The sequence below is a fragment of the Pseudarthrobacter sp. NPDC058329 genome (genome assembly GCF_042879835.1).
GTDB lineage: Bacteria > Actinomycetota > Actinomycetes > Actinomycetales > Micrococcaceae > Arthrobacter.
In genome coordinates this window covers 226,971-457,656 of record NZ_JBHVZR010000001.1, presented here as the reverse complement: position 1 = coordinate 457,656, position 230,686 = coordinate 226,971, and the positions used below count along the sequence as shown (strand labels likewise).

202 protein-coding genes, 3 tRNA genes, 1 other RNA gene, 2 pseudogenes and 2 riboswitches (1 of these 210 running past the window's edge) are annotated in these 230,686 nt (G+C 64.3%); of the genes and pseudogenes, 86 read left to right on the top strand and 122 right to left on the bottom strand.

Going from position 1 to position 230,686, the window contains the following annotated elements; genetic code table 11:
• Positions 1–29 precede the first annotated feature (29 nt).
• Positions 30–1,121: a PLP-dependent cysteine synthase family protein gene (locus ACFVYC_RS02160; protein ID WP_387546049.1), complete on the top strand. Its 1,092-nt coding sequence runs from the start codon at positions 30–32 to the stop codon at positions 1,119–1,121.
• On the opposite strand, the gene ACFVYC_RS02155 is transcribed toward ACFVYC_RS02160, so the two are convergent.
• Positions 1,118–1,774 carry an MBL fold metallo-hydrolase gene (locus ACFVYC_RS02155; RefSeq protein WP_387546047.1) on the bottom strand — a complete coding sequence of 219 codons (657 nt, stop codon included), beginning with the start codon at positions 1,772–1,774 and terminating at the stop codon, positions 1,118–1,120. The genes ACFVYC_RS02160 and ACFVYC_RS02155 overlap by 4 nt on opposite strands.
• 95 nt (positions 1,775–1,869) lie before the next feature.
• On the opposite strand from ACFVYC_RS02155, the gene ACFVYC_RS02150 reads away from it, so the two are divergent.
• On the top strand, positions 1,870–2,388 hold the full coding sequence (locus ACFVYC_RS02150) for a Fur family transcriptional regulator (RefSeq protein ID WP_387547095.1): 519 nt from the start codon (positions 1,870–1,872) through the stop codon (positions 2,386–2,388).
• 11 nt (positions 2,389–2,399) lie between these two features.
• On the opposite strand, the gene ACFVYC_RS02145 is transcribed toward ACFVYC_RS02150, so the two are convergent.
• From ACFVYC_RS02145 to ACFVYC_RS02125, 5 genes are all read right to left on the bottom strand, one after another.
• Positions 2,400–3,275 carry a metal ABC transporter permease gene (locus ACFVYC_RS02145; protein WP_387546045.1) on the bottom strand — a complete coding sequence of 292 codons (876 nt, stop codon included), beginning with the start codon at positions 3,273–3,275 and terminating at the stop codon, positions 2,400–2,402.
• Positions 3,275–4,090: a metal ABC transporter ATP-binding protein gene (locus ACFVYC_RS02140; RefSeq protein WP_387546043.1), complete on the bottom strand. Its 816-nt coding sequence runs from the start codon at positions 4,088–4,090 to the stop codon at positions 3,275–3,277. Before ACFVYC_RS02140 ends, ACFVYC_RS02145 begins: the two co-directional genes overlap by 1 nt.
• A complete protein-coding gene (locus ACFVYC_RS02135; protein ID WP_387546040.1) occupies positions 4,087–5,073 on the bottom strand; it encodes a metal ABC transporter solute-binding protein, Zn/Mn family in 987 nt (328 codons plus the stop codon). Before ACFVYC_RS02135 ends, ACFVYC_RS02140 begins: the two co-directional genes overlap by 4 nt.
• Positions 5,074–5,194: 121 nt before the next feature.
• Positions 5,195–6,265 (bottom strand): hemolysin family protein, encoded by a 1,071-nt coding sequence (locus ACFVYC_RS02130; RefSeq protein ID WP_387546038.1) that lies wholly within the window; start codon positions 6,263–6,265, stop codon positions 5,195–5,197.
• The gene (locus tag ACFVYC_RS02125) at positions 6,262–7,599 is read right to left on the bottom strand and encodes a hemolysin family protein (RefSeq protein WP_387546036.1); all 1,338 of its coding nucleotides are present in this window, start codon (positions 7,597–7,599) and stop codon (positions 6,262–6,264) included. The genes ACFVYC_RS02130 and ACFVYC_RS02125 overlap by 4 nt, the downstream gene beginning before the upstream one ends.
• A 537-nt stretch (positions 7,600–8,136) precedes the next feature.
• Between ACFVYC_RS02125 and ACFVYC_RS02120 the strand changes: the two genes are divergently transcribed.
• The 5 genes from ACFVYC_RS02120 to ACFVYC_RS02100 all read left to right on the top strand — a co-directional run bounded on the left by ACFVYC_RS02120 (position 8,137) and on the right by ACFVYC_RS02100 (position 14,420).
• Positions 8,137–11,952 (top strand): multifunctional oxoglutarate decarboxylase/oxoglutarate dehydrogenase thiamine pyrophosphate-binding subunit/dihydrolipoyllysine-residue succinyltransferase subunit, encoded by a 3,816-nt coding sequence (locus tag ACFVYC_RS02120; RefSeq protein ID WP_387546034.1) that lies wholly within the window; start codon positions 8,137–8,139, stop codon positions 11,950–11,952.
• A 141-nt stretch (positions 11,953–12,093) separates the two neighbouring features.
• Positions 12,094–12,693 carry a GDSL-type esterase/lipase family protein gene (locus ACFVYC_RS02115; RefSeq protein ID WP_387546031.1) on the top strand — a complete coding sequence of 200 codons (600 nt, stop codon included), beginning with the start codon at positions 12,094–12,096 and terminating at the stop codon, positions 12,691–12,693.
• An 83-nt stretch (positions 12,694–12,776) separates the two neighbouring features.
• On the top strand, positions 12,777–13,604 hold the full coding sequence (locus tag ACFVYC_RS02110) for a DUF4097 domain-containing protein (RefSeq protein ID WP_387546028.1): 828 nt from the start codon (positions 12,777–12,779) through the stop codon (positions 13,602–13,604).
• Positions 13,604–14,221, top strand: a complete 618-nt coding sequence (locus tag ACFVYC_RS02105) for a PadR family transcriptional regulator (protein WP_387546026.1) — start codon at positions 13,604–13,606, stop codon at positions 14,219–14,221. The genes ACFVYC_RS02110 and ACFVYC_RS02105 overlap by 1 nt, the downstream gene beginning before the upstream one ends.
• 124 nt (positions 14,222–14,345) lie before the next feature.
• Complete coding sequence (locus ACFVYC_RS02100) at positions 14,346–14,420, top strand: 50S ribosomal protein bL37 (protein WP_369299106.1); 75 nt, start codon at positions 14,346–14,348, stop codon at positions 14,418–14,420.
• A gap of 117 nt (positions 14,421–14,537) precedes the next feature.
• Here the strand turns inward: ACFVYC_RS02100 and rsrA are convergent, their stop codons facing one another.
• Both rsrA and ACFVYC_RS02090 read right to left on the bottom strand, forming a co-directional pair.
• Complete coding sequence (gene rsrA, locus ACFVYC_RS02095; protein WP_091415642.1) at positions 14,538–14,798, bottom strand: mycothiol system anti-sigma-R factor; 261 nt, start codon at positions 14,796–14,798, stop codon at positions 14,538–14,540.
• The gene (locus ACFVYC_RS02090; RefSeq protein ID WP_387546022.1) at positions 14,795–15,565 is read right to left on the bottom strand and encodes a sigma-70 family RNA polymerase sigma factor; all 771 of its coding nucleotides are present in this window, start codon (positions 15,563–15,565) and stop codon (positions 14,795–14,797) included. The genes rsrA and ACFVYC_RS02090 overlap by 4 nt, the downstream gene beginning before the upstream one ends.
• A 281-nt stretch (positions 15,566–15,846) precedes the next feature.
• Between ACFVYC_RS02090 and ACFVYC_RS02085 the strand changes: the two genes are divergently transcribed.
• The 10 genes from ACFVYC_RS02085 to ACFVYC_RS02040 all read left to right on the top strand — a co-directional run bounded on the left by ACFVYC_RS02085 (position 15,847) and on the right by ACFVYC_RS02040 (position 24,330).
• Positions 15,847–16,395, top strand: a complete 549-nt coding sequence (locus ACFVYC_RS02085) for a DoxX family protein (protein WP_387546020.1) — start codon at positions 15,847–15,849, stop codon at positions 16,393–16,395.
• Positions 16,396–16,402: 7 nt separating this feature from the next.
• The gene (aroA, locus tag ACFVYC_RS02080; RefSeq protein WP_387546017.1) at positions 16,403–17,791 is read left to right on the top strand and encodes a 3-phosphoshikimate 1-carboxyvinyltransferase; all 1,389 of its coding nucleotides are present in this window, start codon (positions 16,403–16,405) and stop codon (positions 17,789–17,791) included.
• Positions 17,775–18,890, top strand: a complete 1,116-nt coding sequence (locus ACFVYC_RS02075) for a ribosome small subunit-dependent GTPase A (protein WP_387546014.1) — start codon at positions 17,775–17,777, stop codon at positions 18,888–18,890. The genes aroA and ACFVYC_RS02075 overlap by 17 nt, the downstream gene beginning before the upstream one ends.
• 48 nt (positions 18,891–18,938) lie before the next feature.
• Positions 18,939–19,751, top strand: coding sequence for a histidinol-phosphatase (hisN, locus tag ACFVYC_RS02070; protein ID WP_387546011.1), 813 nt, complete (start codon positions 18,939–18,941; stop codon positions 19,749–19,751).
• Positions 19,752–19,909: 158 nt separating this feature from the next.
• Positions 19,910–20,023: riboswitch (SAM riboswitch) on the top strand.
• 36 nt (positions 20,024–20,059) lie between these two features.
• A complete protein-coding gene (locus ACFVYC_RS02065; RefSeq protein ID WP_387546009.1) occupies positions 20,060–21,499 on the top strand; it encodes an aminotransferase class V-fold PLP-dependent enzyme in 1,440 nt (479 codons plus the stop codon).
• Positions 21,500–21,554: 55 nt separating this feature from the next.
• The gene (locus ACFVYC_RS02060) at positions 21,555–22,313 is read left to right on the top strand and encodes a class I SAM-dependent methyltransferase (protein ID WP_387546007.1); all 759 of its coding nucleotides are present in this window, start codon (positions 21,555–21,557) and stop codon (positions 22,311–22,313) included.
• Between the two features lie 31 nt (positions 22,314–22,344).
• Entirely contained in the window at positions 22,345–23,058 is a 714-nt protein-coding gene (locus tag ACFVYC_RS02055; RefSeq protein WP_387546004.1) for a metal-dependent transcriptional regulator, read from the top strand.
• Complete coding sequence (locus ACFVYC_RS02050; RefSeq protein WP_387546001.1) at positions 23,059–23,490, top strand: fluoride efflux transporter FluC; 432 nt, start codon at positions 23,059–23,061, stop codon at positions 23,488–23,490.
• Positions 23,490–23,918, top strand: coding sequence for a fluoride efflux transporter FluC (locus ACFVYC_RS02045; RefSeq protein WP_387545998.1), 429 nt, complete (start codon positions 23,490–23,492; stop codon positions 23,916–23,918). Before ACFVYC_RS02050 ends, ACFVYC_RS02045 begins: the two co-directional genes overlap by 1 nt.
• Positions 23,919–23,961: 43 nt before the next feature.
• A complete protein-coding gene (locus ACFVYC_RS02040; protein WP_387545996.1) occupies positions 23,962–24,330 on the top strand; it encodes a hypothetical protein in 369 nt (122 codons plus the stop codon).
• Between the two features lie 96 nt (positions 24,331–24,426).
• Here ACFVYC_RS02040 and ACFVYC_RS02035 read toward each other — a convergent pair whose 3' ends face one another.
• From ACFVYC_RS02035 to ACFVYC_RS02000, 8 genes are all read right to left on the bottom strand, one after another.
• Positions 24,427–25,410, bottom strand: a complete 984-nt coding sequence (locus ACFVYC_RS02035; protein WP_387545994.1) for a S1C family serine protease — start codon at positions 25,408–25,410, stop codon at positions 24,427–24,429.
• A 235-nt stretch (positions 25,411–25,645) separates the two neighbouring features.
• Positions 25,646–26,014, bottom strand: a transfer-messenger RNA (tmRNA) gene (gene ssrA, locus ACFVYC_RS02030).
• Positions 26,015–26,091: 77 nt separating this feature from the next.
• The gene (gene smpB, locus ACFVYC_RS02025; protein WP_050054575.1) at positions 26,092–26,565 is read right to left on the bottom strand and encodes an SsrA-binding protein SmpB; all 474 of its coding nucleotides are present in this window, start codon (positions 26,563–26,565) and stop codon (positions 26,092–26,094) included.
• A gap of 84 nt (positions 26,566–26,649) precedes the next feature.
• The gene (locus ACFVYC_RS02020) at positions 26,650–28,098 is read right to left on the bottom strand and encodes a peptidoglycan DD-metalloendopeptidase family protein (protein ID WP_387545991.1); all 1,449 of its coding nucleotides are present in this window, start codon (positions 28,096–28,098) and stop codon (positions 26,650–26,652) included.
• Between the two features lie 26 nt (positions 28,099–28,124).
• The gene (gene ftsX, locus ACFVYC_RS02015) at positions 28,125–29,039 is read right to left on the bottom strand and encodes a permease-like cell division protein FtsX (RefSeq protein ID WP_387545988.1); all 915 of its coding nucleotides are present in this window, start codon (positions 29,037–29,039) and stop codon (positions 28,125–28,127) included.
• Positions 29,036–29,815: a cell division ATP-binding protein FtsE gene (gene ftsE, locus ACFVYC_RS02010; RefSeq protein WP_387545985.1), complete on the bottom strand. Its 780-nt coding sequence runs from the start codon at positions 29,813–29,815 to the stop codon at positions 29,036–29,038. The genes ftsX and ftsE overlap by 4 nt, the downstream gene beginning before the upstream one ends.
• Before the next feature lie 184 nt (positions 29,816–29,999).
• Positions 30,000–31,115: a peptide chain release factor 2 gene (gene prfB, locus ACFVYC_RS02005; RefSeq protein WP_387545983.1), complete on the bottom strand. Its 1,116-nt coding sequence runs from the start codon at positions 31,113–31,115 to the stop codon at positions 30,000–30,002.
• An 89-nt stretch (positions 31,116–31,204) separates the two neighbouring features.
• The gene (locus ACFVYC_RS02000) at positions 31,205–31,510 is read right to left on the bottom strand and encodes a hypothetical protein (protein ID WP_387545981.1); all 306 of its coding nucleotides are present in this window, start codon (positions 31,508–31,510) and stop codon (positions 31,205–31,207) included.
• A 257-nt stretch (positions 31,511–31,767) separates the two neighbouring features.
• On the opposite strand from ACFVYC_RS02000, the gene ACFVYC_RS01995 reads away from it, so the two are divergent.
• Positions 31,768–32,085: a hypothetical protein gene (locus ACFVYC_RS01995; RefSeq protein WP_387545980.1), complete on the top strand. Its 318-nt coding sequence runs from the start codon at positions 31,768–31,770 to the stop codon at positions 32,083–32,085.
• A 72-nt stretch (positions 32,086–32,157) separates the two neighbouring features.
• Here the strand turns inward: ACFVYC_RS01995 and ACFVYC_RS01990 are convergent, their stop codons facing one another.
• From ACFVYC_RS01990 to ACFVYC_RS01970, 5 genes are all read right to left on the bottom strand, one after another.
• The gene (locus ACFVYC_RS01990; RefSeq protein ID WP_387545978.1) at positions 32,158–32,295 is read right to left on the bottom strand and encodes a hypothetical protein; all 138 of its coding nucleotides are present in this window, start codon (positions 32,293–32,295) and stop codon (positions 32,158–32,160) included.
• Between the two features lie 151 nt (positions 32,296–32,446).
• Positions 32,447–33,643, bottom strand: coding sequence for an excalibur calcium-binding domain-containing protein (locus tag ACFVYC_RS01985; RefSeq protein ID WP_387545976.1), 1,197 nt, complete (start codon positions 33,641–33,643; stop codon positions 32,447–32,449).
• 382 nt (positions 33,644–34,025) lie between these two features.
• Positions 34,026–34,196 (bottom strand): hypothetical protein, encoded by a 171-nt coding sequence (locus ACFVYC_RS01980; RefSeq protein ID WP_387545974.1) that lies wholly within the window; start codon positions 34,194–34,196, stop codon positions 34,026–34,028.
• Positions 34,197–34,569: 373 nt separating this feature from the next.
• The gene (locus ACFVYC_RS01975; protein WP_387545968.1) at positions 34,570–34,713 is read right to left on the bottom strand and encodes a hypothetical protein; all 144 of its coding nucleotides are present in this window, start codon (positions 34,711–34,713) and stop codon (positions 34,570–34,572) included.
• A gap of 68 nt (positions 34,714–34,781) precedes the next feature.
• Positions 34,782–35,453, bottom strand: coding sequence for a hypothetical protein (locus ACFVYC_RS01970; protein WP_387545967.1), 672 nt, complete (start codon positions 35,451–35,453; stop codon positions 34,782–34,784).
• Positions 35,454–35,741: 288 nt separating this feature from the next.
• Between ACFVYC_RS01970 and ACFVYC_RS01965 the strand changes: the two are divergent.
• Both ACFVYC_RS01965 and ACFVYC_RS01960 read left to right on the top strand, forming a co-directional pair.
• A pseudogene (locus ACFVYC_RS01965) lies at positions 35,742–36,684 on the top strand (IS3 family transposase).
• 744 nt (positions 36,685–37,428) lie between these two features.
• Positions 37,429–39,627, top strand: coding sequence for a lysozyme (locus ACFVYC_RS01960; RefSeq protein WP_387547092.1), 2,199 nt, complete (start codon positions 37,429–37,431; stop codon positions 39,625–39,627).
• 67 nt (positions 39,628–39,694) lie between these two features.
• On the opposite strand, the gene rfbA is transcribed toward ACFVYC_RS01960, so the two are convergent.
• The gene (rfbA, locus tag ACFVYC_RS01955) at positions 39,695–40,567 is read right to left on the bottom strand and encodes a glucose-1-phosphate thymidylyltransferase RfbA (RefSeq protein ID WP_387545966.1); all 873 of its coding nucleotides are present in this window, start codon (positions 40,565–40,567) and stop codon (positions 39,695–39,697) included.
• Positions 40,568–40,624: 57 nt separating this feature from the next.
• Between rfbA and rfbB the strand changes: the two genes are divergently transcribed.
• Positions 40,625–41,623, top strand: a complete 999-nt coding sequence (gene rfbB / locus ACFVYC_RS01950; RefSeq protein WP_387545964.1) for a dTDP-glucose 4,6-dehydratase — start codon at positions 40,625–40,627, stop codon at positions 41,621–41,623.
• On the top strand, positions 41,620–43,038 hold the full coding sequence (locus ACFVYC_RS01945; protein WP_387547089.1) for a sugar nucleotide-binding protein: 1,419 nt from the start codon (positions 41,620–41,622) through the stop codon (positions 43,036–43,038). The genes rfbB and ACFVYC_RS01945 overlap by 4 nt, the downstream gene beginning before the upstream one ends.
• A 1,541-nt stretch (positions 43,039–44,579) precedes the next feature.
• Here the strand turns inward: ACFVYC_RS01945 and ACFVYC_RS01940 are convergent.
• A complete protein-coding gene (locus ACFVYC_RS01940) occupies positions 44,580–46,523 on the bottom strand; it encodes a hypothetical protein (protein WP_387545962.1) in 1,944 nt (647 codons plus the stop codon).
• A gap of 111 nt (positions 46,524–46,634) precedes the next feature.
• Here ACFVYC_RS01940 and ACFVYC_RS01935 point away from each other — a divergent pair, with 111 nt between their 5' ends.
• The 5 genes from ACFVYC_RS01935 (at position 46,635) to ACFVYC_RS01915 (ending at position 51,795) form a co-directional block, all read left to right on the top strand.
• Positions 46,635–47,696, top strand: coding sequence for a glycosyltransferase family 2 protein (locus ACFVYC_RS01935; protein WP_387545960.1), 1,062 nt, complete (start codon positions 46,635–46,637; stop codon positions 47,694–47,696).
• Positions 47,697–48,653 carry an NAD-dependent epimerase/dehydratase family protein gene (locus ACFVYC_RS01930; RefSeq protein WP_387545958.1) on the top strand — a complete coding sequence of 319 codons (957 nt, stop codon included), beginning with the start codon at positions 47,697–47,699 and terminating at the stop codon, positions 48,651–48,653. It begins immediately after the preceding gene.
• A 22-nt stretch (positions 48,654–48,675) separates the two neighbouring features.
• On the top strand, positions 48,676–49,203 hold the full coding sequence (locus ACFVYC_RS01925; protein WP_387545956.1) for a GtrA family protein: 528 nt from the start codon (positions 48,676–48,678) through the stop codon (positions 49,201–49,203).
• Positions 49,200–50,060 (top strand): glycosyltransferase family 2 protein, encoded by an 861-nt coding sequence (locus tag ACFVYC_RS01920; protein WP_387545954.1) that lies wholly within the window; start codon positions 49,200–49,202, stop codon positions 50,058–50,060. The genes ACFVYC_RS01925 and ACFVYC_RS01920 overlap by 4 nt, the downstream gene beginning before the upstream one ends.
• Before the next feature lie 445 nt (positions 50,061–50,505).
• Positions 50,506–51,795 carry an ISL3 family transposase gene (locus ACFVYC_RS01915; RefSeq protein ID WP_387545952.1) on the top strand — a complete coding sequence of 430 codons (1,290 nt, stop codon included), beginning with the start codon at positions 50,506–50,508 and terminating at the stop codon, positions 51,793–51,795.
• Between the two features lie 495 nt (positions 51,796–52,290).
• On the opposite strand, the pseudogene ACFVYC_RS01910 reads toward ACFVYC_RS01915, so the two are convergent.
• Positions 52,291–52,727, bottom strand: a pseudogene (locus ACFVYC_RS01910) (IS21 family transposase); the annotation flags it as partial.
• Between the two features lie 807 nt (positions 52,728–53,534).
• On the opposite strand from ACFVYC_RS01910, the gene ACFVYC_RS01905 reads away from it, so the two are divergent.
• Entirely contained in the window at positions 53,535–54,335 is an 801-nt protein-coding gene (locus ACFVYC_RS01905) for a hypothetical protein (RefSeq protein ID WP_387545951.1), read from the top strand.
• Between the two features lie 1,166 nt (positions 54,336–55,501).
• Here the strand turns inward: ACFVYC_RS01905 and ACFVYC_RS01900 are convergent.
• Genes ACFVYC_RS01900 through glf form a run of 5 tightly spaced genes read right to left on the bottom strand, consistent with a single transcriptional unit; the run spans position 55,502 to position 62,590 of the window.
• Positions 55,502–57,745, bottom strand: coding sequence for a hypothetical protein (locus ACFVYC_RS01900; protein WP_387545949.1), 2,244 nt, complete (start codon positions 57,743–57,745; stop codon positions 55,502–55,504).
• Between the two features lie 30 nt (positions 57,746–57,775).
• Positions 57,776–58,528 carry an ABC transporter ATP-binding protein gene (locus tag ACFVYC_RS01895; RefSeq protein ID WP_387545948.1) on the bottom strand — a complete coding sequence of 251 codons (753 nt, stop codon included), beginning with the start codon at positions 58,526–58,528 and terminating at the stop codon, positions 57,776–57,778.
• Between the two features lie 2 nt (positions 58,529–58,530).
• Complete coding sequence (locus tag ACFVYC_RS01890) at positions 58,531–59,382, bottom strand: ABC transporter permease (RefSeq protein ID WP_387545946.1); 852 nt, start codon at positions 59,380–59,382, stop codon at positions 58,531–58,533.
• Positions 59,383–59,384: 2 nt separating this feature from the next.
• Positions 59,385–61,406, bottom strand: coding sequence for a glycosyltransferase (locus tag ACFVYC_RS01885; RefSeq protein ID WP_387545945.1), 2,022 nt, complete (start codon positions 61,404–61,406; stop codon positions 59,385–59,387).
• On the bottom strand, positions 61,403–62,590 hold the full coding sequence (gene glf, locus ACFVYC_RS01880; protein ID WP_387545943.1) for a UDP-galactopyranose mutase: 1,188 nt from the start codon (positions 62,588–62,590) through the stop codon (positions 61,403–61,405). Before glf ends, ACFVYC_RS01885 begins: the two co-directional genes overlap by 4 nt.
• Before the next feature lie 254 nt (positions 62,591–62,844).
• Between glf and ACFVYC_RS01875 the strand changes: the two genes are divergently transcribed.
• Complete coding sequence (locus ACFVYC_RS01875; RefSeq protein ID WP_387545941.1) at positions 62,845–66,954, top strand: FtsK/SpoIIIE domain-containing protein; 4,110 nt, start codon at positions 62,845–62,847, stop codon at positions 66,952–66,954.
• 1 nt (position 66,955) lies between these two features.
• On the opposite strand, the gene ACFVYC_RS01870 is transcribed toward ACFVYC_RS01875, so the two are convergent.
• The gene (locus ACFVYC_RS01870) at positions 66,956–67,327 is read right to left on the bottom strand and encodes a hypothetical protein (protein ID WP_387547086.1); all 372 of its coding nucleotides are present in this window, start codon (positions 67,325–67,327) and stop codon (positions 66,956–66,958) included.
• Positions 67,328–67,719: 392 nt separating this feature from the next.
• On the opposite strand from ACFVYC_RS01870, the gene ACFVYC_RS01865 reads away from it, so the two are divergent.
• Positions 67,720–67,968: a WhiB family transcriptional regulator gene (locus ACFVYC_RS01865; protein WP_015937605.1), complete on the top strand. Its 249-nt coding sequence runs from the start codon at positions 67,720–67,722 to the stop codon at positions 67,966–67,968.
• 94 nt (positions 67,969–68,062) lie between these two features.
• Here the strand turns inward: ACFVYC_RS01865 and ACFVYC_RS01860 are convergent, their stop codons facing one another.
• Genes ACFVYC_RS01860 through ACFVYC_RS01845 form a run of 4 tightly spaced genes read right to left on the bottom strand, consistent with a single transcriptional unit; the run spans position 68,063 to position 76,420 of the window.
• Positions 68,063–69,532 (bottom strand): sensor histidine kinase, encoded by a 1,470-nt coding sequence (locus tag ACFVYC_RS01860; RefSeq protein ID WP_387545938.1) that lies wholly within the window; start codon positions 69,530–69,532, stop codon positions 68,063–68,065.
• A gap of 28 nt (positions 69,533–69,560) precedes the next feature.
• The gene (locus ACFVYC_RS01855; protein WP_387545936.1) at positions 69,561–74,414 is read right to left on the bottom strand and encodes an NAD-glutamate dehydrogenase; all 4,854 of its coding nucleotides are present in this window, start codon (positions 74,412–74,414) and stop codon (positions 69,561–69,563) included.
• Between the two features lie 57 nt (positions 74,415–74,471).
• Positions 74,472–75,779 carry a CpaE family protein gene (locus ACFVYC_RS01850; RefSeq protein ID WP_387545934.1) on the bottom strand — a complete coding sequence of 436 codons (1,308 nt, stop codon included), beginning with the start codon at positions 75,777–75,779 and terminating at the stop codon, positions 74,472–74,474.
• Positions 75,776–76,420, bottom strand: a complete 645-nt coding sequence (locus ACFVYC_RS01845) for a hypothetical protein (protein WP_387545933.1) — start codon at positions 76,418–76,420, stop codon at positions 75,776–75,778. The genes ACFVYC_RS01850 and ACFVYC_RS01845 overlap by 4 nt, the downstream gene beginning before the upstream one ends.
• A gap of 154 nt (positions 76,421–76,574) precedes the next feature.
• Between ACFVYC_RS01845 and ACFVYC_RS01840 the strand changes: the two genes are divergently transcribed.
• On the top strand, positions 76,575–76,790 hold the full coding sequence (locus ACFVYC_RS01840) for a helix-turn-helix domain-containing protein (protein WP_331323043.1): 216 nt from the start codon (positions 76,575–76,577) through the stop codon (positions 76,788–76,790).
• A 58-nt stretch (positions 76,791–76,848) separates the two neighbouring features.
• Here the strand turns inward: ACFVYC_RS01840 and ACFVYC_RS01835 are convergent, their stop codons facing one another.
• Positions 76,849–77,460 carry a hypothetical protein gene (locus ACFVYC_RS01835; protein WP_387545932.1) on the bottom strand — a complete coding sequence of 204 codons (612 nt, stop codon included), beginning with the start codon at positions 77,458–77,460 and terminating at the stop codon, positions 76,849–76,851.
• A 97-nt stretch (positions 77,461–77,557) separates the two neighbouring features.
• Here ACFVYC_RS01835 and ACFVYC_RS01830 point away from each other — a divergent pair, with 97 nt between their 5' ends.
• Positions 77,558–78,496: a LysM peptidoglycan-binding domain-containing protein gene (locus tag ACFVYC_RS01830; protein ID WP_387545929.1), complete on the top strand. Its 939-nt coding sequence runs from the start codon at positions 77,558–77,560 to the stop codon at positions 78,494–78,496.
• A gap of 57 nt (positions 78,497–78,553) precedes the next feature.
• Positions 78,554–79,039: an Rv3235 family protein gene (locus tag ACFVYC_RS01825; protein ID WP_387545928.1), complete on the top strand. Its 486-nt coding sequence runs from the start codon at positions 78,554–78,556 to the stop codon at positions 79,037–79,039.
• Between the two features lie 129 nt (positions 79,040–79,168).
• Here the strand turns inward: ACFVYC_RS01825 and secA are convergent, their stop codons facing one another.
• The 7 genes from secA to mtrA form a co-directional block, all read right to left on the bottom strand.
• Positions 79,169–81,907 carry a preprotein translocase subunit SecA gene (secA, locus tag ACFVYC_RS01820; protein ID WP_387545925.1) on the bottom strand — a complete coding sequence of 913 codons (2,739 nt, stop codon included), beginning with the start codon at positions 81,905–81,907 and terminating at the stop codon, positions 79,169–79,171.
• Between the two features lie 47 nt (positions 81,908–81,954).
• Positions 81,955–83,223: a winged helix-turn-helix domain-containing protein gene (locus ACFVYC_RS01815; protein WP_387545923.1), complete on the bottom strand. Its 1,269-nt coding sequence runs from the start codon at positions 83,221–83,223 to the stop codon at positions 81,955–81,957.
• 32 nt (positions 83,224–83,255) lie between these two features.
• Positions 83,256–83,981, bottom strand: coding sequence for a ribosome hibernation-promoting factor, HPF/YfiA family (hpf, locus tag ACFVYC_RS01810; RefSeq protein ID WP_387545920.1), 726 nt, complete (start codon positions 83,979–83,981; stop codon positions 83,256–83,258).
• A 144-nt stretch (positions 83,982–84,125) separates the two neighbouring features.
• Entirely contained in the window at positions 84,126–85,049 is a 924-nt protein-coding gene (locus ACFVYC_RS01805) for a ComF family protein (RefSeq protein WP_387545918.1), read from the bottom strand.
• Between the two features lie 91 nt (positions 85,050–85,140).
• Positions 85,141–86,859, bottom strand: a complete 1,719-nt coding sequence (locus ACFVYC_RS01800; protein ID WP_387545915.1) for an LpqB family beta-propeller domain-containing protein — start codon at positions 86,857–86,859, stop codon at positions 85,141–85,143.
• Positions 86,856–88,772 (bottom strand): MtrAB system histidine kinase MtrB, encoded by a 1,917-nt coding sequence (mtrB, locus tag ACFVYC_RS01795; RefSeq protein ID WP_387547084.1) that lies wholly within the window; start codon positions 88,770–88,772, stop codon positions 86,856–86,858. Before mtrB ends, ACFVYC_RS01800 begins: the two co-directional genes overlap by 4 nt.
• Positions 88,747–89,421: an MtrAB system response regulator MtrA gene (mtrA, locus tag ACFVYC_RS01790; protein ID WP_387545914.1), complete on the bottom strand. Its 675-nt coding sequence runs from the start codon at positions 89,419–89,421 to the stop codon at positions 88,747–88,749. Before mtrA ends, mtrB begins: the two co-directional genes overlap by 26 nt.
• Before the next feature lie 183 nt (positions 89,422–89,604).
• Between mtrA and ACFVYC_RS01785 the strand changes: the two genes are divergently transcribed.
• Genes ACFVYC_RS01785 through ACFVYC_RS01760 form a run of 6 tightly spaced genes read left to right on the top strand, consistent with a single transcriptional unit; the run spans position 89,605 to position 95,986 of the window.
• Positions 89,605–91,104, top strand: a complete 1,500-nt coding sequence (locus tag ACFVYC_RS01785; RefSeq protein WP_387545912.1) for a hypothetical protein — start codon at positions 89,605–89,607, stop codon at positions 91,102–91,104.
• The gene (locus ACFVYC_RS01780) at positions 91,094–91,759 is read left to right on the top strand and encodes a DUF4129 domain-containing protein (RefSeq protein ID WP_387545910.1); all 666 of its coding nucleotides are present in this window, start codon (positions 91,094–91,096) and stop codon (positions 91,757–91,759) included. Before ACFVYC_RS01785 ends, ACFVYC_RS01780 begins: the two co-directional genes overlap by 11 nt.
• The gene (locus ACFVYC_RS01775; RefSeq protein ID WP_387545907.1) at positions 91,756–92,955 is read left to right on the top strand and encodes a DUF4350 domain-containing protein; all 1,200 of its coding nucleotides are present in this window, start codon (positions 91,756–91,758) and stop codon (positions 92,953–92,955) included. Before ACFVYC_RS01780 ends, ACFVYC_RS01775 begins: the two co-directional genes overlap by 4 nt.
• Positions 92,952–93,944, top strand: a complete 993-nt coding sequence (locus ACFVYC_RS01770; RefSeq protein ID WP_387545904.1) for an AAA family ATPase — start codon at positions 92,952–92,954, stop codon at positions 93,942–93,944. The genes ACFVYC_RS01775 and ACFVYC_RS01770 overlap by 4 nt, the downstream gene beginning before the upstream one ends.
• Complete coding sequence (locus tag ACFVYC_RS01765) at positions 93,944–95,236, top strand: DUF58 domain-containing protein (protein ID WP_387545902.1); 1,293 nt, start codon at positions 93,944–93,946, stop codon at positions 95,234–95,236. The genes ACFVYC_RS01770 and ACFVYC_RS01765 overlap by 1 nt, the downstream gene beginning before the upstream one ends.
• Positions 95,237–95,272: 36 nt before the next feature.
• Positions 95,273–95,986 carry a DUF4166 domain-containing protein gene (locus ACFVYC_RS01760; protein ID WP_387545900.1) on the top strand — a complete coding sequence of 238 codons (714 nt, stop codon included), beginning with the start codon at positions 95,273–95,275 and terminating at the stop codon, positions 95,984–95,986.
• A 40-nt stretch (positions 95,987–96,026) separates the two neighbouring features.
• Here the strand turns inward: ACFVYC_RS01760 and ACFVYC_RS01755 are convergent, their stop codons facing one another.
• The 9 genes from ACFVYC_RS01755 to ACFVYC_RS01715 all read right to left on the bottom strand — a co-directional run bounded on the left by ACFVYC_RS01755 (position 96,027) and on the right by ACFVYC_RS01715 (position 106,656).
• Positions 96,027–97,097: a hypothetical protein gene (locus ACFVYC_RS01755; protein ID WP_387545899.1), complete on the bottom strand. Its 1,071-nt coding sequence runs from the start codon at positions 97,095–97,097 to the stop codon at positions 96,027–96,029.
• Entirely contained in the window at positions 97,094–97,501 is a 408-nt protein-coding gene (locus ACFVYC_RS01750; RefSeq protein WP_387545897.1) for a chorismate mutase, read from the bottom strand. The genes ACFVYC_RS01755 and ACFVYC_RS01750 overlap by 4 nt, the downstream gene beginning before the upstream one ends.
• Positions 97,502–97,598: 97 nt before the next feature.
• Entirely contained in the window at positions 97,599–99,326 is a 1,728-nt protein-coding gene (locus ACFVYC_RS01745) for an ABC transporter ATP-binding protein (protein ID WP_387545895.1), read from the bottom strand.
• Positions 99,323–100,336, bottom strand: a complete 1,014-nt coding sequence (locus ACFVYC_RS01740) for an ABC transporter permease (RefSeq protein ID WP_387545892.1) — start codon at positions 100,334–100,336, stop codon at positions 99,323–99,325. The genes ACFVYC_RS01745 and ACFVYC_RS01740 overlap by 4 nt, the downstream gene beginning before the upstream one ends.
• Positions 100,337–100,338: 2 nt before the next feature.
• The gene (locus ACFVYC_RS01735; protein WP_387545890.1) at positions 100,339–101,430 is read right to left on the bottom strand and encodes an ABC transporter permease; all 1,092 of its coding nucleotides are present in this window, start codon (positions 101,428–101,430) and stop codon (positions 100,339–100,341) included.
• 131 nt (positions 101,431–101,561) lie between these two features.
• The gene (locus tag ACFVYC_RS01730) at positions 101,562–103,193 is read right to left on the bottom strand and encodes an ABC transporter substrate-binding protein (RefSeq protein WP_387545888.1); all 1,632 of its coding nucleotides are present in this window, start codon (positions 103,191–103,193) and stop codon (positions 101,562–101,564) included.
• Between the two features lie 236 nt (positions 103,194–103,429).
• On the bottom strand, positions 103,430–104,566 hold the full coding sequence (mnmA, locus tag ACFVYC_RS01725) for a tRNA 2-thiouridine(34) synthase MnmA (RefSeq protein WP_387545886.1): 1,137 nt from the start codon (positions 104,564–104,566) through the stop codon (positions 103,430–103,432).
• Positions 104,567–104,707: 141 nt separating this feature from the next.
• Entirely contained in the window at positions 104,708–105,937 is a 1,230-nt protein-coding gene (locus ACFVYC_RS01720; RefSeq protein ID WP_387545884.1) for a cysteine desulfurase family protein, read from the bottom strand.
• A gap of 53 nt (positions 105,938–105,990) precedes the next feature.
• A complete protein-coding gene (locus ACFVYC_RS01715) occupies positions 105,991–106,656 on the bottom strand; it encodes a helix-turn-helix transcriptional regulator (protein WP_387545883.1) in 666 nt (221 codons plus the stop codon).
• Between the two features lie 129 nt (positions 106,657–106,785).
• Here ACFVYC_RS01715 and ACFVYC_RS01710 point away from each other — a divergent pair, with 129 nt between their 5' ends.
• Positions 106,786–107,166 (top strand): hypothetical protein, encoded by a 381-nt coding sequence (locus tag ACFVYC_RS01710; RefSeq protein ID WP_387547081.1) that lies wholly within the window; start codon positions 106,786–106,788, stop codon positions 107,164–107,166.
• Here ACFVYC_RS01710 and ACFVYC_RS01705 read toward each other — a convergent pair.
• Positions 107,163–107,861 (bottom strand): hypothetical protein, encoded by a 699-nt coding sequence (locus ACFVYC_RS01705; protein ID WP_387545881.1) that lies wholly within the window; start codon positions 107,859–107,861, stop codon positions 107,163–107,165. The two genes, ACFVYC_RS01710 and ACFVYC_RS01705, sit on opposite strands and share 4 nt — an antisense overlap.
• 190 nt (positions 107,862–108,051) lie before the next feature.
• Here ACFVYC_RS01705 and ACFVYC_RS01700 point away from each other — a divergent pair, with 190 nt between their 5' ends.
• The 4 genes from ACFVYC_RS01700 (at position 108,052) to ACFVYC_RS01685 (ending at position 111,182) form a co-directional block, all read left to right on the top strand.
• On the top strand, positions 108,052–108,996 hold the full coding sequence (locus tag ACFVYC_RS01700; RefSeq protein ID WP_387545878.1) for a J domain-containing protein: 945 nt from the start codon (positions 108,052–108,054) through the stop codon (positions 108,994–108,996).
• A 22-nt stretch (positions 108,997–109,018) separates the two neighbouring features.
• Positions 109,019–109,486 carry a tRNA (cytidine(34)-2'-O)-methyltransferase gene (locus ACFVYC_RS01695; protein ID WP_387547078.1) on the top strand — a complete coding sequence of 156 codons (468 nt, stop codon included), beginning with the start codon at positions 109,019–109,021 and terminating at the stop codon, positions 109,484–109,486.
• Between the two features lie 234 nt (positions 109,487–109,720).
• Positions 109,721–110,329: an ECF RNA polymerase sigma factor SigK gene (gene sigK / locus ACFVYC_RS01690; protein ID WP_387545877.1), complete on the top strand. Its 609-nt coding sequence runs from the start codon at positions 109,721–109,723 to the stop codon at positions 110,327–110,329.
• Position 110,330: 1 nt separating this feature from the next.
• The gene (locus tag ACFVYC_RS01685; RefSeq protein WP_387545875.1) at positions 110,331–111,182 is read left to right on the top strand and encodes an anti-sigma factor domain-containing protein; all 852 of its coding nucleotides are present in this window, start codon (positions 110,331–110,333) and stop codon (positions 111,180–111,182) included.
• An 83-nt stretch (positions 111,183–111,265) separates the two neighbouring features.
• Here the strand turns inward: ACFVYC_RS01685 and ACFVYC_RS01680 are convergent, their stop codons facing one another.
• The 4 genes from ACFVYC_RS01680 to ACFVYC_RS01665 all read right to left on the bottom strand — a co-directional run bounded on the left by ACFVYC_RS01680 (position 111,266) and on the right by ACFVYC_RS01665 (position 115,751).
• A complete protein-coding gene (locus ACFVYC_RS01680; protein WP_387545872.1) occupies positions 111,266–112,045 on the bottom strand; it encodes a PIG-L deacetylase family protein in 780 nt (259 codons plus the stop codon).
• Between the two features lie 3 nt (positions 112,046–112,048).
• Entirely contained in the window at positions 112,049–113,002 is a 954-nt protein-coding gene (locus ACFVYC_RS01675) for an electron transfer flavoprotein subunit alpha/FixB family protein (RefSeq protein WP_387545870.1), read from the bottom strand.
• Between the two features lie 14 nt (positions 113,003–113,016).
• Positions 113,017–113,817, bottom strand: coding sequence for an electron transfer flavoprotein subunit beta/FixA family protein (locus ACFVYC_RS01670; RefSeq protein WP_387547075.1), 801 nt, complete (start codon positions 113,815–113,817; stop codon positions 113,017–113,019).
• Between the two features lie 251 nt (positions 113,818–114,068).
• Entirely contained in the window at positions 114,069–115,751 is a 1,683-nt protein-coding gene (locus tag ACFVYC_RS01665; RefSeq protein WP_387545868.1) for a trypsin-like peptidase domain-containing protein, read from the bottom strand.
• Between the two features lie 287 nt (positions 115,752–116,038).
• On the opposite strand from ACFVYC_RS01665, the gene ACFVYC_RS01660 reads away from it, so the two are divergent.
• The 3 genes from ACFVYC_RS01660 (at position 116,039) to ACFVYC_RS01650 (ending at position 120,503) form a co-directional block, all read left to right on the top strand.
• Positions 116,039–118,075 (top strand): TPM domain-containing protein, encoded by a 2,037-nt coding sequence (locus ACFVYC_RS01660; RefSeq protein ID WP_387545866.1) that lies wholly within the window; start codon positions 116,039–116,041, stop codon positions 118,073–118,075.
• 112 nt (positions 118,076–118,187) lie between these two features.
• Positions 118,188–118,985, top strand: a complete 798-nt coding sequence (locus ACFVYC_RS01655) for a PspA/IM30 family protein (RefSeq protein WP_387545863.1) — start codon at positions 118,188–118,190, stop codon at positions 118,983–118,985.
• Positions 118,986–119,072: 87 nt separating this feature from the next.
• Positions 119,073–120,503, top strand: coding sequence for a cryptochrome/photolyase family protein (locus ACFVYC_RS01650; RefSeq protein WP_387545860.1), 1,431 nt, complete (start codon positions 119,073–119,075; stop codon positions 120,501–120,503).
• Between the two features lie 32 nt (positions 120,504–120,535).
• Here the strand turns inward: ACFVYC_RS01650 and ACFVYC_RS01645 are convergent, their stop codons facing one another.
• The 5 genes from ACFVYC_RS01645 to ACFVYC_RS01625 form a co-directional block, all read right to left on the bottom strand.
• Entirely contained in the window at positions 120,536–121,468 is a 933-nt protein-coding gene (locus ACFVYC_RS01645; protein WP_387545857.1) for a cytochrome b/b6 domain-containing protein, read from the bottom strand.
• A 142-nt stretch (positions 121,469–121,610) separates the two neighbouring features.
• Positions 121,611–121,684 (bottom strand) — tRNA-Met (locus tag ACFVYC_RS01640).
• 154 nt (positions 121,685–121,838) lie between these two features.
• A tRNA-Met gene (locus ACFVYC_RS01635) sits at positions 121,839–121,912 on the bottom strand.
• Positions 121,913–122,044: 132 nt separating this feature from the next.
• On the bottom strand, positions 122,045–125,020 hold the full coding sequence (locus tag ACFVYC_RS01630) for a UPF0182 family protein (RefSeq protein WP_387547072.1): 2,976 nt from the start codon (positions 125,018–125,020) through the stop codon (positions 122,045–122,047).
• 150 nt (positions 125,021–125,170) lie between these two features.
• The gene (locus ACFVYC_RS01625) at positions 125,171–126,385 is read right to left on the bottom strand and encodes a PDZ domain-containing protein (protein WP_387545854.1); all 1,215 of its coding nucleotides are present in this window, start codon (positions 126,383–126,385) and stop codon (positions 125,171–125,173) included.
• A 136-nt stretch (positions 126,386–126,521) separates the two neighbouring features.
• Here ACFVYC_RS01625 and ACFVYC_RS01620 point away from each other — a divergent pair, with 136 nt between their 5' ends.
• Positions 126,522–127,997 (top strand): zinc-dependent metalloprotease, encoded by a 1,476-nt coding sequence (locus ACFVYC_RS01620; RefSeq protein WP_387545852.1) that lies wholly within the window; start codon positions 126,522–126,524, stop codon positions 127,995–127,997.
• Between the two features lie 6 nt (positions 127,998–128,003).
• On the opposite strand, the gene ACFVYC_RS01615 is transcribed toward ACFVYC_RS01620, so the two are convergent.
• Genes ACFVYC_RS01615 through nudC form a run of 3 tightly spaced genes read right to left on the bottom strand, consistent with a single transcriptional unit; the run spans position 128,004 to position 131,815 of the window.
• Positions 128,004–128,609: a YgjP-like metallopeptidase domain-containing protein gene (locus tag ACFVYC_RS01615; RefSeq protein ID WP_387545849.1), complete on the bottom strand. Its 606-nt coding sequence runs from the start codon at positions 128,607–128,609 to the stop codon at positions 128,004–128,006.
• Positions 128,606–130,738 (bottom strand): ATP-dependent DNA helicase UvrD2, encoded by a 2,133-nt coding sequence (locus ACFVYC_RS01610; protein WP_387545847.1) that lies wholly within the window; start codon positions 130,736–130,738, stop codon positions 128,606–128,608. Before ACFVYC_RS01610 ends, ACFVYC_RS01615 begins: the two co-directional genes overlap by 4 nt.
• Before the next feature lie 54 nt (positions 130,739–130,792).
• Entirely contained in the window at positions 130,793–131,815 is a 1,023-nt protein-coding gene (gene nudC, locus ACFVYC_RS01605; protein ID WP_387545844.1) for an NAD(+) diphosphatase, read from the bottom strand.
• 150 nt (positions 131,816–131,965) lie between these two features.
• Between nudC and ACFVYC_RS01600 the strand changes: the two genes are divergently transcribed.
• A complete protein-coding gene (locus ACFVYC_RS01600) occupies positions 131,966–133,246 on the top strand; it encodes a macrolide 2'-phosphotransferase (RefSeq protein ID WP_387545841.1) in 1,281 nt (426 codons plus the stop codon).
• Here ACFVYC_RS01600 and ACFVYC_RS01595 read toward each other — a convergent pair.
• The 3 genes from ACFVYC_RS01595 to ACFVYC_RS01585 all read right to left on the bottom strand — a co-directional run bounded on the left by ACFVYC_RS01595 (position 133,233) and on the right by ACFVYC_RS01585 (position 140,481).
• Entirely contained in the window at positions 133,233–136,727 is a 3,495-nt protein-coding gene (locus tag ACFVYC_RS01595) for a UvrD-helicase domain-containing protein (RefSeq protein WP_387545839.1), read from the bottom strand. The two genes, ACFVYC_RS01600 and ACFVYC_RS01595, sit on opposite strands and share 14 nt — an antisense overlap.
• Complete coding sequence (locus ACFVYC_RS01590; RefSeq protein ID WP_387547069.1) at positions 136,724–139,981, bottom strand: ATP-dependent helicase; 3,258 nt, start codon at positions 139,979–139,981, stop codon at positions 136,724–136,726. Before ACFVYC_RS01590 ends, ACFVYC_RS01595 begins: the two co-directional genes overlap by 4 nt.
• Positions 139,982–140,064: 83 nt before the next feature.
• A complete protein-coding gene (locus ACFVYC_RS01585) occupies positions 140,065–140,481 on the bottom strand; it encodes an MGMT family protein (RefSeq protein ID WP_387545837.1) in 417 nt (138 codons plus the stop codon).
• A 63-nt stretch (positions 140,482–140,544) separates the two neighbouring features.
• Here ACFVYC_RS01585 and ACFVYC_RS01580 point away from each other — a divergent pair, with 63 nt between their 5' ends.
• Positions 140,545–141,255 (top strand): 3'-5' exonuclease, encoded by a 711-nt coding sequence (locus ACFVYC_RS01580; RefSeq protein ID WP_387545835.1) that lies wholly within the window; start codon positions 140,545–140,547, stop codon positions 141,253–141,255.
• 41 nt (positions 141,256–141,296) lie between these two features.
• Here the strand turns inward: ACFVYC_RS01580 and ACFVYC_RS01575 are convergent, their stop codons facing one another.
• Positions 141,297–141,485: a hypothetical protein gene (locus ACFVYC_RS01575; RefSeq protein ID WP_387545832.1), complete on the bottom strand. Its 189-nt coding sequence runs from the start codon at positions 141,483–141,485 to the stop codon at positions 141,297–141,299.
• A gap of 102 nt (positions 141,486–141,587) precedes the next feature.
• On the opposite strand from ACFVYC_RS01575, the gene ACFVYC_RS01570 reads away from it, so the two are divergent.
• The 3 genes from ACFVYC_RS01570 to ACFVYC_RS01560 are packed head-to-tail and all read left to right on the top strand — an operon-like array spanning position 141,588 to position 144,035.
• Complete coding sequence (locus ACFVYC_RS01570; protein WP_387545829.1) at positions 141,588–142,529, top strand: ABC transporter substrate-binding protein; 942 nt, start codon at positions 141,588–141,590, stop codon at positions 142,527–142,529.
• A gap of 16 nt (positions 142,530–142,545) precedes the next feature.
• Positions 142,546–143,301, top strand: a complete 756-nt coding sequence (locus ACFVYC_RS01565; RefSeq protein ID WP_387545827.1) for an amino acid ABC transporter permease — start codon at positions 142,546–142,548, stop codon at positions 143,299–143,301.
• A complete protein-coding gene (locus ACFVYC_RS01560) occupies positions 143,298–144,035 on the top strand; it encodes an amino acid ABC transporter ATP-binding protein (protein ID WP_387545825.1) in 738 nt (245 codons plus the stop codon). The genes ACFVYC_RS01565 and ACFVYC_RS01560 overlap by 4 nt, the downstream gene beginning before the upstream one ends.
• Positions 144,036–144,140: 105 nt before the next feature.
• Here ACFVYC_RS01560 and hemL read toward each other — a convergent pair whose 3' ends face one another.
• The 10 genes from hemL to hemE form a co-directional block, all read right to left on the bottom strand.
• Positions 144,141–145,472 (bottom strand): glutamate-1-semialdehyde 2,1-aminomutase, encoded by a 1,332-nt coding sequence (gene hemL / locus ACFVYC_RS01555; RefSeq protein WP_387545824.1) that lies wholly within the window; start codon positions 145,470–145,472, stop codon positions 144,141–144,143.
• 27 nt (positions 145,473–145,499) lie between these two features.
• Positions 145,500–146,582, bottom strand: a complete 1,083-nt coding sequence (locus ACFVYC_RS01550; RefSeq protein ID WP_387547066.1) for an LLM class flavin-dependent oxidoreductase — start codon at positions 146,580–146,582, stop codon at positions 145,500–145,502.
• Between the two features lie 50 nt (positions 146,583–146,632).
• Positions 146,633–147,613, bottom strand: a complete 981-nt coding sequence (gene hemB, locus ACFVYC_RS01545) for a porphobilinogen synthase (protein WP_387545821.1) — start codon at positions 147,611–147,613, stop codon at positions 146,633–146,635.
• 79 nt (positions 147,614–147,692) lie between these two features.
• Entirely contained in the window at positions 147,693–148,574 is an 882-nt protein-coding gene (locus ACFVYC_RS01540) for a uroporphyrinogen-III synthase (protein ID WP_387545819.1), read from the bottom strand.
• Positions 148,575–148,634: 60 nt separating this feature from the next.
• Positions 148,635–149,633, bottom strand: coding sequence for a hydroxymethylbilane synthase (gene hemC / locus ACFVYC_RS01535; RefSeq protein ID WP_387545817.1), 999 nt, complete (start codon positions 149,631–149,633; stop codon positions 148,635–148,637).
• A complete protein-coding gene (locus ACFVYC_RS01530; RefSeq protein WP_387545815.1) occupies positions 149,630–150,937 on the bottom strand; it encodes a ferrochelatase in 1,308 nt (435 codons plus the stop codon). The genes hemC and ACFVYC_RS01530 overlap by 4 nt, the downstream gene beginning before the upstream one ends.
• Positions 150,934–151,635, bottom strand: coding sequence for a hydrogen peroxide-dependent heme synthase (gene hemQ / locus ACFVYC_RS01525; RefSeq protein WP_387545812.1), 702 nt, complete (start codon positions 151,633–151,635; stop codon positions 150,934–150,936). The genes ACFVYC_RS01530 and hemQ overlap by 4 nt, the downstream gene beginning before the upstream one ends.
• Positions 151,636–151,747: 112 nt before the next feature.
• Positions 151,748–152,758: a hypothetical protein gene (locus tag ACFVYC_RS01520; RefSeq protein ID WP_387545809.1), complete on the bottom strand. Its 1,011-nt coding sequence runs from the start codon at positions 152,756–152,758 to the stop codon at positions 151,748–151,750.
• 107 nt (positions 152,759–152,865) lie between these two features.
• Positions 152,866–154,287, bottom strand: a complete 1,422-nt coding sequence (gene hemG, locus ACFVYC_RS01515; protein WP_387545808.1) for a protoporphyrinogen oxidase — start codon at positions 154,285–154,287, stop codon at positions 152,866–152,868.
• 2 nt (positions 154,288–154,289) lie between these two features.
• A complete protein-coding gene (gene hemE, locus ACFVYC_RS01510) occupies positions 154,290–155,384 on the bottom strand; it encodes a uroporphyrinogen decarboxylase (RefSeq protein ID WP_387545806.1) in 1,095 nt (364 codons plus the stop codon).
• A 157-nt stretch (positions 155,385–155,541) separates the two neighbouring features.
• On the opposite strand from hemE, the gene ACFVYC_RS01505 reads away from it, so the two are divergent.
• Positions 155,542–156,861, top strand: coding sequence for a glutamyl-tRNA reductase (locus ACFVYC_RS01505; RefSeq protein ID WP_387545804.1), 1,320 nt, complete (start codon positions 155,542–155,544; stop codon positions 156,859–156,861).
• Positions 156,862–156,943: 82 nt separating this feature from the next.
• Here the strand turns inward: ACFVYC_RS01505 and moeB are convergent, their stop codons facing one another.
• Positions 156,944–158,143, bottom strand: coding sequence for a molybdopterin-synthase adenylyltransferase MoeB (gene moeB / locus ACFVYC_RS01500; RefSeq protein ID WP_387545801.1), 1,200 nt, complete (start codon positions 158,141–158,143; stop codon positions 156,944–156,946).
• Between the two features lie 83 nt (positions 158,144–158,226).
• Between moeB and ACFVYC_RS01495 the strand changes: the two genes are divergently transcribed.
• From ACFVYC_RS01495 to ACFVYC_RS01485, 3 genes are read left to right on the top strand one after another with little or no spacing between them, the layout of a single operon-like run.
• The gene (locus ACFVYC_RS01495; protein ID WP_387545799.1) at positions 158,227–158,892 is read left to right on the top strand and encodes a TetR/AcrR family transcriptional regulator; all 666 of its coding nucleotides are present in this window, start codon (positions 158,227–158,229) and stop codon (positions 158,890–158,892) included.
• 51 nt (positions 158,893–158,943) lie between these two features.
• Positions 158,944–159,168 (top strand): DUF3107 domain-containing protein, encoded by a 225-nt coding sequence (locus ACFVYC_RS01490; RefSeq protein WP_387545797.1) that lies wholly within the window; start codon positions 158,944–158,946, stop codon positions 159,166–159,168.
• Between the two features lie 37 nt (positions 159,169–159,205).
• The gene (locus ACFVYC_RS01485; RefSeq protein WP_387545795.1) at positions 159,206–159,508 is read left to right on the top strand and encodes a hypothetical protein; all 303 of its coding nucleotides are present in this window, start codon (positions 159,206–159,208) and stop codon (positions 159,506–159,508) included.
• Between the two features lie 59 nt (positions 159,509–159,567).
• Here the strand turns inward: ACFVYC_RS01485 and ACFVYC_RS01480 are convergent, their stop codons facing one another.
• The 4 genes from ACFVYC_RS01480 to ACFVYC_RS01465 form a co-directional block, all read right to left on the bottom strand.
• Positions 159,568–159,906, bottom strand: coding sequence for a 4a-hydroxytetrahydrobiopterin dehydratase (locus ACFVYC_RS01480; protein ID WP_387545792.1), 339 nt, complete (start codon positions 159,904–159,906; stop codon positions 159,568–159,570).
• Positions 159,907–159,953: 47 nt separating this feature from the next.
• Positions 159,954–160,763, bottom strand: a complete 810-nt coding sequence (locus ACFVYC_RS01475) for a thiazole synthase (protein ID WP_387545790.1) — start codon at positions 160,761–160,763, stop codon at positions 159,954–159,956.
• Between the two features lie 4 nt (positions 160,764–160,767).
• Positions 160,768–161,004 carry a sulfur carrier protein ThiS gene (gene thiS, locus ACFVYC_RS01470; protein ID WP_387545788.1) on the bottom strand — a complete coding sequence of 79 codons (237 nt, stop codon included), beginning with the start codon at positions 161,002–161,004 and terminating at the stop codon, positions 160,768–160,770.
• Positions 161,001–162,359 (bottom strand): FAD-dependent oxidoreductase, encoded by a 1,359-nt coding sequence (locus tag ACFVYC_RS01465; protein WP_387545785.1) that lies wholly within the window; start codon positions 162,357–162,359, stop codon positions 161,001–161,003. Before ACFVYC_RS01465 ends, thiS begins: the two co-directional genes overlap by 4 nt.
• A riboswitch (TPP riboswitch) is annotated at positions 162,352–162,470 on the bottom strand. Its footprint overlaps the gene before it by 8 nt.
• Positions 162,471–162,497: 27 nt before the next feature.
• Here ACFVYC_RS01465 and thiE point away from each other — a divergent pair.
• From thiE to ACFVYC_RS01445, 4 genes are all read left to right on the top strand, one after another.
• Positions 162,498–163,226 (top strand): thiamine phosphate synthase, encoded by a 729-nt coding sequence (thiE, locus tag ACFVYC_RS01460; RefSeq protein ID WP_387545783.1) that lies wholly within the window; start codon positions 162,498–162,500, stop codon positions 163,224–163,226.
• A gap of 111 nt (positions 163,227–163,337) precedes the next feature.
• Complete coding sequence (locus tag ACFVYC_RS01455) at positions 163,338–164,825, top strand: RNB domain-containing ribonuclease (protein ID WP_387545782.1); 1,488 nt, start codon at positions 163,338–163,340, stop codon at positions 164,823–164,825.
• Between the two features lie 289 nt (positions 164,826–165,114).
• Positions 165,115–166,827, top strand: coding sequence for a DEAD/DEAH box helicase (locus tag ACFVYC_RS01450; protein WP_387545779.1), 1,713 nt, complete (start codon positions 165,115–165,117; stop codon positions 166,825–166,827).
• Positions 166,828–166,835: 8 nt separating this feature from the next.
• Complete coding sequence (locus tag ACFVYC_RS01445) at positions 166,836–167,708, top strand: DNA-methyltransferase (RefSeq protein ID WP_387545777.1); 873 nt, start codon at positions 166,836–166,838, stop codon at positions 167,706–167,708.
• Positions 167,709–167,771: 63 nt separating this feature from the next.
• Here the strand turns inward: ACFVYC_RS01445 and ACFVYC_RS01440 are convergent, their stop codons facing one another.
• Complete coding sequence (locus ACFVYC_RS01440; protein WP_387545774.1) at positions 167,772–168,620, bottom strand: PHP domain-containing protein; 849 nt, start codon at positions 168,618–168,620, stop codon at positions 167,772–167,774.
• 80 nt (positions 168,621–168,700) lie between these two features.
• Between ACFVYC_RS01440 and ACFVYC_RS01435 the strand changes: the two genes are divergently transcribed.
• On the top strand, positions 168,701–170,281 hold the full coding sequence (locus ACFVYC_RS01435; protein ID WP_387545771.1) for an aminopeptidase P family protein: 1,581 nt from the start codon (positions 168,701–168,703) through the stop codon (positions 170,279–170,281).
• Positions 170,282–170,354: 73 nt separating this feature from the next.
• Here ACFVYC_RS01435 and ACFVYC_RS01430 read toward each other — a convergent pair whose 3' ends face one another.
• Positions 170,355–171,299, bottom strand: a complete 945-nt coding sequence (locus ACFVYC_RS01430; RefSeq protein ID WP_387545769.1) for a general stress protein — start codon at positions 171,297–171,299, stop codon at positions 170,355–170,357.
• A gap of 77 nt (positions 171,300–171,376) precedes the next feature.
• On the opposite strand from ACFVYC_RS01430, the gene ACFVYC_RS01425 reads away from it, so the two are divergent.
• From ACFVYC_RS01425 to ACFVYC_RS01415, 3 genes are read left to right on the top strand one after another with little or no spacing between them, the layout of a single operon-like run.
• Positions 171,377–172,660: a magnesium transporter MgtE N-terminal domain-containing protein gene (locus ACFVYC_RS01425; protein ID WP_387545767.1), complete on the top strand. Its 1,284-nt coding sequence runs from the start codon at positions 171,377–171,379 to the stop codon at positions 172,658–172,660.
• Positions 172,644–173,342, top strand: a complete 699-nt coding sequence (locus ACFVYC_RS01420; protein WP_387545765.1) for a DUF1003 domain-containing protein — start codon at positions 172,644–172,646, stop codon at positions 173,340–173,342. The genes ACFVYC_RS01425 and ACFVYC_RS01420 overlap by 17 nt, the downstream gene beginning before the upstream one ends.
• An 8-nt stretch (positions 173,343–173,350) precedes the next feature.
• Positions 173,351–174,484 carry an Mrp/NBP35 family ATP-binding protein gene (locus ACFVYC_RS01415; RefSeq protein WP_387547063.1) on the top strand — a complete coding sequence of 378 codons (1,134 nt, stop codon included), beginning with the start codon at positions 173,351–173,353 and terminating at the stop codon, positions 174,482–174,484.
• Positions 174,485–174,519: 35 nt separating this feature from the next.
• Here the strand turns inward: ACFVYC_RS01415 and ACFVYC_RS01410 are convergent, their stop codons facing one another.
• The 3 genes from ACFVYC_RS01410 to sigE all read right to left on the bottom strand — a co-directional run bounded on the left by ACFVYC_RS01410 (position 174,520) and on the right by sigE (position 176,491).
• Positions 174,520–174,933: a Sec-independent protein translocase TatB gene (locus tag ACFVYC_RS01410; protein ID WP_387545763.1), complete on the bottom strand. Its 414-nt coding sequence runs from the start codon at positions 174,931–174,933 to the stop codon at positions 174,520–174,522.
• A 69-nt stretch (positions 174,934–175,002) separates the two neighbouring features.
• Positions 175,003–175,869: an anti-sigma factor gene (locus tag ACFVYC_RS01405; protein ID WP_387545760.1), complete on the bottom strand. Its 867-nt coding sequence runs from the start codon at positions 175,867–175,869 to the stop codon at positions 175,003–175,005.
• A 7-nt stretch (positions 175,870–175,876) separates the two neighbouring features.
• Positions 175,877–176,491, bottom strand: coding sequence for an RNA polymerase sigma factor SigE (gene sigE / locus ACFVYC_RS01400; protein ID WP_387545758.1), 615 nt, complete (start codon positions 176,489–176,491; stop codon positions 175,877–175,879).
• Positions 176,492–176,721: 230 nt separating this feature from the next.
• On the opposite strand from sigE, the gene ACFVYC_RS01395 reads away from it, so the two are divergent.
• Positions 176,722–177,354, top strand: a complete 633-nt coding sequence (locus tag ACFVYC_RS01395; protein WP_387545755.1) for an O-methyltransferase — start codon at positions 176,722–176,724, stop codon at positions 177,352–177,354.
• 45 nt (positions 177,355–177,399) lie between these two features.
• Here the strand turns inward: ACFVYC_RS01395 and ACFVYC_RS01390 are convergent, their stop codons facing one another.
• From ACFVYC_RS01390 to ACFVYC_RS01375, 4 genes are all read right to left on the bottom strand, one after another.
• On the bottom strand, positions 177,400–177,567 hold the full coding sequence (locus ACFVYC_RS01390; RefSeq protein ID WP_009357720.1) for a DUF3117 domain-containing protein: 168 nt from the start codon (positions 177,565–177,567) through the stop codon (positions 177,400–177,402).
• Positions 177,568–177,800: 233 nt separating this feature from the next.
• Positions 177,801–179,051: a hypothetical protein gene (locus ACFVYC_RS01385; protein ID WP_387545752.1), complete on the bottom strand. Its 1,251-nt coding sequence runs from the start codon at positions 179,049–179,051 to the stop codon at positions 177,801–177,803.
• Positions 179,048–179,476: a DivIVA domain-containing protein gene (locus tag ACFVYC_RS01380; protein WP_387545749.1), complete on the bottom strand. Its 429-nt coding sequence runs from the start codon at positions 179,474–179,476 to the stop codon at positions 179,048–179,050. The genes ACFVYC_RS01385 and ACFVYC_RS01380 overlap by 4 nt, the downstream gene beginning before the upstream one ends.
• A 31-nt stretch (positions 179,477–179,507) precedes the next feature.
• Positions 179,508–180,290 (bottom strand): TIGR00730 family Rossman fold protein, encoded by a 783-nt coding sequence (locus tag ACFVYC_RS01375; RefSeq protein ID WP_387545747.1) that lies wholly within the window; start codon positions 180,288–180,290, stop codon positions 179,508–179,510.
• 104 nt (positions 180,291–180,394) lie between these two features.
• Here ACFVYC_RS01375 and ACFVYC_RS01370 point away from each other — a divergent pair, with 104 nt between their 5' ends.
• The 4 genes from ACFVYC_RS01370 to ACFVYC_RS01355 all read left to right on the top strand — a co-directional run bounded on the left by ACFVYC_RS01370 (position 180,395) and on the right by ACFVYC_RS01355 (position 183,678).
• Complete coding sequence (locus tag ACFVYC_RS01370; protein WP_387545744.1) at positions 180,395–181,150, top strand: amino acid ABC transporter ATP-binding protein; 756 nt, start codon at positions 180,395–180,397, stop codon at positions 181,148–181,150.
• A 71-nt stretch (positions 181,151–181,221) separates the two neighbouring features.
• Positions 181,222–182,109, top strand: coding sequence for a glutamate ABC transporter substrate-binding protein (locus ACFVYC_RS01365; protein WP_387545741.1), 888 nt, complete (start codon positions 181,222–181,224; stop codon positions 182,107–182,109).
• An 82-nt stretch (positions 182,110–182,191) separates the two neighbouring features.
• Positions 182,192–182,842 carry an amino acid ABC transporter permease gene (locus ACFVYC_RS01360; protein ID WP_159826783.1) on the top strand — a complete coding sequence of 217 codons (651 nt, stop codon included), beginning with the start codon at positions 182,192–182,194 and terminating at the stop codon, positions 182,840–182,842.
• Positions 182,839–183,678, top strand: coding sequence for an amino acid ABC transporter permease (locus ACFVYC_RS01355; protein ID WP_387545739.1), 840 nt, complete (start codon positions 182,839–182,841; stop codon positions 183,676–183,678). Before ACFVYC_RS01360 ends, ACFVYC_RS01355 begins: the two co-directional genes overlap by 4 nt.
• Before the next feature lie 55 nt (positions 183,679–183,733).
• Here the strand turns inward: ACFVYC_RS01355 and dapE are convergent, their stop codons facing one another.
• The gene (gene dapE / locus ACFVYC_RS01350; protein ID WP_387545736.1) at positions 183,734–184,870 is read right to left on the bottom strand and encodes a succinyl-diaminopimelate desuccinylase; all 1,137 of its coding nucleotides are present in this window, start codon (positions 184,868–184,870) and stop codon (positions 183,734–183,736) included.
• A 50-nt stretch (positions 184,871–184,920) separates the two neighbouring features.
• Between dapE and dapD the strand changes: the two genes are divergently transcribed.
• Both dapD and ACFVYC_RS01340 read left to right on the top strand, forming a co-directional pair.
• On the top strand, positions 184,921–185,961 hold the full coding sequence (gene dapD / locus ACFVYC_RS01345) for a 2,3,4,5-tetrahydropyridine-2,6-dicarboxylate N-succinyltransferase (RefSeq protein ID WP_387545734.1): 1,041 nt from the start codon (positions 184,921–184,923) through the stop codon (positions 185,959–185,961).
• Between the two features lie 5 nt (positions 185,962–185,966).
• Positions 185,967–186,818 (top strand): hypothetical protein, encoded by an 852-nt coding sequence (locus ACFVYC_RS01340; protein ID WP_387545732.1) that lies wholly within the window; start codon positions 185,967–185,969, stop codon positions 186,816–186,818.
• A gap of 21 nt (positions 186,819–186,839) precedes the next feature.
• Here ACFVYC_RS01340 and ACFVYC_RS01335 read toward each other — a convergent pair whose 3' ends face one another.
• On the bottom strand, positions 186,840–187,451 hold the full coding sequence (locus ACFVYC_RS01335; RefSeq protein WP_387545729.1) for a hypothetical protein: 612 nt from the start codon (positions 187,449–187,451) through the stop codon (positions 186,840–186,842).
• Positions 187,452–187,548: 97 nt separating this feature from the next.
• A complete protein-coding gene (locus ACFVYC_RS01330; protein ID WP_387545726.1) occupies positions 187,549–188,157 on the bottom strand; it encodes a TetR/AcrR family transcriptional regulator in 609 nt (202 codons plus the stop codon).
• 123 nt (positions 188,158–188,280) lie between these two features.
• On the opposite strand from ACFVYC_RS01330, the gene galE reads away from it, so the two are divergent.
• Positions 188,281–189,294 (top strand): UDP-glucose 4-epimerase GalE, encoded by a 1,014-nt coding sequence (gene galE / locus ACFVYC_RS01325; RefSeq protein ID WP_387545723.1) that lies wholly within the window; start codon positions 188,281–188,283, stop codon positions 189,292–189,294.
• A gap of 136 nt (positions 189,295–189,430) precedes the next feature.
• Here the strand turns inward: galE and ACFVYC_RS01320 are convergent, their stop codons facing one another.
• From ACFVYC_RS01320 to fdxA, 3 genes are all read right to left on the bottom strand, one after another.
• The gene (locus ACFVYC_RS01320; protein WP_387545721.1) at positions 189,431–190,717 is read right to left on the bottom strand and encodes a citrate synthase; all 1,287 of its coding nucleotides are present in this window, start codon (positions 190,715–190,717) and stop codon (positions 189,431–189,433) included.
• A 228-nt stretch (positions 190,718–190,945) separates the two neighbouring features.
• Complete coding sequence (gene dapC, locus ACFVYC_RS01315; protein ID WP_387545718.1) at positions 190,946–192,094, bottom strand: succinyldiaminopimelate transaminase; 1,149 nt, start codon at positions 192,092–192,094, stop codon at positions 190,946–190,948.
• A gap of 14 nt (positions 192,095–192,108) precedes the next feature.
• Positions 192,109–192,435, bottom strand: a complete 327-nt coding sequence (fdxA, locus tag ACFVYC_RS01310) for a ferredoxin (protein WP_050685972.1) — start codon at positions 192,433–192,435, stop codon at positions 192,109–192,111.
• 150 nt (positions 192,436–192,585) lie between these two features.
• Here fdxA and ACFVYC_RS01305 point away from each other — a divergent pair, with 150 nt between their 5' ends.
• Positions 192,586–192,825 carry a hypothetical protein gene (locus ACFVYC_RS01305; protein WP_387545716.1) on the top strand — a complete coding sequence of 80 codons (240 nt, stop codon included), beginning with the start codon at positions 192,586–192,588 and terminating at the stop codon, positions 192,823–192,825.
• Positions 192,826–192,873: 48 nt separating this feature from the next.
• On the opposite strand, the gene ACFVYC_RS01300 is transcribed toward ACFVYC_RS01305, so the two are convergent.
• Positions 192,874–193,572 (bottom strand): hypothetical protein, encoded by a 699-nt coding sequence (locus tag ACFVYC_RS01300; RefSeq protein WP_387545715.1) that lies wholly within the window; start codon positions 193,570–193,572, stop codon positions 192,874–192,876.
• Positions 193,573–193,791: 219 nt separating this feature from the next.
• The gene (gene typA / locus ACFVYC_RS01295; RefSeq protein WP_387545713.1) at positions 193,792–195,720 is read right to left on the bottom strand and encodes a translational GTPase TypA; all 1,929 of its coding nucleotides are present in this window, start codon (positions 195,718–195,720) and stop codon (positions 193,792–193,794) included.
• Between the two features lie 271 nt (positions 195,721–195,991).
• Between typA and ACFVYC_RS01290 the strand changes: the two genes are divergently transcribed.
• Complete coding sequence (locus tag ACFVYC_RS01290) at positions 195,992–196,867, top strand: SGNH/GDSL hydrolase family protein (RefSeq protein ID WP_387545711.1); 876 nt, start codon at positions 195,992–195,994, stop codon at positions 196,865–196,867.
• A 75-nt stretch (positions 196,868–196,942) separates the two neighbouring features.
• Here ACFVYC_RS01290 and ACFVYC_RS01285 read toward each other — a convergent pair whose 3' ends face one another.
• The 7 genes from ACFVYC_RS01285 to ychF form a co-directional block, all read right to left on the bottom strand.
• Entirely contained in the window at positions 196,943–198,664 is a 1,722-nt protein-coding gene (locus ACFVYC_RS01285) for a dipeptide ABC transporter ATP-binding protein (RefSeq protein WP_387545710.1), read from the bottom strand.
• The gene (locus ACFVYC_RS01280; protein WP_387545708.1) at positions 198,661–199,611 is read right to left on the bottom strand and encodes an ABC transporter permease; all 951 of its coding nucleotides are present in this window, start codon (positions 199,609–199,611) and stop codon (positions 198,661–198,663) included. The genes ACFVYC_RS01285 and ACFVYC_RS01280 overlap by 4 nt, the downstream gene beginning before the upstream one ends.
• Positions 199,601–200,530 (bottom strand): ABC transporter permease, encoded by a 930-nt coding sequence (locus ACFVYC_RS01275; protein WP_387545706.1) that lies wholly within the window; start codon positions 200,528–200,530, stop codon positions 199,601–199,603. Before ACFVYC_RS01275 ends, ACFVYC_RS01280 begins: the two co-directional genes overlap by 11 nt.
• Positions 200,531–200,659: 129 nt before the next feature.
• Positions 200,660–202,330, bottom strand: coding sequence for an ABC transporter substrate-binding protein (locus tag ACFVYC_RS01270; RefSeq protein WP_387545704.1), 1,671 nt, complete (start codon positions 202,328–202,330; stop codon positions 200,660–200,662).
• 280 nt (positions 202,331–202,610) lie between these two features.
• Positions 202,611–204,374: an ABC transporter family substrate-binding protein gene (locus tag ACFVYC_RS01265; protein WP_387545702.1), complete on the bottom strand. Its 1,764-nt coding sequence runs from the start codon at positions 204,372–204,374 to the stop codon at positions 202,611–202,613.
• A gap of 63 nt (positions 204,375–204,437) precedes the next feature.
• Positions 204,438–206,057, bottom strand: coding sequence for a cryptochrome/photolyase family protein (locus tag ACFVYC_RS01260; RefSeq protein WP_387545700.1), 1,620 nt, complete (start codon positions 206,055–206,057; stop codon positions 204,438–204,440).
• A gap of 39 nt (positions 206,058–206,096) precedes the next feature.
• Positions 206,097–207,182 (bottom strand): redox-regulated ATPase YchF, encoded by a 1,086-nt coding sequence (ychF, locus tag ACFVYC_RS01255; protein WP_387545698.1) that lies wholly within the window; start codon positions 207,180–207,182, stop codon positions 206,097–206,099.
• 98 nt (positions 207,183–207,280) lie between these two features.
• Here ychF and ACFVYC_RS01250 point away from each other — a divergent pair, with 98 nt between their 5' ends.
• Positions 207,281–208,510, top strand: a complete 1,230-nt coding sequence (locus tag ACFVYC_RS01250; RefSeq protein ID WP_387545696.1) for a DNA recombination protein RmuC — start codon at positions 207,281–207,283, stop codon at positions 208,508–208,510.
• 118 nt (positions 208,511–208,628) lie between these two features.
• Here the strand turns inward: ACFVYC_RS01250 and ACFVYC_RS01245 are convergent, their stop codons facing one another.
• Together ACFVYC_RS01245 and ACFVYC_RS01240 are read right to left on the bottom strand one after the other, a co-directional pair.
• On the bottom strand, positions 208,629–209,708 hold the full coding sequence (locus ACFVYC_RS01245) for a 4-hydroxy-3-methylbut-2-enyl diphosphate reductase (RefSeq protein WP_387545694.1): 1,080 nt from the start codon (positions 209,706–209,708) through the stop codon (positions 208,629–208,631).
• 9 nt (positions 209,709–209,717) lie between these two features.
• On the bottom strand, positions 209,718–210,569 hold the full coding sequence (locus tag ACFVYC_RS01240; RefSeq protein ID WP_387545692.1) for a hypothetical protein: 852 nt from the start codon (positions 210,567–210,569) through the stop codon (positions 209,718–209,720).
• Between the two features lie 162 nt (positions 210,570–210,731).
• Between ACFVYC_RS01240 and xseA the strand changes: the two genes are divergently transcribed.
• Entirely contained in the window at positions 210,732–212,129 is a 1,398-nt protein-coding gene (xseA, locus tag ACFVYC_RS01235) for an exodeoxyribonuclease VII large subunit (protein ID WP_387545691.1), read from the top strand.
• Positions 212,122–212,340 carry an exodeoxyribonuclease VII small subunit gene (locus ACFVYC_RS01230; RefSeq protein ID WP_387545688.1) on the top strand — a complete coding sequence of 73 codons (219 nt, stop codon included), beginning with the start codon at positions 212,122–212,124 and terminating at the stop codon, positions 212,338–212,340. The genes xseA and ACFVYC_RS01230 overlap by 8 nt, the downstream gene beginning before the upstream one ends.
• Before the next feature lie 4 nt (positions 212,341–212,344).
• Here ACFVYC_RS01230 and ACFVYC_RS01225 read toward each other — a convergent pair whose 3' ends face one another.
• From ACFVYC_RS01225 to ACFVYC_RS01200, 6 genes are all read right to left on the bottom strand, one after another.
• Complete coding sequence (locus ACFVYC_RS01225) at positions 212,345–213,199, bottom strand: polyphosphate kinase 2 family protein (protein ID WP_387545686.1); 855 nt, start codon at positions 213,197–213,199, stop codon at positions 212,345–212,347.
• Between the two features lie 53 nt (positions 213,200–213,252).
• Complete coding sequence (locus ACFVYC_RS01220) at positions 213,253–214,473, bottom strand: pyridoxal phosphate-dependent aminotransferase (protein WP_387545684.1); 1,221 nt, start codon at positions 214,471–214,473, stop codon at positions 213,253–213,255.
• A 182-nt stretch (positions 214,474–214,655) separates the two neighbouring features.
• A complete protein-coding gene (locus ACFVYC_RS01215) occupies positions 214,656–215,618 on the bottom strand; it encodes an ABC transporter substrate-binding protein (RefSeq protein ID WP_387545681.1) in 963 nt (320 codons plus the stop codon).
• Positions 215,615–216,358: an ABC transporter permease gene (locus tag ACFVYC_RS01210; RefSeq protein ID WP_387545678.1), complete on the bottom strand. Its 744-nt coding sequence runs from the start codon at positions 216,356–216,358 to the stop codon at positions 215,615–215,617. The genes ACFVYC_RS01215 and ACFVYC_RS01210 overlap by 4 nt, the downstream gene beginning before the upstream one ends.
• Positions 216,355–217,086 carry an ABC transporter permease gene (locus ACFVYC_RS01205; RefSeq protein ID WP_387545675.1) on the bottom strand — a complete coding sequence of 244 codons (732 nt, stop codon included), beginning with the start codon at positions 217,084–217,086 and terminating at the stop codon, positions 216,355–216,357. Before ACFVYC_RS01205 ends, ACFVYC_RS01210 begins: the two co-directional genes overlap by 4 nt.
• Positions 217,086–218,186 carry an ABC transporter ATP-binding protein gene (locus tag ACFVYC_RS01200; protein WP_387545672.1) on the bottom strand — a complete coding sequence of 367 codons (1,101 nt, stop codon included), beginning with the start codon at positions 218,184–218,186 and terminating at the stop codon, positions 217,086–217,088. The genes ACFVYC_RS01205 and ACFVYC_RS01200 overlap by 1 nt, the downstream gene beginning before the upstream one ends.
• 292 nt (positions 218,187–218,478) lie before the next feature.
• Between ACFVYC_RS01200 and ACFVYC_RS01195 the strand changes: the two genes are divergently transcribed.
• Positions 218,479–219,492 carry a pirin family protein gene (locus ACFVYC_RS01195; RefSeq protein WP_387545670.1) on the top strand — a complete coding sequence of 338 codons (1,014 nt, stop codon included), beginning with the start codon at positions 218,479–218,481 and terminating at the stop codon, positions 219,490–219,492.
• Positions 219,493–219,547: 55 nt separating this feature from the next.
• On the opposite strand, the gene ACFVYC_RS01190 is transcribed toward ACFVYC_RS01195, so the two are convergent.
• Complete coding sequence (locus tag ACFVYC_RS01190) at positions 219,548–220,495, bottom strand: N-acetylglucosamine kinase (RefSeq protein WP_387545668.1); 948 nt, start codon at positions 220,493–220,495, stop codon at positions 219,548–219,550.
• A complete protein-coding gene (locus tag ACFVYC_RS01185; RefSeq protein ID WP_387545666.1) occupies positions 220,492–221,532 on the bottom strand; it encodes a LysR substrate-binding domain-containing protein in 1,041 nt (346 codons plus the stop codon). The genes ACFVYC_RS01190 and ACFVYC_RS01185 overlap by 4 nt, the downstream gene beginning before the upstream one ends.
• Positions 221,533–221,641: 109 nt before the next feature.
• On the opposite strand from ACFVYC_RS01185, the gene ACFVYC_RS01180 reads away from it, so the two are divergent.
• The gene (locus ACFVYC_RS01180; RefSeq protein ID WP_387545664.1) at positions 221,642–222,886 is read left to right on the top strand and encodes an MFS transporter; all 1,245 of its coding nucleotides are present in this window, start codon (positions 221,642–221,644) and stop codon (positions 222,884–222,886) included.
• 51 nt (positions 222,887–222,937) lie between these two features.
• The gene (locus ACFVYC_RS01175) at positions 222,938–223,441 is read left to right on the top strand and encodes an Lrp/AsnC family transcriptional regulator (protein WP_307094416.1); all 504 of its coding nucleotides are present in this window, start codon (positions 222,938–222,940) and stop codon (positions 223,439–223,441) included.
• A gap of 30 nt (positions 223,442–223,471) precedes the next feature.
• Here the strand turns inward: ACFVYC_RS01175 and ACFVYC_RS01170 are convergent, their stop codons facing one another.
• Entirely contained in the window at positions 223,472–224,713 is a 1,242-nt protein-coding gene (locus ACFVYC_RS01170) for an MFS transporter (protein ID WP_387545660.1), read from the bottom strand.
• 169 nt (positions 224,714–224,882) lie between these two features.
• Between ACFVYC_RS01170 and ACFVYC_RS01165 the strand changes: the two genes are divergently transcribed.
• Genes ACFVYC_RS01165 through corA form a run of 3 tightly spaced genes read left to right on the top strand, consistent with a single transcriptional unit; the run spans position 224,883 to position 226,882 of the window.
• Positions 224,883–225,416, top strand: coding sequence for an Lrp/AsnC family transcriptional regulator (locus tag ACFVYC_RS01165; RefSeq protein WP_387545657.1), 534 nt, complete (start codon positions 224,883–224,885; stop codon positions 225,414–225,416).
• A gap of 10 nt (positions 225,417–225,426) precedes the next feature.
• Positions 225,427–225,852 carry a DUF1761 domain-containing protein gene (locus tag ACFVYC_RS01160; protein WP_387545654.1) on the top strand — a complete coding sequence of 142 codons (426 nt, stop codon included), beginning with the start codon at positions 225,427–225,429 and terminating at the stop codon, positions 225,850–225,852.
• Between the two features lie 34 nt (positions 225,853–225,886).
• A complete protein-coding gene (gene corA, locus ACFVYC_RS01155; protein ID WP_387545652.1) occupies positions 225,887–226,882 on the top strand; it encodes a magnesium/cobalt transporter CorA in 996 nt (331 codons plus the stop codon).
• 48 nt (positions 226,883–226,930) lie between these two features.
• Here corA and ACFVYC_RS01150 read toward each other — a convergent pair.
• The 4 genes from ACFVYC_RS01150 to galU all read right to left on the bottom strand — a co-directional run bounded on the left by ACFVYC_RS01150 (position 226,931) and on the right by galU (position 229,665).
• Positions 226,931–227,003, bottom strand: a tRNA-Ala gene (locus tag ACFVYC_RS01150).
• A gap of 120 nt (positions 227,004–227,123) precedes the next feature.
• Positions 227,124–228,053: a hypothetical protein gene (locus ACFVYC_RS01145; RefSeq protein ID WP_387545650.1), complete on the bottom strand. Its 930-nt coding sequence runs from the start codon at positions 228,051–228,053 to the stop codon at positions 227,124–227,126.
• An 81-nt stretch (positions 228,054–228,134) separates the two neighbouring features.
• Positions 228,135–228,755, bottom strand: coding sequence for a GNAT family N-acetyltransferase (locus tag ACFVYC_RS01140; protein ID WP_387545647.1), 621 nt, complete (start codon positions 228,753–228,755; stop codon positions 228,135–228,137).
• 4 nt (positions 228,756–228,759) lie between these two features.
• A complete protein-coding gene (galU, locus tag ACFVYC_RS01135; RefSeq protein ID WP_387545644.1) occupies positions 228,760–229,665 on the bottom strand; it encodes a UTP--glucose-1-phosphate uridylyltransferase GalU in 906 nt (301 codons plus the stop codon).
• A 94-nt stretch (positions 229,666–229,759) separates the two neighbouring features.
• Here galU and ACFVYC_RS01130 point away from each other — a divergent pair, with 94 nt between their 5' ends.
• Both ACFVYC_RS01130 and ACFVYC_RS01125 read left to right on the top strand, forming a co-directional pair.
• The gene (locus tag ACFVYC_RS01130) at positions 229,760–230,395 is read left to right on the top strand and encodes a 5-formyltetrahydrofolate cyclo-ligase (RefSeq protein WP_387545642.1); all 636 of its coding nucleotides are present in this window, start codon (positions 229,760–229,762) and stop codon (positions 230,393–230,395) included.
• Between the two features lie 119 nt (positions 230,396–230,514).
• Positions 230,515–230,686, top strand: the 5' portion of a protein-coding gene (locus ACFVYC_RS01125; RefSeq protein WP_387545640.1) for an FmdB family zinc ribbon protein. The gene runs 101 nt beyond the window's last position; only the first 172 of its 273 coding nucleotides appear in the window; it begins with the start codon at positions 230,515–230,517; its stop codon lies off the right edge, out of view.

Below are 230,686 nucleotides of genomic sequence, written 5' to 3'. Positions count from 1 at the left end.
CAGCTCTGGCCGCAGGTAGGCTTGGTGCGGTGAAGATCGATCGCACCGCGGCCAGGGACTGGGCCGACGAAGCCATCCGGAAAATCACGGCAGAAAACACCCGCTCCGCCGACACCCACCTCTACTCGGTACCCCTTCCGGAGCACTGGGGCGTCCAGCTCTACCTCAAGGATGAGTCGACGCACCGCACCGGCAGCCTCAAGCACCGGCTGGCGCGCTCCCTGTTCCTGTTCGGCCTGGTTAATGGCTGGATCAGGGAGGACACCACCATCGTTGAGGCGTCCAGCGGAAGCACCGCAGTGTCCGAAGCCTATTTCGCACAGATGCTGGGACTGCCATTCATTGCAGTCATGGCCCGCACCACGAGCTCCGAAAAGATTGCGCTGATCGAGCAGTTCGGCGGCTCCTGCCTCCTGGTGGACCACGCCTCCGAGGTCTATGCGACGGCGGAAGAAGTGGCCGCCACCAGCGGCGGCCACTACATGGACCAGTTCACCTACGCCGAGCGGGCCACGGACTGGCGCGGTAACAACAACATCGCTGAGTCCATCTTCGGCCAGCTCGCACTGGAGGAACATCCAGTGCCGGATTGGATCGTGGTGGGCGCAGGGACGGGCGGCACCAGCGCCACCATCGGCAGGTACCTCCGCTATAACAGCCATCCCACCCGGCTGCTGGTGGTGGATCCGGAGAACTCAGCCTTCTACCCGGGGTGGCACGGCGCCACACAAGGTCCTGCTACCGGTTTGCCGTCACGGATCGAAGGCATTGGCCGGCCAAGGATGGAACCGAGCTTTGTGCCGTCCGTGATCGACCACATGATCCAAGTGCCCGACGCTGCATCGGTGGCCGCCATGCGCCACCTGCGCACACTCGCCGGGCTCCACGCCGGGCCCTCCACCGGAACCAACCTGTGGGGCGTCTGGCAGCTCATCGCGGAAATGATCGCCGCAGGCCGCAAGGGAAGCATCGTGTCGCTGATGTGCGACGGCGGCGAGCGGTATGCGGGCAACTACTACTCCCCCGGGTGGCTGGCGTCCCACGGCCTGGATCCGGAGCCGTACGCAGCGGTCATCACGCGGTTCTTTGATACCGGCAGGTGGGAAGGCCCGGCAGCTTAGACTTCCACCGACTCCCCCGCGGCCAGGTGCTGATACTCAGTGCCGTACTTGGCCCCGAGGCGCTTGACATGGCCTTCCACGATTTTCAGGCCATTCCCATTGAGCAGGCCGTCGTGGATCTGGAATGCCCGTGGCGCCCGGACACCGATGACGAAGTCCACCACTTCGGCGGCCTTGCTCCACGGCGCATGGATCGGCACCAGCAGCGTCCTGACACTGATGCCGTCTGGAATCACAAACGAATCACCGGGGTGGTAGACATTTTCATCCAGCAGGAAGCCGATGTTGGCCACCACGGGGATCTGCGGATGAATCAAGGCGTGCTGCCCGCCAAAGCTGCGAACCGCGAAGCCCGCCGTTTCGAAGGCTGATACCGGGTCCACGGTGTGGATGCGGTCCGCGGCATCGGAGGCCTCCTGGCGCAGGTTGTCCGCCACGCCCGCCGGGGCAAAAACCGCCAGGTCCCTGTTGCCCTTGAGCGCCGCCACCACTGCGGGAACGTCGATGTGGTCGCCGTGTTCGTGCGTGACCAGGACTGCTTCGGCGCCCGCGAGCGCCTCAGCGGATTCCGAAAAGGTCCCCGGGTCCAGCACCAGAACCCGGCCGTTCTTCTCAAGGCGGACGCAGGCGTGGGTGTATTTGGTCAGCTTCATAGCGCCAGCCTAGGGTCCGGTCTGAGCCCCTGTCCACGAAGCTCCGGCTGGTAATCTTGATGTTTGCCACCATCCTGAGGGAAGCGAGTCCATCCATGCCGATCGGCGCCAAGGCTGATTCCACCAAGCCCGGTCCGGCTGCAGCCCCGGCGGGCACCGCACGGACCGCTGCCGGGCCTGCCGGTACCTCCGGCCCCGTTGCCGGCAAGGAACAGCGCGTCACCAAGCAGAGGCTGGCGGTCAGCGCCGCACTGGATGAGCTGGCTGACTTCGTGAGCACGCAGGAGCTCTACCGCATCCTGCAGAACCAGGGCGTATCGGTATCGCTCGCCACCGCCTACCGGATCCTCCAGTCCCTTGCCGACGAGGGCCTGGTGGACGTGCTGCGCAATGGCGACGGCGAAGCGGTGTACCGCCGCTGTGCAGTCACCGGCCACCACCATCACCTACTGTGCCGGAACTGCGGCAAGGCCGTTGAGGTGGAAGCGCCCGCCGTGGAAACGTGGGCAGCCCGTACGGCCAGTGAACACGGCTTTACGGAAGTGGCGCACACCGTGGAAATCTTCGGGCTGTGCCCTGACTGCACCGCGCGCAAGGCAGCCGGCACGCTGTAGCCAGCCCCGGGTCAGTGTGCCTGCAGCACCCGCCCGTTGATGCCGCGGGACGACCTGACGGATCCGATCACGCGGCACACCACATAAATCAGGAACGACAACGTGGTGACGTAGGGGCTGATGGGGATACGGCCGCCGAGGGCCAGCAGGATGCCGCCAACGGTTGCCGTCACGGCGAAGGCAACGCTCAGCACCACCACTGCCACCGGAGAGGACGTCACCCGGAGGGCTGCGGCTGCCGGCGTGATCAGCAGTGCGAGCACCAGGAGGGCTCCCACCACCTGGATGGAAAGCGCCACACTGATGCCCAGCAGGACCATAAAGGCGATGGCGAGCGTCCGGACGGGAACACCGCGGGCCTCGGCCAGCTCGGGATCCACGCTGGCAAAGTTCAGTGGCCGCCAGATGGCCGCCAGGACCACCATGACCACCACCGCGGTCCCGGCCAAGGCCTGCAGCTGAACGGTATCAACTGACACGATCTGCCCGGTCAGCAGGCCGAACTTGTTCGCAGCCCGGCCCTCGTACAACGACAGGAACAGGATCCCGAGGCCCAGGCCGAAAGGCATGATCACACCGATGATCGAATTCTTGTCCCTGGCCCGCACCCCCATCAGGCCCAGAAGCAGCGCTGCCGCCACCGAGCCGATGAGCGAACCAAAAACGATGTCAGCCCCGATCAGCAGGGCAAAGGCGGCGCCGGCAAAGGACAGTTCCGATATTCCGTGGACCGCGAACGCCAGGTCGCGCTTCATCACGAACGTCCCCACCAGCCCGCCGAGCAACCCCAGGACGGCTCCGGCCCAGATCGAGTTCTGGACGAGGACCAGCAGCTCACCGTAGTTCTCGAAGCTGAAGATCGCACCGATGATACTGTCGGCGTCCATCAGGCCACCTCTCCGGCGAGAGCGTGCGCCTCCGCGTGATGATGGGTGGTGGCATCCGGCAGACCGACCACCACGATGCGGCCATTTGCGTGGATGACCTCGACATGGCTGCCATACAGATCCGAAAGGACCTCGGTGGTCATCACTTCCTGCGGGGTGCCAACCTTGAACCGGCCACCGGCCAGGTACAGCACGCGGTCCACGTAATCGATCACGGGATTGATTTCGTGGGTGACAAACACCACCGCGCTGTTCTGCTCATGGCATTGCTTGTTGATCAGTGCACTGACCGCCTGCTGGTGGTGCAGGTCCAGGGAGAGCAATGGTTCATCACACAGCAGGACCTTGGGGTCGGTGGCAAGGGCTTGCGCCACGCGGAGCCGCTGCTGCTCGCCGCCGGAGAGCTGGCCCACCGGAACCTTGGCGTAGTCCGTTGCCCCCACCAGCTCAAGGAGCTCGTCGATCCTGCGGTTCGCTTTGCCCGGCGACATCCGGAGCCCCCAGCGGTGGCCGTCCACCCCGAGGCCCACCAGGTCGCGGGCCCGCATGGGCGTATCGCGGGCGAAGGACTTTTGCTGCGGAATGTAGCCGATCAGGCTGCTGCCGCGCTCAACCGGGTGCCCGTCGAGCGTGGCCTTTCCACCGTGAAGGTCCTGCAGGCCCAGCAGGACCTTCAGGAAACTGGTTTTGCCGCTGCCGTTGGGCCCGAGCACGGCAAAAAATTCACCGGGCCTGATCTCCAGGTCCAGGTCCTCCCAGAGCGTCCGCTTACCGAATGTGAGGGACGCCCCGGTGAGGCTGACCACGGGTTTCAACTATTTGTCTCCAGAACCTTGCTGACGTTGTTCACATTGTCCGTCATCCACTGCACGTAGGTCTTGCCCTCGGGCAGGGTTTCACTGAAATCCACCACCGGAACGCCCGCCGATTCGGCGGCCTTCTTCAGCGCTTCGGTCTGCGGGCCCTCGGTCTGCCCGTTATAGGCGAGGAACCGCACTGACTTGGAGCCCACCAGGTCGGTTGCCGCCTTGAGGACGGCGGGCGGGACGTCCGAGCCTTCCTCGATCGCAGCAGTGTAATCCTCCGGCGTGGCGTTCTCCAGGCCTGCAGCTTCAAGGAGGTACACCGGCACCGGTTCGGTGACAGCAACGGGCGCACCGGCCGCTCCGGCCTTCATCCCTTCGAGTTCCCCGGTCAGTGCGTCGAGTTCAGCCTTGAAGGCAGCAGCGTTCGCATCGAAGGCCGCCGCCGAGGCGGGCTCCAGGGCACCTAGCCTGGCCGCCAGGTCATCGGCCAGCCGTCCCATGGCGGTCAAGCTGTACCAGACGTGCTCGTTGAGGTCACCGTGCTCGTGTGCATGGTCCTCCTTCGCCGCGGACTCCGCAGGCGTGGCCCCGCCCGAGGCTTCCTCCCCGGGGTGCGCCAGGCCGGAGAGTTCGACGGCGTTCAGCACGTTGCGGGCATCGATGCTGCTGTCCTGCGCAAGGGTGTGGACAAAATCGTCGTACCCGCCGCCGTTTTCGATGACGACGTCCGCCTTGGACACGGCCAGCCGGTCCTGGGCTGTGGCCTCGTAGGAATGCGGATCCTGGCTGGTCTTGGTGATGATGGCGGTGACGCTGACTTTGTCCCCGCCGATGGTCTTGGCAATGTCACCGTAGACGTTGGTGGACGCCACCACGTTGATTCCGTCAGCCACCTCGGGCGAAGCCTCCGGCTGCGGGCTGCACCCGGTGAGCAGCAGGCCAAGCCCGGCAAGGGCTGCCAGGGATGATCGGGCAGCGGAGAGACGGCGCACGGAAACCTCGGTTCATACGGGAAGGGAAAGAACCATTCCAGCCTATACCTAAATGGGAATGATTCCTATTTAGGTATACGGGAACGGGCCCCGCCCTGCGACGGGGTGGGGCCCGCAGAAGTCATCCGCCGTTTGGCTGGCCCAGCCTGCGAACGCCGGTTGCCTGGGTGGCGTCCCGGATTTCGCCCACGAGTTGCTCGATCACGTCTTCCAGGAACAGGACGCCCTTTGTATTGCCGTCGGGGCCAATAACCCGGGCCAGGTGCGAACCGGTCCGCTGCATGACCGACATCGCCTTTTCGATTTCGTCGTCCAGGGCCAAGTTCGCCAGGGACCTGATCCGGCTCTCGGCGATGGGCCGCTCGTAGGCCTCCTCATGAATGGACAGGACGTCCTTCACATGGAGGTAGCCGTACAGCATGTCATCGTCGTCGAGCATCGGAAAGCGCGAGAACCCGGTACGGCTCACGGCCTTCTCAAATTCCACCGGGGTTGTGGCCGCCTTCAGCATGACCAACTTTTCCAGCGGGACCATGATGTCCGCCGCGCTGTACTCGGAAAATTCAAGCGCACCGGTGATCAGCCCGGCGTCGTCATCCACCAGGCCGTGCCGGGTGGACTCCTGCACGATCGACTGCACCTCCTCGAGGGTGAATGAGGAGTTCACCTCATCCTTGGGCTCGATGCGGAGCATCTTGAGGATGTGGTTCGCGGACCAGTTGAGGACGGAGATGACGGGGTGGACCAGCCTGGCAACAAACATCAGCGGCGGCGCGAGCAGGAGCGCTGCCTTGTCAGCAACGCTGACAGAAATATTCTTCGGCACCATCTCGCCGAAGGTCACGTGCAGGAACGTCACCACCATCAGCGCGACGGCGAAGGCTGCCACATCGGCAACTTCCATCGGCAGGCCAAGCATTTCCAGCGGCACGGCCAGCAGGTGGTGGATGGCCGGCTCTGCCACCAGCAGGATCAGGAGCGAACAGACAGTAATGCCAAGCTGCGCACACGCCAGCATCAGCGAGACATTTTCCATGGCACGGAGGGTGGTTTGCGCCCGCTTGGATCCGGCCTCGGCCAGCGGCTCGATCTGGCTTCGCCGGGCTGACATCACCGCGAACTCCGCACCAACAAAAAACGCATTGCCGAACAGGAGGACAACCAGCCACAGTATTCCGGCCCAGTCGCTCATCGGTCTGTCCCGTCGTCATTGTTGCCGGACTCGGGTTCGGGCTCGGCGGGCCGGAAGCAGATCCGGTCGATCCGCCTGCCATCCATCCTCGTGACGCTCAGCGTTCCGCCGCCAACGGGGACGGTGTCCCCCACCATGGCGATCCGCCCGAGCTCGCTCATAACGTAGCCGCCCACTGTTTCGTAGGCTGCCTCATCGGGAACGGTCAGGCCGGAAATCTGTTCCGACAGTTCGTCCGGGCGGAGCAGTCCAGGGAAGTACCAAGCGCCGGATGCGCTCTGCAGCAGGCCTGGCCGGACCTTGTCATGCTCGTCCGACACCTCGCCCACGATTTCCTCGACCAGGTCTTCGAGGGTAGCGATGCCCGCGGTTCCGCCATACTCATCCAAAACGACCGCGAGTTGCAGGTTGCCCTCGCGAAGTTCCGCCAGCAGGGCATCAAGGTGGATGGTCTCCGGGACGCGCAGCACCTCGGTCATGATGGCCCCGGCTTCAAGGTTTTGCCGGCGCTCCCAGGGAACTGCCACGGCCTTTTTGACATGCACCAGACCCCTGATGTCGTCCGCCGATTCACCAATGATCGGGAAACGTGAGTACCCGGTCCGGCGCGCGGCAGCGAGGATGTCAGAGACGGGCTGGTCCGCTTCGATGGTTTCCACCCGGATGCGCGGCGTCATGACGTCAGCCGCCGTGCGCGCAGAGAAATTCAGCGTGCGGGCCACAAAGTTCGCCGTACCGGCATCGAGGGTGCCCATGGCCGCCGAGCGTCGCACCAGGGACGCGAGTTCAGCAGGGGTCCTGGCACCGGAGATCTCTTCCTTGGCCTCCAGCCCGAAAATGTGGAGCACCTTGTTGGAAAAGCCGTTGAGCACCACGATGGCAGGTTTAAAGACAGCGGTGAACATCAGCTGCGGACGTGCCAGGGCGCGGCCCACCGGGAAGGACAGGGCGATGGCCATGTTCTTGGGTACCAGTTCGCCCAGGAGCATCGACAGCAGGGTGGCGATGACCATCGCCAGGACCAGCGAGATGGAGGCCACCACAACGTCGGGAAGGCCGACGGCGGCCAGCGGGGCTTCCAGGAGCCGGCCCACCGATGGCTCCATGACGTAACCGGTCAGCAAGGTTGTCAGCGTGATGCCCAGCTGGCAGCTGGAGAGTTGGGTGGACAGGGATTTCAGGCACCGCAGCAAGGGGACGGCGCCGGCGTCGCCGTCGTCGATGGCCCTCTGGACGGTGGCCTGGTCAAGGGCAATAAGGGAAAACTCGACAGCGACGAAAAAGCCCGTCCCGGCGATCAGCAGTAAACCTGCTGCGAGGAGAAGCCATTCCATTCAGCATCCCGCCTGGACAGCCGTGGCTGTGTGGCAGTGCGATACAGATGGGAAGCGGGGACGGGAATATCGGTCCGGCGGAGGATGGTCGGCCGATGCCGACGCAGTTTCCTTTGCAGCTCCTGCCGGCTGTTCCAGCGAATGGTGATGGGCGCGTGTTCGGGGTTTGCCGGCTCTGCGGGTGGACTGCGCGGCGCTCTTGACGCTCCGCTGACAGCCCCCAGGCCGGCACCTAGATTTACTGTCCATAAGAATGTCAGTCTACAGGAGCCGGTGTGGCCGGCCGCGACTTCCGCAACAGCTCCGAGGCCGGGCAGCGGCACTGCCAAAACCGCTGTCAACATTCGTTTCCGGCCGCCATATTCCGGCCTTTTCGCGTCACTTCATGATTTGGGTCACCCTTATTGGCAGTTACCACACGATGCTTACTAGACTGGCATTGGTCTGGGTTCAGAGGACGCAGAGACCGGTTGAATCGTAGTGCTGACGCACCGTGGGCCGGAGAGAAATCAAACTCATGGAAGAGGCGTATTTCAAGTGCCAGAGCAGCCTAGCCACCGTCTACCAGAGGAATTTGGCGGAAACGAGTGGCTCGTTGACGAACTGTACGAGCAGTACCAGAAGGACAAGAATGCCGTGGACTCCAAATGGTGGCCGCTGTTCGAATCCTTCGGCGCAGCCGGCAGTTCTTCTTCCAACGGAAACTCGGGGCATGCCACTGCCCACCCTGCAACAAGGGAAATGCCTGTCGTAAATACAGCTCCCGCAGCACCGGCAGCGTCGCCGGCAGCAGCTCCTCCCGCTCCGCCGTCGGCGCCGCCCGCCTCGGCTGCCGCCGCCCCGGCCCCGGCGCCCGTCAAGAAGGCACCTGCCACAGTGGCGCGCGACGGCTCCAAGAAGCCTGAGTCCGGCACGGGCTCGCAGCCCATCCCGGCGCAGCTGCCCAAGAACGTCAAGGCACCCACGGCTCCCGAAGAAGACGTTGTATCAGTCCTCCGCGGACCGGCGAAGGCCATTGCCACCAACATGGTCACCAGCCTCGAGGTGCCCACCGCCACCAGCGTCCGAGCCATTCCCGCCAAATTGCTGATCGACAACCGCGTTGTCATCAACTCGAACCTCGCCCGCGCCCGTGGCGGCAAGGTCTCCTTCACGCACCTCATCGGCTACGCCGTCATCCGCGCCCTCTCGCAGTTCCCCTCCATGAACGTGTACTACGACGAAGTGGATGGCAAGCCCGTCGCCGTCCAGCCGGCACACGTCAACTTCGGCATCGCCATCGATATGCCGAAGCCCGACGGAACCCGCCTGCTCATGGTGCCGAACATCAAGAAGGCCGAAACCCTTAACTTCTCCGAGTTCTGGCACACCTACGAGGACCTCATCAAGCGCGCCCGCAACGGCAAGCTGACCGCCGATGACCACCAGGGCACCACGGTCTCGCTGACCAACCCCGGCGGCATCGGCACCGTGCACTCGGTGCCGCGCCTTTCCAAGGGCCAGGCTGCCATCATTGGCGTCGGTGCACTCGACTACCCTGCCGAGTTCCAGGGCGCCAGCGAGAAGATCATCGCCCAGAACGCCATCAGCAAGGTCCTCACCCTGACCTCCACCTACGATCACCGGGTGATCCAGGGCGCCGGCAGCGGCGAGTTCCTGAAACTGGTCCACCAGCTCCTGCTGGGCGCGCAGAACTTCTACGACGAGATCTTTGAGTCCCTGCGCATTCCGTACGAGCCTGTTCGGTGGAGTGCCGACAAGCAGGTGGACCCGGCCGACGAAATCAATAAGGTCGCCCGGATCCAGCAGCTGATCCACTCCTACCGCGTCCGCGGACACCTGATGGCGGACACCGATCCGCTCGAGTACGTCCAGCGCAAGCACCCGGACCTCGACGTCCTCACCTACGGCCTCACACTGTGGGACCTGGACCGCGAGTGGCCCACCGGTGGTTTCGGCGGCAGGCCGATGCTCAAATTCCGCGACATCCTGGGCGTCCTGCGCGATGCCTACTGCCGCACCACCGGCATCGAGTACATGCACATCCAGGAACCCGAGGAACGCAAGTGGTTCCAGGACCAGCTGGAGCACCCGTACTCCAAGCCGAGCCGTGAAGAGCAGCTCCGCATCGTCTCCAAGCTGAACGCGGCTGAGGCGTTTGAGACCTTCCTGCAAACCAAGTTCGTGGGCCAGAAGCGCTTCTCCCTCGAAGGTGGCGAGTCGCTGATTCCGTTGCTGGATGCCATCATGTCCGATGCCGCCGATGACGGCCTGGACGAAGTAGCGATCGGCATGGCCCACCGTGGCCGCCTGAACGTGCTCACCAACATCGCAGGCAAAACCTACGCACAGGTGTTCCGCGAGTTCGAGGGCACACAGGATCCGCGCTCAGTCCAGGGTTCCGGTGACGTCAAGTACCACCTGGGCACGGAGGGAACGTTCACCTCCGACAACGGCAAGGAGACCAAGGTTTACCTGGCCGCCAACCCGTCCCACCTTGAAGCGGTTGACCCGGTACTCGAGGGCATCGTCCGCGCCAAGCAGGACCGCCTGGACCAGGGCGAGTCGTTCCCGGTCCTGCCCATCGTGGTCCACGGCGACGCCGCTTTCGCCGGCCAGGGCGTGGTTGCGGAAACCCTCAACCTGTCCCAGCTCCGGGGCTACCGCACCGGCGGAACCATCCACATCGTGGTCAACAACCAGGTGGGCTTCACCACCGCCCCATCCTCGTCACGGTCCTCCACGTACTCCACCGACGTTGCCAAGATGATCCAGGCACCGGTGTTCCACGTGAACGGTGATGATCCCGAGGCCGTGGTCCGCATCGGCCAGCTCGCCTACGAGTTCCGCCAGCGGTTCCACAAGGATGTTGTGATCGACATGGTCTGCTACCGGCGCCGCGGGCACAACGAGGGCGACGACCCCTCGATGACGCAGCCGCTGATGTACAACCTGATCGAAGCAAAGCGTTCAGTCCGCAAGCTCTACACCGAGTCGCTGATCGGCCGCGGTGACATCACCGAGGAAGAAGCCGAGCAGCTGCTCCGCGACTACCAGGAGCGGCTGGAGCGGGTCTTCGCCGAGACCCACGCAGCCCAGACGTCCCCGATTCCGATCATCACCGCGGACTCGGCAGCTGTCTCCGACATTGAGCGGCCCATCGCCCAGCAGTCCGACTCCAGCACGAACTCCCCCGTGTCCACCGCCATCTCCGCCGATACGCTGGCCCGGATCGGCAAGGCACACCTGGAGATTCCGGAGGGATTCACCGTCCACGCGAAGCTCAGGCAGCTGCTGGAGAAGCGCGAACAGATGTCCCGCGAAGGCGGCATCGACTGGGGCTTCGGCGAGGTCGCGGCCTTTGGCTCGCTCATCATGGAAGGCGTCCCCGTGCGCCTGGCCGGCCAGGACTCACGCCGCGGCACGTTCGTGCAGCGCCACGCCGTCTTCCACGACCGCGCCAACGGCAAGGAATGGCTGCCTCTGGGCAACCTTTCCGATGACCAGGCCAAGCTGTGGATCTACGATTCGCTGCTGTCCGAATACGCGGCCATGGGCTTCGAATACGGCTACTCCGTGGAGCGCCCCGATGCGCTCGTTCTCTGGGAAGCCCAGTTCGGCGACTTCGTCAACGGTGCCCAGACCATCATTGACGAGTTCATTTCCTCCGCCGAGCAGAAGTGGGGCCAGCGTTCCTCGCTGGTACTGATGCTTCCGCACGGCTACGAGGGCCAGGGCCCGGACCACTCCTCGGCAAGGATCGAGCGCTTCCTGCAGATGTGCGCCGAGGAGAACATGATTGTGGCCAACCCCACCACCGCGGCCTCGCACTTCCACCTGCTGCGCCGCCAGGCCTACAGCCGCCCGCGGAAACCGTTGATCATCTTCACGCCCAAGCAGCTGCTGCGCCTCAAAGGTGCCGCGTCTTCAGTGGAGGACTTCACCAACGGCACGTTCCGGCCTGTCATCAGCGACCATGAGCAGCTGGCCGCGGACGCCGTCGAACGCGTCCTGCTGGTCTCCGGCCGCCTCTACTACGATCTCCTGTCCACCCGGCAGAAGACCGATGATAAGACGACGGCGATCGTCCGGGTGGAGCAGCTGTACCCGCTGCCTGCCGCCGAGATCGCTGCTGAGCTGGCCAAGTACCCGAACGCCGAGGTTGTCTGGGCCCAGGATGAGCCTGCCAACCAGGGACCGTGGCCGTTTATTGGCCTGAACCTGCCGGATGCCCTTGACCGGCGTGTCCGACTGGTGTCGCGTCCGGCCTCTGCCTCCACGGCTGCGGGCTCCATGAAACGCCACGCCGCGGAACAGGATGCCCTGCTGAAGCAGGCCTTTGCGCGGAAGTAACAAGTAAGGCTGCCCGGCCGGACGTCGAAATACCAGACTCCGGCCGGGCAGTTCTGTTTAATGGGATGGACAGCGCCTGACCGATCCCCCAAAGTGGTCCGGGTGGCGACGGGCGGTCAGCACCGAAGTTAAGAGGAATGTGTGGAAGACAGGAAGCTGCGTATCGCAGCTGTAGGCGATGAACTGCTGGCCGGACTCGGTGATCCCCGGGCACTCGGCTGGCTGGGCCGCGTATTGGCCCGCACTCCCCAGGACGGCATGCTTCTGGAGAGCTACGCCCTGCCCTGTCCGCAGGAAGGAACCGAAGGCCTGGCTGCCCGCTGGATGGACGAAGCCGGCCGGCGCTTCAGCGACCAGGCCGAGAACCGGCTGGTGATAGGCCTCTCGGGCCGCGATATCGAGTTCGGGCTTTCCACCGCCCGCAGCCGGCTCAACCTGGCCAATATCCTGGATTCGGCGTCCCAGAACCGCCTGGGGGTCTTTGTGGTGGGGCCGCCGCCCACCCTGGACCCTGCACAGAACCGCCGGCTCGACGAGCTGAATACCGCCTTCGCTGATGTCACCACGCGCCGCAAGCATCTCTACGTGGATACGTTTTCGCCCCTTCTCAACCATGAACAGTGGCGCCAGGACCTGGCCGGAAACGGCGGCACGCCGGGGCAGGCCGGGTACGGGCTGATGGCCTGGCTGGTCCTGCACCGCGGCTGGTTCCAGTGGCTGGGGATGGCCGTCCCGGAGTAAGCCCAATTCGCGATATATCTTGACCCCCGTGTGTACCAGGGGTACGTTGGTGCCATCACGCGATATATCGTCTTGGAGGACCAATGGCTGCTCATAACTGGGATGTCACGAACGCGCAAACCATCGACGTCCACTCCGTGACGTCCCTGAAACTTGGCATGGTGCGCGGCCGCTTCGACGTGGTTGCGCATCACGAGCCGGTCACCCGAATAGAAATTTCCGAAGTCCAGGGCGACCCTGTGGCTGTTTCACTGGAAGACGGCCGGCTTGAGGTCCGGCACCAGCTGCACGGACCGCAGGGCTGGTTCAAGAACCTCATGGGGACGGTTAACCACAACAGCGAGAACTATGCCGTCATCAGCATCGCGGTTCCCGCCACGGTTGAAGTGGAGGCCGGAACGGTCAGCGGCGACGGCCTTGTATCAGGGATGGCCGGCCGGACGCGTCTGAACACTGTTTCCGGTTCCGTGATGTCCGACGCCACGGACGGCGAACTGCACGTCAACACGGTCAGCGGCGAGGTAAGCGCCCGAAACCACAACGGCGTCCTCACTGCAAAGACTGTTTCGGGCGAGGTGACAGCATCCGGCAACTTCAGCCATATCCGCGCTAACACCGTCAGCGGAAGCATGAGTTTTGACCTGCTGGGCTACACCCAGGATTTCGGTGCCAATTCTGTGTCCGGAGACCTCACCATCCGGATCCCCCATGACGTCGGCGTGGACATCGTTGCGAAATCTGCCAGCGGATCGGTGGTGATCGACCACCATCAGTACCATGTACCCGGTGGCAAGGTGGAGACGATCGCCGGCCCTGACGCCAAACTGATGCTCGTCAGGACCAACTCGGTCTCAGGCACAACGTCCATCATCCACAGCGTAGTGTCCGGGAACGCGGAAGAACGGCCCTGATGCCCGCCGTCTTCGCCCACGGCGCCCTGCGGCTCTACCTACTGTCCCTGCTGGAGTCCGGGCCGAAGCATGGCTATGAACTCATCAAGGCGCTCAAGGAACGGTTTGGCGGCACCTACTCCCCCAGCGCGGGGACCATCTACCCGCGGCTGGGGAAGCTCGAGGAAGAAGGGCTGGTGGCCACGGAATCGGCAGGGCGGCGCACCAACTACCGCATTACACCTGCCGGGCTGGCGGAGCTGAACCTGCGCCGCGAAGAACTGGCGGGGGTGGAGAAGGAGATTTCCGCTTCCGTCCGGCGGTTGGCTGACAACCTCCGTGCGGACATCCGGAACAACATGCGCGGGCTGCGGGCTGACCTTGCTGCGACAGCGGAGGCGGCGCGGGCCGCGGCCGGTTCGGTTGATTTCACCGCCGCCGGCGGCAGGTCCGTGCACGAGGGCCGGCGTTCACTGAAAGAAGCTGAAACGATGCTCCAGGAGTTCCGGGACGATCTCCGAGCCGAGTTGCGTGTGCAGGCGGGCAGGCAGCCACTGAGTCCAGTGGCTTTGGAAACCCTCCGGACGGTTCTGGAACAGGCCAGCATCGCCGTCCGCAACTCCCTCGCCGACAAATAACTCCTCCACCTAAGGGTCCGGATTGAACCGCAGGTCACAGGGCGGTTGCCGGTTCGCGGGCCGCCACATCATGTGGGAGACTTGAGGGCAGCTCTTTTGAGTACCAACAGTAAGGAGGCCAGCTATGAGCAAGCGTGCACGCAAGCGTCGTGACCGTAAGCGTGGCGGCGCGAACCACGGGAAGCGCCCCAACACCTAGGCAAAATGCCAGGTACTACGGTTCAAAGCAAAGGACCCCGGAAGCCACTCGGCTTTCGGGGTCCTTTGTGTTCAGGATGAGGAGTCACGGCCGTGGCCTGGCTGCGGGACAGCTGACCTAGGCGTCCACCGGCCGGATCGAATGGATTCGGTCCAGGATGGCGTTCTTCAGGTTGTCGGGAGCAGCTTCGGTGCAGGAGCGCTTGACCATGTTGCGGATCACGCATTCAAGGTCGTACTGCTCCGTGCATTCCGGGCATTCATCAAGGTGGGTCTTGATTTCCGTGATGTCCTCACGGGTTAAGGCGCCGTCCAGATACTCATAGATGCGTTGCATCCGGGTGTCGTCGCAGTCGCCCAATCCCTGGCAATCGCTCATTTCCTGTTCTCCTGTTGTGTGCTTCCCGCCGCGTCCTGGTGAGGTGCGGCCGTTTTGAATCCGCGCTCGGCGGCATACTCCGCGAGCATGTCCCGCAACATTCTCCGGCCGCGGTGGAGCCGGGACATCACAGTGCCGATGGGCGTGTTCATGATGTCTGAAATCTCCTTGTACGCGAAGCCTTCGACGTCCGCGAAGTACACCGCAAGGCGGAACTCTTCGGGAATGTCCTGGAGCGCGCGTTTGACGTCTGAATCCGGAAGGTGATCCAGCGCCTCCGCCTCGGCGGACCGCAGTCCGCTGGAGGTGTGTGACTCGGCCCGCGCCAGCTGCCAGTCCTCGATGGTGTCCGAGTTGGACTGAAGCGGCTCGCGCTGCCGTTTACGGTACAGATTGATATAGGTGTTCGTCAGAATGCGGTACAGCCAGGCCTTGAGGTTGGTTCCCGGCTTGTACTGGTGAAACGCGGAAAAAGCCTTGGTATAGGCCTCCTGGACGAGATCCTCGGCGTCGGCAGGGTTCCTGGCCATGCGCATGGCGGCGGAATAGAGCTGGTCGACATACTGCATCGCATCACGCTCGAACCGGGCGCGGCGCTCCTCGGCGGATTCCGTGGAAACGTTAACCACGCCTTCGGCGCTTTCCGCGTCAGGCTGCTGTGATTCTGCTGTTTGCCCTGCAAGCCCGGGCCGTGCGCCAGCGCTGCTTTTGGCTTCGCTCTGGGAAGCCTCATACATGGCCGAAACGGCCGGATCCAAGGTGCTCATTGCGTTCAAGTCTACTGTCAGGCTCCGGGCACGCGGCGACCCGTACCCGGGGGGTTCGGCCCCCAGCAAATCCATGGCCACCGGGCCTGCCGCATCAATTCCGTCCAACACCCGCCTCAAGGGCCAACTCCGCTCTGTTGTCCGGTGCTTTGTCTTGTGGGCCCGACTCTCGCGGACCCAGCATCCATAACCCCTGCCCTTGGGCAAATATTCCCCAAAAGTGCAAGACTAGAACGGACTTCGCCGCACCCGACGCGGTTCGTCCATCCAGGAGGAAATCCATGTCCTTTGTCCGCACACTCGCACGGCCCATGCTGGCTTCCAGTTTTGTCCTCGCCGGAATGGATAAGCTCAAGAACGCCGATGACACCGCGCAACAGTTGTCGCCGCTGCTGAGCAAGGCCACGGCAGCGCTGCCGTTCCGTACTGACGAGAAGACGCTGGCACGCGTTATTGGCGGTACCCAGGTGGGCGCGGGCGTCCTTTTTGGGCTTGGGAAATTTTCGCGGCTTTCAGCCACCCTGCTGACCGTCATCTCCCTTCTCAACACCTTCGTTGAATGGCGCAGTGCGGACATCAGCAGCAAGGAAGGGCGCGGAAACCGCCGCAACCAGCTGTTGAAGAACCTGTCCCTGAGCGGTGGTGCGTTGCTTGCTTCCGTGGACACGGCCGGCAAACCGGGACTCGCCTGGCGTGCCGAGCACCTGGCCGCCGACGCCAGGAAGGGTGCCGCGCACCTCGCCGCAGATGCCAAAAAGACCACCAACAAGAAGCTGCACAAAGCCGACAAAGCCGTGCGCCGCGCCGTCGAACAGGCCACGGGGGCATAAGCAGCACATGACCTCAGCAGCCGCCACACAGGACAACTCCGGAACGTCCCTCCCCTCCTGGCCCGCACCCTTCGCGTCCCGCCCTGTCGATGCCACCGTTACGGTGCCCGGTTCCAAATCGCTGACCAACCGGTATCTGGTGCTCGCGGCGCTGGCCGATGGCCCGTCGCGCCTGCGTGCGCCACTGCATTCCAGGGATTCGGCGTTGATGATCGATGCGCTCCGCCAGCTCGGTGCCACCATCACGGAGGTGCCGGGGGACGGCGTGTTTGGTCCGGACCTGGAAGTTATCCCGCCCGCGGCGGGTGCGGCGGCGTCCTCCACCAGGATCGACTGCGGCCTGGCTGGAACGGTGATGCGGTTCGTTCCGCCGCTGGCGGCGCTGCGCAACGGCACGAGCGTTTTCGACGGCGACCCCCACGCCCGGAAGCGGCCGATGGGAACGATCATCGAAGCCCTCAAGGCGCTGGGGGTGGCGGTCAACGCCGAAGACGGCAGCGCGCCGGCGTCGTTGCCGTTTGTTGTGGAAGGTACCGGAGAGGTGCGTGGCGGCCACCTGGTGATCGATGCCAGCGCCTCCTCACAGTTCGTCTCAGCACTCCTCCTTGTGGGGGCACGGTTCAGCGAAGGCCTGCATCTTGAGCACGTCGGAAAGCCGGTGCCAAGCCTGGACCACATCAACATGACGGTGGCCGTCCTGCGCGGAGCCGGTGTGGTTGTTGACGATTCGGTTCCCAACCACTGGGTTGTTGCCCCGGGACCCATCCGCGCGTTCGACCAGCGGATTGAGCAGGACCTGTCCAACGCCGGGCCCTTCCTTGCCGCTGCCCTGGCGTCCGGTGGAACGGTCCGGATTCCCGGTTGGCCCGAAGAGACGCAGCAGGTAGGAGATCTATGGCGGACCATCCTTGCCAGCATGGGCGCGGAGGTCACCCTCATTGACGGCGTCCTGACGGTAACGGGCGGTCCGGAAATCAAGGGCGCCGATTTCGCGGACACCAGCGAGCTCGCCCCCACGGTCGCCGCGCTGTGTGCTTTGGCCAGCGGACCCTCCCGGCTCAGCGGCATTGCGCACCTGCGCGGCCACGAGACTGACAGGCTCGCTGCCCTGGTCGCCGAGATCAACCGCCTTGGCGGTGATGCCGAGGAGACCAGCGACGGGCTGGTGATTCGGCCGGCCAAGCTGCATGCCGGCGTCGTCCGCAGTTACGCCGACCACCGCATGGCCACCGCCGGCGCCATTCTTGGCCTGGCAGTGGAGGGGGTGCAGGTGGAGGACATCGCCACCACCGCAAAAACCATGCCGGACTTTCCCCAACTGTGGGCAGACATGCTGGCCCAGGCCGGCCCCGCCCATGCCGGCGTGGAGGGGTCCAGCGGTGGCGCGGAGCACTGATTCCTGGGACGAATCGGATGTCCGCATCCGGCCCAGCAAAAAGGGCTCCCGCCCCCGCACCAAGGACCGGCCCAGCCACGACGACGCCGTGACCGGACGCATCATCACCGTTGACCGCGGCAGGTACACGGCAGTGGTGGGCGAGGACTCCGGCAACGAACGTGTGGTCATCGCCGCAAGGGCACGCGAACTTCGCCGCAACCCGGTGGTGGCCGGAGATTTCGTCTCCCTTGTGGGCGATGTCTCCGGTGAACCGGATACCCTGGCACGGCTGGTCAGGATCCAGGACCGCCGGACGCTGCTGCGCCGCAGCGCAGATGATACGGATCCGGTGGAGAGGGCTGTGGTGGCCAACGCGGACCAGCTGGTGATTGTGGTGGCTGCCGCCAATCCCGAGCCGCGTACCGGCTTCATTGACCGCGCCCTGGTGGCAGCCTACGACGCCGGAATCGAGCCGATCCTCCTGGTCACCAAGGCCGACGTCAAGGATCCGGCGGACCTGCTGTCCAACTACACGCACCTGGACTTTCCAGTGATCATCAGCCGCACTGCCGATTCCAGCGCTTCAGGCATCGATGCCCGCTCCGATGACGGACTCTCCGCACGGCTGGACAGCACGGCCGTCGCGGAGTTGCGTGATCACCTGGACGGAAAAGTAACTGTGATGCTCGGCCACTCGGGCGTGGGCAAATCCACCATGGTGAACGCGCTGACCGGAGCGGAACGCGCCACCGGCGGGGTCAACGCCGTGACAGGGCGGGGGCGCCACACGTCGTCGTCTGCGCTGGCATTGAGGCTGACCGAGGCCCCGGCGGGCAGTTGGATCATCGACACTCCGGGCATCCGCTCCTTCGGCCTGGCCCACGTGGACCCGGACCGGATCCTGCGCTCCTTCCCCGACCTCTCCCCCGGCATCGAGGACTGCGAACGCGGCTGCAAGCACACCGCCACCGCGGTGAACTGCGGACTGGACGCCTGGGTTGGCGGCGGCCATGCCGGCGCCACCGGAGAAGCACGGCTGGCCTCCCTGCGGCGCCTGCTGGGCACCGACCCCCGCCTGGAGGCCCAGGAGGCCAAGGAACTGGGCAGCGTCAACTGACGGTGCCGATCTCCCAGCAGATCAGCGCGCAGACGGTAGTTTGGAACCATGATCCAACCCGCTTCAAGCTACAACGATGACCTGCGCCTGGCCCACGTGCTGGCAGATTCTGTTGATGACCAGACCATGAGCCGCTTCAAAGCCCAGGACCTCAAGGTGGAGACCAAGCCTGACCTCACACCGGTCACCGACGCGGACAAGGCCGCGGAAGAGGCCATCCGCGGCCAGTTGTCGCGTTCCCGTCCGCGTGACGCCGTGCTCGGGGAAGAGTTCGGGAGCACCGGCCACGGGTCCCGCCGCTGGATCATCGATCCCATTGACGGCACCAAGAATTTCGTCCGCGGCGTCCCCGTCTGGGCCACCCTGATCGCGCTGGTGGATGAAGGCGAACCCGTTGTTGGCGTGGTGAGCGCGCCGGCCCTCGGCAAGCGGTGGTGGGCGGCTAAGGGAATGGGCGCCTACATGGGACGCTCGCTCGCCGCTGCCACCCGGCTGCGCGTCTCAAATGTCGCCAACCTGTCCGACGCTTCGCTGTCCTACTCCAGCCTGGGCGGCTGGAAGGAACGCGGGAACCTGGACAACTTCCTGGGCCTCACCGAGGACGTGTGGCGGACCCGCGCGTACGGCGATTTCTGGTCCTACTGCATGGTGGCAGAGGGCTCTGTGGACATCGCCTGCGAACCCGAACTCAACCTGTACGACATGGCCGCTCTCGTGCCGATCGTGGTTGAAGCGGGCGGCCGCTTCACCTCCCTGGAGGGGGAGGATGGCCCATTCGGCGGCAACGCCCTGGCCACGAATTCCATCCTGCACTCTGAGGTTCTTCGGCGGCTGAACCCGGACCTGGATGATCTTCTCTAAGTCCCTACACCGAACAATCAGCGGCGGGTGCCTCCCAAAGGAGGCGCCCGCCGTCGTATCTTCGGTGAAAGCAGCCCTTTTCAGCGGACGCGTAACAAACCGCTTAACAATCGGGCCGGCTTCAAACCTTCCTGCCCCATGTCCTACGCTCTTAACCAGGTCACGAGTGCCAGCGCGAAACCCCGGTTTGCTGGCCGGCAACCCTCCAACCGCGGTGGGGTGCCCCGGGTGACGACCAGGCCGGTCCGGAACGGATGCGGCAAGCGCGGATTCCCGGTACAGGGGGTCCTTTCGAAGTGAGGTCTGCCGTGACTACTGCCACCGTCTCCCCCAACGCCGCTCTCCAGCCTGAAACCGTCCAGCCTGATGGCGCTGCCCTCTTTGATGCCCGCCGGGCCGTCGCCGGCCGGCCGCTCTCAGCCGTCACCGGCGCTGAAATCCAGGCACCGCTGATTTCCGGCGACCACGTCCGGTACGCCAACCTCGACTACGGCGCCTCCGCTCCGGCTCTCTCGGTGGTTTCGGCCTACCTCAATGAGATCCTGCCGTTCTACGCCAGCGTCCACCGCGGCGCCGGCTACGCATCCCAGATCAGCACCTCCGTGTACGAAAATGCGCGCAACATCGTCCGCGAGTTCGTGGGCGGCCGCCCGGACGATTCGGTGATTTTCACCCGGAACACCACCGATTCGCTCAACCTGCTGGCGGGCTGCCTGCCCGCAACGGACGGCCGGCCCGACGGCGACGTGCTGTACCTGGACATCGAACACCACGCGAACCTGCTGCCCTGGCAGGGCGTCCCACACCGCAGCATCGTTGCCGCTGACACCATCACGGGCACCATCGCATCCGTCCGCGCTGAACTGCAGCAGGGCGGTGTGAGCCTGCTCGCTGTCACCGGCGCCTCAAACGTCACCGGTGAGATCCTCCCCATCCGCGCCCTGGCCGAGCTCGCCCACGAACACGGTGCACGGATTGTGGTGGACGCCGCCCAGCTGGCGCCGCACCGCCGCGTCAACATCGCCGCGGATGGCGTGGACTACCTCGCCTTCTCCGGCCACAAGCTCTACGCCCCGTTTGGTGCCGGCGTGCTGGTGGGCCGCCCGGACTGGCTCGACGCCGGGACCCCGCACCTCGCCGGCGGCGGTGCCGTCAAGGAAGCAAGGCTCGACGACGTCAGCTGGGCCACCGGCCCGGCCCGCCACGAGGGGGGCTCACCGAACGTGCTTGGCGCAGCTACCCTGGCACGCGCCACCCAGGTGATTGCCGGGCTTAACCAGGACCAGTGGCACGCCCACGAATCCGCCATCCGTTCCTTCCTCGTCGAGGGCCTGCAGAAGATCGACGGCGTGACCGTCCACCAGATCTTCAAGGACACCAACCCGGACACGGACACCATCGGCGTGGTCAACTTCTCGGTGGAAGGCTACGACGCCGGGCTGGTGGCGGCTTACCTTTCCGCTGAGCACGGTGTTGGCCTCCGCGACGGCCGCTTCTGCGCCCACCCGCTGCTGAAGCGGCTCGGGCTTCCCTCCGGTTCCCTCCGTGCCAGCTTCGGCGTCGGCTCGCGCCTCGAGGATGCAGAACGGCTCCTTGCCGGCATAGAGTCGCTGCGCCGCGATGGCCTGGGGTGGGACTACGTCGTGGACGCAGGACGCTGGGTTCCCGCCAACGACACGCGGACCTACCCGCACTGGGCACCCAACACTCCCGGAACCGCCGGCGCTGCCCCCTGCATCGATGACTGAACACTTGCGGTAAATTCGAAGGATACCCAAGGGCATCAGACGAAGGAGGCCACGCGTGGTACGGGGTGGCCCCAAGCTTGATCATGGACGGCGCCGGGAGCTCGGCCAGAGCTTCCAGGACGGCGGCCGGCACTACCAGCGGGTCCGCCCGGGCTATCCAAAAGAAACAGCCCAATGGCTGGTTCCCCCGGGCGCCGCCGATGCCCTCGACGCCGGAGCCGGCACCGGCAAGTTCACCGCACTGCTGCTGGACCTGGGCCTGTCCGTCACTGCGTTGGATCCCTCTGCTGACATGCTCGAACAGTTACGGGCGCACTATCCCGGGGCCACGGCGGTCCAAGCCAATGCCGAGGCGACGGGCCTGCCCACGGCGGCCTTCGACGTCGTCAGCGTTGCCCAGGCCTGGCATTGGTGCGACGCACTGGAAGCAAGCACGGAACTGGCGCGCGTACTGCGGCCGAACGGCACGCTGGGCCTGATCTGGAACCAGCTGGATACATCGGTTCCGTGGGTCCACAGGCTTTCACGGATCATGCACGCCGGGGACGTGTACAAGCCGGACTTCCGGCCAGTCGTGGGGCCGGAGTTCCGGGGGCTCGAGGGCCACGTCGCCCACTGGCAGGACCGCGTCACCACCACCGACCTGGTGGAGCTCACCAAGTCCCGGAGCTACTATCTGCGGGCGGGTGAAACCACCCGCGCCAAAGTGCTCGCCAACTTGGACTGGTACCTTCACGAACACCTGGGCCACAGCCTTGACGAAGAGCTGGAGCTGCCCTATCTAACGCTTGCGTGGCGGGCCTTCAAGGCATGACGCCGGACGGGCAACGGGTAGGCTTGGAGTTGTGAAGACCAGCGCGCCCTCCTCCTCCATCGAGGATTACGTCAAGGTCATCTACTCGTTCACGGAATGGCAGGACAAGCCGATCACGTCCTCGCAGCTGGCCCAGCGCCTTGGCGTCGCCAATTCCTCGGTCTCGGAGATGGTCCGCAAGCTGAAGGACCAGGGCCTCGTTGACCATAAGCCCTACAGCGCCATCACGCTCACGGACAGCGGGGTCCGGCTCGCCCTTGCGATGGTGCGGCGCCACCGCCTGATCGAGACCTACCTTGTCCAGCAGCTGGGTTACAGCTGGGACGAGGTCCACGACGAAGCCGAACTGCTGGAGCATGCGGTATCGGACACGTTTATTGAGCGTGTTGCGGCCAAGCTCGGGGACCCTCAGCGGGATCCGCACGGTGATCCCATTCCCACCGCCGACGGGAAAGTCCTGATGCCCCGCGCCCACCTGATGGGTGAGCTGGACCAGGGGCACACCGGCAGGATCACCAGGATCAGCGATGAGAATCCGGACCTGCTCCGCTACCTTTCCACCGAGGACATCAGCCTCGACGCCGAAGTGGAGGTGGTGGGCCGCAAGCCGTTCGGGGGTGCGCTGGTGGTGCGGATCAGCCATGCGGGCAGGATCAGGGACTATGACCTGGCCGATGAAATCACTTCGTCACTGTGGGTGCACAGCGACCATCCCCACCCGGGCTGCCTGCTTGGGGACAGCTGAATGAAGCAGTCCGGCATGCCGGCGGCCAGTGCTTGGCTTGCTGTTGCCGCCGGCGGCCTGCTCGGTACCGAATTGCGGTACGGCCTGGGTCTCGCCTTTCCGGATGCGCCAGGTTCCGTGCCGTGGGCAACGCTGTGGATCAACGTTGGCGGAAGCTTCGTCCTGGCAGCGTTGACAACCGTATGGATGGCCTGGCCGCGGACCTCGTTCTGGCTGCGTGCAGGGCTGGGGCCGGGGCTGTTGGGGTCCTTCACAACATTCTCGGCCATGGTGTTCTCCGTGGACCAGCTGGCCCGGGCCGGCGACCATGTGGCGTGGGTTCTTTACCTGGTGCTGTCGTTGCTTCTGGGGCTGGGCGCCGCCGGTGTGGGGTGGCGGTTTGGCAAGTGGGTGGCCGGGCACCTTGACGGCGCGTCCGGCAGTCGGGCGTGATGGCCGCGGCGCTGGTGGGCCTGTTAGGCGTTACCGGTGCACTCCTCCGTTTCAGCGTGGACAGCTGGTTCGCCCGTCGCGCGTCCACCCGTTCCAACCGCTCAGTTGCCGGTTCCCCGGGCGGTTTGGGACACGGTTGGGGGCGTCAGTGGCTGCACTGGCCCTGGGCCACGCTGCTGGTGAACGTCGTGGGCTGCTTTATCATCGGCGTCGCCCACGCCATGACCCTGAAGCTGGGACTGGCCCCGGAATGGCAGGCTGCGCTGGCCACCGGGATGGCAGGAGGGCTCACCACCTTCAGCTCATGGACCACAGCCACCGTAAGGCTGTTGGCGGAAGCGCGGTTCGGCTCCGCCGTGATGAATGTGGCGGCCAACCTCGTCCTGGGTTTTGGGGCCGCTGCTGCCGGCATCGCCCTGGCTTCCTAGCGCGGCAACGGCGATTTGGCGGGCTCCCGTATCGTGGATGGTGATGATTAGCAGACGCGACGCGGCCATTGCCCTTGATGTACCGATGGAAATGGCCCAGCGCCACGGCCTTCCCAAGTGGATGACCGAGGCCGAACTGGGTGAGATCCTGGACAACCCGCCGCCTTGGCTGGTGCAGTCGCGTGCCAACCGGACCGGCAAGCGGCCTGTGTGGGTGCACCTCGAGTGCGCCGTCTGCGGCTACGAGGAAGCGGCACGCCCCAAAAAGTGGTGGCCCGACTTTACCTACGTCGTGTGCGCCCACCACAATCCCGAGGACGTTCCGCGCGTGCGCGAGGGGTATGTCCGCAGCGAGTTCGACGGCGTCGGCACACGTTTCGTGGGCATCGCGGACGTGGCGGGGCAGGGCTGAGCCCACTCCTCTTTTCTGCCACGGCTGAGTCCGTGGCCAGGGCCGGCGTCCATGCACAGGTCCGACGTCCGTGGTCAGGGCGGCTGCCGCGGACAGCTACTTTCCGTTGCTGGTCATCTCTTCGGGGACGGCCGTGAGGTGGATCTCCGTGCCGTCCCGCAGGACAGCGAGCTGGAGAGGCTCACCAATGGCGTCAGAGAAGAGCAGTCGCTGAAGGCTTTCGGCGTCGCTGACGGGGCGGCCACCTGCGGCGAGGAGGATGTCCCCCGCTACCAGGCCCGCCTTATCCGCCGGGGAACCGGCGAGCACTTCCACCACACGCAGCGCGTCCCTTTGCCCAGTCCTGATAACGGCACTGGGGGTGAGGCGGGTGGGCGTGCTGACCAGCCCGAGGTAGGCGCGCCGTACTCGGCCATCCGCAAGCAGCGCCGAGATGATGCGCTGGGTAGTGGCGTTAATGGGGATGGCGAGGCCAAGTCCGGCACCGGCCACGGCCGTGTTGATGCCTACGATCCGGCTGTGTGTATCGGCCAGCGCTCCGCCCGAATTGCCAGGGTTGAGGGCAGCGTCCGTCTGGATGACATCCTCAATGACCCGCCGGTTGCCTCCGGCCCACACCGGGATGGAACGGCCGAGGCCGCTGACGACTCCCGCCGTCACGGAACCGGCCAGGCCAAGGGGGTTGCCGACGGCCACCACCAGCTGGCCCACCCGCAAGGACTCCGCGGCACCGAATTGCGCCGGAGGCACCCGAGGCGGCCTGCCGTGGACGACGGCAAGATCGGACAGGGGGTCTGCCCCGACCAGTTCCAGTTCCATCCGGCTGCCGTCCGCGAACACGGCGTGCCCGCGCTGGGTGCCGGCCACGACGTGGGCATTGGTCAGGAGATAGCCGTCCTCGGTGAAGAGCACAGCGGAGCCGGCTCCAACACGGAACCGTCCGTTGCGGCGGGCCGCGGACATTTCCAAGGCAGCAACGTGCGGCGTCACTGTGGCGGCCACACGCATTACTGTCTGCGAATACGAGTCCAGGGCATCGACGTCGGACGCCTGTGAAACCGGCTCGCTCCCCTGGTTCATGGGGCACCTCCTCGATGTGAACCTGGCCCGGCGGCGGGGTGGTCCGGGTCCTACCGGAAACAACGATCGAGGACGGGCAGCTAGTCCCGGCCGTGCTACGCCGTGGGTGAACGGTCAGCAGGAGCGGCGGCCCGGACATGAGGCGGCGCCGGGCAAAGAAAAACACCCCGGTCCGAAGACCGGGGTGTCACCGATGACTCGACTCATCCATGAAGGATGTCTCGACTCATCACAAATGTGGAGATGGGGGGAATTGAACCCCCGTCCGATGTCGTGTTGTCAGGGCTTCTCCGGGCGCAGTTTGCTTCGGAGTTTCTCGGCCCCAGCCACGCCGCAAACAGCTGGCTGATCCGGGCCCAGTCATCAAAGAGTCCCGTTCACCCCGATGACGGGGGTAAACAGCAGTGGCTATCTAAATGACGCCAGGATCCGGGGCGATAGCAACCTCGGGCTGACGGACTGTCTTACTGCTTAGGCAGCAAGAGCGAAGTCAGTGCGCTTAGATTCGGCACTTATTGGTTTGCAGAAAGCGTTTACGAGATAATTCTGCATCCTCGGCCCGCTTCACCTGTCGCGACTAACATCGTCGAAACCGATCATCCCCATATTCTTTTTCCAAACCGACGGGCGAGCCCGCCGGACTACCTACTATAACGCATCATCCGGGCAATTCATTCCAGCCTAGCGCCGGCGGTTGCGCTCCCGCATTTCCCGCTGCGCTTCGCGGTTGTCCTGCTGTTCACGGAGGGTCTGGCGCTTGTCGTACTCACGCTTGCCCCTGGCGACGCCGATCTCCACCTTGGCCCGGCCATCAACAAAGTACAGCTGCAGAGGGACGATCGTGTAGCCCGATTCACGGACCTTATGCGAAATCTTGATCAGTTCCTCGCGGTGCAGCAGCAGCTTGCGGCGGCGGCGGGCTGCGTGGTTGGTCCAGCTGCCCTGGTTGTACTCCGGAATGTGGATGGCTTCCATCCACAGTTCGTCGTTGTAGAAGGTGCAGAATCCGTCCACCATGGAGGCGTGGCCTTCGCGCAGGGACTTTACTTCGGTCCCCATCAGCGCGATGCCAGCCTCGTAGGTGTCCAGCACGTGGTAGTCATGCCGGGCCTTGCGGTTGGTGGCCACCACTTTACGGCCACTTTCTTTAGGCACGGGAAAGCTCCTCAGTTCAAGAATCGGTTGTCCTCCGGGCCAGCCGGCGCGGAGTCATACCAGTGTACGGCAGGGTTATGCGCCCTACAGCAGCCCCATCGGATCCACTGCCTTGCCGTTCAACCAGGTTTCGAAGTGGGCGTGGCAGCCGGTGGAGTTGCCTGTGTTGCCCGAGTAGGCAATCAACTGCCCCTGGGAGACCCGCTGGCCGTTGGACACCACGATGCTGGCGTTGTGGTAGTAAATCGTGTTCAACGTATTGCCCTGCATCAGGCCGTGGGATATCTTCACCCGCCAGCCGCCGCCGTCGGCTGAGCTCCAGCCGGAGCTAAAGACCTCTCCTGCTGCAGCGGCGTAAACTGGAGTGCCGCAGGCTGCGCCGAAGTCCAGCCCCGTGTGCATGTAGCCGCCCTGCCCGTAGAAGTCGATGGTGCCTGGCGGCGTGGCACGCCACCCGAATCCGGAGGTAATCCTCACGCTTCCGTCAAAGGGATGCCGCAGGCCAAAGGCCGACGGCGATCCCACCGGCGGCATAAAAGACTGCACCGGAGGGGGTGGCGGCGCCGCTTGGCCTGCGGCTGCAGCAGCCGCTGCCGCAGCGGCCGCAGCCGCAGCCGCCGCAGCCTCCGCTATCCGCCGCTGCTCGGCTTCCCAGGCTTCGCGCAGCTTCCGGTCGCGCTCCTCGATTTCGGCGGCGACCGCGTTTTGGCTCGCCTGGACGCTGGCGAGCTGCGACTGGATGCCAGGCTTGGCCGCCTGCAACTCGGCGTCAAGCCGGGACGTATCGGCGATCAGCCGGTCCACTTCTTCCTTCTTCGCGGCCGCTTCGTCCCGGGCCGCTTTCTCCCGCTCAAGTGCTGCATCAGCCTTGGCTTTGAGGTCCTTGATCTCAGCTTCCACCGCTTGCAGGCGGGCCTCGGAGTTCACGTTGGTGGCGTTCTGCTGCTGCAGCTTGTCCATGGCTGCGTTCTGGCTCCGCATGGCCTGGTCCGCCAAATCCATGGTCTCGGTCAGGCTTCCGCCATTGTTGGAACCAAAGAACAGGGACAGGTTGGAGGGAACTCCCCCAGACTTGTAGGCCTGCGTAGCGATCTGGCCGATCAGCTTCTTGGTGTCGGCAATCTTTTGCTTGTCCGTTTCCATCTGCTGGGTGATCTTGGCCTTGTTCTGCTGGGCCATATCCACGCGTGCGGAGAGTGCTTCGACCTCCTTGACGGCCCCGGCCACGCGGCCCTGGGCTTCCAGGAGGGCCTGCTGGGCGCCGGGAAGTTGGCCTTGGTAAAGTACCAGGTCGCTTGCCGCCTTGGCGATGCGCGAGTCAACGAATTCCAAGGACTGCTGGACCCTTGCCGCCTCTGCCTCAAGGGCTTTCTGCTTGTCTTCAAGCTCGTCAGCGAAAGCCACCGGGGTGGAGGAAGCCAGCCCTGCGGCGAGGACAACAGCGAGCACAGCGCTGATGACACCGCTGCGCTGCGGCGCTTTGCGCCGGCTGGCCGGCCGGGGTCGCTGGGATGGTGGATCCGTGATGTTCATGGGCATTCCTTGTTCGGTTTGCATACCTAGACGTGAAGGTATCTGCGCAAGGTCAAGAGGGACGAAATTCCGGCCAAGGATCCGCCAAGGATTATCAGCGCCGGCGCGAGGATCAGCGTCTGGCCTGAGGAGATGAAGGCCGTGTCCGGGTACTGCTGGGACATGAATCCGCCGAGGAAGAAGTGGGCTACGGCCCACAGCGTGGCGGATGCCAGGGCGGCCCCAACGACGGCGGCGATGACACCTTCCAGGATGAAGGGCAGTTGGATCACTGTCTTTGACGCGCCAACCAGGCGCATGATGCCAGTCTCACGCCGGCGGCTGAAGGCGGAGAGCCTGATGGTGGTGGCGATCAGCAGGATGGCGCACACGATCATCACACCGGCGATGCTGACGGCCACCAGGGAGGCGCCGTTCATCACGGAGAACAACCGCTCAAGGAGCTGGCGCTGGTCAATAACGGTTTCGACGCCCGGCTGCGAGGCGAACGTCTCGCTGATTATCTGGTACTTTTCCGGGTCCTTCATGTTGATCCGGAAGGATGCCGGGAGCTGGTCCGGCGTCACTGAGTCGACGATTGGCGAATTGGAGAACTGGTCCTTGAAGTGGGTGTACGCCTCTTCCTTGGACTCGAACTGGAAATCATTGATGTACTGCCCCACGGCGGGAGATTCCAGAAGTCCGTTGAGGCTTTCCTGCTGTTCGGGGGTGACCGGCCCGCCGGCGCAACCAGCCGCCGTCGACCCTTCACTGCACAGGAAGATGGCCACCTGGACTTTGTCGTACCAGTAGCCCTTCATTTGGTTGATCTGCATCTGCAGCATTCCTGCGGCGCCAACGAAAGTGAGCGAGACGAAGGTGACCAGGATGACCGAGACCACCATGGAGACGTTGCGGCGCAGGCCGCTGCCGATCTCGCTCAGGATAAACGCGAGCCTCATCGCTGTCCCCCGCCTTCGTGCGGCTGTCCGGTTTCCAGGTTTTCCCTGCCGCTGGCGTCCTTGAGCCTGCGGGACTGGCCGACCACCGGAATCATCGAGGTGTACAGCGCCTTTGCCTCGTCCCGGATAATCACACCGTTCTTAAGTTCCACCACGCGTTTACGCATCTCATTGACGATGTCGTCGTCGTGGGTTGCCATCACTACGGTGGTGCCGTTTTGGTTGATCTTGTCCAGGATGCCCATGATGCCCATCGATGTGGTGGGGTCCAGGTTTCCTGTGGGTTCGTCCGCGAGGAGGATGCCGGGCCTGTTGACGACGGCACGGGCGATGGCCACGCGCTGCTGCTCACCGCCGGAGAGTTCGTGCGGCATCCGGTGTTCCTTGCCCTCCAGGCCCACTGTTTTAAGGACCTCGGGGACGGTGTCGCGGATGACGCTGCGGCTCTTGCCGATCACCTGCATGGCGAAGGCGACGTTGGCGAAGACGTTTTTCTGGGGCAGGAGCCGGAAGTCCTGGAAGACCACGCCGATGCCGCGGCGGAGCCGGGGCACGCGCCAGCTGGAGATCCTGGCAACGTTCTGGCCGGCGACGTAGACGGCGCCGGAGCTTGCCCGGTCCTCCTTGAGGACCAGCCGGAGGAAGGTGGACTTGCCGGAGCCGGATGCGCCGACCAGGAAGGCGAATTCGCCGCGGTCAATCTCAAGGTTGACGGAGTCCAGCGCTGGCCGGGCTTTCTGGTCGTAGACCTTGGTGACATTTTCGAATCGGATCATGGCCCTAAGTACCCTGCAGGGCATGGCTGATTCTGATGCAGCCCAGTTCTGCAGCCGGTGCGCGGGTTTTCGTTTGGGGAATTAGGGCCCCGGCCCCTCGACTATACGCAGGAAACCACCGACAACCCGCGGGTTTCAGGGGGTGTGTCGCCCGATCCTGTTTGTCCGGCCGTCCCTTAACGCCTTACTTCTCGGCGTTCCTGTTGTCCGTGCGCCACCGGATGCCGGCGTCGATGAAATCATCGATCTCACCGTCGAAGACTGCCGAGGTGTTCCCGACTTCGTGCTCGGTCCGGAGGTCCTTGACCATCTGGTAGGGGTTGAGGACGTAGGAGCGCATCTGGTCACCCCAGGATGCCTTCACGTCACCGGCGAACGCCTTCTTTTCGGCGTCTTCCTGCTCTTTCTTAAGGAGCAGGAGCCTGGACTGCAACACCCGCATGGCGGCAGCGCGGTTCTGCAGCTGCGACTTTTCGTTCTGCATCGAAACAACGGTTCCGGTGGGAATGTGCGTCAGCCGGACTGCGGAGTCAGTGGTGTTGACCGACTGGCCGCCGGGGCCGGAGGAACGGAACACATCCACGCGGATCTCGTTGTCCGGGATCTCGATGGAGTCCGTCTGCTCGATCAGGGGGATGACTTCGACGGCCGCGAAGGATGTCTGGCGGCGGCCCTGGTTGTCGAAGGGGCTGATCCTCACGAGCCGGTGGGTGCCGGCCTCCACACTGAGGGTTCCGAAGGCATAGGGCGCCTTCACCTCAAAAGTTGCGGACTTCAGGCCCGCTTCTTCGGCGTAGGACGTGTCCATGACGGTGGTGGGGTAACCATGCCGCTCGGCCCAGCGGAGGTACATACGCATCAGCATCTCGGCGAAGTCCGCAGCGTCTACTCCCCCGGCGCCTGCCCGGATGGAGACTACCGCCTCACGTTCGTCGTACTCACCGGAAAGCAGGGTGACTACTTCGAGTTCCTTCAGGGCTTTCTTGACGGATTCGAGTTCAGCGGCGGCCTCCCCCATGGAGTCGGCGTCGTCCTCGTCCTGCCCCAACTCCACCAGGACCTCCAGATCATCGATCCTAGAGACCAGGGTGTTGAGGCGTTCCAGCTCCGACTGCCGGTGCGACAACCGCGACGTGATTTTCTGTGCCGCTGAGGGGTCATCCCACAGGTCCGGTTCGCCTGCCCGCTCGCTCAGTTCGGCGATGTCTTCCTTCAGTGCCTCTACGTCGGAGACCCGCTCAATGGAGTCGTAGGTGGCGCGAAGGGCGCGGATTTCAGCGGAAAAATCAATATTGGCCATGGTTGTTTAAGCCTACGCTATCCGGCTGAAGCCTCGGGCCTCCCATCCTGGCGGCCGGCTTGCGGCCCGCTGCGGCGCGTGGAGGACAGTCAGCGGGTAAGCCGCGAGCGGGCGGTCGAGGCCGCCTCGATCCTGATGCCATCGGGCACAAGAAAGTTCACCACCGGCGGGTGTACGGCAGCGGTCAGGACGACGACGGCGGTGGAACCGTCCGGACTGCCCGTTGCCCCTGTGACGGCGAGGCCCTCGAACCGTTGTGACGCAGGGCTCCTCGAGACGAAGTCTGCCGCCACATTCCTCACCCTCGCCGGGTTAAGGACGGCGGACGGGCTGCCGCCCTGGGTTTCCACCTCGCCGAGGGTGTAGCTGTCGGCGGCAGCCAGCGAGGCGGACAAAGCATCAAACCACCGCGTTTGAGCGGGGCACCTCCGGCGACCAAGGCCAGCACAAGGGCTACGCCGCCCGGTGTGACACCTGCGGCGCCGTCACCTTCGGCGGCTTCCGCACCAAAACAGAAGCCAAGGCGGCGCTGGAGCACCGCGCCGTCTAAATGTCTGCCCTGCCGGGTAGGCTCACCGCATCTGCTGGGGATGCTCAATAACAACTGTTCAGTGCTGAACATGCAAACCACCACGAAAGACAGGTCTCAGTCATGACTACAACCACCGCTTACCCTGCAACCGTCCGCGAACTTGCCGAAACGGCAGCAGCCCAGGGCGTCGCCCCGTCCGAGTTGCTGGCAACCCTGCCACCGGCCGGCTACACCCTAGACGCGGATAGCGTAGGTGACGATGAAGAGGGCGTCTGGATCGGCCCCGACATCAGCGGCCAGGGCTGGTCGATCATGAGTCAGTGGACCCGCGAACACGGCTTGACGTTCTGGGTTGATGGCTACGGCACCAATCCTATTCCGGCGACTGAAGCAGGGAAGCTCAGCGCGGCTATCGCGGGGCTCGCCAACCGCATTTAGCGCAGTCGCGCTACAAGCACGAGAGCCTCGCCGGTAACCATCCCGGCGGGGCTCTCTGCTGCTTGTTCCGCGTTAGTGGCAGGTGCAGGCGCACCAAGGCGCCGGCATGTACTCGTAGTCGGGTTCGATGTCCTCGTAAGGGGACAGTTCGGGCTCTGCCAGCAACTCCGCAAGCAATCTCTTCGTTGCCGCAACATCTAGTTTCACCACGCCCCGAAGTTAGACCGTGGGTATGACAAAAGCCCCCGCTCTGCCTGTGTGGGGGCATTGCGGGGGCTTCCGTGTCCGTCTCGCGCATTGGGGGGACGCGGGCCAATCTGCGTCAAAAGTACAGCACGCCTATGCCTCCCCCAAATCGAGGTTAGGGCAGGCCTTCGCAGGCGATCCTGTCGTTATCGGAATCGAGCAGAGCGAAGTCGCCGTAGTACTGGTAGTAAGTGTTGAACCACTGCTGAGCCTCGTACTGGGTGCGGAAGTCAGTGCAGTCCTTGTCCGCTGGCCGAGTGGGCTGGGAGGGTGGTGCCGGGCTGCTGCAGTTTCCCGAAACGGTGGGGGCAGGCGAGCCCGCCCCCTGCCATTCCTGCAGGCTGACCGGGCGGTTCATGGCCGGGCCCGCGTACCAGATGGTGTTGCTGCCACAGTCCTTGTAGAACTTGTCCCCAGTGATGCGCTGGACGGCCTGCGGAGTCGGGAAACCTTCGTCGCGCCACTCGTTGTAGCCGAGGGGGCGTCCTGCGCCGGTGTTGATAGCTGACATGCGCGCCATTTCAGGGGCCCATGTAGGTTTCATGAAGCCTTCGTTGGCGCGGTCCACGTACGACCGGTAGCCGGAGGAAGCCCACTCGGCGCCGGTGAGCTTGTGGTTCACACCATCCTCGCCTTCGACGAACAGCTCGTTCGAGGTGCCCCACTTGTAGTAGTAGCTGCCCTTGATCCACCCGGCGTTACGCGGGGTGGGGTAGCCGGCGGTCTGCCACTGCGGGAAGGACAAGCGGGTCCACATCCAGTAGTTCTCGCCACCAGGCCAGAACGTGACCGCGTAAACTGTGTCAGCCCAGGGATACTTCACGAAATTTGTGTCTGCCGGCGTAGGAGTCGCGAAGCCGTAAACGTCACGCCACCTCTCATAACTCAGCGGAGCCGGGAGCTGGGACCCGTCGCCCTGGGTCACCAGTTCGAAGATCGTGGAGTCGTACACGATCTTGTAGAGCGGCCAGCCCGGGCCACCAGCAGTTGCTTGTGCTTGCAGCTTCGGGGCTGCCGCCGGACTGGCTGCCTCTGACGGTGCCGCTGCGGCGGGTGACGGTGCTGCTGCGGCCGGGAGTCCGGTCGCAGAGGTTTCTACCTCCGCAGTCGGCTCGCTGGTTTCCGTCGCCGCCGGCGCGGCGCTGCTGGGCGCGGGCACAGCTGTTTCGGTGGGTGAGTTTGTTGCTTCCGTGACCTGCTCGTCGGTTACGGTGGTTGGTGCTGCAATGGCCGGCGCGATGCTTCCAAAGGCGGAAGTTGCGATGACGAGTGCAGCGACGGCGGCAGAAAGCCGCGTCTGAGATGCCCCCATGGAGTTCCTTATAAATAACGCTGTGAGTGAAACAGCGAGTCAAATGATGACTGGATCATAGTCCAGGGGTTAGATGATTACGGGATTGTGTCACAAATTCCACTCCAGCTCCCCGCCAACTTGACAAGCCCAAAGTGCCATGCTTTGCGGAATACAAGGGCGGACCCGGAGCCTCGTGTGAGATTCCGGGTCCGCTCTTGTTTTGCCGCCTGGCACGGGGCGAGAAAGACAGTTTCCTTTTCTGTTAGTTAACCGGTGCCCATTTGTGGCGGCTGGCGCTGATCGGATCACTGCGGCACGTAGACACCGCTAACCGTCCATACTTCCGGCACCGCATTGTTACGGAACGCGGTGAGGTTGACGCCACGCCTTTGTTAGTCGGTCAACTCACCTTGAGAGGCCCGCTACTAGCCACTGCGGCATAAGCCCGCGCCAGGGTGTCCAGAATGGTCGCGCTGGGGCTCTCCTTACCAGCCGCGGTAGTGATCGCTTCTAGCAATGCTGCTTTCGCCGTTGCTGCGAGTTTTTCGATGGTCTTGTTTTCCTCAGCCATGATGGTGAACCTTCCAATTGGGGTTAGGGGTCGCTGCGGGACCGCGGGGTCCACCGTGCGGACCTGTTGTTGTTGCGGATAAACGGCGGAATGTAGGGCAATAGCCGGCGGTGGAGATGAGGGCAGGCTGCTCCGTTCCCGCCAGCCGTCGAGGGGGGGGTCACAGATGCCCTATATAGATCCGATATGCCCCCTGAAGCCCGCCCTCAGCCGCTCACCGCCCCTGCTTGGAAGCTCGGGGGGGATATTTCCGCCAAGCAGAATGGTGCGAGCGCGAGACGTAGCCGGGGGGGGTGGGTGGGCAGGGGTCAGGCAGCCTGACTCTGACGTGTCCGGCACTTGGGAGGCGCCGAACACGTCAAAGTCTGTGTGGTTAGGCGGTGGTGCTGGTCGCCTGTTTGATGAGTGCTGATGCCTTCACGATTTCAACACTTTCGAGCAGCGACAGTCCGGGACGTGCGGCCTGTACTTCCTTGATCTGGTCGAGCGTGGTCTGGAGTTCGGGGCTGAGTGCCATGGTTGGTGGTGCCTTTCTTTTCTGTGGACCGGTAGCCGGGTTGGCGGCCGGGGGCTGTGGGGTGTTGGCTAGCCGCGGATGGAGTAGCCGAGTTGAAGTACGGGGACTTCGCCAGGCTTGCGGATCTCCCGGTATTCGGTGAACGCGTCGCTGGCGTCGAGGTCGAGCCAGTCGCTTACGGTGTCGTAGACGGGAGTGTGGCCGTTCTGGATGGCGTACATCCACCAGTGGAGCTGCTTGATGATCTCGGCTTCAGGTTCTCCGAGGGTGTCAAAGAGTCCTGGCTGGTCTGACCATGCAGCGTCGGTGTCGTACGCTTCGGGGTGCAGCAGTCGGCGGGCTTTGTCGGTTTCCGCGAGGGTGTAGGCAATGTGCGTGTGGTCTTTGATGATTGACGCTTGGGCGTAGGCCCCTACGGCTACTGCTGTTTCGAGGTTCCATATGGCGTCGGGGTGCTTGGTGTCGAGGTCGTGCAGCTTCTCGATTGCGGGTTCAAAGACCTGTTCGCGGATGGCGTTAATGATGTCGTCCGCGTGTTTGTTCGCGGTGTCGATGTAGATGCTGAGTCCGGATTCCTGGATCCTTTGCGCGAGGCCGGGGCGCAGGTTACAGGCGGCGGCGAGAATCAGGTGTTCTGAGGGGTCTTCGCCGCGCATGACGGCTTGGGCTGCGTCTTCGAGGTAGTCCCGCTGGGGTGAGACTGCTTCGATGAGGCTGTGCGCGAAATGTCGAAGCCACACGTCGGCACTAACATTGACGGATCCTGCGCGACCTCAGGGTATATCCATAGAGGAAATCCACCGTGCGAAGGCGCTCTCCAGGTCACCTCAGGACTTGTGGTCGGACGGGCGACAAACTAGTGTATTGACAGCGTCTTCACATGGCACACATCATGAGAAGAAGCGACGGAAGACCCCGAAGCCCTAGACATCTTTGGGGTCTTTCTGTATCGCTCGCCACCACAACGGGGTGCCCCTGATTTGCTTGACTCCTGACTTGTGAGGATTCGTTTCTTGCAGGATGTTCAAATGCCAAAGCCTTTCCCCGCTGAGTTCCGCCGTGACGTGGTCGCGGGTTGCACGGAAGCACGGCGCCCCGGTCTCGCAGATCGCCAAAGACTTCGGGATTTCCGAAGCAACCCTGCACAACTGGCTGAAAAGGCCGACATCGAGGACGGCGCCCGTCCCGGTGTGACGGAAAAGGAAGCCGCGGAACTAAGGGAGAACCTTCGCCGGGCAGCGGCCTTCTTCGCCCGGGAGCTGCCCTCAAAATGAAGTTCCCGCTGGTCCTTGACCTTGCCGCGGACGGAATCCCGTCGCGGTGGCCTGCAGGGTGCTGGGTTTTTCTAAACAGTCCTTCTTCTACGCGTGGAAGGCGGCGCCGGTCACGGAACGCGACCGGTCCGATGCGCTCCTGGTGAAAGCCGCCACCGACGTCCACCGGGACATCACCGAGCATCGGACCGATGAGGCAAGCTTTACCTGTGTGCCATCAAAGACGTCTACTCCAACCGGATAGTGCGGTACTCCATAGATTCCCGAATGAAAGCGTCTCTGGCCGTCTCGGCACTTCACAATGCAATAGCACTCCGTGAGCTGGCCGGAACCGTGGTGCACAGCGGCCGCGGTTCCCAATTCCGCTCCAACGCCTTCGTGCGGACGCTGGCAGGCAACGGGCTCAAAGGATCGATGGGACGGGTCGGCGCGTGCGCCGACAATGCCGCCATGGAGCGTTCTTCTCAATCCTGCAGAAAAACGGTCCGGATCGCCAGCGATGGTCCAGCAGGGCCGATCTTCGCCTGGCCATCGTGACCTGGATCGAGAAAACGTACCACCGAAATCGCCGTCAGCGACGCCCCGGCCGGCTAACCCGGTCGAGTTTGAGACAATCAACCGGCCCCAAAGCCGCCTAACAACACTCAATCCCGAGAGTAAACGAAATCCGGGGCAGTCCCACCCGCTGCGTTCCTAGGCTTTGGGCTTCGGTGTACCGGCGTTTATTCGCCCGCTTGGGTGACATGCTAACTGCTGCTTCCTTAACACAGCGCCGGACTGACCCTTGTGTTGCAGGCTGGTACATGCCTTCTGCTAGGTACCTTCTCGAGGAAGCAACAACTCCCAGGTCCCGCTTCGGGTCCTTTCCTTTTGACGGACATCTTGGCCAAAGACCATCACCCTAGCAACACTGGTCACACCTGTTTCAGCGGTGTTATGGTGAGCGCGTCATTTCACAATACGTCTGTCCGGCCTTTTCCTGGGGAAACGACCGAACAGCTAGCCAGATGAGCGTTAGTAAACGGTCATTGCCTCCGGAGCCAATATGAAGCGGAACCTGTCTCATTCCCGTCGCGAGATCGCCAAGTCCCTAGGGACAACGCTCCTGGCAGCTTCACTGCTAGCAGGTCCGGGACTCGTCCGTCCAGCAAACGCCGTGGAGCCGGTTTCGTTACCAGCGCCATCCACCACGGCAGGCCCAGCGACAACCGAGACAGCTGTATCGCCAGGACAAACTACTGCCCCTGTGCCGTCCGTTGCTGAACGGACAACGGAACCCGAACCGTCGGATTCCTCCATAGCAAACACAGAATCAATGGCTGATGCTATCGGCGTAGGCGGCGCAGAGATGGGGCAGCGTTCTGCTCGTGTCACCGCATCTGCGCCCTCCGAGTCATTTAGGCGCCTGAGTACGGAACCACTGTCCACTGAGGGCACCTGGATGCCCACCTTCGGCGTCCAAGGTCTGGACGTGAGCGGCCACCAGCCAAGCGTGGACTGGCAACAGCAATGGAACATGGGTGCTCGGTTCGCCTACGTCAAGGCAACCGAGGGGAACTACTACACAAATCCGTCATACAGCTCCCAGTACCGGGGATCACGGAATGTCGGAATGATCCGGGGGGCATATCACTTTGCCATTCCAAATTGGTCTTCTGGAGCGGACCAAGCGCGGTACTTTGTACAGAATGGCGGGGGCTGGTCGCCAGACGGTTACACCATGCCACCGGTACTGGACTTCGAGTTCAACCCTTATGAAGGTCGAACCATCAACGGCTTCTACTTTGGCAACACCTGCTACGGCATGTCCCCTGCACAGCTTCAATCCTGGGTTCGGGATTTCGGCAACGCACTCCGCTCGATGACCGGAAGGCTTCCAGTCATTTACACCAACACGAACTGGTGGAATCAATGCCTAGGCAACCCCTCCGGGTTTGGTGACTACCCCCTCTGGGTCGCTGCTTATCCAAACTCCCCCACCAACAACGCTGGTCCAGTCCCCACGGGCAGTTGGGGCACTTACAGCATTTGGCAATACAGCAGCACGGGACCGTTCGCTGGTGACTCCAATGTCTGGAATGGCGACTACCAGTCCCTGCAGCGCTTCGCAAACAACAGGGACGGCGTTAATTCGACCATCGTGAAGGGAACGAACAGCAGCACGATATACCTCGTCAGCGGGACCACTAAGTATGCGATCCCCGATTGGACGACGTACCAGCTTTATTCAGCCGTGAGCCCCATTTACGACGTGAGCCAGACGTATCTGGACAGTTTGGCCAACGGCAATTCTGTTGGTCGTTTTGCTCGTAACACTGACGGCACTATTTACTTCTTGGACTCTGGGAAGAAACACCACGTTCCGAGTTGCGGCGTCATGAATGATTTCGGCGGTGGTAACTGCTCCGGATGGGTCCCTCTGGCTGAGAACCAAGTCAACCTATTTACGAGCGGAGACAGTCTTGCGAATGCCACTGTCTCTCCTTCCGGAAGGCTTTTCTATGTTAGCGCAGGAAACAAACGAGAATTTTTCGACCCCCAATCCCTGACTTCGGCGGGTCTTCCTACTGCAACCGCCCGATTGTCTGATGCGGCAGTTAGCTCTTTCCCCCTTTCTACTGTGGCTCCGATCGTCAGGCCTGACGTCATCGTGGTCGACCGGATCAGCCGCCAACCCTATATTTTCAGTGCAGGACGGCTTGTCGCTGTGCCAGAATCTGTCAACCGGGACAATAAGTGGGCAAATGCTCTCGCCGTCGCCGCTCTGGAGCCACAGTCCATCGCCAAGCTGGAACAAGGGCAGGCTTTTAACGGCTTTGCAGCGAACGAAACAGCCAGCATTGGATATGTCATAGGCTCACACGAGAAGTTCCCTATGACTGATTCATCACTCTGGCCAGGAACAGTAACTTTTTCTACCAAGTTGCTGAACATGATCACGACGGGACCGAGTATAAGTAATCCTGCATTCGCCAAAACGCCTTCGTCTCCTGTTGTTTTTAGGGTCGATAAGAAGACGCTCCGGGAGATTCCTGACCTGTCGACCCTTAGTCAACTGGGTTCGGGCAGCGTTCCGTACATATACTCCCTGGCGCCACTGACACTGGACTCGATGAACAAGGGCCCCGCGCTTCTCCCACTAGGCAAGTTGGTGGTAGGGGAAACGAGCCCCGTGGTGTTCTTAGTTGACGGCGCAGACAAACTGTTGCAGCTTGAAGACTTCCGCATAGCAAAGAGCCTGGGCGTCAATGGATACTCGCGCATTTCCCAGTCGTCTTTGGCTCCCTACACGTCGTCGGGGACGGTTCAGCCTGTTGTACGCTGCGGCTCGGTTACCTACCTTGGTTACAACGGCTCCCTATGGAAACTTCCAGCCACTACACCAACGGCACAACTGCTAAGCCGGACTCTTGCGGCCTCAACATGCAGTGCCTTGCCTCCAACAGTCGGAACACTGAATTCCACAGTATTCGTGAAGGCTTTGGACTCCCCGACCGTTTACGTCCTGGCTGACGGCAAGAAAAGGCCTGTAACTTCTTGGAGTCGTTTGGTGGAATTGAACGGTGGTGGGAGCTCACCCGTAATGGCCGAGTACAGCCGCACCGCACTTGATCCTGTTCCTACCGGAACTCCTGCTTGACGGATGCAAACGCAGGAATAAAAAGGCGGGTGGTCGGAATTTCCGACCACCCGCCTTTTCTTTGGATTTAGCGTCCTTCCTGGTCCAACAGCTCCAGCAGGTACCTGCCGTATCCGCTCTTGACCAAAGGTTCCGCACGTTTCAACAAATCGGAGTCGCTAAGGAACCCCAGACGCCAAGAGATCTCCTCTGGACAGCCTATAGACAAACCCTGCCGCTTCTGCACTGTGTGAATGAATTCCGAAGCTTCGTTTAGGGAGTCAAAAGTTCCCGTGTCTAGCCATGCCGTACCGCGCGGCAGGATCTCCACCTGAAGCTTTCCGCGCTCCAGGTAGACCCGGTTGACGTCTGTGATCTCTAGCTCCCCACGGGGCGAAGGCTTGAGATCCTTGGCAATCTGCACAACGTCATTGTCATAAAAGTAGAGGCCCGGAACGGCGTAATGGCTCTTGGGCTTAGCGGGCTTTTCCTCAAGAGAGATAGCCTTGCCCTCGCCATCGAACTCCACCACGCCATATGCCGAAGGGTCAGCAACCCAGTAGCCGAAAACCGCGCCGCCGTCGATATCCGCGTACCGCCGCAGCTGAGTGCCCATGCCCCGTCCGTAGAAGATGTTGTCTCCCAATACGAGCGCTACTGGACCGTCACCGATGTGCTCCGCACCTATGATGAAAGCCTGCGCCAGCCCGTCAGGTGAAGGCTGCTGCGCGTATGTGATGTTCACACCGAACTGGGAGCCGTCCCCAAGCAACCGTTCGAACTGGTCCGCGTCGTGTGGCGTGGTGATAATCAAGATGTCCCTGATTCCGGCAAGAATAAGGGTGGACAGCGGATAGTAGATCATCGGCTTGTCGTAGACCGGCACCAGCTGTTTGCTGATGCCCAACGTGATGGGATGGAGCCTGGAGCCGGTACCACCGGCAAGGATAATTCCGCGCATGCTACCCATCTTTCCCTCTGGCTCGAAGTCCAACCAAATCCGGTAACCTATGGAACTATGCAGCGACTTCTTGTAACAGGCGGGGCCGGGTTCATCGGCTCCAATTTCGTCCATTATGTATTGGCCCACACTGCCCACTACGTCACCGTATTGGACAAGCTCACATACGCTGGCAACCTTGAGTCTCTGCGGGGGCTGCCTGAGGAGCGCTTCACCTTTGTCGAGGGCGACATTACCGACGCCGCCTTGGTAGAGCGGCTGGTGGCCGGCACAGACGTTGTGGTGCACTACGCGGCGGAGTCCCACAACGACAACTCCCTCCACGACCCTCGCCCGTTCCTCGACACCAACATCATTGGCACCTACACGCTGGTTGAGGCCGCACGGAAGCACAACAAGCGCTTCCACCACATTTCCACCGATGAAGTGTACGGCGACCTCGAACTCGATGACCCTGAACGGTTCACCGAACAGACCCCGTACAACCCCTCAAGCCCCTACTCCTCGACCAAGGCCGGCTCGGACCTCCTGGTTCGCGCCTGGGTACGGTCCTTCGGCCTTCAGGCAACCATTAGCAACTGCTCGAACAACTACGGGCCGTACCAGCACGTGGAGAAGTTCATCCCCCGCCAGATCACTAATGTCATCGATGGGATCCGGCCAAAGCTTTACGGCAAAGGCGAGAACGTCAGGGACTGGATCCACGCCAACGACCATTCTTCTGCCGTCCTGGCCATCATCGCTAAGGGCACAATAGGCGAAACGTACCTCATCGGGGCCGACGGTGAAAAGAACAACAAAGACGTCGTTGAACAGATCCTCAAGCACATGGGCCAGGCACCGGATGCCTACGACCACGTTATAGACCGGCCCGGTCACGATCTGCGCTATGCCATCGACTCCACTAAACTCCGTGAAGAACTCGGGTGGGAACCACAGTTCTCCAACTTTGACGAAGGCATCGAGGACACCATCGCTTGGTACCGGGAAAACGAAGACTGGTGGCGGCCCCAGAAGGCTGCCACTGAGGCCAAGTACAAGGAACAGGGCCAATAAGAGTGGAGTTTCAAAAAAAACTCGTAGGCGAGGCGACGTCCATACCGGGCGTCGTTGTCTACGATGTTCCAGTCTTCGGCGACAACCGTGGTTGGTTCAAAGAAAACTGGCAGCGGGAAAAAATGCTTGCGGTTGGCCTTCCTGATTTCTGCCCGGTACAGAACAACATTTCCTTCAATGACAAACTGGGCACCACTCGCGGGATACACGCGGAACCCTGGGACAAGTATGTTTCCGTGGCTACAGGCCGCATTTTCGGAGCGTGGGTCGACCTTCGCGAAGGTCCATCCTTTGGAGCAGTTTTCACGGCTGAACTCGATGCCAGCAAGGCCATATTCATTCCCCGGGGCGTAGCGAACTCATATCAGACGTTGGAAGACAACACCTCATATGTGTATCTCGTCAACGATCACTGGTCACCCGATGCGGAGTACACCTTTCTCAACTTGGCCGACGAGACTGCAAACATTCCATGGCCTATTCCCCTCGTGGAGGCAGAGGTATCGGAAAAGGACTTGGGGCACCCGCGCTTGCCAGACGTCACGCCGATGGCACCGCGTAAAACGCTGGTCCTCGGGGCAGACGGGCAACTAGGGCGAGCACTACGCAGAGCGTATGACGGCGATAACTCTGTTGAATTTGCCAGCCGAGATGAGTTTGACCTGCTGGATCCCCGGTCCTACTCGGACCGCCACTGGGGCAACTATAGGACCATAATCAATGCCGCAGCCTATACAGCGGTGGACAGAGCGGAATCCCAACCTGGGCGTCAAGCCGCGTGGGCTATTAACTCAACAGCGGTTGGCCGCCTAGCACGGGTGGCAGCACAACACCATCTCACTCTGGTGCACATTTCCACCGATTATGTCTTTGATGGCCTGAACACCGAGCACAGCGAGGAAGAACCAGTGTCTCCTTTGGGCGTGTATGGACAAAGTAAGGCAGCCGGCGACGCCGTCGTGAGCACAGTGCCCAGACACTACATAGTCCGGACCAGTTGGGTTATCGGAGACGGCAATAACTTTGTTCGAACCATGGCGTCCCTTGCGGGGCGTGGCGTGCGCCCCGCCGTCGTGGACGACCAAGTGGGCCGGCTGTCATTCGCCGCTGACATCGCCGAGGGCATCAGACACCTACTGGCGACCGATGCCGCTTTTGGAATTTATAACTTGAGCAATGAAGGATCCCCGCAGTCGTGGGCCGAGATTGCGGCTGATGTCTTTGAACTAAGTGGTGCGGATCGGTCAGTCGTATCTGGTGTCTCCACTGCCGAATACTTTAAGGACAAGGCTGCAGCTCCACGGCCGCTAAATAGTGTCCTTGCCTTAGGGAAAATTAAGGCAACAGGTTTTCAGCCCCGGGACTCCAAGTCCGCATTAATGGAATACCTGAGCGCAAGCGAGGCCACCGTTTAACGTGAGGTCATGCCGGTTGCCCTGCCCGAGCAGGGCAACCGGCATTTCCCTTTGCCTACTGAGTTTGCCTCAGGCCACTGCTCGATGTCTGCCGTATGGCCCTCGCTCGGTGGAAGACGGCCGGGGCGACGACGTACAAGATCAGCGGCTGCCCACAGAAACATCCCGCCCAGCCTGGGGCCTCGAAGACACTGCCTAGGATTCAACCGGGCGGCGTGATGGCCTCCGATACGGTTTTTTCCCAGCATTTCTTGGGCCATCGAGTTTTTCCCAGCATTTCTTGGGCCATCGAGTTTCAGCAGAAATCCATCGGCGTGCGCTAATCAGTTCACCACGAGACTCGCAGCTCGGCATGGCAGGCGTCCCAGGCCATGGGCGTTCTCGTCTGAGCCGCGCTGCCAGGGACTCGCCGGGTGCAGATGGGCCGGGAGCGGGCTCAACGCTTCGACCAAATTCTCAGCACAACGGTCCCCCTGCCGAGTGCACGAGGATGACGAAGCGCGTGGTCCGTTCTACCAGTGTGGCGATGGCCAAGCGGCCGATTTTCCGATGATTAACTCCCCTTCCCAATGACCTGGTAGTAATCCGCCGGTCACTTCTGTGGGCCTGTTCGGGATCATGACCGTGTCCGGGAAGCGCTGGTCTGGCCCTCCTTCCGACGCCGCGGCCGGACCGGTCCGTCAGCTGCGCAGCGAGACGGCCGGGTCCAGGGCCAGTTCCAGGCCTTCGCGCCCATACATGGCAAAAAACTCTCAGGCACGACGTGTATGTCGAAACCGGTTGCTAATCTCGCGGGGTGCTCAAGCTTTGCTTCGGATGTTCGCACACGAACTCTCTCAGCTCCGGTTTTCGGCGATCTTCCCGGTCCGCTGCCGGGACCGTCTGCGCTCGGCACTGCGCTGAGCCGTCAGCGGAAGGCCGTTACCAGAGGGTCCGTGAATGTTCCGGGGAATCCCCTGTTCACCGGGCATGCAGGAGGTCCGATCGTGATCCGCTCTGGCTCTGAGAAAACCGATCGGAGGTCACGACCGGCTTATAATGCGAGATGGGAGCATACTTCTTGTCTCCGGACTTCAGACCAACCGCTTGGCCGTGCCATCAACGAGTGCCCGAACTACAGCTGATTCCCACGATCCGGCACGCTTTGGAATTGCCCATTTCCTGTTTCATCAGCTGATCATAGTGAGCCCGTGCAGCGTTCTTTAGAGGGGCGCCCCGGAACTTCTTGCTCTTTTCATCTCTCCCAATTGCAACTCCTAAAAGCTCAGGTGTTGCAACGACAACTGGACGACAAGCCGTCACAATGGCTCTCTTTTGGACCGTCACCGACACTCAGCAGGAACTCAGAGGGGAAAGATCAGGCAAAGTAGAGTTCAAACAATCCATCCCACTAGCAAGGAGCCCACGCCAATCTGCCACCTAACTTACTTCGGTGCCTAGCAACATCGTAGTTCCGCACAGCGGGTTGGTTACGCCGGACAACCGCGGCCAGTGCTGCCCGCGAGGCGACGCGACTTTTCTAGATAACCTCTGGAGCGGACTCAACCTGCGAGATCCCACAGGGTGATTGTGGCAAGTTTACCGTCTGCACTGTAGTCGACCTCAGATACGCGCGTGCCCTGGACTTGGTTCTGCCATCCCGCCGAACAGGAGGAATCAGTAATCACGTACTTTATACCAGCGTTTTTGGCATGAGAGTGAGCAAAAGCACCGGCGAGACGCTGCTTCAAAATCTCGCGCAGGTGCGGTTCATCATTTGGCCATGCCAGACCAAGATTATAAAAAGCGGTCGGTAGCCCGGTTGTAGTCTTGAGCTGGAAAGGATTAATACAGGGATCTCCTAAGAGCAATTCTGATGCTTGCCCCTCATGATTTATCTGTATCCGCAGGGGAGACTCATCTTCCGTAAGTGGAACGACCGCTGCTTGTATCGCGGTTCCCCGTAAATCGTCGAATCGCTCCGTGCCCTGACTATTGACATAACCTGAGAATTTCGAGTAATCAGCGAAACTGACTACCAAGCCGCCGAGAAGGGCAAAACAGACGGCCCCTACAATAACGGCTTGCGACCTGCTCGATACTCGGACAGCATCGGCGGAGGGAAGGAGACGCGAGCGTGGCATCTCTCCCTGCAGTCGTAATTGTTCCCTCTTGACGTTCCAAAACTTGACCCCAACCTGGCAGAGAATCGGTACAGCTGCTGCTGTGACGATAGTGAAGCTGTCTATCCAGAACCGATAGGGCTCCTGGTTGGCACCCCAGATGTCATTACTAGCAACCAGGGCCCAGGCAGTGCTGGCGCCTATGGCGAAGGCCAGCCAGGCCTTATTTCTATAGGCGATACCCCCGTACAAAATCAGGGCGAGCATTAGAAGTGGAACCAAGGCAGCTAGGAGCCCAATCCCGAAGGGCACCCCCAAGGCAGTCGACGAGGCTTCTCGGTATGTAAGGAAGTCATCCTTGTCGGCCAAACCAAGCAACGTCCCGACGATGGTGGGAGAAGCAGCCATCGCCGCTGTCACGCCTGCTGCGATAACTGGCTTTTTATGCTTTATAAGAATTAGGGAGAAGCCGGGCAGTGCTGCAGCAAGTCCGGCAACCAGGGTCACTAGGGGGCCAAGCGTTGAGGCAACCGTCTGCCCACCCAGGATTACCGCAACGAGCAAACCGAGGCTCACGATAATGTGCCGCAAGTTTCCGTACTTCATGACGCCAAAAGCACCAGCACCATATATGGCCAGGTAAACAGCAGTGAGAAACGAGTACGTTTGCACATTGGCTAATGCGCCGATCGCGGCGGCAGCAATGATGACGACAACAAACGCTTTGCGATCCATCTTGGTACGGCAGTCACCCCTGGGAAAGGTGACGCCAATAAGCAGACAGATAGCTGTGACGGCCACTGAGAGAGCGGCAGATTCCCCGTTAAGGGTGAAAAAAACACCGAACGCCCCCCAGAGCACTGCGTGGTTGTCCAGCGCGTGGTACCAGTTTCCCGTAAAGGCAACGGCGAAAGTTCCAATGATACTTGGCAGGAAGCCGAGCATGCCCATAAGCGGGCGCCCGGTCAGCCGGATCAAGAGCCAACTAATGGCAGCAACCATGACGAGTTGAAATGCCAACCCCGTTAATTGCCAAGTGGCTATCAAGTCCGAATGAAGTAGACGCGAAAGCAAGCCCAGAAACACGTAATAAAGTCGGGGATAGTGATTAATCCCAGTTTCCGTGAAGGGCTCGACTGCCGCCATATTTCCATCTCGTACGTTTACCGCTATGGCGAGGTAGGAATATTGGTCGTATGGAAAATAATTGCGGAAGTTCCGCCAACTGAAGCCGTCGCTAGACGTCAAAGGGCGGACCTGAAGTAACCAGTACGTGACTAAGGCCACCATGGTGGCCGCGACTGATACCCCGCGCTGCCCTTTTTGTCGTTGGACCGTGGCAGCCATCGGCTGTGTCATTTGCTGGTTAACCCCAATACGCATTGATGTGTTGTAACGACCTGGTATATCGGCGGTCGGTGGTTTACAAGTCCACGAACAGGTTACGGCCAGTGCGTCACCCTAGGTGGTCGCCAAGCGGTAAACTCTATACACATGGACAACCCAGTGACAGGCTTGACGGCCAGCACCCATCGTATCTCCGTCGTCGTACCCGTCTACCAAGGGGAAATGACGCTGCCGGGCGTCGTGGCCGAGCTGATGGAGCTGTCGGAACTCCAGAGTTCGCCCTCTGGGCATCGATTCGTCGTCTCGGAAGTTCTTCTTGTTTTTGACCACGGTCCCGACCGGTCTGCTGAAGTGATCAGAGAACTAGCAGCCCGCTACGACAATGTTCGTGGGGTTTGGCTTAGTCGGAACTTCGGTCAGCACCCTGCGACGCTCGCTGGTATGGCCTCCGCTGGGGGAGACTGGGTCGTCACTATGGATGAAGACGGTCAACATGACCCCTCCGCGATTGGGAACATGCTGGACACGGCCATGGCTCAGCAATCAACGCTGGTTTACGCGCTGCCCAGCAACAGGCCACCACATGGATTCCTTCGAAACGCGGCTTCGAAAGGTGCGAAGAAGGTGGTGGCTACGTTACTGTCCAGCAACGACGCGCCTAATTATCAAAGCTTCCGCCTCGTCACTGGCGAGGTAGCTCGTTCTGTCGCGGCCTACGCCGGAAATGCGGTATATCTCGATGTGGCCCTCGGTTGGATTGCATCCAATGTTGCGACCTGTCCCGTGGCTTTGCGTGAGGAAGGCGACCGTGTTTCTGGTTACCGGTTACGGACGCTACTTTCACATTTCTGGCGGATGGTCATATCAAGTGGGACGCGCGGGCTCCGCCTAGTCAGCCTGATTGGTGCAATTTTCGCTTTTCTCGGCGTTTGCCTCGCTGTTTATCTTCTGATTGCCCATCTCACGGGGCACGGGGCGGGACAACAAGGCTGGACATCGACAATGATCGTCAGCCTCATCAGCTCAGGAGCCATCCTTTTCTCGCTCGGCATCATTGCGGAGTATGTCGGGGTCAATGTCAACATGGCGATGGGCAAGCCAGCGTATCTAATCGTCAGCGACCCGGCAGTCGGTCCCCTGGGAAAGTTGAGCAACGACCAATCTTCCGCCCCGCAAGGGACAGCATCTTCCTCGGGGGGAACCACCTAGATGCCGGATCCTGTGTGGGTTGTCGGGGCAGGTGGCCTTTTGGGTCGAGGCCTCGTCTCAGAGCTCAGGTGGAGAGGTCATCAGGTACTGACCTCTTCGATACCCTGGGAGGACGCTGACGCAGCCAAGGATGCCTTGGCAATGGGTGCCAAGGAGCTTGCGGAAAAGTCCGAAGGTAAGCCTTGGCTTGTCGCATGGTGCGCCGGCGCGGGCGTTACAGGTACTTCGCAAGCGGAGCTGGATTCCGAGCTCGACGTTTTCAAATCGGCGCTCTCATCCATTTCAGATGTCTTGTGCGTGGATGGGGTCAGCGTGGGACGTCTTTTTCTTGCTTCATCCGCTGGCGGTGTATACGCGGGTGCACCCAATCCCCCTTACTCGGAAAAGAGTGAGCCTCAACCATTGGCTCCTTATGGTTTTGCCAAGCTGGCGGCCGAGCGCGCGGCCGCGGAATTTGCGACACATTCCGGGACGCGCCTGCTGGTAGGACGAGTCGCCAATTTGTATGGCCCTGGACAAAATCTCGATAAGCCCCAAGGCCTGATATCCGTGTTCGCCAAGGCCTACTTGACTGGTCAACCCGTAACTGTCTACGTCTCCTTGGACACGCTGCGTGACTATATCTTCATCGACGACGCTGCAGGTTTGGTCGTAGATTGCCTTGACCGGCTAGCACAATCTGACGTCAGACCAGGGGAAACCGTAACGAAGATCATCGCGTCACAGCGCGCAGACACCATCGGGGCTCTCATCGGCGCATGCAAGACGGTCTTCAAGCGAAGGCCCAGAGTAGTGCTAGGGGCATCACCCTATGCGAAAGCACAGGCGCACGATCTGCGGCTCCGTTCTGTTGTTTGGCCGGAACTGGATTACCGCCCCTTCACTCCCCTGCCCGTCGGAATCGACGCGACCGTTCGAGACATGCAGAATCTCAGAAGTCGCTCGGGCAAGCTGTGAACTGCAACATAAGTATCAAGAAATGAGAACACGCATGGTTTCAAGTTCGACAACTGGGGATGAGCCCGTACGCGGCATCCACGCTGGCCCCCCCGGCCCGCTGATGAAGATCGTGAGGGACCAACGCGTCGCCTTCCTGCTCGTCGGCGGCGCGAATACAGCTTTCAGCACAGGCTTATTTATCGTATTGGCTTTAGCATTTGAGCAGGCACCATCCTTTATTCTACTTTCCGTGTCGTGGTTTGTTTCTCTCGTTGCCGTCTTCTTTGTTTACCGCAAACTGGTTTTCCGAGTTAGCGGACACGTTTGGCTCGACCTAGGACGCTTTGCCCTCGTTAACCTCACGTCACTACTTGTAAATGTGGTTTTGCTGTCCTTCTTCGCTGATTTCTTGAACTTCCCGCGAATCCCGACGCAGTTGGTCATCACCGCGCTCTCTGTGATTATTAGCTACTTTGGCCACCGCCATTTTTCGTTCCGACGTAAGGCTTCTGCGGGGTCACCCGCGAAACCCGCAGCCGGCATTCCAAGAGAGGAAGAGACTGCATGACCCCGAAAGTCTCAATAGTCATCCCCGCTTATAACAACGTCCAGTACATAGCTGAAACTCTCGATTCGGTCTTGAATCAGACCTACGACGATTACGAGGTTGTTATAGCCGACCACTCCTCGGTGGACGGCACCCAAGCAGTGATTGATGGCTACAAAGGAAACCCGAAGCTCAGAATCTTGAGTCCCACTCCCCCGGGTGGTGGCGCACAAGCCAACTGGAACCGCGTTAGTGGGGAGGCCCAAGGCACCTACGTGAAACTTGTTTGCGGCGACGATCTTATAGTTCCGACAGCTATTGCTGAGCAGGTTGCGGCCTTCGAAGAAAATCCCTCAGCTGTCTTAGTCGCCAGTCGGCGCGACCTAGTGGATTCAAAGGGTTCTGTCTTTATAAGGAACAGAGGACTTCAGGGGATTTCGGGGCTGGTTAGCGGCGCGGAGGCTGTACGCGCGACAGTGCTGGCGGGCTCCAACATTTTTGGAGAGCCTGCGTGCGTTATGTATCGCAGAGACTTGCTTGAGGCTGAAGGTGGTTGGGACAATACCAACCCCTACCTGATTGACGAAGCGACCTACGCCCGCATTTGCTTCCACGGGGACGTTGTGGCTATTCGTCGGAGCCTAGCCACATTCCGGATCAGTGCGAGCCAGTGGAGTGTCCGACTTGCGAAGCAGCAGTCGGATCAAGCAATAGCCTTCCATGAGCAAATTGCTCGAGAGCACCCTGGCGTCCTCAGCCGCTTTGACTTGCTACGAGGGAATTGGAAGGCTGTCGGCATGTCCTATGCACGTCGCCTGGCCTATATCCGTCTGGGCAAACGTATGGGCCACGAGCACGCTGTGGAAAGCACAGTTTAGCCGCGCCGCAAGGTCTTTCAATCCTTGACCGCCGAGCTGTGTTGGCGCAACTCTCAGAGGGCATAGCTGATATGAAACGCATGCACAGCCCAACTCCACCTGACCACGATTACTTCTCTGGTGCCTCCGGTACGGACCCGTTGGCCGGACGAAATCCGACGTCGTTTTCCCCTTGCAAACAAGGTCTCTTAAAGGCCGTCTGACGCCGAGGGCTGGAGGGTTCTGCTGCAGCCACATCCGCCCTTCGGGTTCTGGGATGGTCACCGTGGGTCACACCGGTATCGGCCAGACAACACTTGGGTAACTGGAGCCACGAGGGCAATACGCTCTACCGGCTCTTCGTGGTTGGGGGGGAATTGAGTTCGTGTCGTTGATGACAAAGGGGCCCGTGGCCCTGTTGGGATGAGTGTGTCTAGCATTCAACCTGGAACAGGACCACGAGCCTTTGAACGAGCCTACCGGGGTCGCAGCCGACGCTGCCACCATCCTCTTCAACCTGCCCGACTACCACGTCATCTCCACTACCGTCACTGCCGGCGGCCGGCAGGTCATCGTTGAAACCAGCCAGCCGCCGGGCTACCCGAGCTGCGGTGTCATCGCCTCCCGGCGGAAGGAGCGACGTCTCCAGCGGCTCCGGGATATTCCCGTTGCCGGGCCGCTCGACGTGTTCTGGTCCAAGTACCGCTGGTACTGCGAGGAAGTGGCCTGCGACCGGCTCTCGTTTTTCGAGTCCACCCCGCAGGTGCCGCGCCGGGCCCGCTCCACCAGCCGGCTTCGGGACCAGCTGGTGGACGCGGTCATTCGCTCCGGCAGGGCCGTGTCGGAAACAGCTGCTGGCTTCGCAGTGTCCTGGTGGATGGTCCGTGCCGCGGTGACCGAAGCGTGCCTGCTCCGGTTGCCCGACGTAGACAAGCTCAGTCCCCGGATGCTGGGCATTGATGAACACCGGTTCCGGTCCGTGCGCTATTTCCAGGACCCAGGAACGAAGGCGTGGACCCGGTTCGAACCCTGGATGACAACCATCGTTGACCTGGACACCGGACAAGTCCTGGGTGTTGTTGACGGCCGCGATCATAAGGGTGTCGGGGACTGGTTGTTCGCCCGGCCCCTGGAGTGGCGCTTGGCCGTGCAGGTCGTCGCGATCGATCCTTCGGCGGCGTTCCGCAAAGCGCTGCGGATGTGGCTTCCCCGCACCGCTGTCGCTGTCGATCACTTCCACCTGATCTCCCTGGCCAACCAGGCGATGACGGAGACCCGGCAGAACCTCTCGCAACAGGTCAAGGGCCGCCGCGGCCGGGCCATCGATAAGGCCTGGGCGCACCGCATGCTGCTGCTGCGCGGCGGCGACACCCTCAGCTGCCGGGCTGCCCGCCGGCGCGAGGAGGTGTTCGCCGCGGACGATCCGACCGGAACCCTCCGGGCCGTCTGGAAAGTCAAGGAACAACTCCGGGCACTGCTCCGCACCGGCTCGCTCGAAGACGCCGCGGCGGCCAAGAAGGTACTCGAGGAACTGGTCAAGGCAGCCGCGAGACCGGAGACGAACAGGCTCTACCGCACCGTCTGCAGGTGGTGGAAAGAGATCGAGGTACTCATCATCACCGGCGCGACGACAGGCAAGGTCGAGGCCAACAACACGGCGATAAAAAACATCAAGCGCACCGCGCGTGTCTATCGCAACGCCGCCAACTACAAATCGGTTATTCTCTTGAGAAGTGCCATCCGGATGGCGGCATGACGCTCATTCCAGGAATCCATTTCCCCACGAACCGTGGTGAAATCCTGATGGCAGGCCATTTCGGTACCCCGATCCCACGTCAGGGAACGCCGGAGATGGGCCGGAAGGGCGCCCATCGTGTCTGCCAGCCGATTGCGCGGATTCTCGGCACCGCGGTTGTCTGCCAGTTGAACGAGGACGATGAACCGCGTGGTCCGTTCCACCAACGTGCCGATGGCCGACCGGCTACCTTTACGATGATTAAGTCCCCTTCCCAATGCCCCGGTACTAAGCTGCTGATCACTTCCGCGGGCCTTTCCCGGATCAGGACCATGTGGAGGAACCGCTTTGTCCTGCGCTCTTTCCTTCGGCGGGGCCGGCGACCGGTCCGTCCGCTACGCAGTGACACGGCCGGATCCACGGCGAGATGCAGGCTTCCACGCCCGTACAGGGCCTGATAAACGGTTTCGGGCACGACGTTCATTTCCGGCTGTCCGGGAAATTTGACCGTAGCCGGACGAACAGGATCGTCTTGACCCCGCCGATCCGGGGGCCATCGCCGAAGTCGGACTGCAGCCACATGCCCGGTTCGGTGATCCAGGGTCGGTGGACGCGGGTGTGTCCCAGCCGCCATGCGGCTTTGACTTGGGCGATCGCGCGGCGGGTGGAGCGTTCCGAACCCGTGTAGCCAGAGCGAGGAGCTTTTCGTGGGCCATATCGGCCCGGATCCGGCCCTCGGAGGCTTCGATCCATTCCTCGATCTTAGGCCGGGGACGCGTCGGTGACCCGTCCCCCGGGCGGCGGGTACCTCGATCGGCCGACCCGCGTCGCGGGGCCTGGACGTGGTTGGCAACGGTGTGGTGCGAGCAGCCCGTGAAATCCGCGGTGGCGCGCAACGACCCGGTCAGATTGTAGGCAGCAAGAATTTCCATGATTTCTCCGTCAGACTTCATACAGGGCCTCTTCCTGGTTCGCTTTTGGTGCGCTTAGACACCGTCATCAAACCCCAGGGAGAGGCCCCCACCGCTTAAGACGCGGTCGGTTCAGTAAGGAAGTGGGCAGATCTCATGGCTACCGGCGGGCAGTTCTACTGGCCGCCAGCGGGCATTTTCGTGGCCGCATATGAGCAATTTTTCATGGCCGCTAACAGCCCATCCCCTGTTTCATCAGCTGATCATAATGAGCACGTGCAGCGTTTTTCGGAAGCGCTCCCCGGGACTTCCTCGTCCTTTCATCTCTGCCAATTGCAACTCCTAAATCTCTCAGGTGTTGCAACAACGGCTGGAAGCCAAGCCGGCGAATGGCTCACTTTTCGACCATCGCTGACAGCTTGGCAGTGTTACCAGAAGCTCTGCTGCTTCCACCGTGCCCGACCGGAGCCGGAAAAAGCTTCATGAGGTCGTCGAGTCATTTCCCGTCCTGCCCGATCCGGAAGTCGCTCGCCTGGGGCGGATATCAAGCCAATGGAGAAGGGGGTATGTTGGCCTACTTCCACACCACGGCCTCTCCAACCAACCCGTGCCCCGGCAGCCATAACCGACGGCATCGTCACCACCCGCAGAATCGCCCGCAGCTTCCAAAACTACACACTCAGATGCCTGACCGCCGCTGGCACCCACCGCTCTTACCGGACCACAGCCACGAGTCTTGTCTAGTTTCAAGGAGCAGCAGGCCACCCTTTATTCGTGCGGCAATGAGTCGAGCAACTGTGGTGCAGACTATTATTAGAGCATACTGACAATCACAACAATGGGGAGCCCATGAAGTACTCATTTACACAACTGCCGCGCGGCTTGGGTCGGACATTACACCAGCTTTTCATTTCAGCAACGGCGACCATTCTCACTCTCGCAGTAATGGCTTGGCTGGTTTCTCCGGCTGCTGCTGCACCACCGACGGGATATTACAGCGTCCCGTATTCAAACGACGTCTACTACCATCACGAATCTTCAGGTTATGTTGGTACATACAAGGCCTCATACGATCAATGGGTGAACGCTGGCTCACCTACTCCACGGCCCGTGGCGACAGATTTCGTAAAGTATCCGTGGTCGCCAACAATTTATGCGGTTTCGTACTTCGATGGCGGATGGTTGTGGTCTGGTCCTCTCGCCTTCGAGCAGTGGCAGAAGGCGAACTTCCCCACTCCCCGTAATGCAGGGTTCATCGCCGGGACCACTTACCATAAGTGGGCTACATCAGGGGAGCTTTTCGCAGTGGCTCCGGACAATACGACCCACAAGCTTTCCTACGCAGAATGGGCAGCTTCAGGCTTTCAGGAGCCCGAATACAGAACTAATGCTGGCTATCAAAAGCTTTCCTGGGACTCGAGTATTGGTGAGATGTACCAGATCAACACCGGTGCAGGTTACCCCATAGACTACGCTGCATGGGCAAGTGAAAGCTTCCCAACCCCACAAACAGTAAGCCGCTTTCCCGGCGACGATTTCTGCCAGTATTGGTGGACCAATGACATCTACTACTACGGCCCTACTTGGAGCGGATCCATAACGTTCGGACAATGGGCAGCGGCCGGTTATCCTCAGCCCACGGCCTGCTAAAGGCACTCTTTACGTCAAAGATACTTGCCAAAGACGAATCCAGGCTTATTGACGGACCTTCAGCCTCATACCCGCGAACGCTCGGCAGGTACAGCCCGCCGAGCGTTCGCCGTGAAGAGCCAGCTTTGGGGGGGGCGTTGTGCTACTGCGAGATACGCTGCCCATCTTTGCCGCGAGGGTTTGGACGTACAGCGCCTGGTAGATCGTCTCGCGCTCACCTGCATAGCCTGGTCACCGGCAAAGTAAAACGCCAGCATCGAGCAGATCAATTTTGGGCTCCACCCATCGTCCATCCACACCCCGATCAGCTGGCAGAGGTCCTCGTTCTCAACGAGCTTGAACGCCTGGGGCCGGCCGCCGTGACTGGTGCGCTTTCGCGTGAGCGACCGAGGCGTAGTACCTCCCGTCCGAACTGGTGTGCCGCTTGACCTCCCGCCAGACCACGGACTCGGCCCAGCCAATTTCTTCACGGATCTCGGCGCGAGTCATTCCAGCACGCACCCCATCTAGATCATGCCCCGCTCATTTAGGTTCAGGCTCCGACCTGGTCCCTCATAATAAAGGCGCCCGCTCGGCAAGACCCCGACAGCGCCCCGGCTCAAAGTCATCATCAGTCCACACCGAGCTCACCAATTTCCCGCGGTCGCGTGCACAGCTTCGACACGCCGCGAAGCCTCCAGGACTGAAGTCCCGCCGCACACCAGATCAACGAACTCAGTGCGGGCATTCTGCCGAAAATAACTTGATCACAAAACGCTCCATCAATCAGAGCGTTGCCACGACCATATGACTTGGCCCTTTAAGCTACAGGGTTTGTAGCCCTGCTGTGAGGAAAGCACCCGGGTGGGTTCGCGGCGCACTCCACTGCTGGGCGCATCCCCCCTGTCGCTAGCTCCAAAAGGTAACTTAGGCCAGGCCGACATTTCCCGCGAAGAATACAATTGCCCGCGTAGGGCCTTCTGCCAAGGATACGGTCCACCCAGGACTTCGGGAAATACTCCTGGGTGAAGTGCTCGACTCCGGGAGGGCTGCCTACGGCGGAAAGGGAGCCGCCTCGTTCAGTTTTTGTGGTTCCTGCTCCAGAGTGCGCGCACTGGACTCTACGACGACAGAGCGGATGCGGCATGGAAGCTACAGGACCAGCTGTCGTTCGTACTCAAAGGCATTCATCTACCCGGTTCAGTAGCCAATCCCTTTCGATCGTAGACTCGCCTCGATCGAAGTCTCCGCCAGACATCAAACAGTAGCCATGCAACCATAAGCGTCAGGGCAGCGATCATGCTGCTAACGACAATTGGCCAACCGGGTGGCTGGAATTCAACTGTGATTTCTGTTCCTATCAACGATTTGTTCAGGTCCAACTGCACCAAGTAACCACGAAGCGGGTCATCTGCCGTTGCGCCCTTTGCCGTATACCCCGGCCAGTCCAGCCGGCTGAGGACCGCCTTGCCACCCGAGGCAGGCAATGCATCTACTCTGAACACTGCCTTGCCGCTGTCTAGCGATACGGTAGTGAGCTCGACTCCACTGCTCTGCCATACAACGTTTCCAGTATCCAACTGTGGATTGTCGCGTACCCACAGCACAGTATTGTCTGTGGTTTCGGCAACATGCCATCCGTCTGGAACCGCTACGGCCCCGATTTTGCTTGTTCCTTCGTCTGCCCGGTCGCGGATCAATTGCACAGAATCAATCGAAAGTAGATCTACGAGTAGCTTCCCGGTCACTTCGTCTTTGGTAAATAGCTTTGCACCTGCAAAGGGACAAGTCCAGCCATGCGGATCGAGGCATAAATCCTCTGCATAAGTTTTGAACATTATGGGCGTGTACAAGTTTTGAACTGGATGCTCATTTAGGTACCAGGAATTGGCAAGCAGGGTTTCGTCCCACACGTCCGGGCCCAAGCCAGCAGGATTACCTGAAATAAAGGTAACTCCTTCAGCCTTCTGCAGAGGGAGATCGAATGCCCGAACGTCATCAGGAAGACCGAAGTCGGGCAACGGCGTTGCCTTGAAGTAATGGTGTTGCCCGATGGCAGTTGCCAGCGTTACGCCGACCATCAAAGCCACGGGAAGCTGCCTCCATTTGAGCCAGCCAAATTTCGTTCGACCGTAGAGAAGGAAAACGAGAAGACCCAAACCGACCGCGGATAAGGCGGCGAACTTCAGATGCACATTTGGATTCGGAATCTGTGCCCAAGCAATGTATGTGCCTGCCACTAACAAGCATGCCAAGGTTACAACCCTTGCACGCGTCAGGAAAGGCACCCGGCATCGGGTCAGGAGAACAGACAGGAGTATCAGCAATGCTAGAGAAACGTATGGGGTTAGCCGAACCGGAAATCTCAGTGGACCGAGGTCACTAGGTGCCAGGACAAGAGCCAAAGAGACGATGCCAAAGAACAAGATCCCGCGCAGATTTCCAAGACTTCTCCGAGCTCGTCCGAAATCGAGAAGAACCACCAAAGGAAGAAACCATGCTATGTAAAGAAGGGGAACAGGCGAATACGAGCCCCACCATCCCGAGACTTGGGGAAGACCACTCCCTATCCACGAACTCGCAAAACCCGTCAGGTCCGGCGTGAGGAAGCCCGTGTTGGAGATTTCCGTCTCTCGGGCTGTGACGGGCGCAGTGAGCACACCCGGCAAGTAGACAGCGATAGCTGCGAGCCCCAAAATGACCCCGGCGGCAAGCAGTCTTATCAGGCCCGCGAGGCTCCTGCGGTGCCAGACCTCAAGAAGCAGACCCAGGATGACAAGAACGAGCATTATGGTTCCGTGTACGTAGCCGATGGTAATCAGCAAATAGCCCGAAACGAGTCCTGTTAGTGGGTTCCTTCCATCGATGATGCGCTTAAGGCCGTACCAACTGAGCGGAATCAAAGCAAAGACCATTAACCCGGTCACCCAAGAGGCTGCATCCATGTAGACCGTGAAGCCCGTCAAAGGGACTGCTACTCCAGCTATAAGCGCCCAGGTCCTATTGGCTCCATACTCACGGGAAAGTAGGAAAGTACCAACAGAAAGTAGGCAAAGAAACGATATCTTGAGTATCGTGGCGAACATCACCGGGCTGTTGGTTGCGCTTGCTCCCAAGCCAGTGAGCATAATGATCGGATTCCATAGCCCCCACTGGCCCTCTGCCGTGTAATTGCCAGCTCCCCAGCCCATGTCGCTGAAAAGCGGCCATTCCCCCGACCTAAGCTTCTCCCCGATCTCGAACCATATCCCGAAGGCACCCGACTGTGTGTCATCGTAAAAGTAGAAACGAGGGTTCGTAAACAAAGGAATCAGGGCCGCAACTATGGTAACAATCACAGTGACGGAGGCATACGCAGTTTCCCTCAGCCAGCCGGGGCGTTCCCCCTCTGGTTCCAGTTGAGGAACCTCTGACGTAATTGTGCTGGCCATGTGCCCTACCGCCGTATTCAACGCCAGCTCCTATACTTCACTGCGAAGCCGACTTACGGCATCCTTGATGGGGCCGTCGAAAACAACGTTTCCGTGCTGCAGGACAATACCGCGATCGCATATTCGTGAAACTAAATCGAGGTCGTGGCTCACCACAACTAAAGTCTTCCCGTCACGAGCAAGGTCCTGAATCTTGTTTATGCACTTACGTTGGAAAGGTTCGTCTCCCACGGCCAGAATCTCATCGATCAGGAACACTTCTGGGTTCGTGTGAACGGCAACCGAAAAAGCGAGCCGCAGATACATCCCCGATGAGTAGAACTTAACTTCTGTATCGATGAATTGTCCGATTTCAGAGAATTCAATGATGGAATCGAAGCGTTCCTTGGTCTCATCTTCAGACATCCCAAGAATAGCCGCATTTAGAAAGACGTTGTCCCGGCCCGTCAAGTCTGGATGAAAACCAGCACCGACCTCGATCAGGCCCGCCACTCTGCCCCGGGTCCTTACGGTGCCGGAGTCCGGCAACATCACACCAGATATGTGCTTCAACAAGGTCGATTTGCCTGACCCGTTGAAGCCGAGGAGCGCCACAGTCTGTCCTTGGTCGATTGTTAGCTGAACATCTTTCAACGCGTGAAACTTTTCGGACAGCTCGCCCTTTCGTCCCTTCAGGAGCCAAACCGCGGTTTCCTTCATGGACCGAGAGTGGCGCAGTACAAACTGCTTGTTGATGTTGTCGATTTGAATGGCAACTGCATCCGTAGCTTGCAAAGCGTGCACCTCTATAGTTCCTGCGCGAATCGGCCTTCAAGGCGGCGGAATGTCAACTGCCCGGCCATGACGACAAGTACGGCAAAGAGCAGGCCGGCCGGAAGCCAGATAGTGAGTAGATTGGGCGGCAGCTCGGCATTGCCACTAGTTGTGGGGAACCAGAACGCGAAATGGAATACCTCTACGGCGATCGTCAGTGGGTTCATCTGGTAAAAAAACGCGAAGGTAGGCCCCAGCGTCGATCTAACTTGTGTCCAGAAGTAGAGAACCGGGGATGCCCAGGTCGCAACCATCAGCAGCAGATCCACTAGGTTCTCGGCGTCACGGAAGTAGACATTTGCTGCACCGAAAAGAAGTCCCAGTCCGACAGCGAGCAACGCTACGAGTAAGAACGCGAGCACAGCTACGAAAATCTGCAAGAGACTCGGTTGCCACCCCGTAACGAAGCAGGCTACAAGCAAGACTGCCAGTTGAGGGAAGAAATGGACCGCAGCCACCCAGACGGATGCGACCGGAAAAAGCTCCCGCGGAAGGTAAATCTTCTTTATCAAGCCACCATTCGCAACCATTGATCGGGATGCATTGGAAAGGGCCTCAGCGAAAAAATTGATGAGGATTATCCCGGAGAAAAGGTATACTGCGTAATTTTCAGTCCCCTTGCTTTGTCCGAGGAATATACCTAGCGCAAAGTAAAATACTCCAAATTGTATACCCGGCTTCACGTAGGACCAAAGAATTCCGAGAATAGAACCGCGGTAGCGGACGGTAAGCTCTTTCGCTACAAGCAGTCGGAGGAGATAACGTCTTCTATACACGTCTACTAGGCCTGCACCTGCACCAGCGACTATCAAATCAGAACTCATCTTTAACGAGCGCTTCCGTTCTCTGCATCCTTAATCGTGGCCTCCCAGGCTTCGATTGACGTCACCTCGGCGAGCTGGCTCCGATACTGCTTTTGGAGATTCTCCCAGTCTTGACGCAGGCGCATGTGCAGCAAAATGCTTTCGCGCAGCAGGGCACGGGCCTTTTTGGCATCACGCTGGTACCAAGAGGCTCCGGTTCCGTCAGCATTCGACACGACGGCACTATCAAGTTGCGATAACCGCCACCACTTGCTGTCCTGGTGAGCAATGGCTACCTCAGGATTCTGTACCGACAAATCAGAGGCTGGGATGGTCGTCTGCTTGATCAAGGTCTTCACCAACCAAGGGGCAAGTGCATAAAGCTTTGGAGCGGACGGCTCTTTGCCCTTTTTCGGTGGCTTCCGCCGCCGCGGCGGGGGGAATGCTGCCGGGTCCTGTTGCATTGCCGAGTCAGGGAACTTGCCCTTCATCGCGCGAAGTTCAGGTGCCCTCTTCGCCATGGTCCGATGCATATGGTCCGGACCACTGAGAACATCGTGAAGCGCGGATATCCGGGCCGATGCTGCATAGTATTGCATCGAGAATATGTGCTTAACATCGGTGGCGAGGCTTTGCTTTAGTAAGTCGCCACCCTTGTGATACGGCGAATGCATGAGTCCCGCGACTAGTCGATTTCGACCGTGAAAATACGCTTGCCAGTCGACCGAGTCGTCCTTGTCGATCCAGGAGACATGCCATACCGCCGTCCCCGGCATAGAAACAGTGGGGTATCCAGCAGCCTTGGCCCTAAGTCCGTATTCCGCATCATCCCACTTGATGAAGACAGGAAGCGACAATCCAATCTCTTTGATCACGGCGGTAGGAATCAGGCACATCCACCAACCGTTGAAATCGACGTCCCACCGCCGGTGCATCCATGCAGTAGCCCGCAAGTTCTGGGCGGCGAGGTTATGACGGTGGTAGAGATCGCCGCTTGGGCCCCAAAGAAACTTCCACAGGTTAACGGATTCGGCATAAGCGTGAAGAACGGAACGATCGAACATGTCGAACATATGTCCGCCGACAATTGTGGGCACGCGGCAGAAATCGGCAAATGTGGCAGATCGAAGTATGCCCTCGGTCTCGACCATGACGTCATCGTCAAGCAGGAGCACGTAATTTGCTACGCCGCCGTTGACGGTTTCGAGCATGTTTCTAGAGAAACCGCCGGACCCACCAAGATTCGCCTGATCGATGATACGCAGCTGCTTCCCCATGTCAGCAGCAAGCTCATTGAAGCCGGGAACGTCTCGGACTTTGTCGTTGCCTTGATCCACCACAATCATTTCATGGATGACTGCGCGGAGGTCAGAGTCAGCCGCGATGGCGCCGATGGTGTTGTTGCAGTAGTCCGCCCGATTGTAAGTGGTGACGCCGATGTTGAGTCGGCCGTGCGCCTTCCCGTTATCCGGAACGGACCAATCTGCTGAGATCAACGTCATGCCTTCGGCATCTGCAATCAAGTCAAACCAGTACCAGCCACCGTCACCAAATTGCGCAAGGGAAAGCGGGTGTACGTTGGTTTCCTCGCCCGCAACACGGAAGGACTCCACCCGCTGAGTAACACCTCGCGCGTTCGACCGGTACACCACCAAGGAGCCTGAGCCAGAAGTCTGCACTCGAAGCGTGACAGAGGAGACTGTCGTCCATTTTCGCCAGTACGCTGCAGGAAACGCGTTGAAGTAAGATCCCAGGGAGAGGCGCTGACCGGGACGAACGCGTACGGAGCGTCTTCCCAAGAGGTCATCCGGGTGAAGTGAGGTTCCTGACGCCTGAATTTGCACGGCCGCCGCTCCGGCCCCATTGTCTCCGAGCAGGCCGTTGGAGACGTCGCCCGAGTCCATGTACAGAGGAAGCACGTCGAGGTCTTTATCCGCGGGAAAGACTACGCGATGCACAACACGCATGGGGCTGGATTCCGCCGGATCAAATAGCGTCGCAGCGTCCTCCAGTGCCTGCCCCGATTGAACCGCTTGTTTGCTCATGCGTCCACACCTCCACTTTCAAGCTGTACGCCGCTTTCGAAATGCGGCCGGATCTTGTTGTCGAACATGCTCAGTGCAGAGCCGATGGCCATATGCATGTCCAGGTATTTGTAGGTGCCCAGGCGCCCGCCGAACAGGACGTCCTTCTCCGCTGCCGCCAAGTCGCGGTATTTGAGCAACCGGTCGCGGTCAGCGGAGGTGTTGATCGGGTAGTAGGGCTCGTCGCCCTTCTCCGCGAAGCGCGAGAATTCGCGCATGATGACGGTCTTCTCCGTCTGGTAGTCCCGCTCCGGGTGGAAGTGGCGGGGCTCGATGACGCGCGTGTACGCCACGTCGTCGTCGTTGTAGTTCACTACTGATGTGCCCTGGAAGTCCCCAACTTCGAGAACTTCTTCCTCGAAGTCGATGGTGCGCCACGAGAGGTCGCCTTCGGCGTAGTCAAAGTAGCGGTCAACGGGGCCTGTGTAGATCACCGGAATGTTGCCGACAACCTTGTTCTTGCTGTACTCGTGCGACTCGTCGAAGAAGTCGGTGTTCAGCCGAACCTCGATGTTCGGGTGCTCCGCCATCTTCTCGATCCAGGCCGTGTACCCGTTGGTGGGCAGGCCCTCGTACTTGTCGTTGAAGTACCGGTTGTCGTAGTTGTACCGCACCGGGAGCCGCGAGATGATGCCTGCGGGCAGGTCCTTGGGATCCGTCTGCCACTGCTTGCCGGTGTAGTGCTTGATGAATGCCTCATAGAGGGGCCGGCCGATCAGCTGGATGCCCTTGTCATTGAGGTTCTGGGGGTCAGTTCCGGCAAGCTCGCCGGCCTGTTCCTGGATAAGGTCCCGTGCCTGGCCGGGGGTGAGGTTGGAGCGGAAGAACTGGTTAATAGTGGCCAGGTTGATAGGCAGGGAGTAGACCTCGCCCTTGTGCACGCCGTAGACCTTGTGGACGTAGTTCGTGAAGGTCGTGAACCGGTTGACGTATTCCCACACGCGCTCATTGGACGTGTGGAACAGGTGGGCACCGTAGCGGTGCACCTCGATACCCGTTTGCTCTTCTTTTTCACTGTAGGCGTTGCCGCCAATGTGGTGGCGGCGGTCGATGACTACGACCTTCAAGCCGAGCTCAGTAGCGGCCTGTTCTGCGATTGTCAGGCCAAAAAAGCCGGACCCTACGATGACGAGGTCAGCGGTCACAAAATCTCCTGGTTTGAATGCGGGCAGCGCAATGGTGCGCATTGTCTGCTGCTCTAGCCTACCCGAGGCACTGCAGGCTCCGTCGAATCAAACCCCTGCGCAACCCGCCCTTGAGCTCCGGAACGCCACGCTGTCGCAGTCTGCATCCATCCTGGACGAGCGGCACCGAACGTTGTCCACATACGGAAACTCCTCCGGGCCCCGGGGCGGACCCGCTCGCTAGCGTGGGCGTAAAGGCCGTAAGGACAAAACCGATGAAATTCCATTGCACACTGGTCCGCAGCCCCGGTTCCGGGCTGCAGGAATCACCAAGCGAACTGACCATCAACGCCCCGGTTGGGACCGCCGGCGACGATGTCCATGCTCAGCTGATTCAGAGATTCGGGACGGGGACGGTCACGATCCACGGCAATGACATCCGTTCGATGACCGTGGGCGAGGCCCCGCTGGTTAACGGCGCCGTCCTTGTGTGCGGGACTCCCCGGCGGAATTACCGGACAGTCCGACGACGGGCATCGGCCGAGGAAGCCCACCTCGCCCTGGCGGTCCACACCGGCGTGGGGGCGGGCACCGTTGTACCGTTGCGGCGGGGCTCCTATTCAATTGGACGGAGCGGCACCCGCATCGTGATCCCAGACCCCGAACTGTCCCGGGAGCACGCCCGCCTCGATGTGACCGAGACGGACATCATGATCGTCGACACGGACAGCGCCAACGGCATCCACGTTGACGGCGAACGGGTCCGAAACGCCGTCATCTCCACGGATTCGAGCATCACGTGCGGAAACACAACCATGTCGCTGGTCTTTATGGACCTGACGGACAAAGCGCTTGCCGACGCCGGGACCTCCACCCAGCGGCCCCTCACCGTCCCTGGCCGAATAGATACAGGCAACAGGGCGATGCTTGTGCTGACCGCCATTCTTCCCCTACTGATTGGGATAGGACTTGCCGTGCTCAGCGGCATGTGGATGTTCCTCGCCTTCGCTGCAGCCTCGGCGATATCTGTCCTGGTACCCCTCGCCTCGGGGCGGCGGCAGCGCCGTGACCTCGCAAAAGCAGTCGCAGCCGCCGTGGCAGAAGACCGGGACCGCCGACGACGTTCCGGCCCCTCCCTGGCAATCCTTGCGCTGACCGCCCATCAGGGGCAGGGCCACGGTTCTGTTTCCTCCGGCGAAGAAGGTGTATGGCTGCGACTCGGGGTGGCACCACAGCCCGCCAACGTGAAAATCGAGCCCTCCACCCCGTCGGTCAGCGTTCCATCCGCGGGCACGGTTCCCGTATCCCTGGACCCCGCTGTCCCGAGGACGACCTTCTGCGGACCAGCTGCCGTGGCGGACGGCGTCGTTCGATCCTTGGTGATGCAGCTTGCCGGCTACCCCAGGAGTCACGGCACACGAATTGTCATCGGTGGCAGAGCAGACCGCCTTCCTCTGGCCGCCCGCTATCTGCACGGAGTTATCCTCACTGCTTCTGCACCCCATCTGCTCCGCATACTCAACGGAGGCTTCGGGCGGGGATATCAACACGGTGTGCTCCTGCTGCTGCCAACCGATGATGCAGAGGACGACGGCGGCGCTGTTCGCGAAACCGCGGCCGCCCTCGGTTGGCAGGTCCTTGAGTTTCTTGTGGTTGAGGAAAAAGCCGGAACCTGCGATGTGGAACTTTCCGAGCGGAGATCCCTCCTGCAGCGTGCGGACGGCCGCATCACCTTCGTCCCTGATCTGGCACCAGAGGACGTCTTCCGCAGCTTCTGCAGACAGCTGGCCACGCATGCCGAACGATCGGACAACGAGGAGCCTGCTGTCCCGGATGTGTGCCCACTCGAGGACGTGCTGCCGCTCTCTCAGCACCACACTGCCGCCCGCTGGAAGGCAAGCGCCCGGGACCACCGCCTCAACATTCCGTTAGGACTGGGCGCCCGGGGGCCCCGAGGCCTCGACCTTCAGGCCGACGGTCCCCACCTGCTGGTAGCTGGTACCACCGGCTCCGGCAAGTCGGAACTGCTCCGCAGCCTTACCCTGGCTTTGGCCCTCAGCTACCCACCTGAGAGGGTAAATTTCCTATTTGTTTTCAAGGGCGGATCCGGGCTCGGTCCCCTAACGGAACTCGTCCACTGCGTCGGGCTCCTGACGGACCTTTCAGCTGATGAGCTCGAACGCACCCTCACTTCCCTCCGGGCAGAGATCCGGCTGCGCGAGCAGGCACTGGCTTCCGCACGGGTGCCGGATCTCGTGGCGTACCGGGCCACCAACGCTTCGGAGGATTTCCCACTCCCCCATCTCGTCATAGTCATTGACGAGTTCCGCATGCTCGTAGACGATGCTCCGGAAGCACTCCGGGAACTGCTTCGGATCGCGGCAATCGGCCGCTCGCTTGGAATTCACCTTGTGATGGGTACCCAACGGCCACAAGGTGCCCTCACGGCAGACATCCGGGCGAACGTCACCTCCAGCATTGCCCTGAGGGTGCAGTCGGACATGGAGTCCTTGGACATCATCAATTCCAAGGCCGCCGCCAGCATCAGCGTGGATGCGCCGGGGCGGGCCTTCCTGGCGCGCGGTACTGAAGCTCCCCAGGAATTTCAGACCTCATCCATAGGATTACCCCCGGGCGGGTCCGGCCCGGCCGCCGCCGTCACGGTGCAGCTCGCCGCGACCTGTCTTGGCACCAACGCGACTGCCCGGCCTGAAAGTCATCCCTCCGCTGGGCAAACACCTGCCGAGGCGGCAGCGCCGCTGGTGGCTATGGTGCGGGACCTGTGGCGTCAGGGGAAGGTACCGGCCCCGAGGCGGCCAGTCGCCCCTGCCCTCCCCCCGGACCTGCCTGCCCCTCAAGAGGCAACACCGCTATCTCCAGCACGCAGCCGCAGGAGAGCGGCATGGTGTATCGAACTCGGCCTCCTGGACCTGCCGGAAAAGCAAAGTGTGATGCCGCTTGAGTGGAGTCCGGCCAAAGACAGTCACCTGGCCCTCATCGGTGCTCCGTCTTCCGGTGCCACAGAGGCGCTTGAACTCGCTGTGATGCAGTTGGTTCGCAACCGGTTCGAAGCACACGGCTACATCCTGGACGCAGGCGGTACTTTCCTGAATCTGGCCACTCACCCCAGCATAGGGGCATATGCAGGCCTGCATGAGCTGCGGCGGGCCGTCCGCGTGCTGGAGCGCCTCAAGAAGGAATCGGGGCGCCGGCTGGGAGAAGGTGGCGGGCACGGCGACGTGCCGCTGGTCCTCATCATCTCCGGATGGGGCTCCTGGATCTCGGCCTTCCGTGCCGGGCCGTTGGCCTGGGCCGAAGATCTCGTCCAGGACCTGGCCCGGGACGGCGGACGCGCAGGGATCATCGTTATGGTCGCCGGCGATCGTGAGCTCGTCAGCTCGAGGGCGTTTTCGGCATTGCCCAACAGGCTCTTCTTTCCCGCCGGTTCCAATATGGACAGCCGGATAGCGTGGCCCCGGATACCGGCCACAGCCACCCTTAAAGGGCGGGCCGTGGCGTTCGGTCCCGTTTCCGGTGGGCCACCTGCCGTATGCCAGCTTTACAGCGTCAGCCCCCACATCGCCTGGGATTCAGGGCCGGCCGCCAGCCTGACTGGCTTGGACGTCGGGAAGAGCCGAGACAGCACGGAGCGCCGGTCCGTGAAACGCCCGTTCAGGGTCGAACAACTGCCGGCGCTGGTGCCGGCTGCAAAAGTGCGGCCAGCGGCACCGTCGGGTGACACCGCACAGTCCCGGGCCAACTGCGGCCAACCTGTCGCCGCGCGGGGTGGGACCAGGCTGCAGGACCTCCTCATGGGCGTGGGCGGGGACGAACTTGAGCCAAAGTACTGCAGCCTGAAAGGAGCAGGGGTCCTCACCGTACTGGGAGGACCCGGATCAGGAAAAACGAACGTCCTTCGCGCGCTGCCGCTGATGAATCCCGACGGCGGCCCGTGGCTCTCCCCGGAAGATGGGACCGACCCCGGCGAGTTTTGGAAGCGGGAACTTGCCACCGCAGCAGCAGGGGAAGCAGCAAACCGTTCGGTGGCGTTGGTCGATGACGTCGATCTTCTCTCCGCCGAAACCATCCGGCATTTATCGGACCTTAACGCCTTAGGATGCTCAGTGGTGCTCACCGCGTCCTACAGCTCCCTGCTCATCCAACGCGTGCCGCTGGTCATGTGCTCCCGCTCGGCCGGCACCGGCCTCCTGCTCAAACCGCGTTCCCTGCAGGACAGTGATCTCTTTGGGGTCCGGTTCGAAGTGGAGGCCAACGCACCGCCCGGCAGGGGTGTGCTTATCTCCCAAGGGGTGGCACAAGGCATTCAAGTGGGTTGGGCCGATACCACCGGGAACGCTCCCCTGCGGGCATGCGAAAAAAAGTAGGTCAGAGGGCCGGCGTCGCACTCCCGGTACGGGACGCGAAACTGATGACCTTGTTGTGGAACAGAAGCACAATGGCAGTTCCGGCAGGAACCAGCATTGCCGCTCCAGCCAGGGGCAGACCGCCGGTCAGTGTCGGGAAGCCAATGGTCAACACGAATAACTGCGCCACCAGCGCCGCCGCCCTGGTCCACCGATATCCCCTGCAGAGGAAGACCGCCACGGAATACAGCCAGGCGGAGAAAGCCAGCAGCAGCCCGAGGGTGAACACGGCGCCCCAGAATGAAAGAACCGGGCTTCCCGCTGCCAGTTGGTAGCCATACCAGGCAGCGGCTGCCAGAAGGGCTGTGGCCTCCGCTGCCACAATCAGCGCCACCACGAGGACAGCTGCCGGCCGCGCCGGACGGGCGCCGCCGGCCGGCGGCTTCGGTGACGGCAGCCCGGGTGACAACTGCCCGGGTAACGGTTGGGCCCGGTGACGGTCCCGGCCTTCCGGGTCACTTGACGGGTCCGTGGGGTCTACAGGGGGTCTTGACACACTGGCACCCTACCGGACATAGTCGGACAGTGGTGAGGGCCATTACCGCCACTGTGATGTATCGCTCAGCGTTCCCGGGATTTCAAGCCTTATTACCCCTTGTTTACACAGCGTTAACATGACAGGCTTGACTCAGATGACCAACGGGGCCCTGCCGGGCCCCTTTCCTTTGTAGCTACTAGTGAATAATTTCACAAGGGCTCTTCCCAGAATTGGAGCAACTGATCAGCATGGATTGGCGTAACCGCGCAGCGTGCCTCGAAAAGGACCCGGAACTGTTTTTTCCCGTCGGAAATACGGGCCCGGCACTCCTGCAGATTGAGGAAGCGAAAAGCGTCTGCCGCCGGTGCCCGGTAGTGGACACCTGCCTGCAATGGGCCCTCGAGTCCGGCCAGGATGCAGGCGTCTGGGGCGGCATGAGCGAAGACGAGCGCCGCGCCCTCAAGCGCCGGGCAGCCCGTGCCCGCCGCGCCTCCTGATATCCTCAGGCAAACAAGCCCTCAGCTAAAGCCCTTCGAAAAGGCCCTGGCCGCAACCTCCGAGGTTGCCGCCAGGGCCTTTTTGCGTCCCCGCCTACTTGGCTTCGAGGCTGAGACGGATCTGAACGGCCGTTCCGCCCCCATCACGCGGCTGCCACTGGATGGTGCCGCCGAGCTCACTGGTCACCAGGGTGCGGACGATCTGCAGGCCGAGTCCTTCAACGTGGGGCGTTTCAGGCAAGCCCACACCGTCATCGGCAATAGTGACTGTCAACTCCTCCTCGCCCTCGTCCCCTTCGGAGCGGTCAGCGAGAAGCCATACAGTTCCGGTACGCCCCTCCAGGCCATGTTCCACGGCGTTGGTGACCAGTTCATTGATGACCAGCGCCAGCGGAGTGGCAAAATCACTGGGCAGTTCGCCGAAGATGCCGGAGCGCTCGGTCCGGACCTGCTGCGAGGGCGACGCAACTTCTGCCGAAAGACGGAACTGCCGCCCGATCAGCTCGTCAAAGTCCACACTCTGGGTGAGGCCCTGGGACAGCGTTTCGTGGACCAGCGCGATGGTGGCCACCCGGCGCATCGCCTGCTCAAGGCCCTGCTTCGCCTCGTCGCTGACCATCCGGCGGGACTGCATCCGCAACAACGCCGCAACGGTCTGCAAATTATTCTTGACCCGGTGGTGGATTTCGCGGATGGTGGCATCCTTGGTCACGAGTTCCATCTCGCGTCGGCGCAGTTCGGACACGTCGCGGCACAGCACCAGCGCCCCGAAGCGCTGCTGCTCGTCACGCAGCGGGATTGCCCGCAGTGACAGGCTGACGCCCCGGGATTCAATCTCGCTACGCCACGGCATCCGGCCGGTCACCACCAGGGGCAGCGTCTCGTCCACCATACGGCGGTCTTTCAGCAGGCTCGCTGTAACCTCGGCCAGGGAGCGCCCCTCCAGCGATTCGCCGTCACCGAGGCGGCGGAACGCTGAGACGCCGTTGGGGCTGGCGTACTGCACAATGCCCTCGGCGTCGAGCCTGATAAGACCGTCGCCCACACGGGGGGCGCCGCGGCGCGAACCCGTGGGGGACGCGAAGTCGGGCCACAAACCCAGGGTGCCCATCCGCAGAAGGTCATAGGCGCACTGCCGGTATGTCAGCTCCAGCCGGGACGGCATCCGCGAGCTCGAGAGATCCATGTGAGTGGTGACAACGGCCAGCGTGCGGCCGTTCCGGACCATGGGAACGGCCTCCACCCGCAGCGCCATGTCACTGTTCCAGTTGGTTTCACTGGAGCGCTCGATGGAGCGGCTGTTCCAGGCCTTGTCCGCCAACGGCTGGAGATCGGAGCGGATGGGATCCCCTACAAAGTCGCCGTGGAAGACCGTATGCGTGGTGGAGGGCCGGACATGCGCCAGCGCCACATACCCATGGTCCGGGTGGGGGAACCAGAGCGCCAGGTCCGCGAACGCCAGGTCCGCGACCATTTGCCAGTCCCCCACCAGGAGGTGCAGCCATTCGGCATCCCCCGGCCCGAAATCAGCATGTTCCCTGATAGGGTCCGTAAAGATTGCCACTGCACCTCCATTTGCGACGCCGGATTCGCTAGCGTCGGACGATTGACCTCAAGAGCCTCAATGCTACCGACAGTGAGGCCATATCGTCGGCCTCGAGCGCGTTGACCTCATCGAACATGCTCTTCGCCCGGCCCAACTGCTCCGCGTTCTGCGCTTCCCAATCCTTCAGCCGCGCCTCCGGCGAGCCGGCAGCGGTGGTGGCGTCCAGCACCGCCGTCGTCATGTCCGAAATGTTGGAGTACAGGTCATCCCGCAGGGCTGCCCTGGCCAGAGCCTGCCACCGGTCCTGCCGCGGCAGGCTGCTGATGCGCTCCAGCAGGGAGTCCGCGTGGAACCGGTTGAAGACGGTGTAGTAGACCGCAGCAATTTCCTCTACGGGGTCCTTGCGGACGCGGGCGATCTTGGCGATGTCCAGCAGGACAAAACTCTCGAAGAGCTCCGCCCACCGCAGGGCCAGTCCTTCCGGGAGCTGCCAATCGCGCGCCTTTTCCAGCCAGCCGGCAACCCGGTTCCGGTCATCGCCGCGCACGTAGTCCAGCAGGCGGGCACGCATGGGATCAACGAGGGGTTTGAATTCACCCACGACGTCGGCAATGGGCCCGGACACGCTGCCTTGCCCCAACAACCAACGGACTGCCCGGTCAAGCAGCCTGCGGATGTCGAGGTGGACTGTGCTCCAGTGCTCAGTGGGGAACGACGCAGGAAGACTGTTGAGTTCCTCGACCATCACCTCGAGCTCGTAAACCTCCCGCAGGGCTACGAACGCCTTGGCAACAGCAACTTCCGAAGCGGACGTTTCCTCCATGGTCCGGAAGGCGAACGTAATGCCACCCATGTTGATCATGTCGTTGGCCACAATGGTTGCGATGATCTCGCGCCGCAGCGGATGGGTATCCAGCTCCGCGTCGAACCGTTCCCGCAGCTGCTCCGGGAAGTAGGCCCGCAGTGTCTTCCTGAACCAGGGATCGTCAGCCAGGTCGCTCTCACGCAGGGCCGCGGTCAGCTCGATCTTCGCGTAAGCGGCCAGCACGGACAGCTCAGGCGAGGTCAGGCCCTGGCCTTGCTGCAACCGCTCCTTCAGCACCTCCGTGGTGGGAAGCGCCTCCAGTTCCCGGTTCAGGTCGGCTTTCTTTTCCAGCCAGTCCATCAGCCGTTCGTAGCTCGGGCTCCACTCGGCCACGCGGGTGCGGTCGTTCAGCAGCAGGATGTTCTGGTCGATGTTGTCTTCCAGCACCAGCCGCCCCACTTCGTCGGTCATCGAGGCGAGGAAGCCTGCACGTTCTTCGGCAGAGAGCTTCCCGGCAGCAACCATCCGGTCCACAAAAATTTTGATGTTGACCTCATGGTCGGAGCAGTCAACGCCGGCAGAGTTGTCGATGGCATCGGTGTTAAGAATGACCCCCTGCAGTGCTGCCTCAATGCGGCCGCGCTGGGTCATTCCCAGGTTTCCGCCCTCACCGACCACCTTCACACGCAGGTCCCTGCCGTCAACACGGATGGCGTCGTTGGCCTTGTCCCCCACGGAGGCGTTGGACTCGGTACCCGCCTTGACGTAGGTGCCGATTCCGCCGTTGTAGAGCAGGTCGGCAGGAGCCAGCAGGATTGCACGCAGGAGTTCCGGCGGGCTGAGCTCGGTTGTTTCGGACGGAAGCCCCAGCGCCGCCCGGACCTGGGCTGTGACTGGAATCGACTTTGCCTGGCGGGGGAACACTCCGCCGCCTTCGCTGATGAGGGATTTGTTGTAGTCGTCCCACGATGACCTCGGCAGTTCGAACAGCCGCTGCCGCTCCACAAAAGATGTTTCTTCGTCCGGGTTGGGGTCCAGGAAGATGTGGCGATGGTCAAAAGCTGCGAGGAGCCTGATGTGTCGCGAGAGCAGCATACCGTTGCCGAACACGTCGCCTGACATGTCGCCCACGCCCACCACGGTGAACGGTTGGGTTTGCGTGTCCAGGTCGAGCTCGCTGAAGTGGCGCTTCACGGATTCCCAGGCGCCCCGTGCGGTGATACCCATCGCTTTGTGGTCGTACCCCACTGATCCCCCAGAGGCGAATGCATCGCCGAGCCAGAACCCGTACTCCTTGGCCAGCCCGTTCGCAATGTCCGAGAAGGTCGCGGTTCCCTTGTCGGCCGCCACCACGAGGTAGGAATCGTCGTCGTCGTGCCTTATAACGTCCGACGGCGGCACGAGTCTTTCGCCGTCGCTCCCGGTGACCAGGTTGTCAGTAAGGTCGAGGAGCCCGCGAATGAAGGTTTTGTAGCTTTCGATGCCTTCGGCCATCCAGGCGGACCGGTCAGCGGCAGGATCGGGAAGCTGCTTGGCGAAGAAACCGCCCTTGGCCCCTGTGGGCACGATGACGGCGTTCTTTACGGTTTGTGCTTTGACCAGGCCCAGGACCTCGGTGCGGAAATCCTCGCGCCGGTCGGACCACCGCAGCCCGCCGCGGGCCACCTTTCCGAAGCGGAGGTGGGCGCCCTCGACCCGGGGCGCATAGACCCAGATTTCGAACATGGGCCGGGGGAAGGGCAACCCCTCGATCTGCTCCGGGTCGAGTTTGAAGCTGAGGTGGGGCTTGTACTGGTAGAAGTTGGTCCGGAGCGTTGACTCGATCAGGTTTACGAAGGTCCGCAGCACCCTGTCGGCGTCGAGCGTGGCCACCTTTTCAATGGCCGCTGCCAATTCTTCACCGACGGAAGCCTGCGCGTCCAGGCGTTCTTCTTCGTTCAGGGAAGGATCGAAGCGGGCGGCGAAGAGCGAACTCAACCCCTTGGTCACTTCCGGATTCGCCAGCAGGGTATCGGCCATAAAACCAAAGGAGTTGGCATTGCCCATCTGGCGCATGTAGCGGGCGTAGGCACGCAGCACCGTTATTTGGCGCCACTGCAGTCCCTCGCGGAGGACCAGACGGTCAAAAGCGTCCGACTCCGCCGCGCCGGTGACTGCAGCGGAAAAGGAATCAGCCAGCAGCTGGCCCGTGGAGACAGGATCAACGCCCGCCGGGTACTTCAGCCCCAGGTCATAGAGGAAGAAATCCCTCCGGTCCGCGGTCTCGATTTCGAACGGCCGCTCGTCCAGCACTTCCAGGCCCAGGTTATGGAAGAAGGGCAGGATCTGGCTCAGGCTCTTGGGCTCCAGCATGTACAGCTTGACCCGGGCATCCTCCTCGAGCGTCGCACCCGCTCCTTCCGGAAGGTAGACGTGCACGCCGGGACGTTCCTGCTTCGCACCAACAGTGCGCTCGGCCGTCGCGCCGTACTTCTCGAAGCGGGCGATGTCCTCAAGGGCGTCCTCAACTTCGTAATCCACCCGGTAGCCCGCGGGGAAGGCCTCGGACCAGATGGCTGCAAGCTCCTTGGCCTGCGCAACGTCCCGCCCTTCACGCAGCACCTCGGCGATGCCTTCGCTCCAGGAACGGGCGGCACGCACCAGCCGCTTCTCCAGATCCTCGGTGTTGACGTTGCTGACGTCTGCACCCTTGGGCAGGCGGATGCGGAAGAACAGCCGGGCAAGAGCCGACTCCGTCATGCGCGCCTCGTAGTCGATGGACACGGCCTGGAACGTCTCGCGGAGTTCCTGCTCGATGCGGAGCCGGACATTGGTGGTGTACCTGTCCCTGGGAAGATAGACCACGGCGGACATGAACCTGCCGTAGATGTCCGGCCGCAGGAAGAGCCTGGTACGCCTGCGCTCCTGCAGTTTCTGGATGCCAAGGGCTGTGGCGGCAAGGTCCGGAACCTCGATCTGGAAAAGCTCATCCCTGGGGTAAGTCTCCAGGATCCCCAGCAGGTCCTTCCCGGAGTGCGAGTCCGGCGGGAAGCCCGCGCTGCCGAGCACCGCATCGACCTTTTCCCGGACGATCGGGATGTTCCGGACTGAGCCGGTGTAGGCGCTGGTGGCAAAGAGTCCGATGAAGCGGCGCTCACCGTTGACGTTCCCCGCGGCGTCAAAACTCTTAACCCCGATGTAGTCGAGGTACGCGGACCGGTGGACGGTGGAGCGGGAATTGGCTTTGGTAATAACGAGGGCGCGCTTTTCGCGCGCCTTTTTCCTGCCCGTATCAGTGAGGTGCTGGATGTGCGGTGAATCCGCGGCTGCGCGCAGGAGTCCCAGGCCGCTGTCTTCACGCAGCTCCAGGACGTCTTCCCCGTCCACGTTGACGAGGTCGTATTCGCGGTAACCGAGGAACGTGAAGTTTCCGTCGTCCAGCCAGTGCAGGAGGTCCTGTGCCTGGCGGAGCTCAGCGATCTGCGCCGGGTTCGCCACCTTGTCCAGGCTTTCCGCGATCTGGAGGGCTTTTTGGCGCATGTGCGGCCAGTCCTCAACCGCTGCCCGGACGTCGCTGAGCACCCGCTGCAAACCTTCCAGCAGCGCTGCCTTTGCTTCATCGGACACACGGTTGATCTCGACGGCGATCCATGACTCCATGTGCGAGGAGTTGTCACCCTGCGCTATGAGGTGGGAGAGATTCGGCATGGCAGCGGTATCGCCGCTGGAAATGCCCAGATGCGAAGGAACCTTGTTGACCTTGACCAGCTCCGCGGTGTCCCTGTTGCGGGTAGCCACGAAAAGGGGATGGACCACCAGCCTGATTGCCGCATGCTGCCGGACGAGTTCAGCATTGACGGAATCGACGAGGAACGGCATGTCGTCGGTGACCACAAAAACAACGCTGCTGTCTTCCTCGTCGACGATGGAAACTGTCGCCTGGCCCGGCTTCCGCACCGACGCGACACTGCGGTGGGCTTCCGCACGGGCGGTCAGCATGTCGCCGGGATAGCTCCGGGCATCCTCTTCGGCCAGGTGCTGATAGTAGTCCCCGATAAATTCTTCCTGGCCTTCAAAGGAAAGGGGCTGATCCTCCACGCTGGATCCAGACGACATCAACACACGCCTCCATCACAAGATATACGCTGCTTCCTTGCAGCTCTTACGGCGAGCCTAGCCTTTTAGCCTACGGGCTGCTGTGGAAGAAAAGACAGAGGTTTTTGGTTTTTGCTGGGCGGGTGCACAAACGAGTTGTGCGATGGCGCGTCGGAGGGCTGAGTCAGGTGCCGCCTCCAGCAACAGCGCCCCTCCCAGCAGTGCGGCGTCCGCTGCCGCACTGTCTTCGGGAAGGAATGCTCTGAGCTCCGACGCCGGTCCGAACCTTTCCCACGCCTCCTGCAGCTGCCGCTCCGGCCCCCGCCCCACCGAAGACGCCCTGACTTTGTTCATCACCACGATGGGCGCGGCCTGAGGTACAGCGGACTCAAGCTCGGCCAAACCCCGCACCAGCCTGGGCACTCCGACAGGATCCGCCGCGCCGACAGCGTAAACGGTGTCGGCAAGTTCGAGGGAGCGCAGGGTGGCCGCGTTCCTCCGCGGAGCCATGGTGTCAAAACTGAGCTCCTCGTCGGCCTCCAGGCAGAACCCGGTATCCACCACAACCACCTCTGCAATCTGCTTGGCCCGCTCGAGGACGAGAGCCAGTGCAGATGCCCGGAGCTCCGTCCACCGGTCCGCACGGGTGATTCCCGTGAGGACCCGGAAAGAACCGAGCTTGGTGGCGACCGGCGTGGCCACCCTCTTCAACGCCTCCGCGTCCAGCAGTCCCTGGTCAGCCAGCCTGCACGCCTGCGCCAGGCCGGCGGACTCATCCATAAGGCCGAGCACAGCGGCTACGCTCGCACCGTAACTGTCGGCATCGACAAGGACAACGGACTTCCCTTCGCCCGCGAGTTCGCCCGCGATGTTGGCCGCGACAATGGTCCGTCCGGGCGCCCCGGCGGGGCCCCACACTGCAATAATCCGCCCCGGCCCCGGCTTCTCCGGGCTGCTTCGCGGTTCCGCCGGAACAGGATGCAGGGCAGCACCGGTGTCGGCCGCACTGCTCCGGTGTGCGCCACGGGGTCCACCGCCTGTCAGTTGGGCGACAGCCTCGGCAATCCTCTCGGACAGCATCACCGATTCCACTCCGGTCAAGGCCGAAGCTACACCTATTCCCCTGAGCCTTTCGGCTTCCTCGGGCGAATCGGTCAAGGCAATGATGGCAACACCCACCGCTCCGAGCCGGTCCACCAGGGAAGCGGTGAGGCCCTCGGAACCCTCCGCAACCACGGCAGCCCGGGCCAATCCGCCTTGGCAGGCTGCCAGTAATTCGGCCAATTCCGTACATCTTCGCACTACGGTCACCGGGCCGTGCAGGCGTTCCAGCCCGCCGACGAGATCCTCGCGGCTCTGCCCGACAGTGACGACGGGGATACTCATTGGGCGCCGCCTCCCGGGTTCCACACCACGGAAATCTTTGCTTCATTCGCCTGCGCTCCCAGCAGGGCGGGCATCTGATTATCCTCCACCAGCACCATCAGAACGGTGGTCCGGGACGACCCCAAGGCTGTGGAACCGTCAGTTACCTCTGCTATTTCAGCACCCGGAAGCAGGAGCTTGGGTTCACTGAAGCCATTGCGGGCATCGGGCTGTGCCACCCAGACGTCCACCCTGGCACCGGCCACTGCCTGCGCCGGGAGGGTTTCCTCGATGGTCAGGGCAACGGGCTTGCGGTCCAGTTCGTCCACTGCGCCGAGGCTTGCGCGGGGAACAAGCTGGTCCTTGCCGATCCTTTGCACTGCAACCACGTTCTCCGGCAGGCCTGACTCTGCGGTGATGTATTGGGCTTCGGTCTCCCCCAACCTGACCTTGGCCCGGACGACATTCTCCGCCGTCAGCTTTTCGCCCACTGCTATGCCGTCGCGGGCCGCATAAACCTCCGTGGTCCGGTCAGCGCTTCCCACCAGGAAAACCACGCCAGCCACCGAAACGAGCACAAGGAGAACACCTACCAGCAAGCGGGGGTCCTTCCACGAAGGCCGTTTCAGCCTTGCCGCCGTGGCCGATGAGTCAGGAACCATTACCGTCTCTCCCCCTTTGCGCACCGGGACTGCTCGATGCGCCCGGACTCCTCATTGTTGCGGCAGGGACGCCGGAACAAAAGTCATAAGTTCAAACACGGCCAAATTGTGGATAACAGCAGCAAACCATCCGTTCCGGTGGCAAAATGGAGCCATGCCCAGATTTCTTACACTCGCAGATGTCGCCGAGCAGCTTCAGATCAATTCTCCGGCTGCTTATGCCCTGGTCCGAAGCGGCGAGCTCAAAGCCATCCAGGTTGGCGGGCGCGGTCAGTGGCGGGTGGAAGAAAAGATGCTTGAGCAGTACATCGAGGAACGGTACGCCGAAGCCAGCCGCATGATCCAGGAATCCAGGTCCAAGTCAGGCTGAGACCTGCAGACGGGCCGCCACGGCCTGCCCTGGCGCTCCGAACCCGGCGCGCAAGCAACTACATCTCGTTGGTCCGACGCGACCTGATCGCTGCCAATGCGGTAAAGGGAATAGTGGCAATCTGGCTGACCTGATGGCTGCGGCGGGCTTCGCCGGGCATGAGGACAGCGAGGTCAAAATAGTCCCTGCCCACCCGGTCTATGACTCCTGCCAGCCGCATCGCGCCTCCCGCATTCCCAACAAGAACTGACAACTCGGCCCGGTCCCGGGCCATCCCGCGCAGGGCCCTGCCGAGCCCAATTCCCCGCCGCACAGACGACGACTCCGCCAGAGACAGGCGCCCGAGCCCCACGTAACGCCCTGCTGCCGCGTAGGGAATAAGTAGCTGATGTTGTTCTTCATCCAGCACCAGCGCGTCGCCGCCGGCGTGGGTGAGCGTCCCGGAGAACGACTCCCCTGATGACAGGTAGACAGTCAGCCGGCAGCCCAAAACCGCCCGCAACCGGTCCGCCAGTTCCAGGCCCACCATTTCTGCCCGTGCCCGTTCATTGACTTCGGCATCAAGGGCCAACCGGTCCGCCTCCGCGAATTGGCTTTCCAGATCGTCAAAGAGTGCATCCCAGCGCATCCGGCCAGCGTAGGGCGCAGCCCTTGCAGCGTCAATATTCACGGCTTTTCCTCTCCAACGTCTAGACAAAGAAAGAGTAGGCGGTGCAAACTTACCTAATCAGCATTAAACACCATCAAAGTGCATCAAAAGGAACACAGTGATCCAAACAGCAGAACATGCCCGCTGGACCGATGCCGTCACGGCAGCGGCAATACTAATGCTGGGTGTCCTCCTCTATGCGGCCGGTTCCGGCATCCTGGTGCAATGGCAGCAGTCCTCCGCCAGGCACCAGGAACTCCAAACGGAGCACCTGCTGGGGGCTGCCGCGGCAGCCGGCGGTGCTGCGCTGGTGGGCTGGTGGTTCCTTGCACTGCTGTTCGCCGGTGCCACCACGCTCCTTGAGCGGAAAGGCAAGTCCCGCGCCGCAGCCGTAACCCGGAAGCTCTCGCCCGCCCTAATGCAGAGGCTGGTGCTCGCAGCACTGTCGGTCCAGTTGGTAACGGGTCCGGCTGCGAATGCACACGCAGCCTTGTCCGGACCGGAATGGACCCCCATCCAGGACTACACTGCATCAGCTCAAGCCACTTCCGGGAGCCACACACACGACGTACTGCCAACACCGGCAACTGAAGATGCCAGTGAGGCAGCTTCCACGGGTTCAACAGAACACCCAACACCGCCGGCTGAGGACTCCGCCCGGCAAGAACAGAACAGCCAGGTGTCCCCGCGCGGTGAGGAACACAACGTTGTCCAGCCCGCCCCTGTGGTTCTCGAGGTGGATAGCGGGACCAGCTCAGCTCCCCCATCGAGGATTCGCCCGGGCTGGCAGCCGGGTGCCCCGGTACCGGGCCCCGGGCTGCTGGCTGCTCCGGAACTGCGCGCCGCTGGGAAGGCACCAGCGGAAGCCGGCGCCGTGACCGTCCTGGCTGGAGACACGCTCTGGGACGTTGCCGCGCACGCGATGGGGCCAGGGGCCTCGGACGTTGACATCGCAATGCTATGGCCGCGGTGGTACGAGGCCAACCGGGCCCTCATCGGTCAGGATCCGGATGTGCTGCTCCCCGGGCAAATCCTTCAGCCGCCCTCCGCAGCATAAACATGCCAACCACACGATTCATGCCTTAACGCCAGCCACTAATTCAAGGGGAAAGCAATGACCGCAGCCACGCCCATTCGAACCATCCAAGCACCAGCGAGTGCGGGTGGCCCCATGCCCCGGCCGGCTGCACCGCAGCCTCCGGACAAGGCCCCCGCAACTGGACCACGGCCGGTTTTGCGTCCGGTTGATGAGTTATCGGAGGTACGGGCGGTAACCCGCGGCACGGTCCAGGCCGCCATGGAAGTGCTTGCCGGAATCCGCCCCGTCCACCAGCTGGCCCGGCGGCTTGATCCTCGATGCCTGGCTGCCCTGCAACACCGCGCTTGCCTGATCAGGCGCGAACTGACCCGGACCGGCAACCCGGACCTTGCAAGGCTGCACAGAAATTCCATCGTTCGCTCGGTCAGGGTTTGCGAAGTGGCAGACGGAGTTTTTGAAGCCAGCGCCGTTGTAGTGGATGATGTCCGGGCCCGGGCTGTGGCAGTTCGCCTTGAACGGGGCAAGCAGGTGTGGCGGGTGACGGAGCTTGTCATTGGCTGACGGGCTTTCAGTAAGGAGCCCTGCAGTAGCAATGCCGGTCCGATTCAGCAGGAGACGGAAGCAGGGCCGGGGACAACTCCCCGGCCCTGCTTCTATCTGCGTCTAACAGCTTTCAGACCTGGAAACGTTTCAGCGCTTTTTCTTCTTCGCCTGCCGCTTCGCAGCGTCCTGCGCCGCCTTGGCGGGGTTACCCGGGCGGCCGGAGGACCGGGTTTCCACCCGGGTCTGCGTACCCCCGTCTTCGCGGGGAGCAGTGTACTGCAGCTGGGCGGGCTGGGCAGGCGCTTCCAGCCCGGCGGCCCGGACCTGCGGCTCCACATGCTCGGTGTGCCCACCCTCATCGTCAGCCACCACAACGTCCTGGGCCGGAGTGACTTCCACTTCGAGGTTGAAGAGGAACCCTACGCTTTCCTCCCGGATGGCCTCCATCATGCTCTGGAACAGGGTGAAGCCCTCTCGCTGGTATTCAACGAGCGGATCACGCTGTGCCATCGCCCGCAGGCCAATTCCTTCCTTGAGGTAGTCCATCTCATAAAGATGTTCCTGCCATTTGCGTCCGATGACCGACAGGACAACGCGGCGCTCCAGCTCGCGCATGCTTTCGGAACCGATGGTTTCTTCCCGGGCCTGGTACACCAGGCGCGCGTCGGACAGCAGCTCCTCCTTCAGGAACTCAACCGTAAGCCTGGACTTTCCGCCGGCTTCCTCGATGATCTCGTCGGCCGTGACGCTGACCGGGTAGAGGGTCTTGAGGTTGGTCCAGAGCTGGTTGAAGTCCCAGTCATCGCCGTTGCCCTCAGCTGTCGCAGCATCGATGAGGGCGGTGATGGTGTCTTCTACGAAGAACTGCACCTTTTCGTGCAGGTCATCGCCCTCAAGGATGCGCCGCCGGTCACCATAGATGGCCTCGCGCTGGCGGTTGAGGACGTCGTCGTACTTCAGGACGTTTTTGCGCTGCTCGGCGTTTCGGCCCTCCACCTGGCCCTGGGCCGAGGCGATGGCGCGGGAGACGAGCTTGGACTCCAGCGCGACGTCGTCCGGCACCGAGCTGTTCATCAGGCGTTCCGCGGCACCGGAGTTGAAGAGCCGCATAAGGTCGTCGGTCAGCGACAGGTAAAAACGGGATTCGCCGGGGTCGCCCTGGCGGCCCGAACGGCCCCGCAGCTGGTTGTCGATGCGGCGCGACTCGTGCCGTTCGGTGCCCAGCACGTAAAGGCCGCCAAGGTTGAGGACTTCCTCGTGCTCGTCTTTGACGGACTGTTTGGCAGCTTCAAGGGCGGCTGGCCAGGCGGACTCGTACTCCTCTGAGTTTTCTTCAGGATCCAGTCCGCGCTTGGCGAGCTCGGCCACGGCAGTGAACTCGGCATTGCCGCCGAGCATGATGTCAGTACCGCGGCCTGCCATGTTGGTTGCCACGGTGACCGCGCCCTTCCGGCCGGCCTGCGCCACGATGGCTGCTTCCCGGGCGTGGTTCTTCGCATTCAGGACTTCGTGGCGGATGCCTTCCTTGGCCAGGAGCCGGGACAGGTATTCGCTCTTTTCAACGCTGGTGGTACCCACCAGGACCGGCTGGCCTTCTTGGTGCCTCTCGGCGATATCTTTCACGACGGCGTCGAACTTGACGGCCTCGTTCTTGAAGACCAGGTCCGACTGGTCGAGGCGCTGCATATCGCGGTTGGTGGGAATGGCAACCACACCGAGCTTGTAGGTGCCCATAAACTCCGCTGCCTCCGTCTCGGCAGTTCCGGTCATGCCCGAGAGCTTGCCGTACATACGGAAGTAGTTCTGCAGCGTGACGGTGGCCAGAGTCTGGTTCTCGGCCTTGATCTCCACGCCTTCTTTGGCCTCGATGGCCTGGTGCATGCCCTCGTTGTAGCGTCGGCCGGCAAGGATACGGCCGGTGTGCTCGTCAACAATCAGGACTTCGCCGTCGAGGATGACGTAGTCCTTGTCCCGCTTGAAGAGTTCCTTGGCTTTGATGGCGTTGTTCAGGAACCCGATGAGAGGCGTGTTGGCGGATTCGTACAGGTTCTGGATGCCGAGGTAGTCCTCGACCTTTTCGATGCCGCTTTCCAGGACGCCAACGGTCCGCTTCTTTTCGTCGACCTCGTAGTCCTTTTCCGGCTGGAGCCGCAGGACCACCTTGGCGAATTCGCTGTACCATCGGTTGGTGTCGCCCTGGGCGGGACCGGAGATGATCAGCGGGGTACGGGCTTCGTCGATGAGGATGGAGTCGACCTCGTCAACGATGGCAAAGTTGTGCCCGCGCTGGACCAGCTCAGACTTGTCCCAGGCCATGTTGTCGCGGAGGTAGTCGAACCCGAACTCGTTGTTGGTGCCGTAGGTAATGTCCGAGGCATACTGGTGGCGCCGCACGGCCGGGTCCTGGTTGGCGAGGATGCAGCCGCTGGTCAGGCCGAGGAAACGGTAGACGCGGCCCATGAGGTCAGACTGGTATTCGGCCAGGTAGTCATTGACGGTGATGACGTGAACGCCTTTGCCGGTCAGCGCATTGAGGTAGGCAGGAGCAGTTGCCACCAGGGTTTTGCCTTCACCGGTCTTCATTTCCGCGATGTTGCCCAGGTGAAGGGCTGCGCCGCCCATCAGCTGGACGTCAAAGTGGCGCATGCCCAAGGTTCGTGCGGATGCTTCCCGGACGGCGGCAAAGGCTTCGGGAAGCAGGTCATCGAGCTTCTCTCCCCCGTCCAGGTGGCGTTCGCGCAGCCGGTCTGTCTCCTCACGGAGTTCGGCGTCTGTGAAGGTCTTAAACGAATCTTCCAGGGCGTTGATGGAGTCGGCATAGTTCCGCAGTTGCCGGAGCGTTTTTTTATCGCCGGTACGGAGAAGTTTTTCGATGAGTGATGCCACGTGAAGATGCTCCCAGTCTTATGCCGCCGAATTCTGGCGTTTTTAGTCTACGGGAGAGACACCGCCCCGCGGCTTGTTTGTTCCCTGAGAGCGGATACGGGCTGAGGACAGCCAACGGACTCGGCAAGGGCACCGGCCAGATCGCCGCGGGAACCAACTTCCACGCCGGGAAGGCCCAGCCAATCCGCCATCAGCCGAAGTTCCGCGGCGAGTTCGACGGCGGTGTCCGCGGGGGCGCCGGGCTCGGCAAAGGCGGACTTGGCCAGCAGCGTCCCGCGTGCGCGGTCAGCCTTCAGGTCCACCCGCGCCACAATCCTGTCCCTCAGGAGGAAAGGAAGGACATAGTACCCATAGCGCCTTTTGTGCTCCGGGGTGTAGATCTCAAGCCGGTAATGGAAGCCAAAAAGTTCCTCCAGCCGGCGGCGTTCGAAGACCAGGGAATCAAACGGGCTCAGCAGGGCCCGACCTGTTGCCCTGCGCGGCAGCGTGGCATCAACGTGGCGGAACACTTCACGGTTCCAGCCGGCCACGGTCACCGGCTCGAGCCTCCCGCACTCCACCAGATGTTCCACGGTTGCGGCCGCGGCCCGGACCGGGGTCCGGAAGTAGTCGGCGAAACACCGCACTGTACCGATGCCGTGCGCCTGCGCGGCCGCATCGATAAGGCGGTGCAGTGCAGAGGCGGAATCGGGTTCACCGGCAACGGCAGCGGGCACGTTCGGGAGCACCCTGGTGGCCAGCGTGTACTTGCGCTCAAACTGATCGGTCCTGGAAGCTGCCGAAACCAAGCCCTCCTCAAACAGGTGTTCCAGGACCCGTTTGACGGCGCTCCAGTTCCAGCCCCAGTTGTCCGTCTGTTTTTCTTCGACGTGGCCGATCCTGACCGCGATTTCGGCGGCAGTCAGGGGCCGTGCCGTGGCGAGGGTTTCCAGGATCCGGCCGGAGATGGTGGCGCGCAGTCCGGCGTCCATGCCATGGGCGCTCACCCAGGAACGCTTTTGCCACAGGCGGAGATCGGAAAAGTGCTCCGGGCGGATGTAACTGGCTTCGTGAGCCCAGTACTCCACCATGCGTCGCGGGTGGGTAGCGGACATACGCTGGAGGATGGCGCGGTCGTAGTTTCCCAGCCGGGAGAAGAAGGGGAGGAAATGACTCCGTGCCAGGACGTTGACGGAATCAATCTGGACGAGCTGGAGCCGGGCAAAGGTGCGGCCCACCGTCCGTGATGTCACGGGGCCGGTGGGCCGTCCTTTGTCGAGTCCCTGTGCCGCCAGGGCGATCCGCCGTGCCTGGTCCAGGCTCAGCGTCGCTGGCACGTCAGTCCTCTCTGTGGGTGGTGTTCACCACCCTAGGCGTTTGCTGCTGCGTCGTCCGAACGGTACGCAATGATTTTTTCTTCGATGACGTTCTCACCCGGTTCGCATTCATGGTCCAGGGTGATGACCCCATAGGTCCAGCCCCGGCGCCGGTAAACGACAGATGGCGTATTCGTAGCCTTATCCACGAAAAGGTAGAAGTCATGGCCGACGAGCTCCATGTTGTCCACGGCGTCGTCGAGGGAAAGTGAGGCAGCCGGGAAGACCTTGCGCCGGATAAGGACCGGAGAATCGCCGGCCGGGATGTCGTTGTCGACATCATAGGGGGACTTCTCTGCAGGGGCCGCCGCGGTTTCGTTCCGGTGGCTCGCCTCGACGTAGAGGGGTTCCTGGGTGCTGGCGGGCTCCAGGGCGGCGGTAGCTTCACGGACGGCCTTTGGCGTATGCCTTCCGTGATGGACCTTCTTGCGGTCCTTGGCGCGGCGGAGCCGCTCAAGCAGCTTGTTGTACGCGAGGTCGAATGCGGCGAACTTGTCAGCGGCGCTTGCTTCGGCACGGATTACCGGTCCCCTGCCCAGTACTGTCACCTCGACTGTCAACTGGTCGCCGGTCTGCCGTGAGCTGGTCTCCTTGGAAACCTTCGCGTCGACCCGCTGGACTTTGTCTCCCAGCGACTCGATCTTTGAGATCTTCTCCCCGGCATATTCGCGGAACCGGTCTGAAACTGTCAGATTTCGTCCGCTGATCATAAACTCCATGGTGCCCTCCAAATGACTTCGGTGACACGACGGCAGCACTTCCCGGGGCCGATCTGTTTGACAGTCAAGCCCCTCTCCGAGCCGCCATCGAAAGGTACATTCTGTTCTTGGTACCCACCACCGACGTTAGTTCATAGCCACATGTTATTCATCCTTTCTTGGTTTATTTTTTTCTAAGTCATGCCCCCTCCCCCGGGCTTCAGCGGATCCGGCTCCGGGGCCCGAAGAGTCGGGCGGGCGTGTCGCAGCCAGGACAACGGCACCGGTCACGATGGCGCCTGCGAAGTTCAGCGCGCGGGCTGCTTCCGCCAGTGTCGCGCCGGTGGTGAGGACGTCGTCGATGATGATGCAGCGCTTTCCGGCGGTCAAAGACTGCCCTCGCCGGCGGACCCGCATGGAGCCCCGGACGCGCTTGGCGCGCCCGCCGCGGTCCAGACCCTTTTGGCCTCCGGGCAACTGCAGGCCGCCGGCTTCGGTCTTTTCCAGCACGTCCTGCACGGCGAGACCCGGCAATTGCCGTGACACTTCGCGCAGGAGCAGGTGGACCGGGCTGAAGCCGCGTTTCAGGAAGGCCGCGTTGCTGCTCGGCACGGGAACCAGGCAGCTCACCTCCGTCCCGGGGCAGGCCGAACGGACAGCGACGGCGAGCGCTCCGCCCAGGCTGCTCCTGAGCTGATACTGGCCGTGCCGTTTGAAGGACAGGAGGGCCTGGGCGAGCTCCTCACGGTAGACACCGGCAGCCACGACGGGCAGCAGCACGGTGCCGCCGACGTCCATCAGGGCAGGCGCTCCGCTTTCGGCCCGGAAGGGCTCCCGCGTCAGGCGGCGGATGTGGCGGGCGCACTGGATGCAGATGGCCCGGTCTTCAGCTCCGCAGCATACGCAGTCCACGGGAACGGCAAGCGCCAGGAGATCAACCACGGCGCCGGCTGCCTGATCCGTCAGGCGCAAAAGGGTCCTCCGGTACTCGGACCGGTGTGTGGCGGACCGGTCAGCCACGGGCACAAGGTCCGGGTCCAGCCGCGCCCGCCTCCCGGCTCCGGCCCCGATATTGGATGTTCTCCTCACCGGACAAGCTTCGGCCGTCAATAACCCACGAGGACAGCCGCGGTCCGCCTATGTGGACAACGCCAGCGGACCGCGCGCCGAGTTTAGGGCATCAGCCAGGGAACGCGGGGTCAATGGGACCCTTGATCTGCGGGGACCAGCCGTTGCCCAACCGCTGGAAGACGCCCTCCGTGGACTGCGCGTAGATTTCCTCGGCGCCGTTGCCGGCGCTGAGCGACACCAGGCCGGGCCACGGGGCAAGCTGTTGGGGCTGTCCGGACGTGAGGGAGAGCAGCTCCGGGGTGACGTTGGATGCTGGAGCCCCCTTCATCACGGCGACGGTGGTATCGCTGACCCACACGCCCTGGTCCGGTTCGCTGTCCGTGGCCAGGGTGACGGGCGGTGTCAGCTCGCGAGGTGTTCCGTCACCGCCCCTGATAATGCCGGTCACCTGCACGCGCGTCTTCCCGTTCTGTTCGGAAATCACCAGCGCACGAACCCCATCGCGCGAGATCCGGAAGTCCTTGACGGTTCGTCCCGCCAGCCACGCAGGCGCCATGGTCACGGACGGTACGGTGGCTCCCTCGGCCACGCCGGTGGGACGGAAGGCAACAACTTCAGTTGCCCCCTCGCCTCCCGGCCCCGCAGACCACACCCACTCATTCAGGCCGAAGGACGGCCGCGTCAGGGTGGTCCGAGTGGTCAGTGCCCGTGCCGGCTGGCCGGGATTGATGCTGTACAGGGTGGTCCGGCTGTCGTTGAGGAAGGCTGCGGTTTGCGATACCGGGGATTCTGCGGGGAACCGCGGGTTGAGGGAAGACACCGGCTGCATGTCCGGCAGCGGTGAGACCCTGTTGTTTTCATAGCGCACCAGTTCGTTGCCGCTGACCGCAATCTGGCGTGAGGGCACGCTCTTGTCCAGCACCGGCGGCAGGACCGAGCCGTTGTCCTCAACCCGGACCAGGTCCTGGTTGGCACGCAGTTCTACGTTGACCACGTCAGGCTGGCTGCGGAAGGTCAGGGTCAGCTGCATCTGCATCCGCAGGCGGTCCTCGGGCGAGGTTTCGGTGAGTTCCTTGGCCGTCAGGTCCACCTGCGCTGCCCCTGACACAACCGGCACCGACTCACGGGCCAGCTTTATCCCGGAAGGAAAGGCACTCACCACGGCACCACGCAGGTACGGTGCCGGCCCGGCCAGCAGCGCACTGGTCATTGCCTTGACGGTTTTGTTCTTGATGAACCAGCGGACGTCGGGCACCGCGTACGTGAAGCTGGGGTCATAGAAGTAGATGGGGTAGGCGCCGTAGATCACCTTGAACGTTTCTTCAGCAATGGCTGTGCCGTCCGGAAGGGCGGAGATGCGCCATTCGCCGTCCACCTGCGTGACTGTCACCGGGATTTTCTCCACGGTTCCTTCCGGTGATTGGGTTGCTATGCCGTCAGCATCGACCGTGTAGGCGACGTCGAGCTCGTAGTTGTAGACGTTCTCGCCCTCCGCTGCCACCACCCTCGCTTCCCGGTAGACGAGAGCACGCTGGTCCGGCTTCCAGGAAACGGATGACGCCTGGGTCAGGTACTGCCGTGCGACGGCGTAGTCGTCCTCGTAGCCGCTGCCGGCCCGGTAGAAGTAGTCAATTATGGTTTCGGGCGAAGCGCCGGCCTGCGGCGCCGCCGGCAGGAACACCGGCGCGCTGAGGTTGCCCGCGCTTCCCTCGTTGCTTTTGCCCACCGGACCGGAAGTGGGTATGCGGGCGCAGCCTGCCAGGAGGACCGCCAGCAGGACCAAAAGTAAAGCCACGGGCCTTGCCCGGTGCGGGGCGTGGCCCGTCATGTGGTCTCCTTTGACGTCGAGGCCGGAGCGGGCGGCGCTGCACCGGCGTCGAGCACCAGCATGTTCCTGTTGTCCATGTCGCCGGGGATGGTGATGTCCTCCGGTTCCAGCTGCACCGGCGACTTGTCGATCTCTTCGCCCTGCCGAAGGGGCAGTGTCAGCCGGAAGTTGGCGCCGTTGCCCTTCTTCCCCCATGCCTGCAGCCAGCCGTTGTGGAGTTTGGTGTCCTCCATCGCGATTGACAGTCCAAGGCCGCTGCCTCCGGTGGTGCGGGCACGGGCAGGGTCTGCACGCCAGAACCTGTCAAAGACCCGGGCGGCCTCGGCCGCGGCCATGCCGATGCCATAGTCCCGGACGGCTATTCCGACGGCGGTCTGGCTGGCCGCCACGGTGACCCTCACCGGTCTGCCTTCGCCGTGCTCCACGGCGTTCAGGATGAGGTTGCGCAGGATCCTGTCGATCCTGCGCGCGTCCATTTCGGCAATGACGGCTCCGGCGGGGGCGCTGAGGATAATTTCGGAACCGTATTCGGCTGCGACGGGCGCCGCGCCTTCGATGACGTGGGCCACCACCTGCAGGATGTCCTCCGGCTCGGCGTCGAGCATGGCCACGCCGGCGTCGAAGCGGGAAATTTCCAGCAGGTCCGAGAGGAGGGACTGGAACCGCTCCACCTGGTTGTACAGGAGTTCCGCGGAACGCTTGTTAATGGGGTCGAAGTCTTCCCGGGCGTCGTAGAGCACTTCCGCGGCCATCCGGACGGTGGTCAGCGGCGTCCGCAGTTCATGGGACACATCGGACACAAAGCGCTGCTGCATTTGGGACAGTGTGGCCAATTGGGTGATCTGCTCCTGGAGGCTGGCGGCCATGTGGTTAAAGGAGGCGCCCAGGCGGGCAACCTCGTCCTCGCCGCGGACCACCATCCGCTCCTGCAACTGGCCGGCCGCGAGTTTTTCGGACACCATCGCGGCATGGCTGACGGGGCTGACCACGTTGCGGGTGACATACCAGGCGATGGCGCCGATCATCAGGACCAGCACTGCGCCGCCTGCCCACAGCACGCTCTGGATCTCATCGAGGGTCTGCTGGGCGGTGTTGAGATCGTAGATCAGGTACAGCTCGTAGACCGTGCCATTAAAGGTCACCTTGTTGCCCACAGCTATGCCCGGCCGGTCCTCGGTGCCGACCGGGATCACGGTGGAAGCCCAGTACTGGTCCTTCCCGGACTCCTGCACTGACTTGCGCAGTTCCGGCGGAATGACACTGACGGTCAACTGGTCCGAAGCACGCGACTCAACCCACCGGTTGCGGGGCTTGGTCTGTTCGGGCATGGCCTCGAAGACATACCTCCGCTGGATCACCGAACCACGGCCCTCCACGGCGTTGAGGGTGTCATACACCAGGGTGATGACACTGGACTGATCGGTGACCTGGGCGCCGTCGAACGTGTCCTGGACCTGCTTGACGTTGTAGCGGGTCTCCGACTCAGCCTGCGTCAGCCGCTCCTGGAAAAGGTTGTTGGCGATCTGGTTGGACAGGTACGCACCCACCACCGCAAACGAAGTGATCGCAAGCAGCAGCGTGGTCAGGACGGTGCGGAACTGCAGCGAGCGGCGCCACCGCTGGTGCAGGGCACGCCCTATGTAGCGAAGCGCCGGAAGGAACCGTCGGAACCCTGTCCGGACCAGCCGGGCAACCCGGAGGCTGACGATCAGGGCGCGGCGCTGCCAGATCCGCGCACGGAAGGACAGCTTTTGGAGCCCTGCCGTGACGGCGTCGGTGTGCTCGGGGGACCTGCGGGGCTCAGGCCCGTCAGGCCCGCCGTGGGGTTCCTTCCCGGAACGGCCCGCAGCGGACGCGTTGGCAGGTTCCCCCTGGGGAACTGCGGGGTCAGGCCCCTGCTTTGTAGCCGACACCACGCACCGTTAATACAACTTCCGGGGCTTCCGGATCCTGCTCGATTTTTGACCGGAGGCGCTGGACATGGACATTGACCAGCCGGGTGTCGGCGGCGTGGCGGTAGCCCCAGACCTGCTCGAGCAGCAGTTCGCGGGTGAATACCTGCCATGGTTTGCGGGCGAGGGCCACCAGGAGGTCGAACTCCAGGGGCGTCAGGGAGATCCTCTCGCTGCCCCGGCTCACGGTGTGCCCGGCGACGTCGATGGTGATATCGGCAATCCGTAAGGTTTCCGGAGCTTTCTGGTCACCGGGCCGAAGCCGGGCCCGGACGCGCGCCACGAGTTCGGCCGGCTTGAATGGCTTGGGCACGTAATCGTCGGCACCGGATTCCAGGCCACGGACGACGTCGGAGGTGTCCGCCTTGGCGGTGAGCATCACAATGGGCACGTCCGATTCCGCGCGGATCTGCCGGCAGACCTCGATGCCGTCCACGCCGGGAAGCATCAGGTCCAACAGGACCAGGTCCGGCCGGGATGAGCGGAAAATGTCAAGCGCCTTGGCGCCGTCTGCGCAGAAGACCGGCTCGAAACCGTCATTGCGAAGAACAATCCCGATCATTTCGGCCAGTGCTTCGTCATCGTCTACCACCAGAATGCGTGCCTTCATAGTTATATATTCCCTTATCAGGCAGGCTTTGTCCTGTTCAGGGCGTTGCGGCATGGCGGAACGCTAGGTGGCCCGCTTGCCGAACTATAGGCTGGGACCATGCCGGGCGTGCCCTGGCGCCCACCGTTCTCTGCGGCCCGGGTGCCGGCAGCCGAGGTACAGGTACAGGGGGAAGGAACACGGGTGTCACAACAGGATCCTGGCGCGCAGCAGCCCCCGGACGGGGACCGGCCGGCCGAAGACGGCAGTGCGCGCAGCACGCGCCCGGTTCCCGGCAGCGGACCGGGCCTGGGTTCCGATGTCGGCCCGGGCACTCAGGGTCCTACCCAGGGCGCGGCTCACGACGACGTCCAGCCGGGCTTCGGCCCGAACGTTGAGCCTGCGCCCCCCAACGGCCAGTCAGGGTGGGGTCAGCCGCCAACGTGGGGTGCGCCGCCGGCGGGGGGACAACAGCCCGCATGGGGCGGGGCGGCAGTCTGGGGACCATGGCAAGGGCAGCAGCAGGGCACGCCTCAACCCCCTTACCCGGGTCCGGCTTACGGCCAACCCTCCTACGGCCACCCGCCCGCCAACCAGCACCCCTACGGGCAGGCACCTTACAACCAGCCCCGCTACATGGCCCCGCCCAAACCGGGCATCGTCCCGCTGCGCCCCCTGATGTTCGGTGAGATCCTGGACGGCTCGTTCCAGACGATCCGGCGGAACGCAAAAGCCATGTTGGGCGCCGCCGTCCTCGCCCAATCACTCGCCGCAATTCTCGCAGCAGTGATCACTGCTGTGACTGCCACATCGCTGGTCTCCTTTGAAGCGTGGGCGGAGAACGCCAGTCCCGCGGACCTGGCCTCACTCGGCCTGGGGTTTGTGGCCGCCACCCTGGTGGTGGTTGTGCTGACGCTCTTCATCTCGACCGTGCTCCAGGGCGCCATGGTGGTTCCTGTGTCCCGGTCCATCCTCAACCGCACCACGGGTTTCAGGCAGATGTGGGGCCTGGCCCGTTCGCGCGCCTGGGCTCTGATCCGCCTGGCAGCGCTGATGTTAGCTGCGGGTTCGCTCTCATTCCTGGTATTGGCCGGGATCGCCGTGGCGCTGGTCTCCACCATGGAAGGCACGGGAGCCCTCCTGCTCATTCCCCTGGTGCCGGCCTGTATCGCCTTGTTCGTATGGATCTACATCAAACTTTTGGTGGCCCCTGCCGCCATCGTCATCGAAGAGCTGGGCGCGCTGGACGGCCTGCGCCGTTCCTGGACCCTCACCCGGGCCAACTGGTGGCGGATTTTCGGCATCACCCTGGTTGTAAGCATCCTGGTGGGCGTCATCGGGCAGGTGGTCATGATTCCTGTGAGCCTGCTCCCCACCCTCCTTGGTGGTGTCATCTCTCCGCACGGCGGCACTGAACAGGGGATCACCATCGCCGTTGCGGTGGGGGTGGCCACTGCCGTCCTTGGCGCTCTGGTCGGCGCTGTCGGGTACGCCTTCCAAACGTCCGTGATGGCACTGATCTACATGGATCTCCGGATGCGGAAGGACGGGCTGGACATCAGCCTGCTCCGGCTGCTGGAAACGGGCGCAGATCCTGACGGTATTCCGGGGCGCGGGATGACGGCAACCGGGTCGGGACCGTCTTCCGGCATCGGCCCCGGGACCGGCCCCGGCCCCGGCGGAGTCTGGCCGAATGGCCACTGAACCTCCGGTGCAGCCGGGGGCTGAGGAAGCCCGGAGGTGGGCAGCTGAGGAGCTCGCCAAATCCGAGTACCGGGAAGCTCAACCAGGGTGGCTTGATTCGTTGTGGCGCAGTTTCCTGGACTGGTTGCTGTCCCTGGACGGGCCCTCCGGCGAAACGGGCCCGGTACCGGGACCGGTAATCGGAATCGTCATCGCGGTGATCATCGCTATCGCCGTGATCCTGGCCCGGCCCCGCCTGAATCCGAAGGCCCGGCAGAACAATGAAGTCTTCGAGCCGGACAGCGAACTGACAGCTGCGGACTATCGGAAGCGGGCTGAAGCTGCCGCAGCGGCAGGCAAGTGGGGGGACGCCGTCGTCGACCGTTTCCGCGCAGTGGTCCGTTCCGCAGAAGACCGCACTGTCCTCGATCCGCAGCCGGGCCGGACCGCTGATGAAGTGGTCCTCGCCCTGTCCGGCCCGTTCCCTGCTGAGGCGGCGCGCCTGGACCAGGCAGCCAGGACCTTCGACGCAGTACGCTACGGAAACTGGACTGCCGGCAGCGTTGACTACCAGGCCATCACCGGCCTCGACCAGGATCTCGAGGCCGGCAGGCCGGCCGGAAGTTACAGCGGGCGGCACGCCTTCGCCCCGAAGGACCCGACGGCCACGCCATGACAGGGACGGTTTCCGAAGACACACACACGCAAGGCCGCCTCCCCGGCTCGCGGGTTGCCCGCAGGAATCCACTCCGGTGGCTCCGCCGGCACCGGGCTGCCGCTGCGGCGGCAGCCCTGGTGGCCGCGGCGTTGGGACTGGTCATTTGGGGACAACTGGCCCCGAAGGGAGACGGCGTGTCCCTGTCCGTCCACAACCCCGGACCCGACGGGGCACGGGCCGTCAGCCAAATCCTGGGCCGCCATGGCGTGAGTGTCCGGGACTCCGGCAGGTATGAGGACGCGATGGCCGCCCTGGCAGACGGTGACTCCCCCACGCTCCTGTTGCACGACCCTGACGGGTTCCTCGATGACGCGCGGCTGCGCGCGTTGGCCGGCGCGGCGGAGCGCGTGGTGGTTGTATCACCCCGCCTGCAAACACTTGCCGGGCTCGACAGCGGGATCAGCCAGGCCGGCGTTGTGCCCGAGGCATTATCAGTTCTGGAGCCCGGCTGTTCGCTCCCGGATGCGGAAGCTGCCGGCGCGGTGTCCGGAGGTTCGGGCTTCATTTACGACGGCGGGACGTCCTGTTACGGGCCGACGGGTTCCACCGCCGGGCTGCTTGCCGTCAGCGGCGACGGGCACGTTTCGGTCCTGGGCAGTACAGCCATCCTCAGTAACGATCGGCTCGACGAACTGGGCAACGCCGCCCTCGCCATCCGGACCCTGGGCAGCTCGCCGGACCTGGTCTGGTACCTACCGTCCGTGGCGGACCTGGATACTTCCGGTTCCCCGCAAACCCTCGATGAACTGGCGCCTGGCTGGGCACGGTTCCTGGGCCTGTGGCTCACCCTGGTTGCCCTGGCGGCGATCCTGTGGCGGGGCCGGCGGCATGGGCCGCTGGTGTTTGAACCGCTGCCCGTAGTGGTGAAGGCCGTGGAGACGGCCGAGGGACGGGCACGGCTCTATCACGATTCACACGCCATCGATCAGGCACGGGACAACCTGCGGGCCGGGACGCTGGTAAGGCTCTCCCGGAAGCTGCGGCTGGGGCCAGGGGCCACCGCGGACGAGACGGCGGAAGCCACGGCACGGTTCCTGGACCGGCAAGCCAACGACATCAAAGAACTCCTTGACGAACGTCCCCGCAGCGAGTCACGGCTTGTGGCCTGGTCGCAGGAACTGGACACCCTAGAGAAAGAGGTCAACAGCCGATGAGCGAACAAGGCAGCGGCCCCCGGGTCCTTGATAACACCCATGATGCGGCCCGGCAGGCCCTACTGGACGTGCGGCATGAGGTGGCGAAGGCCGTGGTGGGGCAGGATGCCACCGTCACCGGCATGCTGATTGCCCTGCTTTCACAAGGGCACGTGCTGCTGGAGGGGGTACCGGGCGTGGCCAAGACCCTGCTGGTGCGGGCGTTGTCCGCGGCGCTCAGCCTTGACACCAAACGGGTGCAGTTCACCCCGGACCTGATGCCCGGAGACGTCACCGGGTCCCTGGTCTACGACTCCCACACGTCGGAGTTCTCGTTCCGCGAGGGTCCGGTCTTCACGAACCTCCTGCTGGCGGACGAGATCAACCGGACCCCGCCCAAGACCCAGGCGTCGCTGCTCGAGGCCATGGAGGAGCGCCAGGTCTCGGTGGACGGTGTTTCCAGCCCTCTGCCCTCGCCGTTCCTGGTTGCCGCCACCCAGAACCCGGTGGAGTACGAGGGCACCTATCCCCTCCCCGAGGCCCAGCTGGACCGGTTTTTGCTGAAGCTCACCATGCCGCTGCCGGAGCGCCGGGAGGAGATGGAAGTGATCCGGAGGCACGCCGCGGGTTTCGATCCGCGGGACCTTGCCGCTGCCGGTGTCCGCGCGGTGGCAGGGGCGGCGGACCTGGAGCGGGCGCGGCATGCGGTGTCCACCGTTGCAGTGGAGCAGGAAATCATCGGCTACATCGTGGACCTTGCAAGGGCCACCCGTTCGGCGCCGTCGTTCCAGCTGGGAGTGTCACCGCGCGGTGCAACGGCGCTTTTGAACACGTCCAGGTCCTGGGCGTGGTTGTCGGGGCGGGGCTTCGTCACCCCGGATGATGTCAAGGCGCTGGCACTGCCCTGCCTTCGGCACCGGGTGGCCCTGCAGCCTGAAGCGCAGATGGACGGGGTCCGGGTGGACGACGTCCTGGCCAGCATCCTCGCGTCCGTACCCGTACCGCGCTGATGGCCATTTCCGGGCGGTTTGTGCTGCTGGTGCTGCTGGGCCTGGTGCCGGTCCTGCTGCTGCCCGGCTGGGGAACGGTCCTCCTCGTGGCCGGCTGCCTGCTTACCCTGGCAGCCGTGGACCTGGCCCTGGCCGGCTCGCTCCGCCAGGTCCACGTTGCGCGCCGGGAACCCGGCAATGTCACGCTGCACGGGACCGCACAGTCTGTAGTCACTGTCCGGAATGATGGACGGCGCCGCGTGCGCGGGACCCTGCGGGATGCCTGGCAGCCCTCCGCCGGGGCACACAATCCGGTCCAGGACATCAACGTTCCGGGTGGGGAAGGCCGGCGGACCACCGTGCGGCTGCAGCCCGCCAGACGCGGGGACCTTAAGGCCCCGCACGTCACCATCCGCTCCTTCGGCCCGTTGCTGCTGGCTGCCCGCCAGCGGACCCTTGACTGCCCCGGATTACTGCGGGTCCTGCCCCCGTTTCATTCGCGACGGCACCTGCCGTCCAAACTCCGGAAACTGCGCGAGCTCGACGGCAAAGCCGCCGTCCAGATCCGAGGTGCCGGCAGGGAGTTCGATTCCCTGCGCGATTACGTCAGGGGCGACGACGTCCGGTCCATCGACTGGCGGGCCACGGCGCGCCGGTCTTCGGTGGTGGTACGGACCTGGCGTCCGGAACGCGACCGGCGAGTGGTTATGGTCCTTGACACATCACGGACGTCGGCTGCAAGGATCGACGATGAGCCACGCCTGGACACCGGCATGGAGGCAGCCCTCCTCCTGGGCGTCCTCGCTGAGCGGGGCGGGGACCGGGTGGACTTCCTGGCCTTCGACCGGCGGACCCGGGCCAGGGCGGGAAGTGCGGGACAGGGCAATCTCCTCGGCCAACTGGTCCAGGCAATGGCGCCATTGGAGGCCGAACTTATCGAACTGGACTGGTCAGCGATTCCGGGGCAGGTCCGCGCTGTTTCCGCGCACCGGTCCCTGGTGGTCTTGTTGACCTCGTTGGAGGGCGGCGCCCCCGAGGAAGGCCTCATCCCCACTGCGGTGCAACTGGCCCGTCAGCATGTCGTGGTGGTTGCAGCGGTCCGGGACCCCCAGCTCGGCCTGATGCTGCAGGAACGTGACAGCGCAGCCGGTGTATTCCGTGCCGCCGCTGCCGAACGCGCCCTTCTGCAACGCGCGGCAGTCACCACCGAGCTCCGCCACCACGGGGTGGAGGTGGTTGACGCCGAGCCGCAGGAACTGCCGCCCCGCTTGGCTGACATGTACATCAGGCTGAAGGCTGCAGGTAGATTGTGAAGTCACGATTGCTGTCAGTGTCCCGAGGAGGTCTCCATGTATTCACCGATCTACCAGCAGGCTCTGGGACCGGACTTCCACCGGCTGCAGCCCGAACTGCAGGAATACTTTGCCCTGGTTCCAGGCAGCGGCCAGTACGGCGTGGGTGAAGGCACCTTCGACGTTGTCGGTTGCAGGCAGGACTGGCTGCGTCCCCTGCTGCGGCTGACCGGCGGGGAGGAAGCGTTCTTTCCCGAGTACGGGGAGAATGTTCCGTTCCGGATTGAGAACCACGCCCACCAGGACCCCTTTGGCAGGTCCAGCCTGACCGCCCGGCGCGAAATCCGTTTTCCCGAAAGGAAACGGATTTTCCAGGACACCACGAGCCTGACCCGCCGAAGTGGCACACCCCAACTCGTCGACTACGTGGGCCGGTACCGGCGGCTCGTGACGGACCTGAACCTGAGCGTGACGCCGGAAGGGCGGCTCCGCGGCGTTTCCGAGGCGTCAAGGCTTTTCCTCGGCCCCCTCCGCATTCCCCTTCCGGCAGCACTGGATGCCAAAGCCTATGCGGAACAGTGGTGGGACGCGGCCCACGGAAGAAACGGCAAACACCATATCCAGGTCAAGGTGATCCAGCCCCAGGTGGGCCTGGTGCTGGTTTACGCCGGCAGCTTCGACTACAGGCTGCGCCCCTACACCGGCGGAAGCTCCGCGCAGAGCTTCCTGCCGCGGTACGCGCAGCCGGACCGTTGGGAAAACAGGGTCTGAACCGCCGGCCCTGTGCTGACGGTGGCCGTAGCCTTCGGCACTAGCCTTGCGCCAGCTCGTTCAGCCCGTCGGCAAGCTGGGTAAGGCGTCCGAGGACAGCCGTGGCTTGGGCAGGGGTACGGCCTGCCAGTCCGGCAGAGGGTGTAACCCGCACGGTACTGAGGGCCGTGGCAGGCAGGCCCAGCTCCCGCCAGGGGCGCCACACGGCCTCCACGCCGTCAGCTACCCTGGGCAGGGATCCCGCCACGTCCAATGCGCCAAGCCACAGGCACTTGTCCGCTTCCGCGGCCCCGGCCAACTGCTCCCACTGCCTGGAAGTCAGGGCCTTCAGCGGAACAGCGATACCGTCGGCCCCGGCCGCGAGGATCTGCTCGAAGGGCGCCTCAATTTCGGGAACCGCAATGACGATTTCGGCGGCGCCCGCGGTCCGCAAAGCGTCCAGGACAACGCGCCAGGACTCCCGCGCTTCCGAGGCTGACACCGCACGCAAGGTCCGGTAGCCACTGGAGGTGGGGATGGTTCCGGCCAGGACTGCCGCGATATCAGGCTCGTCCACCTGCACCACGAGCCGGGCACCCGGCACAGCTGCGGAAACCCGCGAAAGATAAGTCCCGACGCCGGCGGCAAGCGAGGCAGCCAGATCCCGCCGGGCGCCGAAGTCGAGAAGGGCGCGCTCGCCGTTATGCAGGTGGAGGCCAGCCGCCAGGCTGAGCGGACCCACCAGCTGGACCTTGACCTCTGCAGCGGGCCTTTCCTCGGCCCCCGCTACGTCGGCCAGGATGTTGATGTCAGTGGCAAGGGCGGAAGCAGCGCGGCGAAAGTCCCTACCGGGACGGTCCACGAGCCGCCAGCCGTAGGGCTGGACGTCCACCGCAAGCTCAGCCAGGAGGCTGGCAGTGCGTCCCAGGGCATCTGAACCGACACCCCGTTCCGGCAGTTCCGCCAGGAACGGCAAGTGCGGACTGCCCAGTTCACCCCGGATGATTTTTGCCGCTTCCACCGGATCTTCGCCCGGCCATGGGCCCAGCCCGGTAGCGGTTACCTCGCGCGGCGGTGCCTCGTTTTGGCGGGCGGATCCGGAACCCGCCTGGTGCCATTCGCCGACGCTCACGCGAGTGCTGATGCCTGCGGGTGCTGTCCGGAGGCGGCCTCATGGTCCTCGGCAATCGCCTCGTGATGCCGGATCACCTCACCGATGATGAAATTGAGGAACTTCTCCGCAAACGCGGGATCCAGGTGGGCATCTTCGGCCAGCCTGCGGAGCCTGGCAATCTGGGCCGCCTCGCGCCCGGGGTCCCCCGCGGGCAGCCGGTGGGTGGCTTTGAGGAACCCCACTTTCTGGGTGGCCTTGAAGCGCTCGGCCAGGAGGTAGACCAGCGTGGCGTCGATGTTGTCGATGCTGGAGCGGATGGACAGCAGTTCAGCCATCACCGAGTTGTCCACCTGGCCGGCCAACGAACTGGCGGAGGGGTCGAAGTCATCGGAGTCAGGGGCGTGAAGGTTGTGCTGCGTCATGGTCCAAGTCTATGGGAGGGCTCCTGATTCGGCCGGGTGTTAAGCGCCGGTGCCGGTATCCGGCACCGGCGCTTAACCTCGTCCTCGCCTCAACCCGTCACTTGCCGAGCAGTGCCCGGTGCGCTTCCCGCCGCCTCTCTTGTTCCTGCGGATCCGGTACAGGCAGGGACGCGATGAGCCGCCGCGTGTAATCATGCTGCGGGTTTGTCATCACGTGGCTGCCGATCCCCTGCTCCACCAGCTTTCCCTTGTACAGCACGCCCACCCAGGAGGACAGTGTGTCCACCACCGCCAGGTCGTGGCTGATGAAGAGGCAGGCAAAGCCGAACTCCTGCTGGATGTCCTTGAAGAGCTCCAAGACCTTCGCCTGCACCGAAACGTCCAGGGCCGACGTCGGCTCATCAGCTATCAGCAGCCTCGGATTCAGGCTGAGGGCCCGTGCCAGGGACGCGCGCTGGCGCTGGCCGCCGGAAAGCTCGTGCGGGTACCGTCCCGCGTACGACGCCGGCAGCTGCACCGATTCGAGCAACTCACCCACGCGTTTGCGCGCCTGCGCCGGGCTTGGCCTGGTGTGGATGACCATGGGTTCGGCGATGCAGTCCCCGATGGTCAGCTGCGGGTTGAAGGAGGCCGCCGGGTCCTGGAACACGAAGCCGATGTCCTTCCGGAGCGGCCTGAAGGTGCGTTCCCGGTGGTTCAGCATCTCGTAGCCCAGGACGCGAAGGCTGCCGCCGGTGGTCCTGTTGAGGCCGGCGATCGCGCGCCCGATGGTGGTCTTCCCCGAGCCGGACTCCCCCACCAGTCCGAACACTTCTCCCCTGGACAGGGTAAAGCTGACCCCGTCCACGGCCTTGAACGCGGGCGTACCCAGCCTGCCGGGGTACTCGATGGTCAGGTTGCCGGCTTCCACCAGGATTTCCTCATCCTGGTGTGCCCGGCTGGTCAGTCCTTCCGAGGCGGAGTTGTGCCCCAGGTGCGGCACCGCGGCCAGCAGCTTCCGGGTGTAGTCCTGCCGCGGGTCTGCGAACAGGGTGCGGGCCGGCGCTTCCTCGACGACGTCCCCCTGGTACATCACCACCACGCGGTCGGCGAGGTCTGCCACCACTCCCATGTTGTGCGTGATGAGCACAATGGACGTGCCGTACTTGTCCCGCAGGTCCCGCAGCAGTTCCAGGATCTCGGCCTGGACTGTGACGTCCAGCGCGGTGGTGGGCTCATCGGCGACGATCAGGCCGGGATTCAGCGCCAGTGCCGCGGCGATGACCACCCGCTGCTTTTGCCCGCCGGAGAACTGGTGCGGGTAGTAGTCGACGCGGTGTTCCGGATCGGGGATGCCCACCTTGCGGAGTGCTTCGATGGCCCTGGTCTTGGCGTCCTTGGCGGAAACCCGTTTGCCCCCGGCGCCTGCGTGGGCACGGATACCCTCGGCGATCTGCCACCCCACGGTGAAGACCGGGTTCAGAGCCGTGGACGGTTCCTGGAAAACCATGGCAACGTCCCGCCCGCGGATCTGGCGCAGGCGGGCGGCACTGACGCTGATGACGTCGGCCCCGTTGATCACCACGGCACCGGAACTGCTCGCCGTCTCCGGGAGCAGGCCCAGGATTGTCTTCGCCGTAACAGTTTTCCCCGATCCGGACTCCCCCACGATCGCGAGCACTTCCCCCTCCCTGACCTCCAGGCTGACGTCCTTGACCGCATGGACCGGACCGCCGTCGGTGGCGAACGTGACCTGGAGGTGGTCGATGTCGAGGACCGGGCGGCCGCCGTCGGACGGGCCGTCCCCAGTGTGCCGCCCCGACAACGGATCGATGTTGATCGTCATAGTGTCCTGCCTTCGATTGCCATGGCGGCGTTGTCCACCGGGGCCGGGGAACTGCCGCTTGTGCTCTTGCGTCCACGCAGGCGCGGATCGTTGAGGTCGTTGATGCTTTCGCCCACCAGGGTCAGGCCCACCACGGTCAGCACGATGGCCAGGCCCGGGAACATGCCGGTCCACCAGATTCCGGAGGTGGTGTCGGCGAGCGCCTTGTTGAGGTCGAAGCCCCATTCCGCGGCCGAGCTGGGCTCGATACCGAAACCAAGGAACCCCAGGCCGGCGAGCGTGAGGATGGCCTCGGACGCGTTGAGGGTAAAGATCAGCGGCAGGGTACGGGTGGCGTTGTGGTAGATGTGGCGGCTCATGATGCGGATGTTGGAGGCGCCCACCACTTTGGCGGACTCCACGAACGGCTCAGCCTTCAACCTCACGGTCTCCGCCCTGATGACCCGGAAATACTGCGGGATGAACACCAGCGTGATGGCTGTACCGGCGGCGAAGATGCCGCCGATGAGGCTGGACTGGCCACCGCTGATGACGATGGCCATCACAATGGCTACCAGCAGCGACGGAAAGGCGTAGACGGCGTCGGCAATCACCACCAGGATCCGGTCCAGCCACCCGCCCAGGTAACCACTGACCAGCCCCAGGACGACGCCGACGACGATGGACATGGTCACGGCGACGACGATCACCAGGATCGCCGTCTGCGCTCCCCAGATCACCCTGGAGAGGACGTCGTAGCCGCCGACGGTTGTGCCGAGAAGGTGCTTGCCGCCCGGGGCCTGCTGCGTGGGGAAGTTGCCGTCGGCGTCGGAAAGCTGGGAGAAGCCGTAGGGCGCAAGCAGCGGGGCGAAGAGGGCCGTCAGGACAAAGGCGCCGGTGAGGATCAGGCCCGCCACCAGCATGCCGCGCTGAAGCCCGACGCTCTTGTTGTAGTGCGAGATGACAGGCAGGCGCCGGTACCAGGGCGCCCGAGGACTTTCCATGGGAACAGGAACGGCTGGGATGCTCATGGTCAGTACCTCACACGGGGATCGATCAGCGCGGCGATGATGTCCACGATGAAGTTGGTCATGGCCACGATGATGGCCAGCAGCACCACGATGCCCTGGACGGCGACAAAGTCACGCGCGGTGAGGTAGTTGGCCAACTGGAATCCCAGGCCCTTCCACTCGAAGGTCTTTTCCGTCAGCACTGCGCCGCCGAGCATCACTGCTATTTGCAGCCCCATCACGGTGATGATCGGGATCAGGGCGGGTTTGTAGGCGTGCTTGGTGACGAGGCGGAATTCGCTGACTCCCCTGGATCGGCCAGCCTCCACATAATCCCTGCCCAAGGTTCCGATGACGTTGGTCCGGACAAGGCGGAGGAAGATTCCGGCGGTCAGGAGCCCCAGCGCCACGGCCGGAAGTACTGCGTGGGCCAGGACGTCGCTGAGCGCGGCCATGTTTCCGCTGCGGAGCGCGTCCAGCCAGTAGATCCCTGTGGGGGCCTCGAGGGACGTCAGTGCGAGTTCGCTGGATGTTTTCGCCCTGCCAGCTACCGGCAGCCAGCCCAACCAGACAGCGAAGGTGAGCTTGAGCAGCATGCCCGCAAAGAATACGGGGGTTGCGTAGCAAAGAATGGCGAAGACGCGCAGGACGGCGTCGGGCGCCTTGTCCCGGCGGTGCGCGGCAACCATGCCGAGGGGGATGCCCACCAGGAGGGCGACCAGCAGTGCGTTGATGGTCAGCTCGAGGGTCGCGGACCCGTAGGTGGTGAGCATTTCGACGACGGCCCGGTTGTCCGTGAGGGTGCGGCCGAAGTTGCCGGTGGCCAGTTGGCCAAGGTACTCGAAGTACTGGACCAGGAGGGGCCGGTCGTAGCCGGCGGCCTGGATGCGCTCCTGAAGCTGGTCCGCGGGCAACCGTCCACCCATGGCTGCCGTGATGGGGTCACCGGTGATCCTCATCAGGAAAAAGACCATTGTCACGAGGATGAAGATCGTGGGGAAGATCAGCAGGAAACGGACCAGGATGTACTGCCCCAGCCCCCCGCCGGAAGATTTTTTGCTGGCCGGGAGAAGGCCGTCCGCGTCGCTTGGCGGCGCGTCTACAAGTGTTGTCATGGGTACCTAAGGTTGTAGGTTTACGGCGCCGCGGCTCCGGCAGGAGGGCGGCACCGCGACCAGCACGTCGGGGCGGGACGCCCGGCAGGCGCCCCGCCCCGTGTGCGGTCATAACCGGGTGGCTGTTGGACCTACTTGGACATCACGCCAAGGCGGGTCTTGAACGACGGGTCCAGGGTCTTTTCGACGCCCTGGACATCCGTTCCGGCCACCATCACCTGGGCACCCTGCAGCAGCGGCAGCGTGGAGAGATCCTTGGCAATGGCTTCCTGGGCCTGGCCCAGCAGTTCACTGCGCTCCGCCTTGTCCGTGGTCACCAGCTGCTTTTTCACGATGTCGGTCACGGCAGTGCTCTCGTAGTGGTTCCCGAGGAAGTTGCCGGGGATGAAAAACGGGGTCAGGTAGTTGTCCGCGTCCGAGTAGTCCGGGAACCAGCCAAGCTGGTAGGCCGGGTAGGCATCCGCACGGCGTTCCTTGGTGTAGGTGGTCCACTCCGTGGACTTGAGGTCCACGGTGAAGAGGCCCGACTTCTCCAGCTGTTCCTTCACGAGGGCGTACTCGTCTGCGGCGGACGTGCCGTACCGGTCCGTGTACTGCAGCTTGAGGTCAACCACGGAGGTGATGCCGGCGTCGGCCAGGACTTTCTTGGCCTTGTCCAGGCTGGGCTTGCCGCTGCCGTCACCGTAAAGGCTCTTCAGCGGCTCCGTGGCTCCCTCGAATTCCTTCGGGACGTAGGAGTACACGGGGGTGTACGTGTTCTTGAAGACCTGGGAGGCAATGACGTCGCGGTCCACGAGGTGCGCCACGGCCTGGCGGACGGCCAGGGACTTGGCGGCATCGGCCTCGGGCGTCTTGGCACCGAACGGCATGGTGTCGAAGTTGAACACGATGTAGCGGAGCTCTCCGCCGGGGCCCTTGTGGACCTTGACCTTGGAGTCCTTTTCCAGGTCCGAGACGTCCGTGGCTGTGAGGATGCGGCCGGCGACGTCGATGTTGCCCTGCTGGACATCGAGTTTCAGGTTGTTCGGGTCCGCATAGTGCTTGAGCGTGGCGCCGTCGTTGGAGGCCGCGCCCAGGAGTCCCTGGTAGTTCGGGTTCGGTTTGAAGCTGACCAGTTCGTTCTTTTTGTAGCTTTCAATCGTGTACTGGCCTGCGAACGGCTTCGCGGCGACGATGGCGTCATCATCCATGACCTTGTCCGCCGGGAAGACTTCCTCGTCCACAATCGGTCCCGGGTTGGAGGCAAGGACGCCGGGGAATACCTGGTCGTTGGCTGCGGCGAGGGTGAACACCACCGTGTTGGCGTCCGTCGCCTCGATCTTTTCCATGTTCGAGAGGAGCGAGGCGGGCCCGTTGGGATCGTCGATGGCCTTCACGCGGTTGAACGAGAAGACGACGTCGGAGGAGTCGAGGGTGTTGCCGTTGGCGAACTTCAGGCCCGGCTTCAGTTTCACCGTGTACTCGGTGGGGCTGGTGAAGGAGGCCGACTCTGCGATATCGGGGCTGGCATCGGCGGTGCCGGGCTTGTAGTTAAGCAGGAAGGGGTAGATCTGGTTCATCACCATAAACGAGCCGCCGTCATATGAGCCAGCGGGATCCAGCGTGACAACTTTGTCAGTGGTTCCGTACGTGATGGCACCGCCGCCGGCACCGCCGGTTGAGGTTCCGCCGCCGCCTGAGGGGCCCGTGCAGGCCGTCAGTGCCAGTGCGGAAATACCTGCCAGCGCGATCGCGCCGTGCAGTGCCTTGTTGCTCTTCGTCATCTGTGAACTTTCTGTTCGATGAGTACGCGCCCCGCGGCCCCCTGTAGGGTGCCTTTACTGAAGCGGGTGCGCGCTGTGCTGATGCCTAGATTCAATCAGAGAGTCAACCCCCGGGCGGGCCCATTTAGTGAGTTGAGACACAAAATTTACCTGAATGATGCGCGGCTCTCACTTGCCGGCGCGCCACAAAAAACGCCGCCCCGGTGGAACCGGGGCGGCGTTTGGGAGATGTTGGCCTACAGCTCGGCGCGCTGCAGGGAACGGGCGGCGTCGATGGTTGCCTGGCCCAGTACCCGGCTGCCCTGATAGAGGACCACTGTCTGCCCGGGGGCGACGCCGCGCAAGGGGGTAGTCAGCCTGACCACCAGCTGGCCGCCGGAAGCACCCGCGCCGTCGGAAAGTTTCATATGCGCCGTCGCGGGAACAGGATCCCCGTGCGCACGGACCTGGGCGTAGCAGTCGAACTCAACGCCCGTCTCCACCTCGGCGATGGGCAGTCCCGCCCAGGACACCTTGATGCCCCGGATCTCGTCGATGCCCAGCAGGGCCTCAGGACCCACCACCACCTTGTTCTCCTTGGGCCGGATCTCGAGGACGAACCGTGGCTTGCCGTCGGCTGCGGGGGTGCCGAGCTTGAGGCCGCGGCGCTGGCCCACGGTGAAGGCGTTGGCACCGGGGTGCTCCCCCACCTTGGTGCCTGTTTCGTCCACGATGTCGCCTGTGGACATGTCGATTTTTTCTGCCAGCCAGCCCGCAGTGTCGCCGTCGGGGATGAAGCAGATGTCGTGGCTGTCGGGCTTGTTGGCCACCGACAGGCCGCGCCGCTCCGCCTCTGCGCGCACTTCAGCCTTGGAAGGGGTGTCGGCCAGCGGGAACATGGAGTGCTTGAGCTGCTCGTGGGTGAGGACACCCAGGACGTAGCTCTGGTCCTTGGCCCAATCGGCGGCGCGGTGGAGTTCGCGGTTGCCGTCGGCGTCCTCGATCACCTTTGCGTAGTGGCCGGTGCAGACGGCGTCGAAGCCGAGGGCAATCGCCTTTTCCAGGAGTGCGGCGAACTTGATCCGCTCGTTGCAGCGCATGCACGGGTTGGGCGTGCGGCCGGCAGCGTATTCGTCGATGAAGTCCTGGACAACGTCCTCCTTGAAACGTTCCGAGAAGTCCCAGACGTAGTAAGGAATGCCCAAGACGTCGCAGGCGCGCCAGGCGTCCCGGGAGTCCTCGATGGTGCAGCAGCCCCGGCTTCCGGTGCGCAGCGTGCCGGGCATGCGGGACAACGCGAGGTGGACCCCGACGACGTCGTGTCCGGCCTCGACGGCGCGGGCTGCGGCTACGGCGGAGTCAACTCCGCCGCTCATTGCTGCTAGAACTCGCATACTGGCTTTCTGTTGGGAGTGTATTCGGGCCGGCGCTGCGGCCGGGCACCGGCTGCCGGTGCCCATAGGGGCAGGCAGGCTTTCGGAAACGATCTAAACGATCTTCGCCTATCTATTCTACGGCCTGCCGCCGAGGCGGGGTCAGCGGCTGTCCGAACTCTGGCGGGCAACGGTGCCGGCAGTCTGGATGGACGACTCGTGGCCTGCCATCCCTGCCTGACGCGCCCGCGCATAGGCACCGGGAAGCGCGGCCAGCAGGGCATCGACGTCCTCGCCCTTCGAGGAGTGCCCCAGGGTGAAGCGCTGGGCTCCCCGTGCTGTCTCCTCATCCAGTCCCATGGCCAGCAGCACGTGGGAGGGCCGCGGCACCCCCGCGGTGCAGGCTGACCCGGTGGACGATTCCACACCTGCCAGATCCAGGAGGAACAGCAGGGAGTCCCCTTCGCAGCCGGGGAAGGTGAAGTGCGCGTTGCCCGGGAGCCGGCCGTCCCCGGCTGCGCCGCGCAGGACTGCTTCCGGCACGCGCTCGCGGACGCCGTCGACCAGGCGGTCGCGCAGGGCGGCAATCCGGGCGGATTCCGGGCCGAGGTGCGCGGCGGCAGACTCCGCTGCCGCCGCGAAAGCTGCGATGGAGGCAGTATCCAGGGTGCCCGAGCGGACATCGCGTTCCTGGCCACCGCCGTGCTGGACCGGGGTGAGTTTCACCGACCGTCCCAACAGCAGGGCGCCGACTCCCACGGGTCCCCCGATCTTATGGCCGGAGACGGACATGGCGTCCAAGCCTGAGGCCTTGAAGTCAACGGGCAGCGCTCCGAAGGCCTGGACGGCGTCGGAGTGGACGGGGATACCGGCGGCGTGCGCCAGTTCCACGATGCGAGCGATGGGCTGGATGGTGCCCACCTCGTTGTTGGCCCACATCACCGTCACAAGGGCGATGGTGTCGGGGTCGCGGGACAGCTCAGCTTCGAGGAAAGGAAGATCCACAACCCCGTCCGCGTCAACCGGAAGCCAGGTGACGGCCGCGCCTTCGTGGCGTTCCAGCCACTCCACGGTGTCCATCACTGCGTGGTGTTCGACGGCGGAACACAGGATGCGCCGCCGCGCGGGGTTCCCGCCCGCCCGGGCCCAGTACAGGCCTTTGACCGCGAGGTTGTCCGCCTCGGTGCCGCCGGAAGTGAAAATCACCTCGGATGGATGGGCGCCCGCCGAGGCCGCGAGGGCTTCCCGCGCATCTTCGACGGCCCGGCGGGCCCTCCGGCCGGAGCCATGGAGCGAGGACGGGTTGCCGGTGCGGGCAAGTTCGCGCGTCAGCGCAGCCAGCGCTTCGGGGGAAAGAGGCGTGGTGGCTGCGTGGTCGAGGTAAGCGGGCACCCTGTAATTCTAGCCGCCTGACCCCTTGGCGCCCGGGCGCAGCTTCGCACGGCTCAGGCCGGCGGCAAGATCCTGGCGCAGCAGTGCCCGGGCAGATCCGCCGGCGCGACGCGGTCGTCGGATGCATCAAAGCGGGCTGCCCCGCCGCGGAGGAACGCACCGTTCATAGTGCAGACCACGCCCGGATGCCCGTCCGAAAGGCGGTGGAATGGGCAGTTCGGCAGCCGGAAACCGCCGTCGCCATCCGGCTCCGGGCGGTAGCCCGCCTGGACCAGGAAGTCCTGCAGGGTCTCGGCCGCCGCAGCCAGGGAGCGCCCCTTGCGAAATGACTCCGCGGGCAATGACTCACCAACAGGTTCGCCTTCGGTGATGGACCGCTCGATCGCTGCGGCCAAAAGTTCGCCGGCGAGGTCGTAGTTCCGGTCCGGTACCGAGGCCCCAATCTCGCCTGTAACAGGGCGGTACATCTTGGCAGGGCGGCCTGAACCCGGTCCCGACTTCCCCGGCGGCTTGTGGAACTCCACCGCCAAAAGGCCGTCCTGCACCAGCCGGTCCAGGTGGAAGGAAACAGTACTCCTGGGAATTCCGGTAGCACCGGCAACCTCATCCCGGCTGACGGCTCCGGGCGAGGCCGCAACAAGCTCGAAGAGCTGCCGGCGTTTTTCATCACCAAGGGAGGCGAGCGCCGCCATCCGGCCCGCCCAGGAAAGTCTGCTCATTGCCCACCAATCCAAAATCAAGATGCATTGATTATAGACCCTGCCCGATTCTAAAATAGAAGAACCTATTTTTAGAAGGAGTGAGCTGTGAAAACCACATCAGCACTGCGCACCAACGCCATCACAACGATGGATCCCGCACAGCAGGCGTTCCTGTTGCTGCGGACCGTCTTTACGGTGGCCCCTCTCGTCTTCGGGCTGGACAAGTTCACCAACCTCCTGGCCGACTGGACCATCTACCTCGCGCCGCAGGCCACAGCCCTGGTTCCGTTGCCCGCCCAATCCTTGATGTACGCCGTCGGGGTGGTGGAAATCCTCGCCGGCATCGCGGTAGCAGTCCGTCCCCGGTTCGGATCGCTCCTTGTAGCAGCCTGGCTGGCCGGAATCATCATCAACCTGCTGCTGCTGGGAGCGTTCTTTGACGTGGCACTGCGTGACTTTGGACTGCTGGTGGGCGCCTTGGCCCTCAACAGGCTCTCCCGCCGGACTGCCGCGCCGGCCCGGGCTTAGGCTGAGGGCGGCAGGACCGGCAAGAACGAGGCCACGTCAGCGCGGGCCGTTGCCAGGGATGCCGCGTCGGGACACGACACGGAAACGTACACCGACGATTCCGCCGTGCCAAACAGCCTGGCCAGCACGGCAGTAGCCCTGCCGCCGCCCCCTGCAGCCTGTTCCAATACCAGCACCTCAACGGCGCGGCCCGGGGAGGACCCGTCCCCTCCCCACCGCAGCGTGCCGGCTTTCAGGTAGTCGGGCAGGATGGTCGGATCCAGATACTGAAAGAGGGCTACGGTGGACTCGCGGTCGTCGCCGCGGACCAGCACCGACTGGTTGGTCCGGACCTTGGCAGCAACCATGCAGCCATCGGCTTTCAGATACTGGCTTTCGCCGGCAACGTTGTTCTTCACTATCTTCCAGGCGGGAGCGTCCTTCAGTCCATCCGAGATTCCCACAGGTACCCGGGGCGCCAGGATGCCGCCGGATGCGAAGGGCAAGTCCTGCGCGGCCACCGCTTCTGCGTCATGGCCCGGCGTGATGGTGGGTGTGGCTGGGACAGGGGCGCTTTCCACGGGTTTCGGCGCGCCTGGATCGGGCACGCCAACGCTGCAGCCGCCGGTCACCGCAGCGGCGAGCACGGCAGCCATCAGCGGCACGGTTCCGGGCCGGACCCTGCCGGACCCATCCGCCGTCGTCGGCTTTCGCATGTCCACCCCAATACGTTCCCTGCCCGGCCCCCGCGGCCGCCATCCTTTCCGAGTCTAGACGGCCGGCACCGGACAACCCGTGCGCCGGGAACCCTGGACGACGGCACGATCGTTGTCAGGGCAAAGGCCGATAAGCTGGGCCCACAGGGCTGCCCCCGCGGACTGGCCACACGAACAGAAGGATGAGTGCTTGACCGAGAGCAGCTCCCATTACCAGGTGCTTCGCGTGGCAGTCACCGCCACCGAGAAGGAAATCAAGGTGGCCTACCGGCGCGCTGCCCGCACCGCCCACCCGGACCATGGCGGGGACGCCGCAGCGTTCCGCCGGGTGACCAGCGCCTACGAAACCCTCATCGACCCCCAACGCAGGAAAGCCTACGACCGGTCCTACGCGGCCGGCACCGCCGGGGAGAAGCCGGATACGGAGCCGCACTTTGATGCGCCCCCTGCAGGCAGCCGGGCCTCGGCCACCGTGCACAGGACCGGCGGCAGCCGCAACACCGCCGGGGACCCCCCGGTCTATGTCCCGCCCTACGGTTCCGCGTCCGACGCCGCGGTCCCCCTGATCCCCCTGGCCGAAGCCAGCCAGCAGGTCCACGGTATGCCGCGGAAGCGCGGGATCTTCGGGGCCGAAGCGCGGATCCAACGCGAGATGCGGACCGTTCAGCTGCTGACCCGCCAGGTATTGCCTGCCATTCCTGCGGCGCGGCTCATCAACGGCCTCCAGTCACCGGCGGACAACAGCCACATCGACCACGCGGTGCTGTCCGGCTACCGGCTGGCCCTGATCGGCTCCATGCTGTTGCCAAAGGGCGCGTATGCCTGGGACGGCAGGACCCTCAACCACGGTGGACGCTCCGTGGCCCCGCCGCAGCTGGCGCACGTTGTACGGGCGATGCAGGACATCTTCCCGGAGCTGAACGTCACCGGCTGGACCGTGGTGCACAGCCCGGGCGGTAACCTGCACGAGCCGGTGATTGACCAGCACTGCCGCTCCGCCGGCGCCCTGGAGACCGTACGGATCGTCAACGCAGCAGGCATGGTCCGGGGCCTGAAGGAGTTCCTTGCGTCCGGCCCGGCCCCCAACACCGTCAACGTGCCGGTCCTGGCCAGGCTGCTGCGCGGAATGCACTGACGGCGTTGACTAGGATGGAATGGTGTTCCGCATCCTCTTCCATGCCCCCGAAATTCCCGGCAATACCGGCAACGCCATCCGCCTGGCTGCCATCACCGGCGCCGAACTGCATCTGGTGGAGCCCCTGGGGTTCGACTTCTCCGACGCGAAACTCCGCCGGGCCGGCCTGGATTACCACGACCTCGCCGTCGTCACCGTGCACCGAAGCATCGAGGAGGCCTGGCAGCATCTCCAGCCGGAACGTGTTTATGCCTTCACCTCAGACGGAACAGCCAGCTACACGGACATTGCCTACCAGCCGGGTGACGTCCTGATGTTCGGCCGGGAATCCGTTGGGCTGCCACCGGAGCTGAAAGCGGATCCGCACGTCACTTCCACCGTACGGCTGCCCATGCTGCCCGCGCTGCGCTCGCTCAACCTGGCCAACGCCGCCTCCATCGCCGTCTACGAAGCGTGGCGCCAGCAGGGTTTCGCCGGCGCGCGGACCTGACACCGAAAGTCACTGCTTCAGGTCCGGCGGATTGCCGTACCGCTGAATCACCGCCCAAACATTTATTTTCCCGGCCCATCCACGCCCGCTGCTGTGCCGAATCACTGCTGAGAACAGACCACGGCGAACAAGGAGCGGCAGGTGACACTTCTCCGGGCAGGTTCCAGGACAAGCCACCGCATCCCCAGTGGGACTGCTGAGGATCCACCTCCTGGAGACTTATGCTTGGTAGTGATGGAAACTCCCAACGCGCCTCATTCCGAGGCTCCGGCCCCGGTGACAGACACGCCGGCCGACGTCAGCCACCGCCTCGCTGGTCTGCTGGAACAGATAGCCCAGGGCGACCGTGCAGCATTCGCGGAGTTTTACCGGCTGACATCCCGGCGCGTCTACGGCATGGCACGCCGGGTATTGATCGACGCCGAACTCAGCGAGGACACTACGCAGGAAGTATTCCTGCAGGTCTGGCAGAACGCGGCGAAGTTCGATCGGACGGCCGGCAGCCCGCTTTCCTGGCTCATGACTATCTCGCACCGGCGGGCCGTGGACAGGGTCCGGTCGGCGCAGTCGGCCACGGACAGGGAAGCCCGCTACGGCGCCAGCACCCAGGACATCGACCACGACAGCGTGTCTGACGAAGTGGGCAGCAGGCTGGAAGCGGAGGCAGTGGTCCGGTGTCTTGGCACGTTGACCGAGACCCAGCAGGAATCCGTCCGGCTGGCCTACTACGGCGGCCTGACCTACCGCGAAGTCGCAGAACGCCTGAACGCCGCAGTTCCCACCATCAAGTCCCGCATTCGCGATGGACTGATCCGCTTGAAGACCTGTCTGGAGGTGAGTTGAGATGACCGAAATGAACAGTGGACGCCGCGGCCGCCCGGGCGCCTTTGGCGATACCGTTTCCGCTGACCTCGCTTCCGGCCGCGCCGTTGACCTGGCCGAGCTGTATGCGCTGGATGCCGTGACGGACGGGGAACGCCTGGCCATCGAGCAGTACATTTCAACGGCGCCGGCAGCGGAACGGGACTCCTTTGACGAACGTGTCCGCCAGGCGAGGGAAACGGTCACACGGACGTTCAAGGCGGAGGAAGAACCGCCGGCCGACCTTTTTGACCGGATCGTCGCCCAGTTGCCGGCACAGGAAGCGCCGGGACATGCACCCGGCGTAACCGCTCCTTCAGCCGCGTCTGTCGAGGCGGGTTCCGGGGACGAGCTCGCCAGGGCACGGCAGCGCCGGGAGGAACGACGCCGTCCGGCCGGGGCCCGCCGCTGGCTCGCCGGGATCGCCGCGGCCGCAGCAATAGCCTTGGGTGGGGTGGGCGTCGGTTCCTACATCGCCGACCAGAACGACCCCCTGAACCAGGTGGTCCGGGCAGGAGACCTGCGGGAGGCGTCAGTGGAGGTTGCCGGAGGCGGTACTGCCACCGTCCAGATTTCCTCGTCCGAGGACGCCGCAGTGGTCAGGATGAAAGACGTTCCTGCCCCGCCCGCGGGCAAGGTTTACCAGATGTGGCTGATTCCCAAGGACGGTTCAGCACCAATCTCCCAGGGGTTGATGGATGCGGAGGCCCTGTCCAAGCCTGCAGTTGTGGAAGGCATCTCCTCTGCCGCCGCGCTCGGAATCACCGTGGAGCCCGTCGGCGGATCCGAATCGCCCACCCTGCCGACCGTCGCCGCCGCCCCATTGGACGCGTAGCCCGGCCTGACAGGCAACCAGAAAGGCGCCCCGCAGCCTTCCGGAATGGAAGCTGCGGGGCGCCTTTGTGTTCTCGAACCGGGCTAGAAACCGGCGATGGTTCCGGGTCCATTGACGGCGACTACATGGAACGCCTCGGCGCTGTGGCCTGCGGGAAGCCCTGCACGCAAGGCATTGGCATGCATCCCGTGGCGCACCGCTGCTTCCATGGCCTCGACGTCCGGATGCTGGCTGACGTGGACGTGGATGGCCTCGAGCTTGGCCTCCACGTGCGCGGTGACATCCACGAAATGGTTTTCCCGTTCGTCTGGTCCTGCGTACAGCCAAAGCCACGGCAGCTTGTACGCCTCCAGCCCGGCTGCTGCCAGTTCCGGATAGGCGAACGGATTCTCCACCGCAGGGTAGACGGCGCGCGTTACGGCCTCCCCCACGGCAAGGTGGTCCGGGTGGCTTTTCTGGATGCGCCGCCAGTTCCGTTCCGGATGCATGGAAAGCACGACGTCGGGACGCAGTTCGCGGATGAGCCTCACCACCCCCTGCATCACCTCGTGCGAAGCTTCGAGGTAGCCGTCGCGCTGATGGAGGTAACGGATATCGGAGACGCCGACCAGTGCCGCGGCACGGCGCTGCTCGGCGTCGCGCATGGCAATGATGTCCGCCCGGTGCGCCGGGTCAAAGCCGCCCGCGTCGCCGTCGGTCATGAGGCAGTAACTGACCTGGACGCCTGCAGCCGACCAGGCTGCGATGGTGCCGGCGGCTCCGAAGTCAATGTCGTCCGGGTGGGCCGCAAAACAGAGCACCCGTTCAATCCGGTTCCTGGCCGGGTTGAACGGGCTCTCTGCAGGCGCAGCGAAGGCAGCCAATAGTCAGCCTTTTCGCTTCTTGATCTCTGCCGTGGCCTGCGGGAGGACGTCGAAGAGGTCCCCGACGATACCGAAGTCAGCAATTTCGAACACCGGTGATTCGGCGTCCTTGTTGACCGCAACGATCACCTTTGCCGTTTGCATGCCGGCCTTTTGCTGGATGGCACCGGAGATGCCGGCGGAGATGTAGAGCTGGGGCGAAACAGTCTTGCCCGTCTGCCCCACCTGGGCGTCATGGCTGATCCAGCCGGCGTCCGTGGCTGCGCGCGAGGCTCCCACCGCCGCCCCCAATGCGTCTGCAAGTTCTTCCACGGGTCCGAAGTCGCCGTCGAGGCCGCGGCCGCCGGCCACCACGATGCGCGCGTCGGTCAGGTCCGGGCGGCCGCTGGCGACCTTCTGCTCGCGGGAGGTGATCCTGGCGGCGGAATCAGTGGTTCCGACGGGAACGTCAACCGTGGCCGTTTCCGGCGCGCCGGGTGCGGCGGCCGGCTCAGGGACCACGTTGTTGGCCTTGACGGTCAGGACGGACACGGGAGTGGTGGTTTTGCACGCCGTGTTGTAGGACCCCGCGAGGACGGACTTGTGCGCCGTGCCGTCAGCATCCACACCAACAACGTCGGTGATGACACCGGCGTTGAGGCGGATTCCCAGGCGGGCAGCAATTTCCTTGCCCTCCGGGGAGTTGTCGAGCAGCACGATGGTGGCTCCGGTGCTCTGCGCTGCGGCCGCCAGGTAGGCGGCCTTCGGTGCCACCAGATAGTCGTCCAGATCCTGCACCGAGGGGCTGAGGACAGCGCCGACGCCGTACTCGCCGAAGGCGGCCGCAACTTCGTTGTGCAGTTCCCCGTTCAGGGCAACAACGCTTTCCCCGAGGGAACGTGCCAGGGTCAGCAGCTCAAGGCTGCTTTTCTTGAGCGAGGAGCCGGGGTTGTCAATAAAAACAAGTACTTTTGCCATGTCGATGTTCCCTCTTAGAGCAGCTTCTGGGCGGCCAGGAAGTCAACCAGCTTGATGCCGGCGTCGCCTTCGTCGGTGATGATGGTGCCGGCGGTGCGCGGCGGCCGTTCCTCGGCGTTGGTCACGGTGGTCCAGGAACCTGCGTGCCCCACCTGGGCGGCATCCAGTCCAATATCCGCCAGGGACAGGGTGGTGATGGTTTTGCGCTTGGCGGCAATGATGCCCTTGAAGTTCGGGTACCGCGGCTCGTTGATCTGGTCCGTCACCGACACCAGGGCCGGAAGTGCTGCCTCTACCGTTTCCGAGCTGGTGTCCGCATCGCGGCGGGCCACCAGCCGTCCGCCGTCCACGTCCAGGGACGAGGCGAACGTGACTTGGGGAAGGCCAAGGCGTTCGGCGAGCTGCGCAGGGACCAGGGAGGTCTCACCGTCGGTGGAGGCCATGCCGGTGATGATCAGGTCCACCGGCGCATCCTGGCCCAGGTACCGGACAGCTGCGGAAAGCGCCAGCGAGGTGGCCGCTGCGTCCGAGCCCGCCAACGCTTCATCAGTCAGGTGGACGCCCTCGGTGGCACCCATCTGAAGCGACTTCTTGACGGAGTTGACCGCCCCGGAGGGACCCATGCTCAGGGCGATGACCTGGTTGCCTGCCTTGCTGCCGCCGCGTGCCTCGGCGAGCTGCAGTGCCGCCTCCAGCGCATACTCGTCGAGCTCGGAGAGGATGCTTTCGTCACGGTCGGTCGTGTAGCCCTCCCCGTTGAGGTGACGGTCGAACTGGGCGTCCGGTACATGCTTGACCAGGACGATGATCTTCAATGTCTTTTCCACTGTATCGACAGCAGCCTTCCATGCTTGTGGACAGCCAGCCGGGTAGGGTCATGGCCGCGGAATGCCCGGCATACGGGTAGCTCCTAGCTAACCATATAGGCGCACCCATGCGCCGACTTCCGTTAACGCCTGTGTCTGCCGCTTGCGTCGCCGGCTTCCCGCTGGTGCGGCCTATAACGACGGCGGTGCCCCTGCCGAAGTGGGGACACCGCCGTCGAACTTTCCTTGAACTCCTGCGCCTAGCCCGCCGCGGCGCCGAGGGTGACGTCCAGGGTTTGTTCCGCGCCGCCCCGCAGGACGGTGATCTTGACCTTGGAACCGGCCGGCTGCTCCCGCACTGCCGCCGTCAATTGGTTCGGCTCACCGATGGCGAGGTCGTTGAACTTTGTGATCACGTCGCCCACCTTGATTCCCGCCTTGGCAGCAGCCGAGTCAGGCTCGAGGGTGGCGACGTCCGCCCCAACCGAAAACCCGGAAGTGTTACTCGACGCGGACTTCTTCTTGACGCTGACACCCAACTGCCCGTGCGACGCCTTGCCGGTGTCGATGATTTCCTGTGCCACCCGCTTTGCATGGTTGATGGGGATGCTGAAGCCCACACCGATGTTGCCGCTCGAGGAGGACAGCGAACCCGACCCTGCCGAGGCGATGGCCACGTTGACGCCGATGATCTCGCCGCTGCTGTCCACCAGGGCACCGCCTGAGTTGCCGGGGTTGATGGCAGCATCGGTCTGGATCACGTTGATGGAGATGTCGTTCTCGGCCGTGGTCTGCTGGCTCTCGCCGCCGCCAGGGGGCGCAAACTGGAACCCGCCCTCGTCATCGCCCTCGGCGTTGTCTCCCTCAGGTGCCGCGGCCGAAGCCACACTGATGGTCCTGTTGAGCGTGGAGACGATGCCGTCAGTCACGGTGCCTGTCAGGCCCAACGGCGAGCCGATGGCGATCGCCGTGTCCCCCACATTGAGGCTTCCGGAGTCGCCCAGGGTGGCAGGTGTGAGGCCGGACGCGTTGTCCACCTTGATAACCGCCAGGTCTGACAACGGGTCGGTGCCGACCAATTTGGCGGTGAGCACCCGACCGTCGCTGGTCCGGACTTCGAGGGCGGCGTTGGCCGACTGGCCATCCAACGTGACGACGTGGGTGTTGGTGAGGATGTGGCCTTGGCCATCGAGGATGATGCCTGAACCTGTACCGCCGGCGCCGCCGCTCGAGGCGCTGATCGTCACCACGCTGGGCGATGCCTTCACAGCGGCAGCCGTGATGGCATTGACGTCTTCCTGGTTATTGACGATGACGGTTCCGGGCTGGCTGTTGCTGCTGGTGGTGGCAGCCGAACCCGGGTTCCCAAAGAATTCACTGGCGCCAACGGTGGCCACTCCGCCGCCCACCAGGCCGGCCGCGAGAATGCTGGCCACCAAAGTACCGACGCCGAATGAAGCCTTCCTGCGCGGAGCGTCCTTCGGATTTGGCGCCATGCCTGCCTGACTGCCGGGAGCTGCGTGCCCAGCGTTGTGCTGACCCTGGCCATAGTAACCATAGTGGGGTTGGGACCCGTGCGGCTCATGGTGCGCGGGCTGGCCCGGGTTGTTCTGATGGGAAGCAGACTGCCCGTAGAAGGGTGGGCGCTGGGGATACGGCTGCCGTTGGGGGTACGCCGGGCGTGCTCCGGGAAGTTCCTGGGTGGGGTTCTCCCCGGGCTGCGGCTGGTCCAGCCGTTCTGTGGGGTACTGGCGCGCGCCTGGATCTTCGCTGGCTGCAGGCACCGCGGGGCGTGAGGCTGCCGTGTCATCCGCATCCCGAACCTCCCCGGCACTGTTCCCGGCGGCACTGTTCCCGGTGTCGGCGGGGTGCTGCTGCCAGGGATCCTGCCGGCCCGGGCCGCGGCTCTCTGGCGCGGCGCCGGGGGTTTGGTTCTCAGTCATGGGACTTCCTTTCATCCTCGTCTGGTTTAACTATGGACTCCCTCCCTGTAACAAGCTCGGATGTTTGCTGAGAGCTTGCTGTGGGCTTCTCCAGCGCTCCCTTCCTGCTTTCCCGGGGCCGTTTCGCTGGTGGCATATTCGGCTTGATGGACTGCCTGTGGGGCGCACCATAGAATCAAGATGATTGCCACAGCGACCTGCGGCTACACACATGCGTGGGGGCGCTGCTGCATTCTGAGACGACCGGTTCGTCCCGAATCGGTGTCAGGCGTGCTGAAGGGTTGCACATGCGGTCAAAGTTCAAACGTATTCTCGCCGTGATCGGCCTTACCGGCCTGCTGGCGGTGCCCGCCGGCGCTGCGTGGGCCGAGGATCCGGTCACTATTCCGTCCGGAACGAACATCGTTGACAACGCCAAGGTTCTCGGCGGTCGTACGGGCGAGGTCCAGGAGGCTATCTCGAAGCTCCTGAAGGATGACAAGTACAACCTCTACGTCGTGACCGTGGACAGGTTCACCAACCCAACCGTTCCCGCAGACTGGGCTGCAGCCGCTGCGACGAAGAAGGGCATGGGTAGGTCCGACGCCATCCTCGCGATAGCTAAAGAGGACGGCAAATTTAGCTTTGTCCTGAACTCCGCCAGCCCCATCAAATCCAAGCAGGGGGCCATAAGCCAGAACGCAGTTACGGCCAACCTGGCCGGTGGAAACCCCGATTTCGCCCAGGCAGCGATTGACACCGCAGCGGCGATCGGGGATGCCGCCAGAGGAGGAAGCGGCAACGTTCCCTCGGAAAACGGTGCCGGTGCAGCCGTTCTGGTAGGAACCGGTGTTGTGGCTGCCGGTGGTGCCGGCGCCTACCTGTACTTCCGCAACAAGCGCAAGAAGGCTGCTGCGCAGGCATCCAGCGCCAGCTACGGCCCGCAGGGCGCCGAAGTTGATCCGCTCGCCTCCCACACCATCGAAGAACTGCGCCGCAAGAGTGGCTCCCTGCTCATTGAGGCGGACGATGCCATCAAGTCCAGCGAGCAGGAACTGATGTTCGCCCAGGCACAGTACGGAGATTCCGCCGTCGGCAACTTCACCAAAGCACTCGACGAAGCCAAGGGCCACATGACGGAATCGTTCAAACTGCAGCAGCAGTTGGACGACCACATCCCGGACACCGAAGAGCAGCAGCGCGCCTGGCTGGGCGAAATCATCCGCCGTTCCGAAGCCGCCCTGGCGTCGCTCCAGGAGCAGAAGGCGGACTTCGATTCCCTCCGCGAACTGGAAAAGAACGCCCCGCGGGCACTGGCAGCCGTCAACGCCGGCGCACGCGAAGCAGATGCAAAAATTGCCAGCGCCGAGCAGTCCCTCATGGCGCTTCGGGGCAAGTATGCCGAGAGCGCGCTGACCCAGGTCTCGGACAACATCCTGCAGGCGAAGGAGCGGCTGGCTTTCGTTCAGAACGCTTCCGTCACCGCCGAGCAGAAACTTGGTGAGGGTGAAGGAAGCCTCGCCGCCGTAGCCGTCCGCGCGGCGGAAGAGAGCCTGCACCAGACGAACGTCCTCCTTGATGCGATCTCCAAGCGCTCGTCGAGCCTTGACGAGGCCCGCAACGGCCTTGAAGCGGCAGTAGTGGACACGTCCCAGGACCTTGCCCAGGCGAGGGCCATGATCCAGTCCGGCACGCACTCAGAGCTTGCAGGCCCGGTAGCCGCAGTGGAGGCTGCACTGGCCCAGGTCAAGGCGGAAATCCAGGGCGGAAAGATCGATCCAATCGCCACCCTCCAGCGGGTAGAGACCGCCCATCAGTCGCTCGACCAGGCGCTCAGCGGCGTGCGGGACCAGCAGGAACAGGCCCGCCGGGCCCAGGCATCACTACAGCAGACCATCATGTCCGCCCAGGCCCAGATCAGCGCCACGTCCGACTACATCACTGCCCGGCGCGGCGGTGTGGGAACCGAGGCCCGCACCCGGCTCGCGGAGTCGCAGCGGAACCTGGACTATGCGCTGTCCATAGCACGCACTGATCCCGTGACGGCCCTGACATACGCCCAGCAGGCCCATGCCCTGGCTGCCCAGGCAGCCCAGCTTGCGCAGGCTGATGTGGACCATTTCGACGGTTACGCCAACCAGGGCTACGGCCGCGGCGGCATGTTCGGCGGGGGCGGTGGCGGCGGACTTGGCGGCGCCATCCTTGGCGGGATCCTGATCAACTCCATCCTCAACGGCGGCGGTGGCGGCGGTTGGGGCGGCGGCCACAGCGACGGCGGCGGCGATTTCGGCGGTGGCGATTTTGGCGGCGGGGACTTCGGCGGAGGCGACTCCGGAAGCTTCTAACAGCTTGAGCTCGGCGCTGTCCGCCGGTCACCACACGGGCCGGCGGATAGACACCCACACAACTATTCAATGATTTCAGTGCTCACCAAAGAGCAGGACGAAAGGTAACACCATGGTTAAACAGTCCATTTTCGGTCGTATCGCACAGCTGGCAAAGGCCAACATCAACACTTTGCTGGATAACGCTGAGGATCCACAGAAAATGCTGGACCAGATGGTCCGGGACTACACCAACAACATCGCTGAGGCGGAGTCCGCCGTGGCGCAGACCATCGGTAACCTCCGCATGCTCGAAGACGACTACAACGAGGACGTCAAGAACTCCCGCGACTGGGGCAACAAGGCCCTTGCCGCGTCACGCAAGGCGGACGAGTACCGTTCCAGCGGCAATGCCACTGATGCTCAGAAGTTCGACAACCTGGCCAAAGTTGCCCTCCAGCGGCAGATATCAGCCGAAAATGAGGCCAAGGGCGCAGAACCGAGCATTGCTTCCCAGCGCGAGGTGGTGGACAAGCTGAAGACCGGCCTGGACCAGATGAAGGGCAAGCTTAACCAGCTGACCAGCAAGCGCAACGAACTGGTTGCCCGTTCCAAGACGGCAGCGGCACAGTCGCAGGTGCACGATGCCATCAAGAGCATCGACTTCATGGACCCCACCAGCGAAGTGGGCCGATTCGAGGAGAAAATCCGCCGCGAAGAGGCCAAAGTCCGCGGGCAGCAGGAACTCACCGAGTCCAGCCTGGACGCGCAGTTCAATCAGCTTGAGGACCTCGGGGAACAGGTGGAGATCGAGGCACGCCTTGCTGCCCTGAAATCCGGCGGTACGGCAAAGCCGGCAATCGGTGCCGGTGCCGGCGGCGCGGCAGCCTCGGAGTCCACGGTGAATGAGGCAGATTTCGACAAGCTCTGACTGCTGACGGGGGTATCTCCCCGTAGGCAGGTAAGGCCGGGGCCGCCGCCCCGGCCTTACCTATGCCGTGGTGTGTAGCGTGGGGGCATGGCTTCTTCCGATGCATCTTCCATTGTCTGGCTGCGCGACGATCTCCGCCTGGACGATAACCCTGCGCTGACCCACGCGGCAGCCCTGGGGCTGCCCGTGACCGTCGTCTTTATATTGGACGAGGAGTCGGCGGGGATCCGGCCCCTGGGCGGAGCATCCCGGTGGTGGCTGCACCATTCGCTGGCGGCGCTGGCCACCGCTTTGGAGGACGAAGGATCGCGCCTGCTTCTTCGCCGCGGCCCGGCCGCAGTTGTCATCGAGGATCTGGCGGCCGAAACCTCCGCCACGCACCTTTTTTGGAACCGGCGGTACGGACTGCCGGAGCGAACCGTGGATGACGCGGTCAGTGTCTGGGCCGACCAGAACGGTGTTCACGGATCCAGCTTCCAGGCAAACCTCCTGTTCGAGCCCTGGACGATTCGCACCGGAGCCGGCGGACCCTACAAAGTATTCACACCCTTCTGGCGGGCCTGCCTTGCCACGGAAGATATCCGCGATCTGCAGGAAGCGCCGCAGCAGCTTCCTTCCCCCGCCACAGGCAAAGGCGGAGTGGTTCCCCCTAACGAAGACCTCGAAAGCTGGAACCTCCTGCCGCACTCCCCCGACTGGAGCGTTGGGCTTGCCGCCACCTGGGAACCAGGAGAGGACGGTGCCCGGCGCCGTTTGGAAGACTTCTTGGACGGACCGGCGGAGGAGTACGGGACGGGCCGCAACGTGCCGGGAGTCGAAGGAACCAGCCGCCTGTCCCCGCACCTGCGCTTCGGCGAGATCAGCCCGTTCAGGGTGTGGCGGGAGATCAGGCTGCGGTTCCCACGCCAGGTGCCGGCCGACGTCGGGATCTTCCGTTCGGAGCTCGGCTGGCGGGAGTTCTGCTGGCACCTCCTGCACACCAACCCGGAACTGGCCACCCGCAACTACCGGCCGGAGTTTGACCGTTTTGAGTGGCAGTCGCTCAGCAGCGGCGAGCTGAAGGCCTGGCAACAGGGACGCACCGGATACCCCCTTGTTGACGCCGGGATGCGGCAACTGTGGCAGACAGGCTGGATGCACAACCGTGTGCGGATGGCCGCTGCTTCCTTCCTGGTCAAGAATCTGCTGGCAGACTGGCGCATCGGCGAGCAGTGGTTCTGGGACACCCTTGTTGATGCGGACGCCGCCAGCAACCCCGCCAACTGGCAGTGGGTGGCCGGCTCTGGAGCCGACGCGTCCCCCTACTTCCGCATCTTCAACCCGGTGACGCAAAGCAAGAAATTCGACTCAGCCGGCCGCTACCTGCGCCAATACATCCCCGAGCTGGCCGCCCTCGACGGCAAGGCCGTCCACGAGCCGTGGAAAGCCGGCGAGGTGCAGGGGTACCCCGGACCGCTGGTGGGGCTCCCCGAGTCGCGGGAGAGGGCTCTTCAGACCTACAGCAAACTCAAAGACTGACCGGATCCCCGGGGTGCGGCTGCATTGGCGTCTTACCGGCTGACTTTGCCCATCAGGGACGCGATCGGGCGCAGGAAAATGGGGCGGGCAAGGAACCAGGCCGCCGCCATCACCGCTACCGAGGCGAGGAAGACCCAGAACCCGAACCACCCGTCGTCGTCCCGGACCCCGTACATGTGGTTGAGGTTGCGCAGGGCCCCTGTGGCGAGCACCAGGAAAACGTGCACCACGATGAAGGCAACAAAGTAGATCATCACCGGGAAGTGGACGGCCCGGGCCCATTCGATGGGGTAGGCCCGGTTGAGGCCGGCGGCCTTCTTCGGCCAGGCCGAGGACATGCGCAGGCCCGTGATGAAGGACAGCGGCGCGGCAATGAATACCGTGACGAAGTAGGAGAGCAACTGAAGGGCGTTGTAGTTGACCCAGCCGTTCTCGGTAGGCCAACTCAGGGAAGCGTACTGAAGGGCGGCTGAGAGCGCGTTGGGGAAGACGTCCCAACTGGTGGGGACGATCCGCATCCACTGGTCGGTGGCGAACAGCAGGAGGGCGAACACCACGCCGTTCAGGATCCAGAGCGCGTCCAGCGTGAGGTGGAACCACAACTCAAGGCTGATCTTGGTGGGCGGGTTCTTGGTTTTGATGAACCCCTTATTGTTGCGGGTCCAGTGACCGCTGGGGCGCGTGGTGGTCCGCACCTGCCACCCGGTGCGGATAATCAGCAGCAGGAAGAAAGCGTTCAGGAAGTGCTGCCACGCCAGCCAGGCAGGAAACCCGACCGGGGCTTCCGCCGGAAGCTCGGAATGGCCCGGATAGTCTGCCACGAAAGAAGCGACGGCAGGCAGGCCCATCAGCCACTTGGCGATCAACACCACAAGGACCAGCGCGGCGAGGACCGCGGGGACACCCCAGTAGAGTCGGGACCGCTTGCCCGCGGCGGTGCCGGGCTTTTTCGTGGGTGTGGACATCGAGCAACATTCCTCTCGAGAATGACTGGCGGAGTACTCACAATCTGTGAGGCTCTGCGAAAGAGAATACTAGGAACTGCCGGCATACAAGGAAAAAAGAAGACCCCGCCCGGCTTGTCTGCCGGTCGGGGCCTTCTCATAGTTGCGGGGACAGGATTTGAACCTGTGACCTCTGGGTTATGAGCCCAGCGAGCTACCGAACTGCTCCACCCCGCGTCGCTGAAACAACACTACCCTACTTCGGCGGAAGGTATTTACACGGACCAGTTTCAGGGCTAAATCCAGGTCCCCTTCCCGCCGGCAGCACCTCGGCTCAATGGTTAAACAAAAAGTCCCGGACACTGTTTCCAGTGTCCGGGACTTTCTTCAGTTGCGGGGACAGGATTTGAACCTGTGACCTCTGGGTTATGAGCCCAGCGAGCTACCGAACTGCTCCACCCCGCGTCGCAAGAACTACTTTACCGGCCAGTGAACAGCAGGCCAAATCGGAGTGGCGTGATCTCCGTCTCGCCGGCCCGGCACCCGCTCCGGATGAAGCGGGTGCCGGGTGCCGCCGTCGTCAACAACGGCGGGTGATCAGCTGCTGGGCGAGGGCGAAGGCGTGGATTCAGGCGTCGCCGTGGACGCCGGAGCCGGAGTTGCCTCAGGCGCGGCAGCCGGAATCTTTGATTCCGCGTCCACTGCCCTCTGGAGCGCTGCCGCCAGGCGCTTCTGGGCCTCGCCATAGGCTGCGAAGTCGCCGGAAGCCAGCGCGGCCTGCCCGGCCTGGATGGCAGCGTTTGCCTCATCCAGTGCCGCCTTCAAGTCTGCCTTGGCATCCGCTCCGGCCGGGGTGGTGGGAGCAGCCGGGTCAGTCGGCGTCTGGCCGTTGTTGTCTGAGTCCCCGGCAGCAGCTCCCGAGTCTCCGCCGAAGAGCTGCTTCAGCGCCTCATCCAGGGTGGGCGCGAAGCCCACCTTGTCACCAAAGGCCACGAGGACACGCTGCAGCGTGGGGTAGGACGTCTCACCGGTGGACTTAAGGTAGACCGGCTGGACGTAGAGGATGCCACCGCCCACGGGGAGCGTAAGCAGGTTGCCGTTCAATACGTCCGAAGCCCCTTGGCGGAGCAGGTTCAGGGCCTGCGAAACGGTGGGATCGGAGTTGAACTTGTTCTGCGCCTGCCCGGGACCGGGGACCTGGATCTCCGGCGGAATCTGCAACAACCGCAGCTTGCCGTAGCTCTCGGCCTTCACACCCGCCTCGTTGCCGGCGTCCGAGTCCGCAGCAAGGAAGCCGTAGAGAACGTTGCGTGCATTTCCGTTGACAATCTGCGGAATGAACGAGGAGGTCAGCTGGAACGCGGGCTCATCCTGGTCCGGCATCTGCAGCGACATGTAGAACGGCGGCTGCTTGACGTCCGTGTTCGAGTCCACAGTGGGATCGGCTGGAACGCTCCACGCGTCGTTGGTCTTGTAGAAGCTGGACGGATCGGTCACGTGGTATTCCCCCAGTAACTGGCGCTGGACCTTGAACAGATCCTCCGGGTACCGGACGTGGCTCATAACATCGCCGGACATCTCCGAGAAGGGCTTCAGCGACGTCGGGAACACCTTCTGCCAGGACTTCAGCAGCGGATCCTGGTCATCCCACGCGTACAGCGTCACGGCACCGTCGTAAGCGTCAACCGTCGCCTTCACAGAGTTGCGGATGTAGTTGACCGTGCTGTTGGGCAGGGCGACGGCACGTCCTGACGTCGTCTGGGAGTCCGCAGTCGCATCTGAAAGCTGCTCCTGCTGCGAGTACGGGTAGTACTGGCTGGTGGTGTAGCCGTCCACGATCCACTTGACGCGGCCGTCCACCACGGCGGGGTAGGCGTTGCCATCGATTGTCAGGTACGGCGCGACCTTCTCCACGCGCTCACGGGGGTTTCGGTCGTACAGGACCTGCGACTCCGAATTAACTCCATCGGAGAGCAGCAGGTCCGAGGACTGGAACTTGATGGAGTACAGCACCCTGTTGAAGAAACTGCCAACGTTGGGTCCACCGTTGCCTTCGAAGGTGTACTGCGTTTCCCCTTCGCCCGAAGGCCGGTCCTGTTCACGCGGAGGAGCCCCGTCCGGGGCGCCCACGATCGAGTAGTCCGGCGAGGATTCGCCGAAGTAGATCCTGGGTTGGTAGCTCGAGTCGTCGCCCAGAACGCCGGTTGAGGGAATGCCGGACTGCAGGAACTCCGGTTTGCCGTCCACAGTGAACTTGTTGCCCTTGGCCGCCACAACACCGTATCCGTGGGTATACACAACGTGCTGGTTAAGCCAGCCCTGCTGGTTTGTTGCCACGTTGGTGGGGTTGAGCTCGCGCACGGCGATCACGGTGTCCTGGATCTTGCCGTCCACCTCGTAGCGGTCCACGTTGAGCGCTTCAGGGAACTGGTAGTACGGGCGGTACTGTTCCAGTTGCGAGAACGCGTCCGATATCAGGTTCGGGTCCAGCAACCGGATGTTCGCGGTGGTCTGGGCATCCGGCGCAAGAGCGCCCGTGCTGGCGGTGTTGGTGGCGTCATAGCGGTCGACCTGGATGGCATCCAATCCGTATGCCGCACGCGTGTTGTCAATATTGCGCTGGATGAATTCCTTCTCCAGGGTCTCCTCCGAGGGACGCACCTGGAACTGCTGAATGACCCAGGGGTAGACGCCGCCGGCCAGGATGGAGGTGATGACCAGCATCGCGGTGCCAATGACGGGCAACCGCCAGCGGCCAATAACCGCTGCCACGATGAACAGGATGGCGACCAGCGCTGCAGCCACCGCCAGGATGGACTTGGTGGGGATGACAGCGTTGACATCGGTGTACAGTGCACCGGCCCAGCGTCCGTTGGTGCTCTGCACTGCCGAGTAACGGTCCAGCCAGAAATTTGTGCCCAGGAGCACCAGGAAGGCGGCACCAGCAACGGCGATGTGGATCTGCGCGGCGCGGCTGGTGAAGACACCCCGCTCCATCAGGCGGATGCTGCCGTAGAGGTAATGCGTGAGGATGCCTGCAATGCCGGCGATGACCACCACACTGATGAGGAAACCAGTGACGAAGCCAAGGAACGGAAGCGTCATCAGGTAGAAGCTGATGTCCAACCCGAATTCCGGGTCCTGCTTGCCGAACTGTTCCTGGTTGAAGAACAGGAGGACCTTCTGCCATTGGCTCGCCGCCGCGCTTCCCGCGAACAGGCCGAAGAGGACAGGCAGTCCCACCATGACTACGCGGCGGACAGGTTCGAGCTGCGCCTGGTAGCGGTTGAGGTTGTCCCGGATTTCTGAGTCCGGGGCGTAGACCGGCCGGGACTGGTAGGCGATCCGGATGGCGAAGAAGACCGCGAGGAACATCACGGCGAATCCAGAAGCAAAGATCGCGATCCGGGCCAGGTTCTCGGTGATAAACACTTCGATGTAACCGAGCTGCCGGTACCACAGGACATCGGTCCAGACGTTGGCGAAGAAAATGAAGCCCACAACCACGAGGGCAACAACGATCAAGGTGGGCGTCAGCGCCCCGCGTCTTGAAGGGGGTTTACCTGTGGACATGGTGCTGGCGGGACGGGACAAACTCGGTACCTCATAGCTGGTCGTCTGATTATTCGAAGCGTACGTGCGAGCGACGTCCTCACCGGTCAAACGCTGGTTTCGTCCGTCTTAATTGCCACGAGTGGCGGTAAAGCTTAGTTCCTGCCCAGTCTAGTTGGTTGTGCACACCGGGAGGCCGGATGTGTCCCCGCCAGCACCGGCGAGCTCGACGGCGCGCCTGGCTTCTGCGAGGTTCTCCACCTTGACCACTTGCAGGCCGTCCGGAATATGGTCCACCACTTCGCCGCAGTTGGCTGCGGGAGCGAGGAACAGAGTGGCTCCCCCGGACCTTGCGCCCTGCATCTTTTGCCCGATGCCGCCGATGGGCCCAACCACACCGTCAGGGGTAATGGTTCCCGTTCCGGCGACGTGTTTTCCTCCAGTGAGGTCCCCGGGAGTAACGGTGTCGATGATGCCGAGGGAGAACATCAGTCCCGCGCTGGGCCCACCTACTTTTTCAAGCGAGATCTGCACGTCGAAGGGGAAGTCGAACTGGTATTTGAGCATCACGCCCAGGATGAAACGCCCCGCACCGTTATCCTTCGGGGTGATCTCCTGCGTGACCTGCCGGCCACCGCGTTCCACCACCACTGTGGCGGGCGCACCCTTTCCTGCCGCGAGCTCCTCCTGGATAACGGCGAGGGAAGTAATGTCCTTGCCGTTGATGGTTTTGAGGATGTCCCCAGGCTCAATTTTTCCGGAGGCGGCAGATTCCTCGGAGAGGCCTGCTGCCTGAAGCTGCTGCCCGAAGGGTATGTCCAGTTCGTTGAGGGCAGAGGCCACAGCATTTTCCTGCGACGTGGTCATCGCCACCGAGCTCTGTTCCTCGGCCTCTTCCTTGGTGGTGCCTGTGGGGTAGATCAATTCCTGCGGGTACACGGCCTTTGACGGATCCAGCCAGGCGGAGAAAACGCCCAGGATGCTCACCGGGTTGCTGGGGCCGCCACTGACATACACAGTAGTCAGGTCAAGGTTGCCCGCCGCCGGATAAGTCTCCCGGCCGGTGACACTGATGACCGGGCTACCTTGGCTCTGGCCGAGCGTGTTGTACGTAGGGCCGGGTGTTTCGACGACGTACGGGACGGGCAGGGTGCCCACTGCGATTCCGAGGCCCAAGGCAGCTACTCCGGCCACCATCAGGGCGGAGACCTTCCTGTCCCGGGGGGCCGGGCCGCCCGGAAACACTGCAGTTTCAGTCTCCGGCCGGGTCTCGAGTGCACGTGCCGGCGGGCCGATGCCGGGACCGCCTGATTCCCATAGCGGAGTACCGGAAGGAAGCTCGGCAGCGTGGTCCTCTGAGGGGTGGCCGCCACGGGTTGTAGTCACTGAACCAACACTACGCGGTGCCTGGCAGGCGGAGTTCTTTGCCTACAGCGAACGGCAACGCGGTGCGGCAGACAGCCGACCACCACCGCGGTACCGTGAAGGTTGATCAACAGTCACACCGACGATCGGCGGGATCATGACATCCAACCCACTTAATCCGTCCAACGGCGACGACACCCCCAAGGACCCGTTGACAGAAATGCTGCAAAACCTGATGGGCGGCAAGGGGATGGAGAACTTCGACCCCGCCGAACTGGCCAAGGCTGCAGGCCTTCCCAACGACCCCAACCTGCTGGCCCAGATGTTCTCCCAGGTCCAGGCCATGATGAGCGCACCCTCCGAGGGACCCGTGAACTGGCAGCTTGCCCACGAGAATGCCCGCCGGGTGGCGGCCGGAAGCGCTGATCCATCTGTCACCTCCCAGCAGTCGCGCGAAGTGGACGAAGCCCTGCGGCTCGCCGAACTGTGGCTCGACCCCGTCACCGATCTTCCCGCTACCGGCCTGATAGGCCGGGCGTGGTCCCGTGCGGAATGGGTCGAGGCCACCCTTGGCACGTGGAAAAGGCTGACCGAGCCGGTGGCGAACAGCATCGCCAATGCGCTCTCGTCCGCGATGACGGAACAGATGCCTGACGACATGAAGTCCATGATGGGCGGAGCCTCATCGATGCTTCAGAACATGGGCGGTGCCATCTTCGGCATGCAGCTGGGCCAGGCCATCGGCGCCCTCTCCACTGATGTGGTGAGCTCCACCGACATCGGTGTTCCCCTCGCCGACCTTGAGATGGCCCTGTTGCCCATCAACGTCGCCGCTTTCGGTGAGGGGCTCTCCCTGCCCGAGAATGACATCCGGCTCTTCCTCGCTGTCCGCGAAGCGGCCCATGCCAGGCTCTTTGTCCAGGTTCCCTGGCTTCGGGGCCACCTGCTGGGCGCCATTGAGGCCTACGCCCGGGGAATCCATATCGATACTTCCCGCATTGAGGAACTGGCGAGGGATCTTGATCCCAGCAATCCGGAGGGCATCCAGGAAGCCCTTTCGCAGGGCGTGTTTATGCCCCAGCGGACACCTGCGCAGGACCAGGCACTCGAGAAACTGGAAACAGCGCTGGCACTGGTGGAGGGCTGGGTGGACGAACTCACAGCTGCTGCCACGGAGAAGGTCCTGCCGTCCGCGGGTGCCCTTCGGGAAACCGTCCGCCGCCGCCGTGCCACCGGGGGCCCGGCAGAGCACGCGTTCGCTTCGTTGGTCGGTTTGGAATTGCGCCCCCGCCGGCTGCGGGATGCGGCCACTTTGTGGGCCACGCTGAAGGAAGAACGCGGCATTGAAGGCCGTGACGCAATCTGGCACCACCCCGACCTGCTGCCCACCGCCGAGGACCTGGACGATCCCCGTGGATTCAGCGGACGCCGCAAACTGGCGGCAGCCAGCGACACCGAGGTGGACGACGCCCTTCAGAAGTTGCTGAGCGGCGGCTTTGACGAGGCACCCTCCAGCGGCCCGGGGCAACCCGACGCCGATCAGGACGGCGGGCCGGCGAACAGCACGGACGCCGAAGGCCGCGACGCTGATAGCCCCGAGGCTGAGGGGCAGGATGGCGGGCCCAAGAGCTAAGCAAGCCTAGTCGGCGTCGTCCGTCCAGTGCTCCTGTCCTGGACGGACGGCGCCGTTTGCGGCTTCACTGCCTTGAAGGCCGCGCGCCATCGCAAAGGAGACCCCCTCCAGGAATGCCTTCGCCCGCCCGGTCTCAGGGTAGGCCTCCAGCAGCTTCCAGAAAGCAGCGTTATGCCCGGCCACCAGGAGGTGGGCGAGCTCATGGAGCAGCACATAGTCGATGACCCACTGGGGCATGGGACGGAGCTTGTCCGAGAGCCGGATGGTGCCGTCCGCCGGAGTAGCAGAACCCCACCTTGAGTTCTGGTTGCTGACCCACCGTACTGACGCCGGCGCGGCCTTTCCGCCGAGGTACCGTTCGGAGAGCTGGGCGGCGTGGGATGCCAGGGCGGCGTCCGAGGCGGGGCGCTTCCTGCCGGCGGCTGAGCGCCTTTCCCCCTGGCGGTGCAGCTTGGCCAGCATCCGCTGGACCCATTCCTTTTCCTGGGCTGCCGTAAACCGTGCCGGGATGGCCACCACGGCGGTCCCATTCTCCCAAAACGCCGCGACGGTCCGGGTCCGGCGGGCAGAGCGCCGGACCTCGACCGGGGCCCCGCCCTCGGTGGTGATCACAGCGAGGTGCTTTCCGTCAGGACCCGCAGGACGTCTTCGCCGTAGCGTTCCAGCTTGGACGGGCCAACTCCGGCCAGCGCTGCAAGTTCCTCCAGGGAAGAAGGCCTCGCCTCGGCAATCGCGGTGAGCGTCGCGTCGGTAAAGACCACAAAGGCGGGCACATCGGCTGACAGGGCCACCTCCCGCCGCCATGTCCTCAGGGCGTCAAAGGTCTGTTCTTCGTAGCTCGGCGGGCAGGCGTTGCACCGCCCCACCTTGCGCTCCGCTCCAGTGGTCAGCATACTGCCGCAGACCCTGCACACGGCCGGAACGGCAGCCTTGCGGCGGGGAGCCGGACCTTTGCCCCTGATGTTTGAGCCGGCGACGGAGTCCGGGCGCAGGCCATCGAGGAACCTGGAAGGCTTGCGGTTGGCGCGGCCACCGGGGGTCCTGGCCGTGGACCAGGACAATGAGAGGTGCTCCCGTGCGCGGGTGATTCCCACGTAGAGGAGCCTCCGCTCCTCATCCACGGATTCAGGCGAGTCGGCAAAGGATATGGGCATCAGGCCTTCGCTGAGCCCCACCAGGAACACCGCGTCCCATTCCAGGCCCTTGGCCGCGTGCAGGGAAGCGAGGGTTACGCCCTGCACGGTGGGTGCGTGCTGGGCCAGCGAACGTTCCTGCAGTTCGTTGACAAATTCAGCCAGGCCAAACTCCGGGCCCCGGGTCTTGACGAGTTCGTCGGCGAGCGCCACCAGCGCAGCGAGGGATTCCCAGCGTTCACGCAGCGCTCCGCCGTTGTGGGGAGCTGCGTCCGTGTAGCCAAGGGAAGCCACGATATCCCTGACCAGCTGGCCGAGCGGTTCCGGTGACTCCGCGGAGACTGCCCGGGTGGCTGCCCGCAGCTGGAGGATGGCGTCGCGTACTTCCTTGCGTGCAAAAAAGCGCTCACCCCCGCGCAGCTGGTAGCCGATGCCGGCGGCAGCAAGTGCTTGTTCGTAAGCCTCTGACTGGCCGTTGGTGCGGAACAGGACAGCCACTTCGCTGGCCGGGGTGCCGGCGTCGAGCAATGCCTTGATCTTTTGTGCCACCGTGGCGGCTTCCGCTTCATCGTCCGAGCATTCGGTGAACTGCGGATCGGGCCCTGCGGGCCGTTGCGCCACGAGCTGGAGCGGTGCCGCCCAGGCGGCATCAGCAACGGCTCCCCCGCTCCGCCTGCCCCCGAGGAGATCGTTGGCGAGTTTGACCACCTGCGGTGTGGAGCGGTAGTCCCTGATGAGCTTGACCACGTTGGCTTGTGGATAGCGGGCCTTGAATTCCAGGAGGTGCTTCGGCGAGGCCCCGGTGAATGAATAGATGGTCTGGCTGGCATCCCCGACGACGCACAGCTCGTCCCGTCCTCCCAGCCACAGCTCCAGCAGCCGCTGCTGCAGCGGGGAAACGTCCTGGTACTCGTCCACCACAAAGTGGCGGTACTGCTCGCGGACGGTGGCGGCTACCTTTTCATCCTCCTGCAGAATGCCTACCGTGATCAGCAGGACGTCCTCGAAGTCGATGACGTTGCGGTCCGTTTTGACGTCCTCGTAGGACTGGAAAACCCGTGCGACTGCGGTGAGGTCGAACCCGCCGGGAGCACCCCGGTCCTGCGCATTTTCGAGGTAATTGGCCGGAGTCAGCATGGAGACTTTTGCCCACTCTATTTCCGAGGCAAGATCGCGGATGGAGGCCCGGTCCGTGCTCAGCCGAAGCCGTCGGGCCGCCTCCGCCAGCAGTTGGGCCTTGTGGTCCAGCAGGTTGGGCAGCGTTCCGCCCACGGCCTGCGGCCAGAAGAACTGCAGCTGGCGCAATGCTGCCGCGTGGAAGGTGCGGGCCTGGACGTTGCCTGCACCGAGGTCCCGCAGCCGGCTGCGCATCTCCGCCGCTGCCCGGGCAGTGAAGGTCACGGCCAGCAGGCGCTGGGGTGTGTAGACCCCGGAGTGCACGCCGTAGGCGATGCGGTGGGTGATAGCCCGCGTCTTGCCGGTGCCTGCGCCCGCCAGAACGCACAGCGGGCCATTGAGCGTGCTGGCCACCTCGCGCTGTTCCGCGTCCAGCCCGCCAAGGATGCGGTCCTCCAGGGAAGCTGATTCCTCAAAATTATCTGTAGTCACTTTTGCTGCTTTTTCGTCTCGACTACCGCGTGCTGGAGTCTGGTGGATAGGGCTTCAGGCGCCTGCCAGGTCCTGGATACGACCGCCGAACCAGTGCTCAATGAGGGAGCGGGCAATGGATAGCCTGCTGGAGATGGTGATTTCACCGGCCAGCACGGCGTCCTGGAGTTCCTCACGGCTGAACCAGCGCGCCCTGGTGACCTCCACGCCGTCGGGCGTTGCCTCGGCGTCTTCAGTGACGGCGGTAAATCCAAGCATAAGGGAGGCGGGGAACGGCCAGGACTGCGAACCGAGGTACTGGCATGCAGTAACCCTCACTCCCACTTCCTCACGGATTTCCCGGACCACTGCCTGTTCCAGGGACTCTCCAGGTTCCACAAACCCCGCCAGCGTGGAATAGTTCCTGGCATCGCGTGCCCCTCCACCGCCGAGGAGCAGGCGGCCGTCCGGGCCCACGACGGTGACGATGATGGCCGGATCGGTCCGTGGGTAGTGTTCCGACGAATCAACCGGGCAGCGCCGCACCCATCCCCCGGCTTCCACGTCCGTTGGCGAGCCGCAGCGCGGACAATGGGTGTGCGTGGCATGCCAGTTGGCGATGGCGCTGGCTTCAACAAAGAGGGCAGTGTGCGTTGCCGTCAGCCCGGCGGCAACATCGCGGAACCCTGCCCACGTTGCATCCAGGGGGACTCCGGCAGTTCCGGGCTCCACTGCTTCCGGCAGGACGAAAAGCAGCAGTTGGGTGCCCGGGGCAAGGTCCGAATCGTGCAGGGCGGAACCGAGGTATACCGTCAGCTGTGGTGCGGCACCTGCGGCGGCAAGTTCATCGCGGAGTGCCCGGGCGTCCGCAATGAACAGCCCGCCGCCCTGGAGGAGACCCTGCCGGCCGGAGAGGACAACCGCTTTGGTGCCTGCCTTCGCGAGTAGTTCCTCCACCATCCCCGGTTGCGCCCGGGCGACGGATCCGCGGTCAACCAGCGCGGGAGGCACCGGGAGTACCGTGTCCATCAGGTGGTTCGCCGGCAGCCGGGCTGCCTTGCCCGGGTGGACCGGTGTAACAGACTCCGCATGGCTCATGTGTCCACCGTACTTACTGGGACCGACAATTGATATTTGGGGGCACGTTCAAGGTCCTGAACCCGCCCGCGTACCCCGTTTTGGACTATATCTGAAGACTCGCCGTCCCCGGATCGGTGTCTTGGACTGGACGCAATCTACCGTGGAACGGTGAGAAGAAAACCGATTGAACTGGCAGCCGTTGCAACCGCGGCAGTCCCCGGACTGACCCCGACGGCCGTTAGCTCTGCCCCGGACGACCCTGCGGACTTCGACTCGGCCCTGCTGCTCGACTCCGAGGGCAAGCGGTGGCGGGTCCGGTCACCGCGTCACGCCGAGGCAAGCACCCGGCTCGAAACGGAGTTCCTCGTGCTGCGGGCGTTCGCCCCGGCCATCAGGGCCGAACTTCCCTTCCTGATGCCCACGGTGGCTGGCAGCGTGCGGCTTGGGACCCTGAGCACGTTTGTCTACTCGCACTTGGCCGGCAGCACGCGCAGCGTCGAAGAGCTGACGGCCGGCCCGGACGCCCTCGCCCGCGAAATCGGCGTCGCCCTCGCCGCCATCCACGATCTCCCCCGTTCGCTGGTCAGCAATGCAGACCTGCCCAGCTACACCCCCAACGAGTTCCGCCAACGCCGGCTGAATGAACTTGACCAGGCCGCAACCACCGGAAAAATTCCCCCGGCCCTGCTGCTCCGCTGGGAGCACGCCATGGAAGACGTATCCCTGTGGCGGTTCAACCCCAGCGTGGTGCACGGCGACCTTCATGAGGACAATCTCCTGGTGGAAGGCCAACGCGTCACTGCGGTAACCGGCTGGACCGACTTGAGGATCGGCGATCCAGCCGACGATTTCGCCTGGCTTGTTGCGTCCAATGAGCAGGACTTCGTGGACGCTGTTTTGGACGCCTACACGGCCAGCCGCCGGGACACCCCGGACAACCACCTGCTGCGCCGGGCGGCACTTTCCGCTGAATTCGCCCTTGCCCAGTACCTGGTGAAGGGTATTGCCTCGGACGACCCCGGCATGATTTCCGAGGCAGAGGAGATGCTGGGGACCCTTGCCAGTGACATCGAGGAGCACGGCGGGCAGCCGATCAGCGTGGAGCCGCAGCCGGCGCCGGGCGCTCCCGCCACGGGCAGTGTGCCCGTCGCGGGCAATGCTCCGGTTGGTGGCAATGTGCCCGCCATGCGGGCAGCCGACGCCGGCCCTTCGGGTTCCCTGCCCCCGGTCACGGTAGTCCCGGTCCCGCTGCCTGTGCCTGTGCCTGTGCCTGTGGAGCCTGCCGTCCATGTCACCCCGATCCCGGCGGACCCGCCGGCTAATGCAGGCGATGAAGCCGCCGGGGACACCGGGACGAAAGACAGCGGGCAGGCCCAGGCGGAGGACCGGAAGGAACTGGACGACACCTCGACTGCCGCCATCACCATCGTGGACATCACGAAGAACTAAGGGCAGCCGCCACGATCTCCTCCAATTCGGTGGCCGTTCCGAGGTCGTGGGGGCGCACCACCTCGTTGTCCGCGACGTAGAAAAAGGCCGCCCGTACTTCCTCGAGAGGCACCTCCTTCAGCCGCGCCCAGGCCAGGCGGTACGCCGCGAGCTGCACGGACTTGGTCCTAAGCTGCCCGGCGGACGGCCGCCGTCCGGTCTTCCAGTCCACCAGGTCCCACCGGCCGTCGGCATCCCGGAAGACGGCGTCGATGCGCCCGCGCACCACGACTCCGCCCACACGGGTCTCTACCGGAACCTCCACGAAGGCCGGCGACCTGTCCGCCCAGGGGGACGCTTTGAAGGTTGCGACCATGGCCTCGAGGTCGTAGGCAGCATCGATATGGTCGTCCGAGCCCGGAGCTTCTCCAAGGTCAAGCATCCCGGCCGCACCGAAATACTCTTCTACCCATGCGTGGAAGGCGGTTCCCTTCCGGGCTGACATGCCGGGTTCCCGTGGCACCGGCCGGCGGAGCCTGCCGAGCACCGCGGCGGGGTCCTCCCGCAGTTCCACCAGGGTGGATGCAGAGATGTGGCCGGGCAGGTGCACTTCCCGGCCGCCGGTCCTCGTGGCGCGCCGTTCCAATAAGAGCGCCGCTTCCCTCGCCCAACCGCGGGCAACACCGGTCAGTTCCCTGCGCGGATCAACCTGCCCTGCCGGGGCATCGGCCGGGTGCCGAACCGGGGGCGCTTCCGCGTCCCGGTCTCCCAGGGCGGCGAGAACGTTGGCGGCAGCTGTTTCCATGGCCTCCCGCCGACCGCGCGAGAGGCGCAAACGGTTTCCGGTGCGTGGATCCACAGGCCCCTCGAGGGGGTCGTACGGCCAGGTGGCAATTTCGGATTCCAAGGTGAGCGGGCTTTCCCCGGGGAGGGAGGCTTCCTCCAGCGACCCGGGATGGACCGTTGCGGATGGCCCCGCCGCACCCGCCGTCGTGCCGGTAAGTTCCTCGAGCTCGGAGAGAAACGGTGACATCTCCGCACGTCCCGCCCTGGAACCGACCCAGGCAGGGCTGGAAGCCCAGAGGACGTGCTTGGCCCTTGTGTAGGCCACGTATGCCAGCCGGCGTTCCTCTGACTCCCCGTGGGCCTGGACGGCCGACTTGAAGTCCTTTTCCGCGTCGAGCCAGCCTTTCTGGTCTGGCTGGTCAACGTCCCACTGCGGAAGGTCGGCACGGTCACCCCGGAGCGGCCAGGGCAGCGCTGCAGAACCACTGCTCCAGCGGGAGTCCCTGTCGCTGGGGAAGGCCCCCGCATTGAGCCCGGGGACAAAAACCACATCCCACTCGAGGCCCTTCGACGCATGGACGGTCAGGAGCTGCACGGCCTCCCGGTTGACGTCGCTCGCCGGCGCTTCCAACCCGTTTTCCTCCACGGCGGCAGCCTCCAGCCAGGACAGGAACGCGATGATGTCCACGCGCTGGGATGTCCGCAGGAACCCCGCGGCGGCATCCTGGAAAGCGTCAAGGTTGCGGCGCGCCTGATGGATGCTGATGCCCGGCCGCGCCGCCACTTCGATGTCGAGGAGCATGGCCCGCTCGACTTCGCCCAGCAGTGTGGTGAGGTCGTCCCCCAGGTAGCCGCGGAGTTGCCGCAGCTCAGATGACAGCCGTGCAAGCCTGCTGCGGGCGCCGGCGCTGATCGACCGGCCGTTGGCGGAAGTCCAGCCCTCCCTGGGCAGCCAGTCCAAGGCTTCCACCAGGCTGGCACCGTCCGTCAGGTCGCTTTCGAGGACCGTGTCGGCGGCTTCGTCCGGCTGCCCCTCAGGGGACCTTTCAGCGGCTTGTCCACGCCGGCGGGCCAGCTGGCTGGACCAGTCGCGCAGCGCCATCAGGTCAGCAGGGCCGATGCGCCAGCGGGCCCCCGCCAACAGGCGCATCAGCGAATCCGACCGTCCGGGGTCAGCCAGCACCCGCAGGGTGGCCACGAGGTCCACTATCTCCGGAGTGTCCAGTAGCCCGCCGAGGCCCACAATTTCATAGGGAATTCCCCTGGCTTCAAACTGGCGCCGGATGGTTTCCATCTGCGCGCGGCGGCGGCAGAGCACTGCAAGGGCCGGCGGTACGGGGGTTCCGTCGTGTTTCAGCTCAAAGTCCGTCATCCGGTACCTCAGGACGTCTTCAGCGAGCGCGCTTGCTTCATCAACATCCGTCCCAAAGCGACCCAGCACCACTGTTCCCTCAACTGCATGCGGGCTGGGCTGCAACGGAGGCACGTCCGCTGCTGCAGACCCTCCCCCGCCCGCCGGTCCCCGCTGGGCTGCTGCCTTGCCCAGCGACTCAGACATAACGTTGGCTGCCGAGAGAATGGACCGGCCGTTCCGCCAGGCCGTCGTCAAGTAGGACGTGGGGGCAGGAGCCCACTCCCCGGCCCCTGCGGGACCGTGGTGCACGGGGAACTCGCGGACAAAGTGGAACAGCTGCCCGGCCGAGGCTCCACGAAAACCGTAGATGGACTGGTTGGGGTCGCCCACGGCGGTCACCGCGTGTCCGCCGCCGAAAAGCCGGGAGAACAGCACCAGCTGGGCATAGGAGGTGTCCTGGAATTCGTCGAGCAGCACCACCTTGTAACGCTGGCGTTCCATGTGTACGGCCAGCGGGACATCCTGCGCCACCTTGGCGGCGAGGGCCACCAGGTCCCCGAAGTCAAGGGCGCCCCGCGCCCGCTTGGCTGCTGCGTACCGGCCAACCATGTCGGCCACGCTGGCACGGGTCCGGAGCATGCCGGCGAGCTCGGCCGCCGCCTGGGGCGGGTTCTTCTTTTTGCCCTCCTGATACGGCAGGGACTCAAACTCCGACAGCCGGGCCATCAGCCAGGCTTCCACGTCCTCGGGCTCCTGGAGGTGCTCCGCGCATTCCCCGGCCAGCTGGATGACCGCTTTCACCAGCGTCGATTTGGCAGAACGGAAGTGGGCGTACTCGCCGTCGTAGGCTTCCACCACTTCGCTGGCCAGCTGCCAGGCCTGTGCGCCGCCGAGGAGGACCACGTCCCGTTCCACGCCCAGCCGCAGTCCGTAGTCCGAGACAATACCGCTGGCAAAGGAGTGGTAAGTGGACACTTTTGGCTCGAGGGAATCGCTGCTGACCACCTGTTCCGGGAACAGGCGGTGTCCGGTGTCCTGGCTGGCAAGCCGTTGCAGGGCCGCCAGCTTTGCCCGAATCCGGGATGCGAGCTCACAGGCGGCCTTGCGCGTGAACGTCACGCCAAGGACTTCCTCGGGCCTGACCCAGCCATTGGCTACCAGCCAGACGACGCGGTCGGCCATAGTGGCAGTTTTGCCCGATCCTGCGCCCGCAATGACCAGCCGCGGCGTCAGCGGCGAACTGATGATGGCCGACTGCTCCGGCGTGGGGACATTCTTCTCGCCCAGCAGCAGTGAAAGTTCTTCCGGGGTGAACCGCGGTTCCGGGACGCCGGATCCGGGCATGCCTGCAGCCCCGCTCATTCCGTTACCTGCCTTCCGCGCGCACACAAGGGACACACTTCCGGTAACCGGCAGCCGTGGCCGCCGTGGCTACTTTTCGAAGGATCGTGCCGCGCCATAAATTCACTGCCGCCCATCACCGCAGCGGCCTCCTTCACCATGTCCATGGCCCAGTTCTCCTGCGGATCAAGTGCTTCCTGCTGCTGGATGCCAGGATTCTTCGTGCCAGTACCAAGCTGCGCCAGTACTGCCCCACCGGGAACTGCCGGCGTACTGTCCCCGGTGCTTTCGCTGAAGCCCCCGGCGAGGACCGCGGCCTGGTAGGAGCCCAGCTGCGGATGCGCGGAAAGTTCTGCTTTACCCGGTTGGCGTTTTCCTGTTTTGAGATCCACGATGACCAGCCTGCCTTCGCTGTCGATTTCCAGGCGGTCCACCTGCCCGCGGAGGACTGCCGCACGCGGCGCACCATCGTCCACCGCCACGGGCGGGAGTGCCACCTCGAAATCCTGTTCGACCCCCAACAGGCTCCGGCCTTCGCTCCGCATGACCAGAACGTACTGGGCAAGCTTGCGCACCATCGCCTCCGCACGCTGGAAATCGAGCCTTCCCTCCCAGTTGTCCTTCATCCCCAGGGCAGGCCAGCGGCGCACCAGTTCTGCCACGTATTCCGTTCCTGACGCATCCGGAAGTTCCTGCGCGATGGCGTGGACCAAGGTGCCCAGGCTCCTGGCGAAGTCGGTGGCCGCTTCGCCGCCGGCTGCCTGCACAAACCAGTCGAGAGGCGACTTCTGGACTGTCTCCACCTTGGAGGGCGACACAAACACGGTTCCGCCGGGGGGCACCACTGCCTCGGACGAGGTCAGCTGCGGCAGTCCCCACCAGCTCCCGGGGTGTGCGCCGGCCACAGGAGGCTCAGCAACCGCGAGCCGCGCGAGGACCCGCACCGCTTCCTCTGCCTCGGCTGCGTGGCGTCCGTCCAGCTGGGCGTACTGCCGGAGTTCGGCAACCAGTGCCCGCAAGGTCATGGGGCGCTCCACCGGGGTGAATGGACGGCGGTCCTGGCCGGGATGGAGGGGTGTGACGTAATCCAGGAAGGAGGACGGCTGATCGTCCTCGGAAGAGACGGCTGTGCAAACCAGGAGCTCGCGTGCCCTCGAGACGGCTGTGGAGAAGCTCCGCAGTTCGTCATACCGGATGTCCCGCAACCGGCTCAGCGGATCACGCTGCAACGCGTAACCGGCTCCGTGCTCAACAGCGTCGGCGTACAGCGTGCTGCCCAGCAGTTCGCCGCGGAGCCGGGTGTTGGGCCAGACGCCTTCCTGGAGTCCGGCCACCAGGACCACGGGCCATTCCCGCCCTGCTGCGCTGGCGGGAGTCATCAGTTCCACGGCATCCTCCAGCTGCGCCCGGGCGGCCAGGGTATCCATGGGAAGCTCCTGGTTCAGCAGGTACTCCAGGAACTGCTCCGGACCCGCGCCGGGCATCTGGTCCACGTAGCGTTCGGCCGTGTGGAACAGCGCCATCATGGCGTCAAGGTCCCGATCGGCACGGGCACCGTGCGGTCCGCCGGATAACGCCGTTTCCGTCCAGGCAGCCGAAAGGCCGGTTGAATTCCAAAGCGCCCACAGCACAGACTCAGCGTTGGCCCCCGGTTCGAAGGCAGCTTTCAGCCCCGCCTGGATCATGCGGGCCGTGCGGCGCGCAGCCCGCCCTTCCATGCCGAGGGACGACAGTGCCCCCGGTTCCAGCAAGGCTTCGACGAGCAGGTCGTCGCTGGTACGCCCTCCCCCGCCCAGGAGTTCCTCCCGCCTCAACGACTGCCGCAGACGCCTCAACTCAATGGACGTGGCGCCGCCGACCCTGGACGTCACAAGGGATACAGCTTTTTCGGGCGTCAGCAGGGCAGGGTCGAGCACCACGGCGAAGGCATCGAGCAGTGGCCGCACCGCCACTTCATCCCGGACGGCCGATTCGGCCACAGGCACCCGAACCGGGATCCCCTGCCCGGACAAGTAACGCTGCAGCTCGCTTACCTGGGCCCCGTTGCGCACAATGACCGCGATGTCGGCCAAGTCCCGGCCATGATTGATGTGCTGGTCCAGGATCCGCTGGGCCACATACCGCAGCTCATGCACTGCAGACGGCACCAGGTGCGCCTCCACCACTCCCGGCTCCCGGTCCCCCGCCGGCTGCTCAAGCTGCCGGGCCAGCTGCCCGCCCGCGCGCTGGGAAATACGGGCCGCCACCCCCAGCCACGCATCAGCCAGCACCTGCGAGTGCCGGTGCGCGTATCGAAGCGGCCGCTCCAGGGCGGTGGCATCCGGCGACAGCAGCTGCGGCAGTTCGGCCACCAAATCAGGGCGGGCCCCGCGGAATCCCTGGACTACGGTGTCCGGGGAAAAGGACACGAAGCAGTCCTTTTCGCGGGCTATGTCTGCCAGAAGCTCAAAGACCGCCGGATTTGCCTCCTGCATGTCATCAACGATGATCACCTGCAGGCGCTCGCGCTCGGCAGCCAGGAATTCGGGGACGTCCTGGAAGATCTGGCGCGCGGCGGTGATGATCCCGGCAGGATCAAAAGCCTCAGGCATACGCAGGTCCAGCACGTCACGGTACTCCGCGTACAACGCGCCGGCAGCAACCCAGTCAGGCCGGTCACACTGCCGGCCGAGGTGGGCGAGGTCCGCCGCAGTGAGGCCGGATTCGATCACGCGGTCGAACAGTTGCCGCACTTCCTGGCGGAAGCCGCGCGTCTCCAGGGCTCCCGCCAGATCTCCAGGCCACGGGAGCTCCAGCCCTGGCAGGCGGTGGCCTTCAAGGAGTTCCCTGATGATGAGGTCCTGCTCGGGGCCGGAAAGCAGGCGCGGCGGCCGTGAGAGGGGAAGTACTCCTTCGGCCTTGGCCCGCCGAAGGACATCAAAGGCGTAGGATGCCCAGGTCCGTGCCGGCGTGGTGCTAAGGCTTCTGTCCAGCCGGGCGGTGAACCGGTCCCGGAGGGAGTCGGCCGCCAGCCTGGTTGGGGCCAGGATGAGCATTCGTTCGGGGTCCACCCCGTCCCGAAAAACCCGTGTGACGGCGGCTTCGACCAGGACGGTGGTTTTTCCCGTGCCCGGCGCTCCCGGGACCAGGACCGGCCCGGATCCCTGTGCCACATCAACAGCGGACTGCTGATCGGGGGTCAGCGACGGAGCGTCGGCATGAAGCTGCCGCGGCGGCAGCAGTTTGAGCCGCGCAAGGCCGGACCGGGCAGGGCGCCCGGTCCCGTCGTCGCGCACTGCTTCTTCGAATTCGGCCTCGAGGCCTTCTGCCGTTTCGTGCTGGTACTCGCCGCGGGGACCTGTAAGGGGAACTGTTACTGTCACGCCGACATTCCATCATCAGCCACGGACAATTTCCGGAGACAGCGCGCAAGCTCGCCGGCAACGGCTTCCATCTGCTCAAAGTCTTCATCGCCGGGAGCCCAGCGTGCGGCGGAAAGGTCCACCCGCCAGGAGCCCTCCCCAGTGCGCAGATATGCCTCGTAGGCGCCCTTCAGCGCGGTTCCTTCCCGGACGTAGTGCCGGAGCGCTTCGGCTTCGTGGCCTTCCGGTGCCTGGCCGCTGGCCTTGAGGATGCGCCACCAGGGAACGCCGCTGCCGTAGTGGCTCATGACTGCGCCCACCTGCCTGGGCCCGCCCGTTCCCAGGAGTTCTGCGACGTCGCCGTAGGAGACTGCGGACCCTGCCGGAACCAGCCTCACGATGGCCAGTACCGCCTCCACATACTCAATCCGCATTGTTCCAATGTAGCCGCAGTGGCGCTCCCGGGAATTGTCGGTGGCCCCCGTTAGCGTGGACGTATGAGCACCTGGAACACCCTTCCCCGCGCGGCCTTCGATCTCGAAACCACGGGGCGCAATTCGCGGGCCGCCCGGATTGTCACGGCGTCAGTCACTGTTGTCGACCATAAAGGCGAGGTCATGGCAGAACATGAGTGGCTGGCCGATCCCGGAGTTGAAATACCCGCCGAAGCCAGTGATGTGCATGGGATCACCACTGAGCAGGCCCGGCGCGACGGCAGGCCTGCCAACGAGGTGACGCAGGAGCTCGCGTCCGTGCTGCAGGGGCTTTTCGACGACGGCACTCCGGTCATCGCCTTCAACGCCAGCTACGATTTCACGGTGCTCGCAGCCGAGTCGGCCCGCTACGGGGTCCCGCAGCTTACGCGGTTCCCGGTCCTGGACCCTTACATCATGAACAAGCAGGTGGACCGCTACCGCAAGGGCAAGCGCACACTCACGGCCTTGTGCGAAGAGTATGGTGTGGTCCTGGACAACGCCCATACATCGGCCGCTGACGCCCTGGCCACCCTGAAGGTCCTGGACGCGATGGCCGGGAAGTTCCCGAAACTCAGCATGCCGGCCAGCCAGTTGCACCAGCTGCAGGTGGACTGGGCCGTCAGCCAGGCCGCCGATTTCCAGGGCTACCTCCGCAAGACCAAGCCGGCAGCTGTGATCGAAGGCGACTGGCCGGTGCTGCCCCCGCAGGACGCCTCCACCGGCGGTTTCTAGCACCTCAGGCAGGGCTGAACGGGTCGAGATATATTTCACAGTCACATGGCTTCATAAGGCTGCTTGCTTCCGGGCTCGAAGGATTCGCCGTTGCGGGGGTTATAAGCGTCGGCAAGAGGTTCCACTGGCCAGTTTGCCGAATTTCCTTCGGCAAGGCAGCGGCAATAGCCGCCGCTGTTCGCAATCCCGGCGCAAAACGCCGAAGTGAGACAATAAAGTTTTGCGGTCACCCCTGCTCCGGACCTGCTTGACCAGCACCGGGCAGGTGCCAGGCGCCACCAGCGCAGCCTTGCGGCCCGGTTGACTTAAGACTCAATGAAAGTGACAACCTGATGAAAATCAAAGCGATGAAGTGGCTGACTACCGCTCCCGTGGCACTCGCCCTCGCGGTTTCCCTTGCGGCTTGCGGCTCAGGCTCAGGATCCGCCGAACCGAGCGGGACGCCCACGGACGCCCTCGCCGGCAGTGACCAGCAGACGCTGGACACGTACACCACTGCCGACGTCACTCCGATCGATCAGATCGACAAGACCAAGCTGGGCCTCAACACTGAGGGCAAGCTCGAGGTGGGCACCCTTTCCGATGCCCCGCCTAACATCTTCATTGACCCGTCCGGCAAGTTCACGGGCTACGACAACGAACTCCTGCGCGCCATCGCCGGCAAGCTCGGCCTCGAGGTCGAATTCGTTGCCACGGACTTCTCTGCACTCCTTTCCCAGGTGCAGACCAAGCAGTTCGACGTCGGATCTTCCTCCATCTCCACCACGGACGCCCGCCGCGAGAACGTCGGCTTCACCAACGGCTACGACTTCGGCTTTATGGCTGTTGTTGCCAAGACTGACAGCGACGTCAAGGGCTTCGCCGACCTCAAGGGCGATCTCCGCATCGGCGTTGTCCAGGGCACCGTCCAGGACGACTACGTCACCAACACCCTGAAGCTTGAGCCGATCCGTTTCTCCGACTACGCCACGGTTTACGCCAACGTGCGCAACGGCCAGGTTGACGCCTGGGTCGCTCCGTCCCAGCAGGCTACTGGGCAGGTCAAGGAAGGTGACGGCACCGTCATCGCCGAGTCCGTAGTCAACACGCAGAACTTCACCGCCTACGCCGTGGCGAAGGACAACCAGCCGCTCATCGACGCGCTGAACTCCGGCCTTGACGCCGTAATCGCTGACGGAACCTGGTCCAAGCTGACCAAGGAGTGGTACCCGGACCGCGAGATGCCGAGTGACTGGAAGCCGGGCAGCAAGGCTGCCACGGTTCCCCAGAGCTGATTGAGCCGGGACGCATATGGATCAGCTGGCTGACACCTTCTTCAACTGGGAGGAAATGGCCAAAGTCATTCCCGCCCTCTTTATGGTGGGCCTGCCCAACACCCTCATCCTGGCCATAGCCTCCGGTGTCCTCGGCTCCCTCCTGGGACTGGGGCTGGCCATGATGGCGATCTCCCGCAACGCGGGAGCCCGCTGGGCAGCGCGCATCTACACCGATATCTTCCGCGGCCTTCCCGCCATCCTGGTGATCCTGGTCATCGGCATCGGGCTCAGCCCCATAGCCCGGGAAATCACCGGGTCCCGGAACCCGTACCCCCTGGGAATCCTGGCTTTGACGCTGATCGCGGCCGCCTACATCGGTGAGATTTTCCGTTCCGGCATCCAGAGCGTGGAGAAGGGGCAGCTTGAGGCATCGCGGGCGCTTGGATTCAGCTACGGCAGTTCCATGCGCCTTGTGGTGGTGCCGCAGGGTATCCGGCGGGTCCTTCCCGCATTGGTGAACCAGTTCATTTCGCTGCTGAAGGATTCCTCGCTGGTCTTTATGCTCGGACTCGCGGCGTCGGACCGGGAAATCTTCCGGATCGGCAACGACGCAATGGCCAACACGGGGAACCTCTCCCCGCTGGTGGCCGCCGGGGTGCTTTACCTGATCCTGACCGTCCCGTTGACGCACTTCGTGAACTTCATCGACAACCGGCTGCGTACCGGCAAGCCGGAAAAGAAGGAACCGGATGAGCTGGCAGCACCTATCGGCAAGGGGGCACAGGCATGACGGAATTCGCATCCGGAACCCTGACCGGCAAGAACCTGCACCTCTCGTTCGGCCACAACCACGTTCTCCGCGGCATTGACCTGCACGTGGAGAAGGGCACCACAGCCTCGGTGATCGGCCCTTCGGGGTCCGGTAAGTCCACGCTGCTGCGGGTGATGAACCGGCTGATCGAACCCGACCAGGGCGACATCCTGCTGGATGGCCGTTCGGTCCTGAAGGACAACCCGGATGAGCTCCGCCAGCGGATCGGTATGGTGTTCCAGCAGTTCAACCTGTTTCCCCACAAGACCGTGGCGGACAACGTGTCCCTGGCGCTGCGGAAGCTGCGGAAGCTGTCCACGGAGCAGGCACGGGCCGAGGCCCTGGAACAGCTGGACCTGGTGGGCCTGAAGCACAAGGCCGACGCCCGCCCGGCGAACCTCTCCGGAGGCCAGCAGCAGCGCGTTGCCATTGCGCGTGCGCTTGCCATGAAGCCTGAAGTCATGTTCTTCGACGAGGCCACGTCCGCGCTGGATCCCGAGTTGGTCAAGGGCGTTCTGGCCCTGATGACCGACCTCGCGAAGGGCGGCATGACCATGGTGGTGGTGACCCACGAAATGGGCTTCTCCCGCAATGTGTCAGATACGGTGACGTTTATGGACGCCGGCGTGGTGGTGGAAACGGGACCGCCGCAGCAGATCTTCAGCGATCCCCGCACGGACCGCCTGAAGAACTTCCTCTCGGACGTTCTGTAGCTCCTGCCCCTGGCACAAAGGTATCCCCGGTTGCACCGCAACCGGGGATTCCTTTGTATCCAGCGCCGGGAGCTAAACGTCCGACGGCGCAACTGGCGTGAGCGCCTAGGCCCGGGCCGCTGCTGCCGCCTTCGCCGCGGCCGGCAGGGCGTCAAAGATCCGGTTCATGGCGGCGTCGTCGTGAGCCGCGGACAGGAACCATGCTTCGAAGACCGATGGCGGCAGGTAGACGCCGGATTCCAGCATGGAGTGGAAGAACGGCGCGTAGCGGAAGCTCTCCTGTGCCTGGGCGTCGGCGTAGTTGTGCACGCCGCGGGCCGAGGTACCAAAGGCCACCGAGAACAGGTTGCCGGCGAACTGGATCGAGTGGTCCACACCGGCGGCGTCCAGGGCCCTGGACAGTGCCGAGGAGAGATCCAGCGACCGGACGTCGATGTAGGAGTAGACGTCGCGGGTGGCGTGGGTCAGCGTGGCAACACCCGCAGCCATCGCCACCGGGTTTCCAGAGAGCGTGCCGGCCTGGTAGACCGGGCCGGTGGGAGCGAGGTGGTCCATGATGTCGGCACGGCCGCCGAGCGCCGCCGTCGGCATTCCGCCGCCGATGACCTTGCCGAAGGTGAGGAGGTCGGGGGTCCACGGCTCGGCAGCGTCAGGCGCCCCGCCGGTGAGGCCCCAGTAGCCGGAGTAGCCGGTGCGGAAGCCGGTGAGGACTTCGTCCACGATGAGCAGCGCGCCGTGTTCGCGGGTGATGCGTGACAGGCCCAGGTTGAAGCCTTCCCCGGGGGTGACCACACCCATGTTCGCAGGAGCTGCCTCGGTGATGACGGCCGCGATGTTGGGCCCGTGAGTGGCGAAGGCTTCCTTGACGGCTGTGAGGTCGTTGTACGGCAGCACCAGGGTCTCAGCAGCTGTCGCCTCGGTGACCCCGGCGGAACCCGGCAGTGCGAGGGTGGCCACGCCGGAGCCTGCCGCGGCCAGCAGCCCGTCGAGGTGGCCGTGGTAGCAGCCGGCGAACTTGATGATGAGGTTCCGGCCGGTGAAGCCGCGGGCCAACCGCACGGCCGTCATGGTGGCTTCGGTGCCGGTGGATACCATCCGTACCCGCTCGGCGGCAGGAACACGTTCCTTAACGATCTCGGCCAGGTTCGCCTCATCGGGGGTGGACGCACCGAAGGACAGGCCGCGGTCCACTGCAGCGTGGACCGCGTCCAGCACGGCAGGGTGTGCGTGGCCCAGCAGCGCCGGGCCCCAGGAGCAAACCAGGTCCACGTATTCCTTGCCGTCGGCGTCCGTCAGGTACGGTCCTTTCGCGGAAACCATAAAGCGCGGCGTTCCGCCGACGGACCCGAATGCCCGTACGGGAGAGTTGACTCCACCCGGCATCAGCTGGCGGGCGCGGTCGAAGAGTGCCTCATTACGAGGATTGCTGGAAGTCATGGTTCCTATTCTCTCAGGTCAACACAGCTAGCCGGCCAGCAGTTCAGCCACCCTGGGCGCCACCGCCGTCCCCAGCAGCTCGATGGAGCGCATCATGGCGGAATGCGGCAAGGGGCCGTTGCTGTATTTGAGGTCGAAGCGGTCCACTCCCAGGTTCTGCTTCAACAGGACAATCTTCCTGGCCACGGTTTCAGGCGACCCAACGTAAAGGGCACCCTCGGGCGCACACAAGGCGTCGAACTCTCCCCTTCCGGCAGGTCCCCAGCCGCGCTCGGCCCCGAGCTTGTTCCGCAGTTTCAGCCAGTGCGGGAAGAGTTCCTCCCGGGCCTGCTCGTCCGTTTCTGCCACGTGGCCGGGCGAATGCGTGGCAACCTGCTGCATCGGGTGGCCGTATTTGGACATGGCTTCCCGGTACAAATCAGCGAGCGGCCCGAAGGCGTGCGGCTGCCCGCCGATGATCGCGAAGATGATGGGATAGCCGTACTGCGCGCACCTCAGCACTGATTCGGGTGTTCCGCCTACACCGATCCAGGTGGGCAGCAGGTGGCGCTCCAGGGGCGGGTAGACGCTCAGGCCGGACAGGGAGGGCCTGGTGCGGCCTTCCCAGTGCACAGGTTTCTGTGCCCGCACCTTGTCGAACAGCTCGAGCTTCTCTTCAAACAGCACCTCATAGTCCGCAAGATCCAGCCCGAACAGAGGGAAGGATTCAACGAAGGATCCGCGGCCCAGCATCACTTCGGCGCGGCCGTTTGAGAGGGCGTCAACGGTGGAGAACCGCTGGAAGACCCGGATGGGGTCGTCCGAACTCAGGACGGTGACCGCGGAGCCAAGGCGGATCCGGGTGGTGCGGGCCGCAGCGGCGGCGAGGAAAACCTCGGGGGCGGATACCGCGTAGTCCTTGCGGTGGTGCTCGCCCACCCCGAAGGCGTGAAGTCCGACGGCGTCCGCCAGCTCTGCCTGTTCCAGCAGGTTGCGCAGCACGTGGGCATGCGACTGGGGGCTGCCGTCCCGGTGCTCCCCGATGTCGCCGAACGTGTTCAGGCCGATCAGGATACGGTCCGGGCCCACCGGCTCGGTGGGCCCCAGGACGGTGGGTCCCGCTTCGGGCATGGGGCCCCGGGATGTCGGTTCCTGTCCGGCTCCGGGCAGGGGTTCAGTCATCAGGACTCCTTCAGCCAGCCGGCCAGTTCAGCTGCCCAGTAGGTCAGCACCATGTGGGCGCCGGCGCGGCGGATGCCGAGCACGGATTCGGTGATGGCGGCGCGGCGGTCAATCCAGCCGTTGGCGGCGGCGGCCTCGATCATGGCGTACTCCCCCGAAATTTGGTACGCCGCGACCGGGACAGGGCTCATGGCGCTGACGTCCGCGAGGATATCCAGGTAGCTCATGGCCGGTTTGACCATGACCACATCTGCCCCCTCGGCGAGGTCAAGTTCCACCTCGCGCAGGGCTTCGGTGCGGTTTCCGGCGTCCATCTGGTAAGTCCGGCGGTCGCCCTTGAGCTGGGAATCCACGGCTTCGCGGAACGGGCCGTAGAAGGCTGAGGCGTACTTGGCTGCGTACGCAATAACGGAGGTGTTGACGTGGCCTGCCTGGTCCAGGGCGGCGCGGATGGCGGCCACCTGGCCGTCCATCATCCCGGAGGGACCCAGCACGTGGGCCCCCGCGTCTGCCTGCGCCACGGCCATCTGCGCATAGATGTCCACAGTGCGGTCGTTGTCCACGTAGCCTTCGGCATCCAATACGCCGCAGTGCCCGTGGTCGGTGAACTCGTCCAGGCAAACGTCGCTCATGATCACCAGATCGTCACCGACCTCCGCCCGGACGTCCCGGATCGCCTTGTTCAGGACTCCCTCGGGGTCGAGTGAGGCGGTCCCCTCCGCGTCCCGGGCCTCCGGGATGCCGAACAGCATGATGCCGCCGAGGCCCAGCTCAACGGCTTCCGCCGCGGCCCGCTTCAGGGTTTCGGTGGTGTGCTGGACAACACCGGGCATCGAGGTGATGGGGTTGGGCTCCGCCAGGCCTTCCCGGATGAAGGCCGGAAGGATCAGTTCCGCCGGTGCCAGCCGGGTTTCTGCGGTCAGCCGGCGCATGGCCGGGGTAGTCCGCAGGCGGCGGGGGCGTTGGCTGGGGAAAGTCATGTTCGACGTCCTTCACGTTGTCTGGAATGTGTTCGTACCCGTTGCGGCCGCCGGCAACCTTGCGGCGCCGCCTGACATATCACCCTGGCTCGAGCGCGGCTTCGACGGCGGCCACCAGCCCTTGCGGCGTGGGCTCTCCCGCGATCGCGGCCACGGGGAGGCCCAGCGCGGCGGCCTGGTCCGCCGTCGTCCGTCCAATCACCACCAGCCGGCAGCTGTGCAAGGGCGAAAGGGCAGCGATCCGCCGGACGGCGCTGGGCGAGGCCGCCACCACTGCGTGGATCCGCCCAGCAGCGATTTTCGCGGCGGCTGCTTCCGGTACAAGAAGGGAGTACGACGGCGCGCGTCCCCCCGGCCCCGCGTCCTCCACGGGGATGGCCAGCCGGCGCTCCGCTGCCGCGGGATAGTCGACAGTCCTGTAGGCGGTCACTGCCGTGACGGTGCTGCCGGCCGCCGTCAGTCCCTCGGCGAGGCGCGGAGGGGCGATATCCGCCTGGGGAAGCAGGACCTTCCCGGCACCGCCGGGCCACACTTCCAGGAGGCCTGCGGCTGACTGTTCATCGCGGGGCGTCAGTGCCACGGGCAGGCCGGCGGTTTCGAGAAGCCTCCGGCAGGCCGGTCCGATGGCGGCAATCCGGGTATCCGCGGGGATCCATTGCAGGAGCGCCAGGCCGCGTTCATGCGCCTTCGCGGCCAATACGTGGACTGTGGTGGCGCTGCTGACCACGAGCCAGTCAAACGCGGCGGCGCCGAGCGCATCGCAGGCGACGTCCAGGGAGTGCTGGTCCGCGGCACGTTCGAAGTCGATCAGGGGCAGCAGTAGCGCCTCGGCACCTGCCTCCTCGAGGGCTGCCACGAGGGGCAGCGAGCGCTCCGGGCTGCGGGTGATCAGTACCCGCGCCCCGTTCAGGGGCTTACCCCTCCCAGGCCCGGTGCCGCCGTCGGCTGTGGTGTCCGCCATGGTCAGCCCTCCCCGTGCAGCGGGTGCCGGGCAGGGCGGGAAGGCAGTCCCATGGCCGGCTCAGGAAGCCTGCAGGTCAGCGATGTCGGCGGCACCTGCGGCGAGGAGGACTTCGGCGAGTTCAATGCCCAGCAGGGTGGCCCCTACTTCCGTGAGTCCGTCAGTTGCGCGCTTGTCCCGGACCGACGCGGTGCCGTCCACGGCGCAGACCACGGCCTCCAGGTGAAGCATGCTGCCCTTCCGGAAGGCGTAGGCGCCCACGGGTGCTGCACAACCGGCTTCGAGCCGGGCCAGCAGGGCCCGTTCAGCCGTGACCGCGAGCCGGGTGTCCGGATCGTCCAGAGCGGACAGTGCCTGTGCCAGGACTTCCTTCGAACCTTCTGTGGAACCGGGCCTGGGCGGAGCGTCGGCGGTGCGGCACTCAATGGCGAGCGACCCCTGGCCCGCAGCGGGAAGCATAACGTCCGTTTCGAGGAACTCACTGACGGCATCCAGCCTGCCGATGCGTTCCAGGCCGGCCGCCGCGAGAACTACGGCATCAAGGTCGCAGGACTTTCCGGGAACCACCTGCTGCGTGGCGTTGCCGGGCAGACCGGGTACCCTGCCCAGGCGGGTATCCACGTTGCCACGGATATCCACGATGTCAAGATCGGGCCTGGCGGTGCGGAGCTGGGCCGCGCGGCGGGGCGAGCCCGTGCCCACGGTTGCCCCGGAAGGCAGATCGGCAAGCTTGAACCCGTCCCGGGCACACAGGACATCGCGGACGTCCACCCGCTTAGGAGTAGCCGCCAAACTCAGCCCGACTGCCGCGCCGGTGGGCAGGTCCTTGAGGGAGTGGATCGCGACATCGCACTCGTTACGCAGCAGCGCATCGCGCAGGGCGGCGACGAAAACGCCGGTCCCGCCCATCTGGGACAGCGAGCCGGTGAGGACGTCGCCGTCGGTGCGGATGTGGACGAGCTCCACGGGGAAGCCTCCAACGGCGGCGAGCTGGTCGGCGGTCTGCTGCGTCTGGGTCAGTGCCAGCTTGCTGGCGCGGGTTCCGATGCGGACTGTCACTGCTGCGTTGCTCCCCCGGCAACACCGGTCTGGACGGTGCCGGCCTGGCCCGGCGCGGGCCGGCCCGCACCTGCTTCTCCCGGATAGGGATCATGGCCGGTGCCTACGGTGGTGTCCGCGCCGGCGATGGTGGGCTTTTCGCCGCGGAAGTTCGCGCAGCATCCGGGACGGCAGACGTCGTACCAGGGGCCAAGGGCGGTGACGGCCGGGCGGGCGCTGATGTTGTTGGCAACGGTGCGCTCGGAAATCAGCTCCACCAGGCCGTTGACGAACTTGCGGTGCGTGCCGGGGGTTGGGACGCGGGTGGCGGCGAGACCAAGGTTCGCGCAGGTCTCCAGGGCTTCCGTGTCCAGGTCCCACACAACTTCCATGTGGTCGCTGACAAACCCGAGGGGCACAATAACAATGCCCTTGACGCCCTGGCCTGCGAGTTCCTCGATGGCGTCGTTGATATCTGGTTCGAGCCACGGAACGTGCGGGGCGCCGGAGCGGGACTGGTAGACGAGGGACCACGGGGCGGTGAGGCCTGATTCCTCTTCAACGCGTTGGATGACCGCGGCGGCGGCGGCCAGGTGCTGGGCGACGTATGCCGAGCCCTCGTCGAATTCGCGCGGTTCAGCCTCGGAGCGTCCTGCCGCGTCGGCGTCCCGGGTGGGGATGGAGTGGGTGGCGAACAGGATCTGGACCGGGGCGTCGGGAGTGCCCGCAGCGGCAAGCTTTTCCCGGACCTCCGCCAGGCCCGCGGCGGTGCCTTCGATGAAGGGCTCCACGAAGCCGGGGTGATCGAAGTACTGGCGCACTTTGTCCACCTCGAGCCGGCCATCCAGGCCGGTTTCCGTCAGGGCCATGCCGATGTCCTCGCGGTACTGGCGGCAGCTGGAGTAACAGGAGTAGGCACTCGTGGTGACCATCAGGAGGCGGCGATGGCCGGCGTCGTACGCGTCCTGCAGGGTTTGCGGGATGTACGGAGCCCAGTTGCGGTTGCCCCACAGCACGGGAAGGTCGATGCCCCGGGCCGCGAGCTCGGCCTCAAGGGCGGCCTTCAGCTCGCGGTTCTGCCGGTTGATCGGGCTGATGCCGCCGTTGGCGCGGTAGTGGTGCGAAACTTCCTCAAGCCGCTCGTCGGGGATGCCGCGGCCGCGGGTGACGTTGCGGAGGAACGGAATGACGTCCTCCTGCCCTTCCGGCCCGCCGAAGGAAGCGAGGAGAACGGCGTCGTAGTTCTTGGGAGCCATCCGGCCGGCCTCGGTAACAGGGTTCACGGCGGTCACTTCTGCGGGCTCCCGGGCTTCGAGGGGGCTCATGCCAGCACCTCTGCAACTTCTGCCGGGGAGATGCGGCGTCCGGTGTAGAACGGGATCTCTTCCCGCACGTGGTTGCGTGCTTCCGTGGCGCGCAGGTGGCGCATGAGGTCCACGAGGTCCACCAGCTCGGGCGCCTCCAGGCCCAGGATCCATTCCCAGTCGCCCAGCGCGAAGGAAGAGACAGTGTTGGAGATAACCTGCGGAAAGTCGCGGCCCAGCAGGCCGTGGTCGCGAAGCATCTTGCCGCGCTCGGCATCGGGCAGGATGTACCACTCGTAGGAGCGGACGAACGGGTAAACGCACAGCCACTCGGCCGGTGCCACGCCCCGGGAGTATGCGGGCGTGTGGTTCTTGGCAAACTCGGCCTCGCGGTGCACGCCCATGGCGGACCAGACGATCTCGGTTCCGGCAAAGAGGGTGCTGCGGCGGATATCGCGGATGGCCTGCTGGAGGGCTTCCGGCTTGGGCCCGTGGAGCCACACCATTACGTCTGCATCTGCACGCATCGCGGAAACGTCGTAACTGCCGCGGTGCGTCACACCGGCCTGGACGAGCCGTTCCAGCAGGGCTTCGAAGTCCGTCGCAGCATCGGCGCTGCGGATCAGAGCCTCGGAACGTTTGAAGACCGTCCAAAGGGTGAAGAACTGCTCGGCTGATTCTTCGGTTTTAGTGACAGATTCGGCAGAAGTGTGGCTCATGGTTACAAGTTTGCCCCTTAGTACCCGTCAAGTCGAAACCAGCGAGTTCTACAGTTCGTAGAAGTGCTCAACGTCACAGCAGCGCGGGCTTTCCCGCGCTGCCCTGGCTGGCCTAGGGATTCCGCAAGCGGAAGAAGACCAGGCCGGCGGCGCCGGCAACGCCAACCAGACCCGAGCCAAGCCACACCAGGGCACGTTTTGGCTCCGGCTGCGCACTGAGGGATGCGCTGCTGCGCACGGGACTGCCCGGCATGGCGGCAGCGTACGGCGTCCACCCTGCCTGGGCCTGCGGCACGGAGTAGATCGGCACATATCCAGCCTGGCCGCCCGTTGCGGCCGCTACGGGCGCGGAGACGTCCTCTGCTGCGGCATCCGCAGCGGACTGGCCCTTCCCCGTCACGGCGAGATTCCCGGCCACACTGGAATCCGGCGAGGCAGGCTGCGCCGGGGCCGGCCCGCCAGCCGCGGATGTTTCTGCAGCGGGGGCACCCGGGGTGCGGGGCGATTCCGGCACCGATCCCGCGGGCACGGGCGCTGGCGCCGTTCCCGAAGACGCGGGGGCTGAGCCCGCCGGGGCAGGTGCCGCGGTGCGGGAGGCTGCCGGAGCACTGTCCGCCGGAGCACTGTAGGAAGGGCCGTTGGACGCCGGGGCGCTGGATGTGGGGACCGGGGAAGCCGTGGCAGTGGCCGTAGGCTCAGGCGTTGGAGCCGGCTTCTCCGTAGCCCTGATGGCTGGCCGAAGTGCCGATGGAACCGCGGAGGCGGAAGGAGAAGCAGTCGGGCTGGGGGCAGGGGTCGGCCTGGTATCCGCGCCGCCCTGTCCGTTGCCGGAAGGAGCCTTGCCCTTGGCGTTCTTCCCGTCACGGTTTTGCCCGGGCGCGTCCTCGCGTGCCCGAGCCGGCTTGCCCTTCAGCTGGACCACCACCGGCAGGGATTGGGTGTCCACGGCGGGGACTGCCGGTTCTCCGGGGTCGGGCGATCCCTCAGTCGCTTGTGACGCCGGAACGCCTGTGGTTAGAACCAGTACCGCCCCGATGGCCGCGGCTGCTGCGCCGCGTCGGAGTCCCCCTTGGGTACCGGTCCGGGACATGGAAAGCTCGGACCTGTTGTAAACCATAGTCATCGACCCTAACCATGGGGCCAGCCGATGTGGAAACCGGCGAAGCCGCCAACGGCTGCCCCGAAAAGCCGCGTTTTGGCGCTGTTCTCCCGCTGACCAGCGACGACGCCTCAGCCGGCCAGGTTCCGGATTTGCTTCACCGTGTCGGAAACCACTGCGGCGAGTCCGTTGCCGGCCACCCAGCCGCCCACCACGGCCAGTCCGCCAACCTCGTTGCACGCTTCCCGGATTGCCGTCACCTTCGCGCGGTGTCCGACGGCGGCAAAAGGCAGGGAGCCGCGCCATCGGACGACGTCCCACTCCACAACGTCCTGCCGGCTGATGCCCAGCTCCAGCAGGGCCGATGCGTCCTGAAGCGACGCTGCCAGGAGCTCTTCATCAGTGTCGGGTCCGCCGGGCTGGTTGCCGGCGCCGTCAACGCGGCCGTACGAGAGCCGGATGACATGCCGTCCCGGGCCGGCGGCGGCCGCCAGCCAGTCCCACTTGCCGGTGGCATGGGTCAGGGCCTTTGCCTGGACGCCGGGAGTTTGCGGTGCAACGAGGATGCCGGTGCCGCGGGGACGGCGGTCCAGGTCAGGTTTGTCCAGGACCAGGGTCACGAGCTGCACGTCAGGCCCGGAACCGGGCTGCTTCCCCGCAATTGCCGGGACTGATCCTTCCAGCAGCCCGACGGCGGCCGGCCCGTCCACTGCCACTGCCAGCAGGCCGGCGTCGAACGTCTCCCCTGCCGCATCAACGCGCCACCCCTCGGCTGTCCGCGCCACGGACGTTGCGCGAGTGCCTGTGCGGAGCGTGGCGCCCCGGCCGCGGAGGTCGCTGACCAAGGCGCTGACCAGGGTGTGCATGCCGCCTTCGAGGCCCGCGACGGCAGAGCCCGCCTTGGCCGGTCCGCTGCTGTTGCACCGCTGGGCTGCCACAGCGGCGGCCAGGGAACCATGCTGCCGGAGTCCGGCGCGGAGCCCGGGGGCCACCATGTCGACGTCGAGGAGTCCGGGGTCGGCGGAGTGGACGCCTCCCACAACGGGTTCCACCAGCCGTTCCAGGACCCGCCGCCCCATGCGTGCCCTGACGAGCGCGGACACACTGACAACGTCCGCTGCCGTCCCGACGGACGCCGGCAGGATTCTGTCGAGGGAAGCGCGCAGCGAGCCAAGCAGGCCCAGGGACCGGCGGACTTCGGGATCCCAGGGGCTGGCTGGAATCCCCAGGACACCTGTCTTGGGAAGTTCGCGCGCCCCGTCCGGGAGCTGGACCCAGGCGCCGCCGGGCCGGGGCGCAACAATTTTGTCCGCAAGGCCCAGTTCCCCGGCAAGGCCGGCGACGGCGTCGGACCGGGTAGCGAAGGACTCGGCTCCGCTGTCCAGGGTGAGGCCTGCCACAACATGGCTGCCCACGCAGCCGCCCCACTCCCTGCCGGCCTCGAGGACCGTGACGCTGTGCCCTGCAGCAGCCAGCTCGCGGGCGGAAAGGAGACCTGAGATTCCCCCGCCCAGCACCAGCGCGGTTCGGGCACCAGCCGGGTGAGTCGCCACGGTTACTCCGGCGAGATGGAGTGGATGAGCTCTACAACCCGGGTAAGGACGGCAGGGTCGGTCTCGGGAGGAACGCCATGGCCGAGGTTGAGGACGTGGCCGGGTGCGGCTGCTCCGGCAGCAATAACGGAACGGACGTGGGCTTCGAGGACTTCCCAGGGGGCTGAGAGGAGGGCCGGGTCGATGTTGCCCTGCAGCGGGACAGATCCACCCAGCCTGCGGTTGGCCTCATCAAGCGGCAGCCTGTAGTCAACGCCCACCACGTCCACACCCACGTCCCGCATGGCCACCAGGAGCTCGGAGGTGCCGGTGCCGAAGTGGATGAGCGGCGCCCCCAGGTGCCGCACGTGGTCCAGGGCGCGCGTGGATGCCGGAGCCACGAATTTGGTGTAATCGGCCAGTCCCAGCGAACCTGCCCATGAGTCGAACAGCTGCCCCGCGGAGGCGCCGGCCTCCAACTGGGCCTGCAGGAACATGCCGGACGCGTCGGCAGCCCAGCTGGCGAGGGCGCTCCACGTGTCCGGGTCTGCGTGCATCATGGTGCGGGGCCCGAGGTGGTCGCGTGACGGCTTTCCCTCCACCATGTAGGCCGCAAGGGTAAAGGGAGCACCGGCAAAACCAATCAGCGGGGTGTTCCCGAGTTCGGCCACCGTGAGGCGGACCGCTTCGCGGATGGGTTCAAGCGCCTCCCAGGTCAGCCGCGGCAGCGCAGCAACGTCGGCGGCGGTACGCACGGGTTTGTCCAGGACCGGCCCCACTCCGGGCACGATGTCCACGCCGACGCCTGCCAGCTTTAAGGGGATCACGATGTCGGAGAAGAAGATGCCTGCGTCCACGTCGTGGCGGCGGACCGGCTGAAGCGTGATTTCCGAGGCAAGCTCGGGCCGCAGGCAGGAGTCCAGCATGGCGATGCCTTCCCGGACCTTAAGGTACTCAGGCAGGGAGCGCCCGGCCTGCCGCATGAACCAGACGGGGCGGCGGGAAGGCCTTCCGCCCCGGTAGGCCGTGATCAACGGCGAGTCTGCGGTGCGCCCATCCACCAGTGGATGGTCTGCAGCAAGGGCGCCGGCAGCGGACGTGGCAGGGCTGGAAGTCATGCCTCGATTGTGCCCAAAAACAGCTGCAAAAGATAACGACAGACTGTCACGGTAAGGGCCGCCGCCCTCGCCGTGGCAGGAATCACAGCCCCGGCCGCGCGCTTCCGCGCCGGACAGATGTTCTACCGAGGAACGAAAAAGCTATGATTGACCTGCTGTGGTTCTTTTCTCATTGGTGGCTACACACGCCGACATCGATCTTGAGACCGTTGCTCAGTTGAGCAACGGTGCTTCCGGGATCGCCACATCCGCTCTCTCCGGATCGCCGGCAGTGACGGGTGCGGTGGTCCTTGCCACCTGCAACCGCTACGAAATTTACGGGGAAGCCCCACAGCCGGATGATGTTGAAGCCGCCCGCGCGGCCCTCGTAGCCCAGATCAGCGAAGTGAGCGGGCTGAGCGAACCGCTCGTTTCCCGCTCCTTCAGTACCCGCACCGGCCCCGAAGTCAGCCAGCACCTCTTCGCCGTGAGCGCCGGGCTGGACTCAGCAGTGGTTGGAGAGCGTGAAATCGCGGGCCAGGTACGCCGGGCACTCATCACCGCACAGCACGAAGGAACCGCCAGCTCCGGGCTTGTCCGGCTGTTCCAGGCCGCCTCCAAGACGGCCAAGGACGTCGGCGCCCAGACCGCCCTCGGATCAAGGGGGCTCTCGATCGTCTCCGTAGCCCTGGATCTGGCCACTGACCTTTCCGAGAACCCGGACTGGTCAGCCAAGAAAGTGGTGGTCTTCGGAACCGGAGCCTATGCCGGTGCCACGATGGCGCTGCTGCGTGAGCGCGGCTGCACCGACGTCTCCGTCTTCTCCTCTTCCGGCCGTGCCGAAGGCTTCGTGGCCACCCGCGGCGGTACCGCCCTGGACGCCGAATCGCTCCGCCCCGCCGTCGCCGCCGCTGATGTGATGATCGGCTGCAGTGGTTCGGACACCCGGGTGGAAGCCGACGAACTGGCCCAGGTGCGGGCACATTCGCCGCAGCCGCTGATTGCCATCGACCTTGCCCTGACGCATGATTTCGACCCCGGCGTGGGAGAGCTTGACGGAGTTGAGCTGCTGACCCTGGAGTCCGTCCGCCTCGCTGCCCCCCAGGAACAGGCTGAATCACTGACCCAGGCAAGCGGCATCGTCAGCGGCGCCGCCAAGGCGTTCGAGCAGGAACGGGAGGCCCGTTCCGTGGATTCCGCGATCGTTGCACTGCGGCGGCACACCATGAACGTCCTGGACGCGGAGATGGAAAAGGTCCGCGCACGGCACGGCTGCACCGCCGCGGCCGAGGAAGTGGAGTTCGCACTCCGGCGCATGGTCAAACAGCTGCTTCATGTCCCCACCGTGCGGGCCCGCGAACTCGCCGCCAATGGCCAGCAGGACGAGTATGTGGCGGCCCTGGAGGCCCTCTACGGCATCACCGTGGAGCAGCCGGCCTCCCGCGCCGTACCGCAGGCCGAATGCCCGGTGGACCACAGCGGCCTCGAAAGCGCCTGACCAGTCCCCCTCCCCACTTTGCCCTATCACTTTTGGTCCCTAAAACCTCCGTTTGAGGACCAAAAGTGATAGCTCAACGGCCTTAGTAAACGGGTTTGTTGGGCTCCACCTCGCGCACCCAGGCGAGGATCCCGCCGTCGAGATGGCTGACCCGCTGATAGCCGGCCTTCTGCGCCGCGGCCAGCACGTTTGCGGACCTGGTCCCGGCCTTGCAGAGGAACACAATGTCCCGGTCCTGCGGAAGCTCCTGCCACGCCTCGCCGGCAAGGATCCTTCCCTGCGGGATCAGCACCGCACCATCGATTCGGACGATGTCGTATTCACCGGACTCCCGCACATCCACCAGTTCGAAGTCCTTCAGGCCGGCATTCCGGGACGCGAGCATGGTGGCCAACTGGGTGGCGGTCACAGTGTGCTCGGTGTCCGCCTGCGCCGCCGGAGTAATGCCGCAGAAGGCTTCGTAGTCCGTAAGCTCCGTGATGGGCCCGGCTGCCGGATCCTTGGAGACACGGATTTCCCGCCAGCTTCCCCCGAGGGCGTCGAACAGGGCCACACGGCCCAGCAGTGAGCGTCCGACGCCGGTGATCAGCTTCACTGCTTCCGTGACCATCAGCGATCCCACGGCAGCGCAGAGCATGCCAAAGACGCCGCCCTCGCCACACGAGGGCACGGAACCGGCGGGCGGCGCTTCAGGGTAGAGGTCCCGGTAGGTGGGCCCATGCTTTTCCCAGAAGACGCTCACCTGCCCGTCAAAACGGAAAATGGAGCCCCACACGTAGGGTTTGCCCAGGATGGCGGCGGCGTCGTTGACAAGATAGCGGGTGGCGAAGTTGTCGGCGCCGTCCAGGATGAGGTCGTATTCCGCGAACAGCTCCAGGGCGTTGGAGGCATCCAGCCGGAAGTTGTGCAGCCGGACGTCCACCAGCGGGTTGAGCGCTGCAACAGCGTCCCGCGCTGACTCGATCTTCGGCCGTCCGACGTCGGCCACGCCATGCATGACCTGGCGCTGCAGGTTGCTGAGGTCAACGGCGTCGTCGTCGATGATTCCGATCGTTCCCACCCCCGCGGCAGCAAGGTAGAGCAGCGCCGGTGAACCCAGCCCGCCGGCGCCGATCACCAGGACTCTTGCGTTCTTGAGCCGCCGCTGACCGAGCGCGCCGATCTCCGGAATGATGAGGTGTCGCGAGTAGCGCTCCACCTCATCGGGAGTGAGCTCACCTGCCGGTTCAACCAGCGGATCCAGTGAAACAGTCGAAACATTTGCGGTGAATGTCGAAGCCATACTTCAATGTATGCCCGGGGATACCGCCGGGTCATATTACCCCGAAGTAGAGTGGGGGTAACTGCAAGGGAAAGAAGGACAACTTGGTCCATGAAGCACGGGCTGACCGCCCGTCCGCAGCCGAACCGCAAACCGCTTCGCGCCCCGCCGGGCAACGGTCCGCCCGGCTTCCCCGGGACGAGCGGCGCGCACAGCTCCTTTCCGCAGCGCAGGAAGTTTTCGTAGCCAACGGGTATCACGGCGCAGCCATGGACGAAATCGCCGAGACGGCACACGTCAGCAAACCTGTCCTCTACCAGCACTTCCCCTCGAAGCGGGAACTGTACCTGGCCCTGCTGGAGAGCCACCTGGCATCCCTCACGGACCTGATGCTGGGGGCACTGAACTCCACCACGGACAATGACGAACGTGTGCAGGCCGTGATGCGGGCCTATTTCCAGTTCATCGCCAACGATGACCAGGCCCACCGGCTGGTGTTCGAATCGGACCTCATCAACGATCCGGATGTCAGTTCGCGGCTGGAAACCTTCAACCGGACGTTCGCCGATGCCATTGCCCACGTCATCGCCGAGGACACCAAGCTTCCCCACCTGGAGGCCGAACTGCTGGGCCGCGGGCTTGCCGGGATGGCGCAGGTCAGTGCCCGGTACTGGCTCGAAACCGACGGGAATCTGGACATCAATGTGGCCAGCGACCTCATCTACCGTTTAGCTTGGCGCGGAATCTCTCGCTTCCCCAAAGAGTCCTAGACTACAAATAAGACATAACCCGAGAAACGTGAACCGGCTGGGAGGCCCCCTGTGGAAATTAAGATCGGCGTGCAGAATGTTGGCCGCGAAATTGTGCTGGAATCTGTCCAGGACGCGGACTCCGTAGCCAAGGTAGTTCAGGAAGCCATCACCAGCGGCAACGAACTGCGGCTCAAGGATGACAAGGGGCGCCTGATCATTGTTCCCGGCACGGCTCTCGCCTACGTCGAGATCGGAGCCGAAGAAGTCCGCCGCGTAGGTTTCGGCCAGTTCTAGCCGTACGCCCCTCAGGGCGGGTATTCCAAGGAGAGCCATGCTTTCGCTGACCATTGTGGTGCTGGTGACGGCCGCCGCTGGTTTCATTGTCTGGGCCAACGACAAGCGGCACACGAAATACGGAGTAGTCCTGCCCGCCGCCGTGAGCGTCGGTGTGGGAGCGCTCAGCTGGATCATCCTGATGGCCGCCGGCTTTGGCTACCGGCCGGGAACGACGTGGTTGCCTTGGGTCCTTCCCATGGTTCTGGGCGCGGCAGCAGCAGTTGCCGTGGCCCTCTTCCTGGGCCGCGTAAGGGCCAGGCATGACCTGGAACGGCTTACCGAGGCCCTCAGGCTCTAATCTGATTTCGGGCCGCCCACCACCGTGACCACTGCCCCCGGGGCAGTGGTCACGGGCGGTTAAGAACCCGCTGGGTGTTTGGCCGGCTCGGCAATTGCCCGGAGCGCGGCAGCAGCTTCACGAACCGCCTCGGCGGCGCCCACGTCGCGGGCTGTCACCTCTCCCCCGGCGTCATGGGAGGTATAGCGCAAATACACCCGGTTGTAGCGCCAGTCCAGGTCCGGGTGGTGGTTTTGCTCCTCGGCGAGGCGCCCGACGGCGGCAATCAGCTCAAGTGCGGCAGCCGCCGTCGGCAGCTTGTAGACCGTCACCAGCGCACCCCCGCGGTACAGCCAGTCGGGCAGGACGGCCAGGGCGTCCTCGAGCCGCTCGGGAGAAAGAACATCCTTGCCGGCCATAGCTGCTCCTCGCCTGGGAACTGGCGTCCGCGGCCGCCGGGGGCGGGCTACAGGAACTCGACCCGGCCCTCCATGGCCGACGATGCCAGTGCATGTTCGCGGCGCGGTATCCTGCCGGCCGCTTTTGCCAGCCTACCGGCGATCACCGCGTGTTTGAAGGCCTCCCCCATCAGGGCAGGATTCTGGGCGCGCGTTACCGCTGTGGCCAGCAGCACGGCGTCGCAGCCCAGTTCCATGGCCAACGCAGCGTCGGAGGCAGTGCCGATGCCGGCGTCCAGGACCACCGGCACTGAGGCGCGGGACACAATCAGTTCAATGTTGTGCGGGTTCAGGATGCCCAGTCCGGTACCGATCGGCGCCCCGAGCGGCATCACTGCGGTGGCCCCGAGGTTCTCGAGCCGCAGCGCCAGGACAGGGTCATCGTTGGTGTACGCAAAAACCTTGAAACCCCGGTTGACGAGTTGTTCCGTGGCGTCCACCAGTTCGACGGCGTCCGGCAGCAGGGTGTGCTCGTCAGCAATGACTTCCAGCTTCACCCAGTCGGTCTCCAGCGCCTCACGCGCGAGTTCTGCGGTCAGCACGGCGTCCCGCGCGGTGAAGCAGCCTGCCGTGTTGGGCAGCACGCGGATGCCGTGGTCCACCAGCAGCTGGAAGAGCGAGCCCGTCTCCGCGTTGGAATACCGCCGCATTGCCACCGTGGTCAGTCCCGTCCCGGAGGCGAGGAGGGCCGCGCCCAGGCCGTCCAGGCTGGGCGCGCCGCCAGTGCCCATAATGAGCCGCGAGGCAAGTGCGACGCCGTCAATCACCAGCGGGTCGTCGTGGCCTGCCAGGTTTGGGGTGGTGATGGTTTCGGTCATGGTGTCAGCCTCCCTGTACTGCCGTAACGAGCTCAACGTCGTCGCCGTCCGCGAGCGCGGTGGCAAACCACTGGCTTCGCGGCACCACCTGGGAATTGTGCGCCACGGCAACGCCAAGCTTCCGGCCGTCGCTGGCCTGGCCGCTGGCCGCGAGCGGGCGCCCGGTGACCTGGCTGACGAGCACTGTGATGGAGGCCCCCTCGGGCACAAGGTGCGGGGTTCCGTTCAAGGTGATGTTCATGCTGTTTCCTTCGTGGGCGGTGTGTGGCTAAGGCGGGCAGTGGTCAGGCGGGCACCCGGACTGGTTGAAAAGCGGTCCGGGTTGAACGCGGCCCAGCGGGCGTCCATTTGCCCGTCCAGGAGTTCCCGGCAGACGGCGGCGGCGGCAGGCGCCAGCAGGACTCCGTGGCGAAAGAACCCGCTGGCGATGATGAGCCCGGCTATGTATCCGGAGTCCCGGGCGCCCTTCCCGCCAGCGGCGGGAACCCGCCCGAGCAGCGGCGCGTTGTCCGGAGTTCCGGGCCGGGCTCGGGCAGTGGCCTCCAGCAGTTCGAGTTCGGCCACGGCGGGAACCAGCACCTGCGCGTCGCGGAGGAGCTGGTACACGCCCCCGGCAGACACGGCATCCGTGGCCGACGGCGCGTCCTCACGCTGGGTTGCCCCGATCACCACAGTGCCGTCCCGGCGCGGCACGATATACACCGGTACGCCGCGCACCAGCCCGCGGACGGTGGACGTGACCAGCGGCTGCAGATGCCGGGGCACGGCGAGCCGCAGGATGTCCCCGTAAACGGGCCGCAACGGCAGGCGCAAATCAGCGGGCAATGCTTCCAGCGCTCCTGCGTGGAGCCCGTTCGCCACTACAGTTTCGGCGGCCAGCACCGTTCCGCCGCCCGCGAGGCGAACTCCGGCCACCGCTCCGTCCTGCCAAACCAGCCCGGCTGCCCTGGCCAGGACCGCATAGCCGTCGACGGCGCCGGCTGCTGCAGTGCCCTGCCCTCCGGCTCCGTTATTGTTCCCGCCTTTGTCCGCCGCGCCGTCGCCGGCCAATGCGGTCTGCAGGCAGGCGACCAGCAGCCTCGGGTCCACCTGGTGGTCGGCCGGTGTGTCCAGCGCGCACGCGATCCCCGGGCTGAGCAGGGGCTCGCGTTTTCGTGCGTCGCGGACCGTGAGCGGCTCAACGGCCAGGCCGTTTGCCTGCTGGACGGCGCGCAGGTCCATCAGTGCCCGGCGGTCGGCGGCGTCGGCACCCACGGCGAGGGTCGGCGTCGTGATGTATCCCGGGTCTGCCCCTGACGCTGCCGTGAGTCCGGCGGCGAAGGCCGGCCAGCGGGCGGAGGCGTCCAGCATGAAGTCCAGGAGATCCTGCTCCTGGTAATGCAGCTCGCTCACCGGAGCCAACATCCCGGCGGCAGCCCAGCTGGCGCCGGAGCCCGGGGCGTCGTCGATGACCACCACGGTGCGGCCGGAGCGCTTCGCCTCCCAGGCGATGCTGTGGCCGATAACTCCGCCGCCGATGACTGCCACGTCGGCCTCGATGATGCTGTCCGCACGCCTGCGCGGGCTGCCCGGAGGGCTGTCCCATGATGCACTCATGTGTCTCCTTCCCTACGCCGGCATTAACCGGATCAGGTCAAGCGGTCGGCTCTGACGCCCTCTCAGCCCGGCGCTTTGTGACAGCTGCCGCGGGCTCCCGCAGTACGAGGCAAGTGTAGAGGAACTAGGCTTTTCCCCATGAATGTGTCCAGAACCCCTGCCGCCGGCACCGAAGTCCTCAGCAGCGCCAAGGTCAGCAACGGCCTCAGCGCCGCCCGCCTTTACCTTTGCACCGATGCCCGCAAGGACCGCGGCGGCTTCGCGGAGTTCGTTGATGCGGCGTTCGCCGGCGGGGTGGACATCATCCAGCTTCGGGATAAGACCATCGAGGCAGCCGAAGAGCTGGAACTCCTGGCGGTCCTCAAGGAGGCGGCAGAGCGGCACGGCCGGCTGTGGGCCGTCAACGACCGGGCGGACATCGCCGTCCTGTCCGGCGCGCCGGTCTTCCACATCGGCCAAAAGGACCTGCCCCTGGACGCTGCGCGCACGCTGCTCAACGGCAACGCGGCCATCGGCCTGTCCAGCCATGCACCGGAACAGGTGGACTCCGCCCTGGCTGCGGCGGCCGGCCCCGCCGGGCTGGACTACTTCTGCGTGGGCCCGGTGTGGGCCACACCCACCAAGCCCGGGCGGGCGGCCGTGGGACTTGACCTGGTGAGGTACGCCGCCGAAGCTGCGCGGCAGGAAGGACCGTCCGACGACGGCGTTCCCTGGTTCGCAATCGGCGGCATCGACCACCGCAACGTGGAACAAGTGGTGGACGCAGGCGCACGCAGGATTGTGGTGGTCCGCGCCATTACGGAGGCCAGCGATCCCGCAGCCGCCGCAGCCTCGCTGCTCGCTGCCCTGGACGCACCCAACTCCTGACGTTGCACCTCCGGGGGGCTGGACGGCGGGCTGTGGCGCCCAGGGCCTGGCAGGACGGCACTCCGGGCCGATGCCTGCACTATGGCGGGAATTCGGGCTAGGCTGATTTTCGTGTCACACCATCGGCTGGCTCCCAACGTCCATGAGCACAACAACGCGCTCGAGGCTGCCCTGGGTGCCCTGCGGACCGAGCTTGAGCTGCCCGGCGCCTACCCTGAGGAGGCGGTGGCTGACGCGAAAGCTGCAGTTGAATCCCTGCAGCTCCCTGACCACGACCTCACCGGCGTCGAATTCATCACCATCGATCCGGCATCATCCACGGACCTGGACCAGGCCCTGTTCATAGAGCCCGACGGCGACGGGTACCACGTGCTGTACGCCATTGCCGATGTCCCTGCCTTTGTGACCCCCGGCGGGCCACTGGACGCGGAAACCCGCCGCCGGGGCCAGACCTTCTATGCGCCCGACGGGCGCATCCCGCTGCATCCGGAAGTCATCAGCGAGCAGGCCGGCAGCCTCCTCCCCGGCCAGGACTGCTCTGCGTTCGTGTGGGACTTCCGCCTGGACAGCGCCGCCGAGGTGAAGTCCGCAGCAGTGCAGCGTGCCCGGATGCGCAGCCGCGCGAAGCTCAGCTATAAGGGTGTGCAGGCCGAGCTGGACGCCGGCACTGCCTCACCGGTGCTGCAGCTCCTCAAAGAGGTGGGCCTCAAGCGTGTGGAGCTGGAACGTGCCCGCGGCGGCGCCAGCCTGAACATGCCGGAACAGGAGATTGTCCAGCTTCCCGACGGCGGCTACCGGATTTCCGCCGCTCCCCAGCTTCCCGTGGAGGACTGGAATGCCCAGATATCCCTGATGACAGGGATGGCGGCGGCCGGGCTCATGCTGGCGGGGAAGGTGGGAATCCTGCGCACCATGCCGTCCCCGGACGACCGCTCGCTGAACCACTTCCGGCTGCAGACCGAAGCCCTTGGCAAGCCCTGGGACGGTGAAGTCAGCTACGGCGAATACCTGCGCAGCCTGGACCCCACCGAACCCCGGCAGCTGGCCATCATGCACTCGGCCGGCACGCTGTTCCGGGGGGCCGCCTACACCGCCTTTGACGGCTCCGTCCCCGAGGACGCTCACCAGTCGGCCATCGGCGCCGCCTACGCGCACACCACCGCCCCGCTGCGCCGCCTGGTGGACCGCTTTGTGCTGGTGATCTGCGAGGCCCTGAGCAACGGCGGCGAAGTGCCGGCGTGGGCGCGGAAGGCTCTTCCGTCGCTGCCGGAGATCATGGCCGGGTCCGACCAGCTGGCGTCGCGGATGGAGCGCATGGCCCTGGACACCGTGGAGGCGGCACTGCTGGTCAACCACATCGGGCAGGAATTCGAGGCGATCGTGATCTCCGGGTCCAAACCACAAAAAGAGAACGGCAAAAACGGCAACGGGAACGGGAAGAACGGCAACGGCAATGGCGGTTCGGGCATTATCCAGATCGCCGACCCCGCTGTCACCGCGCGATGCGCCGGTGAACTGGAGTCCGGAACCAAAGTCCGGGTCCGCCTGGTTTCCTCGGATATCGCAACGCGGGAAGTCCATTTCGAGCTCGTGGAGTAGCGGTGCCGCAGAGCCGCCGGGCCGCGAAGCCGGGATTTGCGCTGCCTGCGGCTAGACTGAAGAAGTAGAAATGGATGCCCGGTCGTTGATTTCCTTGATTTGAAACCAACAAGCCCGCCCCTACGCGATCTTGATATACACCCGCTGGTCACCAGTGCCAGCATTTAGATAGCCCGCGATCGGCTTCCACTGGAATTGCGTGCGCGCTTCGAGCGTGCTCCGGAACAGCCTCGCGGCCGGCCCGTTGAGCAGGCAGCGCCATTGCCCAAATGAATAAGGAAACTCCACAGTGAGTGAATTGCATACCCACCAGCTCCTGACCGACGAGTCCGGCACTGAAGTTCTCGAGCCCGAAGAAACCATCATCTCGGACGAGTTGCCCCACGAAATCGAGGAGAAGTCCTTCGCGGACTACAACGTCCGTGCCGACATCGTGGAATCCCTGGCCGACGCCGGGATCACCCACCCCTTCCCCATCCAGGCCATGACCCTGCCGGTGGCCCTGTCCGGCCACGACATCATTGGCCAGGCCAAGACCGGCACCGGCAAGACCCTGGGCTTCGGCATCCCCGCCCTCCAGCGGGTGGTGGGCCAGGACGATCCCGGTTACGAGAAGCTGGCCGTGCCCGGCGCGCCGCAGGCCCTGGTGATCGTGCCCACCCGCGAACTCGCCGTGCAGGTGGCCAATGACCTACAGACGGCGTCCCGGAAGCGCAACGCCCGCATCGCCACCATCTACGGCGGCCGTGCCTACGAGCCCCAGGTGGAGGCATTGACGAAGGGCGTGGAGATCGTGGTGGGAACACCCGGCCGCCTCATCGACCTCTACAAGCAGAAGCACCTGAGCCTGAAGAACGTCAAGATCGTCATCCTGGACGAAGCTGACGAGATGCTTGACCTGGGCTTCCTGCCCGACGTCGAAACCCTCATCGCAGGCACGCCGGCTGTCCGCCAGACTCTGCTCTTCTCCGCCACCATGCCCGGCCCGGTCATCGCGATGGCACGCCGCTACATGACGCAGCCCACCCATATCCGCGCCGCAGATCCCGACGACGAGGGCCTCACCAAGCGTGACATCCGGCAGCTGATCTACCGTGCGCACAGCATGGACAAGATTGAAGTGGTGGCGCGCATCCTCCAGGCCCGCGGCCGCGGCCGCACCATCATCTTCACCAAGACCAAGCGCACCGCCGCCAAGGTGGCCGAGGAACTCGTGGACCGCGGCTTTGCCGCCGCCGCCATCCACGGCGACCTGGGCCAGGGCGCCCGCGAACAGGCCCTGCGCGCGTTCCGCAACAACAAGGTGGATGTCCTGGTGGCTACCGACGTCGCAGCCCGCGGCATCGACGTGGACGACGTCACCCACGTGATCAACTACCAGTGCGTGGAAGACGAAAAGATTTACCTGCACCGCGTGGGCCGCACCGGCCGGGCCGGCAACAAGGGCACCGCGGTCACCTTTGTGGACTGGGACGACATGCCCCGCTGGGGCCTGATCAACAAGGCCCTGGGCCTGAGTGTGCCGGAGCCCGTCGAGACCTACTCCTCCTCACCGCACCTCTACGAGGAGCTGGACATCCCCGAAGGCACCAAGGGCCGCCTGCCCCGCGACAAGCGCACCCTCGCCGGCGTCGACGCCGAGGTCCTCGAGGACCTGGGTGAAACCGGCAAGAAGAACAGCCGCGGCGGCCGCGACGGCGGCCCCTCCCGCGAGCGCGACGGCCGGGAGCGCACCAGCCGCGGCCGCGACAGCAGGGGTGGAAACCGCGACGGCGGACGCACCGGCGGTGACTCTGCGGGCCGCACCGGCGAGCGCCGTCGTCGTACTTCCGAAACAGCTGCAGCCCCCTCTGCCGCCGATGCACCCGCCGCAACCTCAACTGCAACCGAGGGTGAGCAGCCCTCCCGTGCCCGCCGCTCCCGCACGCGTACCCGCCGCCGCAACGGCGAGGTCGTAGCCGGCAGCGAGGCCCCGGCACAGCCCGGCAGCACCGAGGCCTAATACCCTCAATGACTGACACTGTCTGGGCGCCGGACGGCAGCAGCCTGGTGGTACACGCTGATAACGCGGAGTTCCTCCCCTCGCTGCCGGACGGCGCCTTCACACTGATTTATGTGGATCCGCCGTTTAACACCGGCCGGTCCCAGCAGCGGCAGCAGACCACCATGGTGGCCAACGCCGACGGCACCGGCGACCGCGTAGGTTTCAAGGGACGTTCCTACGACACCATCAAGGGCGCGCTGCACCGCTACGACGACGCCTTCAGCGATTACTGGTCCTTCCTGGAACCAAGGCTCGTCGAGGCGTGGCGCCTGCTGGCCGAGGACGGCACGCTGTACCTGCACCTGGACTACCGGGAAGTGCACTACGCCAAGGTGATGCTGGACGCCATCTTTGGCCGGGAATGCTTCCTGAACGAGATCATCTGGGCCTACGACTACGGCGCCCGCGCCAAGAACCGGTGGCCCACCAAGCACGACAACATCCTGGTGTATGTGAAGAACCCGGCCAAGTACCACTTCGACAGCGCCGAGGTGGACCGGGAACCCTACATGGCGCCCGGGCTGGTCACGCCCGCCAAACGCGAACTGGGCAAGCTGCCCACCGACGTCTGGTGGCACACCATCGTCTCGCCCACCGGCAAGGAAAAAACCGGGTACCCCACCCAGAAGCCGGAAGGCCTCGTCCGCCGGGTCGTGGCGGCCTCAAGCCGGCCCGGTGACTGGTGCCTGGACTTCTTCGCCGGATCCGGCACGCTGGGAGCCGTCTCGGCCAAGCTGGGCCGGAAGTTTGTGTGCGTGGACCAGAACCAGCCGGCCATCGACATCATGTCCAAGCGCCTGGGTGCGCACGCCCGGTTCACCTCTTTCCCGCCCAACTAGCTCGCATTAGATGCCGTTTTGACCGCTCAAAACGGCATCTAATGCCAGTCAGTTGGGGTGGGGCTAGGGGCGGACGACGGCGGTCCCGGTGGCCATGTCCTCGATCCGGGCCAGGACCTCGGGCGACGTGAGGTTTTCGCCGAGCAGGTTGGGTTTGCCGGTCCCGTGGTAGTCGGACGAGCCGGTGATCAGCAGGTCATGCTTGGCGGCGAGCCGGCGCAGGAAACCGCGGCCTTCCTCCGGATTGTCACGGTGATCGATCTCCAGGCCCGCCAAACCGGCGTCGATCATTTCCTGGTAGACGCGCTCCCCCACGATGCGGCCCCGGGAGGAGGCCACCGGATGGGCAAACACGGGGACTCCTCCTGCCGCGCGGACCAGTTCGACGGCGGTGGCCGGGTCCGGGGCGTAATGCTGGATGAAGTAGCGGGACCGGGAGGTGAGGATGGAGGCGAACGCCTCGGACCGGTCCTCCACCACACCCGCAGCCACCAGCGCGTCGGCGATATGCGGGCGGCCAAGGGTTGCGCCCGGTGCCACATGATGGATGACGTCGTCCCAGGTCAGCGGGTAATCCTCCGCGAGCAGTGTGACCATCCGCTCGGCGCGGGTCTGCCGTGCATCCTTGGCCTTGGTGATCTCCTCCAGCAGCCCGGCATGTCCCGGGTCGTGCAGGTAGCTCAGCAGGTGCACGCTGATCCCCTGCTCTGTCCGGCACGAAACCTCCATGCCGGGCACCAGCGCCACGCCGTGCGCCACCGCCGCGGCTGACGCTTCCACCCAGCCGGTGGTGGAATCGTGGTCGGTCAGCGCCACCACGTCCAGCCCGGCGCGGGCTGCCGACGCCATCACGTCGGCGGGGTTTTCCGTGCCGTCGGAGACATTGGAGTGGGCATGCAGGTCAATCCTCACCTCCCCAGCCTAGTAGACCGCGGCTCTCCCGTTCATGCCGGTATTCGCACAAGGCTTCGTGCTGGTGAGACGATGGTGCCGTGAACGATGCCGATAACACCCCAAATTCTGCTTCCCAGCCCTTGGAGGAGCGCGTCAACAACCGCTCCCAGCGGCCCAGTTCCGACGCCTTCAAGGCCTTTATGGCCAGCAACTGGGCGCCGTCCAGCCAGGAACTTCCGGCACGCGACGCCGTTGCCAGCCACGCCGCAATCCGGCGCAAGGCCATTTCCGACCAGTTCAAGGGCGAACGCCTGGTCATCCCGGCAGGGCCGCTGAAGGTCCGCTCCAACGACTGCGACTACCGCTTCCGCCCGCACTCGGGCTTCGCCCACCTCACGGGGCTTGGCCTTGACCACGAGCCGGACGCTGTCCTGGTCCTGGAGCCCGCTGGAGAAGGAAAGGGCGACGACGGCGGCAGCCACCGCGCCACGCTGTACTTCCGGCCGCTCGCCGGCCGGGATACCGAACAGTTCTACGCCGACTCACGGTCCGGCGAGTTCTGGATCGGGACCCGTCCCACCCTCGCCGAGTTCGAGGCCCGCCTGGGCCTTGCCACGGCACACATCGACCAGCTCGAAACGGCCATCACCAAGAACGTGGGCGCCCCTGAAATCGGCGGCATCTCCATCCGCCTGGTGCGCAAGGTGGATGAGAACATCGATGCCCTCGTGGACACCGCCCGGTACAACACGGCCAAGGATCCAGACAACCTGGACCTCGCCGTCCTCGATGCCCTCGACGAAAAGCTCAGCGAAGCCCTCTCTGAGCTGCGCCTGCTCAAGGACGAGTGGGAGATCGAGCAGATGAAGCTCGCAGTCGCCGCCACGGTGGAAGGATTCGAAGAAGTAGTAAAGGCCCTGCCCCGGGCACTGACACATGTCCGCGGCGAAAGGGTTGTGGAGGGTGCCTTCTTTGCCCGCGCCCGGGAAGTGGGCAACGAGCTGGGCTACGACACCATCGCAGCCTCGGGCAACAACGCCACTGTCCTGCACTGGACCCGCAACACCGGAAAGATCAACGCCGGCGAGCTCCTGCTGCTCGACGCTGGAGTGGAAGCCGACTCGCTTTACACGGCCGACATCACGCGGACCCTGCCGGCCACGGGGGTGTTCTCCGACGTCCAGCGCAAGGTGTACGAGGCTGTGCTGGACGCCGCCGATGCAGGTTTCGCCGCCGCGCAGCCCGGCACACGGTTCCGCGATGTCCACACGGCCGCCACAACCGTCCTCGCCGAGCGCCTGGCCGAATGGGGCCTCCTGCCGGTCAGCGTCGAGGAGGCGGTCAGTCCTGAGGGCCAGCAGCACCGCCGTTGGATGCCCCACGGAACCAGCCACCACCTGGGCCTCGATGTCCACGACTGCGCCCAGGCCAAACGCGAGCTGTACCTGGACGGCATCCTCACCGAAGGCATGGTGTTCACCATCGAACCCGGCCTGTACTTCAAGGAAGAGGACCTCGCCATCCCTGTCGAATACCGGGGCATCGGCGTGCGGATCGAGGATGACATCCTGATGACCGCGGAGGGTCCGGTGAACCTGAGTGCCGCCCTGCCCCGAAAGGCGGATGACGTGGAGAACTGGATGGCCGGCATCTACCGCGAAGCCAACGGCGCCAACTAGGCACACACAAAAAAGCGGGGCCACCGGAAATTCCGATGGCCCCGCTTTCGCGTTCTGCTGCCCCGTCCTGAATTTACTGCCGGGACCCGCCCGGGCGCTGATCGTCCGCGGGCCGCTCGTCTGCCGGCTGCCCGCCGTCGGCCTGTCCCGCCGAGTGCCGCGCCGGAGCGTGCGGCTCCGGAGCCTGCCGACTTTCGGCCCCCTCGCCTGCTTCGGGATCCTGCGGAATCCGGACGCCGTACTGCGGCCGGCCGTCCGGCAGGTCGGGGTACCGCACCGCCCGCGCCGGTGACTGCACGGGCTGCTGGGCGGCGTCGCCGGGCTGCTGGCCGGCGGGCGCCCCGTACGCAGGGTTCTCCTGCACGGAAGAGCCCGAAGGCTGGTTGCCCGGCGACTGGCCGTACGGGTCATTCCAGCCGGACGGGCGGGCAGGGCCCTGGCCCGGCTGCTGGTAGGGCTGATTCTGGTAGTCGCGCTGTGTGTAGGGACCGTTGCCCGCCGCCGCGTCCGAGCGGGTCATCGGCAGCTGCTGCAGCAGCCGGCGCGCCTCATGCGCAGCTTCCGGTGAGACCACAACGTCGTAGCTGGTGGCCACCACCTGGCTGGTGGACGTGAAGTCACGCTTCCCGCGCTGCATGGCGTAGGTGACGATACCGAAGAGCATAAAGAACGCCGCACCCATCAGCACGGACGTCAGGATGGAAAAGTATCCCGGTGACGGCGCGAAGAAGGAAAGCATCACGCCCACGAAGAGGCCGAACCACATGCCGCTCAGCGCACCGGACAGCGCCACGCGCGGGTAGCTCAGGCGCCCGGTGACCCGCTCCACCATCTTCAGTTCATTGCCCAGGATGGACACCATGTGGACCGGAAACTGCTGGTCCGCGAGGTAGTCAACAGCCTTCTGCGCGTCCAGGTAGGAAGTGTACGAGCCGACGGTGTCACCGGTGGGAACCGCGCGGGCTTCGTCCACGCCGCTGGGCCCGCCAGCCTTGGGAGCACCAAAAATGTTTGCCATAGACCCATTCTTGCCCATGACCATGTGTGCCGCCTGCAAATTCAGCTAAAAGAGAGCAGACTCGGTAGCCTGTAGGAGTGAGCACAACACCTACCCGCGTCTTCGTCGCGCGCCTATTGGGCCTTGACGTCTTCGACCCGCTGGGCGACCGGCTGGGCCGGCTGCGCGATGTTGTTGTGCTTTCCCGCGGCACCCAGGGCGCCCCGCACGTGGTGGGTATCGTGGTGGAAGTTCCCGGCAAGAAGCGGGTCTTTGTGCCCATGACACGGATAACTTCGATCGACCAGACCCAGGTCATCTGCACCGGCCTGGTCAACCTCCGGCGCTTCGAACAGCGCGGCGCCGAGACCCTGGTGGTAGCGGAGATGTTCGACCGCCGCGTCACGCTCCGGGACGGCAGCGGTGACGCCACCATCGAAGACATCGCCATGGACCAGCACCGCTCCCGCGACTGGTTCGTCAGCAAGCTCTTTGTCCGGCGGGGACATTCCCTCTCGCCGCTGAGCCGGCTCCGCCGCAACGAAACCCTCATCATCGATTGGGCTGACGCCTTGCAGGGCCCCCGGACGGAGCCGCAGGCCGCCACCCAGTTCGTGGCGAACCACGAAGACCTCAAGCCCGCGGACTTCGCCGAGGCACTCCAGGAGATGAGCGACAAACGCCGATTCGAAGTGGCCAGCGAACTGCAGGATGAACGCCTCGCCGACGTTCTCCAGGAGCTGCCGGAGGATGACCAGGTGGAGATCCTGTCCGCCCTGGACCTCCAGCGTGCCGCGGACGTGCTGGAGGAGATGGACCCCGACGACGCCGCGGACCTCCTGGGCGAGCTCCCCTCCGCCCAGGCGGAGGAACTGCTCCAGCTGATGGAGCCCGAGGGCGCAGAGGACGTCCGGCGCCTGCTCGAATACGACGAGGACACCGCCGGCGGCCTGATGACCCCGGTACCCGTCATCCTGCCGCCTGAGGCCACGGTGGCAGAAGCACTGGCGCATGTGCGGCGTGAGGAACTCTCCCCTGCGCTTGCCTCATCCATTTTTATTACCAGACCGCCCCTGGAGACTCCCACCGGGCGCTTCCTGGGCGTCGTGCACATCCAGCAGCTCCTCCGGTACCCGCCGTTCGAGCCGCTGGGAAACCTGGTGGACAAGAACCTTGAGCCGCTGTCTGACCAGGCCCACATCAGCGAAGTGGCACGGACCCTGGCTACCTATAACCTGAACTCCCTACCGGTGGTTAATGACGCCGGCCGGCTTGTGGGGGCGGTGACTGTTGATGACGTTCTGGATCATCTGTTGCCGGATGACTGGCGGGCCCATGACGGCGAAGCCCCGATAAGAAGGCTTGGTGGCCGCATTGGCTGACAACAGCGCTCCGAAGAACCCCAACCAGCGGCTGCCTGCCAAGGCGGCGGCGAAGGGCAGCCTGGATACGCCGCTCAGCGGACGCCAGCGGATCCTGCCCAAGTTCTCCCCGGATCCGGATGCCTTCGGCCACGCCACGGAAGGCTTTGCCCGCTTTATGGGCACGCCGCAGTTCCTCGTTTACATGACGGTCTTCGTGGTCATCTGGCTGGTCTGGAACACCTGGGCACCGCTGGCCTGGCAGTTCGATTCCCGCGACCTCGGGTTTACCCTGCTGACCCTGATGCTGTCCCTGCAGGCGTCCTACGCGGCACCGCTGCTGCTGCTGGCCCAGAACCGCCAGGACGACCGCGACCGTGTCTCGCTTCAGCAGGACCGCCAGCGCGCCGAACGCAACCTGTCCGACACCGAGTACCTGACCCGTGAACTGGCATCGCTGCGGATCGCGCTGCGTGAGGTGGCGACCCGCGACTACGTCCGTGCCGAGCTGCGCTCGCTCCTCGAAGACATGCTCGAAGCCCAGGAGGAGCTCCGCACGCATGATCCTTCCGGGCAGGGCCAGCACGAATCACCGCGGGACAAGGTGAAGGAAAAGCTCAAGGAAAAACGGGACAAGCAGCGGAACCCCCGTACCCAGCAGATCCCGCGGGTCAAACCGGGCCATTCCACCCAGGACCGCTAAAGGAGCGCATCATCAATAACACCTCGCTGGCCGGGGCAGTCACTGCCGCCCTGGCCACGGTCATCGATCCCGAACTCCGCCGCCCCATCACCGAACTGGGCATGGTGGAGTCTGTCGACGTGTCCGACGACGGCAAGGTCCGCCTCGTTGTCCTGCTCACCATCTCCGGCTGCCCGTTGCGGGACACCATCACCGCCGATGCAACGAATGCGCTGCTGGCAGTGCCGGGTGTGGCCGCCGTCGACGTCGAACTGAAGGTGATGACGCAACAGCAGCGTGATGCCCTTAAGGAACTGCTCCGCGGTGCCGGCGGCCAGCGCGGCATCCCGTTCAACCAGCCCGATTCCCTCACCAAGGTCTATGCCGTTGCCAGCGGCAAGGGCGGCGTGGGGAAGTCCTCGGTGACCGTCAACCTCGCCTGTGCCCTGGCCGCGCAAGGGCTGAGGGTGGGAATCGTGGATGCCGACGTCTATGGCTTTTCCGTTCCCGCCCTGATGGGCATCAGCCAGGCGCCCACCCGCGTGGACGACATGATCCTTCCGCCGGTTGCGTATGGCGTGAAGGTCATCTCCATCGGCATGTTCGTGAGTGGCAACCAGCCCGTGGCGTGGCGCGGGCCGATGCTGCACCGGGCCCTCGAGCAGTTCCTGACGGACGTCTACTTCGGTGACCTGGACGCACTGTTCCTGGACCTTCCGCCCGGCACCGGCGACATCGCCATTTCCGTGGCCCAACTGCTGCCCAGGGCCGAAATCCTGGTGGTCACCACCCCGCAGGCCGCGGCGGCCGACGTCGCCGAAAGGGCCGGTGCCATCGCCACCCAGACGGGGCAGTCAGTGGCCGGCGTTATTGAGAACATGTCCTACCTGGAAATGCCCGACGGCGGCAGGATGGAACTGTTTGGCAGCGGCGGCGGGGCGGTCCTCGCCGAACGGCTGACAGCCACTGTGGGCGCCGACGTGCCGCTGCTGGGGCAGATACCGCTGGACATCCAGCTGAGGGAGGGCGGCGACGCGGGCGTACCGATCGTCCTGGGCCAGGCCGGAACCCCAGCGGCCGGGGCGCTCTCGAATATTGCCGGGAAGCTGGCGGCCAAGCCACGCGGCCTCGCCGGAATGAAACTGGGACTGCAGCCCCGCTAAGGCTTTCCCGCCAGAGGTTTCCTGTGCGGGCCCGGCTAGGTGGCTTCTGTGTCGAAGGGGGCGGCTTCGCCCGCCGGAAGTGTCTGGAGCACGCGCTCGGGCCGCTTGGTTGCGGCGGCGTCAGCCCCCGCTACGGCAGCAGCGCCGGCCACAGCTGCAACAGCAGCAGGCGCACCGGCGCTGACGGGCTTGGTGTCATCGTCCAGGAGCGCCTCTTTGATGATGCGCCGTGGATCGTACTGGCGGGGGTCGTACTTCTTCCAGTCGACATCATCGATGTCGATCCCCACTTCTTCCTTGATCTGTTCGCGCGCGCCGGAGGCCATGCGGCGGACTTCCTTGACCAGGTTGGCCAGTTTCTGCGTGTATTCGGGCAGCCGCTGGGGGCCGATCACGAGGACGCCAATGATCAGCAGAAGAAAGAACTCCGGGCCGTTGATTCCAAACACTTTAGGAAGATTACCCTCTCCGGGCTGCCAGTGACGATTCCCGTCCGCCGGCGGCGGGAACTGCCCGCTTTACTGAGTAAATAGAGCCACGATCTTGTTCACGCCGCGCTGCAGCCGCGCAACCACCGCCTCCGGCTCCTGCCCCCGGGGCTTCCCCAGCGCTTCGGCCGAAACACCGTTCCCCGCCTGTTCGCTGAGCCGCTGCAGGATGGGCACGGCGTCGTCAGCCTGTTCCGCAGGGAGGTCGGAAACATAGGTAAACGTACGGCCCTGTGTCCGGTAGGTCGCAGTCCAGGGGGAAGAGGCCAGGATCTGCAACGGCGGACCGGTTTGCCCGACAGCCGGATCAGCTGCCATGCCGGGGGCCGGGCTGTGCCTTTCAGTGACCGTGGCATGGTGCGTCCCGTTGGACAGCTTCAGTTCGACGGCGGGACGGCCCTCGAGCACCATGGCTTTCGCCGACTCGAGGTGGAATCCCATCGCCTCAAGCTCCGGGCACACCCAGCCTTCCGAGCGCAGGCCCGAGAGCCGTTCGGCGCTCAGTGCCCTGCCGTCGGCCGGGGTCTGCGCAGATACGTGGGAGAGGGTTGCCGCAGTTGCAGCACCTGCCGGGAGCGGATCACCAGCCACGGCGAAAGCACCCGCGGCGAGCACTCCGGCAGCGGCGACGGTCCCTCCGGCTGTTAAAGCGAGTACCCGGACCGCCGCCCGGGATACAGGAGGTTGCGGAGCGGTAACCGGCGGCTGGGCTGCCAGCTCCTGGGTCCGGGCCAGGAGCCGGGCGGTCAGGTCATCGCTGGCCGCCGGAATGGGCGCGTCCCGCAGCCGCTCCAGGTACTGGCGCTCCCGGCGCACGGCAGAAGCGCAATCGGGGCAGGTCTGGAGGTGGCTGGCGGTGCGCTGATGCGTGCGGCCGAGCGGAAACTGGGGCGTCATGCGCCGTTCAGAGGATGCCGGCGATGCGCGGCAACGACAGTTTTGGCCTCGAGTGCTGCGGACGCGGGTCACGGTGGGCCAGCTTTTCGCGAAGCATGGTGCGTCCACGGTGGATACGGGAGCGCACGGTGCCGAGCTTAACGCCCAGGGCAACGGCCACCTCATCGTAGGACAGACCCTCAAGGTCGCAAAGAACCACAGCGGCACGGAAGTCCGGCGGAAGTTCCTCCAGCGCAGCCTGGACATCGAGGTCCAGGTTGTTCAGTTCAAAGCTCTGCTCCGGGCCAGGTTCCCGCCCCGGGATCCGCGACTCGGCGTCCTCCGCAAGGGCGTCAAACCGGATACGAGTCTTCCGCCGCGCCTGGTCAAGGAAGAGGTTGGTGGTGATGCGGTGCAGCCAGCCGTCCAGCGTTCCGGGCTTGAAGTTTTCCAGGGAACGGAAGACCCGGACGAATACCTCCTGGGTGAGGTCTTCGGCGTCGTACTTATTACCGGTCAGGCGGTAGGCCAGCCGGTAGACCTTGGCGGAGTGGTTGGTCACCACTTCTTCCCAAGTGGGGCGTACCCACTCGGTCTCGGGATTATTTGTTGCAGGGACAGGTGCCACAACTGGTGATGACATCGTCCACTCCCCTCGTGGAATGCTAACGCCCGGATACTGTTGACATAGCTGATTCGGCGCCGACCACCCTATGGATGAGCGGATAATAATCATTTCAAACTTCGCTGGGAATTTCCTGACTGCAGGAAAACTTCAGCCGTGGGCGCAAGAGCCCGCCTTCACCGGTTGTTGCCGAACAACACAGTAGGCTGTAGAAGACACTCCCCCTGCCGCCCAGAAAGCGAATATCCATGAGCGCCGACAAGTCCACGAGCTGGTCCTATGCAGAAGATCTGCCCGCTGAGGATGAGGTCATGCTGCGGGCCCGGGAGCGTTCCTTTGAACTGGGTGTGACCCCCATCGGGCCGGGCGTCGGCGCTGTCCTGACGGTTCTGGCAGCCTCGTCCAAGGCGCAGACCGCCGTCGAGATCGGAACGGGCGCCGGCGTTTCGGGTGTTTGCCTGCTCCGCGGCCTCGGCCCGAACGCTGTCCTCACCACCATCGACGTGGACGTCGAACATCTCAAAGCCGCACGGGAAGCTTTTTCGGAGGCAGGCAGCCCGGCCAACCGGACGCGGACCATCTCCGGCCGCGCCGGCGATGTCCTGCCCCGCCTCACGGACAGGGCCTACGATCTGGTCTTTATCGACGCTGACAAGCAGGGGCTTCCCGGGTACGTGGAGCAGGCCATCCGGCTCCTGAAGCCCGCCGGGCTGCTGATCGTCAATGACGCACTGGACAAGGACAAGGTCGCCAACCCTGCCGGCCGCGAGGCCACCACGGTGGTCCTGCGCCAGGTGGGAAAGAGCATCCGCGACGACGACAGGCTGGCATCGGCCATGCTTCCCACCGGCGATGGCCTGCTGGTAGCAGTCAAAAAATAAGACAGGGTCCGCAGCCCAAAGGCATGCGGACCCTGTCCTGCATGATTACTCGGTGACGCCGACCAGGCATTCCTTGAGGTTTGCTGCCTCGGCAGCATTCAGTTCGACCACCAGGCGCCCGCCGCCTTCGAGCGGGACGCGCATGATCAGGCTGCGGCCCTCCTTGGTGACTTCCATTGGGCCGTCGCCGGTACGTGGTTTCATAGCCGCCATGAGGAATTCCCCTCCATTTAGTCCCAGGACTGATCAGCCCGGGTGGGCTGTGTCCGCATGTAGATCAAGCTGCCATGGCGGAGTGGGTGGCTACCGCCGGGGCTGCACGTATTCTGAATGCTTTTTGTCCTTGCTTACCTACCATTATCGCGGAATTACCCGTCCGTAGCTAATCGATGGACATTTGCGGGCCGCCCCAATTTGCACCCTGACCTGCACGGAAGCCGAAATTTCTATGGCGGATAATCGCCGCCGCCGGGCAGCTGCGCCCACGCCCACAGCCACACGATCCAGACGATCTGCAACAGCACGAACATCACCACAACGGTTCCCCGGTATGCCTTGGACCGGGACAGGAGTGCGGCGCCGAGCGCCAGGGGGAAAAGCGGCAGCAGCATACGGAAGGTACTTGTCTGCGGGTGGAGGAACATCACCAGGTACCCCATGTAGCAGGCACACCACAGGCGGAGTTCGACGCCGATCCTCACCACCGGCGGCAGGTACAGCATTGCGCCGAAGAGGGCTGCAAAAATGAACGGTGCCAGCACTCCGAGCACCGGACCGAAAAGGTCGACGCCGGCGTCGAACCAGGGTTTGAACGGCACCAGGTCATGGCCACGCCACACGGTTTCTGTCTTGGTGTAGGCCTGGATATCCCCCGTAGCCACCCACGCCGCGGCCGGCCAAGCCAGCGCCGAGAGGCCTGCCACTGCCGTAAGGATGGTCAGCGCCGCGAGGTCCCGGCCGGAAGTCCGGGCTGCATCGTCCCCGCCGCGGAATCGCTGCACCAGCCGAAGGATCAGAAGGAGCCCCAGCATGGCCGCGAACGGAACGCCCACCGGACGCGAGAGGCACAGCACCACCACCACCGGGATGGCCCACAGGTACTGCCGCCGGACCACAAACAGCAGCGAAGCCGCGAGCAGCAGCAATGACAATGGCTCCGCATACGGCACCTGGAGCACAGCGGATACGGGGAAAGTGGCGAAGAACGCCACCGCCCACAATGACGGGCCGGATGCTGCCTTATGCCGGAAAAGCACGTAGACCACCAGCGCGGCCGCCAGGCCGGACAGCATGGCGACAATGGTCAGCGAGGCAGCGGGGGCCAGCCCGGTCAGCCTGCTGAGCGCCCCTGAAAGGGAGGGATACAACGGATAGAACGCCCACGTATTTTCCTGGACATTGCCCGCGCCGTCCACGGGAAGCGTCGTGGGATAGCCGTTCGTGATCACCCTGCTGTACCAGCGCGCGTCCCAGATGTTGATGAAGTTCCAGTAGTCGGGCTTGGCCGGGAACCAGGGATTGGGCCCCTGGTGCAGGGCCGCGGCCATAAAAATCCCGGCGCTGGTGAATCGCGCCATAATGTAGATGGCCGTCACCTGGAGCCACCAGGGCCAGCCCCGGACCGTTTCGCGGGAGCGGGCGGCGAGCGCCTGGACGGCCGCTGAGACTCCAGTTCCCCGGCGGGTGGCCGTGCTCAAGCCTTGTCCTCCGCTGCTCCCGACCCAGCGTCCGCAGGACCGCCGGCCCCAATTGCGCGTGGTTCTACCTGCGTACCTGTCGCGGCGGACGGACCCGCTTCTTCCCCGGCCTGAAGCCTGGCTTTCAGGGTCTCCACTTCATGCCGGCTGGCCTCAAGCTGGTCCCGCAACTCATCGAGCACCTGGTCCACCTGGTCCATCCGGTAACCCCGCAGTCCCAGAGAAAACCTGACGCGGTCCACATCGTGGGGGGCAGCATTGGCCGGCAAAAGGACAGGCGGCAGGTTGGCCGGGGGCTGTTCAAGACCGGCATCGAGAAGGGCGGGCAGCGCGCGGCCGCCCGGCTTTCCGGAACGGCCCCCTACGCTGACCCACAGGACGGCGCCGATCAGCGCCACGGCGAGGAAGACCAGGAAAAAAGTCACTACCCCATCGTGCCAGACCCGGCCGTCTTCGCTACTCCGGGCGTTGTTCGCCGTTCAGTGAAGGGGTGATGCCTACGGCGAGTACCCGGTTCACCGCTTCCGCGGGGTCATCCACCACCTGGATCAGGTCCAAATCCTTTTCGGACACCATGCCCTCCGCCACCAGGGTCCCCCTGATCCAATTGATCATCGGACCCCAGAAATCGACCCCCAGCAGCACGATCGGGAAGGATGTCACCTTCCGGGTCTGCACCAGGACCATGGCTTCGAAGAGTTCGTCGAGCGTGCCCAGGCCGCCCGGAAGGACGATGAATCCCTGCGCGTACTTGACGAACATCGTCTTGCGGGCAAAGAAGTACCGGAAGTTGATGCCCAGGTCCACCCACTGGTTCAGGCCCTGCTCAAACGGGAGCTCAATGCCAAGGCCCACAGACACGCCGTTACCCTCAACAGTGCCGCGGTTGGCCGCTTCCATGGACCCCGGGCCGCCTCCGGTGATAACTGCGACGCCGGCCTCCGCCAGCTTCCGCCCCACTTCGACGCCCATCTCGTAGTACGGGCTTCCAGGTTTGGTCCGGGCTGAACCGAAGACGCTGACGGCCGGGCCGAGGTCGGCGAGGGCGCCGAAGCCCTCCACGAACTCGCTTTGGATCCTGAGCACGCGCCACGGATCGGTGTGCACGAACTGCCCGGGGCCCTTGGTATCAAGCAGATGCTGGTCGGACATCTCCACCGATGCCTGCTTGCGGCGAAGTTCGAGGGGTCCTTTACGGCGCGGCTGGGTATTTTTGGCCGGATCTGCACTGATGCTCATTCCCCAAGGCTAACCTGACTCCGGGAGGTATCTCTTGAATCACGATCCGCAGGAACTTGGGGTGATTCGCATCATAAGCTGCCGTTCTTCGCTAGATTCTTCCTATGACTACTCATGTGCCCGGTGATGCCCTCGTCTCCCTGAACGCCGTAAATAAGCACTACGGCCAGCTGCACGTTTTGAAGGACATCAATCTGCAGGTCCGCAAGGGCGAGGTTGTTGTGGTCATCGGGCCGTCGGGCTCCGGTAAGTCCACCCTGTGCCGCGCTATCAACCGTCTTGAAACCATTGAAGGCGGCACTATCAGCATCGATGGAAAGGTTCTTCCCGAGGAAGGCAAGGAGCTCGCGCAGCTTCGGGCCGACGTCGGAATGGTCTTCCAGTCGTTCAATCTGTTCGCGCACAAAACCATCCTCGAAAACGTCACCCTTGGCCCCATCAAGGTCAAAGGCGTTCCGAGGGCAGCTGCGGACAAGGACGCCATGGCGCTCCTTGAGCGGGTAGGCGTCGGCCACCAGGCCCCAAAGCTCCCGGCCCAGCTGTCCGGCGGGCAGCAGCAGCGCGTTGCCATCGCGCGTGCCCTGGCCATGAAGCCCAAGGTCATGCTCTTCGACGAGCCCACCTCTGCCCTGGACCCCGAAATGATCAACGAGGTCCTGGACGTGATGATCCAACTGGCCAAAGAGGGCATGACCATGATCGTGGTCACCCACGAGATGGGGTTCGCCCGGAAGGCCGCGGACCGCGTGGTCTTTATGGCGGACGGCCAGATCGTCGAGGACGCCACCCCGGAGGAGTTCTTCACCAATCCCAAGAGCGACCGCGCCAAGGATTTCCTCTCCAAGCTCCTTACCCACTGATTTCACCAACGAACCAACACTCAGAGTTCGCATCCAGGCCGTGACCCACGGCCATCAATGAAAGGAATGTCATGAAGGCATTTATGACCCGGCGGAAGTCATTCTTCGTGGCCGCTACCGCTGCCCTCGCCCTGTCCCTGAGCGCCTGCGGCGGAGGCGGCGCCGGCACCACCAGCGACCCCACCGTGGCCGAAAAGCCCACGTTCGCTGCCGGCACCACCATGGAAAAGCTGGCCTCGGCCGGCACCATCAAGATCGGCACCAAGTACGACCAGCCGCTCTTTGGCCAGGTGGGCCTGGACGGTAAGCCCGTAGGCTTCGACGTCGAAATCGGCAAACTGATCGCCGCCAAGCTGGGCATTGCCGCTGACAAGATCGAGTGGTCCGAGACGGTTTCGGCCAACCGCGAACCGTTCATCGAGCAGGGCAAGGTTGACCTGGTGATCGCCACCTACACCATCAACGACAAGCGCAAGCAGGTTGTCAGCTTCGCCGGCCCGTACTACGAAGCCGGCCAGGCCCTGATGGTGAACAAGGACAACGACACCATCAAGACCCCCGAAGACGTTGCGGGCAAGAAGGTCTGCTCGGTCACCGGTTCGACGCCGGCCGCCACCATCGTGGACAAGTACAAGGCCGAACTGGTCCCGGCCGCCACGTACTCCGCCTGCCTTGAGCCGCTCCGCAACAAGCAGGTTGAAGCCATCACCACCGACAACGTGATCCTCGCCGGCTTCGTGGACAAGGAACCGGATGCCTTCAAGCTCGCGTCCGACGAGACGTTCACCAAGGAGCCCTATGGCATCGGCCTGAAAAAGGACGATACCGAGTTCCGCAACTGGATCAACGACCAGCTGGAGTCCTTCCAGTCGGACGGGACTTACAAGTCGGCTTGGGAAGCTACCGCAGGCTCAGTCATTAAGACTGCCCCTGAGCTGCCCGCGCTCGACCGTTACTAGGTAATTCAGTGGTTGCCGGGGCTGCGACGCGGTCCCGGCAACCACTGTTTCCACCCGTCCACGCCCAGAGCCGAAGGATCCAATGGACGTCATTCTTGAAAACCTCCCCCTGTATTGGAACGGGTTTCTCCGCACACTTTTCCTTTCCGCAGTTTCCGGCGTTATCGCCCTGGTGCTTGGGACCCTCCTCGCGGCAGCCAGAGTTTCCCCGGTGGCAGCGCTCCGCGGCTTCAGCACCGTTTATGTGGAGGTTCTCCGCAACACTCCGCTGACCATCGCCTTCTTCTTCGCAGCGATTGTCCTTCCCCGGCTCGGGGTGAAATTCGAGCAGTTTGAGGTCGCGGCCATCATTGCGCTCAGTACCTACACCGCAGCGTTCATCGCCGAAGCTGTCCGCTCAGGTGTCAACAGCGTCCCGGTGGGCCAGGCCGAGGCCGCCCGCAGCATCGGCATGAACTTCGGGCAGGTCCTGAACCTCATCATCCTGCCCCAGGCCCTGCGGACGGTGATTCCGCCGCTGATCAACATCCTGATCGCCCTGGTCAAGAACTCCTCTGTGGCCGGCGCGTTCTTTGTCCTTGAGCTGTTCGGCTACGGCCGGCAGCTGGCCAATGCCAACGGCGATGCAGTGATCCCCGTTCTGCTGGGCGTTGCGTTCTTCTATCTGCTCCTCACCGTTCCGTTGGGCATACTGGCCAGCACGGTGGAGCGAAAGGTGGCGATTGCCCGATGAGCTCAGTCCTTTATGATGTTCCCGGCCCCAAGGCCCGGCGAATCTCCCTGATCGGTTCCATCGTTGGTTCGCTGCTGATCCTGGGCCTTCTGGCCTGGATCATCATGACGTTCGCCCAGCAGGGCATTTTTGAAGGGCGCCGCTGGCAGATCTTCACCCGCGCCGACGTCTGGACGCTCCTGGCCAACGGCCTGGGGGCAACCCTCAGCGCCGCCGCGCTGGCGGCTGTCATCGCCTTCCCGCTGGGACTGCTCCTCTGCCTGCTGCGCATCGCGGATGCGGCCTTCATCCGGATCCCCATCCGGGTACTGCTTGAGTTCCTCCGCGGTATGCCTGTGGTCCTGATGATGCTGTTTGTCCTCCTGGGCTTTGGCACCTCACCGTTCATAGCCGTCGTCACCGGCCTGGTGCTCTACAACTCGGCAGTGTTCGCGGAAATCATCCGCGCCGGCATACAGTCGCTCCCCAAGGGGCAGCGGGAAGCCGGGCTGGCCATTGGCCTGACCAGCTTCAAGTCCCGCATGCTGATCGAACTTCCCCAGGCAATCCGGCGGATGATGCCCTCACTGGTGGCACAGATGGTAGTGCTCCTGAAGGACACCTCGCTGGGCTACATCGTGGCGTACGGCGAACTCCTGCGCGCCGTCCAGGTGATGGCGGACTTCCTCGGCACGCAGTTCCTGTTCCCCATCTTCTTTGTGGCCGCGGCGATCTACATCGCCATCAACATCATCGTGTCCCGCATCGCGGTGTGGATCGAACGCCGCGGATCCAAAAAGGCAGCAGGCGGGGTTGCCAAGCCGGAACCTGAAAAGGCCGAAGCACCGGTTCCCTGACAGTTCCAACAGCAATGGCCCGGACCTCTTGGTCCGGGCCATTACCGTTTAAAGGTCAGGCCGCCAGCCAGTCCTGCAAAGCCTGCAGGCATTTCCTGATGGCATCGGCATGCACGTGTTCGTTGTCCTTGTGCGCCAGCAAGGGATCCCCCGGGCCGAAGTTCACCGCCGGGATCCCCAGTTCACTGAAGCGTGCGACGTCGGTCCAACCGTATTTGGGCTTTGGCTCGGCTCCCACAGCGGCAACGAAGGAAGCTGCCGCAGGGTGCTGAAGTCCCGGCCGTGCGCCGGCGGCGGCATCGGTGCGGACAACGTCAAAACCTTCGAGCAACTCCCGTACCACTGCCTCGGCCTGGTCCGGGGTCTTGTCCGGCGCGAAGCGGTAGTTGATCTCCACCACACACTTGTCCGGAATGACATTGCCCGCAGTGCCGCCGTTGATTCTTACCGCGTTCAGGCTCTCGCGGTATTCCAGCCCATCGACGTTGACGGTGGCTGGTTCATAGCCCGCCAGCCTGGCCAGGATGGGTGCCGCCGCATGGATGGCGTTACTGCCCATCCAGGCGCGGGCAGAGTGGGCCGCCTCCCCCACCGTTGTTGCTTCGAACCGGCTGGTGCCGTTGCATCCGCCCTCCACCGTGCCGTCGGTAGGCTCCAGCAGGATGGCGAAGTCGCCGTCAAGCAGGTGGCCATGGTTGCGCACCAGCCGGCCCAGGCCGCTTTTCACGGCCTCCACTTCTTCGTGGTCGTAGAAAACAAAGGTGACGTCCCGCTTGGGCTGCGCGCCGCCGTCGAACATCGTGGCGGCAAGCGCGAGCTGCACTGCGACCCCGCCCTTCATGTCGGTGGCGCCGCGGCCGTACAGGATTCCTTTCCCGGGGACGCCGGACTCCCAGCTGGAGGGGACGGTGCCCTTTGACCCTTCGGTCAGTGGCAGCGGAACTGTGTCCAGGTGCCCTGCGAGGATGACGCGTTCCCGGTTGCCCAGCTCCGTGCGGGCGATTATCGAGTCGCCGTCCCGGACAAGGTGCAGTTCCGGGATGGTCAACAAGGCCGCTTCGATGGCGTCAGCCAACCCAGCCTCATGTCCGGACACGCTGTTGATGTCCATGATGGCGGCAGTAAGAAGCGCAACGTCCTGGCGCAGGTCGAGTGGAAGGGTGGAAGGTTCAGAAGCGGTTTTGGCAGTCACGAAGCCAGTCTAGTTCGGAGCAGGTCCCTGGCCGTCGATAGACTGGGACCATGACTGAGACTGCTTCCTCCGCTGTGCCCGAAACCCAGAACGCCCCCACCGAAGAACGCTCCGCCTACGGCTTCGGCGTGGCCACCATTGCGTCTGCCAGAGGCAAGGAAACAGGTGATGCCACCGTCCTGGACGTCTGGTTCCCGGCACCGGCCCTCGGTGTTGCTGCGGAAAACCTGCGCGCCGTGGAGAACGCGGACGACGTCCTCACGCGGATCGCCGATGCCGGCACTGACGAGGACCGCGGCACGGAACAGAAGGTTGTTTTTGTCCAGGTCAACCTTGACGAAGCCCCCGCTGACACCGCCGACGCCTACCTGCGTCTGCACCTGCTCTCGCACCGCCTGGTCCGGCCGAACACCATCAACCTGGACGGCATCTTCGGCAAGCTGCCGAACGTTGTGTGGACCAACTTCGGACCCGCCGCGGTGGAGGGCTTCGAACTGACCCGCGCGCGGCTTCGCCGCCGCGGGGCAGTCACCGTTTACGGCATCGACAAGTTCCCCAGGATGGTTGACTACGTAGTCCCCACCGGCGTCAGGATTGCCGACGCCGACCGCGTCCGCCTGGGTGCCCACCTGGCCGAGGGCACCACCGTCATGCACGAAGGCTTCGTCAACTTCAACGCCGGTACGCTGGGCACCTCCATGGTTGAGGGCAGGATTTCTGCCGGCGTGGTGACAGGCGACGGCAGCGACGTCGGCGGTGGAGCATCCATCATGGGCACGCTGTCCGGCGGCGGCAAGGAAAAAATCACCATCGGTGAGCGGGTCCTGCTGGGCGCCAACTCCGGCGTGGGCATCAGCATCGGCGACGATTCCGTGGTTGAAGCCGGCCTGTACGTCACGGCCGGAACCCGGGTGCAGGTACCTGGCCCCAAGGACGAGGCGGGTGCGGACACCACCAAGATCGTGAAGGCTGCAGAACTCTCCGGCGTCCCCAACCTGCTGTTCCGCCGCAATTCCACCACCGGCGCAGTGGAGGTCCTTCCCCGCGCGGGCCAGACCGTGGAACTGAACGACGCCCTGCACGCCAACTGATTCTTATGGCACGAAACCGCGGCCTGCGCCGCCTCCTGGTGCTGCTGCTCGCCCTCGCACTGGTGGCCGGCGGCATCTATTCGGCGGTGTTTTTTGTGCAGCGTTCCGAGACCCTGGTCTCGGAACGCTGCACTGCCGTTGTAGGTGGAGGAACGGCTGAGCTGGCTCCGGACCAAGCCGTCTACGCTTCCCTGATTACCGCCGTCGCCGTCCAGCGCGGACTCCCGCCGAGGGCGGCCAGCATTGCACTTGCCACCGCCATGCAGGAGTCCAAGCTCCGGAACATCGCCCATGGAGACCAGGCAGGCCCTGACTCGCGCGGACTGTTCCAGCAGCGTCCCTCCCAGGGCTGGGGAACCGAGGCGCAGGTGATGGACCCGTACTACGCGGCGAACGCCTTCTACGACGCACTGGTCAAGATCCCGGGCTACGAGTCGATGGAAATCACCGAAGCGGCACAGACAGTCCAGCGGTCCGCTTTCCCTACCGCCTATGCCCGGCACGAGCAGATGGGACGCTCCTTTGCCTCCGGGCTGTCGGGGCAGACCGCCGAGGCGGTCCAATGCACACTCCGTTCCGCAGCCGCCGCCGGCGACCCCGGCGCCGTTTCAGCCGGACTGGCCCAGGCTTACGGGCCATTGGATACGGCAGTGGAAGGCCAAACACTCGTGGTCGAAGCCAGCGGCAACCAGGCGTGGTCCGTTGCCCAGTGGGCAGTTGCGAACGCCAAGGGCTACGAAGTGACGCAGGTGCAAGTGGCAGGACGCAGCTGGGACCGTGGCCAGCGGAACGGCTGGCAGGAATCATCCGCCGCTGAGGGCCAGGTGCGGATCACTGTTTCGCCGGCAAGCGCCTAGGCTGGGCTCCCGCCGGGCTGCCTAAGCCAGGATTTCCACCACGGGCTGGACATAGCTCCGGAACAGGTCCGGCTGGCCCATCAGCTGGTGGCTCATAATGATCTTGTCCGGCTCCAGATACCATGCACGCTGCTCATTCAACGGCAGTTCGATGATGGTCAGCGTGAAGTCACGGGCGTCCCGCCCTACCTCCAGCAGCCTGTCATCCACCATGTCCTCCAGCAGCTGGTCCGCACCGATGGCAGCGCGTTCCGCTTCCAGCTCGGCGTATTCGCTCCGGCGCTCCCGCGCCCAGGTGAGGGCAGAGCCGAAGTGTGCCTGGAGTACGCGCTGCAGGGCCGGCGAATTGCCAAAAGCCTCAAAACCGGGCGGCGACAGTTCCGGGGACGTCTGCGGGTGGGCCTTGAGCAGCTGCGCCCACCAGGCCTCCCATTCGGTTTTGAGCACGCTCAACCCGCCAACATCCGCGGTGAGGTGGGAGTGGTCTGCATGACGGATTTTTGGAGCGGCGTGCGACAGTGCGGGATGACCTGCACCGTCCAGCCCGGCTGCATCACGGACATACAGGGCGATCATCATGGGCCCGGACGTGTCGGTGGTGATCTGCCACCCGGAACCGCCTGTTTGGTGCATCCGAAATCCTTCCCTGGCGCTGTTACCGGGTCTGTTGATCCGGTTCCACGCCCCCGGTTATCAGTCTATTCCCCCACGTTGCCGACGTTAACGGCAGTCACCCCTCCAGGCCATCAAGGTGCCGCTCCATAACATCGAGGCACATGGCGGCCGTCATCCAGCCCGGCTGGAGCATGGCATGCAGGCACAGCCCGTCGAGCGTGGCCAGGAGCCTCTCGGCTTCCACCACCAGTGTGTCTTCAGACGCACCTGCCGCTACCAAGGTGGTGACGACGCGTCCCATCAGGGCTGCGACTTCCCGATGGCTGCGGTCCGCCTCAGGCGCGAGGAACTCCCTGATCCTCGCGGCATTGCGGAAAGCCATCCAGACGCAGGCCTCCACTGCCCGCTGTTCATCCAGTGGCAGCAGTTCGCTCAGGAGTGTTAAAACGGCCTCCCGGTGTGCAGGGCTTGCGGGCGGGTGCTGCTGCAAGGCGGGCAGGGCCCGCTCCAGCCTGGCCACGATGCTGTCGATGACCCTGGCGAAGGAGTAAGTGAGGAGTTCCTCGCTCCCCGCGAAGTAGTGGCGTACCGACCCGACGGCGAGTCCCGCCTCGTCTGCCACTTCCCGCAGTGACGCCCTTTCGAGTCCGTCGACGGCGATGATCCGCCAGACCGCCTCAACCACTTCCTGGCGCCGAACTTCGGCATTGACAATTTTAGGCACTCAACTTTTTAGCACAGGCGTGCTCAAAAGAACGCCTGACCCGCCGTTCGGCAGGAAAGTTGTGCTGCCCGCCATCCGGGACACACCGGCGGAACAGTGCCCGGTTGGGATAGCGTTGGAGGCATGAAAATTCTGGTCACAGGGGGCACCGGCTACATCGGTTCCCACACTGTTCTGTCCCTGCAGGAAGCCGGCCATGACGTGGTGGTTATCGATAACCTCGTCAACTCCAGCGAAGAATCGCTCCGCCGGGTAGCGGAACTTACCGGCAAGACCGCAGAGTTCCACGACGTTGACCTGGTGGACGAAGCCGCCGTGGAGCAAGTGTTCGCCACTAACGCGATCGACGCCGTGATCCACTTCGCCGGGCTGAAGGCCGTGGGCGAGTCGGTGCGCGAGCCGCTGAAATATTACTACAACAACCTGGTGGGGACCCTGAACCTCATCCGGGTTATGGACCGGCACGATGTCCGCTCCATCGTCTTCAGCTCCTCCGCCACTGTCTACGGCGAGCACAACCCCATCCCCTACGTGGAAAAGATGGAGATCGGGGCCAACAACCCCTACGGCCGCACCAAGGAACAGATCGAGGACATCCTCTCGGACCTGGGATCCGCCGACAACCGCTGGCATATAGCCCTGCTGCGCTACTTCAACCCGGTCGGGGCGCACCCCTCCGGCAGGATCGGCGAGGACCCGCAGGGCATCCCGAACAACCTGGTGCCCTTCATCGCCCAGGTGGCCGTGGGCCGCCGCCAAAAGCTGATGGTGTTCGGGGGCGACTACGACACCCCGGACGGCACCTGCCTGCGCGACTATATCCACGTCGTCGACCTCGCCGAAGGCCACGTGGCCGCACTGAACCATGTGGCGGACCGCGCCGGCGTCTTCCGCTGGAACCTCGGCTCCGGCAAAGGCTCCTCCGTACTGGAGGTCCTGCGCTCCTTCGAGAAGGCAGTGGGTAAACCCATCCCCTACGAAATCACCGGCCGCCGCGCGGGCGACCTGCCGGCATTCTGGGCCGACGCCACCTCAGCCCTGGCGGATCTCAGCTGGTCCACCACCAAGACCGTGGACGAGATGTGCGAGGACCACTGGCGCTGGCAGAAGAACAACCCACAAGGCTACTCGGCCTAGCAGCGATTGCTCCCTTAGCGGCCTTTTAGGAACCCTTTTAGGAACCCATAAGGGCCGCCTTGGAGCACTCGATCGGGATTAACGACGGCGGCCGGTTACCTTCGTGGAGAAGGTAACCGGCCGCCGCCGTTTGGTTTTAGCGTGCGGGGTAGTCCCGCTCGGGCTCGCCGATGTAGAGCTGCCGCGGGCGGCCGATCTTGGTGTTCGGGTCGCTGATCATTTCGCGCCACTGGGCGATCCAGCCAGGGAGGCGGCCGATGGCGAAGAGCACCGTGAACATCTTCTCGGGGAAGCCCATGGCCTTGTAGATAAGGCCAGTGTAGAAGTCCACGTTCGGGTAAAGCTTGCGCTGGATGAAGTAGTCATCGCTCAGCGCCTTCTCTTCCAGGCGCAGGGCAATGTCCAGCAGTTCGTCGTTGCCGCCGAGCTTGGTGAGGATCTCGTGGGCCGTGTCCTTGACGATCCTTGCGCGTGGATCGTAGTTCTTGTAGACGCGGTGCCCGAAGCCCATAAGGCGGACCCCGTCTTCCTTGTTCTTGACCTTCTCCATGTAGTCCTCGGGCTTGGTGCCGTCGGCCTGGATCTGGCGGAGCATCTTCAGCACTGCCTCGTTGGCGCCGCCGTGAGCGGGTCCGAACAGGGCGTTGATGCCTGCCGAGACGGAGGCGAACAGGTTGGCGTTGGAGGAGCCCACCAGGCGCACCGTGGAGGTGGAGCAGTTCTGCTCGTGATCCGCGTGCAGGATCAGCAGGAGGTCCAGGGCCTTCGCGACCACCGGATCCACCTCGTACTGCTCGGCCGGGAGCCCGAAGCTGAGCCGCAGGAAGTTCTCCACAAGGTTGTGGGAGTTGTCCGGGTACAGCATGGGCTGGCCAATGGACTTCTTGTGGGCGTAGGCAGCGATCACCGGGAGCTTGGCCATCAGGCGGATGGTGGAAACTTCCACCTGCTCGGCGTTGAACGGGTCCAGCGAGTCCTGGTAGAACGTGGACAGCGCAGAGACGGCCGAGGACAGGACGGGCATGGGGTGCGCGTCGCGCGGGAAGCCGCCGAAGAAGCCCTTGAGCTCCTCGTGCAGCAGCGTGTGCCGGCGGATCTTCTGGTCGAATTCGTCCAGTTCCGTGGGCGAGGGCAGGTTACCGTAGATCAGCAGGTAAGACACCTCAAGGAAGCTGGAGTGCTGTGCCAGCTGTTCGATGGGGTATCCGCGGTAGCGCAGGATGCCCGCATCGCCATCGATGTAGGTGATTGCCGAAGTTGTGGCTGCTGTGTTCATGAAGCCGGGGTCAAAGGTGACTGCGCCCGTCTGCTTCAGCAGTTTGGAAACGTCGTAGCCTTCGTTTCCTTCAACAACCTGGATGCGCGGCAGCTCGAGCTCGCCTCCTGCGTGGTGCAGGGTCGCAGCATTGTTGGTCTCAGTCATGGAGTCCCCTTCATGAGGCGTCTGGGCCTCTGTCGAAAGCTTGATCCAACATCAGGTGAGCCGCGCACGAAGCCTGAGAACACAGGTTCCAACACCCGGGCTGCCTTCTTGTAGAAAGCCACCATTGATAGTCACTTAAAAACTACCTGCTCCTTGGCGAGTGCCACTAATCCGCGTCGTTCTAAAATGCCCTAAAATCGGGTGGATGTGGCGCGAGTCACAGCATTGTTACGATCCTGGGCCCAGCCGGGCGACAGCAGCGTCGATCCGCTCGTCCGTTCCGGTGAGGGCCACCCGGACATAGCCGTTGCCTGCCTCGCCGTAGAAAACGCCCGGACCCACCACGATGCCGCGCTCCGCCAGCCGGGCCACGGTGTCCCACGTGCTCTCCCCCGCTGTGGACCACAGGTACAGCCCGGCGTCGGATTCCTTGATCTCCAGGCCAAAGTCCAACAGCGCCGGGACCAGCCGTTCGCGGCGTCCCCGGTACAGATCCTTCTGTGCCTCCACGTGTGTGTCGTCGCCCAAGGCCACGCGCATGGCTTCCTGCACCGGGTAGGGAACGATCATGCCGGCGTGCTTGCGGCTGTTCACGAGGTTGGGCATCAGGTCCGGATCCCCGGCCACAAAGGCGGCGCGGTATCCTGCCACGTTGGATTGCTTGCTCAGGGAGTACACGGCGAGCAGGCCCTGATGGGATCCCCCGGCTACCCGTGGGTCTAGGATGCTCGGCACTGCCTGTCCCCCACGCTGGACGTCCCAGCCGCCCCACCCAAGCTCCGCGTAGCATTCGTCGGAGGCCACCACGGCACCCAATTCCCGGGCCTGCACCACCAGCGCCTTCAGGGATTCGACTCCCCGAACACTGCCGGTGGGGTTTCCGGGGGAATTGACCCAGATCAGCCGGACACGTGAGCGGGTGGCGTCGTCGAGCTCGTCCAGATTGTCAGTGGCAACAGCGGTGGCGCCGGCGAGGGTGGCGCCGATGTCATAGGTGGGGTACGCCACCTTGGGGCGGACGACGACGTCGCCTGGCTTCAGCCCCAGCAGCAGCGGCAACCACGCCACCAGTTCCTTGGACCCCACGGTGGGCATGATGTTCCGCGGGTCCAGTCCTGCCACTCCGCGGCGGCGTTCAAACCATCCGGCGATCGCTTCCCGGAGGGCAGGCGTGCCGTGGACAGTGGGATATCCGGGTGCATCCGCGGCGGCCTTCAAGGCGTCCTGGATCAGCGCCGGCGTGGGATCCACCGGAGTGCCGATGGACAGGTTGACCGCTCCCTGGGGGTGCTCCGAAGCCTTCGCAAGATACGGCGCCATGGCCTCCCACGGGTAGTCGGGCAGGTCAAGGCCAAACGTATTCACTGCTGCGGTCACGGTCCCTGCCTGCGTTAGTGGTCTTGGTTCTGCGGGGGCAGTGCGGCGATCATCGGATGGTCCTTGCCCGTGTTGCCGACCTTGGCGGCTCCGCCCGGTGACCCGAGGTCGTCGAAGAACTCCACGTTGGCCTTGTAGTAGTCGGCCCATTCGTCCGGGGTGTCATCCTCGTAGTAGATGGCCTCAACAGGGCAGACGGGCTCGCAGGCACCGCAGTCCACGCACTCGTCCGGATGGATGTACAGCGAACGCTCACCCTCGTAGATGCAGTCAACGGGGCACTCCTCAATACATGCCTTGTCCTTGACATCTACACACGGCTGCGCGATTACGTACGTCACGTCCCTGGCCTCTCCACGTTGGTTCCGGCATCCCGCCGGCACTTGCGTCCGGCAACTCTGGCCGGACCCTGACATCTGAGCCTATTATCTCCCGGCCCATTACCGCGAACCTAGCCGGGCCGCTTGTGTGAAGCCACTTAGTATGAAGTAGTGAGCCAGCCTGCCCCGACACCTGCGGGATTCCTTGCCGCCGCCCCGCCCGGCACCCGCGTAGTAGTGCGCTACCGTATCGACGGCGGCTTCACCGATGCCCTGGGTGACCTGGTGGCGGGCGACGCCGGTTCCGTCACCGTCCGCACGCGCCGTGCCGCCGTCGTCATTCCCCTGGACCAGGTTGTCGCGGCCAAGGAAGTCCCACCGGCACCGGAGCGGCGCCGGCCGCGCGCCTAAGTGCGGCCTCACTGCGCAGGGACTGCCCGTGCGCAGCGAACCCGGGCTTCACTGCGCAGAACGGTACGTTGCAAGGGCCTGATGCACCATCCGCACGAACTCCGTGGGCTCGCTGAGCAGCATCTCGAAGGTCACGCGAAGGGTAGGAACACCCCGGACAACCGTCACATTCCAGCGCTGCCGATCCTCCCGGTAGGCTGACCGGCTGCTGTGGTGCGTGTAGCCGTCCGTCTCGATGATTGACCCTGACTGCGGCCGGATCCTGGCGACCATTCCACGAACCGACCTTTCCCGAACTGCTGGAAACCGTTCCCGCAGAGCCGGAAGCTGAACCAGCCCCTTTTTCACCGCAGATTCTGCGATGGTCAGCCCCTCGAGAGGCGGCAGGCAACGGAGCGATTGGCACACCACATCCAAATGGGTCGGAGGAACGTTGCTGCGATGCACCACGCAGCCAACAATTGGCCTCCCATGCCGCGCAGCAAGATGCGCCCTGTCGGGCATCTTCACCACCCACAGTCCCGCTGCCAGAGCGGCCGTGACGCAGCCCGGCACCGCGTGATGGCGGCCGGCATGGACCAACACGGGATCTGCGTTTGGCAACGCAAACACACCCCGCGCGACTCTTTGGACCGAGGCATCGAGCACACCCGCTTCAATGTTCCGGCGGGAGATGCCGGCCTCCCGCAGAGAATTGGTACTGGCGACCCCGCCCATCGCGGCCAACACTTCGGTAATAGTTCGCATGAGTGCATGCTGCCTGCTTTGGGAACCGGGACGCAGCGGCCAGGACGAGGTATGTGGAAAACGGGCAGGCGCAGCGAAGCCTTGGGCTCGGCGCGCAGGGACTGCCCCTGCGCAGCGAACCCGGGCTTCACAGCGCACGCTAATTCATTAACGGCAAAAGCTGCCGGTACGACGGCGGGGCGACCCTCCGTTATACCGGCAGCTTTAGCTGCGGTGCTGCTAGACCTTGGCGCGGGCGCGGTTGGCCTTTGCACGCTCGTTGGTGTCCAGGATCACCTTGCGGATGCGGATGGACTCAGGGGTCACCTCGACGCATTCGTCCTCGCGGGCGAATTCGAGGGACTCTTCGAGGGTGAGGTCGCGCGGGGGCGTCAGGTTCTCGAAGGTGTCGGAGGAGGCTGCACGCATGTTGGTGAGCTTCTTTTCCTTGGTGATGTTGACGTCCATGTCGTCGGCGCGGGAGTTCTCGCCAACAATCATGCCCTCATAGACCTCGGAGGTGGGCTTCACGAAGAAGGAACCGCGCTCCTGCAGGTTGATCATGGCGAACGGCGTCACAACACCTGCACGGTCAGCAACCATGGAACCGTTGGTGCGGTACTCGATGGGGCCGGCCCAGGGCTCGTAGCCCTCGGAGATGGAAGCTGCGATGCCGGCGCCGCGGGTGTCCGTGAGGAACTTGGTGCGGAAGCCGATCAGGCCACGGGCGGGAACAATGAATTCCATCCGGCACCAGCCGGTGCCGTGGTTGGCCATGTTGGTCATGCGGCCCTTGCGTGCTGCCATCAGCTGGGTGACGGCGCCGAGGTACTCTTCCGGCACGTCGATGGTCATGTGTTCCATGGGCTCGTGGATCTTGCCGTCCACGGTCCTGGTGACCACCTGCGGCTTGCCTACGGTCAGTTCGAAGCCTTCGCGGCGCATCTGCTCAACGAGGATGGCCAGGGCCAGCTCGCCACGGCCCTGGACTTCCCAGGCGTCGGGACGCTCGGTGGGGAGAACCTTGATGGAGACGTTACCGATCAGTTCCTTGTCCAGGCGGTCCTTCACCTGGCGGGCGGTGACCTTGGCGCCCTTGACCTTGCCGGCCAGCGGCGAGGTGTTGATACCGATGGTCATGGAGATCGCGGGATCGTCCACGGTGATCAGCGGCAGCGGCTGCGGGTTCTCGGCGTCGGTCAGGGTCTCACCGATGGTGATTTCCTCGATACCGGCGACGGCGACGATCTCACCGGGACCGGCGGATTCCGCCGGGACGCGGTCCAGTGCCTTGGTGGCCAGCAGTTCGGTGATCTTGACGTTCTTCAGCTCACCGTTTGCGCGTGCCCAGGCAACAGTCTGGCCCTTGCGCAGGGTTCCGTTGTAGATGCGCAGCAGTGCCAGGCGGCCCAGGAACGGGGAGGCGTCCAGGTTGGTGACGTGCGCCTGCAGGACACCTTCCGGGTTGTAGGTGGGAGCCGGGATGTGCTCGATGATGGTCTTGAACAGCGGCTCAAGGTCCTCGTTCTCCGGAGCGGTGCCGTCGGTGGGCTGCTCCAGGGAGGCGCGGCCAACCTTGGCGGCAGCGTAGACGACGGGAACTTCGAGGATCTTGTCCAGGTCAAGGTCCGGAACTTCGTCGGCCAGGTCGGATGCCAGGCCCAGGAGGAGGTCCATGGACTCATGGACAACTTCCTCGATGCGGGCATCGGGACGGTCGGTCTTGTTGACCAGCAGGATGACGGGCAGGTGGGCTGCCAGGGCCTTGCGGAGCACAAAGCGGGTCTGCGGCAGCGGACCTTCGGAAGCGTCAACGAGGAGGACGACGCCATCAACCATGGACAGGCCGCGCTCCACCTCGCCACCGAAGTCGGCGTGGCCGGGGGTATCGATGACGTTGATGGTGATGGTCTCGCCGTTGGAGGACGGACCGTTGTAGGCCACCGTGGTGTTCTTGGCCAGGATGGTGATGCCCTTTTCGCGCTCAAGGTCACCGGAGTCCATCACGCGGTCTTCGAGGTGGTTGTGCTCGGCAAAGGAGTTGGTCTGCTTGAGCATGGCGTCGACCAGGGTGGTCTTGCCGTGGTCAACGTGGGCCACAATCGCGACGTTGCGGAGGTCACTGCGTGATGCAGTGGCTACCGCGGTGTTGGTGGTGGTTTCAGACATGCGTAATGGCTCGATTCAGTGGTGAAAGTCAGCTGTTGTATCGCGACATTTCCAACTGGAACGCACGACGGATCAGGCCCTTAGCACAGGGCGCCTTCCACAATTCTAGCCGCTGAGCCGTTTATTGGCCTAAATTTTTCCGTCAGGCCCGCGTTAGGCGGGCGCCCAACGGCACCACCGCGGGCAAAATTCGTGAGCAAAATCACTGGCCATTCCTGCCGCCATGCCACATGATTGCTCTGACACTCCATGCAAGCCCGAAAGACACCCGATGAGAAAAGCCCTGGCCCGGACCCGCTTTTGCGCCTCCGGAGCCGCCGCCGTTCTCGCGGTTTCCAGCGTCATCGCCTTGTCCGGCTGCGGGGTGCCCGCCCAGAGACCCGCCGCTTCATCGGTGCAGGCCGCTGCCGCCTCGGGCCAGCCGGGAGCTGCTGCCGCGGATCCAGGCGGAACAGCTCCCGGCACCCGCGTCCTCAACCCGGCGAACGGGCGTCTCGAGGCTGTGGTCCCCGATATCAGCAGAAGCGTCCTCCTGATCGGGGACTCGCAGTCGGAACCGGCGGATGGCTGGCCACGGCAGGGGCTCGCCGCTGCGGGGTACAAGGTGTACTTCGGCGGGAGGGGCGGCACTGGCTTCGTCGCCGCCAACGGCAAGACGGGCAACTACATCGACGCCCTCCGGCGGGGTGACTGGCTGATTCCCGCCGGCACGCCAGCCTTGATCGTCCTCCAGGGTGGCGGCAATGACGCTGCCAGCGGGGCATCGGACAGGCAGATCGCGGGCAACGCCGGGCGTCTGATTGCGGAGCTGCAGGCCCGCTATCCGGGGACCCGCATCGCAATGATCGGCACCCTGGCAAAGGGCGGGAACAACGGCGGCGGCAGGCGCACAGAAGTTGATGCGCTGCTGGGCTCGGTGGCGGCGGCGCACGGCCTGCCCTTCGTCTCCGTGGGCGACTGGCTCACCAGGTACAACCTGGCTAAAGACCTCGCCGACACAGTCCACATGAACTCCAATGGCCGCCGGACCCTGGGAGCTTTGCTCGAGCGCAGGGTCCGCGAGTTGGGACTGGAAGAGAGGCCGACGTCGGAACCTGCACCTGCGTTGGCCGCCGGCACCGTCAGCAGCAGACCAGCCCAAGACTGACTGCGTGCTGAGGGTTAAACCACTTGGAGCCGGAGCCGGCAGGCTCCGGCTCCAACCGGTGAATACGAAGGGCTGCTAAGCCACTTCGGGAGGAAGCATCAGCTTCGCGCCCGGGATGGCGTTGAGCAGTGCCTTGGTGTACTCCTGCCGCGGCGCTTCGAAGACGTCATCCGTGGAGCCGGTCTCCACCAGGCGCCCCTTTTCCATCACACAGACGTGATCCGCGATTTGCCGGACCACCGCAAGGTCGTGGGTGATAAAGAGGTACGTCAGCCCCAGGTTGGACTGCAGGTCAGCCAACAGGTTCAGCACTTGGGCCTGGACCAGTACATCCAGGGCTGACACTGCCTCGTCACAGATGATGACTTCAGGGTCCAGTGCCAGCGCCCGGGCGATCGCCACACGCTGCCGCTGCCCGCCCGAGAGCTCGTTCGGGTACCGCTGCATGGTGGACTGCGGCAGCGCCACCTGGTCCAGCAGTTCGCGGACCTTCTTCTCCCGGCTGGCCTTGTTCCCGATCTTGTGGACCCGCAACGGTTCCTCAATGGTCCGGAAGATGTTGTACATCGGGTCCAGGGAGCCGTAGGGATCCTGGAAGATCGGCTGCACCCGCCGGCGGAACTTAAACAGCTCCGAGGGCTTCAGGACGGACGTGTCGACGCCGTCGAAAAGGATCCTGCCGTCGGTGGGCTTCTCAAGCTGGAGCACCATCTTGGCCACCGTGGACTTGCCGGAGCCCGACTCCCCCACAATCGCCGTCGTGGTTCCCCGGAGGACATCGAAGCTCACGCCGTCGACGGCCGCGAAGTCCGAGGACCTGCCCAGTCCCTGCCGAAGCTTGTACACCTTGCGCAGGTCCTGGATTTGCAGGACGTTATCAGCAGCAAGCGCCTCGGCAGCCGGTGCCAGAAGGTCGGCCGATTCGACGCCCTGTTCCTTGGCCACCTGGATCCTTCGGCTGGCCAGGGAGGGTGCAGACTCGACGAGCCGCTTGGTGTAGGGGTGCTGCGGGTTCTGCAGCAGCTCCAGGGACGGCCCAGACTCCACCACCTGGCCGCGGTACATCACCACCACCTTGTCGGCACGCTCGGCCGCGAGGCCCAGGTCGTGCGTGATCAGCAGGACCGCCGTGCCCAGCTCGGAGGTCATGCCTTCGAGGTGGTCCAAAATCTGCCGCTGCACGGTGACGTCCAGCGCCGATGTGGGCTCGTCGGCAATCAGCAGCCTTGGCTGGCAGGACAGGCCGATGGCGATCAGTGCCCGCTGGCGCATGCCGCCGGAGAACTCGTGCGGGTACTGCTTGGCGCGCCGGTGCGAGTCCGGCAATCCAGCCTCGGACAGGACCTTGGCGATGTCCTCGGGGCCGCTCGGACGCCCGTTGGCCTGCAGTGTTTCCTTGACCTGGTAGCCGATCTTCCACACCGGGTTGAGGTTGGACATCGGGTCCTGCGGCACCATCCCGATGGTGTTGCCACGCAGTTCGATCATCCGCTTTTCAGGGGCGTGCGAGATGTCTTCGCCGTCCAGCAGGATCTGCCCGCCGGAGACCCTTCCATTGCCGGGCAGGAGGCCAATGGCGGCCAGCGCGGTGGTGGACTTTCCTGACCCTGACTCGCCCACGATCGCCACGGTTTCACCCGGCATGATGGTCAGGTGCGCGTTCCGGACAGCGTTAACTTCCCCGTTGCTGGTGTTGAACGTGATGGCCAGGTCCCGGATTTCCAGCAGGGGCCGGTCCGCCGGTGTTCCGGCTTCAGTAATAGTGACATCGGATGTAGCCACGTGTGCCTCCTTCATCGCTGGCGGCTCTTCGGATCAAGAGCGTCACGCAGGGCATCGCCCAGCATAATGAAGCTCAGGACGGTGATTGACAGGGCGGCAGCAGGGTAGAGCAGCACGGCCGGGTTGGTGCGGATTGACGACTGCGCCGCAGAAATGTCATTGCCCCACGACATAATGCTGCCCGGGAGCCCGATACCGAGGAAGGACAACGTGGCCTCCAGCACAATGAACACGCCGAGTTCCATCGTGGCCAGCACGATGATGGGGGCCAAAGCATTGGGCAGCACGTGCCGGATCAGGCTCTGGATGCGGGAGACGCCCAGCGAACGGGCCGCTGTGATGAAGTCGGCGTTCCGTACTTCGATCACCGCTCCGCGGGTCAACCGTGCCATCGTGGGCCACGCAAGCAGCACGATGATCATGATGACTGTCCACACACTCTTGTTTTCCCGGAAGAACGGCAACTGGGTGACTACCAGCGCGCCGAGCACCAGCGGGAGTGCGAAGAAGATATCGCCGAGGCGGGCAATGACGGCGTCAACCCAGCCGCCGTAGAAACCGGCAAGCGCACCGAGGGTCACACCAATGAGGAGCACGCCAATCACGGCGAAGACACCCACCATGACAGATGCCTGGGTACCGTAAATGACACGTGCGTAGACGTCGCAGCCCTGGAACGTGAACCCGAAAGGATGCCCGGCCGACGGTGCGCCGTCGGAGTTGGCCAACTGGCAGTTGTCGTTGGGCGCCGTCTGGGTAAACAGGCCGGGGAAGAACGCCACAATCAGGATGATCACGATCATCACCGCCGAGACGATGAACAGCGGACGACGGCGGAGCTTCCGCCAGGCGTCGGCCCACAGGCTCAGCGGGGCCTGGTCAGTCTTTACCGCATCCGTCGCCAGCAGAGGGGTCTCCTCGATGGGGGCAACAAAATGCGTGATGTCTTGGTTACTTTTCATAGCGAATCCTCGGATCAAGCCAGGCGTACAGCAAATCAACCAGCAGGTTGGCGATAACGAAGACCAGCACCAGCACACTCACGATGGCGACGACGGTGGGTCCTTCGCTGCGGAGGATTGCCTGGTAGAGCTTTTGCCCCACGCCGGGAACGTTGAAGATGCCTTCGGTGACGATGGCGCCGCCCATCAACCCGCCCAGGCTGGCGCCGAGGTAGGTGACCACGGGAATCATCGAGTTGCGGAGGATATGCGCCATCACCACGCGCGGCCGGGACAGCCCCTTCGCGGTCGCGGTTCGGACGTAGTCCGCCGTTGAGTTTTCGATGACCGAAGCCCGGGTGAGGCGAAGCACGTAGGCGAAGGACACCAGGGCAAGCGCAAAGGCCGGAAGCAGCAACGTGCTCCAGCTGACGTCGGTGCCGACCGTGGGTTTGGCCCAGCCGAGGTAAACACCGAAGACGAGCTGCAGGACGAAGCCGAGCACAAAGATGGGAATGGCGATCACTACGAGAGACGCCAGCAGCACTGACGAGTCGAAGATCCTGCCCTTGCGCAGCCCGGCGATGAGGCCGAAGCCGATCCCGAATACAGCCTGGATCACCAGCGCCTCGATGGCCAGCATCACGGTGACGGGAAAGACGCGGCCCAGGGTCGCGGCGATGGGCTGGCCGGTGAAGTCGACGCCCAGGTTGAACGTAAAGAGGTTTTTGAGGAACAGGCCGTACTGGACCCAGAACGGCTGGTCAAGGTTGTACTGCTGGCGAAGGGCTGAGATAACAGCTTCGCTCGGCGGGCGGTCGCCGAAGAGTGCCCTGATGGGGTCTCCGGGAAGGGCAAACACCATGAAGTAGACCAGCAGGGTGGTGCCCAGAAATACGGGGATGACTTGGAGCAACCGCCGGAGAATGAACCGGATCACAGCACACCCTCCGGGGATTTTGGAGATGTTGGGAAATTCATGTGGGACAGCTTCCTGCCGGTATCAAGGCTATGGGGGCCCGGCTGATGCCGGACCCCCACTAGCTATTTGAGTTGGACGGTCTCAGAACTACTTCGCGGTGATGTTGTAGTACTGAATGACACCGTTCCAGCCGCTGTCCACGTTGGTGACGTTCTGGCTCCACACGACCTGGCGGGCGGAGTACCACAGCGGGAGGTTGGGCAGGTCCTGGAACAGGACCTCCTGGGCCTCGGTGAACTTGGCGTTAGCGTCGTCCGTGGACTTGGCGCCCAGTCCTTCATTGAGGAGCTTGTCGAACTCGGGGTTCGTGTAGCCCTCGTAGTTGGCGCTGGCATCGGTCTTCAGGAGCGGGCCGAGGAAGTTGTAGAGCGACGGGTAGTCTGCCTGCCAGCCTGCCCGGGTGAAGCCGGGGAGCGTCTGGGCTTCGCGGAGGTCGAGGATCTCAGCGAACTTGGCGAACGGCTGTCCCTCGGCCTGGATGCCCAGGTTGTTCTTCAGGTTGTTGGCAACGGCGTCGATCCATTCCTTGTTGCCGCCATCGGTGTTGTAGGCGAGCTGCAGGGTCTTGTCCGCGGGCCAGGGGCTGATGGCGTTGGCCTTCTCCCAGGCTTCCTTTGCCTTGGTGGCGTCGAACTTCAGGACATCGGAGCCCTCAACGTTCTCGTTGTAGCCGTCAACAGCCGGGGAGGTGAAGTCCTTGGCCGGGATGCGGGTGCCGCTGAAGATGACCTTGGTGATTTCGTCACGGTTGATCGCCATGGAGATGGCCTGGCGGCGCAGCTTGCCGGCCTCGCCCTGGAACTCAGGCAGGTAGCCCGGGATATTCAGGGTGGAGTTGCCGGCGTACGGCTTGTTCAGGTGGTTCTCCGGGAAGTCCGTGGTGTAGGTCTTCAGGGCGTTCGTCGGAAGGACGTCCGTGACGTCGAGGTTGTTGGCCTGGATGTCGGTGTAGGCGGGAGCCGGATCGGTGTAGAACTTGAACGTCACGCCGCCGTTCTTGGCTACACGCGGACCTGCATAGTCCTCGTTCTTGACGAGTTCAATCTGGCTGTCGTGCTGCCAGGCACCTTCCTTGGCCATCTTGTACGGGCCGTTGCCGATCGGGTTCTCGCCGAAGGCCTTCGGATCAGCGATTGCCTGGGACGGGAGGGGCATAAAGGCGGAGTAGCCAAGGCGCAGCGGCCAGTCGGCTTCCGGCTGGGTCAGCTTGACCTCAATGGTTGTGTCGTCCTTGAGGACCAGGCCGGAGAGGGTCTGGGCGGTGGGGGCGGGGACGTCCGACTCGCCTTCCTTCTTAGTGGCGCTGACGGCGTCGTAGCCTTCAACCGACTCAAAGAAGCTGCTGTTGGACTGGGCATTGGTGCTCAGTGCCGCAAAGTTCCAGGCGTCCACGAAGCTCTTGGCGGTGACTTCCTCGCCGTTGGTGAACTTGGTGCCGCTCTTGACCTTGATGGTGTAGTTCTGGCCGTCCGGTGATTCGATGGACTCCGCCAGTGCGTTGACTGACTGGCCGCTGGGGTCGTAGCTGGTCAGGCCTTCGAAGAGAAGTTCGACGACGCGGCCGCCATAAACTTCGTTGGTGTTTGCAGGCAGCAGCGGGTTCTGTGGTTCGTTGCTGTAAGCGGTGATGACCTTGTTGGGGTCGCCAGCAGACTGGCTGGCACCGTCATTGCTGCCGCCTCCAGCGCCGCAGCCGGTCAAGGCAAGCGCAGCGATCGCTACGATGCCCAGTGCTTTGGAAGTGCGCGCAAAACGCATTCCGCCTCCTATGAGTTGTGGGAGAAAACGAGGGGAATCTTTGTGCTTCCCCGCAGGCGAGACACAGCCGTCAAACTGTGACGCAACCTACATGTACGAGTAGCCTAACCGCACGGAGTCCAGATACTGGTACACCGTTGCCAAACCGTGACCGGCGAGGTCCAATGCCCTAGCCGGTGGCCGGAAGTTGTGCAAGTCACATGCTACTCGCCGGTAGGCATAACTGCGAATCGGAAGTGTGAACCCTGCCACGTGTCCCCGGCAGCGATTCAGCGGGCTCCTAGGCCAGCCGCCAGTCCCATACATTCCACCAGACGCCCAGGGGGCCGGGGCTTGGTTTGAGGCCGGCAATCCGGGCACTGAAAGCTATGGTGCCCACGGTCTGGTACAGCGGCAGGCCGTAGGCGTTCTCCCACACCTGCTTATCAATGTCCGCCAGGAGTTCATCCTGTTTGGCCAGGTCAGAAGTCCCGGCGAGTTCTTCCATGGCCCTGTCAGCGTCACTGTCGGAGAACCCGCTGAAATTGCTGCCGGCGCCGGTACGGAAAATCTGCGGCACGCGGCTCACGCCCACACCGTTGCCGATCCAGCCCAGCAGTGCGGCGTCATATCCGCCGCCGCCCAGGGCCTTGGCCCAGTCAGCGTTGCCTTGTCCGGCGTCGAGAACCTCGAAGCCCGCCCGCGCTGCGGAGTCCCTGATCAGGGCAAAAGCTTCAGCACGGTTGGGGTTATCGCGGTTGTACAGAATGCGGATGGAGGGGGTTTCCCCGTTCAGGAGGGCCTTGGCGCCGTCGATGTCCACCTCGGCATACTCTGCGGACCCGTTGTTCCTGGCGGTTTCTTCGTACTTCGGCTGCCCCGGCAGGAAGACGTGGGAGTCGAGGGGCTTTGCGTCAGGCAGCAGGTCCCCGACGACGGCATCAACGATGGCCTGGCGCGGCACCGCCTTGAGGAATGCTTCCCGGACGGAGTCCTGTGCGAAGGGCCCGGAAAAGTTCAGGTCCAGGTGGTCATAGCCGGACTGGCTGTACCGCTCAACCGTGTTCCCCTGCCCGGCCAAGCCGGCGAACAGATCATCGGCGCCGGCAGAAGGCTGGGGCGAAATGATGTCCGCCTGCCCGTTCCGAAGGGCATCGACGGCCGCCGGCAGCGCGCCGGTGAACCGGATGTTTATCTCGTCCAGCCACGGTTCCGGCCCCCAGACGTAGTCCCGGTTGCGAACCAGCTTCATGGAAACTTCGGGGACGACCTCCCGGACAATGTACGGCCCGCTGGAGAGGTAGACGGCGGGATCGTCAGGAAGGCCCTTGGAATCGAACCCGGCGTTCCAAAAGTCGCTGACCTGTTTCAGCGCCGTGTTGACCGCCGGCTCTTCGACGTCACCCCGGGGCGAGTCCTTGATCAGGTCGATGAGGTCTTCCTCATCGTTCAGGCCGCTTTTGGCTGCCACCACGTGCGCCGGCAGGCCGACGTCGAACGCCACTTCCCAGTCGGCGTACGGCACTGCGTACTCCAGGGTGATGGACCGCCCGTCCGCCCCGATTTCGGGCAGCACGGTTCCTGACAGCCCGCTGGTGTCCGCGGCGGTGGAGAAATACCTGGTTCCGGTTCCGGCCAGGGGATCGGCGTCGTCGAAGTAGCCCGAGCCGGCAGCCCAGCTCAGCAGGAGGTCGCCGGCGTCGATCGGTTCGCCGTCGGACCAGGTGACGCCGTCGTTGACGGTGTACCTGACCTTGAGCGGCTCGTCGGAAACCTTTTCGAAGCGTCCGAACTTTTCGTTGCGGACCACCGTGGACGAGTCATCCAGGTAGTAAAACCCCGAGTAGGTGATGTGCCCCACCTTGGAGTTGATGTCCGTATTGCCGTCGGTGCTGTACGGGTTGAAGGACGAGAACGCGTTGACCTCGGCAACGGTGGCGCTGCCACCCCGTTTGGCTTCCCCCGCCACTACGGGGGTGGTGCCTCCGCCGCCCGAGCAGCCCGAAAGCACCAAGGCAGCCGCTACCGCCCCGGTGATGAACTGCATCAGATGCCTGACCGGCATGCCGCCTCCTTGTTTTCCTTCTGCGGGAGGGGCTCCCGGAATTGCCAGGATCACGCCCTGTACTCAGGATAAGGCGTCCGACGGCGCGATCGTCGACGCCGTTCGCAGCAGCCGTGTCGACTCCTGCCCCGCACTCAGCAGCGCTTCAGCACGACGGCGGTGCTCCCGCCGCTTGTCCGGGTCCATATTGTCGAGCAGGGAGACCGCCATCTGCGAGCGTGGATTCCTTTCGAAGGCCTCACGGTGGTCATCAATGAAGGTCCAATACAGCCCATCCCAGACAGGCATCCACTCCCCTGCGGGCAGGTCCGACATCTTGCGGAGGTAGTTGCTGCCGGAAACGTAGGGTTTCGTGGTGATCGCCTCCCCCGCCGCGAACTGGCTCATGGCATACACGTTGGGGACCATCACCCAGTCGTACGCGTCGATGAAGAGCTCCATGAACCATTTGTAGACGTCGTCGGGGTGGATCCGCAGCAGGGACATTGCGTTGCCCAGGACCATCAACCGCTCAATGTGATGCGCGTACCCGGTGGCAAGGACGCGGGAAACCACCATGTCCACAGGCTCAAGCCCTGTGCTGGCATCCCACCACCCGTCCCCCAGTTCGTTCCTGTGATTCAGCCGGTTGGCGGTCCGCATTTGCCGGCCGCTGGTCCGGTACGTGGCGCGCATGTATTCCCGCCAGCCAATTATCTGCCGCACGAAACCCTCGAGGGAGGCGAGCGGAGTGTCGGGCCCCGCACCGTCGAGCACCACCTGCAGAACCTCCCAGGGGTCCAGCAGACCGATGTTCAATGCCGGCGTGAGCAGGCCGTGCGAAATGAACGGATGCGCAGTGGAGATCGCATCCTCATAGGGACCGAAGTCGTGGAGGCGTTCGCGGACGAACTCCTGCAGATGCTTGTGTGCTTCGTCGGCGCTCGTTGGCCAGGCAAACAGGTGGGGGTCACCCGGGGCGTTCGGGAACTCCCCCGCCACCCAGGCAATCGCCTGGGCGACGTCGTCGGACGCCCGGTCTCCGGAATCGGCGGCTTCTTCGGTGAGCCCTTCAAGGTCGAAGGTCCCCTCCTGCTGCAGGACGGGATGATGCGCGAAAAGCCCAACGGTACGCGGTGTGTAGCTACGGGGGAGCTTTTTCCGGTTGTCGGCATCGAAGGACCATTTCCGCCCTGCCGGTTCCCCGCCGTCGACAAGTATGCCGAGCCGGCGGCGCTGCCACACGTAAAAGTCGTGCATCCGGGAAGCATTGTGGGCAAACCAGCCATCAATCTGTCCGCGGCTTGTAAGGAAGTTCGGCGTCTCCAGCACGTCCTCTTCGCGCATCCGGTAGCCGCCGTCGGCCAGGCCGGCAGACAGGTCCTGCTCAAGCCAGTCATCCACCACGTCGAACCATGTCACATGCGCCGGGCGGCGGTTGCGCACGAGTTCTGCGAGCTGGTGGCGCGAGCTGCGATGGCCCTCGCTGCGGAGGACAACAACTTCGTAGCCTTTCCCGCTCAGGCGGCGCGCAAACCGGCTCATTGACGCGCGGTGCAGGACCAACTTGTGTGAGTGGAACGAATACTGGCGAAAAAGCAGGTCATGCTCAACGAGCACAAACACAGTGCCGTCCGCCGCATCGAGATGCTGGTAAAACAACTGATGCGGCAGAACAAGACGCACGTGCGGCCCGGAAGTCATCCCCTAACAATAGGGGTTACGCCGATGGCCGGGCCCTCATCAGACGTTGAAGCGGAACTCCACCACGTCGCCGTCGGCCATGACATATTCCTTGCCTTCGATCCTGACCTTACCCCGGGATTTGGCCTCCGCCATGGACCCGGCTTCGATGAGGTCGTTGAAGGAGACTACTTCGGCTTTGATAAAGCCGCGCTGGAAGTCGGTGTGGATCACACCGGCGGCCTGGGGAGCCGTATCGCCGCGGTGGATGGTCCATGCACGCGCTTCCTTGGGACCGGCGGTGAGGTATGTCTGCAGCCCCAGTGTGTGGAACCCGACCCTGGCCAGCTGGTCCAGCCCGGATTCGTCCTGGCCGTTCATTTCCAGCATCTCCCGGGCTTCCTCCTCATCCAGCTCCACGAGGTCGGCTTCGAGCTTGGCGTCGAGGAAGATGCAGTCGGCCGGGGCCACGAGGGCGCGGAGCTCTTCCTGTTTTTCCGTGCTGCCGAGGATTCCTTCGTCAGCGTTGAAGACATAAATGAAGGGCTTGGCCGTCAGCAGGCTGAGCTCCTTGAGGTGGTCCATTTCCAGCTTGTCGCTCTTGATGGAGGAGAAGATGGTGTCGCCGCGCTCAAGCACCTTTTGGGCGGCGAGGATGGCGTTCAGCTCGGCGGCCTCGCGCTTCTTGATTTTTACTTCTTTTTCGATGCGCGGAATGGCTTTTTCGATGGTCTGCAGGTCCGCGAGGATCAGCTCGGTGTTGATGGTCTCCATGTCCGAGCGGGGATCCACCTTGCCGTCAACGTGGATCACGTCGGGATCGTCGAAGACACGCACCACCTGCGCAATGGCTTCTGCTTCGCGGATGTTGGCCAGGAACTGGTTTCCGAGGCCTTCGCCCTCGCTGGCGCCCTTGACAATGCCGGCGATGTCCACGAAGGAGACTGCGGCGGGCAGCAGGCGCTGGGAGTTGAAGAGATCGCCAAGCTGCTTGAGCCGGGGATCCGGCAGGCTGACAACGCCCACATTGGGCTCGATGGTGGCGAACGGGTAGTTCGCCGCCAGGACCTGGTTGCGGGTCAGTGCGTTGAAGAGGGTTGATTTGCCGACGTTGGGCAGTCCGACGATGCCAATAGTAAGAGCCACGAGCATTGATTCTACCCGCAGCAGGCCTGACAGCTGTTCGGAGGCGGGCCGATATGTCGCTTCGGGAAAATGTCACAGCCCCATGCGACAGTGGGCACATGGATGCATTCGCGCTGATACTGGCTTTGTTCATGCTGTTACTGGGGGCCCTTGCGGGCGCCGCGGCCACATACTTTGCGCTGCGGAAAAACAGCCGCGCCGTGGAAGAGGATTTCGACGCCGTCTCGTCGAGGCTTTCGGCGGTCAGCGCACAGTTGGCCGCGGCCGACGCCGAGCGACGGCTTTTGGCCGCACAGAACCGTGAGCTGGGCGAGTCGCGGTCCCAGGACGGCAGTGTGCTCCGCGCGCTCGCGCCCGTGGCCGAAAAACTGACGGCAGTGCAGCAGCAGGTGGCACTGCTGGAGCGCGACCGGCTGGAACAGTACGGCCAGCTCGCCCAGCAGCTGCAGGAGGCCCGGCTCTCGGATGAGCAGCTGATCCGGTCAACCCACGCCCTGGAGTCTGCCCTGCGGTCCAACAGTGCGCGGGGGCAGTGGGGTGAGGTCCAGTTGCGGCGCGTAGTGGAGGCCTCCGGAATGCTGCGTCATGTTGACTTCATCGAGCAGGTCCACAGTTCCGGCGCCGAGTCGTCGGTCCGCCCGGATCTGGTGGTCCAGCTTCCCGGCGAAAAGCAGCTGGTGGTCGATGCGAAGGTTCCCCTGTCGTCCTACCTCGAAGCCCAGGAGCTCGGCGCGTCCATGGATACCCGGCCGGCGCAGGCCGGGCCGGTGGTGAGTACAGACCGCCGCCCGCAGCAGGCGTTGCTGGCGGCCCACGCAAAGGCCCTGCGAGCCCACGTGGACTCACTCAGCAACAAGAAGTACTGGGACATCCCCGGAAACTCCCCCGAGCTGGTGATCTGCTTCATCCCGGCGGAATCGATCCTGGCCGCTGCATTGATGGCCGATGCCGAGCTCCTTGACCATGCGCTGTCCAGGAACGTGGTGCTGGCGTCGCCGAGCACGCTGCTGGCCGTGCTGAAATCTGTTGCCTTCACCTGGCGGCAGGATGTCCTGACGGACAGCGCCCGCGAACTCTTCGACCTCGCCAGGCAGCTGTACGACCGGATGGGAACCCTGGGCGAGAACGTCACCAAACTGGGGTCGTCCCTGAAAACATCCGTGGACCGCTACAACTCCATGGTGGGCACGCTGGAGGCGCGTGTCCTTCCCACTGCCCGGAAGCTGAACTCGCTGGAAGAATCCGGCCTGGCCACTCCTCCGGTGGTGGAGGTCACGCCGCGCGCGCTGGCCGCCCCCGAACTCCAAAGCGAGGACGAGGCCGCCTGAGGCCGGCCGGGTAGATCCCGGGGAAGACTCCAGGACAGCTACGTCCGGATACGCACAGGGCCTGGCAGCCAACGGCTGCCAGGTCCTGCCCGTTCCTGACTGTCAGCTGCCCTGACGCTCAGCTGCGCGGGCGGCGTCCACCCAGGGCACGGGTGACATCGCCGGCCTGCTTCAGGGTTGCCCGGAGCTCCTTGGGCAACGAGAAGAGGAGATCCTCTTCGGCGGTGACGACTTCCTCGACGGTGCCGTAGCCGTAGTCGGCCAGCAGGCGCAGGACGTCCTGCACCAGCACTTCGGGTACGGATGCCCCGGACGTCACACCCACTGTTGCGACGCCTTCAAACCAGGCCTCGTCCACTTCATTGGCGAAGTCCACCCGGTAGGAGGCCTTTGCCCCGTATTCAAGCGCAACCTCCACCAGCCTCACGGAGTTTGAGGAGTTCGCCGAACCCACTACGATGACCAGCTCGGCCTGCGGAGAGATCTTCTTGATGGCCACCTGCCGGTTGGTGGTGGCGTAGCAGATGTCGTCGCTGGGCGGGTCCTGCAGCGTGGGGAACCGGTCCTTCAACAACCGGACCGTTTCCATGGTCTCGTCAACGCTGAGGGTGGTCTGGGAAAGCCAGATGACCTTTTCCGGGTCCCGCACCGTTACCTTGTCCACTTCGTGCGGGCCATTGATGATCTGGATGTGTTCAGGAGCTTCACCCGCCGTGCCCTCAACTTCCTCGTGGCCGTCGTGGCCGATCAGCAGGATGTCGAAGTCGTCCTTCGCGAAGCGCACGGCTTCCTTATGGACCTTGGTCACCAGCGGGCAGGTGGCATCAATGGTGCGGAGGCCGCGGTCATCAGCGGACTGGACAACGGCCGGCGATACGCCGTGGGCAGAAAAAATCACCAGGGCACCCTCGGGCACTTCGTCCGTTTCTTCTACGAAGATGGCGCCCTTTTCCTCCAGGGAGCTGACCACGTGGACGTTATGCACAATCTGCTTGCGCACGTACACGGGAGGGCCGTAGTGCTCCAGGGCCTTCTCCACCGCGATGACGGCACGGTCAACACCGGCGCAGTACCCACGCGGCGCTGCAAGCAGCACCTTCTTGGCTCCGGACACTGGGGCTGCAGCAGCTACTTCCTCAGGAGAGCGGCGCCTACGCGGGATAGTGGGCATCGAAAGGGAAACAGCTGAGGGGGTCATGACTCGATTCTACCGGGTTGCCCGTGCCCGCCTTCGCGGTATGAGGCCGGCCACAATCCCCGCCAGCAGCAAGACTCCGCCGGTGACAGCCGCTGCCCAGGTCCACGACTGGAAGTGGGCGGCGGACGCCGCTACGAACTCGTTCCTGAACATGTTGGCCACCTCATTTCCGCTGTCAGCAGTGAGTACGGCAGCGGAGCCAACCTGAGTTCCGAGCGCCCAAAGAGCCGCGAGCAGCAATGCGCCAACTCCTGCACCCACAAGCACCGTCCAGCGGCGGCGCGCGGCGACGAAGGCCAGCAGCAGCGCCACTGCCGATCCCCCGGCCAGCAGGTAACCCGCGGGGGCGTACGTGCCCAGCCGCTCGGTCCACTCCTTCTGCTCGGGCTGGCCCACGCTGATCAGCGTTTCCTCCGGCGGCTCCAGGGGAAGCCTGGTGGTGCGGGAAATTTCCTCCGCGCCCAGCGCCACCAGCGGAGCGACGTCGAGGGTCAGGGAGGAGGCAGACCCAGCATCAGGGCTGCCGGCCTCCCTGCCCGCAAAACTTAGGCGGTGGCTTCTCCGCAGCGTTTCTTCCCATGCAGCGGGATAGCCGGGAAGACCGGTGAGGGACGCCGCGGCGTTCTCCAGCACCGGCCGGACCAGGTCGGCGAGAAAGCCCGGGACCGCGCTGGTGTCGATCGTTCCGATCGCAGCTGTTGCCAGTCCTTGCTGGAACTCCGAATTCCTGCCCAGCGGTGCCGCCAGCTCCACGAAGCCCTGCTCCTGGACGATGTTGCGGTCCAGCCAGATGGCCGGCACTGCCACAGCGGCAAGCAGTACGGCCAGCACGGTGGCAGCAGCGGAAATAAAAGTACGCACAGCAGATCCTTCAGGTCGATGGCGGTCAACCCATCCTAGGCGGGCTTCCTGGCCAGCCACTGTCAGCCCCGCGTGCTACAGCTTATGGATAAGGTTGAACGACCGCCGCACAACAGACGAAGGACCCCATGCCCGCAGCTCCAGCCCCGCAAGGGAGTTCGCATGTCTGAACAGGCCTCACTACCGGCCCCCGGCCAGCAACTGGCTGCGCCCACCACCCTGCCGGCGACAGCCGCGGAAACCACCCCGGACAATCCCTGGCCCCTACAGCTTCTCTCGCAGAAGCTGAAAGCCCACATCGACCGCACACCGTCAGCGTGGGTTGAAGGCCAGGTCATTGAACTGAACCGGCGCGGCACCAACGCCTACCTCACCCTGCGGGACGTTGACGCGGAAGTCTCGCTGCCCGCCTCGGTGTGGACCAAAGTGCTGGAGCGCCAGAACCTGCCGCTGGAGCGCGGTTCCCGGGTAGTGGCCCTCCTGAAGCCCGAGTTCTGGATGAAGACCGGCCGGCTGAACATGCTGGTCCGGGACATCAGGCCGGTGGGCCTGGGCGACCTCCTTGCCCGCATCGAGCGCCTCCGCCAGGCGCTCGCCGCCGAGGGGCTTTTTTCGGACTCACGCAAGAAGCCGCTGCCCCTGCTGCCGCACCGCATCGGCCTTATCACCGGCCGCGATTCCGACGCTAAAAAGGACATCCTCCGGAACGCCGCCCTGCGGTGGCCGGCCGTTGAGTTCGAAATCCGCGAAGTGGCAGTGCAGGGAAACACTGCCGTGTCCCAGATGGTCCGCGCGCTGCGGGAACTGGACGCCCGTCCGGAAGTAGACGTTATCGTCATCGCCCGCGGCGGCGGCGCACTGGAAGACCTGCTGCCCTTCAACAGTGAAGAACTGGTCCGCGCCGTGGCAGCCGCCGCCACCCCGGTGGTGAGTGCCATCGGCCACGAAGCCGACAGGCCGCTGCTGGACGACGTCGCCGATCTGCGCGCTTCTACTCCCACGGACGCGGCCAAGCGGATCGTGCCCGAAGTGTCCGAAGAACTGGCCGGGGTCCGCCAGGCCAGGGAGCAGCTGCGCCGCTGCATAGAACGCCTGGTGGACAAGGAATCGGACCGGCTTGCATCCCTGCACTCAAGGCCGGTACTGGCAGCACCGGAGGGCCTCGTAACCATCCGCTCGGAGGAAATTGAGCGGCTGCTCCGCCGGTCCTCGGCCGCGGTGAGTTCCACGGTTGTCCGCGCAGCAGACCAGCTGCAGCACTTGAAGGCCCAGGTGCGGGCACTGTCCCCGCAGAAAACACTCGACCGGGGGTACGCCGTCGTCGAACTCGCCGGTGCACTGGCTGCAAGCCGCGGCAGCGCGGGGCATGCTGTGGTGCGCCGCCCCGCCGAGGCGCCGGAGGGGACGCCGCTCTCGGTCCGGGTTGCAGAGGGCCGCTTCGGCGCCACGTCCACGGGCACGGCCCCCCTCGGCGCAGCCCATGCAGGGAGCGCGCCACCAGCCACGCCTCAACCGGACATTCAACCCGGCACGTTTGAACAAGGAGAACCACATGACTGAGCAGAAGCCAGGAACAGACGTCGCGGCGCTGAGCTATGAGGAAGCGCGCGAGCAGCTCGTCGCGGTAGTGGGCAGACTGGAAGCCGGCGGTGCCAGCCTTGAAGAATCCCTGGCTCTCTGGGAACGGGGCGAGGCGCTGGCCGCCCGGTGCGAGGAATGGCTGGAAGGCGCCAGGAAGCGGCTGGCCGCCGCCCGCGACCAGCCGATGTAGGGCGTCAGGACCGGGCTACATTCCGGCGTTCAACAGCAACATCGAAGTCGGCCTTGGGCCACTCGAGGTTCAGCCCGGACAGCGCCCCCAGCAGCAGCTGCTGCACGGCGATCCGGGCGTACCACTTTTTGTTCGCAGGAACGATGTGCCAAGGTGCATCGGGGGTGCTGGTCTCATCGATGGCCGCCTGGTAGGCCTTCATGTAATCGTCCCAGAACGCACGCTCTTCCAGGTCGCCCCGGCTGTACTTCCAGTGCTTCGCCGGGTTGTCCAGCCTGGCCAGGAGCCTCTTCTTCTGCTCTTCGCCGCTGATATAGAGCATGACCTTGACCACCTTTGTCCCCGAGTCGGCCAACCGGGACTCGAACTCGTTAATGGCCACATAGCGCCGTTTAAGTTCGTCGGGGCCGGCCCAGCCGTGCACGCGGTGGATGAGCACGTCCTCATAGTGTGAGCGGTCAAAAACGCCCACCATTCCCGCTGCCGGAACTTCCTTCTCGATCCGCCACAGGAAGTCGTAGGATTTCTCTTCCTCGGTGGGCGCTTTAAAGGCCTTGAACTGGACACCCTGGGGGTTCATGGCAGCCATGACGTGAGTGACGATGCCACCCTTCCCGGCGGTATCCATGGCCTGCAGGATCAGCAGGATCCGCTTGTTGCCGCCGAAGCGGGACTCCGCAAAAAGCTTTTCCTGGAGGACACCCAGATCATCGTCCAGTTCCGCGAGCAGCACCTGGCCGTCCTGCTTGCGTCCGCGGTAGCCGGGAGTGGAATCGGGATCCACGCTTTCCAGGGAAAACCCCTCCCCTGCCCTAAGGGTTTCGGAGGGGTGCTGATCGAACTGGACGACGCCGGCCATGGGAGGATCCTTTCCGCGAAGGTACACGGGCCCGAGGCGCCCGTGACCACAGGCTAGTTCCCCTGATACCTGCTTAGGAAGTCCCCCATCCGGCCCACTGCCTCTTCGATGTCCTTGACGTTGGGCAGGGTGACCATGCGGAAGTGGTCCGGACGCACCCAGTTGAACGCGCGGCCGTGGGAGACCAGGATCTTCTGCTCCCGGAGCAGGTCGAGGACAAACTTCTCGTCGTCCCGGATGTGGTAAACCTCGGGGTCGAGACGGGGGAAAAGGTAGAGGGCACCCTTGGCCTGCTGTGTGCTCACGCCCGGAATGGCGTTCAGCATCTCGTACGCTTTGTTTCGCTGCTCGAGCAGCCGGCCGCCGGGCAGGATCAAATCGTTGATGCTCTGGTAGCCGCCGAGCGCCGTCTGGATGGCGTGCTGGGCCGGCACGTTGGCGCAGAGGCGCATGTTGGCGAGGAGGCTGATGCCCTCAAGGTAGTCCGCTGCGTCCTTCTTCGGACCGGAAATCGCCATCCAGCCGGCACGGTAGCCGCACACCCGGTAGGCCTTGGACAGCCCGCTGAAGGTAAGGCACAGGACGTGGTCGCCGGTGAGCTTGGCCAGGTTCACGTGGACCGCGTCCTCGTACAGGATCTTCTCGTAAATCTCGTCAGCGAAAATCACCAGCCCGTGCTTTTCCGCGAGCGCCACGATCTTCTTCAGCGTGTCTTCGGGGTAGACGGCACCGGTGGGGTTGTTCGGGTTGATGACCACGATTCCCTTGGTCCGCGGCGTGATCTTGGCTTCCATGTCCTCAAGGTCGGGCTGCCAGCCGGATTCCTCGTCGCAGAGGTAGTGGACCGGCTTGCCGCCGGCGAGCGCCACGGATGCGGTCCACAGCGGGTAGTCGGGTGTGGGGATCAGGACCTCGTCACCGTCGTCGAGCAGGGCCATCAAGGACATGGTGATGAGCTCGCTGACGCCGTTGCCCAGGTAGATATCGTCCACGTGGATGTTCTGGATCCCGCGGGTCTGGTAGTACTGCGAGACGGCGGTCCGGGCGGAGAAAATGCCCCGGGAATCGCTGTAGCCCTGGGCGTGCGGCAGGTGGCGGATCATGTCCACAAGGATGGCGTCCGGCGCTTCGAAGCCAAACGGCGCCGGGTTGCCGATGTTCAGCTTGAGGATCCGGTGGCCCTCCGCCTCCATCTGCTGGGCGGCCTGAAGGATCGGTCCACGGATGTCGTAAAGGACGTTGTTGAGCTTCGTGGACTGCTTGAATTCTGCCATCCATCAAATATGCCACAGGAGGGATGGGCATCCGCTGAGACGTCGGCCACACGCCGGCGGGCGCGCCGCGGGCGGTCAGTCAGCCACATGGGGATTAACGACGGCGGCTGCCGGACAGGGAGTTCAGGAACCCCCGCAGTCCGGCAGCCGCCGTCGTACTGGCATGGCAGGCAGGTGCGCTCCTACTTGATGATGCCCTTGTCCTTGAGCCAGGCCTCAGCCGCTTCCTTGGCGCCCTGCTTCTGGCTGCCGCTGACTGCCCGGTTGAGGTTGATCAGGTCCTCGGTGGTGAGGATCCTCGACACAGAGTTGAGCGCTTCCTTCGCCTTGTCCGTCATCTTGGCCTCGCTGTAGAGCGGGATGACCTGCTGGGCGATGAAGTTGTTCTTCGGGTCCTCGAGGACCACGAGGTCGTTGTCGGCGATGGACGGGGTGGTGGTGTAGATGTCCGCCACCTGGACCTGGTCTTCGAGCAGGGCCTTGAGCGTCACCGGGCCGCCGCCGTCGCTGAAGGGCTCCAGCTTCCTTGGCTCGCAGTTGTAGTTGCTCTTCAGGCCGGGCAGCCCGTAGGCGCGCTCAGCAAAGGTGGCCGGGGCTCCCACCACAAGTTCGCTGCAGACCTTGGCCAGGTCCTCGATGGACTTGAGCTGGTACTTTTCTGCGGTTGCCTTGGTGACCACCATGGCGTCCTTGTTCTCGGCCTTGGCGGGTTCCAGCACGGCCAGGCCGTCGGGCAGCTTGTCCGGCAGGGCCTTGGCGATCTCGTCTGCCGAGACCTCCTTGGCTTCCTTGTCCACGTGCAGCAGCAGGTTGCCGGTGTAGTCCGGGATCACATCCACTGATCCGTCCTGGACTGCCTTGAAGTAGACCTCGCGGGAGCCAATGTTCGGCTTGGTGGTGGCGGTGACGCCGGCCGCTGTCAGCGCCCCTGCATACAGTTCGGCGATGATCTGGCTCTCGGGGAAGTCCGCCGAACCGATCACCAGGGAGGTGGCTCCCCCGGTGGCAGTGCCGCTGGTTGCCGGGGCGTTGCTCAGCGGATCGGACGATCCACCGCAGGCTGACAGTGCCATGGCGAGGCCAATGCCGGCAGCTACCCCGCCGAATGCCCGCCTGCCAAAGCCTTGTGGTCGGCTCTCTTTCATGACTTTCCTCCTTGTGCCACAGTCTCCGCGACAACGGGGTCTGTGAGATCGACCGCAGCCTGCTGGCTGCGGTGGGACTGCTTCGAGGCCCCTGATGTCAGGAACAGCCTCTGGATTAGGGCAAGGACCAGATCGACGCCGATGGCCAGCACGGCGATCAGCAGCGATCCTCCGAGCATCTGCGGGAAGTCGCTGAGGACGAGCCCATCGAACAGGTACCGCCCCAGGCCGCCCAGGTTGATGTAGGCCACCACGGAGACGGTGGCGATCACCTGCAGCACCCCTGTCCGGAAGCCGCCGAACATCACCGTCAGGGCGTTGGGCAGTTCGGCCCGGAACAGGACTTGCCGCTCCGTCATTCCCATGGCCCGGGCGGCGTCCACCACGTTGCGGTCGACGCTGGAAATTCCTGCATAGGTTCCGGCCAGGAGGGGCGGCACCGTGAGGATCACAAGGGCCCAGATGGGTGGCATCAGCCCGATTCCGGCGAGCAGGACAAACAACGTCAGCAATCCCAGGGTGGGAAGGGCCCGCAGGGCACCGGCCAGGGCCACAATGGCCACCCTGCCCCGGCCCGTGTGGCCGACGTAGAGGCCTACGGGGACGGCAATGGCAGTGGCGATCAGCATCACGATCCCCGTGTACTGCAGGTGCTCGCCCAACCTTGCGGGGATACCTGCGCTGCCGGTCCAGTGCAGGGGGTCGGCCAGCCAGGCGAAAGTATCGGAGAAGACGCTCATGCGTTTCCACCTCCGGCCTTGGGCTCGGACAATCGCGTGGCCGCGCCGATTGTCTCTCCTGCGCCGGCGCCAACCCGTCTCCGGTTCCCCTGCTGCCCGGCCCGCTCCCAGGGAGTCAGCAGCCGTTCCAGCAGTACCAGGATGGCGTCCATCAGCAGCGCGAGGACCAGGATGGCAACGATGCCCACCATAATTTCAGTCACGAAACCCCGCTGCAGCCCCGAGGTAAACAGCATGCCCAGGTTTCCCACGCCCAGCAGGGCGGCCACGCTGACAAGGGAGATATTGCTGACGGAAACCACCCGGAGGCCGGCGAAGAGCACCGGCAGGGACAGCGGGAGGTCCACCCGCAGGAACCGGGCAAAGGGTTTGTAGCCCATGGCGACTGCAGCCTGGCTGACGTCTTTGTCCACCGAGTCGAAGGCGTCCAGGGCAGCCCGGACCAGCAGTGCCACGGCGTAGATGGTCAGGGCCACCATCACATTGAGTGGATCCAGGATCCGGGTCCCCAGGACGGTGGGCAAGATGATGAACAGTGCCAGCGACGGAATCGTGTAGAGCAGCGACGACGCCGTGAGCACCACCGAGCGCAGAATGGGGTGCTGCCGCGCCAGCTGGGCCAGCGGAATGGAGATCAGCAGCCCCAGGACCATGGGCACCAGTGCCAGCACCATGTGCTGGCCCGCCCGTTCCAGGACCATGCCGCTGTTGGCGAGGAACCACTCCATCAGAGGGCAGCCTGCCTGACCTGGCGCGCCTCTTCAATGAGGGCGAGGACTTCGCCGCCCCTGACGACGCCGAGTACCCGGCCGTCTAAATCGACCGCAACGCCGAGGCCAGACGGTGAGGACAGGGCCGCGTCAAGTGCGCGGCGCAAGCTCTCCCCCGGGCGGAAGAGTGACCCGCCAGGTATGAGCCCGGCACCGTTTCCGGGGCCCAGCCAGCCAAGCGGACGCCCCTCGGCATCCACCGCAAGCTGCCAGCCGGAAGGCGCGGGGTCGGAAGGAAAGCCGCCGTCGGAACCACGCACCACGGTCGGCACCTGGTGGACCGTGACGCCGTCGGACGCTGTGAAGCCCAGGTGGCGGAACCCCCGGTCCCTCCCCACAAAGGAGGCCACGAAGTCGTTTGCCGGCGCCCGCAGGATCTCCTCCGGAGTGGCATACTGCGCGAGCTTCCCGCCGGTGGCAAAGACGGCCACCTTGTCGCCCAGGGTGGTGGCCTCGTCGATGTCGTGGGTGACAAAAACGATGGTTTTGGCCAGGTCCTTCTGGAGCCGCAGTAGCTCCTGCTGAAGTTCGTCGCGGACCACTGGATCCACGGCACTGAAGGGCTCATCCATCAGGAGCACAGGAGGATCGGCGGCGAGGGCCCGCGCTACGCCCACGCGCTGTTGCTGGCCACCGGAAAGCTGTGAGGGGTAGCGCTTTGCCAGGGATGGGGCCAGTCCGACGACGTCGAGCAGTTCCTGGGCGCGTTTCCTTGCCTCGGATTTTGGGACGCCGTTCAGCCTGGGGACGGTGGCGATATTGTCCAGGACCGAGCGGTGCGGCAAAAGCCCGGAAGACTGCATCACGTACCCCATGGAACGCCGCAGCTCCGGGGCGGGGACCGACGTGACATCCTTGCCCGCCACGGTGATGACACCCGAGGTGGGCTCGACCATGCGGTTGATCATGCGCAGAGATGTGGTCTTCCCGCAGCCGGACGGCCCGACAAACACGGTGATGGATCCGGGGCTGATGGACATGGTGAGCTGGTCCACGGCCGGCTGCCCGCCCTGGTACTGCTTGGTGACGCTCTGAAACTCGATCATGGCCTGGTCCATGGTGTGGACTTACCTGTTCTGTTGGACGGCTTCGGACATCAACGCGAAATTGTCACAGCACGCTGATAGTTACGGTAACCCAAACCGGACGCCGCAACACCTGCAGCGCACCCCAATTCAGGCAAAGGAATCCCTACTGTAACCATTCGGGGCCGGCCTCCCGCCCGGATGGGTCGGGATTGGGCCGGGCCGGGCGAGACAGGCCGGGCCGGCCCCGACGCGAGGCAGGCCGGCGCCCGGGCCACCGGACAGGACATACCGCGGGGGCGGCCGCCCGGCTTAAAGTGGGGAGGTGACCAACTTGGAAGTTTCCCCCCAACAGGAAGTCTGCCCGCCGGCCAGCCCGGAAGGAAGCTCCGGCCCCTGCCTGCAGCTGTGGCCCGAGCGTGAAGTGCCCCTTGGCGGGGTGCGTGCCATGAATGTCCGGCGGACGCTGCCTCAGCGCGGGCTTCCCACCATCGGCGCCTGGTGCTTCCTGGACAGCTTCGGCCCGGACCGCACCGCCATGTCGGTGCTTCCACACCCCCACATCGGGCTTCAAACGGTGACCTGGCCGCTCGCCGGGACCATCCGGCACCGGGACAGCGTGGGCAGTGACGTGGTGGTGCGGCCGGGCGAGCTGAACATCATGACGGCAGGGCACGGCGTGTCCCATTCCGAGTTTGCAGTCCTTCCGCCGGGAGGCGGGCTGCCGCTGCAGCGCGGCCTGCAGCTGTGGGTGGCCCTGCCCGATGAACAGCGGCACCGGCAACCTGCCTTTGAGCAGCACCGCGACCTTCCGAAGGTGGCCGGCGACGGCTTCACCGCCACCGTGATGGTGGGCCAACTCGGCGGTATTGCCTCACCGGCCACGATGTATTCCCCGATTGTGGGAGCAGACGTTTCCTGCGAAGGAAGTGCGGTGCTTCCCCTCAACGTGCACTTTGAACACGGCGTCCTGGTGCTCGACGGCGGGCTGACGCTGGACGGGCGAGACGTTCCGCCGGGACCGCTGGGCTACCTGGGCACCGGGCGCCGGGAACTGCGCCTGGAGGCGTTGCCGGGGACGCGTTTCCTCCTGATCGGCGGTGAGCCGCTCCAGGAGGAGCTGCTGATGTGGTGGAACTTCGTGGGGCGCACGCACGATGAAGTGGAGCAGGCCCGGCAGGAGTGGGAAGCCCAGGCAGCCCTGCCCGACGGGGACACGGCAACAGCCCGCTACGGTTTGGTCCCGGGGCACGGGCCGGACGCCGGGGCGGAGGCCGGCCGCATCCCCGCGCCGCCGCTGCCGGCCGTACGGCTCACTCCGCGCAAGCGCTCGGTCTAGGACACCGCAGCACAGAACGTCCAGGCATCTTCCGGCGTGCCGTTCCGGGCGTAGGTCAGGCCTGTTCCGCCAGCAGCTGCAGCACTCCGAACACCGGCTCCTGGTCCAGGACCCGGACGTCCGTCACCCCGCCGTCTGCCAGGTGCCGCCGGAAAGCGCCCTGGAGCGGAGCCACATTCATGCCCAGGCCGCCGCCCAGGATGACCGGACCCGGAATACCCAGCTGCTGCAGGACCTGCAGAGCCAGCCTGGCCAGGTCCCCGCCCGCCTGCTCCAGCAGTTCGCAACTCGCCGCGTGGCCGGCCGCTGCCGCTTCCACTACGTGCCTGGCCTGCTGCGCCCAGAAGCGGCGGCCTGTATCCGGCGAGTGGAACTGCGCGATGAGGCGGTTCGGATGGTCAACCCCGCAGGACTGCAGAAGGGCGGCGGTGAGCTGGTCAACCGGGAGGCCCTGGTTCATCCGCTGCAGGCTGTGCCGCACCGCTTCGCGGCCCAGCCAATAGCCGCTGCCTTCGTCCCCCAAAAGGTAGCCCCATCCTCCCGCCCTGGCTTCGCCGCCGTCGGCATTCCTGCCCCATGCAGCTGAGCCGGTGCCGGCGATGACGGCCACTCCGGTGCTGGCGTGGCCGGCGGCAAGCAGCAGCCGTGAATCATGCACCACGGTGATCCGGGCACCGGGAACGTGCGGTTCTATCAGCGCGGCAAGGGCTGCCGCATCCTCCTCCGTATCAATGCCGCCGGACCCTGCATACACGTGGGACACCACTCCCCCGCCGATCAGCGCAAAAAGGGTGGCCAGGTTGCGGGCCGCTTCTTCACGGGTAACGTTCTGCACGTTTGAACTGCCGGCCGACTCATCCGCCACCGGAATCCCGTCCTCGAAACGGATTCCATGGGTTTTGGTTCCGCCAATGTCCAGGCCAATGATGACGCCGCGCGGCACACTCACTGGAGGCGTCAGCAGGTTGGCGGGAAGTGCAGAGGGGTTTTCGGTGTTCGTCACGTCACAAGGGTACTGGTCACCCGCGGCAGTGACGGTCCGCTCCCGTCCCCGCCGGCGCGGGCCAGGCGGGACCGCCGCTTTACCAGCCCGGCCAGCAGCTCCGGCCCCTCGGTCAGGACCATTTCACGGAACAACCGGACAGCTGCCGGTTCAACCTCCGGCCTGCGCTGCCGCCAGCTCAGGCCAACGTCGCGGAAGGCCAAATTAGAGCCAAGGGGCACTTCCACCCAGCCGAGGTTTCCCGTTTCGGCACTGACGGTCCGGCCTGGAGAGTCCCCGCCCGGTGGCAGGATACTGACGCCGAGTCCGGCCGAGACGAGTCCCCGGGCAGTGTGGGAGTCCTGGCTTTCGAAGGCGATGCGGGGCCGGTATCCCCCCTCACGGAACAGGGCATCGGTCAGCGAACGCAAACCGTAACCGGGGCCGAGCGCCACAAACGGGTCGGCACGGATGTCCGCCACAGAGGCCATCCCGCGCCCTGCGAGCACGTGCGTGTGGTGGACCACCAGTCGCAGGGGTTCCCGGTACAGCAGGGCGGACAGCAGGCTCCGGCCGGCTGCGGCAACGGGCGCAGTGAGGGCAAGGTCCGCCTCGCCGGCCGCCAACTCCTCAAGGCAGGAGTCGCGTGCTCCCTGGCTCAGCGTGAAGACGGCGCCCGGGTATCTGCTGCGGAAGGCACTGATGAGGAGCGGGAGCGTGGACTCGCCAAAGGTGTGCTGGAAGGAGACGGAAATCCGGCCACGGACAACATCAGACTCGTTGCGGACCACGTCCAGCCCGGCCTGGAACTCGGTGAGCGCCCGTTCAATGTAGGGCAACAGGGACCGGGCGGCGGGGGTGAGGCGCACTCCCCTGCCGTCCCTGGCCAGGAGTTCAGTGCCGACGACGGCGCTGGCCCGCGCCAGTGCCCTGCTCACCGTGGACTGGGGTACTCCGAGGGCTTCTGCCGTTTCGGTGACATGCTCGGTCCGTCCGAGTTCGGCCAGCAGCGGCAGGAGCGGAAGAAGCTGCACCAGCTGTTTGTGGTCGGGCTCCATGGCTCCTCCTGGCTCCGGCACCGAAGCGGATAATCGTTCCGGATTTGATATGAGTCTGGCATAAAAGATGCATTGGAGGCAGGCATCCGGTCGGGTCTACGCTTGCCAGATGCCCCACCCCCTTCCGCTCCCTGGCCACCACACCTCCCCGGCAGGCTGGAATGGGCACGCGAAAGGCTCCACGGGGTACGGCCGCATCATTGCCGGCCTGGCTTTTGCGGGGGTGGCAACCTTCGCCCAGCTGTACTCCACGCAGGCCGTCCTGCCAATTCTTGCCACGGACCTGAACATCACGGCGGCAGAAGCAGCCCTCACCATCTCCCTGGCCACCGTGGGGCTCGCGGTCACAGTGATCCCCTGGTCCTTCCTTGCCGACCGGATCGGCAGGGTCAAGGCAATGACGTGGGGAATCTCGGTGGCTACCGTACTTGGCCTGCTGGTGCCACTGTCCACCAGCTTCACCATGCTCCTCGGCCTGCGGCTCCTGGAGGGAATGGCCCTCGGCGGCATCCCGGCCATCGCGATCGCCTACCTCAACGAGGAGGTCACCAAGGCCCATGCCGCGGTGGCAGCCGGGAGTTACGTCGCGGGCACCACGCTTGGCGGGCTGGCCGGCCGGCTGGTGGCCGGGCCTGCCGGGGAGTGGTGGGGCTGGCGTGCCGCGGCCCTTGCCGTCTCCGTCCTGGCCACTCTGGCCGCTGTCGCCTTCCTGCTGCTGGTGCCCCGGGCCAGGGGGTTTACGGCGGCAAAGGCACCAGGCTTCCGCGGAGCTGCGCGTACCCTTGGCGGCCACCTGCGCAACGTCAGGCTCCTTGCCCTCTACATCCAGGCATTCCTGATGATGGGCGGGTTCGTGGCCGTCTACAACTACCTGGGCTTCCGGCTGTCCGGCCAGCCCTTCGGCCTGCCCACCACCGTCATCAGCCTCATCTTCCTGGCCTACCTTTCCGGGACCTTCACGTCCCGCTGGGCAGCCGGGCTGACCCTGCGTTTTGGGCGCCGCAACGTGCTGCTCGCCGGACTTGCCCTGTCCACGGTGGGCCTCGCCCTGACGTTGGCACCGTCGCTTGTGCTGATTCTCGCGGGGCTCGTGGTCTTCACCGGAGGTTTCTTTGCGGCGCACAGCATCGGCGCGGGCTGGACGGGGGCCATCGCCAGCGCAGGACGGGCGCAGGCGGCCTCCCTGTACAACCTTGCCTACTACCTGGGATCGAGTTTTCTCGGCTGGGCCGGCGGCCTGCTCTTCCAGTCCCTGGGCTGGAACGCCCTGGCGGCCGCCGTGATGATCCTCGCCTGCCTCACCGCGGTGACAGTCGCCGTCGTCCATCCCAGGGAGGCCCGCGGCGCGGCCTGAACAGGACCGCCTGCGTCTAGGATGAACGCAGGAACTTTTGGAGGAGCCGCCGTGAGCACGAATGCCAGGAACGTCAGGCCGGGAGTGCATCTGGAGCCCCTTGATGCCATCGACGAACGGCTTCTTGCTGCCTTGGTGGAGGATGCAAGAATTTCGAACAAGCAGCTTGCCGAACTGGTGGGCATAGCGCCCTCCACCGCGCTGATGCGGACCCGTGCGTTGACGGAGCGGGGCATCGTGCAGGGATTCGAGGCGAAGCTTAACCTTTCGTCCATCGGCAGGTCTGTCCAGGCCCTGGTCGCAGTCCGGCTCCGCGCGCACGACCGGGACCAGATCGACCGCTTTACGGCCCGCGTCCCACACTTGCCGGCAGTGCTGTCCACCTTCCATACCTCCGGCTCCGTGGACTACCTGCTGCACATCGCCGTGGCCACCACCGAGGATTTGCGGGACTGGGTGCTGGACAACCTGGCCACCGATCCGGTGGTGGGGCACACGGAAACCACTCTGGTGTTCGAACACATCCAGGGCAACCACGGCCCGCTCCCGGAATAGCCGCGGCAGCAGTATCAGCCCAGCGTGCGGCTAGCGGCGGGTACGCATCGCGCTGCGAAGCGTGACCGCAGCCATAACGAGCGCTGCCAAGCCACAGAGCACCACGAATCCGGCCACGGATGGGGCGAGGCCAAACACGCCCGAGGCCCAGCCAAGCCCGAGGACCGGGACCGCGCTGCCCAGGTAAGTGATGACGTACACCGTGCTGATGGTCTGGGCCTGGCGGGCTGGCTCCACCTTGGAGGCCACATCATTGAAGACAGTACGGAAGGCGAGGCCCTGTCCCACGCCTGCGGCAATGCTTGCAACCACCAGCAGCACGGGACTGTTCCATGCCCCTGCCCCGCCGAGCAGGAGAACGGAAGCGCCCAGGACCGCCAGCCCGCCCGGGACAACATAGCGGCCCCGCAACGTCACCAGCTGGGTCAGCGCCGACGCCGCGAGGGTCAGGCCGGCCAGCACACCGATCAGCGGCCGGCTGTCCACGGCGAGGACCTGGGCGAAGTAGCCGGGGGCCAGCGAAAGGCAGAAGCCAAAGACTGCGAAGCTCAGGAAGCCGACGCCGGATGCCAGCCAGAACGCGCCCCTCGCCTCCCGCGTGACGGAAGGCCGGCGCGGTGCCAGCAGGTACAGCGGCCTGGGGCCCTTCGGCGGCTGGATGGCAGGGCGCGCCCGCAGGAGGTACAGCGGAACCAGCAGCGCTGCGAGAACGGCTGCGTGGACGTAGTACGGTGCCGACGTGGCCCCTGGAAGCAGGGATAGGAGCCCGCCGATCACCGGGCCGGCAGCCACTCCCCCGGCAGAGGCCAGCAGCGTGAAGCGGGAGGCCCACTCCGGGCGTGAGGGCAGCAATTCACGCAGGGCAGCGGCGCTGGCGCCGGTGGCCAGGGCAACGGCAATTCCCTGCATTGCACGGCCGGCGCACAGCCCGGCGAGGGTCTGCGCCTCGGCAAACAGCCAGCCGCCCGCCAAACCGGCAACAACTGCCAGGATGAGGGCCGCCCTGCGCCCGATGTGGTCCGACCAGTGCCCGGCAAGCATCAGTGTGGCAATCAGTGCCAGCACGTAACTGGTGAAGGCGGCAGTGACGTCCAGCTGCGACAGCCCGAATTCCTCCTGCAGAAGCGGGTACAGGGGGGTGGCGAGATTGGCGCCCACCAGGAGCGTAAAGATGACGGCACCCGCGAGCATTAGGCGTGCGGTAACCGACGCATCCCACCCGGCCGTTGTGGCTGGAGCCGGACGCATGCGGAGTTCGCTGAAGACCGTCATTGTGCCGCCTTTGCTGCTGCCGCGGCAGGTGGTCCTTGTGGGTGCCCGGCCGCGGGTGGACATGTGATAGCTCCAGCGTGAAGCATTCCTGCTCGTTCGAGCGGAATGGGGTGCCACAATTGAGCAGGATCATCAAATATTCGGTGCTGCAGTGATGGAGAGTGACCATTTGAACAATCTGGACCCTACCGACCTGAAAATCCTCCTGGAGCTCATCCGGGACCCCAGGATCCAGATCGGTGAGCTCAGCGATGCTTTGGGGGTCGCCCGCAACACTGCGCAGTCACGCGTGCGCCGCCTGCTCCGGGCCGGGGTACTGCGGTCCGGGGGCCGCGAGGTGGACCTCGAGGCTGTGGGCTACGACGTGGTGGCGTTCGTGACCATCGAGGTTTCGCACCGGGAACTGGACGGGGTGGTGGGGGCGTTGCGGCTGATTCCGCAGGTCCTCGAGGTACACGAGATCTCCGGGCGGGGCGATGTCTGGTGCCGGGTGGTGGCTACCGATACGCACAACCTCCAGGCGGCCCTCCGGCAGGTGCTGAGGATCAAGGGCGTTATCCGTACCGAAACCGTGCTGGCACTGCACACGCACATCCCCTACCGGACCGAGCCCCTGATCAGCGGCCTCACCAAAGCCGCCGAAGCCGGCCAACACGGCCCGGGCAAGCCCCCGCGGGCCGCCGGGGCGGGGACGGACAGCTAGGATTTTCAGAATGGATTGGCTCTCTTACGTTTCACAGATCAACTGGCTCGCCGTGCTGCTTGCCTTCATCGCCACTATGGCCGTGGGCTTTGTCTGGTACATGCCCGCCGTCCTGGGCAACAGGTGGATGGCAGCCATCGGAAAGACCGAGGACGATCTCAAGAACATGAGCGGCGGACCCGGAATCTGGGTGCCCATGATGGTGGCGGCTGCCCTGACGGCGATCCTGCTGGCTGTCCTGATCAGCAAGCTTGGGCTCGACAACGCCCTGGCCGGTGGCTGGTTCGCCTTCGTGCTGGGACTGGTCTTCCGTGCCGGCGGCCATGTGATCCATAACGGCTTCGCGGGCCGGCCTGCGGCTGTTACCCTCATCGACTCCGGCCACGACCTGCTGGCCATGACAGTATCCGGTGCCATCATCGGGGCCATGTCCTGATGCCGCGGACCACTTTGGCAAAGCCCGGCAAGCCATGACCATCATTGACAACGCGGTTTACGTGGACGGCATCCGCCACGCCGAGCCCGAAAACCTGGAACAGACTTTCGAGACCCTGGCACACCACGGGGGGATGGCCTGGATTGGCCTCTACCGCCCCACTGCGGAGGAAATGGCCGCGGTGGCCTCTGAGTTCGGGCTGCACGCGCTGGCTGTGGAAGACGCCATCTCCGCGCACCAGCGTCCCAAACTCGAGCGCTACGAGGACAATCTCTTTACCGTCCTTCGGCCGGCACGCTACCTGGACGCCACGGAAACCGTGGAGTTCGGTGAGCTGCACATCTTCACGGGCAAGAACTTCGTGGTTACTGTCCGGCATGCCGAGACCGCCGGCGTGGCGAGGGTTCGGCAGCGGCTGGAAAGCAGGCCGGACCTGTTGCGGCACGGGCCGGAGGCCGTCCTCTACGCCCTGCTGGACCGGGTGGTGGATGACTATGGACCCGTGGTGGCCGGGCTTGAAAACGACATCGACGAGATTGAAGACCAGCTGTTCAGCGGCGACACCACCGTATCGCGCCGCATTTACGAACTCGCCCGCGAGGTCATCCAGTTCCAGCGGGCCATCCACCCCCTGCCGGACATGCTGCACCAGCTGGAGCGGGGCTTTGAAAAGTACGGTGTCGAAAGCAACCTCCGGCACAACCTGCGCGACGTGGAGGACCACGTGGAGCGGGTAATCTCCCGGGCGGACTCCTTCCGTGATCTGCTGCAAAACGCACTGACCCTGGACGGCACCCTCACTGCCAACCGGCAAAACGAGGCAAGTGCAGAACAGAACGAGCAGGTAAAAAAGATCTCCTCCTGGGCCGCCATCTTCTTCGCACCGTCCTTCGTGGCCGGCGTCTACGGCATGAACTTTGACCATATGCCCGAACTTCACTGGCAGCTGGGCTATCCCATGGCGATCGGTCTGATGGCAGGAACGGCCGCGCTGATGTACGGGATTTTCAAGAAGAAGGGCTGGCTGTAGGGCCGGAGGCAACAGGGGCCGCAGCGCCACGCGGCCGGGGGTGATTTGTGGAGCTAAGGGGATTCGAACCCCTGACCTCTTCGATGCGAACGAAGCGCTCTACCAACTGAGCTATAACCCCGGAACGAGCCGCGCTGCACTGCTGTGCGGCACCGGTGACCCTAGGCTACAAATTTTCCGCGCCCAATGCCAACCGGCATACAAAAGGCGGCCGGAATACCCCGGCCGCCTCCCGAAAGTCTCAGGCGCGGCGGCGCTGCAGGACGTCGTCGAGATTGCTGAGTGCGCTCTGGGCCTTGCTGAGCTGGGCCTCCGGGGCCGTGGCGGCGGAAGTGGCGGAGGCGGGAGTGGCGGCGGCGCCTTGCTTGAGGGACGGCTTGCCGGTGGCCTTGGGGGCCTCCGGCAGCTCAAGCGGCTCCGGTGCGGGGCGCTCAGCCTTGGCCGCCTCGACGTAGACCGGCTTGGGCACCTCCACGGGCTCCCACGTGGTGGCCGGCGCAGCCTGTACTGCACTGGTGTCACCGGCTGCCACGGCAACGGCCAGGGCTGCCTCGCGCAGTTCCACTGCCGTCAGGGGCTTGACCTTGGGATTGTGGGCCTCGGCGTCAAAGAGCGGGCTTTCCGGGCGCACCGGCGCGGCCTCCGGCCGTGGCGGGACGTGTGCCGCTGCCGGCCGGGGAGCCGGTGCGGTCATGGCTGAACGGAAAGCCGCGTCCACCTTGGCTTTGCGGTCCCGGACTGCCAGCCAGCGGAGAAGGACCACCGACACCACGGTCAGTGCCGTGCAACCCAGGGGCAGGACTGGAGAGCCCAGTCCAAAGGCCAGCAGGACCGCAGAAACGAACGCGGTCAACAGGGCGAGCAGTCCCACGAGGGCAAGAGCCGTGCGGCCGTAGCGGATACGGAACTGGCCCGTCGGCGCAGCGCTGGCCGTGACGGTAGCTGATCCAGTGCTCTTCCTGGTGTCCATGGCTTTCTCCTGCTGGGCGGCGACCTTCAAAACCAGCCCTGCTCGCGGGTCCGGTACTTCATCGGCGGGGGCGTCTGCCAGGTAATCGCCGGCGGCCTGGAACTGGTGCCGGCGGTTCCGGAGGACGTAGGGGGCAACCCATACAATCCAGAGCACAACGGCAACCACAAGGATCACTGAGCTGCTAAGGGGGAAGTCCACAATCAAAACCGTATGAGCATCACGGCGGCTGCAGCCGCATTAGGCGCGGTGTGTCGTGGCGCGGCTGACAAATCAATGGATTTATGACGGCCGGGAGGCAAGCCAGCGGTGCAACAACCCCTCCGGAACCTCCTCGGACGTCAAGGCAAAGGACCGGTGATCGGCCCACTCGCCGTCGATGTGCAGGTAGCGGGGCCGGTATCCCTCGTCCCGGAAACCCAGCTTTTCCACCACCCGCAGGCTTGGCCCGTTCTCGGGCCGGATGTTGATTTCCATTCTGTGCAGCCCCAGGGTCCGGAAGCAGTGGTCGGTCACGAGAGCCACGGCGGTGGGCGCTATGCCACGCCCCGCGCGCGACTGGTCCACCCAGTACCCGAGGGTGGCCATCATGGCCGAACCCCAAACAATCGACGAAACAGTCAATTGACCCACTATCGCAGGGTTCCGGCTGGCGGGGATCCGCTCGGTGATCAGAAACGGAAGCGCCGTTGCCTGGGCCGCCTGCCAGTTCAGGGAGCGGACCATCTGCCGGTAATCAGGAAGGCTGCCCGCCGGGTCCGGGTTGGAGGCCTCCCAGGGTGAAAGCCATTGGCTGTTGCGCGACCGCACTTCTGTCCACTCTTTTTTGTCCCGGTACCTGATGGGCCTCAGGACCAGGTCTCCGCACTCCAGGGTTACGGGCCAGATGGGGCCGGCGCGCACAGTGCTACTTGGACAGGCCGGCGGTAAAGCCCGGCAGCCACTCCCGAAGGCCGGGACCCAGATCATCACTGTCAATGGCGAGCTGGACGCAGGCCTTGAGGTAGCTCAACTTGTCGCCCGTATCGTAGCGGCGTCCCCGGAACACAACGCCGTAGACGCCCTGCCCCTCGCCTTCTCCGGACGCGAGCTCCTGCAGGGCATCGGTGAGCTGGATTTCGCCGCCCCGCCCGGGGCCGGTGTGTTCGAGGACTTCGAAGACCGCAGGGTGCAGTACGTAGCGGCCGATGACAGCCAGGTTGGAGGGGGCTTCGTCCGCGGCCGGCTTTTCCACCAGCCGGTTGACGCGCACGAACCCCTCGCCGTCGATCTCTTCGATGTCGGCACAGCCGTAAGCGCTGATCTGCGAAGGCTCCACCTCGATGAGTGCGACGACGGACCCTCCCGTTTTCGCCTGCACATCGATCATGGTGCTAAGGAGTTCGTCGCGCGCGTCAATCAGGTCATCGCCCAGCAGGACAGCGAAGGCTTCGTTGCCCACGTGCTGCTTGGCGCGAAGCACAGCGTGGCCCAGGCCGTTCGGGTCGCCCTGGCGGACGTAGTGGATGTCGCCGAGGTTGCTGGCGGCCTGGATGGACGCGAGCTTCGCCGTATCGCCCTTGTCCTCCAGGGTGGACTCCAGTGCCGGTACCCGGTCAAAGTGGTCTTCCAGGGCCCGCTTGTTCCGCCCGGTGATCATCAGGACATCATTGAGTCCCACGTTGACGGCTTCCTCAACCACGTACTGGATGGCAGGCTTGTCCACGACGGGAAGCATTTCCTTGGGCATGGCCTTGGTGGCAGGCAGGAACCTGGTGCCGAGTCCGGCAGCGGGGATAACGGCTTTGCGAACTCTGGGGTTACTGGTAGTCACCCGACTAATCTAGCGTCAGCGTCAAGCATTCAGTAATCATTGAACGGCTGCCGGCCGCCCTGCGCCCGCAGCCATACCGCCATAACGGCAACCGATGGAGGAGTACACCGTGCTTGAGGACGCCAAGGCGACCAAGACCAGGATACGTACCGCGCACCGCCTGCGGCGGGCTGCCCTGACCCCGCAGCAGCTGGAGTCGGCGGGGACGGGCATCGCACGCCACGGCGCGGACTGGGCGGCGTCCCTGGCCGGCGGCTCGCCTGCCACGTTCTGCGTCTACTTCGGGGTCGGCGTCGAACCGCCTACCCTTCCGCTGATCAACGCACTCCACCACAACGGCCACCGGGTCCTGCTCCCGGTCTGTGAGCCAGGGCGGGAACTGGCGTGGGTCTTCTGGGACCCGGACGCCGGCTTTGAGCAGAGCAAGTACGCCCCGATCCTCGAACCCCGGGGCGACCGGAACGGACCCGATGTGGCAGGAACCGCCGCAGCCCTCTTCGTCCCGGCCACCGCCGTCGACCTTTCGGGCAACCGGATTGGGCAGGGCGGCGGGTACTACGACAAGTTCCTGGGCCACCTCGCCACGGCCGGGAAGAATATTCCACTGGCCGCCGTTATCTACGACGAAGAGCTGCTCCCCGCCGGCGAAATCCCGGGGGAGGAATTCGACCGCCCCGTCCCTGCCGTGCTGGCGCCTTCCGGACTTCGGCCGCTTAACAGCCACCACTGAGGGCCCGTTGCCCGGCTCTGAGGGGATGATAGAATTAGCACTCAGGCCCTGCGACTGCTAAACGGCAAGTCCGTTCACGCAGCACAGGACCTCTCGTTTGCCCCAGAGGAGGAGCACCAGTGCCAACGTACGCGTACGCCTGCAAGGATTGCAGCCATGCCTTCGACATCGTCCAGTCGTTTTCGGACAGCACTTTGACCTCGTGCCCCGAGTGCCAGGGGACTCTTCGCAAGAAGTTCAACAGCGTGGGTGTCGTCTTCAAGGGATCCGGTTTTTACCGCACCGATTCCA

Bases quoted from the DNA above. Each gene is read 5' to 3' on its own strand.
- ACFVYC_RS01395 (WP_387545755.1), top strand. From the start codon at position 176,722: ATGAGCGCCGACAAGTCCACGAGCTGGTCCTATGCAGAAGATCTGCCC.
- ACFVYC_RS01730 (WP_387545888.1), bottom strand. From the start codon at position 103,193: ATGACGAAGAGCAACAAGGCACTGCACGGCGCGATCGCGCTGGCAGGT.
- ACFVYC_RS01775 (WP_387545907.1), top strand. From the start codon at position 91,756: ATGACAGGGACGGTTTCCGAAGACACACACACGCAAGGCCGCCTCCCC.
- typA (WP_387545713.1), bottom strand. From the start codon at position 195,720: ATGTCTGAAACCACCACCAACACCGCGGTAGCCACTGCATCACGCAGT.
- ACFVYC_RS01935 (WP_387545960.1), top strand. From the start codon at position 46,635: ATGGACAACCCAGTGACAGGCTTGACGGCCAGCACCCATCGTATCTCC.
- ACFVYC_RS01220 (WP_387545684.1), bottom strand. From the start codon at position 214,473: ATGGCAGAATTCAAGCAGTCCACGAAGCTCAACAACGTCCTTTACGAC.
- ACFVYC_RS01850 (WP_387545934.1), bottom strand. From the start codon at position 75,779: ATGAGTATCCCCGTCGTCACTGTCGGGCAGAGCCGCGAGGATCTCGTC.
- ACFVYC_RS01300 (WP_387545715.1), bottom strand. From the start codon at position 193,572: ATGCGAACTATTACCGAAGTGTTGGCCGCGATGGGCGGGGTCGCCAGT.
- ACFVYC_RS01650 (WP_387545860.1), top strand. From the start codon at position 119,073: ATGGCTTCTTCCGATGCATCTTCCATTGTCTGGCTGCGCGACGATCTC.
- ACFVYC_RS01745 (WP_387545895.1), bottom strand. From the start codon at position 99,326: ATGACGATCAACATCGATCCGTTGTCGGGGCGGCACACTGGGGACGGC.
- ACFVYC_RS01750 (WP_387545897.1), bottom strand. From the start codon at position 97,501: ATGACGCAGCACAACCTTCACGCCCCTGACTCCGATGACTTCGACCCC.
- ACFVYC_RS01985 (WP_387545976.1), bottom strand. From the start codon at position 33,643: ATGGGGGCATCTCAGACGCGGCTTTCTGCCGCCGTCGCTGCACTCGTC.
- ACFVYC_RS01585 (WP_387545837.1), bottom strand. From the start codon at position 140,481: ATGCGGATTGAGTATGTGGAGGCGGTACTGGCCATCGTGAGGCTGGTT.
- rsrA (WP_091415642.1), bottom strand. From the start codon at position 14,798: ATGAGCGATTGCCAGGGATTGGGCGACTGCGACGACACCCGGATGCAA.
- hisN (WP_387546011.1), top strand. From the start codon at position 18,939: ATGATCCAACCCGCTTCAAGCTACAACGATGACCTGCGCCTGGCCCAC.
- ACFVYC_RS01715 (WP_387545883.1), bottom strand. From the start codon at position 106,656: ATGAGCAGACTTTCCTGGGCGGGCCGGATGGCGGCGCTCGCCTCCCTT.
- ACFVYC_RS01980 (WP_387545974.1), bottom strand. From the start codon at position 34,196: ATGGCTGAGGAAAACAAGACCATCGAAAAACTCGCAGCAACGGCGAAA.
- ACFVYC_RS02155 (WP_387546047.1), bottom strand. From the start codon at position 1,774: ATGAAGCTGACCAAATACACCCACGCCTGCGTCCGCCTTGAGAAGAAC.
- ACFVYC_RS01130 (WP_387545642.1), top strand. From the start codon at position 229,760: ATGGAGGAGTACACCGTGCTTGAGGACGCCAAGGCGACCAAGACCAGG.
- ACFVYC_RS01540 (WP_387545819.1), bottom strand. From the start codon at position 148,574: ATGGCGGACACCACAGCCGACGGCGGCACCGGGCCTGGGAGGGGTAAG.
- ACFVYC_RS01975 (WP_387545968.1), bottom strand. From the start codon at position 34,713: ATGGCACTCAGCCCCGAACTCCAGACCACGCTCGACCAGATCAAGGAA.
- ACFVYC_RS02150 (WP_387547095.1), top strand. From the start codon at position 1,870: ATGCCGATCGGCGCCAAGGCTGATTCCACCAAGCCCGGTCCGGCTGCA.
- ACFVYC_RS01270 (WP_387545704.1), bottom strand. From the start codon at position 202,330: ATGCGTTTTGCGCGCACTTCCAAAGCACTGGGCATCGTAGCGATCGCT.
- ACFVYC_RS01560 (WP_387545825.1), top strand. From the start codon at position 143,298: ATGACGGAATTCGCATCCGGAACCCTGACCGGCAAGAACCTGCACCTC.
- ACFVYC_RS01760 (WP_387545900.1), top strand. From the start codon at position 95,273: ATGTATTCACCGATCTACCAGCAGGCTCTGGGACCGGACTTCCACCGG.
- ACFVYC_RS01685 (WP_387545875.1), top strand. From the start codon at position 110,331: ATGACCGAAATGAACAGTGGACGCCGCGGCCGCCCGGGCGCCTTTGGC.
- mtrA (WP_387545914.1), bottom strand. From the start codon at position 89,421: ATGAAGGCACGCATTCTGGTGGTAGACGATGACGAAGCACTGGCCGAA.
- corA (WP_387545652.1), top strand. From the start codon at position 225,887: ATGACCATCATTGACAACGCGGTTTACGTGGACGGCATCCGCCACGCC.
- ACFVYC_RS01285 (WP_387545710.1), bottom strand. From the start codon at position 198,664: ATGAAGGAGGCACACGTGGCTACATCCGATGTCACTATTACTGAAGCC.
- ACFVYC_RS02035 (WP_387545994.1), bottom strand. From the start codon at position 25,410: ATGAACCAGGGGAGCGAGCCGGTTTCACAGGCGTCCGACGTCGATGCC.
- ACFVYC_RS01445 (WP_387545777.1), top strand. From the start codon at position 166,836: ATGACTGACACTGTCTGGGCGCCGGACGGCAGCAGCCTGGTGGTACAC.
- ACFVYC_RS01485 (WP_387545795.1), top strand. From the start codon at position 159,206: ATGCTTTCGCTGACCATTGTGGTGCTGGTGACGGCCGCCGCTGGTTTC.
- ACFVYC_RS01320 (WP_387545721.1), bottom strand. From the start codon at position 190,717: ATGACTGAGACCAACAATGCTGCGACCCTGCACCACGCAGGAGGCGAG.
- ACFVYC_RS01245 (WP_387545694.1), bottom strand. From the start codon at position 209,708: ATGACCCCCTCAGCTGTTTCCCTTTCGATGCCCACTATCCCGCGTAGG.
- ACFVYC_RS01845 (WP_387545933.1), bottom strand. From the start codon at position 76,420: ATGGTTCCTGACTCATCGGCCACGGCGGCAAGGCTGAAACGGCCTTCG.
- moeB (WP_387545801.1), bottom strand. From the start codon at position 158,143: ATGGCTTCGACATTCACCGCAAATGTTTCGACTGTTTCACTGGATCCG.
- ACFVYC_RS02125 (WP_387546036.1), bottom strand. From the start codon at position 7,599: ATGGAATGGCTTCTCCTCGCAGCAGGTTTACTGCTGATCGCCGGGACG.
- sigE (WP_387545758.1), bottom strand. From the start codon at position 176,491: ATGTCATCACCAGTTGTGGCACCTGTCCCTGCAACAAATAATCCCGAG.
- ACFVYC_RS01890 (WP_387545946.1), bottom strand. From the start codon at position 59,382: ATGAGTTCTGATTTGATAGTCGCTGGTGCAGGTGCAGGCCTAGTAGAC.
- ACFVYC_RS01250 (WP_387545696.1), top strand. From the start codon at position 207,281: ATGGATGCATTCGCGCTGATACTGGCTTTGTTCATGCTGTTACTGGGG.
- ACFVYC_RS01735 (WP_387545890.1), bottom strand. From the start codon at position 101,430: ATGACAACACTTGTAGACGCGCCGCCAAGCGACGCGGACGGCCTTCTC.
- ACFVYC_RS02020 (WP_387545991.1), bottom strand. From the start codon at position 28,098: ATGAACATCACGGATCCACCATCCCAGCGACCCCGGCCGGCCAGCCGG.
- ACFVYC_RS01570 (WP_387545829.1), top strand. From the start codon at position 141,588: ATGAAAATCAAAGCGATGAAGTGGCTGACTACCGCTCCCGTGGCACTC.
- ACFVYC_RS01370 (WP_387545744.1), top strand. From the start codon at position 180,395: ATGACTACTCATGTGCCCGGTGATGCCCTCGTCTCCCTGAACGCCGTA.
- ACFVYC_RS02130 (WP_387546038.1), bottom strand. From the start codon at position 6,265: ATGAGCGACTGGGCCGGAATACTGTGGCTGGTTGTCCTCCTGTTCGGC.
- ACFVYC_RS01280 (WP_387545708.1), bottom strand. From the start codon at position 199,611: ATGAAAAGTAACCAAGACATCACGCATTTTGTTGCCCCCATCGAGGAG.
- ACFVYC_RS01405 (WP_387545760.1), bottom strand. From the start codon at position 175,869: ATGACGCCCCAGTTTCCGCTCGGCCGCACGCATCAGCGCACCGCCAGC.
- ACFVYC_RS01565 (WP_387545827.1), top strand. From the start codon at position 142,546: ATGGATCAGCTGGCTGACACCTTCTTCAACTGGGAGGAAATGGCCAAA.
- aroA (WP_387546017.1), top strand. From the start codon at position 16,403: ATGACCTCAGCAGCCGCCACACAGGACAACTCCGGAACGTCCCTCCCC.
- ACFVYC_RS01900 (WP_387545949.1), bottom strand. From the start codon at position 57,745: ATGGCCAGCACAATTACGTCAGAGGTTCCTCAACTGGAACCAGAGGGG.
- prfB (WP_387545983.1), bottom strand. From the start codon at position 31,115: ATGGCCAATATTGATTTTTCCGCTGAAATCCGCGCCCTTCGCGCCACC.
- ACFVYC_RS01665 (WP_387545868.1), bottom strand. From the start codon at position 115,751: ATGACTGAGAACCAAACCCCCGGCGCCGCGCCAGAGAGCCGCGGCCCG.
- ACFVYC_RS01780 (WP_387545910.1), top strand. From the start codon at position 91,094: ATGGCCACTGAACCTCCGGTGCAGCCGGGGGCTGAGGAAGCCCGGAGG.
- ACFVYC_RS01905 (WP_387545951.1), top strand. From the start codon at position 53,535: ATGAAGTACTCATTTACACAACTGCCGCGCGGCTTGGGTCGGACATTA.
- ACFVYC_RS01290 (WP_387545711.1), top strand. From the start codon at position 195,992: ATGAGAAAAGCCCTGGCCCGGACCCGCTTTTGCGCCTCCGGAGCCGCC.
- ACFVYC_RS01630 (WP_387547072.1), bottom strand. From the start codon at position 125,020: ATGTCCACAGGTAAACCCCCTTCAAGACGCGGGGCGCTGACGCCCACC.
- ftsX (WP_387545988.1), bottom strand. From the start codon at position 29,039: ATGAGGCTCGCGTTTATCCTGAGCGAGATCGGCAGCGGCCTGCGCCGC.
- ACFVYC_RS01740 (WP_387545892.1), bottom strand. From the start codon at position 100,336: ATGAGCATCCCAGCCGTTCCTGTTCCCATGGAAAGTCCTCGGGCGCCC.
- ACFVYC_RS01355 (WP_387545739.1), top strand. From the start codon at position 182,839: ATGAGCTCAGTCCTTTATGATGTTCCCGGCCCCAAGGCCCGGCGAATC.
- rfbB (WP_387545964.1), top strand. From the start codon at position 40,625: ATGCAGCGACTTCTTGTAACAGGCGGGGCCGGGTTCATCGGCTCCAAT.
- ACFVYC_RS01645 (WP_387545857.1), bottom strand. From the start codon at position 121,468: ATGTCCACACCCACGAAAAAGCCCGGCACCGCCGCGGGCAAGCGGTCC.
- ACFVYC_RS01225 (WP_387545686.1), bottom strand. From the start codon at position 213,199: ATGGCCGGCGTCGTCCAGTTCGATCAGCACCCCTCCGAAACCCTTAGG.
- nudC (WP_387545844.1), bottom strand. From the start codon at position 131,815: ATGAGCCATGCGGAGTCTGTTACACCGGTCCACCCGGGCAAGGCAGCC.
- ACFVYC_RS02040 (WP_387545996.1), top strand. From the start codon at position 23,962: ATGATTAGCAGACGCGACGCGGCCATTGCCCTTGATGTACCGATGGAA.
- ACFVYC_RS01260 (WP_387545700.1), bottom strand. From the start codon at position 206,057: ATGACTTCCGGGCCGCACGTGCGTCTTGTTCTGCCGCATCAGTTGTTT.
- rfbA (WP_387545966.1), bottom strand. From the start codon at position 40,567: ATGCGCGGAATTATCCTTGCCGGTGGTACCGGCTCCAGGCTCCATCCC.
- ACFVYC_RS01875 (WP_387545941.1), top strand. From the start codon at position 62,845: ATGAAATTCCATTGCACACTGGTCCGCAGCCCCGGTTCCGGGCTGCAG.
- ACFVYC_RS01530 (WP_387545815.1), bottom strand. From the start codon at position 150,937: ATGAGCCCCCTCGAAGCCCGGGAGCCCGCAGAAGTGACCGCCGTGAAC.
- ACFVYC_RS01930 (WP_387545958.1), top strand. From the start codon at position 47,697: ATGCCGGATCCTGTGTGGGTTGTCGGGGCAGGTGGCCTTTTGGGTCGA.
- ACFVYC_RS01230 (WP_387545688.1), top strand. From the start codon at position 212,122: ATGACTGAGCAGAAGCCAGGAACAGACGTCGCGGCGCTGAGCTATGAG.
- ACFVYC_RS01620 (WP_387545852.1), top strand. From the start codon at position 126,522: ATGACATCCAACCCACTTAATCCGTCCAACGGCGACGACACCCCCAAG.
- ACFVYC_RS01940 (WP_387545962.1), bottom strand. From the start codon at position 46,523: ATGCGTATTGGGGTTAACCAGCAAATGACACAGCCGATGGCTGCCACG.
- ACFVYC_RS01765 (WP_387545902.1), top strand. From the start codon at position 93,944: ATGGCCATTTCCGGGCGGTTTGTGCTGCTGGTGCTGCTGGGCCTGGTG.
- ACFVYC_RS01365 (WP_387545741.1), top strand. From the start codon at position 181,222: ATGAAGGCATTTATGACCCGGCGGAAGTCATTCTTCGTGGCCGCTACC.
- thiS (WP_387545788.1), bottom strand. From the start codon at position 161,004: ATGAACATCACCTTGAACGGAACCCCGCACCTTGTGCCCGAGGGGGCC.
- ACFVYC_RS01885 (WP_387545945.1), bottom strand. From the start codon at position 61,406: ATGAGCAAACAAGCGGTTCAATCGGGGCAGGCACTGGAGGACGCTGCG.
- hemQ (WP_387545812.1), bottom strand. From the start codon at position 151,635: ATGAGCCACACTTCTGCCGAATCTGTCACTAAAACCGAAGAATCAGCC.
- ACFVYC_RS01550 (WP_387547066.1), bottom strand. From the start codon at position 146,582: ATGCCCGAAGCGGGACCCACCGTCCTGGGGCCCACCGAGCCGGTGGGC.
- ACFVYC_RS01580 (WP_387545835.1), top strand. From the start codon at position 140,545: ATGAGCACCTGGAACACCCTTCCCCGCGCGGCCTTCGATCTCGAAACC.
- ACFVYC_RS01675 (WP_387545870.1), bottom strand. From the start codon at position 113,002: ATGGCAAAAGTACTTGTTTTTATTGACAACCCCGGCTCCTCGCTCAAG.
- ACFVYC_RS02105 (WP_387546026.1), top strand. From the start codon at position 13,604: ATGCCCGCCGTCTTCGCCCACGGCGCCCTGCGGCTCTACCTACTGTCC.
- ACFVYC_RS02085 (WP_387546020.1), top strand. From the start codon at position 15,847: ATGTCCTTTGTCCGCACACTCGCACGGCCCATGCTGGCTTCCAGTTTT.
- ACFVYC_RS01660 (WP_387545866.1), top strand. From the start codon at position 116,039: ATGCGGTCAAAGTTCAAACGTATTCTCGCCGTGATCGGCCTTACCGGC.
- ACFVYC_RS01710 (WP_387547081.1), top strand. From the start codon at position 106,786: ATGGATCCCGCACAGCAGGCGTTCCTGTTGCTGCGGACCGTCTTTACG.
- hemE (WP_387545806.1), bottom strand. From the start codon at position 155,384: ATGACTTCCAGCCCTGCCACGTCCGCTGCCGGCGCCCTTGCTGCAGAC.
- ACFVYC_RS01595 (WP_387545839.1), bottom strand. From the start codon at position 136,727: ATGAGCGGGGCTGCAGGCATGCCCGGATCCGGCGTCCCGGAACCGCGG.
- ACFVYC_RS02045 (WP_387545998.1), top strand. From the start codon at position 23,490: ATGGCCGCGGCGCTGGTGGGCCTGTTAGGCGTTACCGGTGCACTCCTC.
- thiE (WP_387545783.1), top strand. From the start codon at position 162,498: ATGAATGTGTCCAGAACCCCTGCCGCCGGCACCGAAGTCCTCAGCAGC.
- ACFVYC_RS01520 (WP_387545809.1), bottom strand. From the start codon at position 152,758: ATGACTATGGTTTACAACAGGTCCGAGCTTTCCATGTCCCGGACCGGT.
- ACFVYC_RS01185 (WP_387545666.1), bottom strand. From the start codon at position 221,532: ATGGAGCCCGACCACAAACAGCTGGTGCAGCTTCTTCCGCTCCTGCCG.
- ACFVYC_RS01480 (WP_387545792.1), bottom strand. From the start codon at position 159,906: ATGGCCGGCAAGGATGTTCTTTCTCCCGAGCGGCTCGAGGACGCCCTG.
- ACFVYC_RS01360 (WP_159826783.1), top strand. From the start codon at position 182,192: ATGGACGTCATTCTTGAAAACCTCCCCCTGTATTGGAACGGGTTTCTC.
- ACFVYC_RS01390 (WP_009357720.1), bottom strand. From the start codon at position 177,567: ATGGCGGCTATGAAACCACGTACCGGCGACGGCCCAATGGAAGTCACC.
- ACFVYC_RS01920 (WP_387545954.1), top strand. From the start codon at position 49,200: ATGACCCCGAAAGTCTCAATAGTCATCCCCGCTTATAACAACGTCCAG.
- ACFVYC_RS01170 (WP_387545660.1), bottom strand. From the start codon at position 224,713: ATGACGGTCTTCAGCGAACTCCGCATGCGTCCGGCTCCAGCCACAACG.
- ACFVYC_RS01925 (WP_387545956.1), top strand. From the start codon at position 48,676: ATGAGAACACGCATGGTTTCAAGTTCGACAACTGGGGATGAGCCCGTA.
- mnmA (WP_387545886.1), bottom strand. From the start codon at position 104,566: ATGCGAGTTCTAGCAGCAATGAGCGGCGGAGTTGACTCCGCCGTAGCC.
- dapD (WP_387545734.1), top strand. From the start codon at position 184,921: ATGACTGAGACTGCTTCCTCCGCTGTGCCCGAAACCCAGAACGCCCCC.
- ACFVYC_RS01200 (WP_387545672.1), bottom strand. From the start codon at position 218,186: ATGGACCAGGCCATGATCGAGTTTCAGAGCGTCACCAAGCAGTACCAG.
- galE (WP_387545723.1), top strand. From the start codon at position 188,281: ATGAAAATTCTGGTCACAGGGGGCACCGGCTACATCGGTTCCCACACT.
- ACFVYC_RS02110 (WP_387546028.1), top strand. From the start codon at position 12,777: ATGGCTGCTCATAACTGGGATGTCACGAACGCGCAAACCATCGACGTC.
- ACFVYC_RS01995 (WP_387545980.1), top strand. From the start codon at position 31,768: ATGACTACAACCACCGCTTACCCTGCAACCGTCCGCGAACTTGCCGAA.
- ftsE (WP_387545985.1), bottom strand. From the start codon at position 29,815: ATGATCCGATTCGAAAATGTCACCAAGGTCTACGACCAGAAAGCCCGG.
- ACFVYC_RS01335 (WP_387545729.1), bottom strand. From the start codon at position 187,451: ATGCACCAAACAGGCGGTTCCGGGTGGCAGATCACCACCGACACGTCC.
- ACFVYC_RS01205 (WP_387545675.1), bottom strand. From the start codon at position 217,086: ATGGAGTGGTTCCTCGCCAACAGCGGCATGGTCCTGGAACGGGCGGGC.
- hemB (WP_387545821.1), bottom strand. From the start codon at position 147,613: ATGACTTTCCCCAGCCAACGCCCCCGCCGCCTGCGGACTACCCCGGCC.
- ACFVYC_RS01160 (WP_387545654.1), top strand. From the start codon at position 225,427: ATGGATTGGCTCTCTTACGTTTCACAGATCAACTGGCTCGCCGTGCTG.
- ACFVYC_RS02050 (WP_387546001.1), top strand. From the start codon at position 23,059: ATGAAGCAGTCCGGCATGCCGGCGGCCAGTGCTTGGCTTGCTGTTGCC.
- ACFVYC_RS01375 (WP_387545747.1), bottom strand. From the start codon at position 180,290: ATGAGCATCAGTGCAGATCCGGCCAAAAATACCCAGCCGCGCCGTAAA.
- ACFVYC_RS01855 (WP_387545936.1), bottom strand. From the start codon at position 74,414: ATGTCGTCTGGATCCAGCGTGGAGGATCAGCCCCTTTCCTTTGAAGGC.
- ACFVYC_RS01770 (WP_387545904.1), top strand. From the start codon at position 92,952: ATGAGCGAACAAGGCAGCGGCCCCCGGGTCCTTGATAACACCCATGAT.
- ACFVYC_RS01475 (WP_387545790.1), bottom strand. From the start codon at position 160,763: ATGACCGAAACCATCACCACCCCAAACCTGGCAGGCCACGACGACCCG.
- ACFVYC_RS01655 (WP_387545863.1), top strand. From the start codon at position 118,188: ATGGTTAAACAGTCCATTTTCGGTCGTATCGCACAGCTGGCAAAGGCC.
- ACFVYC_RS01340 (WP_387545732.1), top strand. From the start codon at position 185,967: ATGGCACGAAACCGCGGCCTGCGCCGCCTCCTGGTGCTGCTGCTCGCC.
- ACFVYC_RS01840 (WP_331323043.1), top strand. From the start codon at position 76,575: ATGCCCAGATTTCTTACACTCGCAGATGTCGCCGAGCAGCTTCAGATC.
- sigK (WP_387545877.1), top strand. From the start codon at position 109,721: ATGGAAACTCCCAACGCGCCTCATTCCGAGGCTCCGGCCCCGGTGACA.
- ACFVYC_RS01800 (WP_387545915.1), bottom strand. From the start codon at position 86,859: ATGACGGGCCACGCCCCGCACCGGGCAAGGCCCGTGGCTTTACTTTTG.
- hemL (WP_387545824.1), bottom strand. From the start codon at position 145,472: ATGACTTCCAGCAATCCTCGTAATGAGGCACTCTTCGACCGCGCCCGC.
- ACFVYC_RS01210 (WP_387545678.1), bottom strand. From the start codon at position 216,358: ATGAGCGTCTTCTCCGATACTTTCGCCTGGCTGGCCGACCCCCTGCAC.
- ACFVYC_RS01865 (WP_015937605.1), top strand. From the start codon at position 67,720: ATGGATTGGCGTAACCGCGCAGCGTGCCTCGAAAAGGACCCGGAACTG.
- hpf (WP_387545920.1), bottom strand. From the start codon at position 83,981: ATGGAGTTTATGATCAGCGGACGAAATCTGACAGTTTCAGACCGGTTC.
- ACFVYC_RS01705 (WP_387545881.1), bottom strand. From the start codon at position 107,861: ATGCGAAAGCCGACGACGGCGGATGGGTCCGGCAGGGTCCGGCCCGGA.
- ACFVYC_RS01265 (WP_387545702.1), bottom strand. From the start codon at position 204,374: ATGCCGGTCAGGCATCTGATGCAGTTCATCACCGGGGCGGTAGCGGCT.
- xseA (WP_387545691.1), top strand. From the start codon at position 210,732: ATGTCTGAACAGGCCTCACTACCGGCCCCCGGCCAGCAACTGGCTGCG.
- ACFVYC_RS02145 (WP_387546045.1), bottom strand. From the start codon at position 3,275: ATGGACGCCGACAGTATCATCGGTGCGATCTTCAGCTTCGAGAACTAC.
- ACFVYC_RS01180 (WP_387545664.1), top strand. From the start codon at position 221,642: ATGCCCCACCCCCTTCCGCTCCCTGGCCACCACACCTCCCCGGCAGGC.
- ACFVYC_RS01960 (WP_387547092.1), top strand. From the start codon at position 37,429: ATGCCCACCTTCGGCGTCCAAGGTCTGGACGTGAGCGGCCACCAGCCA.
- ACFVYC_RS01465 (WP_387545785.1), bottom strand. From the start codon at position 162,359: ATGAGTGCATCATGGGACAGCCCTCCGGGCAGCCCGCGCAGGCGTGCG.
- ACFVYC_RS01430 (WP_387545769.1), bottom strand. From the start codon at position 171,299: ATGGCAAACATTTTTGGTGCTCCCAAGGCTGGCGGGCCCAGCGGCGTG.
- ACFVYC_RS02090 (WP_387546022.1), bottom strand. From the start codon at position 15,565: ATGAGCACCTTGGATCCGGCCGTTTCGGCCATGTATGAGGCTTCCCAG.
- ACFVYC_RS01215 (WP_387545681.1), bottom strand. From the start codon at position 215,618: ATGAAAGAGAGCCGACCACAAGGCTTTGGCAGGCGGGCATTCGGCGGG.
- ACFVYC_RS01825 (WP_387545928.1), top strand. From the start codon at position 78,554: ATGACCGCAGCCACGCCCATTCGAACCATCCAAGCACCAGCGAGTGCG.